At 39.0% G+C, this 230686-nt stretch carries 182 protein-coding genes, 3 tRNA genes and 2 pseudogenes (2 of these 187 only partly in view); 105 read left to right on the top strand and 82 right to left on the bottom strand.

Features of this window, described 5'->3' with window-relative positions; translation table 11 throughout:
* Together H7U19_RS07540 and H7U19_RS07545 are read right to left on the bottom strand one after the other, a co-directional pair.
* Positions 1 to 332, bottom strand: partial view of an exodeoxyribonuclease III gene (locus tag H7U19_RS07540; protein WP_186560848.1) — the 5' portion only. It extends 430 nt beyond the left edge of the window; the window shows 332 of its 762 coding nt (coding positions 1–332); the start codon lies at positions 330 to 332; its stop codon lies off the left edge, out of view.
* A gap of 163 nt (positions 333 to 495) precedes the next feature.
* The gene (locus tag H7U19_RS07545) at positions 496 to 909 is read right to left on the bottom strand and encodes a hypothetical protein (protein WP_186560850.1); all 414 of its coding nucleotides are present in this window, start codon (positions 907 to 909) and stop codon (positions 496 to 498) included.
* A gap of 121 nt (positions 910 to 1030) precedes the next feature.
* Between H7U19_RS07545 and H7U19_RS07550 the strand changes: the two genes are divergently transcribed.
* Positions 1031 to 4459 carry a hypothetical protein gene (locus H7U19_RS07550; protein ID WP_186560852.1) on the top strand — a complete coding sequence of 1143 codons (3429 nt, stop codon included), beginning with the start codon at positions 1031 to 1033 and terminating at the stop codon, positions 4457 to 4459.
* 119 nt (positions 4460 to 4578) lie between these two features.
* On the opposite strand, the gene H7U19_RS07555 is transcribed toward H7U19_RS07550, so the two are convergent.
* From H7U19_RS07555 to H7U19_RS07570, 4 genes are all read right to left on the bottom strand, one after another.
* A complete protein-coding gene (locus H7U19_RS07555) occupies positions 4579 to 5319 on the bottom strand; it encodes a succinate dehydrogenase/fumarate reductase iron-sulfur subunit (protein ID WP_186560854.1) in 741 nt (246 codons plus the stop codon).
* A 10-nt stretch (positions 5320 to 5329) separates the two neighbouring features.
* Positions 5330 to 7327 carry a fumarate reductase/succinate dehydrogenase flavoprotein subunit gene (locus H7U19_RS07560; protein ID WP_222597396.1) on the bottom strand — a complete coding sequence of 666 codons (1998 nt, stop codon included), beginning with the start codon at positions 7325 to 7327 and terminating at the stop codon, positions 5330 to 5332.
* 12 nt (positions 7328 to 7339) lie between these two features.
* The gene (locus H7U19_RS07565; RefSeq protein ID WP_186560856.1) at positions 7340 to 8017 is read right to left on the bottom strand and encodes a succinate dehydrogenase cytochrome b subunit; all 678 of its coding nucleotides are present in this window, start codon (positions 8015 to 8017) and stop codon (positions 7340 to 7342) included.
* Between the two features lie 149 nt (positions 8018 to 8166).
* The gene (locus H7U19_RS07570; RefSeq protein ID WP_186560864.1) at positions 8167 to 10050 is read right to left on the bottom strand and encodes a T9SS type A sorting domain-containing protein; all 1884 of its coding nucleotides are present in this window, start codon (positions 10048 to 10050) and stop codon (positions 8167 to 8169) included.
* Positions 10051 to 10165: 115 nt separating this feature from the next.
* On the opposite strand from H7U19_RS07570, the gene H7U19_RS07575 reads away from it, so the two are divergent.
* Entirely contained in the window at positions 10166 to 11458 is a 1293-nt protein-coding gene (locus tag H7U19_RS07575) for an aminopeptidase P family protein (protein ID WP_186560866.1), read from the top strand.
* 54 nt (positions 11459 to 11512) lie between these two features.
* Here H7U19_RS07575 and H7U19_RS07580 read toward each other — a convergent pair whose 3' ends face one another.
* Positions 11513 to 12835 carry an aspartate kinase gene (locus tag H7U19_RS07580; protein ID WP_186560868.1) on the bottom strand — a complete coding sequence of 441 codons (1323 nt, stop codon included), beginning with the start codon at positions 12833 to 12835 and terminating at the stop codon, positions 11513 to 11515.
* A 129-nt stretch (positions 12836 to 12964) separates the two neighbouring features.
* On the opposite strand from H7U19_RS07580, the gene H7U19_RS07585 reads away from it, so the two are divergent.
* From H7U19_RS07585 to H7U19_RS07600, 4 genes are all read left to right on the top strand, one after another.
* Entirely contained in the window at positions 12965 to 13621 is a 657-nt protein-coding gene (locus H7U19_RS07585; RefSeq protein WP_186560870.1) for a hypothetical protein, read from the top strand.
* A 10-nt stretch (positions 13622 to 13631) separates the two neighbouring features.
* Positions 13632 to 14405 carry an alpha/beta fold hydrolase gene (locus H7U19_RS07590; protein ID WP_186560872.1) on the top strand — a complete coding sequence of 258 codons (774 nt, stop codon included), beginning with the start codon at positions 13632 to 13634 and terminating at the stop codon, positions 14403 to 14405.
* A 117-nt stretch (positions 14406 to 14522) separates the two neighbouring features.
* Positions 14523 to 14750, top strand: a complete 228-nt coding sequence (locus H7U19_RS07595; protein ID WP_246454686.1) for a hypothetical protein — start codon at positions 14523 to 14525, stop codon at positions 14748 to 14750.
* Positions 14751 to 14828: 78 nt separating this feature from the next.
* Positions 14829 to 15080 (top strand): hypothetical protein, encoded by a 252-nt coding sequence (locus tag H7U19_RS07600; RefSeq protein ID WP_186560875.1) that lies wholly within the window; start codon positions 14829 to 14831, stop codon positions 15078 to 15080.
* On the opposite strand, the gene thiL is transcribed toward H7U19_RS07600, so the two are convergent.
* The gene (gene thiL / locus H7U19_RS07605) at positions 15077 to 16123 is read right to left on the bottom strand and encodes a thiamine-phosphate kinase (protein ID WP_186561526.1); all 1047 of its coding nucleotides are present in this window, start codon (positions 16121 to 16123) and stop codon (positions 15077 to 15079) included. The two genes, H7U19_RS07600 and thiL, sit on opposite strands and share 4 nt — an antisense overlap.
* 84 nt (positions 16124 to 16207) lie before the next feature.
* On the opposite strand from thiL, the gene H7U19_RS07610 reads away from it, so the two are divergent.
* The 15 genes from H7U19_RS07610 (at position 16208) to H7U19_RS07680 (ending at position 30667) form a co-directional block, all read left to right on the top strand.
* Complete coding sequence (locus H7U19_RS07610; protein WP_186560877.1) at positions 16208 to 17674, top strand: choice-of-anchor B family protein; 1467 nt, start codon at positions 16208 to 16210, stop codon at positions 17672 to 17674.
* A gap of 15 nt (positions 17675 to 17689) precedes the next feature.
* Complete coding sequence (locus H7U19_RS07615) at positions 17690 to 19036, top strand: hypothetical protein (protein ID WP_186560879.1); 1347 nt, start codon at positions 17690 to 17692, stop codon at positions 19034 to 19036.
* 3 nt (positions 19037 to 19039) lie between these two features.
* On the top strand, positions 19040 to 19813 hold the full coding sequence (locus H7U19_RS07620) for an MbnP family protein (protein WP_186560881.1): 774 nt from the start codon (positions 19040 to 19042) through the stop codon (positions 19811 to 19813).
* A gap of 3 nt (positions 19814 to 19816) precedes the next feature.
* Positions 19817 to 20881 (top strand): cytochrome-c peroxidase, encoded by a 1065-nt coding sequence (locus tag H7U19_RS07625; protein WP_186560882.1) that lies wholly within the window; start codon positions 19817 to 19819, stop codon positions 20879 to 20881.
* 535 nt (positions 20882 to 21416) lie between these two features.
* Positions 21417 to 21746, top strand: a complete 330-nt coding sequence (locus H7U19_RS07630) for a HesB/IscA family protein (protein WP_186560884.1) — start codon at positions 21417 to 21419, stop codon at positions 21744 to 21746.
* Between the two features lie 51 nt (positions 21747 to 21797).
* Positions 21798 to 23246 carry a Fe-S cluster assembly protein SufB gene (sufB, locus tag H7U19_RS07635; protein ID WP_186560886.1) on the top strand — a complete coding sequence of 483 codons (1449 nt, stop codon included), beginning with the start codon at positions 21798 to 21800 and terminating at the stop codon, positions 23244 to 23246.
* 58 nt (positions 23247 to 23304) lie between these two features.
* Positions 23305 to 23724: a hypothetical protein gene (locus H7U19_RS07640; RefSeq protein ID WP_186560888.1), complete on the top strand. Its 420-nt coding sequence runs from the start codon at positions 23305 to 23307 to the stop codon at positions 23722 to 23724.
* Between the two features lie 6 nt (positions 23725 to 23730).
* Positions 23731 to 24483 carry a Fe-S cluster assembly ATPase SufC gene (gene sufC / locus H7U19_RS07645; RefSeq protein WP_186560890.1) on the top strand — a complete coding sequence of 251 codons (753 nt, stop codon included), beginning with the start codon at positions 23731 to 23733 and terminating at the stop codon, positions 24481 to 24483.
* Positions 24484 to 24565: 82 nt separating this feature from the next.
* The gene (gene sufD, locus H7U19_RS07650) at positions 24566 to 25879 is read left to right on the top strand and encodes a Fe-S cluster assembly protein SufD (RefSeq protein ID WP_186560892.1); all 1314 of its coding nucleotides are present in this window, start codon (positions 24566 to 24568) and stop codon (positions 25877 to 25879) included.
* Positions 25880 to 25968: 89 nt separating this feature from the next.
* The gene (locus H7U19_RS07655; protein ID WP_186560894.1) at positions 25969 to 27183 is read left to right on the top strand and encodes an aminotransferase class V-fold PLP-dependent enzyme; all 1215 of its coding nucleotides are present in this window, start codon (positions 25969 to 25971) and stop codon (positions 27181 to 27183) included.
* Positions 27184 to 27345: 162 nt separating this feature from the next.
* Positions 27346 to 28137 (top strand): META domain-containing protein, encoded by a 792-nt coding sequence (locus H7U19_RS07660; protein WP_186560896.1) that lies wholly within the window; start codon positions 27346 to 27348, stop codon positions 28135 to 28137.
* A 38-nt stretch (positions 28138 to 28175) separates the two neighbouring features.
* On the top strand, positions 28176 to 28598 hold the full coding sequence (locus tag H7U19_RS07665) for a SufE family protein (RefSeq protein ID WP_186560898.1): 423 nt from the start codon (positions 28176 to 28178) through the stop codon (positions 28596 to 28598).
* A gap of 65 nt (positions 28599 to 28663) precedes the next feature.
* A complete protein-coding gene (locus H7U19_RS07670; RefSeq protein ID WP_186560900.1) occupies positions 28664 to 28990 on the top strand; it encodes an SUF system Fe-S cluster assembly protein in 327 nt (108 codons plus the stop codon).
* A gap of 86 nt (positions 28991 to 29076) precedes the next feature.
* On the top strand, positions 29077 to 29583 hold the full coding sequence (locus tag H7U19_RS07675) for a DUF2480 family protein (RefSeq protein WP_186560902.1): 507 nt from the start codon (positions 29077 to 29079) through the stop codon (positions 29581 to 29583).
* A gap of 142 nt (positions 29584 to 29725) precedes the next feature.
* Positions 29726 to 30667 carry a DUF3078 domain-containing protein gene (locus tag H7U19_RS07680; RefSeq protein ID WP_186561528.1) on the top strand — a complete coding sequence of 314 codons (942 nt, stop codon included), beginning with the start codon at positions 29726 to 29728 and terminating at the stop codon, positions 30665 to 30667.
* Positions 30668 to 30731: 64 nt separating this feature from the next.
* Here the strand turns inward: H7U19_RS07680 and hflX are convergent, their stop codons facing one another.
* A complete protein-coding gene (gene hflX / locus H7U19_RS07685) occupies positions 30732 to 31949 on the bottom strand; it encodes a GTPase HflX (protein WP_186560911.1) in 1218 nt (405 codons plus the stop codon).
* 50 nt (positions 31950 to 31999) lie between these two features.
* Between hflX and H7U19_RS07690 the strand changes: the two genes are divergently transcribed.
* On the top strand, positions 32000 to 32968 hold the full coding sequence (locus H7U19_RS07690) for an endonuclease/exonuclease/phosphatase family protein (RefSeq protein WP_186560913.1): 969 nt from the start codon (positions 32000 to 32002) through the stop codon (positions 32966 to 32968).
* Between the two features lies 1 nt (position 32969).
* On the opposite strand, the gene H7U19_RS07695 is transcribed toward H7U19_RS07690, so the two are convergent.
* A complete protein-coding gene (locus tag H7U19_RS07695; RefSeq protein ID WP_186560915.1) occupies positions 32970 to 34397 on the bottom strand; it encodes a DUF5689 domain-containing protein in 1428 nt (475 codons plus the stop codon).
* A 54-nt stretch (positions 34398 to 34451) separates the two neighbouring features.
* Complete coding sequence (locus H7U19_RS07700; protein ID WP_186560917.1) at positions 34452 to 37265, bottom strand: TonB-dependent receptor; 2814 nt, start codon at positions 37263 to 37265, stop codon at positions 34452 to 34454.
* A 133-nt stretch (positions 37266 to 37398) separates the two neighbouring features.
* Here H7U19_RS07700 and H7U19_RS07705 point away from each other — a divergent pair, with 133 nt between their 5' ends.
* On the top strand, positions 37399 to 38448 hold the full coding sequence (locus H7U19_RS07705; protein ID WP_186560919.1) for an endonuclease/exonuclease/phosphatase family protein: 1050 nt from the start codon (positions 37399 to 37401) through the stop codon (positions 38446 to 38448).
* Positions 38449 to 38774: 326 nt separating this feature from the next.
* On the opposite strand, the gene H7U19_RS07710 is transcribed toward H7U19_RS07705, so the two are convergent.
* The 11 genes from H7U19_RS07710 to uvrC all read right to left on the bottom strand — a co-directional run bounded on the left by H7U19_RS07710 (position 38775) and on the right by uvrC (position 54479).
* On the bottom strand, positions 38775 to 39215 hold the full coding sequence (locus tag H7U19_RS07710; RefSeq protein ID WP_186560921.1) for a hypothetical protein: 441 nt from the start codon (positions 39213 to 39215) through the stop codon (positions 38775 to 38777).
* A gap of 108 nt (positions 39216 to 39323) precedes the next feature.
* Complete coding sequence (locus H7U19_RS07715) at positions 39324 to 41876, bottom strand: TonB-dependent receptor (RefSeq protein WP_186560929.1); 2553 nt, start codon at positions 41874 to 41876, stop codon at positions 39324 to 39326.
* A 163-nt stretch (positions 41877 to 42039) separates the two neighbouring features.
* Positions 42040 to 43659, bottom strand: coding sequence for a glucose-6-phosphate isomerase (gene pgi, locus H7U19_RS07720; protein WP_186560937.1), 1620 nt, complete (start codon positions 43657 to 43659; stop codon positions 42040 to 42042).
* A 1-nt stretch (position 43660) separates the two neighbouring features.
* Entirely contained in the window at positions 43661 to 44980 is a 1320-nt protein-coding gene (locus H7U19_RS07725; RefSeq protein ID WP_186560939.1) for a M23 family metallopeptidase, read from the bottom strand.
* Positions 44938 to 45867, bottom strand: a complete 930-nt coding sequence (locus H7U19_RS07730) for a tryptophan 2,3-dioxygenase family protein (protein WP_186560941.1) — start codon at positions 45865 to 45867, stop codon at positions 44938 to 44940. The genes H7U19_RS07725 and H7U19_RS07730 overlap by 43 nt, the downstream gene beginning before the upstream one ends.
* Entirely contained in the window at positions 45867 to 46649 is a 783-nt protein-coding gene (locus H7U19_RS07735; RefSeq protein WP_186560943.1) for a DUF3108 domain-containing protein, read from the bottom strand. The genes H7U19_RS07730 and H7U19_RS07735 overlap by 1 nt, the downstream gene beginning before the upstream one ends.
* A 371-nt stretch (positions 46650 to 47020) precedes the next feature.
* Complete coding sequence (gene hppD / locus H7U19_RS07740) at positions 47021 to 48181, bottom strand: 4-hydroxyphenylpyruvate dioxygenase (protein ID WP_186561530.1); 1161 nt, start codon at positions 48179 to 48181, stop codon at positions 47021 to 47023.
* A 176-nt stretch (positions 48182 to 48357) separates the two neighbouring features.
* On the bottom strand, positions 48358 to 49512 hold the full coding sequence (locus H7U19_RS07745) for a homogentisate 1,2-dioxygenase (protein ID WP_186560945.1): 1155 nt from the start codon (positions 49510 to 49512) through the stop codon (positions 48358 to 48360).
* A gap of 557 nt (positions 49513 to 50069) precedes the next feature.
* Positions 50070 to 52310, bottom strand: coding sequence for a patatin-like phospholipase family protein (locus tag H7U19_RS07750; RefSeq protein ID WP_186560947.1), 2241 nt, complete (start codon positions 52308 to 52310; stop codon positions 50070 to 50072).
* Positions 52307 to 52696, bottom strand: a complete 390-nt coding sequence (locus H7U19_RS07755) for a hypothetical protein (RefSeq protein WP_186560949.1) — start codon at positions 52694 to 52696, stop codon at positions 52307 to 52309. The genes H7U19_RS07750 and H7U19_RS07755 overlap by 4 nt, the downstream gene beginning before the upstream one ends.
* Positions 52686 to 54479, bottom strand: coding sequence for an excinuclease ABC subunit UvrC (gene uvrC, locus H7U19_RS07760; RefSeq protein WP_186560951.1), 1794 nt, complete (start codon positions 54477 to 54479; stop codon positions 52686 to 52688). Before uvrC ends, H7U19_RS07755 begins: the two co-directional genes overlap by 11 nt.
* A 166-nt stretch (positions 54480 to 54645) precedes the next feature.
* Between uvrC and rimK the strand changes: the two genes are divergently transcribed.
* The 3 genes from rimK to H7U19_RS07775 all read left to right on the top strand — a co-directional run bounded on the left by rimK (position 54646) and on the right by H7U19_RS07775 (position 57278).
* The gene (rimK, locus tag H7U19_RS07765) at positions 54646 to 55521 is read left to right on the top strand and encodes a 30S ribosomal protein S6--L-glutamate ligase (RefSeq protein ID WP_186560953.1); all 876 of its coding nucleotides are present in this window, start codon (positions 54646 to 54648) and stop codon (positions 55519 to 55521) included.
* Between the two features lie 219 nt (positions 55522 to 55740).
* On the top strand, positions 55741 to 56712 hold the full coding sequence (locus H7U19_RS07770; RefSeq protein ID WP_186560955.1) for a succinylglutamate desuccinylase/aspartoacylase family protein: 972 nt from the start codon (positions 55741 to 55743) through the stop codon (positions 56710 to 56712).
* 2 nt (positions 56713 to 56714) lie between these two features.
* Complete coding sequence (locus H7U19_RS07775) at positions 56715 to 57278, top strand: 5-formyltetrahydrofolate cyclo-ligase (protein ID WP_186560957.1); 564 nt, start codon at positions 56715 to 56717, stop codon at positions 57276 to 57278.
* Here H7U19_RS07775 and H7U19_RS07780 read toward each other — a convergent pair.
* From H7U19_RS07780 to panC, 11 genes are all read right to left on the bottom strand, one after another.
* Positions 57275 to 57898, bottom strand: coding sequence for a lipoprotein signal peptidase (locus H7U19_RS07780; protein WP_186560959.1), 624 nt, complete (start codon positions 57896 to 57898; stop codon positions 57275 to 57277). The genes H7U19_RS07775 and H7U19_RS07780 overlap by 4 nt on opposite strands.
* 103 nt (positions 57899 to 58001) lie before the next feature.
* Positions 58002 to 58385: a TraR/DksA family transcriptional regulator gene (locus H7U19_RS07785; protein WP_186560961.1), complete on the bottom strand. Its 384-nt coding sequence runs from the start codon at positions 58383 to 58385 to the stop codon at positions 58002 to 58004.
* Positions 58386 to 58389: 4 nt separating this feature from the next.
* Positions 58390 to 61794 (bottom strand): isoleucine--tRNA ligase, encoded by a 3405-nt coding sequence (ileS, locus tag H7U19_RS07790; protein ID WP_186560970.1) that lies wholly within the window; start codon positions 61792 to 61794, stop codon positions 58390 to 58392.
* A 121-nt stretch (positions 61795 to 61915) separates the two neighbouring features.
* Positions 61916 to 66130 carry a LamG-like jellyroll fold domain-containing protein gene (locus H7U19_RS07795; protein ID WP_186560972.1) on the bottom strand — a complete coding sequence of 1405 codons (4215 nt, stop codon included), beginning with the start codon at positions 66128 to 66130 and terminating at the stop codon, positions 61916 to 61918.
* A gap of 369 nt (positions 66131 to 66499) precedes the next feature.
* Positions 66500 to 70711 carry a LamG-like jellyroll fold domain-containing protein gene (locus H7U19_RS07800; protein ID WP_186560974.1) on the bottom strand — a complete coding sequence of 1404 codons (4212 nt, stop codon included), beginning with the start codon at positions 70709 to 70711 and terminating at the stop codon, positions 66500 to 66502.
* Positions 70712 to 70994: 283 nt separating this feature from the next.
* Positions 70995 to 74207 carry a LamG-like jellyroll fold domain-containing protein gene (locus H7U19_RS07805; protein WP_186560983.1) on the bottom strand — a complete coding sequence of 1071 codons (3213 nt, stop codon included), beginning with the start codon at positions 74205 to 74207 and terminating at the stop codon, positions 70995 to 70997.
* A gap of 231 nt (positions 74208 to 74438) precedes the next feature.
* Positions 74439 to 75797, bottom strand: a complete 1359-nt coding sequence (gene radA / locus H7U19_RS07810; RefSeq protein WP_186560985.1) for a DNA repair protein RadA — start codon at positions 75795 to 75797, stop codon at positions 74439 to 74441.
* Between the two features lie 56 nt (positions 75798 to 75853).
* Complete coding sequence (locus tag H7U19_RS07815; RefSeq protein ID WP_186560987.1) at positions 75854 to 77002, bottom strand: alpha/beta hydrolase; 1149 nt, start codon at positions 77000 to 77002, stop codon at positions 75854 to 75856.
* Positions 77003 to 77078: 76 nt separating this feature from the next.
* The gene (locus H7U19_RS07820) at positions 77079 to 78005 is read right to left on the bottom strand and encodes a lysylphosphatidylglycerol synthase transmembrane domain-containing protein (protein ID WP_186560989.1); all 927 of its coding nucleotides are present in this window, start codon (positions 78003 to 78005) and stop codon (positions 77079 to 77081) included.
* 37 nt (positions 78006 to 78042) lie between these two features.
* Entirely contained in the window at positions 78043 to 78393 is a 351-nt protein-coding gene (panD, locus tag H7U19_RS07825; protein WP_186560997.1) for an aspartate 1-decarboxylase, read from the bottom strand.
* A 13-nt stretch (positions 78394 to 78406) separates the two neighbouring features.
* Positions 78407 to 79258, bottom strand: coding sequence for a pantoate--beta-alanine ligase (gene panC, locus H7U19_RS07830; RefSeq protein ID WP_186560999.1), 852 nt, complete (start codon positions 79256 to 79258; stop codon positions 78407 to 78409).
* Positions 79259 to 79366: 108 nt separating this feature from the next.
* Between panC and H7U19_RS07835 the strand changes: the two genes are divergently transcribed.
* The 7 genes from H7U19_RS07835 to odhB all read left to right on the top strand — a co-directional run bounded on the left by H7U19_RS07835 (position 79367) and on the right by odhB (position 92875).
* Positions 79367 to 80176, top strand: a complete 810-nt coding sequence (locus H7U19_RS07835) for a glycogen/starch synthase (RefSeq protein ID WP_186561001.1) — start codon at positions 79367 to 79369, stop codon at positions 80174 to 80176.
* A gap of 68 nt (positions 80177 to 80244) precedes the next feature.
* Positions 80245 to 81942 (top strand): BamH family beta-barrel-assembly machinery protein, encoded by a 1698-nt coding sequence (gene bamH, locus H7U19_RS07840; RefSeq protein WP_186561003.1) that lies wholly within the window; start codon positions 80245 to 80247, stop codon positions 81940 to 81942.
* A gap of 154 nt (positions 81943 to 82096) precedes the next feature.
* A complete protein-coding gene (gene glmS, locus H7U19_RS07845) occupies positions 82097 to 83944 on the top strand; it encodes a glutamine--fructose-6-phosphate transaminase (isomerizing) (protein WP_186561005.1) in 1848 nt (615 codons plus the stop codon).
* A gap of 197 nt (positions 83945 to 84141) precedes the next feature.
* The gene (locus H7U19_RS07850) at positions 84142 to 86985 is read left to right on the top strand and encodes a TonB-dependent receptor (protein ID WP_186561024.1); all 2844 of its coding nucleotides are present in this window, start codon (positions 84142 to 84144) and stop codon (positions 86983 to 86985) included.
* 1 nt (position 86986) lies between these two features.
* A complete protein-coding gene (locus H7U19_RS07855) occupies positions 86987 to 88660 on the top strand; it encodes an SGNH/GDSL hydrolase family protein (protein WP_343069082.1) in 1674 nt (557 codons plus the stop codon).
* Positions 88661 to 88891: 231 nt separating this feature from the next.
* Complete coding sequence (locus H7U19_RS07860; protein ID WP_186561026.1) at positions 88892 to 91633, top strand: 2-oxoglutarate dehydrogenase E1 component; 2742 nt, start codon at positions 88892 to 88894, stop codon at positions 91631 to 91633.
* A 30-nt stretch (positions 91634 to 91663) separates the two neighbouring features.
* Positions 91664 to 92875 (top strand): 2-oxoglutarate dehydrogenase complex dihydrolipoyllysine-residue succinyltransferase, encoded by a 1212-nt coding sequence (gene odhB / locus H7U19_RS07865; RefSeq protein WP_186561028.1) that lies wholly within the window; start codon positions 91664 to 91666, stop codon positions 92873 to 92875.
* Between the two features lie 49 nt (positions 92876 to 92924).
* On the opposite strand, the gene H7U19_RS07870 is transcribed toward odhB, so the two are convergent.
* The 11 genes from H7U19_RS07870 to H7U19_RS07920 form a co-directional block, all read right to left on the bottom strand.
* Positions 92925 to 94655 carry a sodium:solute symporter family protein gene (locus H7U19_RS07870; RefSeq protein ID WP_186561030.1) on the bottom strand — a complete coding sequence of 577 codons (1731 nt, stop codon included), beginning with the start codon at positions 94653 to 94655 and terminating at the stop codon, positions 92925 to 92927.
* Between the two features lie 18 nt (positions 94656 to 94673).
* On the bottom strand, positions 94674 to 95117 hold the full coding sequence (locus H7U19_RS07875; protein ID WP_186561032.1) for a LexA family protein: 444 nt from the start codon (positions 95115 to 95117) through the stop codon (positions 94674 to 94676).
* A gap of 158 nt (positions 95118 to 95275) precedes the next feature.
* Positions 95276 to 95755: an ExbD/TolR family protein gene (locus tag H7U19_RS07880; RefSeq protein ID WP_186561034.1), complete on the bottom strand. Its 480-nt coding sequence runs from the start codon at positions 95753 to 95755 to the stop codon at positions 95276 to 95278.
* Positions 95756 to 95784: 29 nt separating this feature from the next.
* Positions 95785 to 96393: an ExbD/TolR family protein gene (locus tag H7U19_RS07885; protein WP_186561036.1), complete on the bottom strand. Its 609-nt coding sequence runs from the start codon at positions 96391 to 96393 to the stop codon at positions 95785 to 95787.
* 2 nt (positions 96394 to 96395) lie between these two features.
* On the bottom strand, positions 96396 to 96800 hold the full coding sequence (locus H7U19_RS07890; RefSeq protein WP_186561037.1) for a hypothetical protein: 405 nt from the start codon (positions 96798 to 96800) through the stop codon (positions 96396 to 96398).
* 21 nt (positions 96801 to 96821) lie between these two features.
* The gene (locus tag H7U19_RS07895; RefSeq protein ID WP_186561039.1) at positions 96822 to 97592 is read right to left on the bottom strand and encodes a MotA/TolQ/ExbB proton channel family protein; all 771 of its coding nucleotides are present in this window, start codon (positions 97590 to 97592) and stop codon (positions 96822 to 96824) included.
* 74 nt (positions 97593 to 97666) lie between these two features.
* A tRNA-Ser gene (locus tag H7U19_RS07900) sits at positions 97667 to 97754 on the bottom strand.
* A gap of 73 nt (positions 97755 to 97827) precedes the next feature.
* Positions 97828 to 98859 (bottom strand): asparaginase, encoded by a 1032-nt coding sequence (locus H7U19_RS07905; protein WP_186561042.1) that lies wholly within the window; start codon positions 98857 to 98859, stop codon positions 97828 to 97830.
* Positions 98856 to 99623, bottom strand: a complete 768-nt coding sequence (locus H7U19_RS07910) for a TatD family hydrolase (protein WP_186561044.1) — start codon at positions 99621 to 99623, stop codon at positions 98856 to 98858. The genes H7U19_RS07905 and H7U19_RS07910 overlap by 4 nt, the downstream gene beginning before the upstream one ends.
* A gap of 165 nt (positions 99624 to 99788) precedes the next feature.
* Entirely contained in the window at positions 99789 to 100532 is a 744-nt protein-coding gene (locus H7U19_RS07915) for a tetratricopeptide repeat protein (RefSeq protein ID WP_186561046.1), read from the bottom strand.
* Positions 100533 to 100537: 5 nt separating this feature from the next.
* Positions 100538 to 101119, bottom strand: coding sequence for an RNA polymerase sigma factor (locus H7U19_RS07920; protein ID WP_186561047.1), 582 nt, complete (start codon positions 101117 to 101119; stop codon positions 100538 to 100540).
* Between the two features lie 364 nt (positions 101120 to 101483).
* On the opposite strand from H7U19_RS07920, the gene H7U19_RS07925 reads away from it, so the two are divergent.
* The 6 genes from H7U19_RS07925 to H7U19_RS07950 all read left to right on the top strand — a co-directional run bounded on the left by H7U19_RS07925 (position 101484) and on the right by H7U19_RS07950 (position 109310).
* Positions 101484 to 101918: a hypothetical protein gene (locus H7U19_RS07925; RefSeq protein ID WP_186561049.1), complete on the top strand. Its 435-nt coding sequence runs from the start codon at positions 101484 to 101486 to the stop codon at positions 101916 to 101918.
* Positions 101919 to 102003: 85 nt separating this feature from the next.
* Positions 102004 to 102972, top strand: a complete 969-nt coding sequence (locus tag H7U19_RS07930; RefSeq protein WP_186561051.1) for a hypothetical protein — start codon at positions 102004 to 102006, stop codon at positions 102970 to 102972.
* A 597-nt stretch (positions 102973 to 103569) separates the two neighbouring features.
* Positions 103570 to 105519, top strand: a complete 1950-nt coding sequence (locus H7U19_RS07935; protein ID WP_246454693.1) for a DUF7849 domain-containing protein — start codon at positions 103570 to 103572, stop codon at positions 105517 to 105519.
* Between the two features lie 29 nt (positions 105520 to 105548).
* Complete coding sequence (locus tag H7U19_RS07940) at positions 105549 to 108212, top strand: CHAT domain-containing protein (protein WP_186561055.1); 2664 nt, start codon at positions 105549 to 105551, stop codon at positions 108210 to 108212.
* The gene (locus H7U19_RS07945) at positions 108181 to 108624 is read left to right on the top strand and encodes a retropepsin-like aspartic protease family protein (protein WP_186561057.1); all 444 of its coding nucleotides are present in this window, start codon (positions 108181 to 108183) and stop codon (positions 108622 to 108624) included. The genes H7U19_RS07940 and H7U19_RS07945 overlap by 32 nt, the downstream gene beginning before the upstream one ends.
* A 53-nt stretch (positions 108625 to 108677) precedes the next feature.
* Complete coding sequence (locus H7U19_RS07950) at positions 108678 to 109310, top strand: response regulator (RefSeq protein ID WP_186561059.1); 633 nt, start codon at positions 108678 to 108680, stop codon at positions 109308 to 109310.
* Between the two features lie 489 nt (positions 109311 to 109799).
* Here the strand turns inward: H7U19_RS07950 and H7U19_RS07955 are convergent, their stop codons facing one another.
* From H7U19_RS07955 to H7U19_RS07970, 4 genes are all read right to left on the bottom strand, one after another.
* Entirely contained in the window at positions 109800 to 110075 is a 276-nt protein-coding gene (locus H7U19_RS07955) for a F0F1 ATP synthase subunit delta/epsilon (RefSeq protein ID WP_186561061.1), read from the bottom strand.
* A 79-nt stretch (positions 110076 to 110154) separates the two neighbouring features.
* On the bottom strand, positions 110155 to 111663 hold the full coding sequence (gene atpD, locus H7U19_RS07960; RefSeq protein WP_186561062.1) for a F0F1 ATP synthase subunit beta: 1509 nt from the start codon (positions 111661 to 111663) through the stop codon (positions 110155 to 110157).
* A gap of 176 nt (positions 111664 to 111839) precedes the next feature.
* Complete coding sequence (locus H7U19_RS07965) at positions 111840 to 112496, bottom strand: 50S ribosomal protein L25/general stress protein Ctc (RefSeq protein ID WP_186561064.1); 657 nt, start codon at positions 112494 to 112496, stop codon at positions 111840 to 111842.
* Positions 112497 to 112540: 44 nt separating this feature from the next.
* Positions 112541 to 113482, bottom strand: coding sequence for a ribose-phosphate pyrophosphokinase (locus tag H7U19_RS07970; protein ID WP_186561066.1), 942 nt, complete (start codon positions 113480 to 113482; stop codon positions 112541 to 112543).
* 199 nt (positions 113483 to 113681) lie between these two features.
* Between H7U19_RS07970 and H7U19_RS07975 the strand changes: the two genes are divergently transcribed.
* On the top strand, positions 113682 to 114008 hold the full coding sequence (locus H7U19_RS07975) for a GIY-YIG nuclease family protein (protein ID WP_343069083.1): 327 nt from the start codon (positions 113682 to 113684) through the stop codon (positions 114006 to 114008).
* Between the two features lie 2 nt (positions 114009 to 114010).
* A tRNA-Leu gene (locus tag H7U19_RS07980) sits at positions 114011 to 114092 on the top strand.
* 122 nt (positions 114093 to 114214) lie between these two features.
* Here the strand turns inward: H7U19_RS07980 and H7U19_RS07985 are convergent.
* On the bottom strand, positions 114215 to 115591 hold the full coding sequence (locus H7U19_RS07985; RefSeq protein WP_186561068.1) for a sensor histidine kinase: 1377 nt from the start codon (positions 115589 to 115591) through the stop codon (positions 114215 to 114217).
* Positions 115581 to 116930 carry a sigma-54-dependent transcriptional regulator gene (locus H7U19_RS07990; RefSeq protein ID WP_186561069.1) on the bottom strand — a complete coding sequence of 450 codons (1350 nt, stop codon included), beginning with the start codon at positions 116928 to 116930 and terminating at the stop codon, positions 115581 to 115583. Before H7U19_RS07990 ends, H7U19_RS07985 begins: the two co-directional genes overlap by 11 nt.
* Positions 116931 to 117133: 203 nt before the next feature.
* On the opposite strand from H7U19_RS07990, the gene H7U19_RS07995 reads away from it, so the two are divergent.
* From H7U19_RS07995 to H7U19_RS08065, 15 genes are all read left to right on the top strand, one after another.
* Positions 117134 to 118384 carry an efflux RND transporter periplasmic adaptor subunit gene (locus tag H7U19_RS07995; protein WP_186561071.1) on the top strand — a complete coding sequence of 417 codons (1251 nt, stop codon included), beginning with the start codon at positions 117134 to 117136 and terminating at the stop codon, positions 118382 to 118384.
* 101 nt (positions 118385 to 118485) lie between these two features.
* Positions 118486 to 119163 (top strand): ABC transporter ATP-binding protein, encoded by a 678-nt coding sequence (locus H7U19_RS08000; protein ID WP_186561073.1) that lies wholly within the window; start codon positions 118486 to 118488, stop codon positions 119161 to 119163.
* Positions 119164 to 119171: 8 nt separating this feature from the next.
* On the top strand, positions 119172 to 121607 hold the full coding sequence (locus tag H7U19_RS08005; RefSeq protein ID WP_186561075.1) for an ABC transporter permease: 2436 nt from the start codon (positions 119172 to 119174) through the stop codon (positions 121605 to 121607).
* A 45-nt stretch (positions 121608 to 121652) separates the two neighbouring features.
* Positions 121653 to 124070 (top strand): ABC transporter permease, encoded by a 2418-nt coding sequence (locus H7U19_RS08010; RefSeq protein ID WP_186561077.1) that lies wholly within the window; start codon positions 121653 to 121655, stop codon positions 124068 to 124070.
* A gap of 84 nt (positions 124071 to 124154) precedes the next feature.
* Complete coding sequence (locus H7U19_RS08015) at positions 124155 to 124619, top strand: hypothetical protein (RefSeq protein ID WP_186561079.1); 465 nt, start codon at positions 124155 to 124157, stop codon at positions 124617 to 124619.
* A 280-nt stretch (positions 124620 to 124899) separates the two neighbouring features.
* A complete protein-coding gene (locus H7U19_RS08020; protein WP_186561081.1) occupies positions 124900 to 125574 on the top strand; it encodes an ABC transporter ATP-binding protein in 675 nt (224 codons plus the stop codon).
* Complete coding sequence (locus tag H7U19_RS08025) at positions 125571 to 127007, top strand: TolC family protein (protein ID WP_186561083.1); 1437 nt, start codon at positions 125571 to 125573, stop codon at positions 127005 to 127007. The genes H7U19_RS08020 and H7U19_RS08025 overlap by 4 nt, the downstream gene beginning before the upstream one ends.
* Before the next feature lie 232 nt (positions 127008 to 127239).
* A complete protein-coding gene (locus tag H7U19_RS08030) occupies positions 127240 to 128148 on the top strand; it encodes a 3-keto-disaccharide hydrolase (protein WP_186561085.1) in 909 nt (302 codons plus the stop codon).
* Positions 128149 to 128212: 64 nt separating this feature from the next.
* Complete coding sequence (locus H7U19_RS08035; RefSeq protein WP_186561087.1) at positions 128213 to 129070, top strand: YicC/YloC family endoribonuclease; 858 nt, start codon at positions 128213 to 128215, stop codon at positions 129068 to 129070.
* A gap of 31 nt (positions 129071 to 129101) precedes the next feature.
* Positions 129102 to 129692 carry a guanylate kinase gene (gene gmk, locus H7U19_RS08040; RefSeq protein ID WP_186561089.1) on the top strand — a complete coding sequence of 197 codons (591 nt, stop codon included), beginning with the start codon at positions 129102 to 129104 and terminating at the stop codon, positions 129690 to 129692.
* Positions 129693 to 129697: 5 nt separating this feature from the next.
* Complete coding sequence (nadD, locus tag H7U19_RS08045) at positions 129698 to 130276, top strand: nicotinate (nicotinamide) nucleotide adenylyltransferase (protein ID WP_186561091.1); 579 nt, start codon at positions 129698 to 129700, stop codon at positions 130274 to 130276.
* Between the two features lie 102 nt (positions 130277 to 130378).
* The gene (locus tag H7U19_RS08050; protein ID WP_186561093.1) at positions 130379 to 134815 is read left to right on the top strand and encodes a chemotaxis protein CheB; all 4437 of its coding nucleotides are present in this window, start codon (positions 130379 to 130381) and stop codon (positions 134813 to 134815) included.
* A gap of 471 nt (positions 134816 to 135286) precedes the next feature.
* Positions 135287 to 135865: a hypothetical protein gene (locus H7U19_RS08055; RefSeq protein WP_186561101.1), complete on the top strand. Its 579-nt coding sequence runs from the start codon at positions 135287 to 135289 to the stop codon at positions 135863 to 135865.
* 3 nt (positions 135866 to 135868) lie between these two features.
* On the top strand, positions 135869 to 136402 hold the full coding sequence (locus H7U19_RS08060; RefSeq protein WP_186561103.1) for a phage tail protein: 534 nt from the start codon (positions 135869 to 135871) through the stop codon (positions 136400 to 136402).
* A gap of 60 nt (positions 136403 to 136462) precedes the next feature.
* On the top strand, positions 136463 to 136996 hold the full coding sequence (locus H7U19_RS08065; RefSeq protein WP_186561105.1) for a phage tail protein: 534 nt from the start codon (positions 136463 to 136465) through the stop codon (positions 136994 to 136996).
* Here the strand turns inward: H7U19_RS08065 and H7U19_RS08070 are convergent.
* Positions 136993 to 138003: an SAM-dependent methyltransferase gene (locus H7U19_RS08070; RefSeq protein WP_186561107.1), complete on the bottom strand. Its 1011-nt coding sequence runs from the start codon at positions 138001 to 138003 to the stop codon at positions 136993 to 136995. The genes H7U19_RS08065 and H7U19_RS08070 overlap by 4 nt on opposite strands.
* Positions 138004 to 138121: 118 nt before the next feature.
* Here H7U19_RS08070 and H7U19_RS08075 point away from each other — a divergent pair, with 118 nt between their 5' ends.
* The 7 genes and pseudogenes from H7U19_RS08075 (at position 138122) to H7U19_RS08100 (ending at position 149951) form a co-directional block, all read left to right on the top strand.
* Positions 138122 to 144022, top strand: coding sequence for an HYR domain-containing protein (locus tag H7U19_RS08075; RefSeq protein WP_186561114.1), 5901 nt, complete (start codon positions 138122 to 138124; stop codon positions 144020 to 144022).
* A gap of 18 nt (positions 144023 to 144040) precedes the next feature.
* On the top strand, positions 144041 to 144238 hold the full coding sequence (locus H7U19_RS08080) for a PID-CTERM protein-sorting domain-containing protein (protein WP_186561116.1): 198 nt from the start codon (positions 144041 to 144043) through the stop codon (positions 144236 to 144238).
* A 604-nt stretch (positions 144239 to 144842) separates the two neighbouring features.
* Positions 144843 to 146540: pseudogene (locus H7U19_RS17080) on the top strand (hypothetical protein); the annotation flags it as partial.
* Between the two features lie 297 nt (positions 146541 to 146837).
* A complete protein-coding gene (locus tag H7U19_RS17065) occupies positions 146838 to 148754 on the top strand; it encodes a T9SS type A sorting domain-containing protein (RefSeq protein ID WP_425489555.1) in 1917 nt (638 codons plus the stop codon).
* Positions 148755 to 148772: 18 nt separating this feature from the next.
* A complete protein-coding gene (locus H7U19_RS08090; RefSeq protein ID WP_186561126.1) occupies positions 148773 to 148973 on the top strand; it encodes a PID-CTERM protein-sorting domain-containing protein in 201 nt (66 codons plus the stop codon).
* The gene (locus H7U19_RS08095; protein WP_186561128.1) at positions 148970 to 149566 is read left to right on the top strand and encodes an archaeosortase/exosortase family protein; all 597 of its coding nucleotides are present in this window, start codon (positions 148970 to 148972) and stop codon (positions 149564 to 149566) included. Before H7U19_RS08090 ends, H7U19_RS08095 begins: the two co-directional genes overlap by 4 nt.
* Entirely contained in the window at positions 149544 to 149951 is a 408-nt protein-coding gene (locus H7U19_RS08100) for a hypothetical protein (protein ID WP_186561130.1), read from the top strand. Before H7U19_RS08095 ends, H7U19_RS08100 begins: the two co-directional genes overlap by 23 nt.
* Before the next feature lie 7 nt (positions 149952 to 149958).
* Here the strand turns inward: H7U19_RS08100 and H7U19_RS08105 are convergent, their stop codons facing one another.
* Complete coding sequence (locus tag H7U19_RS08105) at positions 149959 to 153252, bottom strand: VCBS repeat-containing protein (RefSeq protein WP_186561138.1); 3294 nt, start codon at positions 153250 to 153252, stop codon at positions 149959 to 149961.
* Between the two features lie 325 nt (positions 153253 to 153577).
* On the opposite strand from H7U19_RS08105, the gene H7U19_RS08110 reads away from it, so the two are divergent.
* Complete coding sequence (locus tag H7U19_RS08110) at positions 153578 to 154045, top strand: nuclear transport factor 2 family protein (protein ID WP_246454695.1); 468 nt, start codon at positions 153578 to 153580, stop codon at positions 154043 to 154045.
* Between the two features lie 234 nt (positions 154046 to 154279).
* On the opposite strand, the gene H7U19_RS08115 is transcribed toward H7U19_RS08110, so the two are convergent.
* The 7 genes from H7U19_RS08115 to metG form a co-directional block, all read right to left on the bottom strand.
* The gene (locus H7U19_RS08115; RefSeq protein WP_186561140.1) at positions 154280 to 154798 is read right to left on the bottom strand and encodes a ferritin; all 519 of its coding nucleotides are present in this window, start codon (positions 154796 to 154798) and stop codon (positions 154280 to 154282) included.
* Between the two features lie 179 nt (positions 154799 to 154977).
* The gene (locus tag H7U19_RS08120; protein ID WP_186561142.1) at positions 154978 to 155364 is read right to left on the bottom strand and encodes a cupredoxin domain-containing protein; all 387 of its coding nucleotides are present in this window, start codon (positions 155362 to 155364) and stop codon (positions 154978 to 154980) included.
* Between the two features lie 200 nt (positions 155365 to 155564).
* Entirely contained in the window at positions 155565 to 156113 is a 549-nt protein-coding gene (locus tag H7U19_RS08125) for a carboxymuconolactone decarboxylase family protein (protein ID WP_186561144.1), read from the bottom strand.
* Positions 156114 to 156311: 198 nt separating this feature from the next.
* Entirely contained in the window at positions 156312 to 156479 is a 168-nt protein-coding gene (locus H7U19_RS08130) for a hypothetical protein (protein ID WP_186561146.1), read from the bottom strand.
* Between the two features lie 91 nt (positions 156480 to 156570).
* On the bottom strand, positions 156571 to 157413 hold the full coding sequence (locus H7U19_RS08135; protein ID WP_186561148.1) for a helix-turn-helix domain-containing protein: 843 nt from the start codon (positions 157411 to 157413) through the stop codon (positions 156571 to 156573).
* Positions 157414 to 157447: 34 nt separating this feature from the next.
* A complete protein-coding gene (locus H7U19_RS08140; protein WP_186561150.1) occupies positions 157448 to 157813 on the bottom strand; it encodes a hypothetical protein in 366 nt (121 codons plus the stop codon).
* A gap of 1 nt (position 157814) precedes the next feature.
* Positions 157815 to 159884 (bottom strand): methionine--tRNA ligase, encoded by a 2070-nt coding sequence (gene metG, locus H7U19_RS08145; RefSeq protein ID WP_186561159.1) that lies wholly within the window; start codon positions 159882 to 159884, stop codon positions 157815 to 157817.
* A 284-nt stretch (positions 159885 to 160168) separates the two neighbouring features.
* Between metG and H7U19_RS08150 the strand changes: the two genes are divergently transcribed.
* Positions 160169 to 161197 (top strand): S66 peptidase family protein, encoded by a 1029-nt coding sequence (locus tag H7U19_RS08150; RefSeq protein ID WP_246454697.1) that lies wholly within the window; start codon positions 160169 to 160171, stop codon positions 161195 to 161197.
* Between the two features lie 233 nt (positions 161198 to 161430).
* Positions 161431 to 161673 carry a hypothetical protein gene (locus H7U19_RS08155; RefSeq protein WP_186561163.1) on the top strand — a complete coding sequence of 81 codons (243 nt, stop codon included), beginning with the start codon at positions 161431 to 161433 and terminating at the stop codon, positions 161671 to 161673.
* Positions 161674 to 161755: 82 nt separating this feature from the next.
* Here the strand turns inward: H7U19_RS08155 and H7U19_RS08160 are convergent, their stop codons facing one another.
* Positions 161756 to 162208 (bottom strand): DUF1569 domain-containing protein, encoded by a 453-nt coding sequence (locus H7U19_RS08160; RefSeq protein ID WP_186561164.1) that lies wholly within the window; start codon positions 162206 to 162208, stop codon positions 161756 to 161758.
* Between the two features lie 19 nt (positions 162209 to 162227).
* On the opposite strand from H7U19_RS08160, the gene H7U19_RS08165 reads away from it, so the two are divergent.
* Entirely contained in the window at positions 162228 to 163037 is an 810-nt protein-coding gene (locus H7U19_RS08165) for a HEAT repeat domain-containing protein (protein WP_343069084.1), read from the top strand.
* Between the two features lie 44 nt (positions 163038 to 163081).
* Here the strand turns inward: H7U19_RS08165 and H7U19_RS17035 are convergent, their stop codons facing one another.
* The 3 genes from H7U19_RS17035 to H7U19_RS08180 form a co-directional block, all read right to left on the bottom strand.
* The gene (locus tag H7U19_RS17035) at positions 163082 to 164836 is read right to left on the bottom strand and encodes an energy transducer TonB (RefSeq protein ID WP_343069085.1); all 1755 of its coding nucleotides are present in this window, start codon (positions 164834 to 164836) and stop codon (positions 163082 to 163084) included.
* A gap of 11 nt (positions 164837 to 164847) precedes the next feature.
* A complete protein-coding gene (locus H7U19_RS08175; RefSeq protein ID WP_186561166.1) occupies positions 164848 to 165387 on the bottom strand; it encodes an RNA polymerase sigma factor in 540 nt (179 codons plus the stop codon).
* Between the two features lie 141 nt (positions 165388 to 165528).
* On the bottom strand, positions 165529 to 166302 hold the full coding sequence (locus tag H7U19_RS08180) for a TerB family tellurite resistance protein (RefSeq protein WP_186561176.1): 774 nt from the start codon (positions 166300 to 166302) through the stop codon (positions 165529 to 165531).
* Between the two features lie 223 nt (positions 166303 to 166525).
* Between H7U19_RS08180 and H7U19_RS08185 the strand changes: the two genes are divergently transcribed.
* The 6 genes from H7U19_RS08185 (at position 166526) to H7U19_RS08210 (ending at position 170460) form a co-directional block, all read left to right on the top strand.
* A complete protein-coding gene (locus tag H7U19_RS08185) occupies positions 166526 to 166936 on the top strand; it encodes a BrxA/BrxB family bacilliredoxin (protein ID WP_186561178.1) in 411 nt (136 codons plus the stop codon).
* Between the two features lie 142 nt (positions 166937 to 167078).
* The gene (locus H7U19_RS08190) at positions 167079 to 167477 is read left to right on the top strand and encodes a hypothetical protein (RefSeq protein WP_186561180.1); all 399 of its coding nucleotides are present in this window, start codon (positions 167079 to 167081) and stop codon (positions 167475 to 167477) included.
* Positions 167478 to 167502: 25 nt separating this feature from the next.
* Positions 167503 to 168240, top strand: coding sequence for a lysophospholipid acyltransferase family protein (locus H7U19_RS08195; RefSeq protein ID WP_186561182.1), 738 nt, complete (start codon positions 167503 to 167505; stop codon positions 168238 to 168240).
* Positions 168241 to 168250: 10 nt separating this feature from the next.
* Positions 168251 to 169252 carry an acyl-ACP desaturase gene (locus tag H7U19_RS08200; RefSeq protein WP_186561184.1) on the top strand — a complete coding sequence of 334 codons (1002 nt, stop codon included), beginning with the start codon at positions 168251 to 168253 and terminating at the stop codon, positions 169250 to 169252.
* A gap of 275 nt (positions 169253 to 169527) precedes the next feature.
* A complete protein-coding gene (locus H7U19_RS08205) occupies positions 169528 to 170184 on the top strand; it encodes an HD domain-containing protein (RefSeq protein WP_186561186.1) in 657 nt (218 codons plus the stop codon).
* Positions 170185 to 170322: 138 nt separating this feature from the next.
* Positions 170323 to 170460, top strand: coding sequence for a hypothetical protein (locus H7U19_RS08210; RefSeq protein ID WP_186561188.1), 138 nt, complete (start codon positions 170323 to 170325; stop codon positions 170458 to 170460).
* A gap of 150 nt (positions 170461 to 170610) precedes the next feature.
* On the opposite strand, the gene H7U19_RS08215 is transcribed toward H7U19_RS08210, so the two are convergent.
* On the bottom strand, positions 170611 to 171219 hold the full coding sequence (locus H7U19_RS08215; RefSeq protein WP_186561190.1) for a superoxide dismutase: 609 nt from the start codon (positions 171217 to 171219) through the stop codon (positions 170611 to 170613).
* Positions 171220 to 171343: 124 nt separating this feature from the next.
* On the opposite strand from H7U19_RS08215, the gene H7U19_RS08220 reads away from it, so the two are divergent.
* The 5 genes from H7U19_RS08220 to H7U19_RS08240 all read left to right on the top strand — a co-directional run bounded on the left by H7U19_RS08220 (position 171344) and on the right by H7U19_RS08240 (position 181412).
* Positions 171344 to 174478 (top strand): UvrD-helicase domain-containing protein, encoded by a 3135-nt coding sequence (locus H7U19_RS08220; RefSeq protein ID WP_186561192.1) that lies wholly within the window; start codon positions 171344 to 171346, stop codon positions 174476 to 174478.
* Positions 174479 to 174652: 174 nt separating this feature from the next.
* Positions 174653 to 176053, top strand: a complete 1401-nt coding sequence (locus tag H7U19_RS08225) for an OmpA family protein (protein WP_186561194.1) — start codon at positions 174653 to 174655, stop codon at positions 176051 to 176053.
* 73 nt (positions 176054 to 176126) lie between these two features.
* Positions 176127 to 178880 (top strand): PD-(D/E)XK nuclease family protein, encoded by a 2754-nt coding sequence (locus H7U19_RS08230; protein ID WP_186561196.1) that lies wholly within the window; start codon positions 176127 to 176129, stop codon positions 178878 to 178880.
* Positions 178881 to 178882: 2 nt separating this feature from the next.
* On the top strand, positions 178883 to 179722 hold the full coding sequence (locus tag H7U19_RS08235; protein ID WP_186561198.1) for an alpha/beta hydrolase family protein: 840 nt from the start codon (positions 178883 to 178885) through the stop codon (positions 179720 to 179722).
* A gap of 55 nt (positions 179723 to 179777) precedes the next feature.
* Entirely contained in the window at positions 179778 to 181412 is a 1635-nt protein-coding gene (locus H7U19_RS08240; RefSeq protein ID WP_343069086.1) for a glycerol-3-phosphate dehydrogenase/oxidase, read from the top strand.
* 60 nt (positions 181413 to 181472) lie between these two features.
* On the opposite strand, the gene H7U19_RS08245 is transcribed toward H7U19_RS08240, so the two are convergent.
* Both H7U19_RS08245 and H7U19_RS08250 read right to left on the bottom strand, forming a co-directional pair.
* Positions 181473 to 183203, bottom strand: a complete 1731-nt coding sequence (locus tag H7U19_RS08245; protein ID WP_186561200.1) for a RagB/SusD family nutrient uptake outer membrane protein — start codon at positions 183201 to 183203, stop codon at positions 181473 to 181475.
* A gap of 71 nt (positions 183204 to 183274) precedes the next feature.
* Positions 183275 to 183348: transfer RNA gene (locus H7U19_RS08250), tRNA-Ala, on the bottom strand.
* Positions 183349 to 184056: 708 nt separating this feature from the next.
* Here H7U19_RS08250 and H7U19_RS08255 point away from each other — a divergent pair.
* The 7 genes from H7U19_RS08255 to H7U19_RS08285 all read left to right on the top strand — a co-directional run bounded on the left by H7U19_RS08255 (position 184057) and on the right by H7U19_RS08285 (position 189699).
* Entirely contained in the window at positions 184057 to 185655 is a 1599-nt protein-coding gene (locus tag H7U19_RS08255) for a phytoene desaturase family protein (protein ID WP_186561202.1), read from the top strand.
* Between the two features lie 230 nt (positions 185656 to 185885).
* On the top strand, positions 185886 to 186386 hold the full coding sequence (locus tag H7U19_RS08260; protein ID WP_186561204.1) for a GNAT family N-acetyltransferase: 501 nt from the start codon (positions 185886 to 185888) through the stop codon (positions 186384 to 186386).
* Positions 186383 to 187717, top strand: a complete 1335-nt coding sequence (locus H7U19_RS08265; RefSeq protein ID WP_186561206.1) for an MATE family efflux transporter — start codon at positions 186383 to 186385, stop codon at positions 187715 to 187717. The genes H7U19_RS08260 and H7U19_RS08265 overlap by 4 nt, the downstream gene beginning before the upstream one ends.
* 9 nt (positions 187718 to 187726) lie before the next feature.
* Positions 187727 to 187891 carry a hypothetical protein gene (locus H7U19_RS08270; RefSeq protein ID WP_186561207.1) on the top strand — a complete coding sequence of 55 codons (165 nt, stop codon included), beginning with the start codon at positions 187727 to 187729 and terminating at the stop codon, positions 187889 to 187891.
* Between the two features lie 128 nt (positions 187892 to 188019).
* Positions 188020 to 188472 (top strand): 6-pyruvoyl trahydropterin synthase family protein, encoded by a 453-nt coding sequence (locus H7U19_RS08275; RefSeq protein ID WP_186561209.1) that lies wholly within the window; start codon positions 188020 to 188022, stop codon positions 188470 to 188472.
* Positions 188473 to 188721: 249 nt separating this feature from the next.
* Complete coding sequence (locus H7U19_RS08280) at positions 188722 to 188868, top strand: hypothetical protein (protein ID WP_186561210.1); 147 nt, start codon at positions 188722 to 188724, stop codon at positions 188866 to 188868.
* Between the two features lie 69 nt (positions 188869 to 188937).
* Complete coding sequence (locus tag H7U19_RS08285; protein WP_186561212.1) at positions 188938 to 189699, top strand: UDP-2,3-diacylglucosamine diphosphatase; 762 nt, start codon at positions 188938 to 188940, stop codon at positions 189697 to 189699.
* A 233-nt stretch (positions 189700 to 189932) separates the two neighbouring features.
* Here the strand turns inward: H7U19_RS08285 and H7U19_RS08290 are convergent, their stop codons facing one another.
* The 3 genes from H7U19_RS08290 to H7U19_RS08300 all read right to left on the bottom strand — a co-directional run bounded on the left by H7U19_RS08290 (position 189933) and on the right by H7U19_RS08300 (position 193396).
* Positions 189933 to 191198, bottom strand: coding sequence for an MFS transporter (locus H7U19_RS08290; protein WP_186561214.1), 1266 nt, complete (start codon positions 191196 to 191198; stop codon positions 189933 to 189935).
* A 2-nt stretch (positions 191199 to 191200) separates the two neighbouring features.
* On the bottom strand, positions 191201 to 192892 hold the full coding sequence (gene recJ / locus H7U19_RS08295; RefSeq protein ID WP_186561216.1) for a single-stranded-DNA-specific exonuclease RecJ: 1692 nt from the start codon (positions 192890 to 192892) through the stop codon (positions 191201 to 191203).
* A 75-nt stretch (positions 192893 to 192967) separates the two neighbouring features.
* A complete protein-coding gene (locus H7U19_RS08300; RefSeq protein WP_186561218.1) occupies positions 192968 to 193396 on the bottom strand; it encodes an OsmC family protein in 429 nt (142 codons plus the stop codon).
* Positions 193397 to 193455: 59 nt separating this feature from the next.
* Between H7U19_RS08300 and H7U19_RS08305 the strand changes: the two genes are divergently transcribed.
* Entirely contained in the window at positions 193456 to 194046 is a 591-nt protein-coding gene (locus H7U19_RS08305) for a carboxymuconolactone decarboxylase family protein (protein ID WP_186561227.1), read from the top strand.
* Between the two features lie 340 nt (positions 194047 to 194386).
* Here the strand turns inward: H7U19_RS08305 and H7U19_RS08310 are convergent, their stop codons facing one another.
* The 3 genes from H7U19_RS08310 to H7U19_RS08320 form a co-directional block, all read right to left on the bottom strand.
* Positions 194387 to 194956, bottom strand: a complete 570-nt coding sequence (locus tag H7U19_RS08310; protein ID WP_186561229.1) for a uracil-DNA glycosylase family protein — start codon at positions 194954 to 194956, stop codon at positions 194387 to 194389.
* Between the two features lie 69 nt (positions 194957 to 195025).
* Positions 195026 to 195697, bottom strand: a complete 672-nt coding sequence (gene rsmI, locus H7U19_RS08315; RefSeq protein WP_186561231.1) for a 16S rRNA (cytidine(1402)-2'-O)-methyltransferase — start codon at positions 195695 to 195697, stop codon at positions 195026 to 195028.
* A 7-nt stretch (positions 195698 to 195704) separates the two neighbouring features.
* Positions 195705 to 196334 carry a TetR/AcrR family transcriptional regulator gene (locus H7U19_RS08320; protein ID WP_186561233.1) on the bottom strand — a complete coding sequence of 210 codons (630 nt, stop codon included), beginning with the start codon at positions 196332 to 196334 and terminating at the stop codon, positions 195705 to 195707.
* Positions 196335 to 196422: 88 nt separating this feature from the next.
* Here H7U19_RS08320 and H7U19_RS08325 point away from each other — a divergent pair, with 88 nt between their 5' ends.
* A complete protein-coding gene (locus H7U19_RS08325; RefSeq protein WP_186561235.1) occupies positions 196423 to 196908 on the top strand; it encodes a DUF2867 domain-containing protein in 486 nt (161 codons plus the stop codon).
* Positions 196909 to 196926: 18 nt separating this feature from the next.
* On the opposite strand, the gene H7U19_RS08330 is transcribed toward H7U19_RS08325, so the two are convergent.
* The gene (locus H7U19_RS08330) at positions 196927 to 197688 is read right to left on the bottom strand and encodes a hypothetical protein (RefSeq protein WP_186561237.1); all 762 of its coding nucleotides are present in this window, start codon (positions 197686 to 197688) and stop codon (positions 196927 to 196929) included.
* A 109-nt stretch (positions 197689 to 197797) separates the two neighbouring features.
* Here H7U19_RS08330 and H7U19_RS08335 point away from each other — a divergent pair, with 109 nt between their 5' ends.
* Positions 197798 to 198445 carry a thymidine kinase gene (locus H7U19_RS08335; RefSeq protein ID WP_186561239.1) on the top strand — a complete coding sequence of 216 codons (648 nt, stop codon included), beginning with the start codon at positions 197798 to 197800 and terminating at the stop codon, positions 198443 to 198445.
* A complete protein-coding gene (alr, locus tag H7U19_RS08340; protein WP_186561241.1) occupies positions 198438 to 199553 on the top strand; it encodes an alanine racemase in 1116 nt (371 codons plus the stop codon). Before H7U19_RS08335 ends, alr begins: the two co-directional genes overlap by 8 nt.
* Positions 199554 to 200049: 496 nt before the next feature.
* Here alr and H7U19_RS08345 read toward each other — a convergent pair whose 3' ends face one another.
* From H7U19_RS08345 to H7U19_RS08365, 5 genes are all read right to left on the bottom strand, one after another.
* Positions 200050 to 200598: a CopD family protein gene (locus H7U19_RS08345; RefSeq protein ID WP_186561243.1), complete on the bottom strand. Its 549-nt coding sequence runs from the start codon at positions 200596 to 200598 to the stop codon at positions 200050 to 200052.
* Between the two features lie 4 nt (positions 200599 to 200602).
* Positions 200603 to 201970: an MATE family efflux transporter gene (locus H7U19_RS08350; protein WP_186561244.1), complete on the bottom strand. Its 1368-nt coding sequence runs from the start codon at positions 201968 to 201970 to the stop codon at positions 200603 to 200605.
* Entirely contained in the window at positions 201970 to 203010 is a 1041-nt protein-coding gene (gene hemH / locus H7U19_RS08355; protein ID WP_186561246.1) for a ferrochelatase, read from the bottom strand. The genes H7U19_RS08350 and hemH overlap by 1 nt, the downstream gene beginning before the upstream one ends.
* A gap of 268 nt (positions 203011 to 203278) precedes the next feature.
* Complete coding sequence (locus H7U19_RS08360; RefSeq protein WP_186561248.1) at positions 203279 to 203422, bottom strand: hypothetical protein; 144 nt, start codon at positions 203420 to 203422, stop codon at positions 203279 to 203281.
* A gap of 59 nt (positions 203423 to 203481) precedes the next feature.
* Positions 203482 to 204378, bottom strand: a complete 897-nt coding sequence (locus tag H7U19_RS08365; RefSeq protein WP_186561250.1) for a helix-turn-helix transcriptional regulator — start codon at positions 204376 to 204378, stop codon at positions 203482 to 203484.
* A 191-nt stretch (positions 204379 to 204569) separates the two neighbouring features.
* On the opposite strand from H7U19_RS08365, the gene hemA reads away from it, so the two are divergent.
* From hemA to hemB, 9 genes and pseudogenes are all read left to right on the top strand, one after another.
* Positions 204570 to 205832, top strand: coding sequence for a glutamyl-tRNA reductase (gene hemA / locus H7U19_RS08370; protein ID WP_186561252.1), 1263 nt, complete (start codon positions 204570 to 204572; stop codon positions 205830 to 205832).
* A complete protein-coding gene (gene hemC, locus H7U19_RS08375; RefSeq protein WP_186561261.1) occupies positions 205825 to 207402 on the top strand; it encodes a hydroxymethylbilane synthase in 1578 nt (525 codons plus the stop codon). The genes hemA and hemC overlap by 8 nt, the downstream gene beginning before the upstream one ends.
* Before the next feature lie 77 nt (positions 207403 to 207479).
* Positions 207480 to 208541, top strand: coding sequence for a uroporphyrinogen decarboxylase (gene hemE / locus H7U19_RS08380; RefSeq protein ID WP_186561263.1), 1062 nt, complete (start codon positions 207480 to 207482; stop codon positions 208539 to 208541).
* Between the two features lie 4 nt (positions 208542 to 208545).
* The gene (locus tag H7U19_RS08385; RefSeq protein WP_186561265.1) at positions 208546 to 209901 is read left to right on the top strand and encodes a TrkH family potassium uptake protein; all 1356 of its coding nucleotides are present in this window, start codon (positions 208546 to 208548) and stop codon (positions 209899 to 209901) included.
* Positions 209902 to 209904: 3 nt separating this feature from the next.
* Positions 209905 to 210651 (top strand): EI24 domain-containing protein, encoded by a 747-nt coding sequence (locus tag H7U19_RS08390; RefSeq protein ID WP_186561267.1) that lies wholly within the window; start codon positions 209905 to 209907, stop codon positions 210649 to 210651.
* Entirely contained in the window at positions 210641 to 211183 is a 543-nt protein-coding gene (locus H7U19_RS08395) for a GNAT family N-acetyltransferase (RefSeq protein ID WP_186561269.1), read from the top strand. Before H7U19_RS08390 ends, H7U19_RS08395 begins: the two co-directional genes overlap by 11 nt.
* Before the next feature lie 50 nt (positions 211184 to 211233).
* Positions 211234 to 211587: pseudogene (locus H7U19_RS16875) on the top strand (transposase); the annotation flags it as partial.
* Between the two features lie 192 nt (positions 211588 to 211779).
* Positions 211780 to 212727, top strand: a complete 948-nt coding sequence (gene hemF, locus H7U19_RS16880; RefSeq protein WP_246454730.1) for an oxygen-dependent coproporphyrinogen oxidase — start codon at positions 211780 to 211782, stop codon at positions 212725 to 212727.
* A gap of 147 nt (positions 212728 to 212874) precedes the next feature.
* Positions 212875 to 213864, top strand: coding sequence for a porphobilinogen synthase (gene hemB, locus H7U19_RS08405; RefSeq protein WP_186561273.1), 990 nt, complete (start codon positions 212875 to 212877; stop codon positions 213862 to 213864).
* A gap of 67 nt (positions 213865 to 213931) precedes the next feature.
* Here the strand turns inward: hemB and H7U19_RS08410 are convergent, their stop codons facing one another.
* From H7U19_RS08410 to H7U19_RS08420, 3 genes are all read right to left on the bottom strand, one after another.
* On the bottom strand, positions 213932 to 216769 hold the full coding sequence (locus H7U19_RS08410; protein WP_186561275.1) for a hypothetical protein: 2838 nt from the start codon (positions 216767 to 216769) through the stop codon (positions 213932 to 213934).
* A 76-nt stretch (positions 216770 to 216845) separates the two neighbouring features.
* A complete protein-coding gene (locus H7U19_RS08415; protein ID WP_186561277.1) occupies positions 216846 to 219581 on the bottom strand; it encodes a hypothetical protein in 2736 nt (911 codons plus the stop codon).
* 76 nt (positions 219582 to 219657) lie between these two features.
* On the bottom strand, positions 219658 to 222432 hold the full coding sequence (locus tag H7U19_RS08420; RefSeq protein ID WP_186561279.1) for a hypothetical protein: 2775 nt from the start codon (positions 222430 to 222432) through the stop codon (positions 219658 to 219660).
* A 138-nt stretch (positions 222433 to 222570) separates the two neighbouring features.
* Here H7U19_RS08420 and H7U19_RS08425 point away from each other — a divergent pair, with 138 nt between their 5' ends.
* From H7U19_RS08425 to H7U19_RS08455, 7 genes are all read left to right on the top strand, one after another.
* Positions 222571 to 223656, top strand: coding sequence for a CNNM domain-containing protein (locus H7U19_RS08425; RefSeq protein ID WP_186561281.1), 1086 nt, complete (start codon positions 222571 to 222573; stop codon positions 223654 to 223656).
* Between the two features lie 32 nt (positions 223657 to 223688).
* The gene (locus H7U19_RS08430) at positions 223689 to 224153 is read left to right on the top strand and encodes a DUF7700 domain-containing protein (protein WP_186561283.1); all 465 of its coding nucleotides are present in this window, start codon (positions 223689 to 223691) and stop codon (positions 224151 to 224153) included.
* Between the two features lie 4 nt (positions 224154 to 224157).
* Positions 224158 to 224631, top strand: coding sequence for a methylated-DNA--[protein]-cysteine S-methyltransferase (locus tag H7U19_RS08435; protein WP_186561285.1), 474 nt, complete (start codon positions 224158 to 224160; stop codon positions 224629 to 224631).
* Positions 224632 to 224673: 42 nt separating this feature from the next.
* Positions 224674 to 225825, top strand: a complete 1152-nt coding sequence (locus H7U19_RS08440; protein WP_186561287.1) for a serine hydrolase domain-containing protein — start codon at positions 224674 to 224676, stop codon at positions 225823 to 225825.
* A gap of 185 nt (positions 225826 to 226010) precedes the next feature.
* The gene (locus H7U19_RS08445; protein WP_246454703.1) at positions 226011 to 228119 is read left to right on the top strand and encodes a S41 family peptidase; all 2109 of its coding nucleotides are present in this window, start codon (positions 226011 to 226013) and stop codon (positions 228117 to 228119) included.
* Positions 228120 to 228121: 2 nt separating this feature from the next.
* Positions 228122 to 228835: a 3'-5' exonuclease gene (locus H7U19_RS08450; RefSeq protein ID WP_186561291.1), complete on the top strand. Its 714-nt coding sequence runs from the start codon at positions 228122 to 228124 to the stop codon at positions 228833 to 228835.
* The gene (locus H7U19_RS08455) at positions 228836 to 230515 is read left to right on the top strand and encodes an ABC transporter ATP-binding protein (protein ID WP_186561293.1); all 1680 of its coding nucleotides are present in this window, start codon (positions 228836 to 228838) and stop codon (positions 230513 to 230515) included. It begins immediately after the preceding gene.
* A gap of 75 nt (positions 230516 to 230590) precedes the next feature.
* On the opposite strand, the gene H7U19_RS16980 is transcribed toward H7U19_RS08455, so the two are convergent.
* A protein-coding gene (locus H7U19_RS16980; protein ID WP_281386160.1) for a hypothetical protein crosses the window boundary here: on the bottom strand, positions 230591 to 230686 show its 3' portion. The gene runs 27 nt beyond the window's last position; only the last 96 of its 123 coding nucleotides appear in the window; the start codon falls outside the window, past its right edge; its stop codon occupies positions 230591 to 230593.

The following is a 230686-nucleotide window of genomic DNA, read 5'->3' on the forward strand; positions in this document are numbered from 1 at the left end:
GGTAAATACAGACTCATCACAGAGACGCCATCAAAATCTGCCCTTAAATTCCGCCCTTCAAAATCCATCGACTCAATCCCCGTACCGTATTCCACATGATTGGGTTCAATCTTGCTCAAAATAGCCACACCACTATAGCCTTTCTTTTGTGCACTAAACCAATATTGATAGGTATAACCTGCATCTTCAAACAGGCTCAAATCCAACTGCTCTTTCATCGCTTTGATTTCCTGCAAACAAATCACATCCGGATTTGCGCTTTTTAACCAATCGATAAAACCTTTATTTATTGCGGCCCGGATGCCATTGACGTTATAGGATATGATTTTCATTAATATTCTTTATTTAATCTTTTCTTTTTTGGGCGTTCCCCTTTCGGGTCGGGCTTTCCGTTACAAGTCCTCGCGCCCTTTTAGTGGGGCGCTGTGGGCTTTCCTCTGCAATCCCTAACGCGGGCAGTTTCGCCATCTACAATGCTTACATAAAAGTCATCGCTTATTTGAAATCAACACACAGGTTCTGAAGATAATCTAAAAAGTCATTATAAACTCCTTCGTAACTTTCAAAATCTCCACCAGAATCGATAAGACCGAATGTCCAATTATTTTCCGTATCGTACGCTTGACATTCTCCTCCAAAATCATCCCCTACAATTAATTTCCCTTTTAACTCTGAGGCCGTCTCCGGATCATATATCTCTTCGGGCTCTGTTAAAACATGAATAGAATAATGACTATCACCAATTGTTCCATATCCGAGCTCATTATATGGATATTTTAAATTAGGTGGTAATTCAGAGTATCTTTCCTCAATATCCTTTATCCATTCTTCCTTCACAACATCAAATTGAGATTTAGGAAAAGTGTTTTGAATAAGTTTAATTATATTCCTTGTATTTATCATTTCCATATAAACTATTCTGTGATAGCTAAAATAAATAATACGTTACTTTTACACGATAAATAACCAAAGGAGTTTTAACGAATTCTATTAACAAAATATTTTAGACGTATCGCAGTTTAAATACCTGATGAAGCCTTTCCTCCTATTTATGATTGCCTTGTTTGGTTTTAGCGGTTTTGCGCAGAATCAAAATGGCAAGTACAGGACTAAAAAAATGGCGATAAGGGATACCATTTTAGTGGACAGCGTAAGTATCAACTCCAGTTGGTTTTCGGTAAAAACAAAAGATGGTAAGGTTCTGGATTCAACTTATTATCAAATGGATTTTTCGACGGCGAAGTTGAGTTTTATCAAATCCGTTGAAACGGATTCAGTGATTATTAATTATTTGAAATTCCCAGAATTTCTGACCAAAACCTACAAGCAATTGGACGAAAGCATCATTGTAAAAAACAATGATGGCCTTGAAAGATTGTACCAATTATCACAGCCCAATTCCAAATGGACCTTTACGCCTTTTGACGGACTGACCACCTCGGGCAGTATTTCGAGAGGAGTGACGGTTGGCAACAACCAAAACTCGGTTTTAAACAGTGAACTGGATTTACAGATTACAGGAAAATTGAGCGATAAAGTATCGCTACGTGCCTCCATTCAAGATGCCAATATACCATTGCAGGAAAGTGGTTATAGTCAACGTCTGGACGAATTTGATCAAGTATTTATCGAATTGTTTACCGACCGATGGAATGTCCGTGCCGGTGATATCGACTTGGAAAACAACAACTCTTATTTTGCCGAATTTTCCAAACGGGTGCAGGGTTTGTCCATAAATGCGAATTTAGGTGAAAAAGATTCGCAGACCCGTCTTTTTGCCGCGGGCGCTTTAGTGCGAGGCCAATTTACCACTAGCCAATTTACCGCCCAAGAAGGCAACCAAGGGCCTTATAAAATTCAAGGACCGAATGGTGAGCTCTTCGTATTGATAGTTTCCGGGAGTGAAACCGTTTATGTAAACGGAGTGGCCTTGGAACGTGGTGAGGACAAGGATTATATCATCGATTATAATGCAGGCGAAATTATATTCAATACCACATTTCCCATTACTTCAGAAATGCGGATTTTGATCGATTATCAATTTAGCGATAGAAATTATTCCCGCTTGGTAGCCTATGGCGGGGGCAGTTATAGCAGTGAAAAATTCAAAATTGGGGTATCGGTATATTCTGAAAATGATGCCAAAAACCAACCATTGCAACAGAATCTATCGGAAGCGCAGGTTCAAATTTTATCCAATGCAGGTGACGATATGTCTCAAATGATCGCTCCATCAGAAATTCAGGAATCCTTTAGTGAAAACCGTATTTTATATCGAAAGGAAATCGTTGGCGGTGAGGAAGTTTTTGTTTTTTCCAATGACCCAAATGATGAACTTTTCAGAGTAACGTTTACAAGAGTGGGAACCGACCAAGGCAATTACGACATTAGCGATGAGTTTAACAATCCTATAAATACCGTCTATGAATACGCAGGAGAATTACAGGGTGATTTTGCTCCCGTGATTCAGCTTGTAGCTCCAACAAAGCTACAAATGGCAGTGGTAAATGGTAGTTATACCCCCTCCGAAAAAACCTCGATTAATTTTGAATTGTCGGGCAGTAAAAACGATTTAAACCTATTTTCAAATTTAGACGACAACGATAATGATGGCTTTGCGGGAAGATTAGAACTATTTCAAAGCATCATTAAAAAAGACAGTCTTTGGAGTCTTAATGGTTATTTGGACACGGATTATATTCAGTCCAATTTTAGAAACCTACAGGGGCTTTACAATCCTGAATTCAATCGTGATTGGAATATTGACCAACCTGCAAGCAATCAAATTGTGTCGGGTTTGGGCGATCAAATGTTCCTGAATACGGGATTGCGATTGTTTCATCCCAAAAAGGGAAATGCCTCTTATCGGTTTGAGTTTCTTGATTTTTCATTAGGCTATAATGGTAGCAGACATTTAGTGGATGTCAATTTGAATTTGAATGGGGTCCGAATAATTTCAAATACAAGCTACCTCAATTCAGACTCAAATGAAAACACCTCAACGTTTCTAAGGTCTCACAATATTGTGGCCTATAACATGAAAAAAAGCTGGGTGGGAGGCAAGTTTTCGATAGAGGACAACCAAAAAACCGAAATTGCAACCCAAACTCTAAGCCCACTCAGTCAAAAGTTTAAATCCTATGAGGCTTTTGCCGGTATTGGCGACAGCACGAAAGTATTTGTCCAAATAGGTTATAAAAATAGAGTAAATGACAGTATCCGAAACAACCAACTTCAAAAGGTGAACACGTCCAACACCTTTTATGTGGATTCAAGAATCATTCAAAATAAAAACACCAATCTGTCGCTATATGCTAATTATCGCACTTTGGACCACGAGGATGAAAACATCGACGATGAAAACTCTTTGAACTCCAGATTGCAATACAATCAAAAATTGTTCAAAAACATCATGCAGAGCAATACGGTTTTTGAAACGAATTCTGGGAGTATTTTTGAACAAGATTTTACCTATGTGGAAGTGGAGCCAGGGCAGGGCACCTATACTTGGATTGATTATAACGAAAATGGAATTCAAGAGTTGGAGGAATTTGAAATTGCTCCATTTCAGGATCAAGGCACGTTTATTAGGGTATTATTACCAAATCGCAGGCCTATCAAAACCCATCAAAATAGGTTTAGCCAAACCCTGACTTTTAATCCATCCCAATGGCGCGTTTCGGAAAACAAGTCCAAAAAATTCTGGTCTCATTTTTATAACCAAACCAGTTATTTAATCGATAGAAAAATCAGAAGAAACGGCGATAATTTCAATTTAAACCCCTTTGAAAGCGATGCTGAAAACCAATTGGGCTTGCAATTGAATTTTAGGAATGTATTGTTTTTTAACCGGGGCAAACAAAAATATACTACTTCATATACCTTCCTTTCAAATAAATCCAACAACACGCTTTCTGTTGGACTTTTGGAAAACAATTTGAAAAGCCATCAATTGAATTTCAATCATAAAATTCAGGAAAATTGGTTGGTCACGTTTCAATCTGCTATTGGCTCCAATGAAAGCTCTAGTGAAAACTTCACAAGTAAAAATTTTAAGTTTGATGAAGCCTTATTGAATCCCAAACTGTCTTATTTATTTAATGAGAATAGTCGTTTCGATATCTTTTATCAATTTACCATAAAAAATAATACCATTGGCGCATTGGAAACCTTAAGACAACAAAAGTTCGGTCTGGGTTTCAATCTTTCTAAAAACGAAAAAGGGGCCGTAAACGGTGAGGTGAATTATTTTTCCAATGATTTTAACGGCAGTCCGAATACGCCAGTTGCCTACCAAATGTTGGAAGGCCTGCAACCCGGAAGGAATTTTACCTGGACCTTGTTGGCGCAAAAAAAACTGACCAAATACCTTGATTTAAACCTCAGTTATTTTGGACGAAAAACCGAAATGAGCAAAACCATTCATACAGGGACTATTCAGTTAAAAGCTTATTTTTAGGAAATTTCAATCAGATTTTAGCATTTGGTAATCTATAATTGTAATATTGCAATATTACAATTATATGATTCTTAAAAAAAGTCGGTACTAAACGTAAGGACCGACTTTTAAATTTATCTTTAAATAGAAGCTTTCATCAGCTCCCGATTCATTCTAGCAATATTATCTAAAGAAATACCTTTTGGACATTCTACTTCACAAGCTCCGGTATTAGTACAGTTTCCAAAACCTTCCAAATCCATCTGTGCCACCATATTTTTTACACGGTCTGCCGCCTCTACTTGTCCTTGAGGCAACAGGGCATATTGCGAAACTTTAGCTCCAACAAATAACATGGCTGAAGAGTTTTTACACGTAGCCACACAAGCACCACAACCAATGCAGGTTGCTGCATCCATGGCTTCGTCTGCGGCATGTTTCGAAATTGGAATAGCATTGGCATCCTGGGTGTTTCCTGATGTATTTACAGAAATATAGCCTCCCGCTTGTTGAATACGCTCAAAAGCGGTTCTATCCACCACTAAATCCTTTATCACAGGAAAAGCAGCTGCCCTAAAAGGCTCAATGGTAATCGTATCGCCATCTTTAAACATACGCATGTGTAACTGGCATGTAGTAATACCTCTGTCCGGGCCGTGTGCTTCTCCATTGATGTACATAGAACACATCCCGCAAATTCCTTCGCGACAATCATGATCAAAAGCTACAGGTTCTTGGCCTTCGGCAACCAACTGCTCATTCAACACGTCCATCATTTCTAAAAAAGACATATGTTCCGAAATATCGGTCACCTTATAATCTACCATTTGACCCTTTGCATTTGAGTCTTTTTGTCTCCAAATTTTAAGTGTTAAATTCATAGCGTCTTTTTTATTTATAACTTCTTTCTTTTACTTCAATATTCTCGTAAGCCAGAGGCTCTTTATGCAGTTTAGCTTCACTCGGTTCACCTACATATTCCCAAGCGGAAACATATTGGAATTCTTTTCGGCGTTTGGCTTCACCCTCATCGGTTTGATATTCTTCCCTAAAATGTCCTCCGGCAGACTCTTCCCTTTGCAATGCATCTTTTGCAAACAATTCGCCTAATTCCAAAAAGTCAGCCACACGTCCAGCTTTTTCCAATTCTGGGTTCATTTCATTAGCACTACCAGGCACTTTAACCTCTTTCCAGAATTCTTCACGGATTTCCTTTATTTCAACAATGGCTTCTTTTAAACCTTTCTCGTTTCTTGACATACCACATTTGTCCCACATCACTTTACCTAACTTTTTGTGGAAGTAGTCCACGGATTTTGTTCCGTTATTGGTAGTGAAAAATTTAATTCTATCCTGAACTGCTTTTTCAGCTTCATCGAATTCTTTAGTATCCGTTGGAATTTTACCTGTTCGGATATCATCAGCTAAATAATCACCAATTGTATATGGCAACACAAAATAACCATCCGCCAAACCTTGCATCAATGCCGAAGCTCCCAGCCTGTTAGCACCATGATCAGAGAAATTAGCCTCACCTATACAATACAGTCCGGGTACGGTAGTCATCAAATTATAATCCACCCAAACACCGCCCATGGTATAGTGCACTGCAGGATAAATCATCATCGGGGTTTCGTATGGGTTTTGATCTACAATTTTTTCGTACATCTGGAAAAGGTTTCCATATTTAGCCTCGACAATAGCTTTACCTAATTCATAAATTTTCGCTTTTGAAGGGTTGGAAATGTTATGGATTTTGGCTTGCTCTGTTCCATAGCGAGTAATGGCATCGGCAAAATCCAAATACACTGCTTCTCCGGTAGCATTTACCCCAAAACCAGCATCACAACGCTCTTTTGCCGCTCTTGAAGCAACATCCCTAGGCACAAGGTTGCCAAACGCTGGATAGCGACGCTCCAAATAGTAATCTCTTTCCTCTTCTGATAAATCAGTAGGCTTCTTTTTACCTTCTCGTATGGCTTGGGCATCTTCCAGTTTGGCGGGCACCCAAATTCGACCATCATTACGTAATGACTCAGACATCAACGTCAATTTAGATTGATAATCTCCCGAACGCGGAATACATGTTGGGTGAATCTGCGTATAACAAGGGTTAGCAAAATAAGCTCCTTTTTTATGGATTTTCCATGCCGCGGTTACATTACTTCCCATTGCGTTGGTGGACAAGAAATATACATTCCCATAGCCTCCCGTTCCTACAACAACGGCATGAGCAGAATGACGCTCAATTTCACCAGTAATTAAATTTCTTGCGATAATGCCTCGCGCTTTTCCATCAACAATAACCACATCCAACATTTCATGGCGGTTGAACATTTCAATCTTACCACGGGCTATTTGACGGTTCATTGCAGAATACGCTCCCAATAACAATTGTTGCCCAGTCTGTCCTTTGGCATAAAACGTTCTAGATACCAACACACCACCAAACGAGCGGTTGTCTAATAACCCTCCATAATCACGTGCAAAAGGCACACCTTGTGCCACACATTGGTCAATAATATTTGCAGATACCTCGGCTAAGCGATAGACATTCGCTTCTCGCGAACGATAATCTCCACCCTTAACGGTATCGTAAAATAATCTGTACGTTGAATCCCCATCACCTTGATAGTTCTTTGCCGCATTGATACCTCCTTGTGCCGCAATGGAGTGCGCACGACGTGGAGAATCCTGATAGGCAAATGCTTTTACATTATATCCAAGTTCAGCTAAAGTTGCCGCCGCAGAACCCCCTGCCAAGCCCGTACCAACAACAATGACATCAATATGCCGTTTGTTTGCCGGGTTAACCAGATTGATTTTATTTTTATAATCTGTCCATTTATCTTGAATTGGACCTTTTGGTACTTTTGAATCTAAAGCCATAATTATGTAAGATTAATGGTGAGGATTTAAATGATGAAAAATTGCAATAATGATAAAACCCAGCGGAATTAAAATGGAATAGGCCTTCCCTATTTGTTGCAATGTTTTTTTACGACCAGCAGTCGAGCCCATAGATTGAAATGCTGAGGTAAAACCATGGGCTAAATGCAAGCCCAATAGCACAAAAGAAACGACGTAGGCTCCGACTCTTAGGGGGCTGTGAAATTTCTCCACCATTTCGTGAAAATAACGGTACTCTCCATTATGCATACCTGACATGTCTCCTTGTATATATTTAACATTCAATTCAGGAAACCAAAAGTCAATAAAATGCAAAATGATAAATGCTAAAATTACTAACCCTGAATAAATCATATTCCTACTTACCCACGAGGAATTTGCTCCTCCATGATTCCTGGCGTAGCTTATACCATTTGCTTTTTTGTTTTTAAGTTCAAGCACAAAGCCCATCACAAAATGAAACACCACACCGAATATTAAAACTGGTTGTAACGCAAATTGCACCAGAGGATTTGTCCCCATAAAATGCGAAAGTTCATTAAACAAATCTTCACTGAAAAGAGATGTAATGTTAACCGCTAAATGAATAATTAAAAAGAACATAAGGAAGAATGCAGAAAGTGCCATGGCAACCTTTCTTCCTATCGAAGACTTAAAAAATCCGCCCATTTTATTTTGTTATTTTTATAAGAATTACAAAGGTAGGCATGGGGGCAGTCTTAGGCAAATAACAAATGTCATGTTTTGTTATTTAGAATGATTTTAAAAAAGTTACTCGACCGATAAAAAAGCCCTCTTTGAAAAGAACTTCAATACATCTATTCCAAAACGAGTTTTTTTGTAACCGATGCGTTATCCCCCAAAATTTTTATGATGTAGAGTCCACCGGATGCATTCGCCATGTTTACAGTTTTAACTTTAGAATCATCTGTGAAATTTTGAATGGAAATCACCCTGCCACTAACGTCATAAATTTCGATTGAAGTAATTGGTATGATGGATTCATTGGTTAAAAAAAATGACTCCTTGGCAGGATTAGGATATATTCTTACTCCAAAACTAAGTTGTTCTTCTTCCACACTTAGTGGGCAGGCGGCCTCTGTCATTGTTGTCTCACCACAAACCGCAGATGCTTCACTTCTTGCTTGAATACCATTTGCGGCCATAATGTTATCCGCCGTCAGCTCCTTTTGTGATATCCCATTCGCCAAAGCCCAATGCATCACATCATCCATATCATTGCCATTTGAAACTGGATCAATGACATGGGCCAACTGATGACCATGCCCCAATTCATGAAGTGCTATACTTTCAAAATCATATTGCGAACTTGTAAGAGTTCCTGTCCCAAAGTACCATGTTTCGGTTGTGCTAAGCGTGTCATCATCATCCACGCTATTGTTAAAAACGATATCTAATTCATCAACAAACCAATTTATGGTACTTCCTCCACAACCCATATACCACGAGAAACACTTCCCTAACGTGCTATCATCTAATTCATCACCATTATCAAAACGAATTACATTATTGCCATCACCATTGTTTTCATCTATTCCAGCAATATCAACTGCGGTAGCTGTTCCACTAACTGTCCAATTTACACCCGTTTCACAAACCCACTTATTAAATGCTCTCATAAAGGCATCTTTGTAACCAGTTGGCATCATACCTGCACTGTGTGGGTCTGGTTCAGTTTCATTAAAAAAATCCGTTTGCATTTCCCATGTATAGCCTCCACCCCCATTTTTGTCCACGTGTCTGACTTGGTAAGCTTCTGTTCCAGTACCTGGATTAAAAGGGACATTAATTTCTGCATAGGACACGGTTAACGTAGATGAGTCCGTAGAAGTACCTCCACCACTATCCTCTACATAGATAGTTCCTGTTCCTGCTAAAGAAGGCACTTGCACTTCAATTCTATCATCTTGCCACAGATCAACTTCTGAATCCAACGCGGCAATATATGTATCGCCACCATCATCAGCATTTCTAAACCAAACTTTCCCTTGTGTAGCCCCAAAATTTGTCCCGGTAATTATAAGCACATCCTTTGTGCCAGCAGTAACTGTAGAACTTCCTAATGTAATAGGCCCCGGAGGCATGGTGCTTTTCGAAGCCGCACTTTTCGCCATTTCCTGTTTTGCGTCATAGGACTTAAGCGCAACAAACTCTTTCTTCGTATACTGTTTAATTTCGTTGTAAAAGGCATCCGCAATACCCTCTTTTCTTTTAAAAGAATTGGCCGCCAAATTTTCCCTTAGGTTGTATCTGTAAAATCCCTGGGACAGCCCGTACGGTTTAAATCTCTTAATACTCGATTTCCCTGATCTTGAAATTCTTTCATTACTGCCGTTCAACGTAAATACACCAATATCATCCTTATATAAAGTTAATGTTGGGTGCACTATCAATGCTCTTAACCCAACTGTACCACCCTCGGTAACCACCTCAATCGTTGTTGCCGGGTTTCCCTTGAATATCTTGTAAACTTCAACAGTGTTTATGGTATAAATCATTTTGTGGCCCTCATCCCATGTAGACCGTTTGGACACAACTTTTCCTTCTATAACAAGTTCGGATTTCTCAATTTGTTGTTTCAAAGACACCTCTCGAAGAAAGCCTTGCGCATTCAAATTACGCAACCCAACTAGGCTCAGGAGCCCAATAAATAATATACTAAAACATGTATTCTTTTTCATTTGGTACGACTTTAAGCGTTAAAAAACAAAGAGAGGGATAACTCAAATATAACAAATAAAAATCTACTTTTTATTCATACTTTTACGTCAATCGCAAAATTAACATCTGCATAACATGAAATATTTGCCCATTGATCGCCAGCTTTTTATTAAAAACAGGAGCAAGTTTATCTCAAAAATGAAGCCGAACAGCCTGGCAGTTTTCAACTCCAATGATATTTATCCCATAAGTGCCGACAGTACGATGCCTTTTCAGCAACATCGGGATATTTTCTATTTGAGCGGTGTGGATCAAGAAGAAAGCGTGTTGGTTCTTTTTCCCGATTGCCCAAAGGAAAAAAACCGTGAAATCTTATTCCTAAAAGAAACCAATGAGCATATCGCAATTTGGGAAGGCGAAAAATTGACTAAGGAAAGGGCTTTTGAAGTCAGTGGGGTTAAGACCGTATATTGGTTGCAGGACATGGAAAAGGTGCTGTTTGAAATCATGACGCAATGCGACACCATATACATAAATACCAACGAACACTATCGGTCAAACGTTGAAGTGGAAACACGGGAAGACCGTTTTACTAAGTGGTTAAAAGAAAAATACCCAGCACATGCCGTAGCCAAAAGCAACCCTATTTTACAGCAGCTTCGTTCCGTCAAGGAGGACATCGAAATTGATCTTATCCAAAAAGCTTGCGATATTACTGAGAAAGGGTTTCGGCGTATTTTAGGATTTGTACAGCCGGGCGTGATGGAATATGAAATAGAGGCCGAATATATTCATGAGTTTATAAGAAACCGCTCCAAAGGATTTGCCTATACCCCCATTGTTGCCTCAGGAAACAATGCCAATGTATTGCACTATATTGAAAACAACCAAGAGTGCAGGTCGGGTGATTTGATATTGATGGATGTTGGCGCCGAATATGCCAATTACTCTAGCGATATGACAAGAACTATTCCTGTTTCAGGCCGGTTCTCTAAGCGACAAAAAGCGGTGTACAACGCTGTTTTAAAGGTTAAAAATGAAGCTACAAAAATGCTGGTGCCCGGAACATTTTGGGAACAATACCATATTGAAGTTGGCAAATTCATGACTTCTGAACTACTTGGGCTTGGCCTACTGGATAAAGCCGATATTCAAAACGAAAATCCAGACTGGCCAGCCTATAAAAAATACTTTATGCACGGCACAAGTCATCATATGGGTTTAGACACTCACGACTACGGTATTTTAACCGAGCCCATGCAAAAAAATATGGTATTTACGGTTGAACCCGGGATTTACATTCCGGAGGAAGGTTTTGGTATTCGAATTGAAGATGACGTGGTGATCCAAAAAACAGGAGCGCCTTTAAACCTTATGAAAAACATTCCTATTGAAGTGGATGAGATTGAAAGCTTGATGAACGCATAAAAAAAGGGCCATTATTTAAAAATGGCCCTAAATTTCAAAATCTAAAACTGTAATTTACAGAGTGACTAATTCAAATAAATATTTATTTAGCTTTTGAAGTGTCGTTATTTTGTTGGCTGTGTCGATGAGCAAGGAAATATTATTTCGGCTACCCCCGTAGGAAATCATCCTAATGTTTACATCCTTTAAAATTTTGAAAAGCTTATAAGTTTCTTTATGGTCAACAATGGAGTGACCTACCAAACAAACGATGCTTTGGTTTTTATCAACCTCAATGGTCGCGAAGTTCTCCAATTCTGCAACTATTTGTTCCAAATACGTATCGTCGTCAACGGTAAGGGATACGGCTACTTCCGATGTCGTTATCATATCGATTGAGGTTTTGTACGCCTCAAATATTTCGAATACTTTTTTAAGGAAACCGTGCGCCTGAAGCATTCGCCCCGACTTTATTTTAATAGCAGTAATGTTATCCTTGGCGGCGATGGCCTTGATACCATTTTCCACATGATTACTTGTAATAGAAGTCCCTTTTGCCTCAGGATCCATTGTATTTTTCAACCTTACGGGAATGCCGTCAGCACGAACAGGCAATACAGTTTGAGGATGCAAAATCTTCGCTCCAAAATAGGCCAACTCGGCCGCTTCATCAAAAGACAAATCCGAAATAGGTTTTGTGCCCTCAACAAACCTCGGATCATTATTGTGCATCCCATCGATATCTGTCCAAATTTGAACTTCCCCTGCTTTAATGGACGCCCCGATAATAGTTGCCGTGTAATCACTGCCTCCCCTTTGTAGGTTGGAAACCGCCCCAGTATCATCCAAGCAAATAAATCCTTGGGTGATGTAGATTTCGGCCTCACCTGCTTTTTCTAATACTTCTGAAATGTGAGCTTCTATATACGGAAAGTCAGGTTCTTTGTTTTCATCTATTTTCATGTAGTCCAAAGCTGGCAATAACGCCGAATTCACCCCCTCCTGTTGCAAATAGGCATTGAACATAAATGTGGACAACAATTCGCCCTGAGCCAAGATTTCATTTTCGATTATTTGTGAAAAGGATTTATATGTACAATCTATCAAAAAGTTAAAACGCTCCGCCACATAATCTTTTACTTGAGCATTCAAAGTTTCGTCCCGCAATAACTCGTCAACTACAGCAATATATTTTTCGTGAAGCGCATTGATAGCACTCAATGCCTGATCAACGTTTTGGACTTTCAGACTATCGCCGATGGCTACAAGACTATTAGTAGTTCCGGACATGGCAGAAAGCACCACTATCTTTTGCTCACCGTCATTAATAATTTCCTTTACATTTTCCATGTTCTTAACCGAACCTACTGATGTGCCGCCAAACTTTAAAACCTTCATAAATTTTTTAAGTATCATTGATTAAAGACCCATTCATTAAAATGGATTGCAAAAGTAATACACAACAGCACATGCCACGTATTTTTATAAAAAAAAGGCTATTTTTGCACAAATTGTTAAATAATTAACATGAAGACTGTATCCAACTGTGTAGAAGACATTTTGATTACGCAACCCTATTTGGAGGAAGCCCTTTCTAGAAATATCATTAACTTTAGTGCTCTTGCCCTTGAACTCACTGAACCCATTAGCAAAATGCTGAAAAAAGAGGTGAAGCCAGGAGCTGTGATGATGGCCCTAAGGCGTTATAACCCACCTCCTACTTTGGGAAACACCATCAAAATGAGACGTGTTATTGAAAACCTTGGTGATATTACCGTACGTTCCAACCTGACGGATTTTACAGTGAAAAACTCTACCACGCTTATTGACAACCACGCCAAAATCTTGGAACGAATCAATACAGAAGAAAAATTATTTTATGCGTTTACCCGAGGTATTCACGAAAGTAATATAGTGGTATCCAGTAGCTTGAATGATTTTGTCAATGAACATTTAAAACATGAATTTTTTATCGCCGTTCAGGAAAACTTGTCGGCTATCAGCATCAATTTACCTCAGGACAATTCAAAAATAGCGGGATTGTATTACCATTTTTTTAAACGATTGGCGTGGGAAGGCGTAGTATTATATGAAGTATTGTCCACCACCAACGAATTCACCATTTTGGTGGAAGACGAGTTTGTTGATAAGGCTTTTTCAGCCATTAAAAAAGTAAAATCCTAATGTCAAAAGCATGATTTTAGATTTTAAAGGGACACCTATTTTTTATACAGATTCTGGACAAGGGGAAACACTGGTATTGTTGCATGGCTTTTTAGAAAACAGTTCCATCTGGACACCTTTTATAAATGATTTATCAAAAAATAACAGAATCATCTGTATCGATTTATTGGGGCATGGGCTATCAGGGTGTTTGGGATACATCCATTCCATGGAATTGATGGCCGAAACCGTATCCGCCGTTCTAAATCACCTGAAAATAAATAGATGCACCATATTAGGACACTCCATGGGTGGATATGTAGCCTTGGCCTTTACGGAAAAGCACCCGGACATGGTCAGAGGTTTGGGCTTGGCCAATTCAACTGCCAGTGCAGATAGCGAAGAGCGCAAAAAGAATAGGGACCGAGCCATTGTTGCCGTAAAGGAAAACCATAAGGTGTTTATTAACATGTCCATTCCCAATCTTTTCCGCCCGGAAAACAAAACCACCTTTGCGGAAGAGATAAAGCTATTGAAGACCGAAGCTCTAAAAATGCCGGTACAAGGTATCGTTGCCGCTTTGGAAGGCATGAAAGCGCGACCCAACCGAGAAAAGCTTTTACATTCGAATGTATATCGAAAATTAATGATACTGGGGAAAAAAGATCCTGTGCTGAATTATAAGGAATTAAAATCGCAAATCGAAGGTGTCCAAATAGACAGTGTAGAATTCCCTGATGGACATATGAGCTTTATCGAAAACAGAGGACAATTTCTACAAGCTATAATGCATTTCATCGAATAATTATGCTTTATATCGAAAATTTAATATAAATTCCTTATATTTACAGCCCCTTAGTTTTTTAACTTAAAAACTTAACCTATGCAAAATAAGACTACCAAGCCCCGCTTGATACCAAAAATGTATTGCAGCATCTTTGGACATGATTATCAAGTAACCAAGAAAGTAACCTACCACGTAAAAGAGTACACTTGCTCGCACTGCAAAAAGCAAATGACCACAAATAGTAATGGCAACCTAGTGGAACTTACACCAAAATTTAAGGAGATAAATGCCATTCTAGAGCGCATTCACCACTCCAGAACAAAACGTTTAAAGAGAAAAGCGTTCGCTTCATCGATTTATTAACTGCTTATTAACATTTTCCGATTGGTTTTTAATACTTTAGAGCCTCTCTCCTAGAAAATAATTTAATATGCGAACAAAATGAGAAGTATTCAGTGCAAGGTGTTTGGCCACGACTTCAAAGTGTCACGACACGTTACCTATCATGTAAAAGAATATCGGTGCAGCAATTGCAAAAAGGAGTTAACTACAAACAGCAGAGGTAATTTAACAGAACTTACACCCAAATTCAGGGAAATAAACGATGTTTTAGAACGCATCCATTTAAAAAGAAGAATGCGTTTAAAAGATTACAACAAAAAGCAAAGTAAAAAACTTTTGGCCGCTGGCTAATCTTCAAAATTTTTCCATCCTTGGGCTTTTAGGGGAATTCTTGTTTCAGCCCTAGTCACCAAATGCGTGCCCGCCGCCTTCTCTTTGATAAACCCTATTACACTTAAATTTGGATTTGCCTTAATTTTAGGAAAATCGTCCTGGCTTACTGTAAACAGCAACTCATAATCCTCACCTCCATTTAAGGCCACAGTAGTACTATCCATATTGAATTCCTCACAGGTTGAAATCACTTGCGGGTCCAAAGGAATTTTATTTTCATATAAATCGCAACCAACATCGCTTTGTTTGCATATATGCATAATTTCGGAAGACAGCCCATCACTGATATCAATCATGGCTGTTGGCTTTACATCCAAATCACTCAACAGCTTAACAATATCCTTTCGGGCTTCCGGTTTTAGTTGGCGCTCTACAATATAAGTGTAGGGCTCCAAATCAGGTTGGTTATTAGGGTTAACTTTATACACCTCTTTTTCCCGTTCCAAAACTTGCAAGCCCATATATGCGCCTCCCAAATCACCAGAAACCACCAGTAAATCATTCGGCTTGGCACCGTTCCTATAAACGACTTCACCTTCTGCAACCTCACCTATTGCAGTCACGGAAATCAATAGTCCGGTTGTTGATGAGGTGGTATCACCACCTATCAAATCCACATCATAAATCTCCACCGCTGTTTGTATTCCGGCATACAACTCCTCCAAAGCTTCCAACGGAAATCGGTTGGAGACCGCAATAGATACCGTAATTTGCGTAGCCTTCGCGTTCATGGCATAAACGTCAGAAAGGTTAACCATTACCGCCTTATAACCCAAATGCTTTAAGGGCATATAGCTCAGATCAAAATGCACCCCTTCAACCAATAAATCCGTTGTAACCACAACTTTCTTTTCCTTAAAATCTAAAACTGCCGCGTCATCGCCAACACCTTTTATTGTGGATTCCCGTTTGATTTTGAAGTGCTTTGTTAAGTGCTCAATAAGTCCAAATTCACCTAGATCATTCAACTTAGTATATTGCTTATTTTTATCTTCAATCATGGCGCAAAAATAAGAAGCTAATTTTGTTTTCACTATCTTTATACTAAAACAAAAGCCACTTAAGTTATATCTAAAAGGATTGCCATGAAATTTTCGCGTTTTTTTTGTGCCACTATTTTGGTGAGCCTACTTGTTGCGTTCACTTTTTCCTGTGATAGTGAACCTGTTGAAATTGTTTCGGTGGCCGATACCGATTCGGATGGTATTGCCGAAGATGTTGACAACTGTAATATGATTGCAAATCCAAATCAAGAAAACAATGATGGCGATGCGCAAGGGGATGCCTGTGATGACGATGACGACAACGACGGGGTTGACGATGAAAATGACAATTGCCCATTAACCCCCAACCCCAATCAGGAAGACGATGACGGCGACGGTATAGGCAATGTTTGTGACGATGATTATGTCGACCCATTTGAACCAATGGCCATTTGCGAAAACGGTTTTGCGGATAATTATCCCTGTAACGGTTATGACCTAATGGCAAATGTTTCGGTTCAAGACATGCTGGGAGCGGGAGCTTCCGGAAACGATTGTTGGGGCTGGGTTGACCCTGACACCCAAAAAGAATACGCCTTGTTTTGCGGGACTACAGGAATGGCTTTTGTTGACATCACAGTTCCAAATGCCCCCGTAGTGATTGGTAGTTTACCCACCGCCACTGTGAGCAGTGCATGGCGAGATGTAAAAGTTTTTAATAATTACGCCTTTATTGTTGCTGACCGTGCCACTACACACGGCATGCAGGTATTTGATCTGACGCGATTACGAAATGTTCCCAATCCTCCCGAAACTTTCACTGCCGATGCACAATATACAGGTTTTGGAAGTGCCCATAATATTGTGATCAATGAAAGTACGGGTTACGCCTATGCCGTGGGAACTAGCAGATCTGGCACATTTGCCGGTGGCCCATTATTTATCGATATTCAAAATCCAATGATGCCATTGGATGCGGGTGGTTTCTCGGGCTACGCCCATGATGCCCAGGTAGTACTTTATAATGGTCCGGACACAGCCCATATTGGAAAGGAAATCTTAATAGGAAGCAACGAAGATGAGGTTGTAATAGTTGATGTGACTAGCAAGGCCAGCCCTATTTTACTATCTCGAATTAGCTATTCCAATGTAGGATACACGCACCAAGGGTGGTTTACTGAGGATATGAGATATTTTATTTTAGGCGATGAAATTGATGAAATAGATTTCGGCACGAATACCAGAACCATAGTATTTGACTTCTCGAATTTAGACGACCCTAAGCTCCACATGGAATATCTTGGCACTTCCGCCGCTATTGACCACAATGGTTATGTAAAAGGCAATGATTATTTTCTAGCCAGCTATACTGCCGGAATGCGGGTTTTGGATATTACTAATATCTCCAGCCAATCCATTACAGAATCCGCCTATTTTGATACCCATCCTGAAGATAACAGTACAAGCTTTCGGGGGGCGTGGAGCGTTTACCCCTATTTGCCCAGTGGCAATATCATTATCAGTGATATGAACCGTGGCCTGTTTGTGGTCCGAAAAAGCGACCTATAATTTCTATTGCTCCAAATGAACAATACTATTGGCTCCACGATATTATATCTTTGTTTATGGTTTGGACTGCTTACAAACTGTTCCAAAGACGATGGCAATGTCAACGGCGCAACAACCCAACCAACGGTTCTATTCGTAAAAACATTGGGTGGCAGCCTAAACGATAGTGGCCAATCCATAATCAAAACGTCAGATGGAGGTTATGCCATTTTAGGTCACACCCAAAGCAACGATGGGGACATTCAAAATAAAACAAACACATCTTTTGACTATTGGCTCTTAAAATTTAACGGCAACCATCAAATACAATGGCAAAAAAGCCACGGAGGAAGTGATGACGACAAGGGTACAGATATCATACAAACTTCAGATGGTGGCTACGCCATTTTCGGCCAAAGCCAAAGTAACGATGGTGATGTTTCCGAAAACGGGGGTGCAGATGATTTTTGGATACTAAAACTTGATGCCTCTGGAAACATCATTTGGGAAAAATCCTTTGGCTTTTTGGGGGCGGACACCGGGACTTCAATTTTGCAGACTAATGACAATGGTTTTTTGTTAGTAGGGGTATTGGATGTAACGGCATCAAACGGACAAGGCAACAGTAAGTTTACTGCCATCAAGCACGCCGGGGGTGACTATTGGGTCATCAAACTGGACAGCAATGGCGAAAAACAATGGAGCAAATTCTATGGGGGCACTTTTACCGATACACCTTATGATGCCATACAAACGGCAGACAACGGCTATATCATTGTAGGCTCCTCCGACAGCGAGGATGTCGATATCAGCGGAAATAAAGGAAGCTATGATTTTTGGGTTATCAAAATATCAGAAACGGGTACTCTGCTTTGGGAAAAATCCTTTGGAGGCACACGAATTGATGAGGCTTGGGGCATTGAAAGTACCGAAGATGGGAATTATCTTGTTGTCGGGGATACCAGAAGTAACGACGAGGACGTTTCGAATAATAATGGGGGCGCCGATATTTTTCTGATAAAAATTTCGCCAGATGGTGATTTGATTTGGGAGAAAACTTTTGGGGGCAACAGTTTTGATGTCGGTCGCTCAATATCAAAAACTATTGACGGGGGTTATTTGCTATCTGGAAGCTCACGAAGTTCGGATGGCGATGCTTCAAAAAACAATGGTCAAAACGATGCTTGGATCATCAAACTAAACTCCAATGCTGAAATTGAATGGCAAAAAACGATTGGTGGCTCGAACATTGATTTTGGATTTGATGCCGTTGAATTGAACGACGGCTCAGTTATCGTTGCAGGTGAGTCCTCCAGTTCTGACGCCGATATTGATGACAACAAGGGCTTTAGTGACCTACTGCTTTTCAATATAAAACCTTAAAAAATGAAAAGAATCCTTTCAATTCTAATTATTCTGCAATTGCTTATCATTTCTTGTGACAATGATGGCGAAGTTGTAGCCTCGCAGGCTCAAGTCACCTTAAACTTTAGCCATAATTGGGATGGTACAAAAGTTACAGTTGCTGATTTCAATTCCATAAAATTCACCAATGAAAAAGGGAACGAATTAAGCATAGAGCGCCTACGCTATTTAGTATCCAAAATCACTTTTACAACTTCAAACAACGAAAAACTGGCACTTACAGGCTATAACTTGGTGGATCTATCGAAAAGCGAAACACTGACTTTTGTTCCCGGCGGAACAATTCCTTCAAGAACTTATAAGAATTTGTCTTTTACTTTTGGGTTTGATAATGAGGACAATTATGCAGAAAATGGTTATGCCGATTTAAATTCAGCATCTTTTGAAGTACCGGCCATGTTGGGCGGTGGCTACCACTACATGCAAATGGACGGAAAGTTTTTAAATAGTTCCGACGTAGAGCAAGGCTATAATTATCACGCTATTCGAGCGGTGGACAACCCGGGCAACCCCACATTTCCGCAGGATACTTTTTTCGAGGTAAATCTTGGTGAAGTTACCGTCAGCACTAACTCGGTTATCCATATCGAAATGAACATTGCCGAATGGTTTAAAACCCCCAACAGATGGGACTTGAACATACTGAACCAATCTTTGATGCCCAATTCTTCTGCCCAAATTATGATGTATGAAAACGGGCAAAATGTGTTCAGTCTGAAATCTGAATCGCCTTAAATAATGATTCGAAAGCCACTCATATTGATTCTTTTGTGTATTACTTTTTCCTGTGAAGAGGAATCCGGTAGTACTGCGGTTTCCAAACCTACACCAAGCCCACTCCAAATTCCAAAACTGTTTTCCGATAACATATTAAACCCAGTAATCCCAATCGATAACCCCCAGACCGTTGAAGGGATTGCTCTTGGAAAAAAACTGTTTTTTGACCCTATTTTATCGGTAGACAATTCACAATCCTGTGCAGATTGCCACGCTCCCGAAAATGCATTTACCGATAGCGATAGGTTCAGTGATGGAGTGGATGGTATCCGAGGTAACAGAAACTCTATGCCACTTTTTAATTTGGCTTGGCACTATGATGAAACATTCTTCTGGGACGGCAACACCTTCAGTTTAGAACACCAGGCTTTTGTTCCCGTTACCGACCCGATCGAAATGAAAAGTTCTTGGGTAAACGTCGAACAAAAACTGCAACAACATTCCGAATATCCTAAGCTTTTCGAACAGGCTTTTGGCACCTCAACTATCGATTCAACTTTAGTCACCAAAGCCATTGCCCAATTTGAGCGGACACTGATTTCTGCCAATTCAAAATTTGACAAATTTCTATTAGGCGAAACTGAACTGACTCCTGAAGAACTTAATGGGTTTAATGTTTTTATGGATGAAGCCAGAGGCGATTGCTTCCATTGCCACGGCAGTGAAAAAAACCCTTTATGGACAGATAATTTATTTCACAACAACGGTTTGGATGAAACCTTCACTGATCTGGGGTTGGGAGTTGTAACCGGTAATCCGGCGGACAATGGAAAATTCAGATCACCATCACTTCGGAATTTAAAATTCACGGCACCCTATATGCACGATGGTAGATTTGCAAACATAGATGAGGTGATTAACCACTACAGTGAAGGCCTGAAACGCTCGAGTACAATTGACCCATTAATGAAAAAAATCGACCAAGGTGGTGTTGGTTTGACCGAAAAGGACAAAGCAGATTTAAAAGCATTTTTACTATCACTCTCGGATGATGAATTTGTAAACAATAGTGCATTCGGGGAATAGACGACCTTTGAATTGTGTTTTTCGTCGAATAAATAAGCGTTTTACCTGATTTTAGAGTGGTTTTGCCTATCTTGTAGGAGCAAACCAATGGCACATGACATCTTCACCAAGTTTAAACCTGCTTTGTTACCTCTACGGACATAATTTTTTCCGTAAGGACGACGAATACCCAAAATCGTCCATTGTGATTTGCAAAAACTGCAAACAAACTTTTGAGTTCAATGAATCTGGGGAAATCGTTCAACCCCGCAAAGCCAAATCCAGCAGTGTTTCAAAAGCTCTAAAAAAATACAGAAAAAGTGGATGATAGTGCATTTCAACTTAACAATTACTATGTCCTTGCGCCACTTAGTAAGCTTTGCAAACATCCTATTCAAAAACCATAACAAAAACCTATAAACCCATATGCTAATATAATGTTAGGTTATGCGAATTTCCATGACTTATATTGTATATTTGTCCTCTATTTAGAAACTGTCTTAATAAGAGAGCGTTAGCACCAATAGCGATAGGGACTAAATTTAAAAGAAAACAAATGATAAAAGTATCTGATACGGCTAAGAAGAAAGTGGTTGAGCTTATGGCTGACGACGGTTATAATGCCACCACAGATTTTGTTCGGGTAGGCGTAAAAAGTGGGGGTTGTTCAGGTTTGTCCTATGATTTAAAATTTGATAAAGAACAGCAGGACGGTGATAAGGTTTTTGAAGACAATGGTGTAAAAATTATTGTAGATAAAAAAAGTTTCCTTTACCTGATTGGAACTACTTTGGAATATTCGGGCGGGTTGAACGGCACCGGTTTTGTTTTTAATAATCCCAACGCCAATCGAACCTGCGGTTGTGGTGAATCATTTTCACTTTAAAAAATCCCATCCAGACCTTCCCAAAGGGAAGACTTAAAAAGAGCTTAAAAAATGTCAAAATACACTGAAGACGATTTAAGGGAGGAACTAAAAACCAAAGAATACGAATATGGTTTTTACACAGATATCGAATCGGACACCTTTCCAAATGGTTTAAATGAGGATATTGTTCGTGCCATTTCCAAAAAGAAGGAAGAGCCTGAATGGATGACCGCATGGCGCTTGGAAGCTTTCCGAATTTGGAAGGACATGGAAGAACCTGAGTGGGCTAACGTAACTTATGAAAAACCTGATTTTCAAGGTATTTCTTATTACTCGGCACCAAACAGCAAACCGAAATACGACAGTTTAGACGAAGTAGATCCTGAACTTTTGGCAACGTTTGATAAGTTGGGGATTTCTCTAGATGAGCAGAAAAAATTAGCAGGGGTAGCCATGGATGTAGTTGTGGATTCCGTTTCAGTGGCCACCACCTTCAAAAAGACTTTGGCCGAACAGGGCATTATTTTTATGAGTATTTCAGAAGCCATAAAAGAGCATCCCGAATTGGTAAAAAAATATATTGGTACCGTTGTACCACAGAAGGATAATTTTTACGCCGCGTTAAATTCCGCGGTATTTAGTGATGGCTCGTTTTGCTACATTCCAAAAGGTGTAAAATGCCCAATGGAGCTATCCACATATTTTAGAATCAATCAAGCAGGTACGGGTCAGTTTGAAAGAACTTTGGTGATTGCCGATAAAGGCAGTTACGTAAGTTACCTCGAAGGTTGTACTGCGCCAAGTAGGGATGAAAACCAATTGCACGCTGCCGTTGTGGAATTGATTGCTTTGGATGATGCCGAAATAAAGTATTCCACGGTTCAAAACTGGTTCCCGGGCAATGCTGAAGGCAAAGGTGGCGTTTACAACTTTGTGACTAAAAGAGGCCTTTGCGAAACTAATGCTAAAATCTCATGGACGCAGGTGGAAACAGGTTCAGCCATAACTTGGAAGTACCCATCTTGTGTTTTAAAAGGTGATAATTCTGTAGGTGAATTTTATTCTATTGCGGTCACTAATAATTATCAGCAGGCGGATACTGGAACGAAAATGATTCACTTGGGAAAAAACACCAAGTCCACAATCATTTCAAAAGGTATTTCAGCTGGAAAGTCCCAGAACAGTTATCGCGGTTTAGTGCAGATCAACTCTAGGGCTGAAAACGCACGTAATTTTTCTCAATGTGATAGTTTACTGATGGGTAACGAATGCGGGGCGCACACGTTTCCTTATATCGAAGCCAAAAATAAATCCGCAAAAATAGAACATGAGGCTACCACCAGTAAAATAGGAGAAGACCAAATTTTTTATTGCAACCAAAGAGGCATTGATACTGAAAAGGCCATCGCGTTAATTGTTAACGGTTTTAGCAAGGAGGTACTAAATAAACTACCCATGGAATTTGCCGTTGAGGCCCAAAAATTATTAGAAATCAGTTTAGAAGGAAGTGTTGGATAAACTAAATGAAATGTCACACTGACCGCAGTCGAAGTGTCTCCTTAAATTAAAGCATACAATGAAAAAACTACTTTTTACGATTTTATTCCTAAGCACCATAGTGAGCTGTAAAAAAGAAACGAAAACACAAAATTCGGGGGAGGCCAGTTCCACCGAAAGCCTTGAAAGAACGGCAAAACAAAGCGATGGTCTTACCTTGCTAAAAGGCGAGTTTGTATATTACGATGGGGCCGCGGTTTTACAAACGCATGCCGCAATTTATGGAGTGCTTTTAACGGACAAGCTAGAAGAGTTGAACACTCAGGCAAAAGCATTTAAAAAAGAACCAACCGATATGGTTTTGGTAGAAATTAGAGGTAAAATTACAAACGATAAACACGATACCATTCTTTGGGAAAATAAGGTTGAAATTGTTGAAATATTAAACGTAAAACCTGTTTCAGAAGAAGAAAACAATATTGTAAAATTAGGAAGTTAAAACGATATGTTGAAAATAAACAATTTACACGCAAGTGTTGAGGATAAAACGATTTTAAGGGGTGTAAACCTAGAGGTGAAACCTGGAGAAGTACACGCCATCATGGGGCCTAACGGTTCTGGAAAAAGTACCTTGGCTTCGGTAATCGCCGGAAGAGAAGACTATGAGGTAACCGAAGGAAGCATCGTTTTTGAAGGCGAAGATGTTGATGAATTGGCTGCCGAAGAGCGTGCTCATAAAGGTATATTCCTGTCCTTTCAATATCCAGTTGAGATACCCGGTGTGTCCGTAACCAATTTTATGAAAACGGCCATTAACGAATCGCGCAAAGCGAGAGGTTTGGAAGACATGCCCGCAAAAGATATGCTCAAATTGATTCGTGAAAAATCGGAGCTCTTAGAAATTGATCGAAAGTTTTTGTCACGTTCTTTGAACGAAGGGTTTTCTGGTGGTGAAAAGAAACGAAACGAAATTTTTCAGATGGCTATGTTAGAGCCTAAATTGGCCATTTTGGACGAAACCGATTCAGGCTTGGATATCGATGCGCTTCGTATCGTGGCCAACGGTGTTAATAAATTAAAAAGCAAGGACAACGCAGTGGTAGTTATTACCCACTATCAGCGTTTATTGGATCATATCGTTCCGGATTATGTACATGTTTTACATCAAGGTAGAATCGTAAAATCAGGTCCAAAAGAATTGGCCCACGAGCTAGAGGCCAAAGGTTACGATTGGATTAAGGAAGAAGTTGGCGCGTAAATAGCAAGCAGTATTCAGTCGCAGTTTGCAGTAAATGACTGCCTACTGAACACTGAACACTGCCTACTGAACACTGAATAACATGGATTTAAAAGAAAAATTAGTATCATCATTTTTAGCCTTCGAAAATCGGGTGGACATAGATGCTTATGCGCACGACGTAAGGTCGGATGCTATCAAGATTTTTGAAGAAAAAGGTTTTCCTTCCAAAAAAGACGAAGCATGGAAATATACCTCATTAAATAGTATTTTAAAAGAGGATTACAGCGTGTTCCCAAGACAGGAAAACGCTCTAGAATATCGTGAGGTTAAGAAGTATTTCATTCATGATATTGATTCCTATAAGATAATTTTTGTTGATGGAAAGTACTCCTCTCATTTATCACAAACAACACACGATGGGATGGATATTTGCTTAATGTCTGCCGCTTTAAGCAAACCAAAATATCAGCTCATCATTGAAAACTACTTTAATAAAGCTGCTGAAAAAGACAGCTTATCCTCTTTGAACACTGCGTTTTCTAGCGAAGGGGCTTATATTCACATCCCGAAGAATAAAATCGTTGAAAAGCCTATTCAAATATTACATTTTTACACGGGAAACGAGTCGGCCACCATGTTGCAACCACGCAATTTGATTGTAGTTGACGAGAATTCCCATGTACAAATTATCGAGCGCCATCAAAGCTTGACGGACAATCCTGTTTTGACCAACAGCGTCACCGAAATATTCGCCAACAAGCGCGCCATTGTCGATTATTATAAAATTCAAAATGACAAAGAAACCGCTTCTTTAATTGACAATACGTTCATCAAACAAAAAAGGGAAAGTCTCGCTTCGGTTCACACTTTCGCCTTTGGCGGGAAGTTGATTCGAAACAACCTAAACTTTTATCAGCACGGCGAGCGTATTGATTCCACTTTAAAAGGCATTACCATTATTGGAGACAAACAACATGTGGACCATAATACTTTGGTGCACCATATTGAGCCAAATTGCGAAAGTCACCAAGATTATAAAGGTATTTTTGGAGACCGTGCCACCGGTGTATTCAATGGCAAAGTGGTTGTGGAAAAAGAAGCCCAAAAAACCAATGCGTTTCAGGCCAATAACAATATTTTGGTTAGTGATAAAGCCACGATAAACACCAAACCTCAACTGGAAATTTTTGCCGATGACGTCAAATGCTCACACGGTTGTACTGTGGGCCAGTTGGATGAAAGTGCCATGTTCTATATGCGTTCACGAGGTATTCCCGAGAAAGAGGCGCGTGCTTTGTTGATGTTTGCGTTTAGCAACAATGTTTTGGAATCCGTTAAAATCCCTGAATTGAAACAACGCATCACCAAAATTATTGCCAATAAATTAGGGGTAAATATTGGATTCGATCTATAAAACTTTTATTTGAAGCTAATCCCGCTTTCGGCAGTCGCTCTCTGCGAGGAGCTTCAACAAATGCCTCAATCGGGGCTAACCTATCTGCCATGTTCAATATTGAAGACATACGAAAAGACTTCCCTATACTATCACGACAGGTAAACGGAAAGCCTTTGGTGTATTTTGATAATGCGGCCACCTCACAAACCCCACAGCAAGTGATTGATGTAATTGTGGATTATTATTCAAATTACAATGCCAACATTCATCGTGGGGTGCATACTTTGAGCCAAGAAGCGACGGATTTATACGAAGAAGCCAGACAAAAAATCCAAAAGCATTTTAATGCCAAATTTTCGCATGAAATTATATTTACTTCGGGCACAACGCATGGCATCAATTTAGTGGCGAACGGATTCGGTTCTTTCCTAAAAAAAGGAGACGACATCATAGTATCGGCTTTGGAGCATCACAGTAATATTGTGCCATGGCAAATGCTTTGCGAACGTACTGGTGCCACATTGAAAGTCATCCCGATGAACGAAGATGGCGAACTCATCATGACGGCCTACGACAAGTTGTTGTCCGATAATACAAAACTGGTCTTCGTCAACCATATTTCCAATGCCTTGGGAACCATCAACCCCATTGAATATATTATCGAAAAAGCCCACGGAGTTGGTGCGGCGGTATTGATTGACGGGGCCCAATCGGCACCACATTTAATTCCCGATGTTCAAAAATTGGATGTTGATTTTTACGTCACCTCCGCCCACAAAATGTGCGGTCCTACCGGAATGGGAATGCTATATGGAAAAGAAGAATGGCTAAAAAAACTGCCCCCCTATCAGGGCGGAGGCGAGATGATTGCCGAAGTTACTTTTGAAAAAACAACATACGCCGATTTGCCACATAAATTTGAAGCAGGGACACCAAATATTTGTGGAGGCATTGCCTTTGGCGCCGCGATAGATTATTTGAATTCCATTGGTTTTGACAACATCGCCGGCTATGAAAACGAGCTGTTACATTATGCTACGGAAAAACTTCTCGCTATTGATGGTTTAAAAATCTACGGAACTTCAAATCATAAAACCTCTGTGATTTCCTTTAATCTGCAAGGCATTCACCCGTATGACGTGGGGACGATTTTGGACAAAATGGGTATTGCCGTCAGGACCGGGCACCACTGCGCCCAACCGATTATGGATTTTTATAAAATCCCTGGAACGATTCGTGCCTCTTTTGCCTTTTATAATACCAAAGCGGAAATTGATGCCATGGTGGAAGGTGTGAAAAAGGCTAAAATGATGTTGTCCTAAAAACAACACACCCCTTACTCCCCTCTTAGTAGAGGGGAAACTCATACGCAACAGTTTCCCTCCTAATAAGGAGGGATTTTGGGAGGTGCACCTGAAAATAAAGTTTGAAGAGACTTTTTGGCTTCTTTTTTGTAGTTAAAATTTCAAATTAAATTTAGATAGATGAAATCAATATTACTGTTTGGGATGATGACTTTGCGATGCTGTTGGGACCCTTCGGAATACCAATTAATGCAATATGCACAAAACGACGATGCCATTTTGAAAACTTTGGATGGAAAATATGAAATCCATCAGTTGTTGAATGAAGATGTTTCCGAGTTTGGCTTAAACATTAAGTTTGATTCAAAAGAAAATAAAGTAACCGGATTTTCAGGGTGTAATCGCTTTTTTGGTTCATATGTTTCAGAAAATGGTAGTCTAAAATTTTCGGATTTGGGTACAACACGCATGCTGTGTTCCGATGATAAAAATAATATTGAAACGAAATTTTTAAAAGCACTTGATAAAGCTGATACCGTTTTATTTTCTGAAAATGGCTTTACGGCGTTTGCTAATAAGAAACCCCTAATTTCGGCGACCAAACGTGTTGAAGAAAACGTTATGAGTATTGAATATTACGCAAGCTCTAGAGGAAGATATAGATATGTCGAAATTAACAAAGATTCCATTTCATTTTCAAAGAAAAGAGGAGAAAAAATAACGAATATGCCTTGCGATAAAGCCTATTGGGGTAGCCTTCTCGTTCTTTGCAATACTATAGATTTTGAAAACATGGCAAATCTAGAAGCTCCAAGTAAGTCATTTCAATTTGATGGTGCTCCACTGGCAAGATTAAAGATAATTGCAAATGGAGAAACTTTTGAGTCTGTCCCTTTTGATCATTATAATCCGCCAAAGGAAGTTGCGGTATTAGTTAATAAGATAGTATCATTAATGGAAAACATTGAATAGCAACTTTTGTTATCGTATTTTTGCGTAAAATTGAAGGTATGAGTATTGAAGACATTCAAAACGAAATTATAGAAGAATTCTCAATGTTTGAAGATTGGGAGGAGCGTTACCAATATATGATTGATTTGGGGAAAGAATTGCCCCTGATTGCCGACCAATACAAAACCGATAGCAACATTATCAAAGGTTGCCAAAGTAAAGTATGGGTGCATGCTGAAATGAAGGATGACAAAATTGAATTTACCGCCGATAGCGATGCAATTATCACTAAAGGTATTATAGCGATTTTGATTCGAACTTTCTCCAATCAGCATCCAAAAGATATCATTGATGCCGACACCAGCTTTATTGATAAAATCGGTTTGAAAGAGCATTTGTCACCAACTCGAGCCAACGGCTTGTTGAGTATGGTGAAGCAATTAAAAATGTATGCCATTGCATACCAGACGCAACTTAATTAGGTTTATTCGTTGATGAGTGTATTCATTTAAACGACTCAACAAATAAACGATTAAACATTAAAAAAATGAGTGAAACCACTATAGATACAGCCGAATTAGGCGAAAAAATAGTAAACGTATTAAAAACGATTTACGACCCGGAAATCCCCGTAGATATTTACGAATTGGGATTGATTTACGACGTATTCGTTAATGAGGATTATGATGTAAAAATCTTGATGACTTTAACCACCCCAAACTGCCCTGTGGCCGAAACCTTACCCTTGGAAGTTGAGGAAAAAGTGAAGTCTTTAAACGACGTAAATGATGCTGAAGTTGAAATTACTTTTGATCCGCCTTGGACACAGGAATTGATGAGTGAGGAAGCGAAACTAGAGTTAGGGATGCTTTGATTTAGTCCACACTAATCATTAGCAGTCCCGATAGCTATCGGGAGCAATAACTTTCGACTTGAAACTTTGAACTTTAAACTATCACTATGGCCGACGAAATCATAAATCGCGTAGCGAATAGCAAATTAATCACAATTGACCTCGAGGATTACTATCCGCAGGGCAGGCGTGTTTTGTTTGATATCAAAGATTGGCTCTTCGAGGGATTTGTACTTCGGGAAAAAGACTTCAGGCAACAAGCTTCGGAACACGATTGGGGCCAATATCAAGACCAATATGTGGCGCTGACCTGCAGTACGGATGCCATCATTCCAGGTTGGGCATTCATGTTGTTGAGCATTTATCTGGAACCTTTTGCCAAGAAGACCATCATTGGCGATTTAGAACAACTGGAAACTTCAATCTTTCAGGATATTATCAACCATATTGATATTTCAAAATATGAGGGCAAACCCATTATTGTAAAAGGTTGTTCCAATAAACCCGTGCCTCAAAATGCCTATATCATGTTGACGAATAAACTAAAACCCGTGGCCAAATCCATTATGTATGGCGAGGCCTGTTCCTCCGTACCACTTTTCAAAAAGAAATAATTTTTTAAGTGACTTATTGCCTTTGGAGGTGTCAAACTAAAAGTTTAACAAACCAAATTACACAGCGTTCAATTCAATCGAATTAACTTAACATTTGTTAAAAATTAATCTATATTTGCCCACATTTTAAAAATTGAAAATGATGAAAAAACTATTATTTTTTGCCTTTTTATGTCTTAGCATTTCAATCGTTAATGCACAAACGAAAGAAGAATTAGAAAAACGAAAAGCTGAAAAACAAGCTGAAGCCGACAAGTTTCAAGCGGAGGCTAATGCTATTCAAGCACAAATAGATGCACTGCCGGGCTGGAGAACTGGAGCTTTCGGGGTCATTGGCGGTAGCTTGTCCAACTTCAATAACTGGTACGCCCAAGGTGCACCAAATAACTCCTCGGGTAGTATTGGCGTTACGGTCAACGGTTTTGCCAACCTCATTCAAGAGAAATTCTTTTGGAGAAATGCCCTAACTACAAATTTAAACTGGACAAAATTAGACAATAAAGACAACCCCAATGATAGTGATGATTTTGAACCCACTACGGATGTCTTCAACATTTCATCCTTATACGGTAGAAATATTGCCAAAAATTTCGCAGTTTCAGGATTGATGGAATACAGAACTACTATTCTAAACAATTTTAATGATCCCGGATATTTAGACGTTGGTGTTGGTGGTACTTGGACGCCTGCAGAAAACTTGGTAGTTGTAATTCACCCTTTGAACTACAACTTTGTATTTGCTGAAAACGACGCGGTATTTGAATCGTCTTTAGGTGCAAAAATTGTGGCCGATTATACCAGACAAATTGGAGCTATTGCCTTCAAGACGAATTTATCCGCCTTCCAAAGTTATAAATCTGGGGATTTATCCAACTGGACATGGACCAACTCATTCAGCTATACCCTTTGGAAAATGATTGGTATTGGTTTTGATTTCGGGCTGAGGAGCAACAAGCAGGAAGCTTTAAATTATGCTTTAGCGCAAATAGACCCAATGAACCCTCCAGCAACTACACCTGATTTTGATAATATCGATAACGATTTACAAACATATTACACGATTGGTGTTAGTTATAAATTTTAAAAATATTCAATGAATAAATAAAAAAGCGCATTCTTAGATGCGCTTTTTTTGGCTTATTTCTTTCCTACTTCATGTCCTCATAGTTGTAGTCAGGATACAAGAAATGATTATAAGGAAAACGGGTCACGTGAATCTCCCGAACCTCATCATAAACGCGCTTTTTAAAATCTTCTAAGTTACTCTTATTAATGGCAGAAATGAATAGGGCGTTATTACCAATTTTACCCATCCATGTTTTCTTCCACTCTTCTAGGGTGTAATGCTTTTTCGTTTTTTCAGTTTCAAGATCGTCTTCTTCTATAGGCTCGGGTTCATAAGCATCAATCTTGTTGAAAACCATAATTGTAGGTTTGTTGCTACTATCTATTTCACCTAAAATCTTATTGACGGATGCGATATGCTCCTCAAAATTTGGATGAGAAATGTCCACCACATGCAATAACAAATCAGCTTCGCGAACCTCATCCAAAGTACTTTTAAAGCTTTCCACCAATTGCGTAGGCAACTTTCGGATAAATCCAACGGTGTCACTTAATAAAAACGGCATGTTTTGAATTACCACTTTTCTAACAGTAGTATCAAGCGTAGCAAACAATTTATTTTCGGCAAACACTTCACTTTTGCTAATGGTGTTCATTAATGTGGATTTCCCAACATTGGTATATCCTACCAAAGCCACGCGCACCATTTTCCCCCGGTTACCACGTTGCACTGCCATTTGTTTATCAATGGTTTTGATACGCTCCTTTAGCAAGGCAATTTTATCGCGAACAATACGCCTATCTGTTTCAATTTCCGTTTCACCAGGTCCGCGCATCCCAATTCCACCGCGTTGACGTTCCAAGTGTGTCCACATCCCTCGTAATCGTGGCAACAGATATTCATATTGTGCCAATTCCACTTGGGTTCGGGCATAACTGGTCTGGGCCCGTTGTGCAAATATGTCCAAAATCAAATTTGTTCTATCCAATACTTTACAGCCTAAAATCTTACTGATATTACGCTCTTGTGTGGCCGATAGCTCGTCATCAAAAATAACTGTACTAACGTCATTATCCTTAACATATTTGGCCACATCCTCCATTTTTCCGGAACCAATAAAGGTCTTAGGGTTTGGGATTTCCATTTTCTGGGTAAACCTAGCCACGGCCCGACCACCAGCGGTGTAGGTTAAAAATTCCAGTTCATCCAAATACTCCTTCAGCTTTTCCTCATCTTGATCTTTGGTTATAATGCCCACCAAAACCGTTTTTTCTAAGCCAATCTCTTTCTTTTCAATCATGGTACAAAGTTACATAATTGGAATGACTGTTATTTTCCTATTTTTGATGTATGACAGATGATTTTGAAGACATTCCTGTGCGACACGATATGCAGGCCGTCGCATTTTACAATATTGAAAACTTGTTCGATTTAAGGGACAGTCGCTACACCAACGACAATGATTTTTTGCCCGAATCTGTTAAGCGATGGACACCGAAACGCTATAAAAACAAACTACGGAAAATTGGCTATGCCATTTCCAATATTGGTAGACAGGAAACCGGAAAACCTCCGGCAATAGTTGGACTGGCAGAAGTTGAAAATGCAAAGGTTTTGGAAGACCTTATCGATTCCAAACATTTGGATGACTATGATTATGACTATGTGCATTTTGATTCTTTAGATGAGCGAGGCATTGATGTTGCTATGATTTACGATACCAATGTTTTTAAAGTGATGCATACCGACACCTTCAAGGTGGAACTGATGACCTCTGAAGGCTTTCCAGATTATACGCGAGATATTTTGTTGGTTGTGGGAGAATTGGATGGTGAAACAATTCATTTTATAGTGAACCATTGGTCGTCCAGACGGGAAGGACAGGCCGAAACGGAATACAAACGTTTGGCGTCTTCCGAAAAAGTAAGTGAGGTGATTTCAGCTATAAAAAAAGAAAATGAAGAGGCTAAAATCATGCTTTTAGGCGATTTTAATGACACGCCACAAAACGACAGTTTAAAACAATTAGTGGAAACCCATAGCTTGTTTAACCCTTTTGAAACCCTGCGTTCCTATACCCGAGGTACAGTAAAACACCAACGCCAATGGTATGTTTTTGATCAAGTTTTAATCTCAACCAACTTTTTTAAAAGTTCTAAGGATAAATTCGAATTCTTTAAGGCCAATATTTTTGATGCCGACTTTTTAAAATTATTTAATGGGCCATTTAAAGGCGCACCTTTTAGAACTTATGTTGGCAAAAAGTATAAAGGTGGGTATAGTGACCATTTTCCGGTTTATGCAATTTTGAAACGTTAGTTTACTCCACAAAATCCACACTAACATCATCCAACTCATAAACCCCATCAAAGGAATCCTGTCCGCCACCGGTGTACTTAAAAGCTATATGAATCGTTCCTGAAAGGCAGGACAAATCTACATTTCCTGAGGGTAACCATTCTACAAAAGGATCGGTGTCCTTCACTATGTATGCATCACTTAAAATCTGCCAAGTGGCCGAGGCTACGCCGGCTTCAGTACCATCCCAATCATCCGCAAAATACACTTCCATATAACTGCTATCGGCACGACTGCTGGAGGTTTTAAAATTTAATGTTTCCCCATCTTGGGCATCCAAATCAATGGCGGGCGTGATGAGCCAACCTATATTGCTAATATCTCCCGAACTGGCCGATTGAAATCTACAGGAACGTCCCAAAGACGCATTCGTCGCCGTGGAAGACCAGGCTTCCCAGGCTTCCGAGCCTGCTTCAATATAATTCGTCCAGCCATTCCCTTCAATCGGGCGATTATTACGTTGGGATTCAAAATCCTCAAAAAACAGATTGCCCGTTCCAAGTGTTGACGCTAAACCACAGGTAAATTCCATTGGGTCGCAACGCGTAGCACTTTCAAAATTAATATCGGATGACTTGTTCGGAATCATTACACTAAAATCATCCCTAAAATCGCGACTGTAAATCCCTACCATACTGCCTTGGCCTTGAGGCACCAAAACCGATTTAAAATCGGCAAACGTACTGGTCTGCATCAAAATTTGAATTCCAGAATCGCAACTTTCCATCAAACGGAAGCCATCAAATTCATCAAAGGATTCGCTGGCAAAGGTCGCTCCCAATTCAAAACGGTTCAGTTGCATATTGTTCAACTGAATCAGGGTGTTTTCATCAGCATCGGTCAAATTTTGCAAGTCCGTAATTTTAGGCTGTATTTCGGCAATTGTATTCGTGCGCAATACAATATCCCGATATTCTGAGGGCTGGATTTGCTCAACGGTTACGGCATCGCCCCTTCCAATAGTAACCACCCCATTGCTCTCACCAACTGTTAAACCTTCCAATTTCACTATCACTTTTTGGCCAAATTGATAGGTATCCGACAGGCTACTTTGATTGATATCAATTTTTAGCCCCAGCCTCGGGTCGCTATCGGGGCTGCTATCATCGGTTTTATTTTGGATAATCAGTTCTTCAAAAAAGTTCCCCGCTTTATCCGAAGACACCACGTAACCCTCGATATAAATGTCCTCTTCAATTTTTGCTGTTGGATTTCCTCCATTAACCGCCTGCTCATACAACGATTTAATTGCCTTAAACGTGGTAAGTTTTTCAGTTGGGATTATGGGGTCCTCAATAGAAATATCAGGGACGCCAAAATCGTCGTCCTGAACGCAGGACAACGCCAGCAGAATAAGTGGCACAATCCAAATGTTATTAATTTCTTTCATAATAAGATATTTTAAGATCCTGAAACAAGTTCAGGATGACAATTCAGGGAATTGTCAAAACCTATAATTCAAATTCAAAAAATACGTCGTTCCACGGCCGTACCAATATTTTGGGCCAAAGACCGGGGTATCTAAAGCTTTGTCCTCTCGCAATTCCCTAAAATTGGCATTCCGTCCCGCCTCAAAACCTCCAGTTTTAAAGACCTCATCCAGTAAATTGTTTACGCTGGCAAAGAGGCTTATATATTTACTCCCTTTGCCGACTTTCCAAGACTTTCCTCCAATCAAATTTACTACCATATAATCGTCAAAACGCTCCTGTTTTAATAATTCCCTTGCCAAATCTTCATCATAATCGTTAAACACATTACCGTCAAAATCCGTTGTAAAATTGGAGGAGCGGTTTAAGGGACTGATGTCAATATAGGTGTGTGTAAAAAAATTGGCTGTTGCTCCAAACCACCAATAATCCGGATCTCGATACTCAAAACCAACGGAATACGCCCGATGGGGTCCAGATGCTATTTTGTAATTTTTTAAATTGGACTGCCCGAAATCCCGAAACCCGTCCACAAACCCAGCCGCAATCGATTCATCATCCGCTTCGGTTGTCAAATACAGATTTGGGTTATTAGCATAAGTGAATTGACCCAAAGAGGCCACACCTTTTAATTTTATGGTGGACGTTATTTGGGCTTCGATACCCAATTCCCCACCGATATGTTGCTTGTCTATACCCTGTAAAATTTCCTGCACGAAGGCTACATTATCTCCACCAACGCCTTCAACAAAAAAGAAGGAAATCTCATTGGCATCCTGAATCTTGGTATAATAGCCCGTCAACTTTGCTTTTACTATGGGCGAGCGGAATATATAACTCGCATCCGCGGACTGTATTTTTTCTTCCGTAATATTGGGTACAACATTATGATTTTCCCGCGAATTAGAGAAGGTGTTTCTTAGCGATGGTGCCCGGCTTACATAGCCCCCATTCAAATTCAATAAATGTTTCCCTGAAATTTTATAAGTTGCGCCACCCTTAGCCCCAAAGCCTGTGAAATTTAGTTTTTCGCCTTTCCCTAAGGAATTGTCCGGAAACGCACCATTTTGATAAAGGCCTTCGCGTTGATACTGAGTACTGGTCACACTTCCTGAAAAGAAAACATCCAACTTGTTGTAACGGAACTGTACTTGGGCAAAGCCATTGATTACATTGGCAAACAAATTGAAATTGTATTTAAATCTATCACCCTCGCCAACCAAGCGATTCGGGTTTTGTAAATCGTTTTGGGCTTCGTTGGTATCTTCGGCAAACTGATCTACATCCAAATAGGTGGATGCTCCGAGTAAATCTAAAACCTCAGCAAAATTTTCAGATTTAAGAGTCTGAACACTCACACCTGCATTCAAAATTAAATGATCATTCACTTCAGAATTTAAAATAGAATTAAAAGTGAATTGCGTATCGTCCACACGGTCTTCATAGAGAGCGTACACTGCATTGCCTCCCCTTTCCGAGTTGCCAACATTCGCTATATACAGTTCGTTCCATTTGATTTGTCCGTTGTCTTGGAATTCTACAAGACTCTTATATGCATTCGCATCCGCTTCATCACCAGAATACCTAAAAAGCGCATAACTCGGTAGTTTTTGATAATAGGTGGGACTTGGGTTTGCACCACCCCCGATTGGAACACCATTGTCCAAATCGGTACCATTATTATCCAATCGGCTATTCCCCAGCTTTCCAAACTGATAGGCCAAATTGGTATTCAATTTTGTTTTGGAAGAGAGATTCCAATAATGGTTCAACATGACAATGGGCTCTTCCACTTCTTTAATACGAGAGTTGCGTTTTTTGCCATCTTGCCATCCCCAATATTCGTTATACCGAATACCTTTCAAATCGAAAACCTCCTGTGTATTTGGCGAAGATTTCCCTCTACGGTTGGGCGCATAAATTCCCGTAAAATTTAGGCTATGCTTGTCGTTCAATTTTTTTTCCACAGAAAGAAATATGGAGTTGGCGTCATACAATGTAGCATCTTGATACCCCTCATTGCCCCATCTCCGTGCCAAAGAAACAGTGTATGCCCAATTGTTTTTTAATAGTCCCGAAGCGTAAGTAGCCATCAATCGATTGGTATAACTCCGGTTTGAAGACGAATAGGTCAATCGTCCACCTTGCCTTGCTTCGGAAGCTCTGACATTGATATTTGTGGTTCCTAAAATGCCTCCAAAATTATAATCCGATGGTGCCAAACCTGTCGTAAGTTCCTGATTTCTCATCACATCGTTTAATCCCCCCCAATTGCTCCACTGAGGCCTGCCGTTGTATAATTTATTCATTGGGATGCCATTAATGAGTACCGTTCCATGTTCGGAGTCCAATCCTCTCAGCCTGAAAAAAGACTGACTAAATTCGAAAGCGGCCGTGCGTTGAAAGACATCTAAAGAAGAAGATAAAAGGCCTGTAATATTATCAGCTCCACTGGCATCATTATCCAGTTCGTCATCGGAAAGGGTAATGGTAAACAGGTCCTGGCTTTGGGTGAGGTCGCGCTCTAAAGTCATATCGCTTATATCGATAGTTTTGCCTTCATCAATAATGATTGGAAACCGTTTTGAAACATAACCCGTTTTGGAAATCTTTAGAATTTGCTCCCCGAAAGGGACATTCACATTAAAGACGAATTCACCTTGGACATCAGTTAAAGTTACCAATTCCGTGCCTTCCAATTCCACCGTCACATTCAAAATCGGCTGAAACGATACCGCATCCTTTACGCTTCCTTTTACAATAGTCTGCTGGCAAATGCCTTTGATAGAAAATAATCCGAATAAAAGTATGAGGGCAAATTTATTCATAGATACTATATAGGACACACAAAGTACGTAAAAGTAACCGAATGAAGGATAAAACACAATATTTCGTATAAACGTTTAACTTTGGCTTGGGTTTTGTATTGTTGCAAACGTGAACGTTTCTATATTCCATCAAATGAAATTTTCGAGACTGGCTTTTATCCTACTTTTTTTAATTGGAATTGGCAATTCCAATGCCCAAGACAAGAGGTTTAAAATCCATACCGTTGGTTTTTACAATCTTGAAAATCTTTTCGATACGATTAACGATCCGTTGAAGTTTGATGAGTACAGCCCTATCATGGAACTGAAAACTGATCGTAACCAAGCCTATCATCAAAAGGTGAAAAACATGGCACGGGTAATTGCCGATATTGGGAAGGATGTGACCCAAAACTCGCCGGCCATTTTAGGCATTTGTGAAGTTGAAAACCGATCGGTTATTGACGACCTTATAAACGATTCTATATTAATTGATAAAAATTACGGCATTGTTCATAAAGATTCACCGGATGCCAGAGGGATTGATGTAGCACTTTTATACCAGAAACAGCTTTTTACGCCAATACATTACAACACCTATAAACTTCGCATTTTTGATGACCAAAACCGAAAGGAATTGACTACCCGCGATCAATTGGTGGTGAGTGGTGAGTTGGAAGGTGATCTCATCCACATCATTGTAAACCATTGGCCTTCCAGACGTGGAGGTGAAGTGCGTAGCAATCCCAAACGCGTTGCCGCCGCAAAATTGAACAAGCGTATTGTAGATTCCTTACAGGTTATAGACCCCTACGCCAAAATTGTCGTTATGGGTGATTTGAATGACAACCCAAATAACGAAAGTTTAAAATCAGTTTTAAAAACACAACGAAAACGCAAAAAAGTCGGTTTTAAAGGCCTGTACAATCCTTTTGAAAACTTTTATCGCGATGGGTTGGGTACTACCGCCTATCGTGACAATTGGAGCCTTTTTGATCAAATTATTCTATCCAAACCCCTACTTGAAAAAAAGTATTCGTCTTTTCGATTCTACAAAGCAGGTATTTTTAACAAAAGCTACTTAATCACATCAAACGGAAGATATGAAGGTTACCCTTTTAGAAGTTGGAACTACAGCGGCTTTAGTAATGGTTTTAGCGACCATTTTCCGGTATATGTGTATTTGATTAAGGAGGTGCAATAAAGAAGACTTATCTAGTTTTTAGAAACAGCAATGTTCAAAATAGAAAAAAGCGTTGCGTAAGACCCCAACTCCTCTTTCTTTCAATTCTTTATTAAAAATTGAAATTCATTCTCCTCTTTTTGTAAAGAGGAGAGCTAAATACGATGATGCATTTCGAAATCTTTAAAATTCTATATAAATTTTGTCTAATATCTGCTCCTCCATTTTCAAAAGGGAGGAAAATTTCAATGCCATCGAAATTAGGAGGGCTTACATAAAACTATTTTGAAGAGTTGTGTTTCGAAAACCTCACAAGTCAAACTAAAAAACTTTATAACTCGCCCCGTCTATCTAAACCAAGCGTCCCAAGGAATTCTTGACAGGAATAACAACAACGCTATGGTATAAAAAGAGGCAATAGTCTTCAACTTAGGTGCGGAGGTCAACTTCTTTTTATGTTTGGAATAGCCAATGGTGATCAAAGCCACGGCAATAATGTTCACTAAAGGATGCTCCACCAAATACAAGCGCAACAACGAATCCTTCATGACGCCACCCATACCAAGCTCTCCAAAGGATTTAATCCAAGGGGCTACAAAATATAGGATAATACCTATTAGTAATTGAATATGTGACACTATTAAAGTAAACAATGAAATCCTAAAGTCCTTAGCTTCGTATTCTTTCCCCCCAACAGATTTGATAATGGCGTTAAACACCGCTATTATTAATACTATCAACACGATGTAGGCCCAGTAGGAATGTAATACTTGTATAGTTTCGTACATGATGGTTTCGTTTTAAAATGATACCAAAAATAGTGATTTTAGTTGATAAAAAAACCGCTCCTCCTGATAGCTATCGGGAAGGGAGCGGTTTCTACTAATTTGCAATTTTTAGAAATTAAAACGTGCACTCACGTTCCAAGTCCTACCATATCCAAATCGCCCATTATTGTTGACATTAACGCCTTTATAATTTTCAGCCGGATCAGAAGATGCCGCAGTATTTCCATTCACGGATTCTAAATAAATCTCTTGGAAGATGTTATTCACATTTGCCCTAAATACGATAGATTTCTCTTTATTTTCACCCACAAGCATTCTGTAAGTAAGTCCTAAGTCAACAGTATCATATTCTGGCAATTCTATTGGAGGCGCATCCTTTGAAGCATCCCCTTGGGAGAATAGTCCGCTGTAGAAGTTCCAAGTTGCGTCCAGATTTAAACTTTTACAAATTGTATAGAACGCAGAAAGGCCTCCAGTGGTTTGAGCAGCACCTCCAACTTGCAGACCATCCAAATCAACTTCAGTTTCTGCTTCAACCTCATTTCCAGCCTCATCGAACACCCTTCTTCTTCCATTGCCATCAAATTTCCAATCACCAAAAGAAATGAAACCATTCACTCTAAGCCCGTCAAACGGTCTTGTAAACACCTCCAATTCTATACCTTGGTGTACTTGGGTAACACCCTGTGTTTGGAATAATCGAAACTCAGATGTCCCTTGGTCCTGACCATTGTTATTGAGCAAAGTTCTATTCGCCCAGGTAGTATGGTATACATTTAAGTTTGCAGAGACCCTGTTACCTCCAAATTGATATCCTGCCTCAATACCGGTGATTTCCTGGTTTTCAACTTCTGGTACTATCAATTCATTAGAATTCCTGTCGCTTACGAACAAGTCGCTGTGAAATGGCTGGCGGGAATAAAAGCCAACATTGGCAAATACCTTATGCTGATCGGCAATTGTATAGGCGGTCCCAGCCTTTACATTAAATCCCGGGTTATTTACTTTTTCTGATTCCTCGGATTGCCCTTCATTGGCAGCATTTAGATATTCGGTTCTCACATGGGATTGGGAAGAGGCAGAACCTTGGAAAAAAGCAGAAAAATTGTTTTTGGTGTATTCCAACTGACCAAAAACCCCTCCATAATTAATTTGCTCTTCGTAATCGTAACCAAAACGCTGCCCATGGCCATCATTTGGGTTGAATGTTACATTCCATGGATTCACGCCACCAAATGCATTGGTCAATTCATAATCCCCTCCATTGAATGCACTATTGGCGCTTACCGAATTGACAGAAATGAATTCTCTAACATCCCTAAAGTGAATACCGTTGTACAAACGCACATCAATACCAAAATTAAGGCTAAGGCTCTCACTCAATTGGTTTTCATAATTTGAAACCACTCCATACCAGTTATGGTTATTGTTCGAACCCCTGGCGTAGGTAACCTCTCCCCCGCTAGTTCTCGCTTGGGCAAAACTTCCTCGCCCAATAGACCCATAAATAATTGTGGAGAGAGATGATTTATCGTTTATCGCGAAATCCCAACTTAAGTTGGCGACAGGTTTATGGTAAATATTGCGCCCACCTGGATATCTTCCGCTTTTTAGATTATTAGGGCTATTAACCCCTTCAAAATTCCATGGATTGTATTTTATCCCATTCTCTAAAAAAGCACTAATTCTGTCTCTACCCGCTGCCGCATGCCATTGTGGCGCTCCGGTTAACAAGAAGTTGAACAAATGTTTATCACTGGGCTTGTATCCCAAAGACAAGAAATAGGTTTGTCCTTGGCCATCAGTATCTTCTACATAGCCGTCACCTTGCCAATGGCCCAACATTGCAGAAAATGCCCAGCCACTCTCTAGCAAACCAGTGGAATAGTAAGCATTAGTTTTAATGTAGTCATCGTTTCCAACCATAGTTTGGAAAAACCCACCTTCTTTTCTGTCAACAGTTTTAGTGACGATATTTACCGTACCACCTACAGATGAAATAGCAAGTTTAGAAGACCCCAAACCACGTTGTACCTGTACAGCATTAGCTACATCCAAAACACCGGCCCAGTTAGACCAGAACATCCTGCCGTCTTCTGGACTGTTTATAGGCTGACCATTTAACATAAACGCCGTATTGGTTTGGTCAAAACCTCTTAAAAACATGCTACCGTCACCAAAACCACCACCTTTAATATTTTGGACGGATGGTGTTGATTTTAGTACTTCGGGTAAATCCCAGTTACCGGCTCTTTCCCTTATTTCTTTTGCCTTAATGGTAGATACTGCAATTGGTGTATTTCTATCTTCAGCCAAATCGATAACTCCCGTTCCAGTAATCACAATTTCGCCCAAAGAATTATCGGGGCTTAATTCTATTTTACCAAGATTAGCATCTCCATTAAAACTGATAGTGACAGACCCGTACCCAACATAGGTTACGACTATGCTACCTGAATTATTTTCCGAATTCAACGTAAAATTCCCATCAAAATCAGAAGACACACCATTGGTAGTGCCCTTTTCAATCACATTGGCTCCTGGGAGCGGTGTGTTTAGATCGGCGTCAATTACAGTACCTTTTATGGTACTTTGAGCCATGGCAACCGTTGCAAAAAGCAAAACTGTTACCAAAATCAATAAATTGGTAGTTTTTTTCATAATTTTTGAAAAATTATTTAATAATTTGAAATTAGTCACCCCAAAATTAGGCAATATTGAAACACTAACATTAACTAAACGTTAAGAGTTTTAACCTCAATTATTAACAAAAAAAAGACACCCATTCGCATGAATCGGTGTCTTCAAAAAATATCCTTTGGATTTATGACTGCTGTTTATAATAACTCAACAAATTTGCTGTAGAGCCATCATGCTCGTTCTTAGCTTCACCACTAAATTCTTTGAGAATTTTATTTGCTAGTTGTTTCCCTAATTCTACCCCAAACTGGTCGTAACTAAAAATGTTCCAAATTACCCCTTGCACAAATATTTTGTGCTCGTACATGGCTATTAATTTGCCCAAGCTTTCTGGGGTCAATTTATTAATGAAAATAGTATTGGTAGGTTTGTTCCCAGAAAAGACTTTAAAAGGAATAATAGCTTCTTCTGTCCCTTCTGCAATAACCTGTTCTTTTGTTTTACCATTTAATAAAGCCTCAGTTTGTGCCAAGAAGTTTGAAATCAATTTATCTTGATGGTCTTGATTGCCATGAAGCGATTTAACAAAACCAATGAAATCCGCTGGAATAAGCTTTGTACCTTGATGTATCAATTGGAAAAACGCATGTTGTGAGTTAGTTCCCGGCTCCCCCCAGATTAAAGTACCTGTTTCGTAATCAATTGGGTTGCCGTTTCTATCCACTGACTTTCCATTACTCTCCATGATACCCTGTTGCAAATAGGTTGCAAACTGGTTTAAATATTGAGAGTAGGGTATAATAGCTTCGCTTTCGGCCTTAAAAAAGTTATTGTACCAAATACTAATAAGCCCTAAAACTACGGGGATATTGTTGCTAAAGTCCTCGTTCTTAAAATGTTGATCCATTTTATGGGCGCCAGTTAACAAACTATCATAGTTGTTGTATCCAACGGCCAAACTAATGGACAACCCAACGGCACTCCAAAGTGAGAAACGGCCTCCTACCCAATCCCACATCGGAAAAACATTATTCTCGTCTATTCCAAAACTCTTTACCGCATCCAAGTTTGTGGATACCGCTACAAAATGCTTTGCGATATCCTCTTCTTCAGCCGACTCCAAAAACCAAGATTTTATGGTATTGGCGTTGGAGATAGTCTCTTGTGTAGTAAAGGTTTTTGATACAACAACAAAAAGGGTAGTTTCCCTATTTATTTTCTTTATGACTTCATTGACATGATCACCATCCACATTGCTCACAAAATGAGTGGTCAAATGATTTTTGTAATACTGTAAGGAATCAACTACCATGGCTGGTCCCAAATCAGAACCTCCAATACCAATATTTACCACGTGCGTAAATGGTTTTCCGCTAAAGCCCTTTCGCTCTCCGCTTATCACTTCATTGGTAAAGGCTTCTATTTTTCGCTTTACGTCATATACCTCTGGAATTACGTTTTTCCCATCTACTTCAAAAACTGCAGATTCCGGTGCTCTTAGTGCAGTATGCAATACAGCCCTCCCTTCCGTTTGATTAATTTTTTCACCTGAAAACTGACTTTGGATAGCATCTTTTAATCTGACATCATCTGCCAATTCCAAAAGGTATTTAAAGGTCTCTTCCGTAATTCTATTTTTGGAGAAATCAACATAAAAATCATCCCATTTAATACTGAATTTATTCGCTCTGTCTGAATCCTTTGCAAATAAATCCTTCATTTTAATGGATTTTGTTTTATCGAAATGCTCTCCTAACTTTTTCCAGGAAGGGGTTGCGGTGGGGTTTACATTTGGTAGTGCCATATTACGAGTTGGATTGGTAAATTACAGGTTGGTTTAGTTCCTCTTCTGTAATTTCTGGTTGAAAAAATATGTTATCTAGTTTATGCTTTAAAGGTTGAATAAATTCCAAATACTTCACTTTTAAAGAATCTGAAATAGGTTTGGCCTCTGGCAGTTTTTGTTTAAAAGGATCTACTTGCCTACCGTTTTTCCAGAAACGATAGCAAACATGTGGCCCACCAGTGTTTCCTGTCATACCTACCCAGCCAATAACATCGCCCTGCTTAACAAACTGCCCAACTTTTGCCTTTCGCCTGCTCATATGAAGGTATTGTGTTTCGTAGGTTGCATTGTGCCGAATTTTTACATAGTTACCATTCCCGCCTCTTCTCCTTGACTCAGTAACCGTTCCATTTGCCGTAGCCATAATTGGTGTTCCAATGGGCGCCGCAAAATCGGTGCCTTTATGTGGCCGCACCCGATATCCATAAACCGCAATGCGCCTTCTTAAATTATATCTGGACGATATTCTACTAAACTTTACTGGAGCCTTTAAAAATGCACGTCTTAAATTTTTGGCATTATCATCAAAATAGTCGATAATACCTTTTACGGTATCCGTCATAAATTCAAATGCATAAAAAGGCTCTTTATTATGTTCAAAATAAGCAGCCTTAATTTTTTCTACACCAGTGTATATAGTATCATCAATATACTTATCGGTATAAATTACTTTAAATCTATCCCCTTTTTGCAGGCGCCTAAAATCGATAGTCCACGCATAAATATCGTCTGCCATTATATAGGCTAGTCTGGGGCTTAACCCCTGTTCTTCCAAAGTTAATGAAATATTATCTTCAACGACGCCCGTAGCTACTTTTTCAACATATTTGATAGGCTTTCTACTTCTATAGGCATGGATGGAATCTTGAAAATTAATAACAACAAAATCTTCCAAATTAGGTTGATAGATGAAGGTTTTTGCAGTTTCCAAAGAGTCTTTGGCACATAAAACCGTGTAGGGCTTTCCCACTTGCAGTCCTCGCCTTATATCAAACGTGTCCTTTGCCTTTTCAGCAATATTGAAAATTTTGGGATAACCCACATTATGCCGTTCCAAAATAATCCCGAAAGTATCGCCATTTTTTATAGTGTCGCGCTTCACGATAAAGTCGTCCAACGCAAAACCAAATTCCATTACTGGCTCAGGTTCTTCAATCACCTCAACTACTTCCTGTTCTACCACAGGTTTGGATTCTTCCTTGCACCCTAAAAAAAAGATACCTAGTGCTAATCCTATTAAATATTTGTTCCCCAATCGCGTATTTCTTGAGCTGTCCATAAATCTGGAAAAAATATTCGTTTTTGATACTTTGGATGCATGTATTTAACCCATTCGCTACCACCAGTGGCCTCGGCTGCTTTTCCCCCAATATTTAAATAATGGTTGGCCGTATTGTAATGCGCCATTACCCATTTTACGTTTACTGTATAATCGTAGTGACGCATGGCATTTACCAATGCCTCGTCGGACTGGGATGCTTTAGGTAATTCCTTGAATTTGCTCCAAAGGTTATTATGCTGATAAAACTTTGTAAATCTAATGAACTCTTCTTTATAACGCACCTCAAAATCGGATAAAGTATAGGTTTTTTTACCTGTTTCATAATCCTTACCTGCCGCTTGCCAATACAAATGCTCAAAGGCATTTTCATAAGAAGAACTTCTGTCAATAGTATCACGAAAACGCTTGTCTATCAGATTGATCAATTCAGTAGAGGCAAACTCCACTTTTCTGTATTGTGCGCTTTGGAAACCGCTGGCAGGGGTCAATGTCGTCCGGAATTGATTGTATTGGTCAATATTCATCCCGTCCTTCATAATGCTAAAGGAAGAAGTCAAAACGTCAAAATACCGACTGATGCGCATTATTTTTTCAGTAAAAATAGCAGTATCCAAATAGTCGATTTCATTTTTGGCCACCTGCTCAATTTCTGTAAGAATCATTTTGAAAAGCAGTTCGCTAATCTGATGGTACATAATAAACACCATCTCGTCAGGAAAGTCCGTTCTGGGTTTTTGAAGGTTGAGCAGTACGTCCGTTTGAATATAGTCCCAATAGCTAATTGGTTTGCTATGGAGCAAGCCTTCTAAGTGAACATCAAAATCTTGGTCTATGGAATTGTACTTTTCCTTAAGTTTTTTGGTTATGTCAGCCTCTGATTTCATTAATTATCGACAACGATTTGAAACGGATATTTCAACCCCTTAAAGGCCTCAAGGTCTGCCCGAAGTGAACCAACCGCCAAATCAGCTTGAACTCGTAAAGGTACTTTATTTTTGTCTTTGGAAACCCAAAGCGTTAAGCTTTCTTCCTCTTTAAATACCCTTCCTGCCATCACGTAAGGCCTAAATTTAAGGGTTTTTACCATACCAAAGTCCGTTTCAATGGTTTCTTCACCCAAATATTTAAGTTTAAACCCGTAATTTTCCTCATCAAAAAACATATCCACCCTTACTTCATCACCTGTTTTTAGGGTATCCGTATTCACATTATTCCGAAGATAATAGAAGGTTGACACCATGTCCTGAATATCAGGTCGGGTATCAAAAACCTTTTGTGTTTTGTGCTTTTTATTGTTGACGTGAGCTTTGTTGTTCTCTTGGTCAAAATCTATCTCAATATCCTTCGTATGCCCACCTTCGTCAATATTCCTAACAAACTTGTAGGGCACAATGGTTTCCTTATCAAAATAACTTTCATAACGGTCCTTCACCTTAAAAAACCATTTAATCATGCCCGTAGTCCAGCCTTTGCCCACCACGTGATACACATCCTTCTCGCCGATCCTGCCATCTTTAACCGTTAAGGTAGCGTTCCCAGCCTTCAGCCAGCTACTGTAGCTCATCTTAAACTTGAACCACTCGCCTGTATCAAAAGCCGATTCCTGTTGGGCTACCGCCGCGTACATCGACATTAATGCTATTAATATAAGTAGTATTCTTTTCATGCCATTTGGGTCATTATAATGTAACTTTCAAGGCCACATTTTATTGTTATACCCTAGAAATTACAATTACTGTTCCAAAAATAGAAATTTTATTGAAACCCATTATGGCAGAAAAAGTTATACTTATGTGAAGATTTTACCGTTTTTAGGGCGTTACCACAAGGGTCGGGCTTTCCGTTCCAAGTCCTCGTCACGCTTTAAGGCGTGACTGTGGGCTTTCCTCTGCTCCCGATAGCTATCCGGGACCCTAACGCGCCACTCTTGCTCTTAAAATCCACCCCTATCCCCTCCGCCCGTGTGTCGCCGAAGCTTTAGCGGAGGAGTAAAGAAGGTAATGCTCACTCATACAGAAATGGAATCCCCCAAGCTACTTAAAGCGTTCCTCGACTGGCCTGCTCGCGTTCAATCGATTCAAAAAGCGCTTTAAAGTTTCCTGCTCCAAACCCTCTAGCACCCATACGCTGTATGATTTCAAAGAACAAAGTGGGCCTATCCTGAACAGGTTTTGTAAATATTTGCAACAAATAGCCTTCCTCGTCTGCATCAATCATAATACCCAAGTTTTTAAGGGTTTCAATATCCTCTCTAAGTTCGTGGCTATGCTCCTCCAATCGACCTGGCACAGCTTGATAATAGGTCTCCGGCGGTTTGGATAAAAACTCCACGCCACGGCTTCGCAACTGCGATACTGTTTCAATTATGTCATCCGTGGCCACGGCAATATGTTGCACCCCTGCACCTTCATAAAAATCCAAATACTCCTCAATTTGAGATTTTTTCTTCCCTTTAGCCGGCTCGTTAATCGGGAATTTTATGCGTCCGTTACCATTACTCATCACCTTGCTCATCAGTGCCGAGTATTCCGTATGGATTTGCTTATCGTCAAAAGAGAGGAAATTTTCAAAACCCATCACGTCCTCGTACCATTTTACCCAAGTGTTCATTTGGCCCCAGCCCACGTTACCCACCATGTGGTCGATATACTTAAGACCGACCGGCTTAGGGCTGTAATCGGATTCCCATTTCCGAAATCCCGGCAAAAACGCCCCGTTGTAATTTTTGCGTTCCACAAACATGTGCACGGTTTCGCCATAAGTATAAATCCCAGCTCTGACTACTTCGCCGTGCTCATCACTTTCTACAAATGGCTCCATATAGGATTTGGCTCCTCTACTTGTGGTTTCCTGGTATGCCTTTCGCGCATCTTCCACCCAAAGCGCAATTACTTTAACACCATCCCCATGCTTTACGATGTGGTCATTTAGTTTTGACTTGCTAGTCAATGGTGTCGTCAATACCAAACGGATCTTATCCTGTTTAAGCACATAGCTTACCGTGTCTTTCGAGCCTGTTTCCAAACCCTTGTAGGCATGGGACTGAAACCCAAATGCAGTTTTATAAAAGTGGGCCGCCTGCTTGGCATTGCCCACGTAAAGTTCAACGTAATCTGTTCCTAATAGAGGCAAGAAGTCCTGCGCCCCTTCAAATATTTTTTCTAAACCGTAGTTTACTGATTTTATGTTTTTCATTATGAGCCCCTCTTAATCCCGCCTTAGGCGGGAAACTCAAAGCGGGAATTTGAGTATTTATTTTAAAAAGTTTTTTATTTTCATTTTCCAAGACTCAACCTCTGAGTACTCAGTTCCCCTCCTTGCTCCTCCGCTAAAGCTTCGGCGACACACGGGCGGAGGGATTTAGGGGAGGCTTGTTACAACCACGATTTGTGATACCCCTCATCGGCTATTTTCATCGCCTCTTCCGTGACCATTAAGGGTTTAAATGTATCTACCATCACGGCCAATTCTTCAGTTTCTGTTTTACCAATACTTCGCTCTGTGGCACCAGGATGAGGCCCATGCGGAATACCTGCTGGGTGCAACGAAATATGCCCGGCCTCAACATCATTCCTGCTCATAAAATCACCATCTACATAATAGAGTACCTCATCACTATCAATGTTGCTATGATTGTATGGTGCGGGAATGGACTGCGGATGGTAATCGTACAACCTTGGCACAAAACTGCACACTACAAAGGCATCGGTTTCAAACGTTTGATGCACCGGTGGCGGTTGATGGATACGACCCGTTATGGGTTCAAAATCATGAATGGAAAAGGCATAAGGGTAATTGTACCCATCATAACCCACCACATCAAAGGGATGAGAGGCATAGACCATTTCGATGATATCATCCTGTTTTTTTACTTTAATCAAAAAATCCCCATTTTCGTTATAGGTTTCCAATTCTTCAGGTCTTCGGATATCCCGTTCGCAAAAGGGGGAATGTTCCAACAACTGACCAAACCAATTTCTGTATCGCTTCGGTGTATAAATGGGTCTTCTGGATTCCACAATAAAAAGCCGATTGTCTTCGGTATCAAAATCAATTTTATAGATGATGCCACGGGGTATCAACAAATAATCACCGTACTTAAAATCTAGATTTCCCAGCATGGTTCGCAATTTGCCCGTACCCTTGTGGACAAAAATCAACTCGTCCGCATCCGTATTCTTATAAAAATACGCTTTTGTGGATTGTTTCGGCGCAGCCAAAATAATGCCGCAATCGTTGTTGATTAAAACTGTTTTTCGGCTATCCAAAAAGTCTTTTTCGGGCTTTACCTCGAAACCCCTAAACCGATAGGATTTGATATTGTTGGCGTTTGCAATTTTTGGCGAGACGCTGTATTGATTTTTTATTTCCTTAACCTGTGTCGGTCGCTGTTCGTGGTAGCTATTGGTGGACATCCCATCAAAACCAATGGTGCCGAACAGTTGCTCGTAATACAAACTGCCGTCGGCTTTTCTAAACTGGGTGTGTCTTTTGGGCGGAATACTTCCTAATTTATGATAAAAAGGCATTTTTTAAAATTTAGATATTAAATAAATATGATCCTCAGACCCGAGTCAGGGTAACAATCCTCTAAAAATCAAACATATATAAAGATACGAAAATGCCGGCTTATTCAGGATTTCTCTTGATAAGGTAGTGAAGAAATTGCAGTAAGTCCTTGAATAAAAATGTCATAACCTTACAAATATCGGAAAAATTTGGGGAATTTGAATACTGTATTCTCGCAAACCTACCTTTGGCAGGCAGGGATGCAAAGTCACAAAGTGGAGGCCGACCGTTGACTCGTAGGTTCGCGTTAGGGTCCCGATAGCTATGGGGAGAAACGGCATGTTTGAAATCCTTTTTTAAAGCTGTTATGGTTTAGGAGTGGGCAGAAACCAAATTTCTGAGATTGCCTCAGTCCTTCCTTCTTTGCATTGACGCTTTAAAAAAGATTGAGTAGTGAAATGTTTACATTCACGATTTCATTAATTTGAAATTAACAATCAATGAGTAAAGCCCGACTCGAGGACGTAAATTTTATTTGACCAACGGCTGCTTAATCGAGGAGAACGCCCAAAAAATACTAAAACCAGAAACCTAAATTAAAGTACCAAACACTGTTATTATCCTCTGGTGAATAGCTGTACTTAATCTGTACGGGCCCTAAAAAACTGTCGTAGGCATAACCGAGGGCATAACCGCGATAGTCCGGAAGCGTAAACCACTCACCAGTTTCAAATATATCATCTTCTACATTGGCCCAATTGCCTTCAACTGTGATATGGTTCTTATTAAAAATTTCAAAGTCGGCACTAGCATAGGCCTTTACGTAACTATTCCCGGTAAGGGAAATAAAATCATACCCATAAAATGGCACAAAATTGTTAATCAGATTGTTTCCGTACCCACCGAGAGCAAAATCAAGTGTGGTGGTGGATTTATCTCCTATTTTAAACCCGCCACTGGTTTGAAAATTAAGAGACAGTTTATCCGAAATGCTAAAAGCATAGCCCATGGTGGCCTTGGCTATAGAGAAACTATCAAAATCCGCATTAAATTTTGAAGCGAAAAGATACATGTGTAAATCACCGTCAAAGAACACCCCTTTTTTAGGAAAGTATTTGTTGTCGTATGTATCCAGCTTTAAACCTCCAAAAACGCTGAAATAATCCGTGCTTTCAAAGGTAAAATCATCCTGATTGGGGTTGACTATGGTCTCCGATTTTATCTTTAATCTTTTATGCTCTGCGCCAATACTTAAAGCAAAATCCCGCCGAAATAGGGTTTCCAAATATACCTGGTTGGTTTGGTCATAAAGCAACACATCAATTTTATTTAACCCCGTCCCCATGATTTGCGTATCATCCAGCAACAATTCTGCATTAATCAGCTTTTCAAATTGGTTATATCGCGATCGTACACCAACACTCCAATAAAATCCTTTGTCAATAAGGTAATCAAAATTATAACGCACATTATCACCCAGGATGATATCCAATGACGCCAAGTCGTTTTTGAATAGCAGGCGCTTTTTGGTCAAGTTCACTAGAGCCGCACTTTTGTACAAATCATCGTAATGCACTCCAAACTTAAAAAAAGTAGTGGCTTTGGATTCTCTTACGTTAGCAATCAAATCATAAGTATTCGCCTCACCTGTCGGCTTTAGCTGAAAATAAAAGGATTCAAAATTATTGGTGGCCACCAAACTATTCACCTTTTTGGTAAACTTTTGGTAACTTAAGGTTTGCCTGTTTTTAAGTTTTAACTTTCCAAGAATATAGGACCTGGTGTATTCCTGATTACCCTTAACAATCACGCTGTTAATAGTAATGGTATCCTCAATATTTTTTGCCACCTCCCTTTTTGGATTAGCTTTCTGATCAGAGGCCAATTTCCTTAAACTATTTATGCTGTTTATGGCCGCCTCTTCTCCCCTTCGTATGATATCAATCGCATCGCTGAAGGATACCACATTAAAATCCGTAATATCAGGCTTGATATACACATCTGTTTGCTGAGCCTTATCCTTCATATCATTTATGGTCCTGAAGTTGTTAATTTGCAGAAGCACATCGGGTGCGGAGGTGAGTTCGTCCCTTTTTAACAAGCCATCCTGAACGTCCACCCCAATAATGATATCCATGCCTTTGGCACGCAATTCCTCGATTGGGTAATTGTTTACCACACCGCCATCAATCAATACCATATCGTCAATTACTACTGGTTGAAACAATGAGGGTAATGCGCCACTTGCCATAACAGCCTGAGGTAAATTGCCACTTTCTAACTGGACAGGTTTCCCCGTTTCAATATTGGTGGCCATACAAAAATATGGAATGGGCAAATCTTTAAACTCGTTGATATCACTGACGTGTAATAAAAGTCGTGTTAGTGCATTATAGGTATTTTGACCGCGTGAAAGGGCCGATGGAAGCTTTAATTTTAAATCCTCAAAAGGCAGAGTGATAGCATACCTTTCGGCATTGTTACGCTCATTGAATGCTTTTGAAGCCCGGGGTAAATCGTCGTTGATGACTTTATCAAAATCCAAACTATTGAAAATGGAATCCAGTTCCTGACCGAAGTAACCGGAAGCGTATAATGAACCTACAATGGCACCCATACTCGTACCCGCCACATAGTCGATTTTTAGACCGAGGGAGTCTATCACCTTTAACACGCCCACATGGGCCAGGCCTTTTGCACCACCACCACTTAGGACCAGGCCTATTTTTGGCCTGTCCTCTTCTAGCTCATTGGTTTGCCCTTTAGTGGCAAAGCTGATGAGTAGGGTTAGGGTTAATATGATGATTCTAACTCTCAAATTTTGTCAGTTCTGTCATTCTTAATGATATCGATATGCTTTCTACTTAAGATGTAAACCAAAATCCCCACCCCAAGAAACAAAGTGTTCTTAACTATATTACTGAACTCTATTTGACCTTCTATTAAAGCCATTAAAACTTTCATTAACAAAGAAATGCCATTACCAAATATTAATATTATCCCCCATACCTGAAGTCCTTGCTTTACGAATTTATTTTCAATTACTATTAAAACAATAAGACTTATCTGCACCAACAAGGGTATCAATGCTCTACTATTTCCTTCCATTAGGGCATATCCGTTCCATGCCGAAAGTAAGATTAAAACAGTGATTAATAGTATCCGATATAATTTATTCCTGAATATTACGATTTCATTTCCCATGATAATAATCATAAACCTTTTCAGCCCGAGACACCCCCACCACAGCTTCTAATTCATCGAGCTTAGCATGCGCCACCCGCTTTGCGGATTTAAAATGCTTTAATAAGTCCACTACCGTTTTTTCTCCCACTCCGGGGATGGTTTCTAGTTCGGTATTTAACGCACTTTTACTGCGTTTGTTGCGATGATGCTCGATACCAAAACGGTGCGCTTCGTTGCGTAACTGCTGGATGATTTTCAGGGTCTCGCTTTTTTTATCTAAATATAACGGAATTGGGTCGTTTGGGTAAAATAATTCTTCCAAACGTTTGGCAATCCCGATAATGGCAATCTTGCCTCTTAGTTCCAATGCGTCCAAACTTTTTAAAGCTGAGGACAACTGTCCTTTGCCTCCGTCAATAATGATGAGCTGAGGCAATGGCTGTTCCTCTTCCAAAAGTCGTCTGTAACGTCGAAATACCACTTCTTCCATGGAAGCAAAATCATCGGGCCCTTCCACAGTTTTGATATTGAAATGACGATAGTCCTTTTTGCTGGGTTTCCCATCCTTAAAAACCACACAGGCGGCTACAGGATTGGTGCCTTGAATGTTGGAATTATCAAAACATTCAATATGTCTCGGCTCTTCATTTAAGCGCAAATCGGCTTTCATTTGGGCCATAATACGATTGGCGTGCCTGTCAGGGTCCACGATTTTCATCTGCTTGAAACGCTCCATGCGATAGTACTTCGCATTCCTGAGGGACAAATCCACAATGTGTTTTTTATCGCCCAGTTTTGGCACGGTCACCCTCACCTCTTCACCTAAATCCACCTTAAACGGCACATATATTTCTTTTGAATTGGAATTAAATCGTTGCCGGATTTCTATAATGGCCAATTCCAACAGTTCACGATCCGTTTCATCCAATTTCTTTTTGATTTCCAACGTATGCGACCGAATAATGGATCCATAGGACAATTGCAAAAAATTCACATAGCCATAACTCTCATCGCTGGTAATGGAAAACACATCCACATTGCTGATTTTAGGGTTGACAATGGTGGACTTGGCCTGATAATTTTCCAGAACCTCAATTTTTTCTTTGATACCTTGCGCCTCTTCAAACTGCATATTTTCGGCACACTGCTTCATTTGCGCCTTAAATTGAGATAACGAATCCTTAAAATTACCTTTGATAATTTCCTTAATACGCTTGATGTTGCCGTGATATTCTTCCTCAGTTTCCAAACCCTCACAAGGACCCTTACAATTCCCTAAATGGTACTCCAAACACACCTTATATTTCCCTGCCTCCACTTTTTCTCTGCTCAAATTATAATTGCAGGTGCGCAAAGAATACAAGCCTTTAATCAAATCCAATAGCGTCCTAACGGTTTTCATACTGGTGTAGGGCCCAAAATATTCGCTGCCGTCCTTGAATACGCGCCGTGTTGGAAACACCCGAGGGAAACGTTCATTTTTTATACAAATCCATGGATAGGACTTGTCGTCCTTCAGCATCACGTTGTATCGTGGTTGGTATTTTTTTATGAGATTATTTTCAAGCAGAAGCGCATCGGTTTCCGTTTCTACAACAATATGCTTTATCCTTACGATTTTTTTTACCAATACTCGGGTTTTACCGTAATCGTGATTTTTAGTGAAATAGGAACTGACCCTTTTTTTTAGATTTTTGGCCTTTCCCACGTAAATAAGCGTATCATTTTTATCGTAGTATTGATAAACGCCCGGCTGGTTCGGAAGTGTTTTAAGCTGTATCTCTAGGTCTGGGGTATCCATTAGTGTAAAGGTAGGCTAAATAGGCAAAAACTGAAAATTCGCCGACCTTTTTTACTATATTGCACTTAGCTATTTGAGTGCCTAAAATTTTATGCGCACCAAAATGCCTAAATCCAATCCGAATAACCTTAAATACTTGAAACTTAAGCCACTTTAAGTACTGTAAATGAACATCGTTATCCTCTCCAGAAATGCCAATTTGTACTCTACCAACCGACTTGTTGAGGAGGGCGAAGCTAGAGGTCATGAGATGGAAGTAATCGATCCGTTGAAGTGCGATATTATTATTGAAAAGGAAAAGCCCACGATATATTACAAGGACCGATATTTGGACTATGTAGATGCCATTATCCCGAGGATAGGTGCCTCTGTGACATTTTTTGGCTGTGCTGTAGTACGTCAGTTTGAAATGATGAATGTGTTTACGTCGGTTACGTCGGATGCTATTATCCGTTCCCGGGACAAACTTCGCAGTTTTCAACGCTTGTCCAAAGCAGGTATTGGAATGCCAAAAACGGTGTTTACCAATTATTCGCGGGATGTGGAGAAGGTATTGGCGCACGTGGGTGGTACTCCGGTTATCATCAAACTTTTGGAAGGCACCCAAGGTTTGGGCGTTGTTCTAGCCGAAACCAGAAATGCGGCGGAATCGGTTTTGGAAGCTTTTAATGGGTTGCAGGCGAGGGCTTTGGTTCAAGAATATATCGAAGAGGCCAAAGGCGCCGATTTACGTGCTTTGGTGGTGGACGGCCATGTGGTTGGCGCCATGAGACGCCAAGGCAAGGAAGGCGAGTTCCGCTCTAATTTACACCGTGGTGGCACTTCTGAAATTGTTAAGCTAAGTGAAGCCGAAATCAAAGTAGCGATGAAAGCCTCGAGAGCATTGAAATTGCCCGTTTGTGGGGTGGATATGCTACAATCCAACCGCGGGCCTTTGCTACTTGAGGTGAATTCAACCCCCGGATTGGAAGGCATAGAAGGTGCAACAAGAAAAAATATTGCAAAGAATATCATTACCTATGTGGAACGTAATAGACGTTAAAATTAAAATACCAAAAAAGGCAAAACGATTCTACACACCCCTTATCCCCATAGCTATCTTGATCTCCTTTTTAGGAGGGATACTCAAAACCTAAAAAAACTAACATCTAAAATGAAGCAATCAAAAAACACTGAACACAACGAGTCCCCTCTAAAAAGAGGGGATTTAGGGGTGTGTTTTTCAAACATTCGGACCTTTAATCAAATTATTTGCGCCTAAATGACGATTGAAAAGAAACCCCTAGAAATTCTCGGAACAGAAGTTCAACCTGGCGAAACGAAAGAAGTCAACTTTGATGTAGCCAATTTGCATACTGCTTCACCCATTGACGTGCCTGTGATCATCAGCCGTTCTAAAAAGGAAGGCCCAACAGTGCTGTTTACCGCTGGTATTCATGGGGACGAAGTGAATGGGGTAGAGATTATCCGCCAATTGATTGCAAAGGGTATCAATCAGCCAAAGTGTGGCACCATTATTTGTATGCCGGTCATCAATATTTTTGGATTTATCAACTTGAAACGTGAGTTCCCCGATGGACGGGATTTAAACCGCGTTTTTCCCGGAAGTAAACACGGGTCGCTAGCCAGTCGCGTGGCTCACAAACTCATCAATGAAGTTGTTCCCCATGCCGATTTGATTATCGATTTTCATACTGGAGGTTCAGGACGTTTTAATGCGCCACAATTACGCTATACCAAAGGCCAAAAAGACTTAGACGAATTGGCATCTGTTTTTGGTGCGCCCTTCGTGTTGTATTCCAAAAATTTAACGAAATCATTCAGGAGTACTTGTACTAAATTAGGTAAATCGATGTTACTTTTTGAAGGCGGGAAGTCTTTTCATATTGATGATGTCGTGACGAATTCGGGAGTGAATGGTTCCAAGCGGGTTTTGAAACATTTGGGCATGTTGAAAACCGTATTTAAGTCATCCAAACCAAAAAAGAAATGTGTCTTTATTGACCAAAGCACATGGCAACGCGCAAAATATTCGGGGATGTTCAAGGCCTCGATTTCTGTAGGAACCGAAGTTAAAAAAGAGGATATTATTGGTAATATTACAGACCCTTATGGAAAGTTCAACTATTTTGTAAGGGCACAAAACTCAGGGTATGTTATCAATGTAAATGAATTACCTATTGTGTATCAAGGGGATGCCCTGTTTCATATTTCGACTGATATTAAATCTTAAAAATGACCAAATCAGAACTTCGAAAAAAATATAAAGCACTACGCTCCGAACTTTCAGAAGATCAAATTGAGGACCTCAGTATGGCCATCGCCAATCAACTTTTAAAATTACCCATTTGGGATTTTTCCTTTTATCATATTTTTCTATCCATCGAAGAACAAAAGGAAGTCAACACCGATTATATTTTGAACATTCTTTCAGGAAAAGACAAGAATATTGTGATCTCTAGAAGTAATTTTACAACAAACGAACTCACACACTTTTTATTGACCGATAACACCGTTATTAAAAAGAACAACTACAATATCCCTGAACCTGCTGATGGCATTGAAATCTCAAACGATAAAATTGATGTGGTGTTTATACCACTTTTAGCTTTTGACAAAAAAGGCAATCGGGTGGGTTACGGCAAAGGCTTTTATGACACCTTTTTAGATAAATGCAACCCTGAAACCCTTAAAATCGGTTTGTCTTTTTTTGAAGCCGAAAATGAGATTAGTGATGCTTTTGAGGGTGATGTTGGGTTGGATTATTGTATCACTCCGAAAACAATTTGTGCCTTTTAGTCGTTTTTAGCAAACGCCTGTTTATTAAATACAATCAACATCAAAAACCCCGTACTAATGGCCATGTCGGCAATATTAAATACTGGTTCAAAAAAAGTGAAGAATTGACCGCCGTAAACTGGCACCCATTCAGGAAGATACCCTTTGTAAAATGGAAAGTACAACATATCCACAACTTTGCCATGAAGCAATGTGTCATAACCCCCAGTTTCTGGAAGAAATTCAGCCACCTCCCCCATACTTTCACCAAACAAGACACCATAAAACACGGAATCGATAATGTTCCCAAGTGCACCTGCAAAAATTAGGGCAATAGCGATTATCAATATTTTGGAGCCTCTATTTTTTACCGAACGATACAACCAATATCCAATCCCAAAAATAGCAACTACCCTAAACAAGGTGAGACATTTTTTGGCTGTCCGTTCGGACATAAAGGTCAAAAAATCACTGATTTTTGTTCCCCATGCCATTCCATCGTTTTCAATAAAATATATTTTAAACCAACTGAATACTTCAACACTTTCATGAAGCATGAAATTGGTTTTGATGTAAATCTTACTTATTTGGTCGATAAGTAAAATAATGAGGATTAGAAGGGTGGATTTTTTTAGGGACATTAACTAATGTACGATTTCCGATTCTTTGTAAATAAAAAACGCCGTTCCCTTTTGGAAGAGATTGGCGTTTCATTTTGAGCCCCCTAATTGCAAAGGGGTTTGTTTATTTCTGCATGTTCTTTGCCTCAATACTTAAAGTAGCATGTGGCACCAGCTCTAAACGTTTTCTATTGATAAGCTTCCCTGTAACGCGACATACACCGTACGTTTTATTTTCAATTCGAATTAAAGCATTTTTTAAGTCACGGATAAATTTTTCCTGACGTATAGCCAATTGGGAATTGGATTCCTTGCTCATCACAGCACTGCCTTCGTCAAATGCCTTAAACGTTGGAGATGTATCGTCCGTACCATTATTATGGTCGTTCATATAGGCACTTTTGATTAATTCTAAATCGTGTTGTGCTTTGTCAATTTTTTCCTGGATCAATTTTTTGAATTCTGCTAAATCAGCATCTGAATATCTTGCATTTGTATTTGAAGCCATATCCTTAATGTTTAGTGATAAATAATTTGGTATTCACATCGTCAAAAGCAATTTCTATACCATTATTTATCTGGTCAATTATTTCAAGTTCCTCGGTTAATGTTTCTGTTTTTATATACTCTATATTGGAGTCCACAGCTTGTTTGATCTGCTCGTCCTTTTGTAATTTTACATCTATTCTGTCGGTAACTTCAAAACCGGAATCCTTTCTTAAATTTTGGATACGGTTTACCAACTCCCTCGCAATACCTTCTTTTCGCAAGTCATCAGTTATTGTAACATCCAAAGCTACGGTTAAACTCCCTTCATTGGCTACTAACCAGCCTTCGATATCCTGAGAAGTAATCTCGACATCTTCGAGTCCTAAAGTAATGCTTTTTCCGTTTATTTCAACGTCAAAATTTCCATTTTGCTCGATTTTCTGAATATCCTCTGACGAAAACTGCATAATTGCCCCTGCAATCGCCTTCATATCCTTGCCAAAACGCGGGCCCAGCACCTTAAAATTCGGTTTTATTTTCTTAACCAAAATATCCGAAGCATCTTCAAGCAACTCAATTTCCTTTACGTTAACTTCATGTTTGATAAGATTCGAAACCGCCAAAATCTCTTCCTTTTGTTGCGTGCTATTTACAGGAATCATTATTTTTTGTAACGGCTGGCGTACCTTAATCTTTTCTTTAGCCCTTAACGACAATACAAGTGAAGAAATTGTTTGAGCAGCTTCCATTTTGCGTTCCAAACTTTTATCCACATAGGATTCATCATACTTAGGGAAATCTGCTAAATGCACACTTTCAAAAGCTTCTTTATGGGTTACCGCATTCAAATCCAAATACAGTCTATCCATATAGAATGGTGCGATGGGCGCTCCCAATTTGGCAAGCGTTACCATACAAGTATATAACGTTTGGTAGGCTGAAATTTTATCGGTTTGATAATCGCCTTTCCAGAATCGTCTTCTACTTAAACGTACATACCAATTGCTCAAATAGTCCTGCGTAAAATCAGAAATTGCTCTGGCTGCCTTCGTGGGCTCATAATCGGCGTAATAGGCGTCAACCTTTTTAATCAAAGTATATAATTCTGAAAGAATCCATCGGTCTAATTCCGGACGCTCTTCTAACCGAATATCAGCCTCGGTGTAACTAAAATTATCCAGATTAGTATATAAACTGAAAAACGAATAAGTATTGTAAAGCGTTCCGAAGAATTTACGCTTCACTTCCTCAACACCGTCCAAATCAAACTTCAGATTATCCCAAGGATTTGCATTTGAAATCATGTACCAGCGTGTGGCATCCGCACCATAGGTACTCAAAGTTTCAAATGGATCGACCGCATTACCTAAACGCTTAGACATTTTTTGTCCGTTTTTGTCCAACACTAAACCGTTAGACACAACATTTTTATAGGCGATGGAATCAAAAACCATCGTTCCGATAGCATGCAAAGTGTAGAACCACCCACGTGTTTGGTCAACGCCTTCTGCTATAAAATTAGCTGGAAAGGTAACGCCATCATCGATAAATTCTTTATTCTCAAAAGGATAATGCCACTGAGCATAAGGCATAGAACCAGAATCGAACCACACATCAATCAAATCACTTTCACGCTTCATTGGTTTTCCTGATGGCGAAACCAAAATGATGTCGTCAACAATATTTTTATGCAAATCGATTTTGGCGTAATTATCATCGGAATTGTTTCCGATTTCGAAATCAGCGAAAATATCAGCTTTCAAAACGCCTTCACTGACAGCTTTGACCATTTCGGCTTTTAACTCCTCAACCGAACCAATGCACAATTCTTCTTTTCCATCTTCTGTTCTCCAAATCGGCAAAGGAATACCCCAATAGCGCGAACGGGATAGATTCCAATCGTTGGCATTTGCCAGCCAGTTACCAAACCTACCTGTTCCAGTAGCCTTTGGTTTCCAATTAATAGTTTCGTTCAATTCGAACATCCTATCTTTCACATCCGTCACCTTGATAAACCAAGAATCCAATGGATAATAAAGAATCGGTTTATCAGTTCGCCAGCAGTTGGGATAGCTGTGCTTATATTTTTCAACCTTAAAGGCTTTATTCTCTTCTTTCAGTTTGATAGCAATTTCAACATCTACAGAACGTTCCGGAGCCTCGCCATCATTATAATACTCGTTCTTTACATACTTCCCTGCCAATTCCTTCATTTCGGGTCGGAAACGGCCTTGTAAATCAACTAATGGCACCAAATTCCCATTTTCATCCTTCACCAACATCGGCGGCACTTCTGGCTTGGCTTGTTTAGCTACTAAAGCATCATCGGCACCAAAAGTCGGGGCTGTATGTACAATTCCAGTACCATCTTCCGTAGTAACGAAATCTCCTGAAATAACCCTAAAGGCATTTTCGGGATTGTCGTTTGGAAGAGTATAAGGGAGCATTTGTTCATATTCAATTCCAACCAAATCCTTTCCAGCAAATTCCTTTACGATGTAATAGGGGATCTTTTTATCACCTGATTTGTAGCCAAGTAATTCAGACTTTTCTTCAACTTTACTAAACTTTCCAGAGAACTGATAGTTTACCAACTTTTTAGCCAACACCACGTTTATTGGCTCAAACGTGTACTGATTATATGTCTCAACTAAAACATAATCAATTTTAGGACCGACGGTTAATGCGGTGTTACTTGGCAATGTCCATGGGGTGGTTGTCCATGCTAAAAAGTGAATATCACCTTCATTTTGTAAAAACTCAGGTAGTGATTCCGCTTTTGCTTTGAATTGAGCAACAATAGTTGTATCCGTAACATCTTGATATGTACCGGGTTGGTTCAATTCATGTGAACTTAACCCTGTTCCCGCTTTTGGTGAATAAGGCTGAATCGTATAGCCTTTATAAAGAAGGTTTTTATCATAAATCTGCTTGAGCAACCACCAAACCGATTCCATATATTTAGGCTCATAAGTGATATAAGGATCGTCCATATCCACCCAATAGCCCATTTTTTCGGTAAGGTCGTTCCATACATCGGTATATTTCATGACCGCTTTTCGACAGGCTTCGTTGTAAGCTTCGACTGAAATCGTTTTACCGATATCCTCCTTCGTAATACCCAATTCCTTTTCAACACCCAACTCAATTGGTAGTCCGTGAGTATCCCAACCTGCTTTTCGCTTTACTTGAAAGCCTTTCATGGTTTTATACCTTGGAAAAATATCTTTAATGGCACGCGCCAAAACATGGTGCACCCCGGGCAATCCGTTTGCTGAAGGAGGGCCTTCATAAAATACATATGGCTCATTCCCTTCCCTCGTAGTTACACTTTTTTCAAAAACGTTGTTTTCCTGCCAATAGTTGAGAATTTCCTCCGCTACTTTTGGTAAGTCAAGTCCTTTATATTCAGCAAATTTCGCGCTCATTTATACTCAAATCTTATAAGTTCGCGAATTTAATCAATTATCCTTAAATCTTTATTCCAAAATAAAAAAAAGCCAAACTGTTTGTTTGACTTTTTTCGCTTTGGTTGATATTTAGGTTTGGTTAATTTATAATGATCTTTTTCGTGATCACTTGGTTCGCATCCGTCCTGAAACAGGCCACGTAGGCGCCCGTAGATGCGTCCGCCAGCTTCAGCCCCCTGTCAAGGGTGTCCCCCGATACGTTGTCCAGCTCCATAACGGACTGCCCTGTTATGCTGTACAGCGTGAATTTCGTTACCTCGCCGTTGAGTCTCTTCGCAAAGAGCATGTTGCTCCCCTTGTGGTAATAGATATAGTCCTCGGATGCCTCGGATGCCTCGGTGCCCAAGGTACTGGCCTCCGACTGGAACACGATCTCAAACCGCTGGTTGAACTTCCCCTGCTGGGAGGAAAAACCGTAGGGCTGGCCGTTGGTAAGGTCGAAGTATTCCCCGTTCAGGTTGTCCTTTAGATAGATTTCTTGGTCGTCTTCAATATTTTCGGTTTCCGTTATTTTTATTTCAAAGGTGTTGTTCCCCGAGGACTTGAAGTTCAACGGCACCACCTTGTCCGCCGTGATAGGCCCGTAGGCCATGATGTTCATGTTCTTGCCCTCCAGGCTGAGGCTCAGGTCGTTGTTGTTGATGTCGTCGCTCTCCGCGTCGAAGGCGTAGTCGAAGGCGTCCGATGTTTCATTACTGAAGCCCAACAGGAGCTCCCTCCTAGTGTCGGGGCCCGTTACCGAGCTGAACTCCAGGCGGACCCTTTTCATCGGGCCTTCGCCTTCTTCCGGTCCTTCCGACTTTGCGGAAGCCCCCTTCGACTTTTTGCCCCCGTTCTTGAAGAACGTGGAACCGTTGCCGTACGTGCCGTCGGCATCGGACTCTTTTATAAATAGGCGCTGGCCGTTGTTGAACTCGACCGTGCCGTCGGCAACGATCTCCGTGATGAAGCCCTGACCCACGGGCAGGTATCTTGTTGGAGTCTTCGTGCCGTCCTGATTGCCGTTGTTCGCGCCGTAGAAGCCCACGAACTGGTAGGCGCGCACCGAGCCGGTCTTGTTCACCTGGGCGTAGCCACCGTTGTACTCGTTAAGGTTGTGCGAGCTACCGCTCCACTGTTGCCACAGTTGCAACGTCCCGTCGATTACCCCGGCGTTGTCGTCGATAAACTGGTGGACGTCCAGTGCCGAGGGGTAGGGGTTGCCCAAAAGGTATTCCGTCTTCGTGGCATTGGCCACGGAGCCGGGACCGCCCCTGTCCGTTACGCTTATTAAAATAGTACCGTTGTTCGGCTTGCCCTCGAAGATATACTGTTGCTCGGTGCCCGGTACGCCCGTGCCCTTCTGCGTATAGCCCACGCCGGGGCCCAGGTTGGTCGACGGGGCGATCTGCGCCCAGTCCCAGTAGGTCAGCCCGTTGATGAACGTATAGAGCCAATAGGTGCTGATGTTGCCGCTGGCCGTATAGTCCGAGGTAAACGAGCAGTTGAAGCCCGAGTCGTCCTTCAGCATATCCAGGCTGAACGCCGTGTTGTTCGTATTGTTACTTGCCGTATTGTTGTCGGCCAAGCTTGTTGCTCCCTGCGATCCCACAGGGGAGGCCCAGTAGTTGTACCAGTAGGCGCTCGGTACGCCCTCCTGTCTCCGCAGTACCTTCCCGTCCGCAGAGGTCACAAGGTCGCTTTGATCGGTCTGAACCAGCTGGGAATCGCCCATCAGGTCAAGCGTGCCGTTGAGCTCCAGGTAGTAGCTGTTCTTTATTTCATTATCGCCCTGGACCGTCAATGTTGCTCCGGAATCCAGTACCAGGCCCAATGTGCTTACCGAAGTGGAAACGTCCATATCGTGGCCTACCTGGACGATGGAATATCCGGAATCGTTCAGCTCGCCCATGTCCCAGGCACTGCCCGATGCCCAATTGGAGGTGGCATTCCAACTACCGGAACTGGATGTCCGGTAGGGCATCGGTGCCGTCTGCTCCTGTAGCGTAAGAATGTTGTACAGTTGAACCGTATGGCCGTTGGACGAGCGGTCGTCCGTCGTCGAATTGATAATGTCCGACATCGGATAATAGGCCTTCAGGCTGGACCACGATATGGTGGCTCCTGTACTTTCGTCGCTGATGGGCTTTGGCACAACAGCACCCGTAACCAGTCCCGAAACTTCCTGTATCTCCTGGTACACCATCCTCCGTACCTGGGACGTCGTAAGCGCGGTATCAAAGACGCGGACCTCATCAATGTCCCCGTAAAAATACCCGGAATCCGACGACGAACTCTTACCGATGGTAAAGGCGTCCGTTGAGGCCGTTATATTTGAGCTCAGCGCCCCGTCGTCGCTACCGGCCCTGAAATGCCCGTTCACGTATATTTTAAGCTTGCCCGAAGGTGCCGCATTATCAAATACCAATGCGATGTGCGCCCATACGTTGTCCGTCAGCGCATCCGAGCCCGAAAGGGAAAGGGTATGCCCGTTCAAACGAAAGGCCGGCACCTTCGAGCTGTTCACCTGCATGTGGAAGTCCCCCTGCTCCATGATCTTCCCGGTGCCCGAGAAGGAGGGGTCCACCCTTACCCAGGCCATGGCCGTCATCTGGCCGTAGCCGCTCAAATCCAAACTGCTGTCCAGGTAATCGTCAACCCCGTCAAAATCTATCGTGGCGGAGGCGGGCGGGTTAGGGCTGAAAAGGTCGCGGTAGTCAAGGTCGCCACCGATACCCAGATCGCCGTCACTATCGGGAAGTACCGAAAGGTCCGTAGGGTCGTCTATCTCATCGTTCGCATCGTTCGGGTCGTTGATGTCCGTGCCCTCGAAGAGCAGGTCCAGCCCGTCGTTGTCGGAGTCCGAGAACAAGGTGATGGCATCGGCCATGCCGTTCTCCTCGATGTCCAACAGTCCGTCGTTGTCGCTGTCAAGATCCAATATGTCAGGGTAGATGTCCGTGTCCGTGTTCACAACGCTGATACCGCTCCCGTAGGCAATGTCGATGCCGGTCTTGAACGAGACCGTGCCAGTGGGGGCCACGTAGCCAGCCGTGGACTGGCCCTCTACGTTGTCCGGGATACCGTCGTTGTCGCTGTCCAGGTCCAGGTAGTTGAACTTCCCGTCCCCGTCGAAGTCCTCGCCGGTCAATATGATCAGAGAATTGGCATTGAAATCCAAAAACTCGCACTGAGTGAAGGACATACCAAATTGTCTTTTTCTTGAAGAAGTTGTTGTACTGATAGCCTGCATACGCATGGTAAAGGAGTTGCCTATGAACTGGTAGTAGGCCCGCAGTACTTTTAAAGTAGAAAACCCAGGGCCTTCCTGCAATCCAGATGCACTAATTTGTATATCGCCACCTCCTAAGTCCAAAGTTTCTAGCGAAGTTGGGTTTTCCGTACCATATGCTGCAACATCATTGTAAACTACAGATTCCTTCAAACTGCCACTTCCATCACAATCCCAAGTAATTCCATTGATTCTGAATATTTCCGTTGACGGTACTATTGTACCCGCATTTACAATAGTAAACTTAAATGTAGCACCCGGTGTACCTGTACCTGCAAACGTAAGTTCCGTTTGTAAATACGTCGGATTATCTACAGTGTCGTTGTCTATATTAGCAATTGTAGTGTTAGTCAATTCGGTAACTTCCATCAAAACGTCGTAACCTTGAATTGAATTGCTGAAACGGTAAACTGCTCCGACCGCACCATCGGCTCCCGTACTCGCCCCCGCATCATAGGTAGCATTCTCGAATGCAAGTTCCGGAAGGGTACATTCAAACCTTTCTTCTCCCAAATTCTCGACACCATCGGTTATCCCGTCTCCGTCATCGTCATAATCCAAATAATCCACCATCCCATCATTGTCCGTATCCAAAAGTCCGTTGCAGGTAGCATCACCACCGGAAACATTGAAATATATGTTTTGTCCAGTACTACTTGCCCCGCTCCCATCATTATTGATCACTTCAACACCAGCGACAACCACAGAAACATAACTAGAAGCATCCCAGCCGTCATTGGCAATATCGTATAGTTTTATATAATAATTGTTCCCATTAGCGACGCAACCTAAATCGTACCTAGAACCGTAAGCGTCCGTTACGCCTTGCTGTGTGGCAACGTAGCATTGATTGTCATCACAGATGGTAGTGATTAAATCATTGGTTGTGTTATAAACCTCAATTTTGTTTTCAAAAGCATTCCCAGGCCATTTCACCGTGATTCTCACATCGGAATTTTGAGCAAAGGAAAAACTGCACAGGAAAAAAACAAAAAGTAGACTAAAAAGTAACTTTGCTTTCATATTAAGTAGATTTGGGCTTCTTAAAATTAACTTGTTATCAACGAATTACATATCTTTTCATCAAAATATGCTTGCCACTGCGATTATATAGACGAAATATATCAACCTTTATACCATACAATAAACTCTACTGAAATTAAACTTGAGGGAAGGAAACTTCAATTACGATAACACACTTCTTTAGTACTAAACTAAAATGCAATACAATATTACTCCAAATTATCGACAAAAACAACAAAATAATCGACAAAATACACAAACAGCAAGATTTTGGTATTTAGATTGAAACTTAAAACCTTTACCCGTAAAACAAAAAAGCCCAACAATCTAGCTGGGTCTTTTTTGTTATGGTCGGTCGTTCTGTTCGGACTAGTTAATAATGATCTTTTTCGTGATCACTTGGTTCGCATCCGTCCTGAAACAGGCCACGTAGGCGCCCGTAGATGCGTCCGCCAGCTTCAGCCCCCTGTCAAGGGTGTCCCCCGATACGTTGTCCAGTTCCATAACGGACTGCCCCGTAATGCTGTAGAGCGTGAACCTGGTCACGTCGCCCTCTAGCCTCTTGGCAAAGAGCATGTTGCTCCCCTTGTGGTAATAGATATAGTCCTCGGACGCCTCGGATGCCTCGGTGCCCAAGGTACTGGCCTCCGACTGGAACACGATCTCGAAGCGCTGGTTGAACTTCCCCTGCTGGGAGGAAAAACCGTAGGGCTGGCCGTTGGTAAGGTCGAAGTATTCCCCGTTCAGGTTGTCCTTTATATAGATTTCTTGGTCGTCTTCAATATTTTCGGTTTCCGTTATTTTTATTTCAAAGGTGTTGTTACCCGAGGACTTGAAGTTCAACGGCACCACCTTGTCCGCCGTGATAGGCCCGTAGGCCATGATGTTCATGTTCTTGCCCTCCAGGCTGAGGCTCAGGTCGTTGTTGTTAATGTCGTCGCTCTCCGCGTCGTAGCCGTAGTCGAAGGCGTCCGATGTTTCATTACTGAAGCCCAACAGGAGTTCCCTCCTCGTGTCGGGGCCCGTTACCGAGCTGAACTCCAGGCGGACCCTTTTCATCGGGCCTTCGCCTTCTTCCGGTCCTTCCGACTTTGCGGAAGCCCCCTTCGACTTTTTGCCCCCGTTCTTGAAGAACGTGGAACCGTTGCCGTACGTGCCGTCGGCATCGGACTCTTTTATAAATAGGCGCTGGCCGTTGTTGAACTCGACCGTGCCGTCGGCAACGATCTCCGTGATGAAGCCCTGACCCACGGGCAGGTATCTTGTTGGAGTCTTCGTGCCGTCCTGATTGCCGTTGTTCGCGCCGTAGAAGCCCACGAACTGGTAGGCGCGCACCGAGCCGGTCTTGTTCACCTGGGCGTAGCCACCGTTGTACTCGTTAAGGTTGTGCGAGCTACCGCTCCACTGTTGCCACAGTTGCAACGTCCCGTCGATTACCCCGGCGTTGTCGTCGATAAACTGGTGGACGTCCAGTGCCGAGGGGTAGGGGTTGCCCAAAAGGTATTCCGTCTTCGTGGCATTGGCCACGGAGCCGGGACCGCCCCTGTCCGTTACGCTTATTAAAATAGTACCGTTGTTCGGCTTGCCCTCGAAGATATACTGTTGCTCGGTGCCCGGTACGCCCGTGCCCTTCTGCGTATAGCCCACGCCGGGGCCCAGGTTGGTCGACGGGGCGATCTGCGCCCAGTCCCAGTAGGTCAGCCCGTTGATGAACGTATAGAGCCAATAGGTGCTGATGTTGCCGCTGGCCGTATAGTCCGAGGTAAACGAGCAGTTGAAGCCCGAGTCGTCCTTCAGCATATCCAGGCTGAACGCCGTGTTGTTCGTATTGTTACTTGCCGTATTGTTGTCGGCCAAGCTTGTTGCTCCCTGCGATCCCACAGGGGAGGCCCAGTAGTTGTACCAGTAGGCGCTCGGTACGCCCTCCTGTCTCCGCAGTACCTTCCCGTCCGCAGAGGTCACAAGGTCGCTTTGATCGGTCTGAACCAGCTGGGAATCGCCCATCAGGTCAAGCGTGCCGTTGAGCTCCAGGTAGTAGCTGTTCTTTATTTCATTATCGCCCTGGACCGTCAATGTTGCTCCGGAATCCAGTACCAGGCCCAATGTGCTTACCGAAGTGGAAACGTCCATATCGTGGCCTACCTGGACGATGGAATATCCGGAATCGTTCAGCTCGCCCATGTCCCAGGCACTGCCCGATGCCCAATTGGAGGTGGCATTCCAACTACCGGAACTGGATGTCCGGTAGGGCATCGGTGCCGTCTGCTCCTGTAGCGTAAGAATGTTGTACAGTTGAACCGTATGGCCGTTGGACGAGCGGTCGTCCGTCGTCGAATTGATAATGTCCGACATCGGATAATAGGCCTTCAGGCTGGACCACGATATGGTGGCTCCTGTACTTTCGTCGCTGATGGGCTTTGGCACAACAGCACCCGTAACCAGTCCCGAAACTTCCTGTATCTCCTGGTACACCATCCTCCGTACCTGGGACGTCGTAAGCGCGGTATCAAAGACGCGGACCTCATCAATGTCCCCGTAAAAATACCCGGAATCCGACGACGAACTCTTACCGATGGTAAAGGCGTCCGTTGAGGCCGTTATATTTGAGCTCAGCGCCCCGTCGTCGCTACCGGCCCTGAAATGCCCGTTCACGTATATTTTAAGCTTGCCCGAAGGTGCCGCATTATCAAATACCAATGCGATGTGCGCCCATACGTTGTCCGTCAGCGCATCCGAGCCCGAAAGGGAAAGGGTATGCCCGTTCAAACGAAAGGCCGGCACCTTCGAGCTGTTCACCTGCATGTGGAAGTCCCCCTGCTCCATGATCTTCCCGGTGCCCGAGAAGGAGGGGTCCACCCTTACCCAGGCCATGGCCGTCATCTGGCCGTAGCCGCTCAAATCCAAACTGCTGTCCAGGTAATCGTCAACCCCGTCAAAATCTATCGTGGCGGAGGCGGGCGGGTTAGGGCTGAAAAGGTCGCGGTAGTCAAGGTCGCCACCGATACCCAGATCGCCGTCACTATCGGGAAGTACCGAAAGGTCCGTAGGGTCGTCTATCTCATCGTTCGCATCGTTCGGGTCGTTGATGTCCGTGCCCTCGAAGAGCAGGTCCAGCCCGTCGTTGTCGGAGTCCGAGAACAAGGTGATGGCATCGGCCATGCCGTTCTCCTCGATGTCCAACAGTCCGTCGTTGTCGCTGTCAAGATCCAATATGTCAGGGTAGATGTCCGTGTCCGTGTTCACAACGCTGATACCGCTCCCGTAGGCAATGTCGATGCCGGTCTTGAACGAGACCGTGCCAGTGGGGGCCACGTAGCCAGCCGTGGACTGGCCCTCTACGTTGTCCGGGATACCGTCGTTGTCGCTGTCCAGGTCCAGGTAGTTGAACTTCCCGTCCCCGTCGAAGTCCTCGCCGGTCAATATGATCAGAGAATTGGCATTGAAATCCAAAAACTCGCACTGAGTGAAGGACATCATATACTTTCTAGTACTTGAGGAGGTTGTTGACTTAATAGCCTGCATGCGCATGGTAAAGGAGTTGCCGATGAACTGGTAATAAGCCCTTAACCAAGATAGCGTGGAATACCCATTTACGGTTACATCACCTGAAGTCATCTCAATATTATTAGATCCTAAATCGGTAACCGTTAAACTCGATGGATTTTCAACACCATATGCAGCAACATCATGATACACAACGGATTCCAACAAACTTGAAGTACCATCACAATCCCATGTTATACCATTAACTCTAAAAATTTCCGTGGAGGGAGTTGTAGTGCCAGCATCAACAATTGTAAACATAAATGTAGCTCCGGGAGTTCCAGACCCAGTAAAAGTTAGTTCCGTTTGCAAATACTCAGCTATACCTGTAGAGTCATCATCTATATTTGAGATAGTGGTGTTAGTCAGCTCCGTTATTTCCATCAGTACATCATACCCCTGGATTGAATTGCTGAACCTATAAACTGCTCCAACTGATCCATCGGCTCCCGTACTCGCTCCCGCATCATAGGTAGCATTCTCGAATGCAAGTTCCGGAAGGGTACATTCAAACCTTTCTTCTCCCAAATTCTCGACACCATCGGTTATCCCGTCTCCGTCATCGTCGTAGTCCAGATAATCGGGCATTCCATCCCCATCTGTATCCAACAAACCGTTACAGGAAGCATCTCCTCCTGATACGTTAAAGTATAAGGTTTGACCTGTAGTGTTCGCTCCACTCCCATCATTGTTGATTACTTCTGAACCATTAACGGACACAGATACATGGCTAGTACCTTGCCAGCCATCATTGGCAATATCATATAGTTTAATATAGTAGTTGTTCCCATTTGTAACACAGCCCAAATCGTATCTCACAAAATATTTGTCGTTGGAGGTAGCCCCAGTGCTGGTATAGCATTGTGAATCATCACAAAGCGTAAGCAACAAATCATTAGAGGTATTATAAACCTCTATTTTATTTTCATTCGAATTTGAAGTCCACTTGACTGTTACCTCCAAAGGCGAATTTTGAGCCAATCCAATATTGAAAATAGAAAGAATTACAAGCAGGCATAAAAAAGGTCTTGTCTTCATAATTAATAGATTTGGGGGAAATCCATGTTAACTTATTACTAAACAGTTATATACTTTATTCAGTTAAAAAATAATTCACACATCACATTAATTGAAACTAAACTTGAGGGAAGAAAACTTCAATTACAACACACACTTTTTATGCTACTTAATTAAAAGGTATCACAATATTACTTCAAATTATCGACAAAAACAACAAAATAATCGACAAAATACATATTTCAAAGATAAACGTAATTTTCCGTAAGTATATTAAACCCAGGCCCATATCAACTTTCCTGAATTAATTTACAATTATCTTTTTGGTCAAAACCACATCAGAATCCGTTCTAAAACATGTGATATAAGTCCCGGTTGAAACACTTGGAAGACTTAAACCACTCTCGAAGGTTAAGTTTGGTACATCGCTCATTTCAAAAACGCTTTGCCCAGAAATGTTGTAAAGCGTGAATTTTTTAATGGGACCAGAAAGTTTTTTAGTAAACAGTAGGTTATTACGCATGTCGTAGTAAATAAAATTTTCATCCACTTGGACCTCTTCCATACTTAGAGTACTTGCTTCAGACTGAAATACAATTTCAAACCGCTTATTAAATTTTCCTTGTCTAGATGAAAAATGGTAGGCCTCGCCACTGGTTAAGTCAAAATAATCACCTGTAAGATTATCGCGTAAGTATATCTCTTGATATTCACCGATATTTTCCATTTCAGTAACTTTTACCTCAAAAGCATTATCCCCAGAGGATTTGAAATTTAGTGGCACCACCTTATCTATAGAAATTGGTCCATAGGCCTGCATATTAAAGTTTTTGCCTTCAAAATTTAGGTTCAAATCGTTGTTATTGGAGCCGTCAGTTTCGGCATCATAGCCAAAATCAAAATCATCCGAAGTGTCTTTGCTAAAGCCCAAAAGCAATTCCCGTTTGGTTTTAGGCCCTTTTACTGAATTAAACTCCAAACGTATTTTTTGCATTTCGCCAAGATCTGCTTCCGAATCAGTACTCTGATTAGATTTTCCATTACCCCTTTTTGAAAATACCGAGCCGTTATTATAGCTTCCGTCCGCATCTGCCTCCTTGATAAACACTCGCTGACCGTTGTTGAATTCAACATTTCCATTTGCAACAATTTCCGTAATAAACCCTTGTCCAACCGGCACATATCTCGAGGGTATAACAGTACCCCGTTCTTCTCCAGTAGTCGCTCCGTTGAATCCCACAAATTGACGCGCTCTAACTGCTCCCAATTTATTTACTTGGGCGTATCCTCCATGGTATTCATTCAGGTTATGTGAGGCGCCACCCCACTGTTGCCAAAGCTGAATAGTACCACCAATAATGCCTGCATTATCATCGATAAATTTATGAAGGTCTAGTGCTGATGGATACGGATTACCCATCAAGTACTCAGTTTTTGACTTACCCGCAACGGAACCCGGGCCTCCCTTGTCTTGGACTTTTAACAAAATGGTGCCATTATTGGGTTTGCCTTCAAAAATGTATTGTTGCTCGTCAAATGGCACTCCTGTTCCCTTTTGGGTATAACCCACCCCAGGGTTCAATTTTGAAGTTGGGCTAATCTGCGCCCAATCCCAGTAGGAAGTACCATTCATATATGTATAAAGCCAATAGGTGCTTATGTTTCCATTGGCCGTGAAGCTGTTAGTAAATTCCTTATTAAATCCAGTTTCGTCCTTAATCATTTGCAGTTTGAAGTCCGAGTTGTTTGGGTTATTTTTGGATGTGTTGTTGTCCGTTAAAACTGTCGCTCCAGCAGTCCCAATAGGAGATGACCAATAGTTGTACCAAAAAGGGTTTGATGTTCCTTCTTGTCTTCTCAGTACTTTTCCATCTTGGGAGGTCACCAAATCACTATTTTTGGTTTGTACCAACTGCGAATCGTCCATCAAATCTAAAGTCCCGTTCAATTCTAGGTAAAAACTGTTTCTAAATTCGTTGTCGCCATTAACAGTTATGGTTGTGCCTTCATCCAAAATTAGACCCGCCGTTTTTACTGAAGTATTGACGTCAAGGTCGTGGCTTACCTTTACAATTGAAAACTCAGAATTCGTTAATTGGTCGGTATCTTGCACATCACCCATCTCCCAATTTTCAACATCCTCCCAGCTTCCAGGGGCTTTGGTTACAAAAGGTATTGGCGCTGATTGCGCCTTTACGGTTTCGGCATTAAAAATTGTGGCCATATGCTCATATGACGAAAAATCTTTGGTAGATCCGCTAATGATGTCGTTCATTTTATAATAGGCCACTAAACTGGACCAAGGAATTGTCGCTCCGGTATCATCGTCTTTTATTAACTTTGGAATAGTTACACCTGCAACGCTATTGGCACTTTCGGTTATTTCTTGATATACCATTTTTTGCACCTGACTTTCTGTAAGCGCCATATCAAAAAGCCTAACCTCATCCACGTCGCCGTTAAAAAGCTCCTTATTGTTGGTTACATTTTTACCAATTGTGAATAGATTCGTGGTTTTACCTATGGCTTCAGAAAACAATTTGTCATTGCCCGTTTTGGCCAAATGGCCATTGATAAACAATTTTAATTTTTGATTTTTTATCGAACTGTGGAAAGTAATGGCAATATGAGTCCATCTACTATTTTGAAGTCCCTCTAAAATCTCTCTGGAATTGGCAACAATCGATTTTCCATTAACGCGTGCTACCACCCTTTTATGCTTATTTACCTTAATCTTCATTTTACCCTGACTGATTAATGTGCCTGTTTCAGTAAAACTTTTGTCCAATTTCACCCAAGCCATTATGGTCAGCTGATTGTAACCACTTAAATTTAGATCACTCTCTAAATAATCGTCAATTCCATCTAAATCAATGGCCGCGGAAGCTGGTGGATTGGGCGTAAACATATCTTCAAGGTCTGGGATACCGTCGCCGTCTGTGTCTTTATCTGGGTCTGTATGGGTTACAAAATTAATGTTGTAGTCCTCAATTTCACCGGATTGATATTTGTAATCGCAACTGCTGAAGTTTTGCTTTTTTCCCGTTCTGAACCCAATTCGAATAACCGATTTACTGGTCTTTACCGATTTTGGGATTTCTATTTTAAAAGGGATAATTATTGACTTGTTCCCTTTGGAATTTGTCTTATCCTCTGCCCAGAAAATGAAGCGTTCGCCCTCATCGTCAAAGCTCTTATTTCTATTCAAATCCATCCAAACTACCAAGGCATTCTCTTTGGTGTTCCACCCATTTAGGGTGACCGTAACTTCTCCTTTTAATGTCTCTCCAATTTTTATATTTATGCTGTTCAGGTCTGAAAAATACGAGTAGCCACCTGTTTTTCCTTTGCTCGTGTTTGAAAAATCACCTATTGAGACTTTGGAAATGTAGTTGGTATTGAACTTGCCAATATTCTTGGGCTGGCAAAACTGGCCAAAAACGTTGGCAAATGCGAAAAATGTTAAAAAAAGTAGGCTATAAATTCTGAAATCGGGTTGAGTATCATTTCTTTTCATGGTATTAATTGTTTGGGGCGCAATTAAAAAATCGAATACTATTGTAATATTCCAAGAAATTGAAAAACCGAGAGAACGTTTATCAAATAAAAGTTTTCCTAATCAAATAAATTATGCTTGTATTAAAATTAAAACGTAGCAAAAGTAATACAGATAAGTCAAATATCCTAAAAATATTGCAATTTTTATCGATTAAATGAAAATAACATCGTTGAAATACTTGATTTGGAATTATACTAAAAGCCCCACCAAATCCTCAATTTTTGAAATAAGTTGTATTTTAATTCTTGTGCCTTTCAGTGAAATTTTATTGTATTTAGACACAAAAATGGTCGAAAACCCAAGCTTTTCGGCTTCCAAAATACGTTGTTCCACACGCTGGACTGGGCGAATTTCTCCAGAAAGCCCCACTTCCGCTGCAAAGCAAAAGTCGTTAAGAAGGGGCTCGTCCTCGTTTGAAGACAATATAGCCGCAACAACGGCCAAGTCAATCGCTGGGTCGTCAACAGTTATGCCTCCCGTTATATTTAAAAACACGTCTTTGGCTCCCAATCGAAACCCGGCGCGTTTTTCTAAAACGGCTAAAAGCATGTTCAAACGTTTGGCATTAAAACCTGTTGCACTGCGCTGTGGCGTACCGTAAACTGCTGTACTGACCAAAGCTTGAACTTCAATCATCAATGGGCGCATACCCTCTAAAGTAGCCGCAATAGCATTGCCGGACAACTCTTCTTCCTTTTTCGAAATCAAAATTTCCGACGGATTGGACACTTCTCTTAATCCCGAACCTTGCATTTCATAGATACCCAACTCATTCGTGGAGCCAAAACGGTTTTTATGTGCACGAAGAATTCGAAATACATGGTTTCTGTCACCCTCAAACTGCAAAACGGTGTCCACCATATGCTCCAAAATCTTTGGGCCAGCAATATGCCCATCCTTTGTAATATGGCCTATAAGTATGACGGGGGTAGCAGTTTCTTTGGCAAATTTTATGAGTTCTGCTGTACACTCTTTTATTTGTGATATGCTTCCGGCGGATGATTCAATGTAATCGCTATGTAAGGTCTGAATGGAATCCACAATAACAATATCGGGTTCCAAAGCCTCAATTTGTTTAAAAATATTTTGGGTTTTTGTCTCCGTTAGTATGAAGCAATTTTTGCTTTTGGGATTGATACGCTCGGCTCGCATCTTGATTTGTTTCTGGCTTTCTTCACCTGAAACATATAGTGTTTTGAAAGGCAGTTTTAAAGAAACCTGAAGTAAAAGGGTACTTTTCCCAATACCTGGTTCACCACCTAATAATATTAACGACCCTGGTACGATTCCTCCACCTAAAACACGGTTGAACTCGCCATCCAAGCTATTCAGCCTTTCTTCCTCCGAAACATCAATATCTTTTATACGTAAGGGTTTTGAAACTCTTTTTGTGGGGTTTGAATTTGTCTTCCAATCTGCCTTTTCTGGTTTTTGAACCACCTCTTCGGCAATGGTGTTCCACTCCTTACAGGAATTGCACTGCCCCTGCCATTTGGCATATTGCGCCCCACAGTTTTGGCAGAAAAATGTTGTCTTTACTTTTGCCATTTCCTCTCCTAACCTCTCCTAAGGAGAGGAACTGATTTAGTTAAAAAAATTCAATATTAGTACCCGAAGTCCTGTTTTATCTCCTCGGCCAATTCTAAAACTTTGTCTTTTGTAATACCAGCAATTTCATCCAAGGCATAAGCGGATTGATAGGTACGCATGGCCTTTTTGGGTTCGCCCATTTCCTCATAAAACCTTGCCGTATAATAGCTGCCTAACATGGTTTCGGGATAATCCTTTCGGGCGAGTTTGCCCAATTGCTCATAAAACTCGAACAACTGATTCTTTTCAATGGCTGCCGAAATGGCCTTGTAATCATTTATGAGGATTTTCTTTTCAATGCCGAAAAGATCTTTTATGGCCTGATATTTTTCTTCAAGATATAGAACGGGAGAGATTTCCAACTCTAAAATTTCTTCCTTGTATTCCTTTTTGCTGATCGGCTGGAACACCTTAAAAATAGTTTCTAAAGCATTTGGAATGGCGTGGGCCGGCACGGAATAATGCGAGGCATTTTCATAGCTGTCAAAACTATAGGAAATATTCTCGTTTTCAATTTGCTCGATATCGGAATGCAAGGCTCTCGTCATCTGTTTTATGGATTTGTTGTCAAACTCGGTATTTGCCAGATAATAAAATAATTTAGTCTCCACTTTGCTCAACCCTTCTGGAATGTATTCCAGCATCTGCGGAGCTAATTCGGGGCTTACCACAATATAGCCTTGAAACAATGGTCGGGACTTTAAAATATAATAATTGATAAAATTTGCCGTTTCGCCATGGCCAACGGCTACCCTAAAGTTTGCCGTTCGATAGTTGGTTTCAATGTACGGCAACAGTTCCATCCCAATAAATTCAAAAAACCTTGCCCCTGTTTCCACTGGCAGGGAATTTTGTTCGGAATACATACAGTCGTCATAGCGCTTATCAATTTGATTGATGCCCACCACGATACATTCGGGCATGTCTTCCCAATAGGAATAATAATCGACATTTCCGGCCACAGCCTCAAAAAGGTAGTCACCATCCAAAACTATAAAAACGGGATAGTTTTTCTCAACATCGCTGGAATACCCTCTGGGCAATTGGATCTTTATCTGGCGTTCCTCACCCATTTTATTGGACTGGAATACCTCGTGTTTTACCTGGGCATTCATACTCAAGCAGAACAAACATATCAATAGGGAAATAGCAACTCTCATCATTTAAAACTTTAAATAAACAACGTGAGCAAGGTATAAAATATGCTAGAAGAATTCAAAAAAAGAAGACCGCCGAAATCTACTTTGGCTTGATGCGGTTATATATCGGCAGATAAATCAAAGATAAACCCCCAAAAATAATAATCAAAAGCGTTTGGGAACCCCACATAATCCAACCGAATGCGCGACTTGGATCTTCGGGAATGCTAAATAGCAAAAATGCCAAAACTATGGCTTCGGGATAGGAACCAATGCCTCCGTTTGTTGCAGCAATACTGAAACTGGCGGCAATAAACCCGATTAATATAGCCGCAAATGGGATATTGCTCGTTTCTTCCAATGTAAAAGAGGTCACGTAAAACATGAGCACGTACATGCCCCAAATGAAAAGGGTATGAAATATGAACGCCCATTTCTTTTTCATTTTGAAGATACTCAGTATGCCTTCAACAAGACCATTGATGAAGCCCTTCAGTTTTAGTGCAATTTTTGAACTACTTCTCTTCATAAAACTGAATAACACCACTAAGCCAATCAGCCCGGCAGTTAATAATACTCCTATTTTTAAGGGGTCGAATTTTTCAATTAAAAAGGCATATATAAAATCGAACTGAAGAAAAAGGGTAATACAAATGATACAGAACATCACCGCCAAGTCAGCTATACGCTCAGCCACAATGGTACCGATGCCTTTTTCAAAAGGAACGTTTTCATAATTGGTCATAATAGAAGCTCGTGCAACTTCGCCAGCGCGTGGGATGGTATAATTAATTAAATAAGTTGCGAAAACAGCCATTATGCTGTTGGGAAGCTTCACGTTATAGCCCATGGGTTCCAATTGAAATCGCCAGCGGTACGCCCGGGACAAATGACTTAAGAGGCCGAAAAACACTCCCAAAAGAATCCAGAAATAGTCGGCCTTTTTAAAATAACCAATCAATTTTTCAATCGAGATTTGGGATAAAGAATACCACACTAAAAAAACTCCCAACAAAAGTGGGAGCATAATTTTTAGGATCTTCTTTATTTTGGAGCTCAATGCTTTATTTTAAAAGATTTGTGGCTTCATCAGGAAATACCAAAGAAGGCTTAAATACCTTGGCTTCCTCAATACCCATAAAGGCGTAAGTAATCAAAATTAAGGTGTCGCCCACCGAAACCTTTCTTGCTGCCGCACCATTCAGGGTTATTTCACCACTATTACGTGGCCCCGGTATACAGTAGGTTTCCAGACGTTCGCCATTGTCATTGTTGACAATCTGAACTTTTTCTCCTTGAATAATATTAGCAGCATCCATTAAATCTTCGTCAATAGTAATACTACCGATATAATTAAGGTCAGCGCCAGTGCACTTTACCCTATGGATTTTGGATTTTACAACTTGAATTTGCATGTGGCAAAGATAATTAATTTAATGCGATATTGTCTATCAACCTGATATCGCCGGCGTACGTGGCTATAAAAGCCCTATACTTCTTTTTTCGCGATTTTCTTTTAATTGGCTTTAGGGTTTCCACATCAGCAATGATGAAATATTCCAATTCTAACAGATCATGTGCTTTAAATTGATTTTCAACCCATTCCGTTATTTTAGTAGCACTTTCTGTGCCAAATTTTGCTTTGGCAGTTTTTAGAGTTTTATAAATAAAAGGCGACGCATTTTTATGCTCTGGCGTTAGCCTAGTGTTTCGCGAACTCATGGCCAAACCATTGGCTTCACGATGGATTTTGCAACCCACAATTTGGACAGGTAAATCATGTTTTTCAACCAATTTCCTAATGATTTGCAATTGTTGGAAGTCCTTTTCACCAAAATAGCCCTTATTCGGTTTTACAATTTGGAAAAGACGTTTTACAATTGTACCAACCCCATCAAAATGCCCGTGCCTAAACCTGCCTTCCATTTCAAACTCCAGCCCGTCAAAATCAAAGTTTTCGGATACGGGATTATCACCATAAATATCTCTTATTGTGGGCGCATAAACCAAAATACCTGTCTCACTTACCGTTTTCAATAAAGCAACATCACTTTCAAGCGTCCTGGGATACTTTTCTAAATCCTCTTTATTATCGAACTGCGTTGGGTTTACAAAAATACTGACCACGGCCTTATCGTTCTCGGCAATTGCTTTTTTAACCAATTGTAAATGCCCCTCATGAAGCGCGCCCATAGTGGGAACCATTCCGACAGATAACCCTTCGGATTTCAATTCTGCTATGGCATCGCCAATCTTGCTTTTTTCGTTGTAAACAGTCACGTTTTAATAAAAAATTAACGGGTGCAAACTTATGATTTTACAGGGACTTTGCATAAATTTTTGTACTTTTGCGTGTTTTTATTTTTGAATCTTGCAAAAGCAAACCGTATGAAAGATAAGAGGATATTGTATGTATCATCTGAAGTAGTGCCCTATTTACCCGAAACCGAAATTTCTTCAATGTCATTTGAAGCCCCCAGAATGGTGAACCAGCAGGGTGGACAAATCAGAATCTTCATGCCACGCTATGGCAATATTAACGAAAGAAGGCACCAGTTGCACGAGGTTATCCGTTTATCAGGTATAAATTTGGTAATCAACGATTTAGATATGCCTCTGATTATTAAAGTGGCTTCTATTCCAAAGGAACGCATCCAAGTTTATTTTATTGACAACGACGAATATTTTAAAAGAAAGGCAACGTTAACGGATGAAAACGGGGCCCTTTTTGACGATAACGACGAACGTGCCATATTTTTTGCAAAAGGCGTTATTGAAACCGTTAAAAAATTAAATTGGTCTCCAGATATTATTCACGTCCATGGCTGGTTGGCTTCCTTATTGCCTTTGTATCTAAAAGAATATTATAAGGACGAACCCTTGTTCAACGAAAGCAAAATAGTAACCTCAGTGTACAATCAAAGTTTTAACAATACGTTAAATAAAGATATGCACAATAAGATTAAATTTGACAATATAAACGAAGAGGCTATTAAACCACTTGAAGAACCATCATACAACAATTTAATGAAGGTTGCTATTGACTATTCCGATGCTTTGATTATCGGCTCACAAGAGATTCCCGAATATCTTGAAAATTACATCAAAGAGTCCGGTAAGCCTATTATGGATTACAAGAGCAAGGACGAATTTAGCGAAGCATACACGCAATTCTTTAACACCGAAGTGCTTAGCTAGTTTTCTATCGATTACCCTATTTATTTTATGAAAGCCCATAATGGGCATTTGGCAAAAAAAATACATTGATGAAAAAGATATATAAAGCCCTAAGATATATATTTCCGGTACTGATTACGGTATTAGCGCTTGTCTCATGTGACAAAGACTTTAGCACTATACAGAGTGATGTTTTAGGTGAAGGCAATTTTAATTTCAATGCCGCCGACACTTCGTTCACAATCACTTCCTATAACAAAAAAATAGACACTGTTCAAGTCAACGGGCTGTCATCAAATATGTTAGGCGTATATAATGACCCTGTTTTTGGAAGAACAACTGCAAGTATCGTTACGCAAGTTACGCCTACCCTAAATGATCCAGATTTCGGATTTGAACGGGAAATTGATTCCGTTGTTTTAACAATTCCCTACTTTAGTACGCAAGTTGATGTAGAGGATGATGGCAAACCAGTATACCGATTAGATTCTTTGTTTGTCAAAGACAACAATACTGCGGAACCTGGCAGTTTTCAGCTATCTATATATCAAAACGACTATCCGTTAAGGGACTTTGCCTTCAGTTCGGAAGACGTTCCTCAATATTATTATTCATTGGCTGAAAACAACCCTAGCCCAAATGATAATTTCATCTTCACTGGGACTTCCGCGGTAAATTTTGACGAAAATATTGGTGCTATGCTTTATCAAAATAATGCATTTACCCCAAGTCCTGACCCTATTGAAACAAATGTCGTTACTGGCACTGAAACCGTTACAGTCTTTTCTGAACCCGCTATCAGATTAAATTTGGCAAGCTCAGAAAGCCAGAAAACCTATTGGAAAAATTTGATTTTGGATATGGGAGGTACCCCAGAATTGAGCAACGCCAATCAGTTCAGAAACTACTTCAAAGGGCTTTACATTAAAGCAGAAACCTCAGGTGATGACGGTAGTTTGGTAATGCTGAACTTATTAAGCAGTAATGCAAACCTTGTTGTTTACTATAAACGGAAAATTAATGCAAGCGATGAAGAGGCAACTGCTACCTCTTATACCCTAAATTTTTCAGGTAACAGGGTAAATACTCTTATAAATAATTACGTCGGCTTGAGCCACGGGGATAAAGATAATGGTGACGCCGAGCTATTTTTAAAAGGACCCGCAGGATCTATGGCAATTATTGAGTTATTTGATGATGACGAACTGGACGGTTTTAAGGATCTATTCATACAACGAGACGATCAAAACGAGTTTTTGGAACAAAACGGCAATAAGGTATTAAAACGCTTGATAAACGAAGCGCAGATTGTTATTCATGAAGATGAGGTTATGAGGTTATCTCCTGAAATCTCAAAGTATCCAAATGGTGACGATCATTCGGGATATTTAAGACTCTATCTTTACGACCTTAAAAACAACATACCAATAATTGACTATTTTTCAGATCCAACGGATAACTTATCCAATCCAATAAACTCAAAAGTATTTAGTTTAGGACAGCGATTGGTTGATGAAGATACGGGGGAAGTGACTTACAAACTCCGAATTACAGATCATCTTAACAATATCCTTGTTAGGGATTCTACCAATGTAAAATTGGGACTAGTAGTCTCCACCAATGTAAATGCCACTCAGAATGCTCAAGTTTTAAATAGTGGAAGTACACTAACAGGTGTACCTTCGGCAAGTATCATTTCTCCAAAAGGAACCGTATTAAACGGTAGCAATAGAACAGATGGCAAAGAGATGAAATTTGAAATATTTTTCACTGAAGCTAAAAGGTAATACGGCATTTTTTGGAATGTAATTGTCTGAAAATAAAACTTAAATGAATTTTATCGTATATATTTGAGCATTCGTATAATAATTATGAATGCATTCGCAATTATTTTTCATCTTTGCGCTTTAAATATGATAACCCCAGAAATCGAATAATATTATGTGCGGAATCGTTGGATATATTGGACACAGAGAGGCCTACCCCATTGTAATAGAAGGACTTAAAAGATTAGAATATAGAGGATATGACAGTGCCGGAATTGCGCTTTTTGATGGTTCGGACTTAAAAGTATCAAAGACCAAAGGAAAAGTTTCTGACTTAGAAGAAAGAGTAACTAGCGAAATAACCAAAAGTGGTAATTTAGGAATAGGGCATACGCGTTGGGCAACACACGGCGTACCTAACGATGTCAACTCACACCCACATGTTTCCAATTCTGGAGATCTGGTTCTCATTCATAACGGTATTATTGAAAACTACGAATCCTTAAAAAAGGAATTGATTGCGAGGGGGTACACTTTCAAATCTGATACAGATACTGAAGTTTTGGTCAATTTAATAGAGGAAATAAAAACCCAAGAAAACATTAAATTGGGAAAGGCTGTACAAATTGCTCTAAACCAAGTAGTAGGAGCCTATGCCATTGCAGTATTTGACAAAAACAAACCTGAAGAAGTAGTAGTAGCCCGATTGGGAAGTCCTCTTGCCGTAGGTATCGGTGAGGACGAATTTTTCATTGCCAGTGACGCTTCACCATTTATAGAATATACTAAAAATGCGATCTATTTGGAAGATGAAGAAATGGCAATTATTAGATTCCATAAAGGTATCAAAGTGAGAAAAATTAAAGACGATTCTTTAGTTGACCCCTATATACAGGAACTCCAGTTGAATTTAGAGCAAATTGAAAAAGGAGGTTACGACCACTTTATGCTAAAGGAAATCCATGAACAGCCCAAAGCCATAACAGACACTTATAGGGGGCGCTTGCTGAGAGATGAAGCAATTATTAAAATGGGAGGTATTGAGGACAATATGAAAAGATTTCTCAATGCAGACCGTATAATTATTGTGGCTTGTGGCACATCATGGCATGCCGGTTTGGTAGCCGAGTACATCTTTGAGGATTTAGCTAGAATTCCCGTTGAAGTGGAGTACGCCTCAGAATTTAGATATCGAAATCCTGTTATTACCGAAAATGATGTATTGATTGCCATTTCCCAATCAGGGGAAACTGCCGATACACTTGCGGCAATTAAATTGGCAAAATCAAAAGGAGCATTTGTTTTTGGCGTCTGTAACGTTGTAGGTTCGTCAATTGCAAGAGAAACGGATGCGGGGGCCTACACCCATGCAGGGCCCGAAATTGGTGTAGCTTCCACAAAAGCGTTTACTACACAAATTACTGTTTTAACGCTTATTGCGTTACGATTGGCTCGAGCAAAAGGAACGATTTCGAGTTCTGATTTCCGTCGTCATTTACTGGAATTGGAATTGATTCCTAATAAAGTAGAAAAGGCTCTGGAGTCTGATGCCCATATTAAAATCATATCGGATATATATAAGGACGCCACGAACTTTTTGTATTTAGGGCGGGGATATAATTTCCCAGTGGCTTTAGAAGGTGCCCTCAAATTAAAGGAAATATCTTATATCCACGCGGAAGGTTATCCAGCTGCTGAAATGAAACATGGTCCTATTGCTTTGATTGACGAAAACATGCCTATTGTAGTTATAGCCACCAAGGCAGAGCATTATGATAAGGTTGTGAGTAATATCCAAGAGATTAAATCTCGAAAAGGGAAAATAATTGGAGTTGTTACTGAAGGTGACAGTATCGTTAGAGAACTTGCCGATCATGTTATCGAAGTGCCTGATACGCTGGAATCATTGTCCCCATTATTAACCACTATCCCTTTACAATTACTTTCGTACCATATAGCTGTGATGCTCGACAAAAATGTGGATCAACCACGAAATCTAGCAAAATCAGTTACTGTAGAGTAAAAACAATCAAGAGGTTGGACATAACGTTTTTGACCTCTTATTTTATTGTTTTGACAATTTTCACTTTCATTTTTTACTAAATGCGCAGTTTTTTAGTTACTTTTTTACTAAAAAATACTATGCGTGCATAATTTTTTATATTTTTGGCGCACCATTCAAATTTTTTAGCCCAATAGTAACACTAATTAATAGCGTAGATGAAAACAATACTCAAATGTATTTTGTTGTTATTTTGCGGTTCAGTTTATGCCCAAACAACAATCTCAGGAACCGTAACTGACGATAGCGGTCAGCCTATCCCAGGAGCCAATATTATAATAGTTGGCACTTCCTCAGGGACGGTAACCGACTTCGACGGTGGTTTTACTTTAACTTCGAATCAAAATCCACCATTTACTATTCAGGCAAGTAGTGTCGGTTTTGAATCCGCAACACAAGAAGTAACCTCGGATGGCCAAAAATTCGACCTCGTATTAACTGAAGGGACTTCACTTGACGAGGTAGTAATTTCCGCCTCGCGGACACCCGAGCGAATTTTCGAATCGCCGGTAACCATTGAGCGTTTCGGTTTAAAAGAAATTAAAAATACTGCGGCAGCCGAATTCTATGATGGCCTTGAAAATCTAAAAGGTGTAGATATCAACACAAACAGTTTAACTTTCAAATCGATCAATACCAGAGGTTTTGCCACATTTGCCAATACACGTTTTATGCAACTTGTGGATGGTATGGACAACGCGGCTCCATTACTGAACTTTCCTCTCGGGAACTTACTCGGAATGATTGAAACCGATGTGCAAAGTGTCGAATTATTGCCCGGAGCCGCTTCAGCACTCTACGGCGCTAACGCTTTTAACGGTATTCTGTTTATGCGCAGTAAAAATCCTTTTGACCATGCAGGAATCAGTGGATATTATAAGTATGGGATGACTTCGCAGGAAGCCGCTGGAGATAACCAGTATATTGATTATGGTATACGTGCTGCCCATAAATTTAGTGATAAGTTCGCCGCCAAAATCAACTTTAGCTACCTTCAAGGTACGGACTGGGTAGCAAATGATACGAGAGGAAAGGACAGGACAACTTCTATCGTAAACCCAAATAGTACAAGGGAGAATGATATTGATTACGATGGGGTTAATGTTTATGGTGATTTAGCATCAAGTAATATTGCAAACGTGGCACAAATCCTTGCAGATTTAGGACGATTGCCAAACCCTGCACTTGCCAACTTAGTCCCTTCCGTAAATGTCAGCAGAACAGGCTATGCTGAATCAGATTTAACAGATTATGATGCCAAAAGCATCAAAGCAGATTGGGGCCTTTACTATCGACCTTGGGGCAATGATTTTGAAATACAATATGTTGGTAAAATAGGTTCCGGCGCTACTATCTACCAAGGGTCCAACAGATATCAAATCAAGGATTTCTTTTTACAACAACACAAAATAGAGGTGAAAAACGACAACTTTTTTGTGAGGGGCTACATCACTCGGGAAAATGCTGGAAACTCCTACGATATGGTATTTACCGGTTTGAACATCAACAGAAAATGGAAGTCAGATGAGCAATGGTTTGGTGAATATACCGGGGCATTTATAGAAGGTACTCTGGCTGGTTTAACAGCAGATGAAGCCCACGCCCAAGCACGAGCTGTAGCTGATACTGGAAGATTTGAACCAGGTACTCCTGAATTCCAGCAGGCTTTTAATACGGTAACATCCGACCCAGATGTATTAACAGGAAGTCAACTGAGAGACCAATCTAAACTAAATCACGTTGATGCTAATTATAATTTTGGGCACTTAATCGATTGGGCAGAAATTCAAGTTGGTGGGTCTTATAGAAATTATGAATTGAATTCCTTTGGATCTATTTATACGGATAAATTAAGTTCCATTCCTTATTCCGAGGTTGGAGTTTACACACAACTTCAAAAGAAGTTCTTGGAGGACGAACGTTTAAAAGTTACGGCATCTATCCGATATGATAAATCTGAACTTTTTGATCCTTTTTTCTCTCCGAGAGTATCTTTCGGCTATAATATAGGTGATGACGAAAATCATAACATAAGGGCATCGTTCCAAACGGGTTTTAGAAATCCAGATACGCAATCCCTTTATATTGGATTTGATGTAGGGCCGATTATTTTATTGGGAGGTGCAAATGACAATCCCCAAAGGGATATTAGAACCAGAAGCGGAGCGGACATTTCACCTACCGGCCAAGCCATTTTAGGCACGAATAGTTTTACTTATGACGCTACTGGCGCTTATAATAATTCTTTTACCCGAAGTTCAGTTACGGCATTCAGCCAATCGCAAAACCCAGCCGATTTACAAATTGCAAATCCAGAATTGGTAAAGCCTGAGCAGGTTACTTCTATCGAGGTAGGTTATAGAGGTAAGGTTGACAAAGTTGTTATCGATTTGAGTGCGTATCACAATAGGTACAAAGATTTTATTACATCTGTAGATGTTATTAGTCCTTTTTATGGTGACGTACAATTATCGGAAACGTTTCCGGTAAACGGTACACCTACCCCCCTTTCGGTTATTGCCTTGGCCAATGAAGATTTTCAAGCTTATAGGGCTAATACAAATACCACGGCAGATGTTAGCTCATGGGGTGCTTCTGTGGGTGTTACAACTAAAGTCTTTGGTGATTTTGATTTAGGTGCAAACTATACCTATGCTCGCTTAGACTTTGACCGTGCGGCAAATCCTGATTTCCAGACAAACTTCAATACCCCTGAGCACAAGTTTAAAGCTACTTTCGGAAATACGGATCTTTTCAAAAACTTTGGCTTTAATGTGGCGTGGAGATGGAGCGATAATTACGTCTGGGAAGCCACATTCCTAACGGCTGATGTGCCGGCGTACCATGTACTGGATGCCCAAATTAATTTTAGGGTTCCAAAAATTAAATCTCAGTTTAAGGCAGGCGCAACAAACCTTTTGGGGGATGAATATTTCACAGCAGCGGGAACTGGACGTATCGGTTCCCAATATTATGTTTCATGGATAATTAATAACTTATAGGATGATGACTTCAAATTTTAAATATATATGGCTATTTACACTTCTCTTAGGGTTCTTATCCTGCGAGGAAGTTCAAGATATTATTCCTGAAGAGGAAATGCTCCCCGAGTTGACAGCGGGCTCTGCTGATTTTTCAAACTATGTTGCCGTTGGAGCCTCTTTTACAGCTGGTTTTACTGATAACGGTTTATTTATAGCCGCCCAAGAGAATTCTTTCCCAAATACCTTGTCAAAGCAATTTGCAAAAATTGGGGGTGGGGAATTCAAACAGCCACTAATGAACGACAACACCGGTGGGATTTTAGCAGGAGGCAATGTAGTACGAGGGTATCGTTTTATTTTTAATCCCAATATCCCAGGGCCTCAGGCGGTGGATCAATTTTTGGCAAACCTTGGTGCCCCAGTGCCACCGATAACTACCGAAGCAACTACTAATATAGGTAGTGATTTTAATAATTTTGGAATACCCGGAGCTAAAAGTTTTCATTTAGTAACCCCTGGTTATGGGGCTTTTAATCCATTTTATACAAGGATTGCTTCTTCTCCAGGCGCTACCGTTTTAGGAGATGCCATGGCACAAAACCCAACCTTCTTTACGCTATCGGAAGTAGGCGGCAATGATGTTTTAGGCTATGCCATAGCTGGAGGCGATGGTGTCGACCAAACTGGAAATTTAAACCCAGCATCTTATGGCGTTACTGATATTACGGATCCCAATGTATTTGCCCAAACCTTTAACGCTATGGTAACAACTTTAACGGCAGGAGGTGCCAAAGGCGTAGTTACTAATGTGCCAGATATTACGGATTTGCCACATTTTACAACAGTGCCACACAATCCTTTGGATCCAACGACCAACGCAGAATTAAAGGCACAAATAACTTTACTAAATACAATTTATGGCGCTTTGAATGGTGTTTATGCCTTTTTAGAATCTCAGGGTGAGATAGATAATGCTGCTGAACGTAGTATAATTTTTTCAGAAACTGCAACAAATGCAGTAGTGATTATTGATGAGAATCTAGATGATATTTCGGCTCAAATTACAGGAACTTTAAGTGCAAACCCAGCTTTTCCAGCCTTCGTACAATCCTTCGGATTACCAGCACAAGCAGCACCTTTAGTTGCCGGACTGCTAGGTTCCAGATATGGCCAATCGCGACAGGCTACAGAAAATGATTTGCTTGTACTTACAAGTTCCACAGTAATAGGTACGGTTAATACAACTTCGGTTGCAGGATTGGTGCAATTTGGGTTGCCACAACAATTGGCAGGACAGCTCTCCGCAGAAGGCATAACGTTCCCTTTGGAAGATAAATGGGTAATTACACCTGAGGAACAAATGGCCATCACTATGGCTACGGATAGTTATAATGCCACTATTGCAGGCGTAGCGAATTCCAATGATAACATCGCCTTAGTGGATCTCAATGCCGAGCTTAAACAGGCGGCTACCACGGGAATAAACTTTGACGGCTTTAACCTTACCGCCGATTTGGTTACCGGCGGTGCCATTGGACTGGACGGTATTCATTTAACTGGACGGGGCTATGCATTTATGGCCAATAAATTTTTGGAAGCTATCGATGAAGCATTTGGCTCCAACTTTATTGCTTCGGGCAATATTGCCAAAGCCAATAGTTTTCCAACAAATTACTCACCAACTCTGCAATAGATTCAAAATTCTAAAAATAGAAAAGCACTTTCAGTATTTTGAGAGTGCTTTTTTTATATTCCAAAATTCCATCCGATAAAACTAGAAATTCTTAAAATTTTAAGGAATTCATAATCGGATTGATTAAAAGTACCAGAACCTTTTACAAATATCTTCAAATGCATATCATATTTTACCAAAAGTTGTATTTTTGAAGAATATTTTTTCTCGAAGCGATAGCATCAAAAAATAATGGATAAATTTTCCTTTTTAAACGCCGCACATACCGCATATTTTGCGGATTTATATGAGCAATATTTGAAAAATCCCGATAGTGTTGAACCCAGTTGGAGAGCCTTTTTTCAAGGTTATGATTTTGGCTCTGAAAACTATGGCCTTGACGGTGAGATTGTAGAAGGCGTTACAACACAAATCCCCGAGCACATTCAAAAAGAATTCCAGGTAGCCCGTTTAATTGACGGCTACAGGGGGCGGGGGCATCTGTTTACAAAAACCAATCCAGTTAGGGATCGAAGGTCCTATTCACCTACTTTGGGCATCGAAAATTTCGGCCTCTCCGAAAACGATTTAGATACAGTTTTTAATGCAGGTGAAGTTTTAGGGATTGGTCCCCAAACACTTAGGATAATCATTGCGCATCTTGACAGTATTTACTGTGACTCCATTGGTGTGGAGTACATGTACCTTAGAAATCCTGAGGTGATAAAATGGTGGCAGGACAAGCTAAACGTCAACGACAATCATCCAAACTATTCCGCAGAAACCAAAAAATACATCCTTTCAAAATTGAACCAAGCGGTAAATTTTGAAAACTTTTTGCAAACCAAATACGTAGGCCAAAAACGATTTTCGTTGGAAGGTGGTGAGTCGTTAATTCCGGCTATCAGTAATACATTGTATATGGCCGTTGAAAAATATGGTGTAAAGGAATGTGTACTGGGGATGGCGCACCGCGGAAGATTGTCCACATTAGTCAATATTTTTAGAAAGCCAATGCGAGAGCTGTTTAGTGAGTTTGAAGGCAAAGATTTTGAGGATGAAAATATTGATGGTGATGTTAAGTACCATTTAGGATTAACATTGGATAAAACCTATCAAAATGGTAAGTCCATAAAAATGAATTTAGTGCCGAATCCATCGCACTTAGAAACAGTTGGCCCAGTGGCCGAGGGAATTACACGTGCCAAAATCGATGCCGATTATGGTGGAGATGATTCTAAAATTCTACCAATCCTTGTGCATGGTGATGCTGCCGTCGCCGGGCAGGGTATCGTTTATGAAGTAGCTCAAATGAGTCAGTTAAACGGCTATAAAACTGGTGGTACCGTGCATATTGTTGTAAACAACCAGATAGGGTTTACTACAAATTATCTTGACGCCCGTTCTAGTACCTACTGCACAGATGTTGCAAAAGTAACATTATCCCCGGTGATGCACGTTAATTCAGATGATGCAGAAGCTGTTGTGCATGCCGTGGAAATGGCTCTGGACTACAGAATGCGCTATAAAAAAGATGTATACATTGATTTATTGGGCTATAGAAAATATGGGCATAATGAAGGTGATGAGCCTCGATTTACACAACCCAATTTATATAAAAATATTTCCAAACACCCCAACCCTTTCAAGATATATTCGGATAAGCTCATCGCTGAAAATACGATAGATAAAACTTACTCCGATGCCATCGTTGCAGAATTCAAAAACACTTTGGAAAGTGAATACGAAAAGGCCAAAGAAGCTGAGTCTTCCAAAGTAAGGGAGTTTATGCAGGAACGCTGGAATGGTTTCGAACGAAAAGGCATAGAAGCCATGTTGGAAAGTGAGGATACAACCTACGGGGAAGATGAATTAAAATATATTTCAAAATTAGTTTCAACAGTTCCTGAGGGCGTCAAGTTTTTGCGCAAAGCAGAACGTATTTTAGAAGGGCGCGCCAAAATGGTATTTGAAACCGACACTTTGGATTGGGGGATGGCAGAAACTCTGGCATATGGTAGTCTGTTGGAGGAAGGTTACAACGTGCGTATATCAGGTCAGGATGTGGAGCGAGGGACCTTTAGCCATCGTCATGCCATTTTACGTGATGTGATTTCTGAGGAACGGGTCAATCTATTGAATACCAACCCAAACAACAAAGGCCATATGGAAATCTATAATTCATTTTTGTCGGAATATGGCGTACTTGGTTTTGACTATGGTTATGCTATGGCCAACCCAAATACATTGACCATTTGGGAAGCGCAGTTTGGCGATTTTAGCAATGGTGCACAAATTATTTTTGACCAGTATTTATCGGCGGCCGAGGACAAGTGGAAAGCACAAAATGGTATTGTAGTTTTACTACCACATGGCTATGAAGGACAGGGTTCGGAGCACTCATCCGCAAGGATGGAACGCTATTTACAATTGTGCGGCAACGACAATATGATTGTTGCCGATTGCACCACTCCTGCTAACATGTTTCATTTATTAAGACGACAAATGAAACGCGGTTTCAGGAAACCTCTCATCGTTTTCACACCTAAAAGTTTATTGCGACACCCAAAAGCAGTGTCTTCTATCGGTGAATTGGCAAATGGTACGTTTCAAGAAGTTATCGATGATACTATTGACCCAAAAAGGGTTGAAAAATTAGTGTTTTGTACCGGTAAATTTTATTACGATTTATTGGCGAAACGCGAGGAGTTGGATACTTCCAATATTGCTTTAGTGAGGATTGAACAGCTGTTCCCTTTACATCTCGAAAACATTCAAAAGGTTATTGAAAGATACCCAAACGTGAAGCGTTATGTATGGGCTCAGGAAGAACCTGAAAATATGGGTGCCTGGAGTTATTTGTTGCAACGTATGAGTTTGGTGAAATTAGAAGTAAATTCCAGACCGTTTAATTCGGTACCTGCACCAGGTTCTAGCACAAGGGATAAGGCGCGACAGCAAAAGGTTATCAATACAGTTTTTGATATAAAATAATTTAAAGAATACAATTAAAGTTATACACACATGATTTTAGAAATGAAAGTACCATCACCAGGAGAATCTATTACAGAAGTAGAGATTGCTGAGTGGTTAGTTGAAGATGGGGATTATGTTGAAAAGGATCAAGCCATTGCCGAAGTAGATAGCGATAAAGCTACGCTAGAACTTCCAGCTGAAGCCAGTGGTACTATTACATTAAAGGCCGAAGAAGGTGATGCTGTGGCCGTTGGCGCAGTAGTTTGCCATATCGATACAAGTGCCGAAAAACCGGAGGGTGGCGATGCCCCAAAAGAAGAAAAGAAAGAAGAAGCACCCAAACCAGAGGCTAAATCTGCTCCTGTAACTGAAACCAAGACTTACGCTACTGGAAGTGCAAGTCCTGCTGCCAAAAAGATTTTGGCAGAAAAAGGTATTGAAGCTTCATCCGTTCCAGGAACGGGCAAGGATGGAAGAGTAACTAAGGAAGATGCTGTTCAAGCTGTTCCTTCAATGGGTACACCAACGGGCGGAAGCCGTGGCACTTCAAGAAGCAAAATGTCCATGTTGCGACGTAAAGTTGCCGAACGTTTGGTGGAAGCTAAAAATACCACGGCAATGTTAACCACATTTAATGAAGTTGATATGTCACCTATTTTCGCTTTAAGAAGTGAATATAAAGAAACGTTTAAGACGAAACATGGGGTAAGTTTAGGGTTTATGAGTTTCTTTACCCTAGCAGTGGTTAGAGCGCTTAAAATGTATCCAGCTGTTAATTCTATGATTGATGGGAAAGAAATGATTTCCTATGATTTTTGTGATATCAGCATTGCTGTTTCTGGACCAAAAGGCTTGATGGTCCCTGTAATGCGAAATGCCGAAAATTTAAGCTTTAGAGGTGTTGAATCTGAAGTGAAACGTTTAGCCATTCGTGCTCGTGATGGCCAAATTACTGTAGATGAAATGACAGGTGGCACCTTTACGATTTCTAACGGCGGTGTATTTGGAAGTATGTTATCTACGCCTATCATCAACCCTCCTCAAAGTGGTATTTTAGGAATGCACAACATTGTGGAACGTCCGGTTGCTGTGGATGGCAAGGTTGAAATCAGACCAATTATGTATGTGGCTCTGTCCTATGACCACCGAATTATTGATGGTAAGGAAAGTGTTGGTTTCTTGGTAGCCGTAAAAGAAGCACTCGAAAACCCGGTTGAATTACTAATGGATAATGATGTAAAAAAAGCCCTAGAGCTTTAATCATTTTGAGAATAGTACTTTAAAGGTGAGGCAAAAGCTTCACCTTTTTTTATGCAATTTTTTTCCAGTTTCTTACCAAAATGGACACACACGTAATCGAAGCTGCCGACAATGCAATACCTCTGTTAATATCACCATAAATAAAATACCCAGTTGCAAAAAGAAAACTATAAGTCCCAATTATCCCAAGCAAGAATCCTAAAATTTTAAACTTAAAATTCTTGAACTTATCTTCTTCGCCAAATACCAAATCTTCAAATTCATGGATGGTTTCCACGTCCGTTTTTGTTGTGAGTAACGTGACTATCACCCAACCAATTGTGGTTATCAATACTCCTAAAATCAACTGCCAATAACTCTTTATTTCGAGCCAAGGTGTGTCCAGCTTTCCATTAATAAAGAAAATTACGGCTATTATAAATGAAATAACCATAGCAGCTATTTCGCTATATGGGTTAATGCGATTCCAAAACCATCTCATAATGAATAGTAATCCCGTACCCGCTCCAATTTGCAACAACAAATCGAATACATCCTTTGCCGACTTGATATAAAAAGAAAACAAGGCGGCACAAACCATTAACACCACAGTTGAAATTCTACCAATAAACACCTTTTGCTTTTCGGAGGCCTCCTTATTCACAAAACGTGCATAAAAATCATTGACTACATATGAGCTCCCCCAGTTGAGTTGGGTGGAAATTGTACTCATGAATGCGGCGATAAGAGACGTAAGCACAATACCGATTAGCCCTGCTGGCAAATATGTCATCATTGCCGCATAAGCCACATCGTGCCCTTGCATATCGGCGTTTAAATTGGGAAAGGCTGTATTTATGCTTTCTAAACTGGGAAACACAACCAATGAAGCCAAACCTACCACAATCCATGGCCAAGGCCTTAAAGCGTAATGCGCAAAATTGAAAAATAAAGTAGCCCAAGTGGCATGTTTTTCGTCCTTGGCCGCCAGCATGCGTTGGGCTATATAGCCTCCTCCCCCGGGCTCAGCTCCAGGATACCATGTACTCCACCATTGCACGGCAAAAGGAATTATAAACAATGTAATCAATACTTCGGAATTGGAAAAATCAGGAAGAATGTCCAGCCTATCAACCACGTTTTCGTGAGCTAATAAATTTTGCATCCCGCCAATTTCGGGAAGGTTTACAATGTAAATGGTTGCCCAAATTGAGCCGACCATGGCTATAATGAACTGTATAAAATCTGTTATCAAAACTCCCTTCAAACCGCCTAAGGAAGAATAAATTACGACGATGATGGAAGAATACAGCAATGCATCCGATTGTGACAAACCAAGCAAAATATTGGCTATTTTAGCCCCTGCCAAACAAACACCTGCCATGGTAATAATATTAAAAACCACTCCTAAATAAATAGCCCTAAAGCCTCTCAAAAAACTGGCAGGTTTCCCTGAATACCTTAATTCATAAAACTCCAAATCAGTAGAAATCCCAGATTTTCGCCAAAGTTTCGCATAAAAAAATACGGTAAGCATGCCTGTTAAAAGAAAGGCCCACCAAACCCAATTGCCTGATACCCCATCTTTTCTAACAAGTTCAGTCACCAATCCTGGCGTATCTGCCGCAAACGTAGTGGCCACCATGGAAACCCCCAATAGCCACCATGGCATATTACGCCCCGATAAAAAGAATTCCGCACTATTTTTTCCTGCCTGTTTTGAAACCCAAATACCAATGCATAATGTAACGATAAAGAAAGCTATTATGATTCCAATATCTAATCCAGAAAGGTTAACCATATATAAGAAACTATAGTGCTAGTAAACTTTTTTTATTACATTGGTCACAATCCCCCAAATGATGAAGTTATTTTCCTCAGTTATTTGAATTATGGGATACTCGGGATTTTCAGGTTGCAACCACACCCCATTCTCTCTGACCTTTAGTCGCTTTACAGTAAACTCGCCATCTAAAAAACACACTGCTATTTTATTATGCTCGGGTTTCAAGCTTCTATCGATAACCAATAAATCGTCATCATCCAATCCAGCTCCAATCATGGACTGTCCGCTTACGCGAGCAAAAAAGGTGGCATCTTTGTTCCTGATGAGTTCCCTGTCAAGAGATAGTCGCTGTTCCTTAAAATCATCTGCTGGTGATGGGAATCCAGCCGAAACGCCTATATCAAAAAAGGGGGCGCCAGAATTCATGAAGGATTGCGGACTAAAAATGGTTAAGGCTTTTGAACTATATTGCAACATATTTTTCGGAATTAGGACAGGGTTAAAAGCTTCTAAAGTTAATAAATATCAAACCGATTATTGAGTTTTGGAACATAAAAAAAGTCGAGAATAAACTCCCGACTTTCAGATGTTCAAACGAGAACATTATTTTTAACAGTACTAAGATTTTTTTTAGTTTACTTTATGTTGGTCAAGGCGTCACCCAAACCAGTAGTATAATTGATCTTTAAAGCATTTACTTTCCTTAGTTCCTGCTTTACGTCGCCTACAATACCCATATTGGCATCTCTATCCACCTTCAGTGAAACGGTTAAAAAAGGCACCAACTCCTCACGCAAAGCAGCTCTTTCCTCTGCTATAAATGGCGCGATGTCCCTGATGTCTGAAAACTTATCATTCAGCTGAATTCTAGCCTCAGTTCCAAATTTTTCATATCCTTTACTTGGTTGTCCCATGTAAATGTAACTGACTGGGTTCTTTTTATCTAGCTTCTCAACTTGATCAGCTAAAGGCAAGTTATTTTTAATAAAAAGCGTGTCTTCCCTCATTACCGTTGCCACCATAAAAAAGAATAACAACATGAAAACAATATCGGGTAAAGACGCCGTATTGATTGGTGCCAAACCACCGTCCTTTTTCTTTTTAAATTTAGACATATTCTTTTAAGTTATTTTATTCTTTGTTATTAGTCAACTACCTCTGACAACTTCTGAGGAATCTCAGTCTTAATCTCGTCAATAAGAGCCTTTAATTTGTCCTTATTTCCATTCCATCTCACATCCTTGTAGGTTTCCTGCATTTCTATGAAATTCATGTTAGGAAACCCCCTTTTAGCTCCAACTTGCAGGGCTCTTCTGTTTCTTAAAACATTGTACGCTGCCACAAGTTCATTTTGAACCGCTATGTAAGCTGCATAGGATGTCTCACGGTCATTCTTCAATGAAATTACTGCTTTATCCGGATTATCAGAGGACTTCGGATCCTTTTTTCCTTGACAGAAGCTACAAGATTTATCACCGTTGTTATCCAAAAATTCAACGGCCGCTTTTCTTAAATCCTTAATCTCCATTTGCTCATCTTCCACTAGCAATTGATCATTTTTATTAATCAATACCGTGAAGATATTTTTTTGCTTTATAATGACATCTTCTTCAGATTCTTCCATTGGCGGCAACTTACGGTTAATACCGGAGTCCTTTTCAATGGTTGTGGTCACAAGGAAGAAAATCAATAAAAGGAAAGCAATGTCGGCCATTGAGCCTGCATTAACTTCCGGTGCTGCTCGTTTTGCCATATTTATTTAATCATTTTTTTAATTCCTGAGAACAACATAGTCCCAGCGGCTATAATGATAAGGAAATAGAATAGATATAATCCAGCTCCCACCATTTTTGAAGCTCCCGCGGAAAGCGTTCCACCATCTTTTAAATCGGTTTCTGTCCCAGTAGCCATTGCATAACAAATAACCGCCAACAAAAGGAAAGCCCCAAGATTGATAAGCGTTCTCTTCAAATTAGCCGGATTTGCAAAAGTATTTACCAATGTAAAAATTACAACTGCCGCCAAAACTATAGCCAAGACTATGTAGGCCACAAATAATATGCTTCCTACTTGTCCTTCATTGCCACTAGCAATCATTGCCGTAAGAATAATGGCAATAACAGCAAGCACATAGGCCAATATTTTAAATATTTTATGCATAATAGTTTATGTTTTTAATTATTACTTTTTGTGTCTGATCAACAAGTCCATTAACGTGATGGAAGCATCTTCCATATCGTTTACGATGCTATCGATCTTAGCAATAATATAGTTGTAGAATATCTGAAGGATAATTGCAACAATCAAACCGAAAACCGTTGTTAAAAGTGCTACTTTAATACCTCCTGCTACAAGTGACGGGTTCATATCCCCAGCGGCTTCAATTTTATCGAATGCTTGAATCATACCAATTACCGTACCCATGAAACCAAGCATTGGCGCCAATGCGATAAACAATGAAATCCAAGACACATTCTTCTCTAATTGCCCCATTTGAACACCTCCGTAAGCCACTACAGCTTTTTCTGCAGCGTCCAGACCTTCATCCACTCTATCCAAACCTTGATAGTAAATAGAAGCGATAGGTCCTTTTGTATTTCTACAAACCTCTTTAGCAGCTTCAACACCGCCGGATGCCAAGGCGTCTTCTACGCTTTGAACTAATTTTTTGGAGTTGGTCGTTGAAAGATTTAAAAAGATAATTCTTTCTATGGCAATTGCTAAACCAAGAATTAAACACAATAATACAATTCCCATAAAATCGGCGCCACCTTCAATGAAACGCTTCTTTAATTCTTGATGAAACCCAAGGTCTTCACCAGCTGCTGCTTCAGCTTCTTCTTGAATAGTTACAACAGTTGTAGCAACAGAACTTGTTGCATTTGTGGTTGCATTTGCTGTTCCAAATACCATCATTCCAGTTATGGCTAGGATAGAAAATAATCTTTTCATGTTCTAAATCTTAATGTTATTAGTTAAAGTGTTAAAGATATAAAAAAAATACAACTAAAGCATAAATAAAAATGCAGAGAGGAAGGGATTCGAACCCTCGATACGCTTTTGGCGTATACACACTTTCCAGGCGTGCGCCTTCGACCACTCGGCCACCTCTCTTTATCCCAACAATACTTTAGGGTTGCCCAAATAACAAAAAATATTTTAAACCCTAAAACTTTGGGTATTATTTTTAGGAAACTTCCCCTGCCAGAGAGGCTTCAAACTTGATTTTGAGGGTTTTGCCAGAAAGGTTTTTTCCCAACAGATACATCAATTTGGTAACTGCGGATTCCGTAGTCATATCTCCTCCGGAAATCACTCCGATTTTTTTCAGTTGACTACTCGTTTCGTATTGCCCCATGTTAACGCCTCCGCCGATACATTGCGTCACATTAATTATATGTATGCTTTTTGAAACGGCTTCTTTCAATACATTTATAAACCATTGTTCCGTAGTGGCATTTCCTGAGCCGTAGGTTTCCAAAATCAGTCCTTTCAAATTTGAAGTTTTCAAAACACTCTTTAAATAGGCTTCCCTAATTCCAGGGAATAATTTTACAAGTGCAATATTGTTGTCCAAATTTTTGTGGATTTGAAGGGGCTGATTGTCTTTTGTTCTGAACAGATATTTTTTATTGATTTTTAAATGAACACCCGATTCCACCAAACAGGGATAATTAGGAGAGTTAAAGGCCTGAAAATGCTCTGCGTTCATTTTGGTAGTGCGATTGCCTCGATATAATTTATATTCAAAATAAAGGCATACCTCTTTGATAACCGGCTTGCCTTTATCCTGTAATGAGGCGATTTGAATAGAGGTAATCAAGTTTTCTTTGGCATCTGTCCTTAAATCGCCGATGGGCAATTGAGAACCTGTAAACACCACAGGTTTTGACAAATTTTCCAGCATGAAGCTCAATGCCGAGGCGGTATAGCTCATTGTGTCGCTTCCGTGGAGGACAACAAATCCGTCACAATTCTCATAACTGGATTCAATAATTTCTGCAATTTTTACCCAATAATCGGGATTCATATTACTGGAATCGATGGGGTTTTCAAAAGACACCGTTTCAATATGGCAATCCAACAATTGCAGTTCGGGAATACGCTTCAACAAATTTTTAAAATTGAAAGCATGAAGACTTCCCGTTTTAGCATCCTTCACCATTCCGATAGTACCCCCAGTATAAATCAATAATATATTTGGCTTTGAACTACTCATATTTTAAAAACGTCTTTCGAATTTTGAGTAGTAATTTCGGCAATTTCTTCTTTAGAAACCCCATAAATTTCAGATAGTTTTCCCAATACATTAATAATGTAGGCACTTTCGTTGCGCTTACCTCTATAAGGTACAGGTGATAAGTACGGCGCATCGGTTTCCAAAACGATATGCTTTAAATCGATTTGATTGAGGAATTTATCAATCTTCCCATTTTTAAAAGTGGAAACCCCACCGATGCCCAATTTCATGTTATAGGATAATGCCTGATGTGCTTGCTCAAAAGTCCCAGTGAAGCAATGGAAAATCCCGAAAAGTTGGTCGTCTTTTTCACTTTCCAAAACTTCAAAAATTTCATCAAAGGATTCACGGCTGTGAAGTACTATCGGTAATCGGTATTGTTTCGCCAAGCGAATTTGATGTTTGAAGGCCTCAATTTGCATCCCCAAAGTGGATTTGTCCCAATACAAATCGATACCGATTTCGCCCACGGCGTAAAACTGTCTTTGCGCCAGCATTTCTTCCACATGTTTTAGCTCTTCCATAAAATTTTCTTTAACGTGAGTGGGATGCAGTCCCATCATCAAAAACACATGATCTGGAAAATCTTTTTCCAATTGCAACATGGCTTTGGTGTATGTGGAATCGATGGCAGGAATGAAAAAACGTTTCACGCCTTTATCCATGGCACGATTTATCATTTCGTGACGGTCTTCGTCAAAGGCTTCGCTGTATAAGTGGGTGTGAGTGTCGGTGATAATCATTAAGCAAAAATAGGATGTTTAACACGGATTGCACGGATTTTCATGGATAAAATTAGACCTCACAGGTTTTGGCTTGGACTTCCCTCAGCCACCATATAATCTGTGAGGTCTAAATATCAAAAAGACCTACAAGGTTGGCAAAACCTTGCAGGTCGGGGTTAGGATTTAATCCAATTTCTTAATTAATTTTTGTGCTTGCTTGTAGTCATCGGCATCTTCGGGGATGGTTTTTAAAATTTGCAAACAGGCATCATGGTCCTCTTGTTTTAGTTTGCTTAGTGCCAAATACCAAGTGGCTTTATTTTTATAGGCTGAGGCACCTGCTGAAAGCTTTCCAAATAGACTATCAGCTTCATCAAATCGATTCAATTCCAATAATGAAATACCTTTATACAATTGCAGTTCTATATTTGAAGCATCGTTTCCGAGTAATTCGCTAAATGTCTCGTTTGCTTTTTCAAAATTTCCAACGTTAAATGCCTCCTCAGCGGTTTTTAAAAGCGCATCATTATCACCTCTGACGGTCAAACTAATCGTACCATAATCATCATAGTCCGTATAACTTGGTGTGGAAAGCTGATTAAATGTGAAAAGCCCAAACACTATGGCTACGGAGGCGGCCACCAAGTATTTCATTAAAACATAGGTTTTTGAGGAACCCGATTTGGTTTGGGTTTCCGTTTTTTCAAAATGGGTTTTTGAAATTTTATCCAAGTTTTTTTGAAAGGCTTCGGAAGCTTCTTCGTTTCCAAATCTGTGCTCTAAAAATGAAGACAGTTCCTTGTAGGTTTCAAAGGCTTCTTGAAATTCGGGGTCGGTTTCCAATCTGGATTCAAAATCGGCTTGTTCTTTCGTGGAAAGTTCCTCGGAAAGGTAGGCTTCAAACAGTATGTAATTTTGATCTTCCATAACAATTACAATTTAAGTTGGTTAAACTTTGGCGACCCTTGAACCAGTTCTGTCAATTTCCCGATGCAGAGGGATTTCTTTTTGCGGGCGTAGGCGTAGGTTACACCCAAACTCTTGGCTACTTCTTCCATAGATTTTATTTTAAAAGTAGCTTTAAGCAAATCCTTGCACGCGGTTCCGAGCTGGTTAAACATTTCCGTAAACAGTGCTTGTTTTTCACCGAAAACGGACGTTTCAAAAGCCAGTTCTTGGGCCTCGTCACCTTTAGATAACACTTCCTCATTAATTGTTACCTCTTTATTGGAAGATTTTTTTAAAACATTGAGCCATTTTCGTTTGCAGAGCAGGAAAAAATAGGCGTCGAATGGACAGGTTAATTGCAATCCTTTTTGGCTGGCTTGATTATATATGGTAATTAATGTCTCCTGGACGACGTCCTGAGCTTCATCAGCGCTTCCACTGTTCTGTTTGATGTAATTCACCACTTTGGGCACGAATTGGTCATATATAGATTGAATGACAAAGGAATTGTTTTTCAGTAATCCGTCGATATACTTTTGGTCTTCGTGAATTTTCTTTTCGGCCATGCCCGTTTTTGTATTTGCCCCTAAAATAAAGAATTTCTTTTAACCTCGATTTTGCCTAAATGTTGTGGACTTGCCCGCGTTAGGGATTGAACGGCATGTTTGAAATCCTTTTTTAAAGTTGTGAGGACTCATGTTTGTGAAGAAACGAAATTTAGGAGATTGCCACGGTCGTTCCTCCCTCGCAAAGACGCTTAAAAAAGATTGAGTAGTGAAAGCCCGACCCTCCCGATAGCTATCGGGAGTGGGGAACGCCCAAATAAAAAAATTAAAAAAAAAGGGTAACAATTTTTAAAGGGGGTTGATATAAGGGTGTAACAGTCAAAAATGACGAACAAAAATTAATTAATCTATAACATTAGAAATCATGAAAAAATCAATTTTAATTATCGGAACTGTAGTGTTATCCATGTTGAACTTAAATGCTACGAATGAAACGACCCTTAACGCTTCAAACGAAGTTGTAGAAATTACAAAAGATGCCATTGCTCAAGTTTTTGAGTGGAAAGTGGAAACGACCAAAGGCACTTACTCCGGAACTTCATTGTGCTTGGAACAAGCCAAAAGAATGATTGCATTATCAAGTTCGGGAGAAGTAATTATTGGAACTGAAATCAAAAGTTTCTTTGTATTGAAATCTGAAGTGGACGCTAAAAGAAACTATTTCTGGGAAGTGGAAACAGCCACTGGAAAAGCCAAAGGTTATGCTTCCTCTGAAGATTATGCACACAAAATGATTGCATTGGTTGCTTCTGGTGATACAATTGTCTCTAAAATGATTATCAGTCAACCTCAACACTAAAATTTGAAATTTTCAATAAAAACAGGGTAACAAAAATGTTGCCCTGTTGATTTAAACTTGAATAACAATTAAAAACCCAATTATCATGAAGAATTTGAAAACAATTTTAGGAACATTTGTATTGGCAACTTTACTTTTTACAAGTTGTGAAACTAGCGACGATAACGACATTATTTTTCGTCCGTCAGCAGAAGATTTTAACGAATTAAAAGACACTGCACTTGAAAACCTAACGCAAAACTTTACGTTTAATGCAGACGACGGAAACATTAACCTTACGTCTGATAAAGGTGTGGAAATCTACATTAATGCGAACTGTTTAACGCTTAACGGCAATTCAGTAACTGGTGAGGTAAAGCTTGAATTTGTAGAGCTTTTTGACAAAGGCAACATGTTGGTGACCAACAAACCTACGATGGGAACTTTACCCAATGGAGACAAAGCCCTTTTAATTTCCGGTGGGGAATTTTATGTAAATGCCACTCAAAATGGTGAGGTTTTGGAAACGACTTGCGGATTTCAGATGTCCATTCCCGCGGATTTAACAGGTGGCCCGGACAATGCTATGACCCTTTGGGAAGGTATCATTGATGCCAATGGTAACTTGGCATGGGACGAGGAAGAAGAAAATACCGGACAAGGTGGTGTATTTGCCGAGGGCGAGCAGTATTACGGTTTTTTCCAACAGTTTGGATGGTCTAACGTGGACCGTTTTTACAACGACCCAAGACCGAAAACGATCATTTTGGTGGATGTTCCAGATGGTTATGACAACACGAATAGCTCAGTGTTTATTTCTTATGATGGCGAAGATACTGGATTAGCAAATTTGGATACTTACGATAGCAACACGGGCATGTTTAGTGAGCACTACGGACAAATCCCAATTGGATTGGAATGTCATATCATTTTTGCTACGGAAGAAGGAGACAACTGGAAATACGCCATCAAAGCCGTAACCATTGCTGAAAATGGGGTGATCACGATTACTGAAGGTGAAATGGCCATCGCCACTGAAGCACAATTAACTGTAATTATAAACAACTTACCTTAATAAAAGGACTACTTAGTTATGGTTTCCCTAGCGGTTAACCTACTCTTGAAGCCAGAAACATCCCCAGTTTCTGGCTTTTCAATTTAACCCTAAGCAATCCTCCTGATTTTGCACCGAAAATTTTCAGCACAAAATCTTCCTCCCTATATAAAAGGGAGAAGCCGAAAAATGAATCCAATTTACATCTTAAAATCGAGTTTACTCTAAAAAAATCTTCACTCTCGCTCTCCTCTCCCGATAGCTATCGGGATGGAAAGAGGAGAATGAATTCCAATTTTCCATTAGAAAATTGGAAGAAAGAGGAGTTAAGGCCATTAAAACTCTAAATACTATTTCGAGAAAGCCATTCATTATTCAGGTGTGGGGTAACAAAATGAGATGCATTTTGATATAAGGGTGAAAACGGTTTAGAAATGAAAAAGCGAGTTTACATCACGATTTTGGTAGTATTGGTCATAGCTATTCTTATGGCTAATATCTTGATTATTCTATCGGGCTGAAGCCATTTCTATATCATTTTGAAAATCAAAAGTTATCTCTTTTGTATATTAGAGCACGTAATAAACCCATTTCGTTATGTTTTATCGACAGCTACTTATGTTTGTTTTCTTCATTCCTTTTTCGGTATTCTCGCAGAGAATCATTGAGAGGGATACCGTGACGCGCACCGCCACTATTAAAACGGAGGTAAACGGAAATCACGTGTTTTTGACTCCTGAAACACCCGCTTTAAATCAGATTGCCGGGGCGCCGAAGGCGTTTTATTCCTTCTTTTGGGAATTAGGCGATGGTTCTTTCAGTAAAGAAAAAAATCCAAAACACGTTTATAAAAAGAAAGGTGAATATGAGGTGAGACTTTGGGCCACCAACAATTATGATACTGGAAAACCGCCAACATCCCGTCCTAAAAAAATAAGCGTGAATTCGGTGTCCTCGACTTCAGATGAAACGGCTTCCATGGATACAGATTTTGATTTGATTCGGAATCGGGAGCCTGTGCCTTTACAGGAAATTGTTACGGTGATACGTTACAAAAACACAAAAGATTACACCACAAAAGGCAAGCTCTATCTGTTTTATAATGAGCATAAGTTTAAAGCAGACAATTTTATGTTGAAGGACGTAAGGACATATTATGATGAAAAAGAAATCCCTGCTTCCACCTTTGCCTATACGGGTAAAACCAATCTGAACAATACGCTTTTGGCATCCAACGATGTTTCCATTCTAAATATGCGTGCGGTGGCTCAGGATTCAACGGAAAAAACAAATTTGCCTTTAACACTTACAGAAGCCAAGGCATATTATAAGGATTGGAGCGTTTTGGAATTTGATAATATGACACCTAACGAAGAACGTAATGTTTTTTTCAGTTTGGAAACTACCCCCGAAATGATTCGGGATACCAGTGCGATTATTTCCGTTAGAGGGGTTTATGTACCCGATTCCAATTATGATAATCACAAAGTGAAGGACATGGAAATGGAAATCGTGACTTCGCACGACCCCAACAAAATGTCTTCAAATGCCACTTTAATGAATTATCGATTTGTGCGCTTCAAAACTTTGAAATACAAAATCAAATTCCAGAATAATGGCGAGGGGCCGGCTCGTACCATTCGATTGGAAACGGATATCCCTGAAATGCTAGACAAGTCCACTATAACAGTGACCGATATGTACCCCAAATGTGATATTTGCCCAAAATATGAAGTGGACTACAGTTGTTTGGACACTACATTTACGGATACACAAGCGATTTTCACCTTTAAGAATATTTACCTCCCGGGAAGCGAGCAGAAAAATGTAAAGGAATACGATTCAACAAAAGGTTTTGTAAAATATAACATCAAATTTGCTAAGGATTTCCATAAGAAAAGCACCAAAAGCCGGACGGCCATCATTTTTGATAAAAACGAACCGATTATCACCAATTATTCCACCACCCGATTTATGCCTGGGCTTTCGGTAGGTGTTAAAGCAGGTTACAATTCGTTTTCAGATTTAAAAAACTCCGAAAACTATTTTATTGGAGCTACGCTATCACCCTATAAATCCTACCGCTGGTATTGGCAAATAGAGTTAATGAACAATTTTCACAATTATGAGAACAGCGCACCCATTGTTAGCGAGCGTATCGTAGATGGCCCCCAAGGTTTTAGGTTTACGCAACGGCGAACCACCAACAGTTCTTTTGAAAATATTGATTGGGATATCCCGCTATTATTACGATACAATGTCAATAATTATATAGGTGTCGGAGCCGGTATTCAGGGTACTTTAACTGTTAGCAATAAAACCACAAATACTATTTTGGTGGAAAACCTAGAGGGCGTGCAAGAGCCAGGGTCGGAACCACTTCCTGTAGTTGAAAGCTTTAATGAAACCAATAGCTCGAGCGATTCGTTTAACAATCTTCGAAATAGTGTTGTTTTAGATGCTACTTTGGGCTTTGCGCGAATTGGCCCGAGCGTTGGCGCCCGTTACGTTTATGATTTGGAAAACGTTTTTAACTACTGGCAGTTTTATGCGATTTGGAAGTTTTGAAGCTAAGCTTCATTTGGCAACTCACTCGAATGAATAATCGATATTTAGAACTTGGCTTTGACCTGCAAGGTTTTGAAAACCTTGTAGGTCTGTCTTGTGGAATAGGTAATACCTACAAGGTTTTCAAAACCTTGCAGGAAGTTAAAACGCGTTTATTTCTTTCTCTTTTACTTTTAAGCTCCATAAGTTTTTCCCAAAATCTTGAGGAGCAAATTTATGTGGCAACTGAAACTTTTATTGCAAATCCAAATAACGGATCGCTTCAACTTCTAAGTAAGAAAGAATCACAATTTAAGACTCTTGTAAATACCAAAGACGAGCAATTGGCCTTAGTGTTTTTGCAATGCCATAAAGGATATTATCTGAACCAAAATTCACGATTAAAAGAAGCTATCACTACTTATGAAGACGCCCTTAAACGCTTTAATGCGAATGACCTTTCCGAGCTTTCTGATTTTGATATTATTGAAAGCTGTTTGAAACCCTTAGGTAACCTTTACACCAAAACAGGGGATTTTACCAATGCGGAAAGCACGATTAAACAATACATTTTTATAGCGGAAAAAAACAATAATAGTTCTCACCAAATAAGTGGCATTATCAATCTTGCTAAACTCTACCAAACGATTGGGAAGCATGATATCGTCCTTAATTTGACTTCGGATTATACCGAACATCCAGAAATCAGTAAGGCTCAAAAGCAAAAACTCATTACAATTAGGGTTGATAGCCAAATTGCATCGGGCTATGAAGACATTTCCATTCCCTTTGATGACAAGGAAAGTTATGCCATTGCCTTACAAAATAAAGATTATGTCTCAGCTTTAAGCTTATTTCAAAAGTTGAAGTCCAAACAATTTTCACATGAAAGTCTACCTAAACGGCAATTAGCAAAACTTTTGGTGCAGGAAGCAAAACTCTATATGCTTTTGGAACAAAACACAAAAGTTATTGAAAGTTTAGATGGAGCATTACAATTGCTACTGCCCAATTTTAATGGAAATACACTTCCCAAAAAGCAGGGTTTATATGCTGAAAACACCTTTATCGAAATTTTTGATTTGTATGCTGAAATCCATACGGAAATCACTTCATCTTTAAATTTTTACGACTTAAGCTTTCATGTTTGGAATCTGTTGCGCGACGGATGGACGTCGCAAGACACCAAAATCATAAACCAAACGGACCATAAAATCCGTAGTGAAAAATGTATCGATTTGCTGTATCAGGCTTATATGAACGCCGAGGACAAGTCCTATATTTTAAGGGCATTTCAATATTCAGAAGATAGTCGGGCATCCACTTTAAAAGACATATTTCATAAAAAATCACGATTGCAAAAGCATCCAAACGATACTTTATTGATTGAAGAATATGAGCTTTTGAAAGAGCAAGAGCGCATGACAAGCCAATTGATACAAGAACAATTAGGGGAAAATAGAGCATCTAAAATACACGAATTAAACAGAGGACTATCAGAAATCAGCATAGAACTGAAACGGCTGAATGAAGCCATTTCAAAACACCTTGATGAGGACTACAAAGGGCTTTCAATAGAAGCCATTCAAGAAAAATTGTCCAAAGATAATACGGTCTTGATGACCTATTTTTATGGAAAGTATAACATCTACCAATTTGTGGTCACACCCCATCAAATTCAAATGAATAGAATCGAACTCAATGTTAAAACGAAAGAGAGTATCACGGGGTTTGTTCACCTTTTTGATAGCCCCAAAGCAATAAACAGCGACATTCAAAAGTTTTCGGAATACGCGTTTGAACTGTTTAAATCATTGAAGTTTGATGCTGTTTCAAATTCTAAAACTATCATCCTCATTCCAGATGGGCTATTGAATTTTGTACCGTTTGAAACACTTCTTTCCGAAGAAACCCAAACCACATCGTTTTCTAAAATGCCCTTTGTTGTAAAAAATCAAAACATTGTATATAACTCCAGCGCATTCTTTTATATTTCTGAAAGCATTCCAACTGAAAACACCTCTCTTCTCGGCATATTTCCAGTTTTTGAAAACACAGACAGAACACTCACCTACTCCATAAACGAAGCGGAGGCTATTAAAAATGAAATGCATCCAAAACTTTTAATGCGCCAAGAAGCTTCAAAAAGTAATTTTATTATAAATGCCAAACATCATGGGGTTTTGCATTTATCCACGCATGCTAGCGCTGTCCCTGCCACAATTGATTTTTATGATAAAAACCTATCCCTTAACGAACTTTACAGTTTGGATTTAAATCCCCAATTGGTAGTTTTAAGTGCCTGCGAAACTGGCATTGGAACACTTCGTAAAGGTGAGGGGGCAATGAGTATTGCCCGTGGATTTCAATATGCTGGAGCAAAAAATGTACTGTTTTCACTGTGGCAAATCAATGATTTATCCACTTCAGAAATAATGTCATTCTTTTACCATCATTATGGCAATACCCAATCGCCTCATTTTTCCAATCGCCAATCGAAGTTGGACTATTTAGAAGATGAAACTATTGGGAATGTTAAAAAATCTCCATACTACTGGGGTGCTTTTGTATATTATGGTGACCTCGTAAAGCCCGGAAAGCCGTTCACCCTTTATTATATCATTGCAGGAACCCTATTTATTTCGATTATAGTACTTTTGCTTTTGAAATACAATCGCTCTCATGGAAAAAACGCTACAGGGATTTCTTCTTGAAAAAGGTTATACTAAAATCAAGTTGAAGCTCACTAAAACGAATCATTTTGAAATTAAAGCGACTATAAATGGCATAAAAGGGAACTTTATTTTAGACACCGGAGCATCCAGTTCCTGCGTTGGATTTGAAGGGATAGACACATTTAAATTGAAGGTAAAGGATTCTTCTATTTTGGCCGCCGGTGCGGGAGCAACAGATATGGAAACAAAAATGTCCAGAAAAAACAAGGTGAAGATTGGTAAGTGGAACCACGATAAAGTGGTTTTGGTGCTGTTCAACTTGGTTCATGTAAATACAGCTTTGGTCAATCACAATTCAAAACCCGTGGACGGCATTATCGGTGCTGATATTCTAAAAAAAGGGAAAGCCGTCATCGATTATGAAAAAAAATATCTATATTTAAAATTGTAAGTCTGTAAGGGGCTTTTGAAGTAGTTAATAGCCACGTAAACTCCCTAAGTTTAATGCATACATCTATAGTGATAGCTGATGACCATCCGCTAATGCTAAGAGGTCTGACCGATTTCTTAACGTCCAAAGGCTACAATATTTTGGGCAGTGCTACAGATGGTAAAACAGCCTACAACCTTATTGTTAAGCTCAAACCCAAAATTGCTATTCTGGATATTAGAATGCCTTATAAAACGGGTTTAGAAATTGCCGAAGAGGTGAAAAAAAATGAACTGCCCACTAAAGTCGTGCTGATTACTTTTGATAAAGAAGAGGAATTATATGATAAAGCACTGGAGCATGGGGTGTACGGTTATATTCTGAAAGATTTTGCTATTGAGGAAATTGAAACCTGCATCGCCCACGTGGAAAACAATCAACCCTATTTCAGTGAGGAAATAGCAACCTACTTGAACCACAGCAATCCATCAAAAAAACCAAAAGAACTTGAGCTTCTCACCAAATCCGAACTAAAAATAGTTAAGCTCATTGCCGAAAATAAAACCTCTTTGGAAATTGCAGGTGATCTTAACATTTCACCGAGAACGGTAGACAAACACCGTAGCAATATAGTGGCCAAACTAAATTTGGATAATAAACCGACTTCCCTGTCCGTTTGGGCCAACCTTAACAAGCCTTTCCTATAAAAATACGTAGATATACGTATTGTTTTTATTGAATCTAGAATGTAATTTTACCATGCTATTAATTAGTTCTTAGGGAGAATTATTAAAAAGCTCTAGGCTGTAACGGTCTGGGGCTTTTGCATTTTAAAGCCTATCGTTTCCCTTGAAAATACGTATAAGTGCGTATTTTTTTTTAGCTGAATACACCCTAAATTTACAGTAGCTATTAATCAATTCTTTTGAGAGAGAATTACCTGAAGCTCTGTGCGGTAACAGCACAGAGTTTCTATTCATATCTTAGAAGAACCCTTACCCATCATCATGAAAACGACGAATACTATCTTGGACCGATCCTTCGCAATTGGTTTGGCGGTTTTGGTTATTGCCGTCATTGCGATAAACCTACTAGTAATCTTCTATTAATCTTTTCATTTAGTTTATTTAGTTAGTTGAAATGAAAAACCCCGAAACACATTGTTTCGGGGTTTTTTCTATTGAAGTTAGTTTTTATTAATCTGCCAGAACAATCACTCTATTGTCCTTCATCTCAATCGTACCTGAATTTATCGGCAACCAAAATCCTCTATCGGATTTCTTGAATTTTGCTTCTACCTCTTCATCCAAAGTGATGTTTCCAGCAATTTTTACATTGCCCTCTTTCAATAAGGAAACAATTGGTGCGTGATCCTTTAGCATTTCAAATTCACCATTAACGCCAGGTACAGAAACAGAGTCTACTTCTCCGCTAAAAAGCGTGGCTTCAGGTGATACAATTTCTAAATACATAGTTTTTCAGTATTCAGTATTCAGTATTCAGTATTCAGTAGCAAAACTGCTGACTGCCACTGTAAACTGCTTACTAGTTTTAAGCTTCTGCTAACATTTTCTCACCAGCTTCAATGGCATCCTCAATGGTACCCTTCAAGTTGAAAGCTGCTTCAGGAAGGTGATCCAATTCACCGTCCATAATCATGTTAAATCCTTTGATGGTTTCCTTAATATCTACCAATACCCCGGGGATACCAGTAAACTGCTCTGCCACGTGGAATGGTTGAGACAAGAAACGTTGTACACGACGTGCTCTACCTACCGCTAATTTATCGTCTTCTGATAATTCCTCCATACCAAGGATGGCGATAATATCTTGTAATTCTTTATAACGTTGCAATAACTCTTTTACACGCTGCGCACAGTTATAGTGATCTGCTCCTAAAATATCAGCAGTTAAAATTCTTGAAGTAGAATCCAATGGATCCACCGCAGGATAAATACCAAGCTCAGCAATTTTACGAGATAATACTGTTGTTGCATCTAAGTGGGCAAAGGTTGTTGCAGGCGCAGGGTCAGTTAAGTCATCCGCAGGTACGTAAACCGCTTGTACAGATGTAATAGATCCTTTTTTAGTTGAGGTAATACGCTCTTGCATCGCACCCATCTCAGTTGCCAAAGTTGGTTGGTAACCTACCGCAGAAGGCATACGTCCTAAAAGTGCAGACACCTCAGAACCCGCCTGTGTAAAACGGAAAATGTTATCTACGAAGAACAGTACATCCTTTCCTTGTCCGTCTCCAGCTCCATCACGGAAATACTCTGCTATCGTCAATCCAGAAAGTGCCACACGAGCACGAGCTCCTGGAGGCTCATTCATCTGTCCGAAAACGAAAGTTGCCTTAGAATCTTTCATAACTTTTTTATCAACCTTGGTCAAATCCCATCCGCCTTCTTCCATAGAGTGCATAAAATCTTCACCGTAACGGATAATTCCAGATTCCAACATCTCTCTTAAAAGGTCATTTCCTTCACGCGTTCTTTCACCTACACCGGCAAATACCGATAAACCACCGTGACCTTTTGCAATATTGTTAATCAACTCCTGAATCAATACCGTTTTACCTACACCGGCACCACCAAACAATCCAATTTTACCACCTTTAGCATACGGCTCAATCAAATCGATTACTTTAATACCTGTAAATAAAACTTCAGTAGAAGTTGATAAATCTTCAAACTTTGGCGCTTGACGGTGGATAGGCAAACCAGATTTTCCAGCTTTTGGCAAATCTCCCAAACCATCAATAGCATCACCAATTACATTAAATAATCGTCCGTAAACATCTTCTCCAATTGGCATTTGAATAGGCGCTCCCGTAGCAACTACCTCTGTCCCTCTACTTAAACCATCCGAAGAATCCATCGCAATAGTACGTACGGTATCCTCACCAACGTGAGACTGTACCTCCAATACCAAAGTGGCACCATCAGGTCTTTTAATTTCTAATGAATCGTAAATTTTTGGAAGTTCTGAACCTGCTGCAAACTCTACGTCAATAACCGGTCCTACAATTTGGGCAACTTTACCTGTAACTTTAGACATTACTTATGTATTTAATATTATGCGACTTAATTGAAAAAAGCCTCGTTTAGTTTTCGCGTGCAAAGATATATTTTTTAATTTAAAACTGAACCCGTTTAAAACGATTTTTTCCAATAAAAAAGCACCCTCGAAACAAAGGTGCTTTATGGTTATCGGTTAAGATAAGTTTATTCTTGTTACGCTTCGGCAGGTGCTTCTGAAGCTGGAGTTTCAGCTCCACCTTCTGCGGCAGCTTCTGCGCCTTCTTCGCCTTCAAGTTCTTCTTCGTCTTCGTCATCAAGAATCGCTGTTCTTGCGGTTTTGATTTGACAAACCACTGTATTATCCGTATGAAGGAAACGGTACTTTTCGCTAGCCAAATCACCAACATACACTTTATCACCTATTTTCATTGGCGTAATGTCTATTTCGATAAAATCTGGGAGGTTTGCAGGTAACGCTTTAATCCGAAGCTTTCTGTTGTTTCGTCTTAAAACACCTCCATTTTTAACCCCTCTTGAATTACCTACAAGGTTAACAGGGATATCCAAAGCAATTTCCTTGTCCTCGAACAATTGATAGAAATCTACGTGAAGAATTCTATCCGATACAGGGTGGAATTGAATGTCCTGTAATACTGCATTTAAAGTCTGCCCGTTGTCAAGCTCAATCACAACTGTATGCGCATTAGGCGTGTATACAAGTTTTGAGAAAGCCAATTCTGGTGCAGAGAAATGCACTGGCTTGTCTCCCCCGTATAATACGCAAGGAACCTGACCAGCATTACGTAAGGCTTTTGTTGCTTTTTTGCCCACGCTTTCTCTTTGAGATCCGTTGATTGTAATTGATTTCATTGTTATATATTAATTATTACTATTCTTTCTTAAAAATTTAGAATTTACATTACAAACTTAGAGCTGATAGATCGGTTATGGTGTACTTTGTCCATCACTTCAGCAAATAAATCCGCACAGCTCAATACTCTAATTTTATCGCTTTTTTGGGTTAACGGAATGGAATCTGTTACGATTAATTCCTCCAATTTAGATTCGGCCAATCTTTCATAGGCAGTTCCTGACAATACAGGATGCGTACAAATGGCTCTAACACTGAGCGCTCCTCTTTCCATCATTAAATCAGCAGCTTTGGTTAATGTACCCGCAGTGTCTACCATGTCATCTACCAAAACAACATTCTTACCCTTTACATCACCAATTAATTCCATATGCGAAATCACATTGGCCTTTGCGCGTTGTTTGTAGCAGATTACCACATCGCTCTCCAATGCTTTTGAATAGGCATAAGCCCTTTTCGATCCACCCATATCCGGAGATGCTACCGTTAAATTCGGCAGATTTAAACTTTTCAAATAGGGCAAAAATATAATAGAGGCATATAAATGATCTACGGGCTTTTCAAAAAACCCTTGAATTTGATCAGCATGCAAATCCATCGTTATAATTCTCGTAGCACCGGCAGCCTCCAACATTTTGGCTACTAATTTTGCCGCAATCGGCACCCTTGGTTTGTCTTTTCTATCCTGTCTTGCCCAACCGAAATAAGGCATTACCGCAGTAATATGTCTTGCAGAAGCTCGTTTGGCTGCATCGACCATCAACAACATTTCCATTAAATTCCTTGGCTCAGGATGTGTTGACCCAATGATGAAAATTCTTGTCCCCCGGATGGATTCCTCATAAGATGGTTGGAATTCCCCATCACTGTAGGTAGAGGTAATTACATTGCCCAAAGGTTCTCCAAATGCTTTGGCAATTTTTTCACCCAATTCCCTACTTTGAGTACAAGCAAAAATCTTTGCTTCTGTATTTACAACGGCCATGGTTAACGTGTTGTTTAGGCAGTGCTTAAGCCACCTTAATTTTTAACGAGGTGCAAATTTATACATTTATTTTAACCTGAAACCCATATTGCTTAGTATTTTTTGATTGTAATTCCAGAAAAAAAATTATTTTTGCAGTCCAAAATCGCTCAAGTGGCAATCCCGATAGCTATCGGGAGGTAGACGCACAAATGCTCAAGTGGCGGAATTGGTAGACCTGTCTGCCGACAGGCAGGCGCGCTTAGCAAGATATGTTCTTAAAATTATGTTTTATATTTATGCAATTGCCAGCGTTGAAAAGAACTATATTTATGTGGGGTTGACAAAAAATGTGGATGATCGAGTTCTTAGGCATAATATGGGAAGAGAAAGAACGACTAGAGCTTATCGCCCATTCGAATTGATCTTCGAAGAATCTGTAGATGGTTCAAGAAGTGAAGCTCGAAAAAGAGAAAAATATTGGAAATCTGGAGTTGGAAAAGAACAGCTCAGAAAGATTAGAGATAAACACAGACTATCAAGTTAAATGCTCAAGTGGCGGAATTGGTAGACGCGCTGGATTCAAAATCCAGTTCCTTCGGGAGTGTGGGTTCGATTCCCACCTTGAGTACTTCACGGGACAAATCAGATTTTTTTTTGATTTGTCCCTTTTTTATTTCCCTTGAATCCCTTGTTAACACTGAAAATATTTAAACCTATCGGGTTGGCATCATCATTTGAATATGATTAAAATCAAATATTCAAAAACACCAAACTGACCACAGTGCCTTCTCCTTCTTTACTTTTAACTAAAAGTTTCCCCTTATGAAGGAGTATAATTTGCTTACATAAGCTCAGCCCTATCCCACTACCTGTTTTTTTAGTAGTAAAAAATGGAACAAAAATACTTTCCATAATCTCTTCGGGAATACCCTTTCCGTTGTCTATTATTTTTAAAACTACCTGACCTTCAATATTTTTAAGTGCTTTAATACTAATGCTTGGATTTTCAACTTCTTTACAAGCTTCAACAGCATTTAATATCAGATTAATAAGCACTTGTTCTATTAAATAAGTGTCTATTTCTATCTCCAAGGATGTGTTTTCATTCTCAAATAGAAGTGCGATATTTTTTCCTTCTAGAGAAGGCTCCATCAGGGTTTTTATATTTCCGAAAAGACTGTCAACTTTTATTTTACTTAAGTTTAATTTGGTAATTTTATTTAAACTTCGGTAGGTTTTAGCAAATTTTAATAAGCCTTCACTGCGTTTTTTGATGCTTTCTATACCCACATCTAAATCTTCTATATCAAGGGGGTGTTCATCTGGGTCTTGTTGGGATAGTTCTACTTTAGATTGTAATGTTTCGGCTAATGAGGAAATGGGTGCAATGGAATTCATGATTTCATGTGTCATCACACTCAACAACTTTTTCCAAGCTTCAGATTCATTTTTATTTAAAGTATCATCAATATTTTGTAATGCTATAAGTTTAAAAGTATTGGATTCTATTTCAAAAATCGAATTTGAAATAAGCAAATTGGTGTTTTCATTAGCTATGGACACCGTAATATTTTCGCTATCGGAATATTTTTTTGAAAAGATGGCTTCATAAAGCGTGGCATTCCGGTTTTTTACAAATCCTATATTTTTTAATGAAGGAATGTTAATCAATTTTTTAAACGCTTCATTCACCCACAAAACATCGCCCGACTTGACATTGTAAGCTATAATGCCCGTTTCTACCATCTCCAATATTTTTTGAAGGTAAAGATGTTGTGCCTCTTTTTCTTTGTTGATTTCCAGTACCGTTTTATTGACTTCGTTGAAACCTTTATGGAGTTCTTGAATATCTTCTCTAGAAGATGTTTCGTTGAACCAACGTGAAAAATCCCTGTACTTTACCGATTCAAAAAACTCGTCCATTTCCTGAAACCGCTTAAAAACAAATCTGTAAAGGTTTACAAAACTAAAAACCGCGATAATCAATAAAACACCAGCTATTAGTGCCCTGTAGGAGACTAAGGTTTCTGAATCCAATAAACCTATAAAAAACGCGAAACCAATGAGCGACAATAATAAAACAAGAACTCTTATTGCAAGCGCTAATTTGTATTTTTTATAAGCCATACTTATTGAGTCTTCTGTACAAGGCCGTTCGGGTAATGCCTAACTCTTTCGCTGAATGCGATATGTTGCCATTATTCTTTTCAAGGACTTTTAAAATGGCATTTTTCTCTATGGTTTCTAGTTTTAAATCGCCTGCTTCTATTTTGTTTTCTTGCTTTTCAATAGGCGAAAACACAAGGTCCTCGGCATAGAGTGTTGAGCCTTCGGCCATAATAACCGCTCTCTCTAAGGCATATTGTAGTTCGCGCACATTGCCCGGAAAGTGATAACTTTTCAACTTTTCAATAAAACTAGTATCTAATTGAAAACTCGATTTTAAATACTTTTCGGCATAAAGTTCTACAAAATGTTTTGCCAATAACACCACATCCTTACCACGATGTCTTAAAGGAGGCATAACGATTTCAACCGTGTTGATGCGGTAGATTAAATCTTTTCTGAAGTTAGCTTCGTCGGCTAAAAAATCAATACCAACATTGGTAGCACAAATCAACCTGATATCAATTGGAATTGCTTTGTTAGAGCCTAAAGGTGTTACCTGCCTATTTTGAATTACCGTTAACAATCGTGCTTGCTGTTGTAAATTGATGTTGCCTATTTCATCTAAAAAAAGCGTGCCACCGTTAGCAGTTTCAAATCGGCCTTTTCTATCTTCCCTAGCATCGGTAAAGGCCCCTTTTTTATATCCAAAAAGTTCACTTTCAAATAGCGATTCGGTCAAAGCACCAATATCAACTTTTACAAAGGGTTTGTTTTTTCGCAGTGAATTTTCATGAATGGCTTTGGCTATTAGGTCTTTACCAGTTCCGTTTTCGCCTAAAATCAAAATATTAGCATCGGTGGGCGCTATTTTTTTAATCTTAAAAAAGACATCCTCCATCACCTTGCTTTCCCCTAAAATTTCGGTTTTACTGCGAAGTGCGATGTCCTTTTTAGATTTTTTTGACGACTTTTTCTTATCCAAAATTTCGCCAATGGCTTCTATGAGTTTATCATTTTTCCAAGGCTTTACGATAAAATCCGAAGCACCTTCTTTTAAAGACCTAATGGCCAAATCTAAATCGCCATAAGCCGTAATAAGAATTACCGATGCTTCCTTATTAATACTCCTTATTTTATTAAGCCAATAAATACCTTCATTCCCAGTGTTTATTAGTCCATTAAAATTCATATCAAGAATGATAATATCAAATTTGTTCTTTTGGATTAAGGACACAATATTAACGGGGTTCTTCTCAACTACTACTTCTTTTGCTTTCGATTTAAGCAATAATCGCATGGCAGTTAGCACATCGGCATCGTCATCTACAACTAATATGTTCGCATTTTTTAACAGCATTACTACAATATTACGATAATAATGAGCGCTTGAAAAATAATTGAACTACAAAAAAAGAGTGGGTTAAAATGTGTGTTACTACCGAACGCAAGTGTATCATTTTCGAACACATATGAATCGCCTAAAAACGTAATCAATTGATTTTTAGCACATTGAAATTTGGCACGATAATACCTAAATATTCAGTGTAAAATAAAGTATAGATGGATATTCCTTTAGAGAAAAAACGATTTAGCAAGAAGAAAATTCAATTGGCAGTTGGCGTATTGCTATTTATCACTTTAATCATTTTTGTGATGGCTTCAACGGGCGGTAAATCTAAGTTGAATGTAGATTTAGAGCGTATTACCGTTAGTGAAATTCAGGAAGGTGTTTTTCAGGAAAACATTCCTGTTTCTGGTACTGTATTACCTATAACTACAATTTACTTAGATGCGCTTGAGGGTGGACGTGTAGACGAAATTTTTGTTGAAGACGGTGCCATTATGAAACAGGGCGAGCCTATTTTGCGTCTTTCTAATACAGATTTAGAGTTGAGACTGGTAAATCAGGAAACCTCGGTGTATAATTTATTAACGCAAATGCAGATATCGCAAAATGCGGCCAGCCAGAACACAATTAACAGACTGAACCGAATGACCGATATTGAAAATGCCTTGGTTGAAGCCGATAGGATTTATCACCTCAATAAAACGCTTTATGAAGAAAAGGCCATTGGAAAACAAGAGTTTATTCAATCTGAAAACAATTTTAATTATCAAAAACAGCGTATGAAATTGGCTCGTGAGGTTATAAAGCAAGATTCTATTTCGGTGAAGCAGGAAGCCCTTCAAAAAAGAAATTCCTTAGAGCGCACCCAAAGCGCTTTACAGTTGATGCGCAAAAAAGTAGGTGATTTGGTGGTTAGAGCCCCCGTTGACGGTCAGTTAACTTCCCTTGATGCTGAGATTGGAGAATCTAAAAATCAAGGACAGCGCTTGGGGCAAATTGATGTTTTAAGCGGTTTTAAAGTAAGGGCCGATGTAGACGAACATTATATTTCTAGAATTTACACGGGGCAACAAGGTGTGTTTTCGTTTAACGGACAAGAACACAAACTCACCATTAAAAAAGTATTTACCCAAGTGACTGATGGTAGATTTCAGGTAGATATGGTGTTTGATGAAAAAGTTGAGGGCATCCGAAGAGGGCAATCTCTTCAAATTAGATTAGCTTTAAGTGATGAAAAGCAAGCGGTTTTAATTCCGAAAGGTGGATTTTTTCAAAGAACGGGTGGTAATTGGGTATTTAAACTAAATGACGATGGCTCATTGGCCTATAAAGTAGATATTCAACTGGGTACGAAAAACACCGAGTATTATGAGGTGCTCGATGGACTTCAACCGGGCGATAAGGTCATTACATCCAGCTATGACAATTTTGGAGATAAAGAAGAATTAGTATTAAAAGAATAAAACAATTTAACGTCATTACGAGGACGAAGGACGAAGTAATCTGGTAGATTGCCACGTCGTACCTCCTCGCAATGACAACAAAAAAGAATAAAATATAAATCATGATAAAAATTACAGATTTAGAGAAATATTACAAAACCGAAGAGTTACAAACCATAGCCTTAAACAAGTTGTCTTTTGATGTTAAAAAAGGTGAATTTGTTGCCGTAATGGGACCATCGGGCTGTGGAAAATCAACACTCCTTAATATCCTTGGAATGCTAGACGATGCCGATGGCGGTAGCTTTATGTTTAACGGTGAAGAGGTAATCAATTACAACGAGCGTAAGCGTGCCGACCTTCGCAAGCACAATATCGGTTTTGTATTCCAAAGTTTTAATTTAATAGACCAACTCTCTGTTTTTGAAAATGTAGAATTACCCTTAATCTATACGGGAGTAAAAAAATCGGAGCGTAAAGAACGTGTGCATAAGGTGTTGGAGAAAATGCAGATTATGCACCGTAGAAAACACTTTCCGCAACAGTTATCAGGTGGTCAGCAACAACGTGTAGCCGTAGCCAGAGCGGTAGTTAATAATCCCAAATTGATATTGGCTGATGAGCCCACAGGAAACCTAGATAGCTCTAACGGTAATGAGGTTATGGAGCTTTTAACCGAGCTAAATGCCCAAGGCACCACCATTATTATGGTAACGCATAGTGAGCATGATGCAAAGTTTACACATCGCATAATACGCTTGTTAGACGGTCAAAAAGTGGCTGAAAATAGTCTAATTTAAAAGAAACCATGATAAGCAACTACTTAAAAATCGCACTAAGAAATTTTAAAAAGGAAACTTTTTTTACAACCATAAATATGGTTGGATTAGTATTGGGGTTTTCGGCCTGTATTTTAATACTTGGTTATTTAAATTTTGAAACCTCTTATGAGAACCATATAGAAAAAGCAGATAGTGTATACCGGGTAGTAACCATTCGCCATAATAATAAAGACCTTGTTTACGAGGGAGCAAAAGGACCCAATAGACTAGCCCAAGTAGCTCCAGAGGAAATTCCAGGTATAAACTATGCATCAAGAACATATCGTGAAAAGTGCTTAATAAGAACAGATGATAAAAAAATTGCCAACCAAAGTGTATTTTGGGTAGATAAGGATTTTTTAAAGATTTTTAAAGGGCTACTTATAGAAGGAAACCCAGATACTGCTTTAGACTCGCCTTTAAAAATGGTTATTTCCGAATCTAAAGCTAGGGCATTATTCGGAAATAAAAACCCCATTGGAGAACGTGTTAAAGTAAATGAGGGCATGCCCTTTGTAATTACTGGAATTGTAAAAGACGCTCCAAAGAATACGCATTTAAAATATGACTATTTAAATAGCCTGCAAACTTTTGTTCATTATGGTTGGATGGAAGAAGAAGGTAATTGGAACAATAACTATGACTATAATTATGTATCCTTAGATGCATCAGCAAATCCGCAAAGTGTAACGAATTCATTAAACCAATTAGCTAAAAAATATGTAAACCCTGAAGAAAATGGAGGAAGACGTCTAGCATTTAAATTACAACCTATTAAAGACATACACTTAACATCAAATTACGCAGATGAGTTTGAAATTAATGGCAGTCTCAGCCACATTTACATTATTCTGGGAATAGGCATTGCCATTCTGGTTATTGTCTTTATAAACTTTATAAACCTGAACATCTCTCTTATTCTAAATAGAGTTAAAAATATTGGTATAAGAAAAACAATTGGAGCTTCAAAAAATCAGCTCAGAATGCAATACTTAACAGAAATATTTTTGTTGAATCTTTTGGCGTTGGTATTATCCATATTCATTACTGTTGCCTGCCACCCCTTTTTAGAACAATTGTTTCAAGTAACGTTGTCTTTCAGTTTTATTTACATCGCTCAGTTTTGGTTATACGCTATGCTGTTTTTTGTGTTTTGTATCGTTTGTATTGGGTTTTATCCTTCAGTAATACTAGCTTCTTTTAACCCTATTACGGCTATTAAAGGAAAAATAGTCAATGGTCAATCCAATAACAATCGTGTTAAAAGGATACTACTATCTATTCAATTTTCTGCTTCTATCTTTCTAACAATTGGCGCGGTTATAGTATATCAACAAATTAATTTCATGCTGAATTCAGATTTAGGGATTGATACAGAACAAGTCCTTGTAATGCAAGGGCCAACGACTTTAAATGTTACCTGGAATGATGAAGAACAAGTTGCTAACAAAAAAAGGAGGTTTAAACGTTTTAAGGAGGAGCTTCTTAAAATGCCTTCTGTACGTAATGTAGCATCATGTTTAAATGTTCCTGGGGAAGAAACAATGGGGCACTTTAATGAAATTACTGTTGAGTCTACTGGAGAAAATATACAAGGAGAAATAAAAAGAAGAGCAATAGATGAGAACTTTTTTAGTGTCTATAATGCCAAATTTTTGGCTGGTAAAAATTTTGAACCAGAAATTGGCAGACCAAAAAGAGAACTTATAATAAACGAAAAAACAAGTAAACTATTAGGTTTTAAACATCCTGAAAATGCCATTAATCAAATTATAAAAAGAAGAAATCGTACATGGAAAATAATTGGTGTAGTAGCAGATTTTCATGTTAAGTCATTATCAGAACCTATAGCGCCAGTATGCTTTATAAATAGACACCCATTTGAGTTTGGATACTACCTAGCAAAATTGAATACTAAAGATATTAGTAAGTCACTTGATATGATTGAATCCAAGTGGAAATCTATTTATCCAGAAGACCCATTTGTAACCTATTTTTCAGATACTTACTTTAACAAACAATACGCCAAATACCAACAGTTTGGTAGCATTTTTAATGCATTAACGCTATTGGCAATTATCATTGCTAATTTGGGACTTATTGCCATGGTATCGCTAACCGTAACTGAAAAATTAAAAGAAATAGCCGTAAGGAGAATTCTTGGCGCCAATAGCAAAACCGTTTTCGCATTAATATCTAAGAATTTTTTAATTCTTATTGCTATTGCTTCATTTATAGCAGTGCCTTTGGCGTGGTATTTACTAAAAATATGGCTCAACAATTTTGCCTATCAAATAGAACTAAAAAGTATAAGCTTTTTAGCTCCAGTTGTTGTAATACTCTTAATATCCACAGGTAACATGATGTATTTCGTATTAAAAATTTTAAGGTATAACCCAGCAACAATTTTACGGGAAGAATAAACTATTAACCCTTGCTGAATCCATTTCGGTTAAATATATAAAACTATGATTCGTAATTATTTTAAAATCGCACTTAGGGTTTTTGCCAAAGAGAAAGCTAATTATTCCATCAATATTATTGGCTTAGCGCTTGGCATAGCAGTTTTATTATTCATTCTTATATATGTTCAAGACGAATATAGCGTAGACTCCTACCATTCTAAAGCAGACAGAATCTATAGGGTTTACGAAAAAGACAATACCAAGAAAAACGATGCGCAATACCAAAGTTTAATATCCCATCAGGTTGCTGGAGCTCTAAAATCTGAATTTCTTGAAATCGAGGAAACGGCAAATCTTATCTTCTTAGGGACTAATTCTTTAAAATATGGGGACAACCTGTTTGATGAAAAAAATTATACGGCAACCTCCCCAAGCATTTTTAAGATATGGGACTTTGAAGTAGTTGAAGGCAATTTAAATAGAGAAATTAACGGCAGTGCTTTATTAGTATTAACCGAGACATGTGCTAAAAAGTTATTTGGGAATGAATCTGCAGTAGGAAAATATGTGTATTCTTTTAGACGATTTGAATCTATAGAAGTTATGGCAGTCATTAAAGATATGCCTAAGAACTCATCATATCAGTTTAGTTCACTATATGTTTCCAATTATGACCATTGGGGAAGTCTAAACTTTTTTAACGCGCGTTGGCTAAAGGATTGGGACGATAGGATTGTCATGACTTGGTTGCTATTAAAAGAAGGTGCCAATACAGCATCCATAATGAAAAAGAAGGAAGCCTTCCTCCAAAAACATTATAAAGAAGGCATTAGAGATAAGCATGATTTTTACTTGCAGAATATAAAAGACTTTCATTTTCAATCAAAACACATCAATTATGAAGATTGGGGGCCTCCAATTACATTGCCATTTAACAATAAAACTTATGTTAATGTTATACTATTGGTTGGGATATTAATTATAATTATTTCCGGGCTTAACTATATAAACCTCTCTTCCGTACAAGCCATTAAAAGAAGTAAAGAAGCGGGTGTTAGAACAGCAATTGGTGCATCCAGAAAACAATTAATCCAGCAGTTGTATGCCGAAGCTTTTATTACTACACTACTGGCATACCTATTGGCCATTACAATTATAATACTCAGTTTAAACCAGTTCAATAGTTTTGTTGATAAAGCTTTTACCCTTAAAACAATTTTTAGCATATGGCCTTATCACGCTATCATATTTGTTACAGTATGGCTTGCCTCATCTATCATTCCGTCAATTCATTTTGCAACATCGGGTAATTTAATGTTAATGAAAAAAGCCTTTGTTTTTAAAGGGCAAAAGTTAAGGAAAGGGTTTTTAGCCTTTCAATACTGTATTTCATTAATGCTTATTATTGGTACTATTGTTTTGTTGAAACAATTACGTTACGTACAGTCTAAAGACATAGGTTTTAACAAAGACAAATTAATGACTTTAGAGGTTGCCAGAGGCCCGGTAAGGAGCCACTTTAAGACCATATCCCAAACATTAACCGCCAACTCAAATATTTCTGAAGTTTCAGCTTCGTCTAGCGTACCGTTCGACCCATGGTCTTTAAATACAGTTGGAATTACCAAAAATTTAGGCCAAGACCCTCAAGATATATTTCATTTTGGGGTTGATGAAAACTGGTTAAGCACATATGGTATCACGCTTGTTGAGGGTAGAAATTTTTCTGGTAATGTAGACGTCGATGTTGATGATATTATCATTAACGAAAAAGCCGTTACAGCATTTAACCTTACAGATAATCCCATTGGAAAAACCGTTTACTTAACTGGCAGAGATACCATAAAGGTTAATGTTATTGGCGTAGTAAAAGACATCCATTTCCAATCATTATACGATGAAATAAAGCCCATGGTACTTACCTGTTGGAGTAATCCGTTTTGGAGAATAGGCAACCTAACCGTTAAATATTCTGGAAACCCTGCAGTAGCTTTAAAACAACTAGAAGCCATTCAAAAAGAATACGAACCCGAAAGACCAGCTAACATCTTTTTTATGGATAAAGAAGCTGAACGTTTTTATAAAGCCGATAACAAACGGAGCCGTTTATTGTTACTAGCTACCATAGTCTCCATATTAGTTGCTTTGTTTGGGCTTTTTGGTATTATAAATTTTACGGCAGAGATATTGGCTAAAGAAATAAGCATTAGAAAAGTGCTTGGAGCAAAATATGCTGATATCGTAAAACTGCTCATTAAAGATTACGTTATCATATTATTGGGGGTTTTCGTTATAGCCATGCCCATTGCGTATGCTGTACTAAACAAATGGCTTAACAACTTTACTTATAGAATAGATTTAACCCCAAATATTTTTATAACCGCTTTAGTATTAATTCTTATAGCATCCTCAATAACAATACTCTTTAAGATTTTAAAGCTGTTGCGTTTAAACCCAATAGTAAAGTTAAAAGAAGAGTAATTTTTTATTAAAAACCATTAAAAATGATACGCAACTATTTAATAACATCATTTCGAAACCTAATTAAAATAAACGAGATAAAATATGAACATAGATGACACCTTAGAATTATTAAGCACCTTATTATCCAAAACGGATAAAAAATCTGAAAAACGAATTTATAATGGCTTCATCAGAATATTGTCTTCTTTAAAAAAGAAAGACTTAACTGAAAACCAATTGCAATTAATTCAAGAAAAGCTTTCTTCATTAAAACTAAAAGAGGCTAAGGGAAACAGAAAAAAATACTACGAAAAGAAATTTTCTGAATTTAGAGCATTTCTGAAAAACGAATTTTCTTTCACTACTGAAAAGTACTATACAGAAAAGGGAATGGTTTATGGAATAATTTTCGGCCCGGTAATAGGCTTGTCAATTGGAGTAGTATTTGATACTGCCTTGGGAACAAGTATGGGATTGACAATTGGAACAGGGATTGGGATGGTACTTGGAATGATATATGGTGCAAGTAAAGATGCTGAGGCCAAAAAACTTGGAAGAATTATTTAAATGAATATTCGAAAAGTTAATACTTAAACCCCACTACTTTTCATAAATAACACTTAACAATCCTAAATAGTCTATGAATATTTTAAAGTTTGTAGCTCTACACTATAAAGCTCAAAGTGTTATGATATAGAACACTATTGTATCGATTTCGATACACCTTAAATTAATGGAATCATTGTAATTTGCTTGTTTTTAAAGGGTTACAGAAACGGCACAGTATTCACTATGTTACTGTTATAGTATTTAATAAAAAAATCAATCATTATAAAACGAGCAGAACATGATATTAGAAATAAAAAAACTTTTTAAATGGGTAAACTCAGGAGGAAATAGGGTCTTCTTATTAAATGACATTGATTTAACTGTAAATGAAGGCGAATTTATATCCATCATGGGGCCATCAGGTTCTGGAAAAACAACATTATTGAACGTTATCGGCATGCTTGATGATTTTAAGGAAGGAGAGTACACTTTTTTAGAAGAGCCTGTTCATAATTTAAAAGAGAAGCACCGCGCTAACCTTTATAAAGAGTACATCGGTTTTGTATTTCAATCCTATCATTTAATTGACGAATTAACAGTGTACGAAAACATAGAAACGCCCTTGTTATACAAAAAACACAGTAGAGCAGAACGAAAAGCTATGGTAGCCGATATGCTGGATAGATTCAATATTGTGGGAAAAAAAGATTTATTTCCATCGCAGCTAAGTGGCGGACAACAACAATTAGTTGGCATAGCAAGAGCTTTGGTGTCTAGCCCAAAATTAATTTTGGCTGATGAACCTACGGGTAACCTAAATTCAGCTCAAGGAGAAGAAATTATGCAACTATTTAAAAAATTGAATGAAGAAGGGGTCACTATTATTCAAGTCACACATTCTGAAAGCAATGCCGCTTATGGTTCAAGAACCATTCATTTAAAAGATGGGATGGTTGTAAACGCAACATTATGAGAAAAAAAAATATTGTTCTTTTTTGTTTATTTAGTTTAAGTATTGCGGTCGGGTTTGCACAGATAGATTCGGCCGCAAATTTAACTTTGGACAATTGCATTACCATTGCCATAAAAAACAATCTGGACGTAAAAAGCTCAAAACTAGACACAAAATCCTCAAAACTTAACTTTAAACAATCTCTAAATCAGCTTTTACCAAACTTAAATGGCAATTACAATATTGGGGTTAACAATGGAAGAAGTATTGACCCGTTTACGAATACCTATAGTAATAGTGAATTTACCTTCTCTAATTTTGGGATGAATTTGAATCTAACCCTTTTTAACGGTTTTAATGCGCTTAATAGAATTAAACGGGATAAATTTAACCTGAGGGCTGCCGAAATGGAGCAAGAAGAAACTATTCAGAACTTAATCATTGATGTTACTGTAGCATATATTAGAATTCTAAATAGCCGGGATATGCTCGCTCTTATAGAAGCCAGAATGGAGGTAACCGAAAGGCAATTAGAGCGTTTGGAAGATAATTACAATGAAGGTGTAGGCAATCCAGCGAATTACACCAATATGCAAGGACAGTACGCATCTGATAAAGTTGCCCTGTTAAACGCACAAAACACTTTGGAAGCTGCAATAATAAGCTTTTCAAGGTTATTAAATCTTGAAGTTGAAACGGAAGCACAAATTCAATATTTATCAGGATTGTTTGAGCCACAAGTTTATGGGCTTTCAGTGAGCCAAGTCTATCAAGATGCCCTAGAAAATTTAGCCACTTTTAAAGCCAGACAATATAGAATTGACGCCGCTAAGAGCAATATTAAAGTAGCTAGATCTAATTACTATCCCCAGATATCGGTGTTTAGCAGACTAAATACCAATTACTCCAGTTTGGCCGAAACGTTTACGGAAACAGGCACAAGTACCGTAGAAACAGGAAATTTTGTAACCATTGATAATCAAGACTACCCTGTCTTGCAAAACAAAACCCAATTTACGGGCAATAAAATCAGTTACGAAGACCAATTTGAGAATAACTTAAGTACCGTAGTCGGGTTGTCTGTACAGATACCATTGTTTAATAGATTTCAGGCGAGAAATAATGTGAAATTGCAAAAAATCCAATTGGAAGATTCTAAAATCCAATTGGAAAGCACAAAATTAAGTTTCAAACAAGCTATTGAACAAGCCTATATTTCCATGGAAACTGCCTATAGCGTTTACAATACCCTTACGGAACAGGTAAAAGCTTATGAGGAATCCTTCCGCATCAACGAAGTAAGGTTTAATAACGATGTCTCAAATATTGTAGACTATATTATCAGTAAAAATAATGTAGACAGTGCTAAACTCAATTTAAACCAGGCGAAGTACGAATATGTGTTGCGGGTAAAGATTCTTGATTATTACAGGGGAGAAATGAGTCTTAACTAAAAACAGATTGAAATCTTTGACTATCAGGTGCGACATTTTTTTCTGGACGCCCAATTTTAGAATCCTTAAACACTTCTTTTCAGTTAACGCGAGTTCGAAGTAAGGAATGTAGCTATATTAATCGCTTTCAAATAAAGTCAAGGCTGTTACCTTGAGCCCAAAACCTGTTAATTCACTGTAACAGGTTTTTTATTTGTACTTTTCTCGTATAATTCACCTTGATTTTGTCCATATGAAAACTAAACTAGCCATTACTATTGCCATCTTTATAGCTATCTCTTGCAAATCAGAAAAGAAAACGGCGCTTCAAAATACTGATTCAGAAATATGGATGCCAATTTTTAACGGCAAAGACCTCTCTGATTGGACCATAAAATTTACTGGGGAAGACCTCAACGTCAATTACAAAAATACTTTTGTGGTTGAGGACAGCATGCTTCGAATAAAGTATGACGACTATAAAACTTTCAACAATAAATTCGCGCATATCTATTACAACACACCCTATTCCTATTACAAATTGAGGTTTGACTATAGGTTCACCGGAGAGCAAACCGAGGGTGGTGCCCATTGGAATGTTCGCAACAGTGGCGTCATGTTACATTCCCAGTCTGCAAAAAGTAATGCCTTTGATCAAAACTTTCCCGTTTCAGTAGAACTGCAACTTCTTGGAGGCTTAAATGACAAAAAACAAAGACCCACTGGAAACGTTTGTACACCTGGTACGGCAGTGGTTATGAGCGATACCATCAACTACGAACACTGCATCAGATCAAACTCCAAAACCTATTTTGGCAACAATTGGGTACATGCCGAAGCGCTAGTTTTGGGTGGTGAATCCATGGCTTTTCTAATAGAAAACGATACCGTTTTAAAATTTACACGCCCTCAAATTGGATCATTCGAAGCGAACGGGCATTACAACGGAGAGCATTGGAAAGATTGGGGCATAAACCCCACAGATTGGAAAGACCAAACGGGCAAAATCGTTACGGAAGGCTATATTGCGCTTCAAGCGGAAAGCCATCCCATCGATTTCAAAAATATCGAATTGCTCGATTTATGCGGTTGCATGGACCAAAAGGCAAAAAACTATAAATCTTACTATGTAAAACACAAACCCGAATCGTGTGAGTATTAGAGCGTTTTAAACCCCTCCCGTTCTTTAGTTTTATTTACCTTTGCATATCTAAAAACAGACGTTTATGATTTACTCGATGACAGGTTATGGAAAATCTGTTTTGCAACTGCCCACCAAAAAAATTACGATTGAAATCAAATCCCTCAATAGCAAGAATTTAGATTTAAATGCCCGAATGCCTTCTATTTATCGGGAAAAGGAATTAGCGATAAGAAAACTGCTTGCAGACAAATTGGTAAGGGGAAAAGTTGATTTTTCCATTTACGTGGAAGCTACTGCGGAGGATACCTCTACACAATTGAACACCCCTGTGGTAAAACAATATATGGATCAGTTGAAGGATATCGTTGAAGGCGATGAACTGGAATTGATGCGAATGGCTGTTAAATTTCCAGATGCTTTAAATACGGTTAGAGAGGAAATTGATGAAGATGAATGGAAGGCCATACAAACTGAAATCAATAATGCCACAAAGGATTTGATAGACCACAGGCTGGATGAGGGAAAGGTCCTTGAGACCGATTTTAAAGAAAGGATTATTGCAATTCGCGCCTTATTGGAAAAAGTCATTGAAATAGATCCCGAGCGTGTGGAGGCCGTGCGGGAACGTTTATTAAAAGGCGTTGAGGAACTTAGGGAAAAATACGATGAAAATAGATTTGAGCAGGAGTTGGTCTATTACATTGAAAAGTTTGATATCACCGAAGAAAAAGTGCGTTTGGAAAACCATTTAAACTATTTTACAGAATCCATTAATTCTGAAGATTCCAACGGAAAAAAATTAGGATTTATTGGTCAAGAAATCGGTAGGGAAATCAACACCATTGGCTCAAAAAGTAATTATGCCCCCATGCAACAATTGGTGGTCCAAATGAAAGATGAACTTGAAAAAATTAAGGAACAGTTATTGAATGTACTGTAATTTAGTTGACAGTCGCAGTTAGCAGTATTTTATGAGTGAAAAAGAAATCAAAAAACAAGGCAAACTCATCGTATTTTCAGCACCATCCGGTTCTGGAAAAACTACTATCGTAAGGCATTTATTGAATATTGAAGATTTGAACTTGGAGTTTTCAATTTCGGCCACTTCGAGAAAAAAACGTGGCAATGAAGAAGATGGAAAAGACTATTATTTTCTGTCAACAAAAGAATTCAAAAACAAAATAAAAAGTGGTGAGTTTTTGGAATGGGAAGAAGTGTACCGCGATAACTTTTACGGCACGTTAAAAACTGAAGTGGAACGGATTTGGGCCAAAGGCAAAAATGTGATTTTCGACATTGACGTTTCTGGAGGTCTTCGCATTAAACGTAAGTTTCCCCAAGAAACCCTTGCCATTTTTGTGAAGCCACCAAGCATTGACGAACTTAAAATTCGCCTAAAAAAACGTAAGACCGAAAGCGAGGATAAAATCAATATGCGGGTGGCCAAAGCGTCTGCCGAATTGGCCACTGCTCCATTGTTCGATACCATCATTATTAACGACGATTTGGACAGAGCCCTGGAAGATGCCGAGAAACAAGTGCGAGATTTCATTATAGAATAAGTTTTATGAAAGTTGGGCTCTATTTCGGTTCATTTAACCCCATCCATATTGGTCATTTGGTAATTGCCAATCATTTTGCGGAATATAGCGATTTGGATCAGGTTTGGTTTGTGGTGACGCCCCATAATCCTTTTAAAAAGAAAAGTTCGCTATTGGACAATTATCAGCGCTTGGAAATGGTATATCGAGCCACTGAGGATTACACAAAACTCAAGCCTTGTGATATTGAATTTGGCTTACCTCAACCGAATTACACCGTTAATACGCTAGCGCATCTGCAGGAAAAATATCCCGATATGGAATTTGCCCTAATTATGGGAAGCGACAATCTAAAGAGTTTCCATAAATGGAAAAATTATGAGGTGATTTTGGAAAACCACCACATTTATGTCTATCCAAGAATTTATAAGGACGACGATGGTACTCAATTTGACGACCACGAAAAAATCCATGTCATCCATGCCCCAATCATGGAACTGTCTTCTACCTTTATTAGAAAATCAATAAAATCGGGGAAAAACGTACATCCAATGTTGCCACAAAAAGTATGGCAGTATTTGGACGAGATGAATTTTTACAAATAGCAATTTTTGGCTCTTACTAAATAAATTTCTGATTTTTTATGACAGAAGTCAGATTTTATTTCAAAAATTCATTATTTTAGAGACTTACGACATAATCCTTCGATGAAGAATAAAAAAACCAACTTGTATGTTGTTGGTATTGGTGCTTCAGCTGGCGGTTTGGATGCTATACAAACCCTTTTTGATCACGTCCCCGACAACACTGGTATGGCGTTTATAATAATTCAGCATCTCTCACCTGATTTTAAAAGCTTAATGCCAGAATTGCTAAGTAAGCACACTAGCATGCCGATTTACACTGCTGAGGACAAGCAGGTAATTAAACCCAACTCTATTTACTTAAATCAGAGAAACAAAAACCTCCACATTAAGAGGGATAAACTCTATTTATTAGACAAAGGGCCCAAACACAATTTAAATTTGCCCATTGACATCTTTTTCCACACTTTGGGAGAAGAGTACAAGGAACGCGCCATTGGGGTGATACTTTCCGGAACTGGATCGGACGGCTCCAGGGGTATAAAAACCATAAAGGAAGGTGGTGGTACCATTATAGTGCAGGAACCAGTATCTGCCCAGTTTGACGGCATGCCTAATTCGGCTATTTTGACCAACATGGTGGATTATGTTTTGGATACCAAAAAGATTGCCGAGTTTTTTCATAAACAACCCCTTAATAGGCAATTGATTACGGAGGACTTCCATGAGGACAAATCCAACGAGTCCATTGTTAACGATATCCTTACCATTGTTTATAAATACTCAGGAATAGATTTTAGGGAATATAAAAAGAATACACTTTTAAGGCGACTTCAAAAGCGTATGAACATCAATAATATTGAGCATCTTTTTGATTATGCTACTTTTTTATCCAGTAACAAAGATGAAAAAAAGGCTTTGAAGGAAGATTTCCTGATTGGGGTAACCCGTTTTTTTAGAGATACTGAGGCCTTTGAAAAGCTGAAAAATGAGGTCATCCCCAAAGTCTGTAAATCCAAAGAAGAGCAGGAAACCATACGCGTTTGGATTGCGGGATGTTCTACTGGCGAGGAAGTATATTCTATTGCCATCCTGTTGGATGATTATATAAATACTCACAAGCTCAATATAGATTTTAAAATTTTTGCTACCGATATTGATGCAAAAGCATTGCCTATTGCAGGAACGGGCACTTACCCTATCAATATTGTCAACGAAATTGAAAAACCGTATTTAGACCACTATTTCGTAAAAACGGGGGATCGAATTCAAATTATTAAAAGGGTACGGGAAAAAATAGTGTTCTCCAATCATAACTTAATAAAGGATCCTCCATTTATTCGGATGGATCTCATTTCATGTAGAAACCTTTTGATCTATCTGGACAATGGAATCCAAAAGAAAGTGATGCAGAACTTTCAGTTTGCCTTAAATAAGCACGCCTACCTGTTCTTAGGAAATAGTGAATCCTTGGGCGAAAGCATAAAATACTTTAAGCCTGTTGATGTAAAATGGAAGATTTTCCAAAATATTTCAGACGTAAAGCAGATACCGTCACAAAGTAACGCCAGGGAGCGCATCAATACATTAAGTTATAAAACACCTACTTCGCCTGTATTCACGCCAAAGTATGCGGCCATCAGGGAAAACCCCGATTCGGTTTTTCATAAATACCTAAGTAAAAAGTTCAGCCCTTCATCGATTTTTATAGATGATAATTTTAATATCCTATTTATTAACGGGGACGCCGGTAAAAAACTTTCGTTTGGCGAAGGGGTATTTCAAAGTAATCTGTTGAAATCGGTAACACCTGAAATTGCCGCTACTATAAGAACGGGCATCAGAAGGCTAAATTCCGAAGAGAAAGATGTGATAGTAAAGGGTGTGGCGTATCAAAAAGACAAATCGAGTTTAAAATTTGACCTTACATTTCATAAACCTGAGGACACCGACAATTTTCAGGATTGCTACCTCATTGAATTTAGCGAAGATAAAGATGTAAAGGAAAACGATCCGTTGATTATCAAAAATATCGCCATTGACGAGCTCTCCAATCAGCGTATGGAAGACCTTGAGAACGAGCTTAAAGTAGTACGGACAGAGCTTCAAAATGCTATTGAGGAGCTGGAAACAAGCAACGAGGAACTGCAATCCTCCAATGAGGAACTGATGGCGTCAAACGAGGAATTACAGAGTACGAACGAGGAATTGCAATCGGTAAACGAAGAGCTTTACACCGTTAATTCCGAAATGCAGGAAAAAAACAAGGAACTAACCAATTTGAGCAACGATGTTACCAATCTTTTGGATAATACCGAAATTGCCACCTTGTTTTTGGATACCGATTTGCGCATCAGGAAATTCACCCCCGCCCTAAAAGATGTATTTAACCTCCAGGAAAGTGACCTCGGGCGGACCATATCCAGCTTTACATCAAATTTTGATGAGGACATTCGGGCATCAATCATTGAAGACTCCAAATTGGTGTTGGAGAAGTTAATTACCGTAGAAAAACAGGTTCAGGATAGAGACCACAATTTCTATTTAAAACGCATTAGCCCATTTATTACAGCAAATAAAGCGATAAATGGCGTGGTAATCACTTTTGATAACATCAACAAGCTAAAAGATGCTGAAAAAGATCTGGCCCAGAAAGACAATGAGTACCATAAACTATTTGAACACCTAAATGAAGGTTTTATTCATGCCAAAATCATAACCGATAAAACTGGCGAACCCGTTGATTGGGAATATATTGATGTAAACCCGGCCTACGAAAAAATTACGGGTTTGAAAGCCGATGAAATAATTGGCAGGCGAATCTCGGAATTTTTACCAAACTTAAAGGATGACCCCAACAATTGGATAAAAAGCTATGGAGAAACGGCCTTGACAGGAAAAGACCAAACCATTGAGGGCTATGTAGAACCATTGGGCAAATATTTTTATGTCAATACGTTCTGCCCCAGGAAGGGAGAATTTGCAGGCACCATTTCAGATTTTACCGACCTTAAGAAGAACCAAGAAGACCTTAAAAGAAGTAAGGATGAACTGCAACGAGTTCAGGAAATCACCAAAGTTGGAAGCTGGTATTTGGATTTAGATACCAACCAAGTTAGATGGACCAAACAACTGTATGACATCTACAATTCCGATTCTTCACTGCCTCCACCGCCCTACACCGAACATATGAAACTATTTGATGAAGAAAGTTGGAACAGGCTTTCCGAAGCGGTCGAAAAAACACGTACCACTGGAGAACCATATGACTTGGAACTCAAAATGATAAAGGAAAATGGTGATTTTGGTTGGCTTTTAGCGCATGGTGAAGCTGTACGAAATAAAGAAGGAGACATCATTGCTCTAAGAGGTGCAGCACAGGAAATTACCCAACAAAAGCTTAACGAAGAAGAGCTTATCAATGCAAAGAAAATTGCCGAGGCGGCCAACATTCATAAAAACTACTTTTTGGCCAACATGAGCCATGAAATCCGAACCCCTATGAACGGCGTCCTAGGCTTTTCTGAACTGCTCAAAAACGACAATTTATCTAAAAAAGACAGATTGAAATATCTGGAAATTATAGACAATAATTCCAAACAACTGCTTAACCTGATTGACGATATCATCGATGTTTCAAAAATAGAATCGAATGAAATTAAGATGGTCTACAAGGAATGTCACATTGCTAATTTGATCAACAATCTGGAAATCACATACAATCAATTAAAATTGGTCAAGCAGAAAAGCCATATTACCTTTAAGTCCTTTGTACCTGAAGAACATAATGATTTGGTGATTGTTACCGATGCACAACGTTTACAGCAAGTCATTTCCAATCTGTTGAACAACGCCCTAAAGTTCTCGGATGTGGGCGAAATATCATTTGGGTTTGATGTGGAAAACGACTATCTGAAATTCTTTGTAAAAGATGAGGGCATCGGCATTCATAAAAGCAAGCAGGTCGAAATATTTGAGCGCTTCAAACAGATAAATTATGAAAACAATGCTAAATACGGTGGCACTGGCCTTGGACTAGCCATTTGCAAAGGCATAATCACTATTTTGGGCGGATATATCGAAGTATCCTCTGAGCTGGGAAAAGGCACACAATTTGAATTTACCATACCATTAAAGTTGACCCAACTAAAAAAGGAGAGTAGGCAACCCGAAACGACGAATAGGGTAAGCTTTTTGAAGGATAGGACTATTTTAATTGCCGAGGACGACTCGCTAATTCAATTGTTGTTCAAGGTAGTTTTGAAAAATACTGGAGCCAATATTCTCTTTGCAAACACAGGAAAAATGGCTGTAAACACTTATAAAAGTAACCCAGATGTAGACGTCATTCTATTGGACATCCGAATGCCCGAAATGAACGGTATCGACGCCATGGAACAGATCCTGAAAATCAATCCCGATGCCAAAATCATTATGCAAACGGCCTATGCCATGCCAGACGAACGGGAAAAATGCTTCAATAAAGGCTGTGTGGGCTTCCTTTCAAAGCCTGTGATTAAAGAAGAACTTTTTGAGACTTTGGATAAATGGATAGACTGAAAAAAGCTGCTGTTATCTTTTGAGTTTTAAAGAGGTTATTCGCTCAATCCTATGTTTAGCGTTTTTGTCCTTTTTAAATCCACTCTTTACCTAATTATTACTATTTCAATTTGTTATGAACTGTACCCCGCTTTTCATAGGTATTATATTCATTTTAAGTTTATCACTTTTACCCCTTTATAGGTCGAAATTCGTGTTTTAACGAAAAATTAAGAAAAAGAATGGAATTGTCTTAAAATGCCATTATTTTAGAAAGCTATTAACATTTTAAAATACTTCATTTTAGGTAATAGGAGAATATATAAAATCGGTATTTTAAGATTAAATATTCTTTCCCCCAAATCCTTATTTGCTAATAGTCATTCACCTACACTGGTATATTGCAATTGTAGATGCGTAATCATGCCTTAATGTTTTAAAGTTAGTGCTAAGCATAAAACCAATTATGGTAAACCTAAAAATATCAGTATTATGATAAATAAATTATCCCGACGGCTGTTTTTACGCAATACGGCCATGGCGACTACCGGTATGGCCATTGTTTCTGCTTCCTCAGGGTTACATGCCCTATCGAATGCAGAAAGCCCTTTCGAAGGTTACAACCCTTATACCGAGTGTAAGACAGACCTCCGCACTTCTTTTTTAACTGAAAAATCTATTTCGGTGGAAGGCACTCTCTATAATTCGAGTGGAAACTTACCAATTTCGAATGCAAAAATTGAAGTTTGGCATCTATCACCTGGCTCTACTAAATATAGACATCGTGGTAAAATGTACACAGATAGTAACGGGCGCTATAAGTTTATCAGTGATTGGCCTAATCGCGAACCGGGTAAACTACACCGTATTTATTTTAAAGTATCTAAAAAAGAAACTGAATTTTTTACAGAACTCCTCTTTAATAATTTTGGAGCTCATATTTCATCTAAACATTGGGAAAGCCAAAATGTTTTAGGGGAAACCAAGCTATTTCCTAAAATGAATACAGGATTAAATACATCTAAAATAGAATTCAATTTATCACTAAATACTAACCAACTAAAATTTTAAATTATGGAACCATTTATAGGGCAAATTATTATGTTTGGAGGCAACTTTGCCCCAAGAGGTTGGGCATTTTGCGATGGCACATTATTACCAATAAGCCAAAATACCGCTTTGTTTTCTATTCTAGGTACGATTTATGGGGGTGACGGAAGAACAACCTTTGGACTACCTGATTTAAGAGGGCGCGTTGCTGTGCATGCAGGTAATGGTCCTGGCTTAACAGATAGACGTCTTGGGCAAAAAGGCGGCTCAGAAACCAATACGCTAACCAGCAGCAATTTGCCTGCAATACCACTTAAGGTAAGTTCTGCTGATGCCACTCAAAGCACAGCAACCAATGGCGCTAGTATTGCAACACCAGGAAAATTGGATGGTAGGTCGTTTGATCCTTCCAATGGATTTAATACGGCTACACCAGATGTAACACTTAACAGTGCGTCTGTTCAAGGAGGTTCAAGTACACCTATAAATAATATGCAACCATTTCAAGTAGTTAATTACATTATTGCTTTGACAGGAATTTTTCCTTCCAGGAGTTAATAAGACAGTCCATAATAAAAACTATAGAACACAACTTTTTAACCAAACAAGAAAAACACCATGGAACCATTTATAGGACAAATTATAATGTTTGGAGGCAACTTTGCGCCAAGGGGTTGGGCGCTTTGCGATGGCCAGTTATTGGCTATCTCTAGCAATCAGGCTTTGTTTTCAATTTTAGGCACAACCTACGGAGGTGATGGAAGAACAACCTTCGCGCTACCTGATTTAAGAGGACGCGTTGCCGTGCATGATGGAGCTGGCCCGGGCCTATCTCCCAAAACCCTTGGGCAAAAAGGTGGCTCAGAAACCAATACACTAAACAATAGCAACTTACCTGCAATACCACTTAAGGTAAGTTCTGCTGATGCCACGCAAAGCGCAGCAACCAATGGCGCAAGTATTGCAACACCAGGAAAATTGGATGGCAGGTCGTTTGATCCTTCCAACGGATTTAATACAGCAACACCAGATATAACGCTTAATAGCGCTTCTGTTCAAGGAGGTTCAAGTGTGCCTGTAAACAACATGCAACCATATCAAGTTGTTAATTATATTATTGCTTTACAAGGTGTTTTTCCTTCGAGGAGCTAAATAGCTGTTAAACAATACCACTTTGGAATACCCTTGGTGGTATAGGCTAAAACATAAAACTGTCCCTTTACATTATATAGGGAAGTTACGCAAAATGGATTACTAATCAATGATTGGCTTTTTTTCAAACATTGATTGTCAAATATCTTGATTTCAGCATAGATGCAGATATCAGGAGTGTCAATAAAATTACTTGGCACATCAATTAGAACAGAAGTATATTCAAATTCTTTTTGATTTTGAATGTCCTTTGAAATACTAAAAAGTAGTTGCTTGTCTCTTGATAAAAAAGGAGGTTCAAGTTCCAAAACGTTCTTATAAATATCGAAATAAGGTTCTTTTGAATAAAAAGAATGCTCTGTGTATATATCTATGGATTCAGGTATAAAAACACCATTATCTATTAGTTGTGGCGCCAAATTTTGAGTGATTCTTACTTGGGGCTCTTTGGTTAGGGCTTTATCCATGGTTTCGCTTAGCACGATATGTAGAGGCAGTTCTGGAGGGTGTGCATAATGTATGGCATCTTCAAGGCGTATTGATCTAAAAAACGCTTTTGCACCTAAAGCATTTATTAAAGCTGAAACTGAATTAATGGAAGTCTCATTAATATCTAATAAGGTTATGGATACTTGCTCTGGTTTAAACAAGCAAAGCATTGGCATAATAATAGGCGCTGCAGGACCGCAACCGGCATAAACAAGTTCTATTTTTTCGTTTGGAAAACGATTAAAAGATTCAAGCAATGCTTGATATGCTGATTTGATAAATCGAACCGTTCGAAGGGGATCCTTAAGACAATCTAAAGCATGTTGTGATGATAGCGCAATGCCACCATCTAAATGCGTGGGGGCTGTATCGCCATAAGAATTTGAGTTTATCACAGATTCTAATAGCTCTTGGTATAACGAGGCCAAAGCATTTGCATTGGCTACCTCCTCTTTTTCTGTAACCGAGTTAAGAAGTACCTGGGTAATAGGTTTAAAAGAAGAATAAGTTGCTAACATTCTGAAGATTTGAAATGAATACGATAAAAACCGAATAACTAAATTAATGTTTCTTTTAAAAACAGAAGCAAAACCATAAAAGCTAAATATTTGACCATAATATAAATAAACTATCAAAATGAAAAATTTCTACACATTATTAACCATCTTAGTAGTAGCTCTTTTGCCTTTAAGTACTATTTACGCCCAAGGCACTGAAGATTTTGAATCCGAAACGATAGGGGCAACTACATTTACTGAAAATGGTCAGGCATTTACTATTACAAATGGGCCTGGAGAAACCTCTTATGATATTGAGTCTGTTTCTGGAGCAGGTTGGAATGGAACCTCAGCCGATGATCAGTTTATTGATAATTCAGATGGCGGACCAACTCAAAATGATGGAACTTCATTTACTATTACAACAACGGATGGGGCAGATATAAGCATAAAAAGTCTTTATATATTTATTTCTACCAGATCATTACAAAACCCCAGTACTACACTCACCATTACTGGTAAAAAAAATGGGGGGACAGTATATACCATAATAAAAAATTCCGGGTTTTCAGATGTGCAGACCCTGACTCCAAATAATGGATATACGTTTATCGATTTTTCTACTGAAGGGGGTGCTGATAATTCAGGTACGGAGGTAGATGAGCTCATATTTTCTGCAACAGGAAATGGAGACTATATTGCTTTGGATAATTTGGAATTCGGTTTTGAGACCGCGGAAACGGATCCGGCAGAAGTACTATCAATAGCTGTTGTTGGTGCGCCAGTAAGTACAGCTACTTCTGTAGACTTCCTAGTGACTTTTAGCGAGGATGCCTTAAATGTTACGGCGGATGATTTTGTATTGGATGCTGTTGGAACCTCAGGAACAATAAGCGGTATTAGCGGTTCAGGCGCTAGCTATACAGTAACGGTGAGTTCAATATCCGGAGAGGGCACCATAAGCATAGACCTTGGAACCAATGACATTACCGATCTTTTGGCCAATGGCCCATCTCCCGCTTTTACTGCTGGTGAAACACATACAGTATCCCGATGTTTTCAAGAAACCTTTGAAAACTTTACGGCAGGCGATTTTGCATTCACAAGTAATGGTGTAGGCTTTACCACTGGTACGGCTAATTTTGATGTGCAAAACCTCGGCAATTCTGGAGCAGGTAGCTCAGACCAATTCTTATCGAACGATGCTGATACGGGAACTGGCAAAATATATTCCATAACAACACCGGGTACCGAACTTTTCAATGTAGAGGGTGTGGAAGTTTATCTATCTTCATTAGCCAATGCCGCAATGCCTACCAATGACGGTTCCATTATTTTACGAGGAAAGTTGTCTGGCTCTACCTTATACACCATTACCAAAAACTCAGGTTTTCCAACTAGTGCTGCAGTAAACCAAGGGTTTACGCTCATTGATTTTGAAACTGCTGGAACTTCCGATCATAGTCTAACCAACATCGATGAATTGGAAATAGAGATAGGAGGCGCTTTTGTATTTATTGGCTTGGACAACTTTGAACATTGTGAGGAAGTATCCTCAGTAGCACCTCCTATTGTACAATCTATTAAATTGGTGGGTAATCCACTAGCTGATGCAGCATCGGTTGATTTTGAAGTCATCTTCAATGAAGATGCCGTAAATGTAAGTGTCGATGATTTTTTCCTTACCACAACAGGAACAGCAGTAGGAACCATTGCCTCTATTTCAGGCTCCGGAAACTCCTATGTGATTACTGTAAATGCAATTTCAGGAGAAGGCAGTATTCGTCTAGACCTTAACCCAGGCACAAACATAGAAGACACAGATGGCAACTCGCCACCGGATCCGTTTACTATGGGACAAGTACACCTAGTTACTGATTGTAATGTGGAGACTTTTGAATCCTTAAATGAAGGCGAATTTTCTTGGACTACAGATATTCATCCATTTAGCACGGGGTCTGCAAACTTAAGTGGCGTTAAGTTTACTGGCGCTGGAGGCGGAGGATCAGATCGTTTTTTAGATAATGGTAATGACCAAGGAACAGGTAAAGTCTATTCTATAGCAATTACCGACACCAATGTCATGTTTATGAATTCTATGGAGTTCTTTGTTTCTTCCATTGCAAATGGAACAATGCCAACTGACGATGGTAGCTTGACCATAGTTGGTAAATTGGACGGCGGAGTCGAGTTCACCGTAGTGAAGTCTTCCGGGTTCCCTACTTCTTTTGGAGCAACACAAGGCTTTTTTACATTGGATTTCGCGACAGAAGGCGGTACAGATAATACGGCCATAATAGTTGATGAACTGGAGATTACCTTAGGAGGTTCATTTCAGTATATAGCCATTGACAACTTTAAATTTTGTGATGTATGCGATCAACCGGTTGCAGATGACCCTGCAGATGTCTTTATCTGTGGAGGTAGCTATACCTTGCCCCCATTAACCAATGGAAATTATTATACCGGCCCAGGCGGTACAGGAACACTTTTAAATGCGGGTGAAGTTATTACCACTGATACGACCTTATATGTTTTTGCAGCTGCCACAGCTCCCTGTACAGATGTAGACAACGAATTCACAGTTACTGTTGAAGATAAGGAAGACCCTATGATTACCTGCCCCTCAGATATTGTAGTGAATAGCGCCCCTGGAGAATGTGGTGCTTTGGTTACTTTTACCGATCCCACAGTGACGGATAATTGCGGGACTCTCCCAGAATTTATTATCAATGGAGGTTTTGAAACTGGAGACTTTAGTGGTTGGACCGTCATGAATTCTGGATCTGGAAATTATGCTTTAAACGATGGAACTTTTGATCCAGGAGGACCTGGAATTGCTTTGCCTCCTTTAGCAGGAAGTTTTGATATAGTTTCTAACCAAGGTGGCCCGGGCCTTCATTTGGTTTCTCAGCTCATTATGGTACCTACAGGTATAACTCAGGCGAATATCAGTTGGTTGGACAGGATAAGAAATTATGCTAGCACCGGTTTTTCTGATCCAAATCAAGAGTTCCGAGTGATGCTCTTAGATGCAGCCATGACACCAATTCAGGAGATATTCTCCACAAATCCTGGCGACCCAAACACTCAATTGGGGCCAAATGCAAGAAATTTTGACGTTACTGCATTGTTGCAGTCTCTTGAAGGAACACAGGTCTATTTGAGCCTTGAGGAACAGGACGATCAGGGCTTCTTTAATGTTTCTTTAGACAATATCAGTTTTGTTATTAATTCTGGAGGCGGCGCTGTAACAGTAAACCAAACCGCAGGCCTTCCAAGCGGAAGCATCTTTCCGTTGGGAACAACAACCAATACATTTGTAGCCACTGATGCATCTGGAAATACGGCCACATGTAGTTTTGACGTCATCGTAAATGATAACATTAACCCTACAATTACTTGTCCTGCAGATATTGTTGTGGATGCCGATCCTGGAACATGTGGTGCTACTGGGATTTATTTAGGAGTCCCAGAGGTAACGGATAATTGTGAGGCAACAGGAAACGCCATAGATTTTGATGGCTTGGACCATGGATTGACTATTCCAGATATTACCCCGGATTTATTAGCAACTGGAATGTTTACCATAAGCGGTTGGATTTATCCGCGCTTAGAGAATCAAGATTTCCCCGATATTCAAGAAATTAAAGATTTGTTCAAATTAAACACTTGGCTACATCTTGCCATTACTTTTGATGGTGCAGCGGTGAAAGGCTATCTTGACGGTAAACTTATCGCCACGACACCTGCTACCGCAGCCGAAATTCTTGGGCTTATTGCGGCTAATCAAGATCTTGACATTGGAACCCTAATTGGACCATTTATCCCTGTTTCTTTAGGCGGTAAATTGGACGAAGTCCGCATTTGGAATGTTGCTCGAACACAAGCAGAGCTTCAGGCCAATATGTGTAAGGAAATTTCAGCGCAACCAGGATTGATTGCACTGTACCATTTTAATCAAGGTGTTGCCGGAGGAGATAATACAGGATTAACTACAGTTATCGATGATTCTGGAAACGGTTACGATTTAACCTTGCATAATTTCGCTTTAATGGGGCCAACATCTAATTGGGTTGAAGGAAAAACATTTACTGGTGTTACCATAACCAATGATGCGCCCGCTCTTTATGTCCCTGTAGTTTATGATGTGGAGGGTGTACCCATTACTTGGACTGGAACAAACACGGCGGTTTACCCCATAGGAGAAACCATGGTAACATGGACGGCAACAGACGCCTCTGGAAACACAGCCACTTGTATGCAAAAAGTAACCGTTGGAAGCGGTCCAGCCACTTGGTCTGGAGCTATTGATTCTGATTGGACCAGCTCGGGCAACTGGGTAGGCGGAGTATCACCTGGATTATCATTGTCATCTGATGTGACTATACCTAATGGTGCGCCAAATTATCCTGTTTTATCCTTAGGACAGGATTTGACCATAAATGATTGTGCATCCCTAACCGTTGAAAGTGCCGCCTCGTTAACTGTTAATCCCAACGTTGTGGTTACTAATTTAGGTACCGTTACAAATGATGGTGATTTTACATTTGAATCAGACAATACAGGGTCTGCCTATATAGGCTCAGGAAGTGGTGCGTTTAATGGCGATTTTACCGCTGAACGTTTTATTCCGGCCAACAGGGCATTTAGATTATTAAGTACTTCAGTAACTACAAGTGATTTTATATCAAACAACTGGCAACAGGGTACACATATTACAGGATCTACCACTGGAGCTAATGGTTTTGATGCCACGGTAACAGGTAATCCATCAATGTTCACCTTTGATAACCTAGGACAAACTTGGGATCCTATCCCTAATACTGATGCTACAAATTTAATCAATGGTACGCCATATCGTTTATTGGTAAGAGGGGATAGAACTGTGGATATAGACACGAATGACCCACCACCAACGCCAACAACACTAGTTGCCAAAGGCTCATTGGATGCAGAAAACGTTGCTCCTGGAGCAATGGCTTTAAATCCAAATGCTGGACTGTTCAGTTTTGTTGGCAATCCTTTCCAAGCGCAAATGGATATGGCAACAACGTTAGGTTTCCCTGCCACTAATACAAATTTGAATCCAATATTTTATTGGGTTTACGATCCAAACTTAGGAATAAGAGGTGCTTATTCTACTGTTGTATTGCCTTCTAATACGTCAACGGCTGGTTCCGTTGCTGACAAATATTTGCAAGCAGGCCAGGCTTGTTTTGTACAGACCGTGGCTGATGGTGCCAGTTCAATTACTTTTACGCAGAACAACAAATACACCTCCTCTCCAGAGACCAATGTATTTAAGAGTGGCTCTAGTAAAGCTACAGCAAGCACTGGACAGCTAAGCTTAAACTTATTCGAGGCTAGTGCGTTTGCAAATAATGATACCGCGGCAGATGGAATTTTAATCTTCTTTGATGACAACGGCAATAATGCAGTAGATTTTCTGGATGCGCCAAAGTTCCCGAACTTGGACGAGACCTTTGGAACTTACACAGATGGCACCTTCCTTTCTGTAGAAAACAGAGCAACACCTACGGAGTTTGATGAAATACAATTGCAAATTTATCAATATCGCAGTACTAACTATGTTATGGTCGTGAACGCGACCGACTTGCAGGGAGGTATCCCGTACCTGTTAGATACCTTTACTGGCATATCCACCGAGGTTCCGCAAAATGGAACGATAGCCTATACCTTCAATGTAAATGCTAATAATGCCGGATCCGTTTCAGCAAACAGATTTAAAATTGTATTTTCGGCGACGACCTTGTCAACCGAAAATGGAGAGCTTTCTAAATTATTGTTATACCCCAACCCGGCTAGCGAAGGCTTTGTTAACTTAAGTATTCCACAGGGCATGGATGATTTGGAACTAACAATATACAACACCCTAGGCGCAGAGCTATTACACATGAAAAACTTCATGTCGAACAAGGTGACCATTGCCACTAGTTTTGCCAAACAACAAGGTGTTTACTTTGTAAAACTGGCCTCAAACGGCAATACCATAACGAAAAAATTAATAATAGAATAACCATTAAAAATGAACACCATGAAAAACACAAAAAAAATGTTCTCGAAAACAACTATTGCGTTTATCGCTTTGGCTTTAATAGCCACAACAAACTTGATGGCACAGCCAGGTTTTAATGACAATGTTAAAGACGTACCTTTGGATGGCGGGCTAGTTGCTTTGTTAATTGGAGCTGCCGCCTTTGGCGTTAAAAAATTACGTGATAGCAGAAAATGATAGACTTCAGGAAGTTAAAAAATGACATTCCATGAACAAATAAGGCTTTTCCCTCGAAAAGCCTTATTGTTTTATAAACTCTGTCTAGTTTTACAAGGGGTACATTCACATTAAAGACCCACTCAGATCTCATTGATAAACAATTATACTTGAAGTTCTTTCCTGTTTGCCTTCGCGCTAATTTCAGAAAACACATCGCCTTCCGTTTTTTTATACAACTAGTTTTTACTACTTCTCAATTCGATCAAATTTTGTAAGAACGGTTCATAATGGTTTTCTTACCTCTTATCGAAAAAAATTACTCATCCCCAAAAATTTGTTCAAATTTAGACTTCCTACTGGTTTAATACTTTATTGATGTATTATTCAGTAACTCAACCAAAGCTACACTAAATAATCCCTTCGTTTTTATACATATAGGTTTTTAGAATTTATCCTACACTGTTTTTGGTTAATGAGCTATTAATAAAAACAACCAATTATGAAAGAAATTCTACTCTCACTTAGGCGCAAGTGTCTCGGTGTCACAAACAAAAACTCAAAATGTTTTAACCTAAAATTTTTAATCCCAGTATTGCTATTTGCATTCTGTATGTTATCAACGATGGAAGTGCAAGCCTCCCACTTTAGAGGGGGTACCCTCTCATGGTCTCAAGCTGGGGGAAACAGCATTACTTTTACTTCTAATACGCAATGGAGAAGGTCTTTTTGGGGTGCTCCTACAGTAGGACAGACACTTAATTTGGGATCAATGAATTTTGGCGATGGCCAAACTATTACTCTAACTGCAACAGTAACCGGTGTGGATGCGGTAAATGATATTTTGTTCATGTCATGGGTTTATACTAAAACCTATGCCACCGCCGGTAATTATGAGGTATCAGCATATAATAGTTGCTGTCGAACAAGTGACCTTGAAGATGGTAATAATGACCAAGGTTATTCTTTAAAAGCCACAGTAAATGTGGGCGGTACCTTTAATAATCCTCCAGTAGCTAGTTTACCACAGGTAGTAAATCTGCCGATTGGCGTTTCAAACGCTACGTTTTCAATCCCAGCAGTCGACCCCGAAGGGGATGCCATTTCTTACAGATTGGCCACGGGCGCAGAATCTGGACTAGTTACCATACAACCTGCTGGGTCTTCATTGAGTTCTGACGGGGTGTTTACCATGGATACTTCCGCACGTACAGAAGGACAAACTTTTTCTGTGGTATTTATGGTAGAGGATGCAGAGTCAAAAGTTCCCGTAGACATCAAGTTGGTAATGGTGGGCGCTTCATCCCCACCTGTTTTTGTTGCGCCAACCCCAGCAGAAGCAACTGTTTTTTCTGTAACACCACCAGGAAATACGGTGAGTTTTACAGTAGCTGCTACGGATCCAGATGCTGGTCAAAGCACTACACTGAATTCTATTGCCTTGCCTGTCGGGGCAACTATGACTCCTGTATTACCAGTAACAAGTGCAGTAGATGGTACTGCGACTTCCGTATTTAGCTGGACACCGTCAGCCGCCCAGGCAGGCCAAGTTGTTCTTATCAATTTTGTGGCACAGGACGACACGGGAATACAAGCTACGAGAAGTATATCAATTAATGTTCTCTGTGCCTTGGAAGCAACCATATCCAATGCCACAGACCCAAGTGCTCCAGGAGCTGATGATGGATCAATTTCAGTCAATATTCAGAATGAATCAGGTCCAGGAAATCTTCTTTATTCTTGGCAAGGCCCAGATGGGTTTACTTCATCATCAAAAGATATATCTGATTTAGCACCAGGTACTTATAACCTCATTGTAAATGATACGGATACTGGATGTTTAGCAACTGTTTCTCATACTTTAGCTACACCTAGTCAAGGGCCAACCATTGTCTGTCCCTCAGACATCCTTGTAGATAATGATCCTGGAATATGTGGTGCGACGGGTGTTAACTTAGGAATTCCAATGGTAACGGCTGGCCCTCCAGCATTAGGAAATGCCATAGATTTTGACGGCTTGGACCATGGCTTGACCATACCCGATTTTACTTCTGATTTATTAGCCACTGGAACAGCAACTATAAGTGCTTGGATTTATCCAAGACTAGCAAACGATGACTTCCCGGATATTGATGTGATTCAAAACACTTTTAAATTAAACACTTGGCAACATCTAGCCATAACTTTTGATGGTGCTACGGTTAAGGTTTACCATAATGGCCTTCTTATTGCTTCAACACCGGCTTCTGCAACCGATATACTTGGCCTGATTTCCACTGATAACTTAGGACAAACAATTGCTGATCATATCCCTGTTTCTCTTGGCGGTAAATTGGACGAAGTTCGCGTTTGGAGCATTGCCCGTACGCAAGAAGAGATTCAAGCAGATATGAATAAGGAAATTTCAGCCCAATCTGGATTGATTGCACTATACCATTTTAATCAGGGCATTGCTGGGGGTGATAATACTGGACTAACTACAGTTATTGATGATTCTGGCAATGGTTACGATATGACATTGCACAATTTTAACTTAAACGGCCCAACTTCCAATTGGGTTGAGGGAAAAACGTTTTATGGAGTTACCTTAACTAACGATGCTCCTACTGACTATGCTCCTATGGTTTACGACCTAGGAGATATCAGTATAACTTGGACCGGAACAAATAAGGCAGTATATCCTTTAGGTGAAACTATCGTTACTTGGACCGCCGAAGATTGCTTTGGAAACTCCGTAAGCTGTACGCAATCGGTTTTTGTTGATTTAAACGAAATAACTGGAGTAGTTTGGACTGGAGCAATCAATACCGACTGGACAAACACCGGAAACTGGCTAGGTGGTTTTGACCCGGGTCTTTCACTATCAGCAACCATAGCAACCATCCCAACCGGAGCACCAAACTATCCTGTTTTAACAACGGGACAAGACTTAACGATTAATGAATGTTCTCAGGTAATTATTGATAATGGAGCATCCGTAGATTTTAATCCCAATGTCGTTTTAATCAATAATGGAGTAGTCGATAATAGTGGTGAACTTACAATGCAATCGGATCCAAGTGGTTCGGCCTATATTGGCCCAAGCTCCGGAACATTTATTGGAGACGCTACTATTGAACGATTTATCCCACCAAACAGGGCGTTTAGATTATTAAGTAGTCCGGTTACAACTACAGATTTTATATCGAATAACTGGCAACAGAACACCCATATTACGGGTTCTACAGTAGGAGCCAACGGTTTTGATGCTACTGTAACTGGAAACCCATCTATGTTTACCTTTGATAACCTTGGGCAAGCTTGGAACCCCATTCCAAATACCGATGCCACCAATTTAGTAAATGGGATACCCCATCGTTTAATGGTAAGAGGCGACAGGACTGTTGATATAGGTACAAACGATCCACCACCAACACCAACAACTTTAGTCGCCAAAGGGTCATTGGATGCTGAGAACAGTGCTCCTGGACCATTGGCATTAAATCCAAATGCAGGACTGTTCAACTTTGTTGGCAACCCGTTCCAAGCTCAAATGGACATGGAATCTACTTTGGGCAATGCACTTACAAATACCAATTTGAACCCAGCATTCTATTGGGTATATGATCCTAACCTGGGAATAAGAGGAGCTTATTCTACCGTTGTTTTGGCTACAAATACTTCTACTGCCGGTTCGGCAGCCGACAAATATTTGCAGGCTGGCCAGGCATGCTTTGTCCAGACAATAGCTAACGGTGCAAGTTCTATTACGTTTACCCAGGACAATAAACATGTATCGACTCCCGAAACCAATGTGTTTAAGAGCGGTTCAGGCAAGTCCAAGTCTAGTAATAATAGTCAACTAAGCTTGAATCTATATGAGTCTATGGATTTTGCGAACAATGATTCCGCAACGGATGGAATTCTGGTCTTCTTTGACGACAATGGAAATAATGGGGTTGATCTCCGCGACGCGCCAAAATTTACTAATTTAGATGAAACCTTTGGGACTTATACCGATGGAACTTTCCTCGCGGTTGAGACTAGATCTACACCAAGCGAGCTTGACGAAATCCAATTGCAAATTGATCAATACAGGAGTACCAGCTATGTTATTGTTGCGAATGCCACAGGTCTAAAGGGTAGCACACCGTATTTATTGGATACCTCAACCAATGAATTTACTGAGGTTCCTCAGAGCGGAGAGGTAGCATATGCTTTCAACGTAAATCCTAACGACACCGAATCAGTTTCAGAAAATAGATTTAAAATTGTATTCGCAGCAACCTCATTGTCAACGGAAGATCAGGAACTGTCCAAATTGCTTTTATATCCAAATCCGGCTAGCGAGGGCTTTGTTAATTTGAGCATTCCGCAAGGCATGGACGATCTGGAAATGACGGTTTACAATACACTTGGCGCCCGAATATTGCACATACAAGACTTTAACTCGAAAAAGGTAACTATTGCCACTAGTTTTGCCAAACAACAAGGTGTTTACTTTGTAAAACTGGCTTCAAAAGGCAATACCATAACGAAAAAATTAATAATAGAATAACAATTAAAAATGAACACCATGAAAAACACAAAAAAAATGATCTCAAAAACAACAGTTGCAATGTTCGTAATTTTTGCTTTATTTGCAACAACCAATTTGATGGCACAGCCAGGTTTTAATGACAATGTTAAAGACGTACCTTTAGATGGCGGGCTAGTTGCTTTATTAATTGGAGCGGCCGCCTTTGGCGTTAAAAAATTACGCGATAGCAGAAAATGATAGACTTCAGGAAGTTAAAAAATGACATTCCATTACCAATAAGGCTTTTTTTAGGAAAAGCCTTATTGTTTTTTATAGTCTGGAAAGTTATTTACAGCTTTTTCCTGTATGATTCAAAAGTTTTAGACCATCCCCTTACCGCCCATGTTGGAAAGGCTTCGGCCAAATTCCTGAACAATTTTACTTCAATGTCAGGCTTTGTGGCCATAAATGAGTTGTCTACAAAAATATTAGACGGAGAATATGTAACGTATCAGGCCTCGTCTATTTACCATTATGAAAAAAGAGTTTTAAATATTGCCGACGCCTGTAACGGACTTGAGCTAATGGTACTCTATATTGGCTTTATTATTTGTATGCCATCAGGCATCTGGCGCAAAATTCGCTACATAATTATTGGTCTTATTTTAATTGATATAATTAATATTCTGCGGTGTGCCGGATTGATTTATCTCGGAGAATACTACGACGCCTATTTTGATTTCGCACATCACTATTTGTTTAAAATAACGGTTTATGCAACTACGTTTGTGATGTGGATTGTATTTGCCCGTAAAATCCGCATAAAAAATGAACCTGTACCAGTCAGATAAAGTTCGCTTTATTTCAGGACTTATTATAATTCTCATTATATATACTTTGCATTATGTGTACCTGGCTGAAAATCCAGATATGATTTCGGTGCCAAAATACATCCTTCACCTAGCGAGGTTTGCGGTTACTATGGCTGTTTATTTCGTGGGCACTTTTCATCTGGGAAAGTTAAAAGACACCTGGATGTCCACCATTTGGCATATGGTTCATATTTCGGGTCTATGCATCATTGCAGGCCTAGGAGGGTTTAATTGGCTGATCTCTGATATTTCTATTTACCTGAAGGATTTCACTAATTCTGTTCAAGAAATATTAATTTCTCCTGTTTTATACATTGCCATGGGTATCCTCAATAGGACATTGAATAAAAAGACTTCTGACTAACTTGGAATTATTGGTTTATTCTTAAAAACCTAAGCTCTTCTCCGGCAACTAGCAAAACTAAATATTGTTTTCCTCCTATAGTTATTTTTGAAGTTTGCTTGACTTCAGCATTGGAAATTGAAGAATGCAATACTTCAAACGACCCTTGTTCCTCAGATGCCTTTAGAATAAAACCCTTTGAGCCATCATAACGGATGGTTTCAACCTCAGCGTCATACAATGTACCAATACCTAAAACTTCAAGTATTCCGTCACCGTTTGCATCCAAAAATTCAAAATCCAGTACTGGCCCAAATTGTGATACATTGGGCAGTCGTTGAAATTCTAAACCTGCTTTTCCCTTATTCATAATAAAATAGGAGCTAAAAGTACTGGCACTTAAATGCAAGGCCCCATCGATAGCATCCTGTCCATAAATTTCGGAGATACTGGAATTGGCAAAGCCCTTATAAGTTGCTATTTTATCCTTCAAAAATGGTGTTTGTTCAGTGGAACATTCCTTACCCCTAATGGGAAACAAATTGCCGTTATAGGCCTTGGTCAGCGCAAAATCATAACTATTGTTGTCATCAAAATAATTGGCGTAAATATGTAGGGGTGAATCTTCAGTGGGATGGAATTTATTGTTTTCTCCAATATTGCCTACAAAATAATCATCATCGCCATCGGCATCAAAATCTATCGCTTTGATACATTGAAACCAACCTGTCTTGTTATCCGAGCGCAACTCTTTTTTAGAATAAAGTCCATTTTCGTTTTCAAAAAGGGTTAAGGACATCCATTCTCCAACAACTATTAAATCGGCATCTCCATCCATATCATAATCCGAAAACATGGCGTCATTTACCATTCCAATATGTTTTAGGCCTTTAGCCTTTTTGTCCGTAACATTTATAAAGGTTCCGTTTTTGTTTTCCAACAAAAATGAATCTGGAGCCTGAGGGTATTTCGCTGGTACCACCCGACCGCCGACAAACACATCCAAATCACCGTCCTTATCAAAATCAACGGTGGCGATAGCTTTGGTAACATTTAACAGTCTTGGAAGACGGCCTCTTGAAAAAATACCGTGGCCATTATTAAGGTACAATCGGTCTTGAAGCAATTTGTTATTTTCTGTTAGACTATAATTTCCCGAAGCCACGTACAAATCCAAATCTCCATCGTTGTCGCAGTCAAAAAACTTTGCATTGTTATCATTATAGATTTTATCCTTTTGGAAGACGGGCTGATTTGTTAAGGAAAATATTCCCGAAGATTCTTGAAGATAAAGTTGGGCAGGAAACCCCGAGGTGTTTCCAACAAAAATATCATCCAAACCATCGTTATTTACGTCGGCCACAGCTAACGCATTGTCAATTGTGGACTGCTTTTGAGGTAATAATACCTGCATGTTGAAATCGTTAAACTTAACTTTTTCATGTTTATATTTAATACCAAAATCAGATGACGGTATTTCTTCAAAACCAGGTGATTTTTGACTCATTGGTACATTTGTTTCTTGAGGATTGTTGTAAGATATTTGAAGATGTTGGTTTGCCCGAATATCTTTTATCAACTCAACTTTACCATCAGGCCAAACCACCTTTAGACTATCTGCCTTATTATTCTCACCCAATCCAAAATTCAAATCATACGTCACGGATGATTGGTAGCCTCTTGCAGGATTTACTGTTTTCGTCTGTTGCAAACTCTCAGCAAATAAAAACCCTCTTGTTCCAATGGCTTTTTTATTCTGTTTGGGTCCAACAAAACTTAATTTTAGGTAGTTCGCTTTGCTATTATTTCTATAAACATAGGCCTTATCCAATTGGTTGTTTAACACCAAATCCAAATCGCCATCATTATCAAAATCCGCATATGCCACGCCATTTGAATTGATATTTGCATCAATGCCGAAATTCTTTGATACATCCTTAAAAGTGTAATCTCGATTATTCAAAAACATGTAATTTGACAATTTTGACGAAGGAATCAATTGCATTGCCAACTCTAAATTTTTCTTTTCATCATGCCGAGATAGGTTTTTGCGCATTTCATGTCTAAAATCCTGATTGGCAATATCCTTTTCGATACCATTGGACACAAACAGATCGTTAAATCCATCATTGTCAAAATCGGCCAAAAGCGCGGCCCAACTCCAATCCGTTTTTGAAATATGAGCGAACTGGCCTATTTCACTAAACGTACCATCACCATTATTCAACTGCAACATATTGGACATGTATTGGTAGTGCCAGCCCCGGTTTACCATTCGGTTAAACTTGGACGTACTCATTGTGGCCATATTCTCCTTGCCACGTTTTCGATCGGCCGCCAGCATATCCAAAACCACCAAATCTGGTAATAAATCGTTATTAATATCAGCAAAATCAGACCCCATACTATTGTTGGAAATATGCTTGAAACGCGCTAGGATTTCATCTGTAAAAGTGCCATCCTGATTATTGATAAATAGAAAATCAGGCTCCAGAAAATCATTGGCCACGTAGATATCCGGCCAACCATCATTGTTAAAATCCCCAACGGATGCACTGAGTCCCCAAGCTTTCTTTTGAATGCCCGCTTCTTTAGAAACATCTACATATTTGCCATTGTCATTTCTAAACAAACGATCCAAATCGTCTTTGGTGAATCGGGTTTGTAGCTGAGGATCAAGTAAGGTTTGTAATTTAGATTCCAAACTGTGGTTGAGCAAATACATGTCCAGGTCGCCATCCTTATCGTAGTCAAAAAAATAGGCTTGGGTGGAAAATCCATTTTCCTTAAGTCCATAGGCAATTGCCTGTTCTTTAAATGTATTATTTTTTTGATTGACGAACAGCTTATTTTGTCGCGCCTTTCTGTTTTGAATGGATGCAGATTTACAAACATAAATATCCAGCCAGCCGTCATTATTTATATCTACAATAGTTACGCCAGTTGACCAACCTTCCTTATCTTCAACTCCGGCGGAATCAGTAATATCCTCAAAAACAAAATTGCCCCTATTTAAATATAATTTATTTGATTTTTGATTTGAAGTAAAATAAATATCCTCAAGTCCGTCATTATTGAAATCACCAACCCCGACACCTCCGCCATTATAAATGTAGCTGTAATTCAAGAAATTGAACTCTGACGTTTCTTCGACTTTATTTTCAAAATGAATATTGGAATGACTTGCTGGAATGTTAGTGAATCGGATATCCTTTCCGTCATCGTAGGGCTTTTTGACCTCATCTGAACAGCCAAAAACACACCATAGGACGAAAACACTTAATCCTATTTTAAAAGCACAAAAACCTCTTCTAAAATCCATTAAACCAAGATAGGGAATTCTGTTGGAATCGCTCAAACAAGCATTCTAGCTTCACACAGTAGTACAAGGGAGCCCGCTACCAATTTTATTTTGCATGCGGTGAGCGACTCCCCAAAATCTTTTTAGGTAGCTCACCCGCGTTGGAATATTCCAAGAGACAAGAGGATATCATTGACATATGGCTCTCAAGCGTGCTGAACTTAGCGACTTAGTTAACGAATTTAAGATGGGATTGGAATAAATTGAAAATATCTTATTAAATTAAAAACTTTAACAGAATTATGGGTCCGACAAAGGCTCTTTCTATTAACTAAAATTATTGAGCATGAAATACTTTTACCTTTTATTTTTAGCATTTTGGTTTTTTTTGGGTTGTGACGAAATCAATAAAAAAATTGACAATACCCAAGATTTTAAAGCCGTTGAGCAATTGGTGCAAGGGGTTTTTGACGACGTGTGGAGTAATCAGGATGAAACTCAAATTTCGAAATATCATACTGAGGATTTTGTTCTTTTGGAACATGGTGAAGTTTGGACAAATGACAGCATTGTCAATTGGTGCCAAAGATACCAGCAAAATGACCCTGGCTTTACACGCATTAATACTTTTGATTTTTTAAAATCCAAAAGGGAAGGTAACCGAATATGGATGGCCTATCACAATTATGCCACCCTCAAAAAAGACACTCTAATCCTAAAAGTACAATGGCTGGAAAGTTTGGTAGCCGTTAAACAAGACAGTATCTGGAAATTGGAAATGTTACATTCAACCCGGTTGCCAGGAGAATATTAAGCCACTTTCTTAATCAAATCGTAGCATGGGCATTTTTTACAGCGTTTATTTTCGCCCTTTTTAAACTTTTTACAGCAACTGCTTTTCACTTTTTCAGGAAGGCCAACACCTAACTTTCTAAGTTTTTTAATTGCTTTCTTTTGTTTCTTTTTTTTGCCCACAGAAATCGGTTACTAAATCTGTGGGCAAAAATAGCTTATTTTTATTAAATCTAAATAAGATTAAATGTTAAAATTATTCTGGATTGTCAATTGCAGCCGTTGTAACGGTTAAGTTTTCAATATCTCTATCAAACAAATACAAACCACCCTTGTCATCCCCAATCATATTAATCTTATCTAAAATAGTTCGTGCAACGGCTTCTTCCTCTATCTGCTCAGCTACATACCATTGTAAAAAGTTATGGGTAGCATAATCCTTTTCCTGAAGTGAAATATGAACCAATTCATTAATACTTTGAGACACAAATACCTCATGCTCAAACAGTTTTTCAAACATCTCCTTAAACGATTTGAAGGTTACATTAGGCGCCTTCAGTTGCGAGATTTTAGCGTGCCCGCCTCGCTCGTTAACAAACTTTACCAATTTCAACATGTGTTCGCGTTCTTCATCGCTTTGCGCATACATAAAATTTGCAACACCTTCTAGCCCCTTAACCTCAGCCCAACAGGCCATGGCTAAATAGATTTGAGAGGACTCTGCCTCTACCCTTATTTGATTATTTAAAGCTTCTTCTATAGTTTTTGATAACATAATTTTCTGTTTTTTGTAAAGTTAAAAATTTCCATTGGCTCTATTAAATACAATCCATAAAAAAAGGTTATCCATTGATTAGAATAACCTTTCTTGGATTCCCATTTTCATGAGAATGACAATTTCAAAGGAAACCCCAAGACTTTGTCTCGGGGAACCATCTTGCAATTAATCAAACTTTACTGAACCGTAAGCGTATATTGTGGAGTTGGGTTTAGCGGACAGAAATAAACATACTCCCCCTTTGTTAATTTAGTGACCTTCGATGTTTCCACTTCACCATCTTTCACCACGCTTGTTACATAAGCCGTCGCTATATGGTTTTCAGGCTTGCTGGCATCCTTCCCTTTTGGCACTAAAACCAAACCTACGTCTTTCCCAACATGGTTGTTCGATACTGAAAAGATGTATGTCCCTTCCGAAACCGTTACCGATTTTTGGGTAAACTCTCCCGCTGTTTGCTCCAACGCAATGGTTTTCACGTTGTCTTTCATCATTTTGTCTTGTGCATTTCCGTTTAACGCAAAACCTAATGTTACTACTAAAATTGCTACTACTTTTTTCATTGTTTTCTAATTTTAAATTTTTGATTATTATTTTTTGATCGCCTGCCTGCCGGCAGGCAGGTTCCCCTCGATGATGAATTCGTTCGATAAAGAACCCTTCGTCCTCGGCTCGGGGCAGGCTTTCACTACTCGCTCTCTGCGAGGAGCTCAAACAGACCATTCAATCCTTAACGCGGGAACCCCTGATTGTTTTTTTATTATTAAACTAATTGGCCTTCCAAAGGTTGTGCTACTGGAAAATCTACAGGTATTTGTGTAGTACTATGTATATAATTGCTAATCGTTTTATCACCTACTAAAGAAATCACGTCAATCAAATTTCCTTTGGTATATCCAGCGTTAAAGAAGTTTTCCAAAACATCTGCCTCTGTTCTACCCCTATTTTCGGTAACGTTTTTAGCTAATCGTGCTAACGCATCTAGTTTAATGTTAAAAGATGCTTCACCAGCTCTTAGCTCTAAAATTTGGGCGTCGGTAAATCCATTCATTTTTCCAATTGCCGTGTGGGCAGATAAACAGTAAACACAGTTGTTTACTTGACTAACGGCTAAGTTTACTACTTCTCTTTCTTTGGCCGATAATGACGTTTTAGCGTTTGAAAAATTTAAATAGTTTTCTAAAGCAGTGTCGCTGTAGGCATACGTAGCATATAAATTAGGCACAAAACCTAAGGCTTTGGTTAAATTATCAAAAATTGCTTGATTGTTTTCACTTACTTGATCTCTTGTTGGTACATTAAATGTGCTCATCGTTCTAAATTTTAAATTGTTATTGTTTTATTTTACTGTTTGTATTTGTTGGTACAAAGGTGCAATCGTTTTAAAGGTTACACCATGTAATTTATTCCTTTTGGGTTGTCAATTTTTCCCTTATTAATTAAAAATGAATTCATCAGCGCATGGCGCTTATGTATCCTTTAAGATTGTCATTCTGGCGAATGCGGGAATCTAAGCAACAGAACCTTTTGTTATATAAGGCATTTCGGCATCACAATAGAAATCGTGAATGTGCTTTTGCTCACAGTGTGTTTTTGGTGAAATTGTATTTACAATGCTTTTTCTTTTTCCTCTAAATATTTCAATCAAATTGAAAATGGATACATGTTTTAAATTCATGACTTTGTTGTTTTAATTATACACTGCAAAGATGAATTAAAAGGAAGAGCGATAAAATGGAGAGATTGCCCTAGGTGTTGTCAATTTTTCCCTAGGAAGCCTTTCTAAGCTGTTTTTTGAAGTCTGAAGGTGATAAAGTAGTATGCTTCTTAAATAATCGACTTAAATGTGAGGCATCATCAAAACCGATATCATAAGCTATTTCCTTGGCGGTTTTATCCGTATAAATCAATAACCGTTTAGCTTCAAGAATAATGCGTTCGTGAATGATTTGTAGCGGACTGGTATTTAATTTAGCAAAAGTATTAGATAACGTTTTAGGCGATTTAAAAAGTTTATCGGCGTAAAAGGACACGCTGTGTTCAGTTTTAAAAAATGATTCCACCAGCATATTGAATTCGCGTAATAAATCGATTTTTGTGTTTTTGGTAGTCTCAACGAAACCTTCTTTGGCTTTAAGTAAACGGGTACTGATGATGATAAAACGCGCCATCAGCATCCTTAGCATTTCGGCTTGAATGGTATCTTCAGTTTCCAATTCGTCCAAAAATACCTCGTGTAAAATATTCAACTTTTTAAGTTCTCTTTCATTTAACTCAATAATTGGAATATGAGCATTTCCAAAGAACAACAACCCGGCACAACTTACTTCCTGATCGTGATCCTTAATACAATAAAACTCTCTGTTGAATTGGTACACCACTAAATTTTCTCCTGAAATAAATTCGAAAAACTGAACGATTGTTACCGTTAAAATGCTGTTAGGCTCAATAGTATATGGGATACTATCCACAATAATTTCAGCTTTTGAATTTGTGGTGCGAATAAATGTGTATAAATCTGGTTGTTTTGCTGTTTTATAGGATTTGAGTAACTCCTCATCACCTATTTTAAGAATAGCATTGGTAGAAAACTCTTTGAATGTGTTTTGCATAGGAGTTTAGTCTCAGCTCATTTCAAAACATTACTTAAGAGGAAAAATAATTTTTTAACATAAATTCTGCAGAAGCATATTTACCACGAATATCCCTGACAGTTTTCAATGCTTTCTGCGATTTCTGTTTTTCATTATAGAGGGCAATTCCTCCCACGAAAAGGCTTAACAAAACAGTTATAATTCCCGTTTTTGTTTCAATTTCTTCAATTTCTAAATCAGGGATATCCTTCACAAAGTTTAAAACAAAACCATCGTCGATATTTTTCAGTAAGAATGACTTGATTTCACGATTATATTGGGCAAATTGTTCAATCTCTGTCATTTCAGCGTTGGATTTAACCAAGCGTTCCGCCTGAGCCTGAATATCAACAATTTGTCTAATAATATTCCTATTCATATCAACTTATCCGTAACCCATTTGAAACCTCATTGGTTGCATCAGGATTCACAAACACCAATTTACCTTCTGGCGTTTCGGTCATTAAAATCATTCCTTGACTTTCTACACCTCGTAATGCTCTTGGCGCAAGATTTACTAACACAGTCACACGCTTTCCAATAACTTCTTCCGCAGAAAAGCTTTCAGCGATACCCGAAACAATAGTTCTGGTGTCAATTCCTGTATCTACTTTCAGTTTTAATAACTTTTTAGTTTTTGGCATTTTTTCGGCTTCTAAAATGGTGCCTACGCGAATGTCAAGCTTGGTAAAATCTTCAAAAGTAATCGTGTCTTTTTGTGGCTCAACTTTTTTATTTGAGGCCTCATTTGCTTTTTTGCTGGCCTCCAATTTGTCCAATTGCTTTTGAATGGTGGCGTCTTCAATTTTGGAAAATAACAATTCGGCTTTTCCTATTTGATGGCCTGCTGGAAGCAATACTTCTTTGTTTGGGATATCGTTCCATGTGGATTCCGCATCAAGTGCGGAATGACAAAGGATATTTTTTAGTTTTTCTGAAGTAAACGGTAAAAATGGTTCGCTTAAAGTGGCTAATGCAGAAGCGATTTGCAGTGCAACGTACATAATGGTTTTAGTACGCGCTTCGTCTTCTTTAATCACTTTCCAAGGTTCGGCATCAGCTAAATATTTATTCCCCAAACGGGCTAAATTCATCAATTCCTGTCCAGCCTCCCTAAAACGGTAACGTTCAATGGAACTTGCAATCACATCGGGATAAGCTTTTACAGTTACCAAAGTTTCGGCATCAACTGATGTTAATTCCGAAGGTTCGGGAACAATTCCATCATAATATTTATTGGTCAACACCACCACGCGATTGATGAAGTTTCCAAAAATTGCGACCAGCTCGTTATTGTTTCGCGCTTGAAAATCTTTCCAGGTAAAATCGTTATCCTTGGTTTCGGGAGCATTCGCATTTAAGGCATATCGCAGTACGTCCTGTTGCCCCGGGAATTCCTCCAAATATTCCGGCAACCAAACTGCCCAATTCTTGGAAGTAGATAGTTTATTCCCTTCTAAATTCAAAAACTCATTGGCTGGTACATTTTCAGGTAAAATATAACTGCCTTCTGCCCTCAACATGGCTGGGAAAATAATGCAATGAAATACAATATTGTCCTTGCCGATAAAGTGCACCAATTTGGTGTCTTTGTCTTTCCAATACGGCTCCCAGTCTTTTCCCTCTCTTTCTGCCCATTCCTTCGTTGAAGAAATGTATCCGATAGGCGCGTCAAACCACACATAAAGAACTTTTCCTTCGCCTCCTTCTGCTGGCACTGGAATGCCCCAGTCTAAATCGCGCGTTACAGCCCTTGGACGCAAACCATCATCAATCCAAGATTTACATTGGCCATAAACGTTGGGTTTCCAATCTTTTTTATGGCCTTCTAAAATCCATTCCTTTAAAAAGGATTCATGTTTGTCCAGAGGCAAAAACCAGTGTTTGGTTTGTTTTAAGGTTGGTGTGTTTCCTGTAATTGCTGACTTCGGATTAATTAAATCCGTAGCATTATGACTGGTCCCGCAATTTTCGCACTGGTCACCATAACTTTCTTCAAATCCACATTTTGGACAAGTACCCACCACAAATCTATCTGCCAAAAATTGGTTGGCTTCCTCGTCATATAATTGTTCGGTGGTTTCTTCAACAAACTCTCCTTTTTCGTCCAAGGTTTTGAAAAACTCAGATGCCGTATTATGGTGAATCTTTGCCGATGTACGCGAATAATTATCATAAGTAATCCCAAAATCTTCAAACGATTTCTTTATAATCGCATGATATTTATCTACAATATCTTGAGGAGATACACCTTCATTTTTTGCCTTAATAGTAATTGGCACGCCATGTTCATCGCTTCCTCCAATAAACGCCACTTCATTTCCTGTTAGGCGCAGGTATCGCGCATAAATATCTGCTGGCACGTACACCCCCGCTAAATGCCCTATATGAATTGGGCCGTTAGTGTAAGGTAAGGCTGTGGTAATGGTGTATCGTTTTGGTTTGTTCATCAATATAAAATTAAGTTAGATGTCATTGCGAAGGAGGAACGACTGTGACAATCTCATTAAATCAGAATCTGCATTTTACAGATTCCCACACTTCGCTCGGAATGACGCCCTTTTTGAAGCCGTAAAAGTACACATTTTAGGGGGTACTGGAAAAAAATTGTAGCAATCTAAAACTACGAAGTGATGAGATCCAGCCATGTCGGGATTATCCCGATAGCTATCGGGACAACTTACAACTTCAGCTTTGCTCTTCGAGCTTGCTGAAGTTGAGTTTCACTAAAAAAATGTACATTTACACTATGCAGAAAAACCTACTTATTGCAGCCCTATATTGTGTTTCCTTTATCTTTGGAATCCAGACACTAAATTCTCAAACCGTAACCGTTGAAACTCATATCTTGAAACGACCACCTTATTTAAAAGCAGGCGACACTGTTGCCATTGTAGCACCTTCTGGCATCCTGAAACACCGCGAGCGTGAAGTTGAACAAGCTAAAGCACTTTTAAAGCGTTGGGGGTTGCATTCCGTAGTTGGGACGCATGTGTTTAACCAAGCAAACCATTTTGCAGGAACGGATGACGAACGTTGCGAAGACCTTCAAAAAGCTCTAGACGACCCAAAAATTAGTGCCATTTGGTGTGCACGAGGGGGCTATGGGACAGTTAGGATTTTGGATAAATTGGACTTTACAACATTCAAAAAGCATCCTAAATGGGTCATCGGTTACTCAGATATTACGGCCTTGCATAATGCCATTCACAATGCAGGGGTTGAAAGCCTGCATGCCTTAATGTGTGTGAGCCTTACCAAAGATGAATTGGAAATTGAAGCCAGTATTTCAACCTTTCAAAATGCCTTATTTGGAAAACCCTTGAACTATACATTGGAGGGGACATCCTATAATAAAATTGGCGAGGCTTCCGGGCAATTGGTTGGGGGCAATTTAACTATGTTGCATACCATGTTGGGCTCAGAAACCAGTATTGATGTTTCGGACAAAATCTTATTTATTGAAGAAATCGGGGAGTATAAATACCATATCGACCGTATGTTGCAAAGTTTAAAACGTGCTGGTTATTTCGATAGCTGCAAAGGTGTGATTGTTGGGGATATGACCAAACTCCGAAAAAATACCACACTTTGGGGCACCTCTGTAGAGCAATTGGTTTTAGATGCCTTGTCTGATTATGATTTCCCAATTGCGTTTAATATGCCTGCGGGGCACGAAAAGGACAATCGGGCCTTAATATTAGGCAGAACGATTCAACTAGAAGTCGAGAAAACTAAATCCACTATCAATTTTTCAGAATAAATTAATACTTCAGGAGATTTCCGTAGGAATTGATTTATGAAACCCCCTAAAACATTGGGGCTGACATCCCAAATAACACCTTTACATCCTTCCGTTTAACGTTTAATTTTGCTCTTTGCAGATAGACAAGTTAGTTCATCGTAAAATACCGTGCAATCGCCTAATATATTTAAGATTACATAGTACAAGCGATAAATTTGTACCTAAGTATTAATAATCTTAAAAACACCCCAATGATGAAAAAATTACAATTATTAGTCGTAGCGATGTTGCTTTTATTTTCAGTAGATATGAGAGCTGACGATGTTATCGTGAATTCAGATTTAAATCTTTACAACCCAGACGTACGCAAGTGTTTGCTAGAAGCTTCTAAAAAAGAAGGCTGGGAATTAAAGTCAGTTTACATGAATGCCAAAGACCAATTAGTAATGGTTTTTGATAAAGACAATAGTACTAAAGTTTACAAAACGAAATAAGTATTATCAACAAATCTCAAAAAGCCAACTAAGCACTGTGTTTAGTTGGTTTTTTTTTGCCAATTTTAATTTAGAATTGGCATTAAACTCCAAACTGAGTGAGGTGATGGTCCAAATGTTTATAAAACATATTGTTCCACTCCTTTTTGGTCAATTTCCCAAAGGAATGGGATTCCCGTCCATCAAAATGGTCTTCACCTAAACTTTGGGTTTTCTTCAAATAGTCTATTAATCGCTTTTTTTCAGCTTCAAAATTTCTGGCATCAACGATTAAAAACTGAGGTGCGGTACGGCTATTTTTTTTGTACGGCTTCTCACCAACAACGGTGTTTTTCACGAACAATTTCAGCATAAACTTAGTAAAACCATTTGGCTTTTTGTGTTTATCCTCATAAGCCATTTCGTAAGTAACATTAAGGTGTGCCAGCATTTGATCGGCACTCATTTTGCCCCATTCAGGGCGTGTGGTAGGTCCTAGTTTGTTGACACGATCTATAACCTCATTGGTGATCTCAGGCTTAAAAATGTTTTTCATGGGTTGATGCATTTCAAAAGTGCGTGCAATTTATTTATTTTATCTTTATGATGAAAGCATTTTAAAAATGGGTTTTTATGATTTATCAAAAGAAGAACGAGGCCAACTAGTTGAAAAAATTAACCGGAATATTCTGAATGATTTAAGCTCTGGAACCACTGAAAGCATTCTCACCTACTTTTCAGATGAAGACACTTACATTCGTAAAAATGGGTATCTGGCTATCGGGAAACTCTTTTATGCAAAACCTGAACTACAAAACCAACTACTTTCGGCTTTAGAAAACTTGCTCTACCATGATAACGAAAAAGTGCGACAAACCGTTGTAAACGCTTTTGGGGAAATAGGGAAGTTCCATTTCGAAAAAGTCCAACATGTTTTTGATTCTGCTTTGTTTGATGAACACCACTCCGTTAGAAATGCAGTTATCGGTTCTGTCAAAAAAATGGGCGAGAAAAACCCAGCACCTGTTTTGGCCTGGGCAAAGACCTATTTAAAACACCCCAATAAAGAAATCCGCCGTGAAATTTGCCATGGTATTGAACTACGTGGGCGCACCCATCCGCAGGATATTTTACCGCTTCTAAAGGAACTAGAATTTGATGACACCCGAAGAGTTTTGGATACGCTTATCCATGTTATTGGGCAAATCTCTTATAAGAACGGCTGTTTAAAAACCGTTATTGAACATCTCAATACATGGGAAAACAAAGCCCTCGTTCAAAAAGCTTTAGATGAAATCGTAGATGTACATGAGCGGTATAAAAAATTTGCGGTGCTAAGTCAGGAGAAGGCTATTGTTTTTATTGACGCGAATTACAAACCTTAAATCATACCGTCCTTCTTAGAGCGCGAAACAATCAAAAAAGGAGATCAATTCAGTTTTTGTAACTGCCTTTTAAGTTCCTCGGGGGTTATCTCCTTAAAATTAAAATCTATTATAGGATTTGCTTGGGTTGTGGTTTCAACAAAATCAAAGTATAATTTCCCTTTATCCTTTTTGATTGCTACGAGTACAACCTCCTCTCCTTCAGGAACAGTTCTAAAATCATATTCATTGCCTCCTCGCCAACTAGGCATCACAGAATTTACAGTTTTAAAAACCATGCTTACAGTTGCGCCTTCAGATGCTTTAATTTTGAGTTTATAGTTTATTCTATTTCGGTTGTACCTAAACCTATCACAATTAACCCATCCTAAGGTTGAACTCCGGAGTATATAATTACTAATTTCAGAAGTAGAAACTTTACCTTTTTTTGTTGCAATCTTTTGTTTGACATTTTCAACAATTACAGAGTCCGGTAATGGTGTTGTAACTCTAGAGTTTCTATTTGTGCCGATATTCGTTGTATTTGAACCCCTTTCAATTTGAAAAATTATAGGTAAAGAATAAGGTACTGTTACCGTTCTGCCCCTTTGCATACCGGGTTTCATCTTTGGTAACAGTCCAATGACTCTTTTAGCTTCTTCTTCAAGTAGGGGATGATTTGCTCTAGCACGTACATCAGTTATACCCCCTGTTTTGCCAATCTTAAAAATAACATTGACGCGCTGGCGTCCTGATAGTCCAAGTTCCGATGCCAGTTCTGTATTAAATGTTCTACTTACAAAATCGGATATTTTTTTCGACATGCAGTTTTTCTTGTCATTTTTATTTCCATTTTCGCACCCTGGAAATACAGGAACCTTCTCAACTACTGCAAAAGGCACTTCAATGTCCTCCTCAACTTTTTCAATTTCAATATCCTCGACTTCAGCTATGTTTTTCTTTTGAAGTTTCCAATTTATAATCCCATTGCTCCAAGCGCCTGCGAACAATTGCATTCCCTTTTTTCGGCTTTTCTCTGGAAAAAGTAGTGCTATACTGGCTCCTTCTTTTAACCTTAATACTTCCTTTCCTTTAGTAGCTTGAATATTTAGCATACCCCCGGTTTCTAATTGTTTCCCATCGGATTGTGTGGATAAATTTGCCAATACCATATCTGAAAGCTTGTAGTATTCGGTCACTTCCAAATCTACTTCCCCTGAAACAGGACTGCCATTTTGCCCAACAAAAGAATTGGGTTCAATACGTATTTCAGTGCCTTCTTTACAAATTATTGTGGTATCCTTTTTTGTGTTTATAATGAACTTTTGAAACGGTTTTTCCGGAATCTTTATGGTTACTTTTTTGATTTCATTTTTAATAGTAGCTATGTTCTTTTTTTGTGGGATGACTTGAACTTTTAAAGTGTCTTTCAAAATTGCTTTCTGCTCTGAAACCACTTTTGAATTTATTTCTAAAACGGAATCTTTTTTTATTTCCGGTTTATCCAATTCATTGGACTTTGACTCATTAGTTTTAGTATTAAAAAGATTAATACTGAAAACCACCAAAACGATGATAAAACCGCTAAAACCAAAATAGCGCAACCATTTATTTCTTACATAGCTTTGCTTTACTGTTTTTATTTCGGCTTTTATGGCTTGCCGTTTTATACCTTCAAGAATAATGAGGTGTTCCTCGTATAAGACTCTAAACCCTTCGTCCGTTATTAATCTATTTTCAAAATCCGTTCGGGCATTTCCCGTAAGTTCTTTGTTTAAATAGCTATTGATTAGCTCTATATTTTCTATTTGATTTTCCATGATTTCCCGAATTAAGATTGAACGGTTTGCTTAGTTTGATAGATGCCCTTTGCCTTTGTTAAGCACTTGTACTTTTGGTTTTTTGCAATTTTTTCAGATTTGAATTGCATCTTAAGGGCTATCTCCTTAAAAGACATGGCCTTGAGATAAAACAGCTGTAAAAGTTGCTGGCATCGTTTCCCTAATTCGAGAAATGCATGTTCTGCTTGTTGGTACTTCTTTTCCTCTAAAACGCTGTGGAAGTGTTCAACTTCGGTATCGTTTAAATCATGTAGTTCTTGTTTTGAAAATTTCTTTTGGGTATCCTTCCAAATAAATCGGGATACGGAGTACAAATAGGTATAAAAAGAAGACGTGAGTTTAAAATCTGATTTTTCCAGATTTCGGTTCAGGATGATTAAAGCTTCCTGAAATACATCAGAAGCATCCTGTTTTTGGCCTCCTTTTGAAAGGATTAAAGCCTCAATTTTTGGATATAAACTATATAACCTACTAAAAGCTTTTTCGCGTTGACCTTCTTTAAAAAGTTCTAAGATTTTATTATCGTTCATAAAACTACTTTAATACTTAATGGTCAAATTGCGAAAAGGTCTCCTGTTTTTTTATTTTTTTTTACTTAAAGTATTTATTAATGTAGGTTCCTGCCTTCCCTTCGACTGCGCTCAGGGTGACACACAAGAATGGTAAAAAGCCTAAAATCGCAACTCCTTCTGCAATTGCTCATAGGCTTCCTGTACTTGCCTAAACTTTTCTTCGGCTCCTGCCCGGTGTTCCTTTCCTAAATGAATCACACGATCGGGGTGGTATTTTTTAGCCATTTTTCGATAGGCCTTTTTTATTTCATCAACGGTGGCGTCTTTTTCAATTTCCAAAATTTTATAAGCGTTGTCTTTACTATTGTAAAACATGGCTTTGATACTCTCATAGTCCCTAGAGCTAATCCCCAAATAGCCCGCCATGGTATAGATTTGCCGTTCTTCGTCTTGAGTAACTGTCCCATCCGCTTTAGCGATACCAAATAAAAAATGAATTAATTGTAATCGAGAGGCATGGTCCATCATAGCCTTAATCTGAAGGCATACTGGCCGGACTGACACATTTTGCTTGCTGATCCTTTTAAACAATTTAAACGCATGGTTGGCGCGTTCCTTGCCGTACATATTGACGAACTGCTGGCGTACATAATCCAACTCGCTTTTATCCTGTTTTCCGTCTGCTTTGATGATTACCGAAGCTAAAATAAGCAGACTCACTTCGAAATCACCCGATTGAGTGTCAGGGCGCTGTCTCGGTTGCGTTCTATATGTGGGTCCTCTTCCTCGTCTAGTTTGCCTTTCGCCCAACAGCGGTTGACCATTATCGGTCATTGAATCGATAACGCTCCCAATAGCCAACCCAATTATAGCACCGATCGGCCCACCAAAAGACCATCCAATGGCACCCCCTATCCATTTTGAAAAACTCATGTAAGAATAAATTTTGTTTATCGTCAAACCTACATATAAAAACTTTCTTTTGAAAGAAGGAAATATGTTAAAGGTTCTCGCTGTCCGACTTAATAAAATGTTAACTTTCAGCGTAAATATAATATTTGTTAGTTGATTGATTCCCAATTTTGTTACACAATTGGTATCTTTGCATCCCGACAACTTTCGGGACGAAAAATGCTAATTATTAAAATTTAAAAATATGTATCCAGCAGAATTAGTAAAACCCATGCGAGAGGATTTGACCAATGTTGGTTTTGAAGAATTACAAACTGCAGAAGCTGTGGATGCGGCCTTGGCGAAAGAAGGTACTACTTTGGTAGTGGTAAACTCCGTTTGTGGCTGTGCAGCGGCCAACGCAAGACCTGGTGCCAGAATGAGTTTGCAAAATCAAAAACGCCCAGACCATATTGCTACCGTGTTTGCCGGTGTAGATAGAGAAGCCGTTGAAAAGGCAAGAGAATATATGATTCCGTTTCCTCCGAGCTCACCAAGTATGGCTTTATTTAAAGATGGCGAATTGGTACACATGTTGGAGCGTCACCATATTGAAGGTCGCCCAGCCGAATTGATTGCAGAAAACTTGATGGATGCTTATAATGAGCACTGTTAATTGAGCTCTTCCCGTCCCGAAAGTTGTCGGGAAAACGGGGGAACACTTAAACTCTCAAAATTTAAACCACGTTTGTCGTGGTTTTTTTATATCCAAACGCAACCCTTTTCAAATTTCGGCATCTAAATAGTAAATTGCAAAAATGAAACCATCAATTTTTAGATATTTACTAGCGCCTCTTTGCCTTTTATTATTATCCACACAATGTGAAGATGATGTTACTCCGCTCACCCAAGAGGACGAAATACAGGAATTAGCTACCTTAAAAGCTGAAATTGAAGATTTGGCTGGTACTTCTGTTTGCGGAGATACTTTTGAATGCAAGTTCATTGCCTTTGGTAGCAAACCCTGCGGAGGCCCATGGGAATATTTGGTGTATTCCACCTCAATTGATACTGAAAGGCTTGAAAATATGGTGGAAGACTACAATAGAAAAGAAGCCATTTATAACACCGATTGGGGTGTTGCCTCTGATTGTGCCGTAGCCAATCCGCCCACTAGCATAAACTGCGAAAATAACACATGTGTGCCTGTGTACTAACCCATAGTTTCTTTATTTTTGGGGCATGGTAAAACTGTTGTCATACCCTATATCCTTAATATATTTTATATGTTTTGGGCTTACTTTACTGGTGTTTCATCCCATTCAATGGATCTGTTTAAATGTATTTGGGTATCAGGCCCACAAGGTAAGCGTGGATGCTTTGCAGTTCTTCCTGATGCGCTGTGCCAATATTTTAGGTACTCGATTTTCGTTTTATAATGACTATCCAATTGAAAAAGGGCGTCCATTAATCATCATTACCAACCATCAAAGTTTACACGATATTTATCCTTTGACCTGGTTTATGAGACGATACCACCCCAAATTCATCAGTAAAATTGAACTGGGTAAGGGCATCCCCAGCGTATCCTATAATTTGCGCCATGGAGGTGCAGCCCTAATTGATAGAAAAAATCCGAGACAATCCTTACCGGCACTCATGAAATTTGGTGAATACATCGAAAACAATAAACGGGCAGCCGTCATTTTTCCCGAAGGCACCCGAAGCAAGGACGGCACCCCTAAACCGTTTCAAACTAGAGGTTTGGATATCCTTTTCAAAAAGATTCCTTCCGCGATAATAGTTCCAGTCACAATAAATAATTCTTGGAAAATGTTGCGATATGGAAAATTCCCCATGGGATTGGGCAATCATTTAAAATTTAAGGTGCATAAACCCCTAGAATTGGCTAACTTTACGGATAAACAGGCTTTAATCGAAACCATAGAAAAGACCATTAAAGCGGATATTGAACATTAAAAAAGCAAAAATGTCTTTAAAAAATAAGAGATTAGAAGTGATGCAGTTTTTGGAAAAAGACGTAGATGCATTGATGGAGAAATACTTAATCCCAATAGATAGTATATGGCAGCCCACTGATTTTTTGCCAAATTCTGAGGTTGAAGATGAGCATTTTTTCGAGGAAATAAAGGAAATACGCGAACTAGCCAAAGAGCTTCCGTATGATTTTTGGGTGGTACTGGTAGGTGATATGATTACTGAAGAAGCGCTCCCCACCTATGAATCTTGGTTGATGGATGTTGAAGGCATTAATCAAGTAGATGAAGGGGGCAACTCTTGGTCTAAATGGGTAAAGCAATGGACCGCTGAAGAAAATCGCCATGGTGATGTATTGAACAAGTACCTTTATTTATCAGGTCGTGTAAACATGCGCGAAATTGAAAGAACCACCCAGCATCTGATTGCAGACGGTTTTGATATTGGTACGGACAGAGACCCTTATAAAAACTTTGTTTATACCAGTTTTCAAGAACTGGCCACTTATATTTCGCATAATCGGGTGGCAAGAATTGCTAAGAAAAGCGGGAATAAACGATTGGCAAAAATGTGCCAGATTATTTCCGGGGATGAAATGCGGCACCATCATGCCTATTCAGAGTTCGTGGAGCGTATTTTTAAGGTGGACCCCAGCCAAATGATGATGGCTTTTCATTATATGATGAAGCAAAAAATTACTATGCCAGCACATTTCCTAAGGGAATCGGGCGAAAAAGCAAGTACTGCTTTTGAGGAATTTTCGAATACAGCACAGCGCATTGGAGTATATACCTCTGGGGACTACGTAGATATTCTGCAAAAGCTGATAGACCGCTGGGAAATTGACAAAATCACTAACCTTACGGATGAGGCCGAAAAAGCCCGGGATTATTTGATGAAGCTACCCGCTAGAATGTACCGTTTGGCAGAACGGATGAAGATCCCTGAGAATTCGTATCAGTTTAAATGGGTTGAACCTGCGGTGGTCAAGTAATATAATGGATGAGGATACTGTTCGATATTATAGTACGTCAATTAATTACCATATTTATTGGCGGTTCAATATTGTATCTATTTTACAGGTTTAAAGGAAAAAAAATCACTTATTCGGAAATTCTAGATGATATTGACCCAAAAACAAATTTCAAAAAGCATACCTATTTAGCCTTTTATGTTGGGACGATATTTTTTATTCTTCTAGTAATTATTATATCTACCTTGGCAGGACGAAATCCTAAACTTGAAAACTTATTTCGATGATTTTTAATAATGGATCCCAAAGAAATAATCTCTAAAACCAAAATCTTCCTAAAACAAACCCTAATGGATGCCGAAGGCGGCCACGATTGGTTCCACACAGAACGGGTGTATAAAAACAGCTTACTTATCGCCAAAAAAGAACCTGTAGATATATTTGTAGTGTCCTTAGGGGCCTTATTGCACGACATTGCGGATAGTAAATTCCACGGTGGGGATGAAACTGTAGGCCCAAAAATGGCTCGAGAATTTTTGTTCAAATTGAATGTGGACTCCAAAATTATTGAGCACGTGGTCAACATCATTGAAAACATTTCATTTAAATCGAGTCTTGAAGGTAGCAAAACATTCACTTCACCAGAATTAAAAGTAGTTCAAGATGCAGATCGATTGGATGCCATTGGTGCAATTGGGATTGCCCGGTGCTTCAACTATGGTGGTTTTAAAAACAGAGCACTATACAACCCGGATATAAAACCCAAACTCCACATGACCAAAGAAGAGTATAAATCTTCTAACGCTCCTACCATCAACCATTTTTACGAAAAGCTGTTTCTTCTAAAAGATAAAATGAATACCAAAACGGGTAAACAGCTCGCGGAAAAACGCCATCAATTTATGGAACTTTACCTCAAACAATTTGATGACGAATGGAATGGCAACATCTAATATTATTCTAAATTACCTTGAAAAACCACTCAATTGATTCTCAGGGGTAATTTAACATACAAACCCATTAAAATAGTTGTTTTAAAGCTTTTAATTCAGCCGTATTTTTGAAATGTCTAACGTTTAAATCTTTTAGGCATGAAAAAGACGGCAAAAAATTTGGCAAGTAGTGATAAGGAAATCAACATGGAATACCCTATTTTATATACCATAGCCTTATTTCTAGTTTTACCGGTAATAACTGCGTTGTTATTACTTTGGTTTAAAGTGATTTAGAAAATAATGTAAATTTTAAGTGTTAATGTAAACGGCCTCCATAATTAATTATGGAGGCCGTTTTTATTTACAATCCCCAAAATCTATTTCATAAAAAAACTGCTTCCTAAAATGAAGCAGTTTTTTTCTCTTCTTTGGCAAACGCCCTAATTATTTAGCGTCGGCATAACGTTTTTCAACCTCATTCCAGTTGATGACGTTAAAAAAGGCCTTAATGTAATCTGGACGTCTGTTTTGGTAGTTTAAGTAATAAGCGTGCTCCCAAACATCCAATCCTAAAATTGGAGTACCACCGCAACCTACACCTGGCATTAAAGGGTTGTCTTGGTTTGGTGTTGAGCAAATTTCAATCTTTCCTCCTTTGTGAACACACAACCAAGCCCAACCAGAACCGAATCTAGTTGCTGCAGCCTTAGAAAACGCCTCAATAAAACTGTCTTTTGATCCGAAGGTAGCCTCAATGGCATCCTTTAATTCGCCTGAAAGATAGCCTCTGTCTTCTGGATTCATTACTGTCCAAAATAAGGAGTGGTTGTAAAATCCACCGCCATTATTTCTAACGGCCCCATTGCTCATATCTAAATTTTCAAGAATATCCTCAATGGACTTTCCCTCCAAATCGGTTCCTGATATCGCGTTATTTAAATTATTGGTATATCCAGCATGATGCTTTGAATGGTGTATCTCCATCGTTCTTGCGTCCATATGTGGTTCTAAAGCATCATATGCATATCCTAATTTCGGTAATTCGAAAGCCATAATTATTTTGATTTTTTTATTAGTATTTATTTTCAGTCAAATTTACACATAATAGCAGTCAATAAAAAATAATTAATTGCTATCAGTCCATTGATAGTTTTTATCTTGTATCAAATTTAGTTGCATGCCAAAAACCGCTCCGTTCACCATATATAATGCTTCAGCAGGAAGTGGCAAAACCTATACACTCGTTAAAGAATATCTTAAAGTCTTATTTGCGTCAGATCAACCGCAACCGTACAGGCGCATTTTGGCCATCACCTTTACCAACAAGGCCGTTGCCGAAATGAAAGAACGTATCATCGAAATGCTTAAACAGTTTTCGGATGAAAGCATTTTAAAAACTTCTAACAGCATGTTTGCCACCTTATGCGAGGAACTGCAAATACCAGGCGAAGTACTACACCAAAAATCAAAAACACTGCTTAATAGTATTTTGCATAATTATGCCGCATTTGATATTTCCACCATCGATGGCTTTACGCATAAATTGATCAGGACTTTTGCATTTGATTTGAAACTGCCCGTAAATTTTGAAGTGGAATTGGACCAGGAATCGCTACTAAATGAAGCCGTGGATAGCTTAATCTCACATGCGGGAACCGATGACGAACTGACCAAAGTATTAGTAGATTTTTCCATTGAAAAGGCTGACGACGACAAAAGCTGGGACATTTCACATGACTTGAACAAGATAGCAAAATTACTCCTAAACGAAAATGACAAATCTTTTATAGAAGCTCTGAAAGACAAAACCCTAGATGATTTTAAAGCCCTAAAAGCACAATTAAAAACCTCTATTTCGGCAATCGGAAAAACGATAACAGAAACAGCCCAAAAAACGCTTGCTTTAATTGATGAAGCGGGTCTGGAACACGGTGACTTTTCGGGAGCGTATTTGCCCAAACATTTCCAAAAATTATCCAAAGGTAATTTCGATGTTGGCTATGAATCCAAATGGCAAGAAGATTTAGCAAATAAAACCCTTTATCCTAAAAGGGTTTCACCTAATATTGCCTCAACAATTGAACAGATTCAACCTGAAATTGCTTCCTTTTTCGAAACCACAAAGGAACATGTTTACCAACTGAAGTTTTTAAAGGCAGTTTATAAAAACATCACCCCACTTTCTGTTTTAAATGCCATTAACAAAGAACTTTCGGGCATTAAAGAAGAACAGAATAAAATGCTGATTTCTGAATTTAATACCATCATCAGCAAAGAAATAAAAGCACAGCCCACACCTTTTATTTATGAGCGTATCGGAGAAAAATTCAAACATTATTTTATTGACGAATTTCAGGATACTTCAGTGATGCAGTGGGAAAATTTAATCCCGCTTTTAGAGAATGCCCTTTCTGCAGAAGGCGGGAGCGCCCTATTGGTAGGCGACGCCAAGCAGGCCATTTATCGTTGGCGCGGCGGCAAGGCCGAACAGTTCATAGATTTATTTAATGCTGGCAACCCCTTTCAGGCGGAAAAACAGGTAGAAAACCTGCCATCCAATTATCGAAGCTATCGGGAGGTAGTCAATTTTAACAATGGCTTTTTTGAGTTTTTGGGGGCTCAAGTATTTCAGGATGAAAAATATGCGTCCCTTTATAAAACTGCGCCACAGGGCATCACAAAGAACGGGCAAGGCTTTGTGAGTCTGGCTTTTTTAGATATTGAAAAAGAAGACGATAGGGATGAATTTTTTCCGGACCAAGTATTATGCACCATAAACTCCTGTCTTGAAAATGGATTTAAGCTGAAGGATATTTGCGTGCTGACCCGAAAGAAAAAAGAGGGTGTAGCCGTGGCCAGTTATTTAAGCGGGCACCACATCCCCGTTGTGTCCTCGGAAACTTTATTAATTGACAATTCCTCAGAAGTTAGATTTGTTAACGACGTTTTGACACTTTTGATGCAACCAAAAAATAACGAAGTCAAGGTTAATATGCTCAATTACCTGACCTTACTTTTTAATATTGAAGACAAACATGCGTTTTTCAAAACCCATATTGACCGGTCTTTGTCCGATTTGTTCAGAAAACTGGAAGCCTTCAACATTATTGTCAATCCAATTAAATTATTACAACTGCCTCTTTATGATTTGGCCGAAACCATCGTAAGAACGTTTAAATTAGCTGAAACTTCAAACGCATATATTCAATTTTATTTGGATATAGTTTTGGAGTTTTCGCAGAAGAAGGGTGCAGATATTTCCTCATTTCTGGAGTATTTCAATCAGAAAAAAGAAAACCTTAGTATCATTGCGCCACAAGGGCAAAATGCGGTTCAGATAATGACTATCCATAAATCTAAGGGTCTAGAATTTCCTGTGGTGATATTCCCATATGCTGATTTGGATATTTACAGGGAAATTGAGCCAAAAGAGTGGATTGCCCTAGAAAAGGAGGAATATCAAGGTTTTTCGCATACACTTTTGAACTATTCTAAGGCCTTTGAACATTTTGGAGAACAAGGCAAATCTATTTTCAAAAGACATCAATCGGAATTGGAACTGGACAACATCAATTTATTATATGTGGCACTTACCCGTGCTGTGGGTCAATTGCATGTGATTTCTTCAAAAGACATTTCTTCAAAAGGAGAAGCAAATACCAGAAAATATTCTGGGTTGCTGATTTCATATTTACAACATTTGGGAATCTGGAACGATTCACAGTTAATTTACATCTTTGGAAACACCAATGAGGTAATTAGTAATGATGATGAAATTTCATCAGAAACCCAAATCCTTGAGGAATTTATCTCCACAGACAAGTCAATGCACAACATTAAAGTGGTCACCAAATCGGGCAATTTATGGGATACTCAACAGCAGGCCGCTATTGAACGTGGTAATCTTGTACACGATATTTTGGCGCAAATAAAGACCAAACTCGATATTGATTTCGTTATTACCGATTTTAAAAATTCGGCTACAATAACTGATGACCAAGCCAAGAGCCTAGTCACGATAATTACCCAAATTGTGGAACATCCGCTTCTTCAGTCATATTATCAGCATGATCTTACAATATATAATGAACGTGACATTATTTCAAAAGAGGGCATCGTATTAAGGCCAGATAGGATTGTTATTAACGAAGATAACGAAGCCGTTATTATTGACTATAAAACTGGGGCTGAAAACAAACATCATAAACAACAATTACAACTTTATAAAGATGCACTTGAAGCCATGAGTTTTAAGGTTCATAAGTGTATTTTGGTATTCATTAATGAAAATATTTCGGTCAAATCTTTCTAACGTTGCGCAGAGAAAACTCCCAATTCAATACTCAGAAGACATATTATCTAAAATCATTCTGAAATACCCGGTAATAAAGGTAGTCTGCAATTTTTTTATATATTTGTCTTTGTTAATAAAATTTAACAACTTACTTTTGTTCACAATTAACACTTAAAAATTAAACTTTTGAATATGAAAAATCTTAGCCGATTATTGTTCGCTATGTTGTTTGTACTTAGTTATAGCAACATAAATGCGCAAGACAAAAACAACCCATGGCAAATCTCTATCGGGGTAAATGCAGTTGATGCGTATCCATCTGGAGATGGCGTGGTAGGTCAATCTCAGTTTGGCGAAACCATCTTTGATGAATTCGTAAACGCTGAAGACCACTGGAATATTTTGCCTTCCCTATCTACTATTTCTGTTTCTAAGTATGTAGGAGATGGATTCTCTTTTGGAGTTACCGGATCTTTAAACAAAATTGATAAGTGGGGTGACGTTCCTGGATCTAACCCTGAAGTAGCAAGAAGCGTAGACGACTTTGCATACTACGGTCTTGATGGTACTATTAAATATGGTATCGGAGAGGCTTTGGATTGGAATACTGTAGATCCTTTCGTAGGCGTTGGTGGTGGTTACACTTGGATAGATGATATTGGTGCCGGAACCTTGAATGGTACTTTAGGTGTGAACTTCTGGTTTAATGAAAATATTGGTTTAACCCTTCAAACGGCTTACAAGCATGCATTTGAAGATTATTTACAGACACACTTCCAGCACTCTGCTGGGCTTTCTATCAAATTCGGTGGAACTGACACTGACGGAGACGGTATTTATGACAAAGACGATGCTTGTCCAGATGTTGCTGGCTCGCCTGCTTTCAATGGCTGTCCTGATACTGATGGTGATGGTATTGAAGATAGCAAAGATGACTGTCCTAACGAGGCTGGTCCAGCAGAATTCAATGGTTGTCCTGATGGTGACGGTGATGGTGTTGTTGACAAAGACGATAACTGTCCTACTGTAGCTGGTTTAAAAGCTTTAGCTGGATGTCCAGATGCTGACGGTGACGGTGTTACTGATGCTGACGACAAGTGTCCTAACGAAGCTGGCCCTGCTGCAAACAAAGGATGCCCATGGCCAGATAAAGATGGTGACGGTGTTCTTGACAAAGATGACAAGTGTCCAGACGTTAAAGGTACTGTAGCTAACAACGGTTGTCCTGAAGTATCTGCCGAAGTTCAAAAAACCTTGAATGAGTATGCTAAAACTATCTTGTTCGATACTGGTAGATCTACTATCAAATCTCAGTCAGAAGAAGTGTTAGGTGATATCATCGCTATCCTTAAGGAATACCCAACTGCCAAATTTACGGTTGAAGGTCATACTGATAGTGTAGGTAGCGAAAAGCTTAACCAAAGATTATCTGATTCTAGAGCTAATGCTGTTAAGGATTACCTAGTTAAGAAAGGTATCGATGCCTTTAGATTATCTGCTCTTGGTTATGGTGAATCTAAACCAATTGACTCTAACAAAACTAGAGCTGGTAGAGCTAACAACAGACGTGTAGAAATCAACTTAGCCAAGTAAGCAAAGTCGATTTTAAAAATAATAAGTTTAAAAAACGCTTCGGTTATCCCGAAGCGTTTTTTATTTTTATGCTATGGCTTCCTTTATCACCGATGTTTTACTTGACCTAAAAAAATACAACACTTCGCTCTCAGCGCTCACCTTTATTCTACCCAGTAAACGCGCTGGTATTTTCTTAAAGCATCAAATCTCATATATTGAAAATGAAACCATATTTGCACCAGAGATACTCAGTATTGAGGAGTTTGTCCAAGAATTGTCTCATCTTAAACTATTAACAAATGCCGAACTCCTATTTGAGTTTTACAATTCATATTTGGGCCTTACCAAAAAAGAGCATGCAGAGGATTTTCAATCCTTTTCAAAATGGGGACAAATCCTATTACAGGATTTTAATGAAATAGACCGGTATCTTATCCCTCAGGAGCACATTTTCAATTATTTAAGTGCTATTCAGGATTTAAAACATTGGTCATTAGAAGAACAGCAAACCGAGTTCGTTAAAAATTATTTGGCATTTTGGAACAAGATTTTTGGCTATTACACGCACTTTACCGAAAACCTCATCCATAAAAAAGCTGGATATCAAGGCTTAATATACAGAGAAGCTGTTGATAATTTGGAAGTCTATATTGAAACCAACCCCAAAAAACAGCATGTGTTCTTGGGTTTTAATGCTCTTAACACTTCTGAAGAAACCATTATTCAAGAACTGCTTCAGAGTGATCTGGCAAAAATTTATTGGGATGTTGACGACGTATTTATGGCGCACGGGTTTCATGATGCTGGGCTATTCATGCGCCAGCACAAAAGAAAATGGACTTATTTTAAACAAAACCCATTTAAATGGATTTCAGATAATTATTCCGAAGAAAAAACCATATCCATTTTCGGCATCCCAAAACACATTGGTCAAGCAAAATATATCGGTTCCATTTTAAAGGATTTGCAAAATAAAAACCACACTTTGGAAAGCACGGCGGTGGTGTTGGGAGATGAAAATCTATTAATTCCTGTTTTGAATTCCCTACCAACAACCGCTGGTGCCTTAAACATTACTATGGGTTTCCCACTAAAATCCATTCCTTTGGCTTCACTTTTTGAAGCACTTTTCAATTTACACAAAACAACATCAAAATCTTTTTACTTTAAAGATGTTATCAATATCATTTCACACCAATTCATAAGGCCGTTGTTGCATCACGAGAACACGGACTATGCCTCAAAGGGTATTGATACCATTAATAATAACAACATTATCCATTTGAATATTGAACGACTTAAGGCACTTTTCAAAGGAAGTGTCGAAGTTTTGGATTTACTATTTTCGGGTTGGTCAATTTCCGTAAATGCAGCTTTGAGAAAATGTACTAAACTTATTTTCGTCATAAAAGATCATCTGGATGAAGACAAAGCATCAAATCTTCTTGCTTTGGAATACCTTTTCCGCTTCAACAAGCTGTTTAACGAACTCATCAGGCTGAACCAAAGCCATGAACATATAAAAGATATTTCTACTTTGCACGACCTTTACAAGGAACTCCTCAACTCAGAGACTTTGGATTTTCAAGGCGAACCTCTTCAAGGCCTACAGATTATGGGAATGTTGGAATCTCGTGTACTGGATTTTGAAACCGTTATAATTTCTTCGGTTAACGAGGGTATCCTGCCCGCAGGAAAAAGCCAAAATTCCTTCATTCCGTTTGATGTTAAATTAGAAAATAACTTGCCGACATATAAGGAAAAGGATGCGGTTTATACGTATCACTTTTACCACCTGATACAACGGGCAAAAAATGTTTTCATACTATACAACACCGAAGCGGATGTTTTAATCGGGGGTGAAAAAAGCCGTTTTATTACCCAGCTTGAGCTGGAAGGAATTCATAAAATTAACCACCAAATTATTGTGCCCAAAGTACCTGTTGTCGAGAACTCGCCCATTATAGTTAAAAAAACAGACCGTTTGATGCAGGATGTTTTTGAGGTTGCCCAAAAAGGATTTTCTCCATCTTCTCTAACTAGTTACATCAGAAACCCTATTGATTTCTACTATCAAAAAATCTTGAAAATCCGCGAATATGATGACGTAGAAGAAACCGTAGCAGCCAATACTTTGGGAACCGTTGTACACAATACGCTCGAGGATTTGTACAACCCATATATTGACCAATTCCTAACGGAAGACAGCGTTAAAAATATGAAACCGAAAATAGAGGAACGGGTAACATTTCACTTTAAAAATGAATATAAGGAAGGGGATATTTCAAAAGGAAAAAACCTCATCGTATTTGAAATCGCCAAACGCTATGTGTTGAATTTTTTGAACAGCGAAATTGAGGATTTAAAGCAAGGAAATCGCATTAAAATTTTTGAAATTGAAGCTAACAACGAGGTTTTTATTTCTATAGATGGCATCGCTTCGCCTGTAAAAATCAAGGGTAAAGTTGATAGGGTGGACGAATACAACGGCTCTATACGCATTATAGATTACAAGACCGGAAATGTACAGCAAAACCAAGTAGAAGTTGTAAATTGGGACGAGATTACCACAGACTACAAAAAATACAGCAAGAGCTTTCAAGTACTTACCTATGCCTATATGATGTACAAATCTAACGCCATTAACCTTCCAATTGAAGCTGGCATTATTTCATTTAAAAATCTAAATTCAGGATTTCTAAAGTTCGCCAAAAAGGAAAGTGCTAGAGGCAAAAAGGACCCATTAATAACTGAAGACACCATGAAGTCTTTTGAAATAGAACTGAAAGGACTTATTTCAGAAATTTGCAATCCGCAGGTTGATTTTATCGAAAAAGAAGTTTAATTATGACCATCACAAAAAACATCAGTCTTAAAGGAAAGCACCAAAAGCGTATTTTAACCGATGTCTTTTTTAACGACAATCAAAAACCAAAACCAGTCCTCATTTTTTGTCATGGCTATAAAGGTTTTAAAGACTGGGGAGCTTGGGATTTGATGGCGAAAGCCTTTGCCCAATTGGGATTCTTCTTTGTTAAATTTAATTTTTCGCATAATGGTGGTACGTTGGAGCAACCCGTTGATTTCCCAGATTTGGAAGCATTTGGAAACAACAATTACACAAAAGAATTGGACGATTTGACATCAGTGATCGATTGGATTTCTGAAAACAAGATATATTCCGAAGAAATTGACGGCAACAACATTAATTTAATCGGCCATAGCAGGGGCGGTGGTATCGTTACTATTAAAGCCAAGGAAGATAACAGAATTTCCAAAGTAATCAGTTTGGCAGGAGTAAGTGATTACGGCAGTAGGTATCCGATGAATACGGATATTGCCCAATGGAAAAAGGATGGCGTAGTTTATGTGGTAAACGGGCGAACAAAGCAACAAATGCCACATTACTATCAGTTCTATGAGGATTTTATTAATAATGAAGAACATTTAACAATTGAACGCGCCGTCTCCAATCTTAAAATCCCATATCTTATTATCCATGGGGATAAGGATACCAGTGTTTCAATAGATGAAGCCTATAATTTACGCAAATGGAACCCCAACAGTCAATTAGAGATCATAAAAGGTGCTGACCACGTTTTTAATACCAAACATCCATGGAAGCAGGGTAGCATTTCGGAAGAATTAGACAAGGTCGTTCATATAATCAAAGACTTTATCAGTTAATACCATAAATATTTTGAAGGTTTCACATTTTTCTGTTCTAAATAGAGCCTCGCAGGTGCAGAAACTTGCTTCCGAGACTTTCGATTTGGCTATAATTGGGGGAGGTATTACCGGTGCAGGAATCGCGTTGGATGCCACTGCTCGGGGACTTAAGGTATGTTTAATTGAGAAAAATGACTTCGCCTCTGGCACCAGCAATAAATCCACAAAACTCATTCACGGTGGCCTTCGCTATTTAAAAAACTTTGAGATTAGTTTAGTACGGGAGTCGGGCTCTGAGAGGGCCATTGTACACAGTTTGGCACCTCATTTGGTAACACCTCAAAAAATGCTTTTGCCATTGATTAAAGGTGGCACTTACGGCAAACTAATGACGGCTTTAGGATTGAAGGTTTATGACTTTTTAGCCGATGTAAAAGGCGAGGATCGGCGAAAAATGCTCGATAAACAAGAAACGTTGCAACAAGAACCTTTGCTTGACCCAAGTATTGTAATTGGCGGCGGGTTGTATGCCGAATATAGTACTGATGATGCAAGATTGACCATTGAGATTTTAAAAAAAGCCAATGACCTAGGTGCAACAATCATCAATTATTGCGAAATGACGTCGTTCAATTATGACGGCAACTCAAAAATTAAGAGCATAAATTGTATAGATTGCAACACTTCTAGTTTATTTGAGATTAAGGCCAATACTTTCTTGTCCGCAACGGGCCCTTGGGCAGATACCGTCCAGCAAAAAGATTATCCAACTCATAAAAAAAAGCTTCACCTAACTAAAGGCGTACATCTTGTATTCCCATTTGAAAAATTACCCATACGGCAATCCATCTATTTTGATGTGCCTGATGGAAGAATGGTATTTGCAATCCCCAGAGGCAAAACCACCTATGTTGGCACCACCGACACTGACTACTCCGCAAACCTGGATCGTGTTGTAGCTACAAAAGCTGACGCCCATTATTTTTTAAATGCCGTAAACAACACTTTCAAAACCATCCATCTGACCATTGCCGATATTGAATCTTGCTGGGCAGGCTTAAGGCCATTGATTCGCGAAGAAGATAAAACTGCATCTGAACTATCAAGAAAGGACGAGATTTTTATTTCCGATAGCGGGCTTATATCCATTGCTGGTGGCAAGCTAACAGGTTATAGAAAAATGGCGTTTCGGGCCTTAGAGGCCGTTTTGAAGGCCAACCCCAAGGCGGATGAATTGAATATTAAAAAACCCCGTACAGACACCCTAACACTGGTTCATCCACATATTAGGACTACTGAGGACGCTCAAACCTATCAACTTGATATTGAAAAACAGTTGGCTGTTTTGGGCTTAACAAGCAATTATTACGCTTGGTATTTAACTTCATACTATGGAAAGCAGACGGATATAATCCTTAGCAAAGTTTCAGATTTTAAGTCTCGTGCCATACATGAAAAACTAATTCGAGCCGAGCTTTGGTTTGGTGTCCACTACGAAATGGTTAATAGTTTGAATGATTTTTTTATTAGACGAACTGGCCGTTTGTATTTCGATATAGAAAGTATTCACGAATACAAAAATGTCGTTTTAAAAGATATTTCAGGTTACCTGAATTGGGACGATGCCAGAGCCCAAAAAGAAATCGAAAAATTAAATATGGCCCTGAAAGACGCAACTACTTTTTATGATACCGACTCTATTGAGTAAAAAAAATTTGCTAGCCATCTTTTAGCTCAAACACAACTCCGTCTTAATTCAAAAAAAAAATTAGTACCCAGGATTTTGCACCACTCCAGGGTTTAGGCTTATCTCGGATTGTGGAATTGGAAAGATATATTTATGGGATTGATAGTTTTTAGTATTCTGAGGATTGTTTGTATTGAAATCCTCAATCACACTTTCTAATTTTTGTGTCCTTATTAAATCGTCCTTTCTATGGCCTTCATAGCAAAGTTCCAACCGCCTTTCCTCAAGTATAGCTTCCAAGAATTGTTGTTGATTCAACCCTAAAGGTAAGTCCTCATCTGAGTTGCCAAAAGCACGCCCTCTAACTTGATTAATGGCACTGTAAGCCTTAGTTGTAGGTCCATTCAATGCGTTTTCAGCCTCTGCAATCATTAATAACACATCTGCATATCTTAAATACGGCAAATAAAATGATTCTCCATTTTGATAATTCTCGCTAAACTTATTCGGTCTCCAATCCGCACTATTTTGCGCATTATTAGATGTACCATTTTGAATGGTGAAAGATGCAATATTTTCAAAAAACCTAATATCGGAAGTGTTCAATGGAAAGGCTATTGGAATCATTACATCATCTGGATTTTCAAAGTAGCTTTTGACAAAATCATCCGTCAGAAAATAAAAATCCCTTTCGGTTGCACCCACAGGCCCCCAATGGAACCAGTCCCAAGCTTCCATATTCGGATCTTCCTGCAAAATAAAATCAATGGCAAAAATAATCTCATTATTCGAACCAAAGTTTTCGGCTAAAAAATTGTTTTTATACGCCGGCTCAAGTGCAAATAGACCATCGAGTTTTGCAAATTGCTCCAATGCCTTCGCATATTTATCGCTCTGCAACAGCGGAAATCCAGCCATTTGTAAATACACTTTGCCTAGCAAAGCATTAGCCGCTGATTTTGATGCTTTGGTTTTTGGGTTTGAATCATCTAGAGTATTTGCCACAAAAATTAAATCTTCTTCAATTTGCTCATACACTTTTAATGGGTCTTGGGTATGGTTCATTTCAGAAATATCTGTTGACGTAGCCAAAACTGGGTTTCCAAAAAGCTTTACTAAATTGAAATATGCAAGAGCCTTTACAAACTTAAAATGTGCTTTGGCTATATTTTCATCCGTATTTAGTTGACTGGTAAATTCCGAATTTTCAATCGCTTCAATACCAATATTCGTGAGCCTTATCACTTTGTAGTGATTCTCCCAAATATCATTTATCACAACATCTCCCGGGTTGAATTCGTATTTGTCTAAGTTGGTATTTCTGAAATTAAACTGTGGATTTGGTGTTAGAATATCGGCTCCAATATCTCCCCATAAGGACGCATAACCGTTAGCGCTAAAAATATCATCGTAAACTAGACTTAAATAGACGACCTCTATCAACTTATCGATATCCACGTCAATTGGAGTTACAACAGCGGGGCCTTCGTATAATATAGTTTCAGTAGTGGTTTGGCCTTGCTCAACAACTATGGTTTGTTTAATAAGAATTTGACTAAACGGAAGCTTTATCGAAATTTCATAATCACCCACACCTATATTTTCAAAATAGGCAACACCCTCACTATTCGTAATTTCTTCCCTTGAAATTGAATTTATCGATACAATTGCGTCAAAAATTGGGTCAAAATTCTCTTTAATAAGAACTGTTATTTGAACATTTCCTGTTTGGGCTTGAGGCGGTTCATTATCTTTTGAACATCCAAATAAAAATACGGCCAGTAAAAGAAATAAACAGGTTGTTAACTTCATGGGAAAATGTCTTTCAATACTACAAATAAAGAAAAAATCTGACAAACTAACTTTGTCAGATTTTAAAAAAGTGGAGAAGATCGGATTCGAACCGACGACCTCTTGACTGCCAGTCAAGCGCTCTAGCCAACTGAGCTACATCCCCATTGAATTTGTTTCTAGTATGCGGAGGTGTTTACAAACCTTTTGCAACAAATTAGGTTATGTTGCATTTACCTGCATATTGATGCAAATGTATGGATTTAGGCGCAAAAACCCATCATCTTCTTAAGTTCAATCAATATAATTAAAGACTTACTTATCAACTTTGATGGGTTCAAATCTTTTATGAGTTTATCTGCTATAAATAATACCCTAAAATAACCTCAATACATTTTTATCAAGCTATGGATAATTATTTTACCCTTTATGCCTTTATCTTTTTGCCAATATTAATAGTAACACCATTGAAAACTCCCTTTTCCTTCATATGAAATGTAATTTCTCCTAGGAAACTAATTGGGAAAAAAGATATTTCATATCCTGGTAGTAATTCAAAATTCTTCTTTCCCATACCATTACCAAAAAAACGCTTTCCTTCTCTCCTGAAAGAAAATACCAGATTGGATTTATCTTTTACTGCATAATTACCTGAAAAGCTTCCTCAAATTAGCACAAACAAAATACTTATAAAAATTTCGACATTAAATCCATTAGACATCTTACTTCAAAATATAAAAGATTATTTTAGAGCCAAACTTTTGCGACTCCAAAAATTCAATTTCATCATAAAAAGAGATTCAAAATTACAATTTCCAAAGATGAGAAGAAACCCTGCGGTAGTTATAGACAATAGAATACTAATAAACGCTTGATGGTTAAAAAAAACTACGAACCATTTTCTGAAAATATTGATTTTTCCATTTATGATTATATTGTTATAGGTTCAGGTATTGGCGGATTAACAGCTGCCTCTTGGTTAGCTAAAGCTGGTAAAAAAGTTGCTGTATTGGAGCGCCATTATGTTCCAGGTGGCTTTACACATAGTTTTAAAAGAAAACAAGGTTTTCAGTGGGATGTTGGTGTTCATTATGTTGGAAATTTGGACAAAAGCGAGCCGTTACTTGGAATGTTTAATCTTATTACTGATGGAAAATTGGAGTGGGAGTATATAGGAGGGGTCTACGATGTAGTGTATATTGGAAATAAAAAATACGAATTTAGAGCTGGTAAAGAAAATTTTCTCAAACAACTTGTTGCCTATTTTCCGGATGAAGAACAAGCAATTAAAAGTTATTTAAAGCTTATCACTAAAGCAAACAAACGTGGTGCATTATACTTTTTTGAAAAAGTGTTTGAACCATGGCTAAGCAAATCTTTAGGTTGGATAATTAGAAAACGTTATGCAAAGTACTCACAAAAAACCACATGGGACGTTTTAAGTAAACTTACAGAAAACAAGCTACTAATTGCTGTACTATGTGGTCAATGTGGTAATTATGGACTTTCACCTAAGTACAGTAGTTTTGCAGCGCATGCCATGGTTATTTCTCATTTTATGGAAGGGGGATATTATCCAATAGGAGGAGCTGACCAAATTAGCAGTAAAATTATAGATGTTTTAACTAAATTAGGAAGTAAGGTTTTTATTAATGCAAATGTGCAAGAAGTTATAACAGAGCATAACAAAGTAACGGGGATTAAAGTTGATAATACTGTTATAGATTGTACCAATGTGATTAGTAATGTAGGGGTAAACAATACATTTAATCACTTACTTTCTAAAAAGGCTAAACAATATTGTAAATTCAACATAAAAGATGTAAAACCTTCAACAGGACATATTTGTTTATACATTGGACTTGATAAATCTAGCGCTGAATTAAATTTACCAAAACATAATGTTTGGTATTATGCCCATGAAAACACAGATGAATTAATTGAAAAAACGACTCTTTCGGATGCTCCGAATAATTTCGCATATATTTCATTTCCATCGGCTAAAGACCCAGAGTGGGATATTAAAAATGACCAAAAAGCAACGATTCAGGCCATATCCGTAGGTCATTATGATTGGTTTTCTAAATATGAAAACCAGCCTTGGATGAAACGTGAAGCGTCTTACAAAAAACTGAAAGCAGATTTTGAAACCACTATGCTTAACAAACTTTATCATTTATTTCCACAACTTAAGGGCCATGTTATTGTAACCGAAGTTTCTACTCCACTCTCTACTAAGCATTTTTCAAACTATGAGCATGGCGAGATTTATGGCTTAGAACATACTCCTAACAGATTTAAGCTTCCTTTTTTAAGACCAAAAACACGCATAAAGGGATTGAGATTGGTTGGGCAAGATATTACTTTAGTAGGTGTTTCTGGAGCGATGCTTTCGGGGATATTATGCGCCACAACCATATTGAAAATGAAATCTAGGCTTTTGTTCAAAGAAGCAAGCAACTTACGGGATTAATTGAATAAGGTTTTTATTCTTCTTATCGTGAAGGATATCAGATTCTAGCCGCCGCCCTCTTGACTGCCAGTCAAGCGCTCTAGCCAAATGAGCTACATCCCCGTCAGTTATGAATATGTAGTATTTTCAATGTACATACTAATAAATATTTACGCAGAAAAGTGTGCAACAAAAATATTCTTCATATCAAAAAATTTACAATAAATTTGGGGCAAAAGTAATACATTTTAATGATTCGAATTGCAGTACAGCCCGACATTGATCACATTTTAGAGACGACCAAAGCATGCACTGCACACTTGATTTCGCAGCACATTTTCCAGTGGAATGAAAGCTATCCAAACGGCAAAGCCTTTGAAAAAGACATCGAGCGCAACACCTGTTATGTTTTTGAGGTTGAAAAAAGAATCATTGGCTGTGTCACGATATCAACTTTTATGGATGAAGTCTATCTCCCTATAAAATGGCTCACTCCAAATCAAAACAATATTTACATCCATCGCTTGGCGGTTCATCCCCAATTCCAAGGCAAAGGCTACGCCCAGCAATTGATGTATTTTGCAGAACAATTTGCCATAGACAATAGTTATACATCCATAAGATTAGATACATTTTCACAGAACAAAAGAAACCAAAAGTTTTACGAACTTCGTGGCTATAAAAAATTGGAGGATGTTTACTTTCCAAAACAAAGCGAGCACCCCTTTTATTGTTACGAACTTGTCCTGTGAGCACTAGTATCACTCTAAAACAAATCAACAAACTCGCTATTCCAGCATTGATTTCAGGTATATCGGAACCTATTTTGTCGATTACTGACACTGCCATTGTGGGCAACATTGAAACCAACGCAGTGGAATCTTTGGCAGCTGTTGGCATAGTTGGCACCTTTCTGTCCATGCTTATTTGGATATTGGGCCAAACCCGCAGTGCCATTTCAGCCATCGTTTCCCAGTACTTGGGTGCAGATAACTTAAATGCCGTTAAAAACCTACCGGCGCAGGCTATTTTTATCATCACCTCGCTAAGCTTTATTATAATAGCTGTTACTTATCCATTCGCCTATCAAATTTTTAAGCTCTACAATGCCTCTGATCTCATACTGGACAACAGCGTTTTGTACTATAAGATTCGGGTATTTGGTTTTCCGTTCACCTTATTCACCATTGCCGTTTTCGGAACGTTTAGAGGGTTGCAAAACACCTATCACCCAATGATTATTGCCATTATTGGGGCGGTAACCAATATAATTTTGGACTTTGTTTTGGTTTACGGCATTAAAGGATTTATTGAACCCATGAATATAGAGGGTGCCGCCTACGCAAGTGTTATTGCCCAAATCATTATGGCCGTGTGTTCCGCCTATTTCCTATTGAAAAAAACAAGTATTCCGCTTATACCAACCTTCCCGTTTAATAAGGAAATATGGCGCTTCATTATTATGATTGTGAATCTGTTTATCAGGACACTGGCCCTCAATATCACCCTATATTTTGCCACTAGCTTTGCCACTGGGTATGGCAAAAACTACATCGCCGCCTATACTATCGCCATCAATCTGTGGTTTTTGGGTGCATTTATTATCGATGGCTATTCCGGGGCAGGCAACATTATGTCCGGGAAACTGTTCGGTGCAAAAAATTACAGGGATTTAGTAAATCTCAACAAAAAGCTAATTAGGATAGGACTCATGGTCGGCCTCGTTCTCACTTTGGTTGGCTTCATTACTTATAGGCCCATTGGTATCCTTTTCACCAAAGAACCTGAAGTTTTAGAACGCTTTTACAACGTATTTTGGATAGTGCTTATCATGCAACCCGTCTGCGCCATCGCCTTTATTTTTGATGGTGTTTTTAAAGGACTTGGTAAAATGGCAACCCTCCGAAATGTACTATTGCTGTCCACGTTTTTAGTATTTATCCCCATACTTTACGGTTTGGATTATGCAGATTTAAAACTTGACGGCATCTTTATCGCACTCACATTTTGGATGATAGCCCGTGCCTTCCCCTTGCTTATCATTTTCCGAAAACAGTTTAATCCACTCGCCAAAAACAATTAACTTTGCATCATGATTTTTGGCCTACAACAAATCCCCGACATTGAAGAAAAACTAAAAAACGCCCCCGACAGTGGTTACGAAATCGGGGTACTCATCGGTGCCATGTTGCCCGTGGCAGTCCTTATCGGCATCGCTTATTTAATTTATTATTATAACAAAAAACGCCAAGAATAACCCATGGATATTCTCAACTTTTTAGGAGGCAACGGCCTCTTTTTGCTCCTCGCCCTCGTATTAATCATCGTTTATATTGTCAATCGAAAACGCAGAAGATAGTATCTTTGCCTATCAATATTTCGCAAATGAGCAACATCCGCATCACCAAACAATTTTCCTTTGAGACCGGCCACGCCCTTTGGGGCTATGACGGCAAGTGCAAAAACGTTCACGGCCACAGCTATCGCCTCGATGTTACGGTTATTGGCAAACCCATCTCCGACACCAGCAACGTAAAATACGGGATGGTCATCGACTTTGGTGACCTGAAAAAAATCGTAAAAGAGGAAATCGTAAATGTGTTCGACCACGCTACGGTGTTCAACCAAAACACCCCGCATGTTGAACTGGCAAGAGAACTCGAATCCCGAGGACACAATATTTTACTGGTCGATTACCAGCCCACCAGCGAAATGATGGTCATCGATTTTGCCAAAAAAATTAAAGCGCGCCTCCCCGAAAATATCAAACTACACTCCCTAAAACTCCAGGAAACCGCCACCAGTTTTGCAGAGTGGTTTGCTTATGATCAAAATTAATGTTTTGGGCGCTACCCCAAGGGTCGGGCTTTCACTGCTCACTCTCTCCCGATAGCTATCGGGAGAGGAGCTCAAACATTCAGCCTGCGCTGAGCGCAGTCGAAGCGTTCAATCCCTAGCGCAACCCACCCCTAGCCCCTCCAAGGAGGGGAACACCACTCTGTCCCAACAAACACAGGCAAAAAAGAAACCAACGGAAAGTAAAGTCCTAAGTTCCGACATAGTCGGAATCATCAATCTGCAGAAATAATGAGTCATGGAATTGAGGTGCAAAACGAAGTTTCAGGCACGGAATTCCAAAAACGAATGGTGCCTTGGCAATTTCCCCAGATTGATATGATTTTGGCTTGGTTTATCCTGAGCGTAGTCGAAGGGTTTTGCATCAAGGCAAAATGAACATATCAATGAAAATGAGATTCCTTCCCGATAGCTATCGGGATTCGCAGGAATATGTATATTTACACCATGCAAATACCCAAAGGCAAAAAGATATATTTCGCATCGGACAACCACTTGGGTGCCCCAACACGGGAGGCCTCTCTGCCCCGAGAAAAACAATTCGTGGCTTGGCTGGATGAGGTCAAAAAAGATGCTGCAGTAATTTTCCTTTTAGGCGATTTGTTCGACTTTTGGATGGAATACCGGAGAGTCGTACCAAAAGGCTTTACACGAACTTTGGGCAAACTGGCCGAAATTTCAGATTCAGGCATCCCCATCCACTATTTTGTGGGCAATCACGATTTGTGGATGGACGGCTATTTTGAAGAAGAGCTCAACATTCCCGTGTACCACAAACCCAAGGAATTCACCTTTAACAACAAAACCTTTTTTATTGGCCACGGCGACGGGTTGGGCCCAGGCGACAAAGGCTATAAGCGCATGAAAAAGGTATTTACAAACCCCCTTTGCAAATGGCTGTTTAAACGTTTGTTGCACCCAGATTTTGGTATGCGCCTAGGGCATTACATGTCCGTAAAAAACAAATTGATTTCTGGGGATGAGGATGCCAAATTCTTGGGCGAGGACAATGAATGGCTCGTACAATACTGCCTACGAAAACTGGAAGACAAGCATCGTGACTACTTCATATTCGGCCACAGACACCTTCCCTTGGATATAGATTTAGGTCAGAATTCCAAATACATCAATCTCGGCGATTGGATCCACTATTTTACCTATGGGGTTTTTGATGGTGAGACTTTGGAGTTGAGGGAGTATAAAATTTAGACAAGAAAATTGTGGACAAAGACAGCTATAGAGGGATTTTAAGATCTTTTTTAAATTTTGCTTTTGCTCTTGGAATCGTATGTTTTGGCTTTGGACTTTTAACTTTTGTTTTGTTCTTGCTGTTTGATTTTCAGAATCTCAAAGCTGAAAAAACAATAAATGTATTTATTTTTTTAAGTGTTATTCTAATCATTTCATTTTTAATGAAGTATCTAAGAAATAAAGTTTGAAACTTACCCAACCTCACTAGCCTCAATATCCTCTCTCAAATCCAACTCCCTTAACACTGGATTTTTAACCCCAATTACAAATACCGTCAACAAGGTCATTGAGCCTCCAAAAATCACTGCCCCGACCGGCCCAATAAGTTTCGCCGCCAATCCGCTTTCAAAAGCACCCAATTCATTGGATGATCCCACAAACATGGAATTAACAGATGATACACGACCACGCATATCATCGGGAGTTTTCAATTGTAAAATCGTTTGACGAATCACCATAGAAATACCATCGGCTGCACCACTGATAAACAGCATCAATACACTTACCCAAAAGATATTGGACAGCCCAAAACCGATAATACTCAGTCCAAAAATAAATACGGCGATCAGCATTTTTTTTCCGGTATTTCTACTTATCGGAATGTATGTTGTGGCAAACATCGTTAAAATACTTCCCATGGAAATTGATGCATTCATAATTCCGAAACCTTCACTGCCAACCTCTAAAACATCTTGGGCAAACACCGACAAAATAGCAACCGTACCCCCAAACAGCACAGCAATCATATCCAAGGTCAAAGCACCCAAAATGGCCTTGTTTTGAAATACAAAGCGCACCCCAACCTTTAAGCTTTCTTTTACTGGCTCACCAATTTTCGTATTCAAAATAGGTTTCTTCTTGATAAAAAATACCAAACAAAAGGACACAACAACCAAAAAAAACACAACGCACAACGTTGCAGCAACTCCAATCCAACTAATAGCAAACCCACCAAAAAGCGCTCCTAAAACGGCGGCGGTTTTCCAAGTACTAGTACTCCAAGTGGCGGCATTGGGATATATTTTCTTTGGGACAATTAGCGCTACCAATGAAAAGATAATTGGTCCAAAAAAGGATCGCAAAAACCCTCCAAAAAACACCAATGCGTATATGCCGTACAAAATATTTCGGGTGGACCAGTCGCCTACAATTTTATCAGAAGTCAGTAAAAATAGGCCCAAGCTAATCAGAGAAAAGGCCGCAATACAAATGGCGAACAAATTTCGTTTTTCTTTTTGGTCCACAATATGCCCAGCGAAGAGTGCCATCGTAAATGCCGGGATGATTTCCATCAAGCCAATAATTCCAAGAGATAGCGGATCTTTTGTCAAGCTATACACCTGCCATTCAATCACAATAAATTGCATGGACCATCCAAATACCAAAAACAGACGCAACACTAAAAAAATGTTGAATTCCTTTATGCGAAGTGCGGCGTAAGGGTCAGTTTTTGGCATGGCTAAGGTTTAATATCCCGAAGTTTCAATTGCAACGATACATTCCCTCTCCATTCATTTTCATCAATAGAATACACCGCCTTGAATGGTTTTTTATATGAAATCAAATCGAACTTGTCTCCCATTCCAAAACCGATACCCACAAAACTGTCCGAATCTGGTTGTGATGCCGTAAATCTTAAATGCGTTTTATCTGCGCCAACACATTTGCCGTTGCCGGTATCCTTAAGGTTTTCAGTCATAAACACAGGCGTCATATTACTCGGGCCATAGGGTGCAAACTGTTTAAGAATTCTGTAAAACTTGGGTGTAATATCTTTTAATTCAATTTGCTTATCAATTTTGATTTCTGGGGTCAATAAATTCCTGTCAATTGTTTTGGACACCACATCCTCAAAGGCCTTTTTAAAAGCTTCGTAATTTTTTTCCTTAAGCGTTAAACCTGCTGCATATTTGTGTCCTCCGAACTGTTCAATATATTCACTACAGGCTTCCAAAGCATTGTACACGTCAAAATCCCTCACAGAGCGTGCCGACGCCGAAAGCTTCCCGCCACTTTTTGTAAACACCAAAGTGGGGCGATAGTAGGTTTCCGTCAAACGGGAAGCCACAATGCCTATGACCCCTTTGTGCCAATCTTCTCCGTAAACCACCGTAGTTATTCGGTCTTGCTCATTAAGTTCTACAATTTGCTGTAATGCTGCCTCTGTAATCTCTTTATCCGTAGCACGTCTTTCCAAATTGTAAGCATCGATGGCCACGGCGTGTTCCTTGGCTTCCTCGTATTCCTCATCCGCTAAAAGCGCCACGGCAAAATTTCCGTGCTCCATGCGACCTGCGGCATTGATTCTTGGCGCAATGATAAAAACCACATCCGTTATGGTCAATTCCTGCTTTTCAACTTGGTCGATAATAGCCTTTATGCCCGGTCGTGGATTAGTATTGATGACGTGCAGTCCGAAATAGGCCAACACCCTATTTTCCCCATCAATAGGTACGATATCCGCCCCAATGGCCGTGGCCACCAAATCCAGGTATTGAATTAAATCCTCTGCAGTTTCCCCATCCTTTTGAGCTAACGCCTGGATTAATTTAAACCCAACACCACAACCGCATAATTCTTTATACGGATATTCGCAATCCTCGCGTTTTGGATCCAAAACCGCCTCTGCCTCCGGAATCTTTTCACCAGGTCTGTGATGGTCACAAATGATAAAATCGATGCCCAAGGATTTTGCATAGGCCACTTTATCGATGGCTTTGATACCGCAATCCAAAGCAATAATCAAAGTAAAATCGTTTTCCAGCGCAAAATGGATGCCTTTTTTGGATACGCCGTAGCCCTCATCATAGCGATTGGGAATATATGTGTAAACCAACTGATGTTTTGTTTTTAGGTAGGTGGACATCAAGGCAACTGCTGTAGTTCCATCCACGTCGTAGTCGCCATACACCAAAATATTTTCCTTGTTTGCAATTGCTTTTTCGATGCGTTCCACTGCCTTATCCATATCTTTCATCAGAAATGGGTCGTGCAAATGACTTAAGCTCGGTCGGAAAAATGCCTTAGCTTCATCGTAAGTTTCAATCCCACGTTGCACCAAAAGGTCTGCAATGGTTTCATCCACATGAAGTACTTCTTGCAGATGTTTTACTTTGTTTTGGTCAGGTTTGGGTTTTAGCGTCCAGCGCATCTAAAAAGTTTTGAGTTAAAAGTGCCTAAAGTGAAAAAATCAATCGAACTCTAAAGACTTGAGGCACTTGCAATTTTATGCACTTTGGTTATGAAAAAAGGTCTTAACATCAACCTCAGCAAACTGACGGAACATTTCCATGACACCACAATATTTTTCAACTGACAGGTCCACAGCCCGCTGTAATTTCTTTTCGTGAAGATTGTTACCATAAAAGTGAAAATGCATGGCTACCCTATCGTAATATTTTGGATGTTCGTCAGTTAAATTCGCATCAATTTCAATAGTGAAGTCGTCTACATCCAATTTCATTTTTTTGATCAAAGCCGCAACATCCAGCCCTGAACAACCTGCCAAGCCTGATAACATTAAAGCTTTAGGTCGATAGCCTTCGCCTTTACCGCCGTTATCTTCACCTGCATCAATAAACAAATTATGCCCTGATGGATTAGTACTTTCAAACCGCATTTCGCCTAACCATTTAGTAGAAACTTTAACCCCCATTCTTCTAATAATTTTTTTGTTAATTGTAGTGTTCAAAAATACTATTTAAAAACCAAAATATGCCTTTAGTACCGCCATTATCTCCCGAGCACGACTTAGAAACCAAAGAACTTGCCGAATTCTTCAACGAAACCTTGGGATTTTGCCCAAATTCGGTGTTGACCATGCAACGCCGTCCAGCAATAAGCAAAGCTTTTATCAATTTGAACAAAGCGGTAATGGCCAATGAGGGACGCGTTACCTCAGCCCTAAAACGCATGATTGCATGGGTAAGTAGTAATGCCACAGGTTGTCGTTATTGCCAGGCGCATGCCATTCGAGCTGCAGAACGTTATGGGGCCGAACAAGAGCAACTGGACAATATTTGGGAATACAGAACCCATCCAGCATTCAGTGAGGCCGAACGCGCCGCTTTAGATTTTAGTTTGGCCGCTTCGCAAGTACCAAATGCTGTTGATGAAAACATTAAAAATCGTTTATACGAACATTGGAATGAAGGTGAAATCGTAGAAATGCTCGGCGTGATTTCCTTATTTGGGTATCTAAACCGCTGGAACGATTCCATGGGCACTTCTATTGAAGATGGTGCTGTAGAAAGTGGGGAGCAGTATTTGGGGAAACATGGATGGGAAAAAGGAAAACACATTTAGATTTACGAATTACGGTTTTCTGTCATTCCTGCGGAGGCAGGAATCTAGATTTTTGGAACGCTTCGCTAATAGATAAATTAGACTTCAACCTTCTCAGAAATGGGGGTCTTTAATTGGATAAATAATTAAAACTCTCATTATCAATACTATAAGGTAAAAAATTTCATGTCTTAAACCGAACCACAATTCCAAGCTATATTTCCATTTTTAAATCTTTCAAATATGAAAAAACTAAAATGGGAAGGTAGCCTTTTACAAAAGTTCTTTAAGAATATACTACCTATTATAAAAGGCTCTTTGGATGTGGCAAAAGTATTAAAAGACATATTCTGGACATAAACTAAAGTAGTTCTTTAACTTTCAGTCTCAACTCCGGCAACACCTCAACCTCAAACCAAGGGTTCTTACTCAACCAAAACCGATTTCGCGGTGATGGATGCGGTAAGGGCAAATATTCTGGCAAATACGCTTTATAGTTTCTTACGGTTTCCGTTAACGTCTTTTTCGCTTGCTTTCCTAAATAGTAGTTTTGGGCGTACATTCCAATTAAAAGCACTAACTCTACATTTTTAAAATTTTCAAATAATGGTTTGTGCCACTGCGGAGCACATTCTGGCCTTGGCGGTAAATCACCGGATGTTCCTTTTCCCGGATAGCAAAACCCCATGGGAATTATAGCAAATTTCGTTTCATCATAAAAATCTTTATCAGACACATTTAACCACTTTCTCAATTGCTTCCCAGAGGCGTCGTCCCAAGGAATTCCCGAGGCATGTACTTTTGTGCCTGGGGCTTGACCTATAATGACGATTTTGGAATTGGGGTGCGCAGATACCACTGGACGTGGGCCTAAAGGCAAATGCTCTTGGCAAATGGTGCATTGTTGTATGTTTTGTAAAAGGTTTTTCATTTAATGTGATGAGATTCGGAAACAACCCCTTCGACTGCGCTCAGGGTGACATCCTAAGGATGACACAAACTATTTCTTTCCGCCAACCACAATCACTATTTCCCCCTTGGGTGGCTTTTTTGAATAATATTCCAATACCTCCTTAGCAGAACCTCGAACGGTTTCCTCATATAGTTTAGTAAGTTCCCTTGAGACGGAAACGGGTCGGTCTTCCCCAAAATAGTCGCAAAAATGGCCCAAAGTCTTCACCAATTTATGCGGACTTTCATAAAAAATCATGGTTCGGGTTTCTTCGGATAGCAGATTCATCCGTGTTTGACGCCCTTTTTTTACCGGCAAAAAGCCTTCATATACAAACTTATCATTGGGCAAGCCCGAATTGATCAACGCCGGAACAAAGGCCGTCGCTCCAGGCAAACACTCCACTTTAATATCATTTTCGATACAGGCACGCGACAATAAAAACCCGGGGTCTGAAATGGCAGGCGTTCCAGCATCGCTAATTAAAGCTATTGAGGTACCAGCTTTTAATTTTTGCAAAATTCCCTCTACCGTTTTATGCTCGTTGTGCATATGGTGGGACTTCATGGGTGTGGTAATCTCAAAATGCTTTAGCAATTTCCCCGAAGTACGGGTATCTTCTGCTAGAATTAAATCTACTGTTTTTAAAACTTCAACCGCTCTAAACGTTATGTCTTTTAAATTCCCTATTGGTGTTGGTACTATAAAGAGTTTACTCATTGAAGTTTTAATCTAAATTAGGTAAAGATACAGACTTATAAAGTTCTTGCCCTTTTAAAGTTAAATAAGGGAATATGGATTGATTAATGGTTTCTGAATATTCATTAACAGATGCTTTTGTGACTTTTCCCTTTTCTACAACTACTGAAGACATCCAAAAATCACTTAAAATCTGAAAACGTTTAAAAAGATTATTGTATTCATCTGAAAATAAAGGCTTTCGGATAAGTCCCTTATCAATCAGTATTTCAATCATACCTAAAAATTCCGTTTCTCTTTGTTTGATCAACTTTTGATAATGGATTTTAATTTTTTTGTGCGCTCGCATAATCAAAACAAAATCCAATAAGAAAAAATGATATTTATAAAACGTAAGCATGATGCTTCGAGTAGTAAGAAAAACTCCCTCCAAAGGGTTGTTAGGTTTTATGCTATTTGCAATAGCCTCGTTGACACCTTCAACAATTTCAAAATACAGTGCTTCAACGATATCTTCACGCCTTTTAAAATGATAGTTTAAATTCCCTTGACTAATCCCAATTGTTTGTGCTATGGTTCTGAGAGTAACCTTTGCCATGCCCTGTGAATTAAATAAATCTAAAGCTGTTAATAGAATTTTATCCTTGGTTTTTCCCATTTTTCAAATATATTGAATTTAGTAAACTTGACCTAATTAATAAAAAATTAGTACATTTGACCTAATTTTAAATTAAAAGAAAGTTTTGATGGTAATAAAAACCGAACACTGCCCCGACACAGCCGGCATTAAACAATCGTTTTCGCAAATAGATTTTACAGATACATTTTCAACTACAAATCACACAGATTCCTTAGATACAATAGCGCATCTAATTTTTGGAAGCATGCCCAAATGGGTTGAATTTTTAATGGGTTTGCGCAATGCGATAGTTAAAGTATTTGGATTAAAAACCGAAATGGATAAAAACTTTAGTCCAAATTTCAAACCTGGCGAAAAAATGGGATTCATTAAAATTATTAGTGTTGAAGACAATGAGATTATGCTTGGGGCCGATGACAAACATTTAGACTTTAGAGTGAGTGTTTTCAATTCAGAAGAAAACCAAAATAACATTAAAGTAACCACTTTGGTTAAATACAATAATTTATTTGGAAAGATTTACATGGCTATAATTAGACCGTTTCACGTAATTATTGTGAAACAAATGGTAAAGCGAGCCTATAAGCAATGAATGAAAAAAGTAACTTTTTTAACTAAACTTAGCTTCTATAATTTGCATCAATCGCTCTTCCAACTCTTCTTTGCCCTCCCAATTGTTGTAGTCAGGCTTGACCATAGCTTCTAGAAATCTCGTAGCATCTTCAAAAGATTGCGTCGTGTTCAATTGGGAAATCACGCGGTCGTAATCAGCACTGTTTCCATCAAAAAGGTGCTTGATAAAGGCTATCTTGTCATTCAGTCCAATGTTGAGCCCACCTCTTTTTATGCTGTCGTTTAGGGATTTTTTTTCTTGTCCTTTTTGCTGTTGTGTTTTTGAAACAGGCTCAAAAACCGGCATATCTTTAAACCCTGAAGTCAACTCCTCCAAATCATTTTTATGGTACTTGTCCTTTGCGACGACAGATTCAATAATTTCGTCCACTTCTTCTTGAGATACTTGAGCTTCTTCGGCTTCGGGCATTAGCTCCACCATATCCCGAATCTTGTTCATCACGGGCTCGGAAATCTCGTCGTCCTCAACATCGTCCAGGTTGATGTAGATTTTATCTTCAACTTCAATATTGTCGCTTATCTTTTTATTGAAGGCCGAATCAATCATGCCATAAAATGAGGAATCTTCACTAATTACAGGTAGTTCATCATCAATATTTTCATAGGCAAATTTTAATACCGATAGTTTTTCATAAAGCACACGGGTCTCATCGTGCAACCTGTTCACGTCCCCCCTTCCCTTCAATTTTAGAATTCTATGGGCAATGCTCATCAGCTCGGATTCCAACTTCTTCTTCATCACTTTATAATTTTGAAAATTAATGTGCTTTACACTTTTGATTTTAATAAATTTACGCCACCTTTATACAAAACGGGCGATGCCGTCGATTTAGTGTTAAAATTACAAAATGTTTCTCGAAAATACTGTAAATCATAAAGAACAATTTGGATGGATTGAAGTCATCTGCGGTTCAATGTTTTCAGGAAAAACCGAGGAATTGATACGCCGTTTGAAACGCGCACAAATTGCAAGGCAAAAGGTAGAGATTTTTAAACCAGCTATTGATGTGCGTTATGATGAGGACAAAGTGGTGTCCCATGACGCAAATGAAATTCGTTCCACACCAGTACCCGCCGCCGCAAATATTCCAATTCTTGCAGATGGATGTGACGTTGTAGGCATTGACGAAGCACAGTTTTTTGATGATGAAATCGTTCGGGTGTGCAACGATTTGGCCAATAAGGGCGTCCGCGTTATTGTTGCCGGACTGGATATGGACTACAAGGGCAATCCATTTGGCCCCATGCCCAACCTAATGGCTACCGCTGAATACGTGACCAAAGTGCATGCGGTTTGCGTGAGAACAGGCAATTTGGCTCAATATAGTTACCGCAAAGCGAATAGCGACAATATTGTGCTTTTAGGCGAAGAGGAAGAGTACGAACCGTTGAGCAGGGCGGCCTATTATAAATCCATGATGCGCGATAAAATTAGACATATGAAGGTGAAAGATGCCGAAGAAGTGACTCCTAAACAAAAGAAATCCGATGCCTAAAGCGCAAGAAACCGTTCTTGAAATTGACCTGAACGCCTTAAAACACAATTTTAAGTATTTAAAATCCAAACTTCAAAACGGCACTAAATTTTTAGCAGTGGTTAAGGCATTTGCCTATGGAAATGATGCCGAGGAAATTGCCAAATATCTTCAGGATTTGGAAGTAGATTATTTAGCTGTGGCCTATGCAAATGAGGGCGTGGCACTTCGAAAAGCGGGAATTACTACTCCGATTTTAGTACTGCACACCCTAGCTGTCAACTGCGATATCATTATTGAAAATTGTTTGGAACCCAATTTGTATAATGCCAAGATTTTAAATGAGTTTATCGCTGTTGCCACAGAAAAGCAACAAAAGGATTATCCCGTTCATATCAAATTTAATACTGGGTTGAACCGTTTGGGTTTTTGGGAGAATGATGTGGATTATGTGGTTGACAAATTAAAGGAAACATCTACCGTTAAAGTGAAATCCATTTTTTCCCATTTAGCCGCAAGTGAGGATTTGAATGAAAAAGCATTCACTTTGGGTCAGATTGAAAATTTTAAGGCAATTGCTGAAAATTTCTCCCAACAAATTGGGTACCAACCTTGGATGCATACCTGCAATACTTCAGGGATTTTAAATTATCCAGAGGCGCACTTTGATATGGTGCGCTCGGGTATTGGACTTTACGGTTTTGGGAATTCTGAAAAGGAAAGTGCTCATTTAAAACCAATCGCGAGCTTGAAAACCGTGATTTCCCAGATTCACAACATTGAAAAAGGCGAATCGGTGGGCTACAACAGGGCTTTTAAAAGTGAAGCGCTATTTACGAAAACCGCTACTTTGCCGATTGGACATGCGGATGGCATCAGTAGGGTTTATGGAAACGGCAAGGGATTTGTGACTATTAAAGGCCAGAGAGCGCCCATTATCGGTAATACATGCATGGACATGATAATGGTCAATATCACGGATATAGATTGTAAGGAGGGAGATGAAGTTATCGTTTTTGATGAGAAAACAACTTCGGCGGAAACCTTAGCTGAAAGTGCTGGCACTATCTCTTATGAATTGATTACTTCTATTTCGCAACGGGTGAAACGAATCATAAAGAGTCCCTAAGCCCCACCTAACCTCCCCAAAGGGGAGGGACTGACAAACACGTAATATTCTTAAATACTCCTAGTAGTAAAATATGAAATGAAAAACTTTAAGTATTGGAATAATTATCTGCTTATTGGGGTATTTGTTCTCTTTTTAAATAAGTTTATAGATGATTCATACGGGTTATTAAAATGGATTCTTCTATTTATTGGTTTGGGTTTATCCATATATGGATTAATTCTTTTCTTCAGAGAAAAGCGCAAAGATAAAATTGACTGATTCAAAAAACATCGACTTTGGCTGATAGGTGCGTAAGGGATTGAACGGCCTGTTTGAAATCCTTTTTTAAAGCAGTTATGGTTTAAGTCTGTGCAGAACATAAATTTTTGAGATTGCCACAGTCGTTCCTCCTTCGCAATGACGCTTTAAAAAAGATTGAGTAGTGAAAGCCCGACCCGAGGACGGTTGTTTCACAAAACGTTCTGAGGTGGCATCGAGGGTAACGCCCAAATAATTAGGCTTCAGGATTTTTGTCGCGAATACGTTTATAGATTTTATAGCCCAGCATAATTAATATGCCCAAAACCACCATGCCTATGAGGCCCCAAACCCAGTTGATGGCACTTTTTAGAATGACCAAAAACACCACGGCGAAGAGGATAAACGTGGCGCCCTCGTTCCAAAGGCGCATAAAACTTGAGGTTTTCTTTACCACATCGTTTTGCAATTGTTTGAAATACTGATGGGTTTTTAAGTGATAAATGAACAGTAAGAGCACAAAGGTTAATTTGACGTGCATCCAGGCTTGCTCCAACCAAAACGGCTGCAAAATGAGCAACCAAATGGCGAAAATGGTGGATAATATTGCCGAGGGCCAAGTGATGATATACCAGAGGCGTTTGGCCATAAGCTTCAATTGCTTGCCCAAAATTTCCTTTTCGGGCGAGGGTTTATGAAATGCCTCTATTTGATACACAAAAAGCCGTGGAATGTAGAACAGCCCCGCAAACCAAGTGATCACAAAAATGAGGTGAAAGGCTTTGATGTAGTGGTAGTATTCCATAAAACTATGTGGTTTCCAGTGCTTCGGTTTCGGGTTTCAAGTTCTTAATAATTTCTCTATTTAGAAAATATCCGGTAACGATTGTGGCCAAAATATCGGCAATGGGAAAGGCAACCCAAACGCCTAATTCGCCCATGAATTTTGGTAAAATCAAAATCAAAGGAATAAAGAAAAAACCTTGCCGTGTAAGGGTTAGCAGTAATGCTGGAATAGCTTTCCCTATGGCCTGAAAATAGGCGGCACCGATTAACTGCAATGCAATAATTGGGGTGGCAGCGAATACCCAGCGCATGGCGGAGGGGGTTTCTTCAACCACTTGGGCATCCGTGGTAAACAGTTTTGTAATAGGTTCTGGGAAAATCATCAGTAGGACAAAAACCAAAGTTGCCAACCCGGCCGCATACTTGATGGCGGTATAGATGGACTGCTTTACCCGTTCCTTTTGATTGGCGCCATAATTAAAGCCTGCTATAGGCAAAAATCCTTGGGTAATACCATACACAGGAAATAGGGCGAACATGAGCATTCTACCGACAATAGCGTAGGCGGTGACTGAGGTTTCACCACCCAAATCGAACAAAATATTATTCATAAACAGATAGGTGATACTCACTACGGCCTGTCTCGCCAGCGTTACAAAACCCAATGCGCCAATTTCTGAAACTATCGGTTTATTTAAACCGAAGTGGCATTTGGCAATTTTTAATTCGGAATTTGGGGACATAAAAAACCACAGAATAAAAGCAAAGCACAGCAAATACGAACCCGTTGTGGCCCAAGCCGCACCGGTCATTCCCATATCCAATACGTTGATTAAGATATAATCCAACAACAAGTTGCTTACGGATGGAATCATCATGGCGTACATAGCAAATTTTGGCTTGCCTTCTGCCCGAATCACCGTATTTCCCATCATGCAAAGCGCTAAAAAGGGTACGCCGTACAATACGATGGTATAGTAAATTTTGGCGGGTTCAAAAATGTTGCCTTTCCCCCCGAATGCAGGAATGATAGCGTCCACAAACCACAGTCCAACTGTGACCAAAGAGACAGTAAGCAATAGCGTTAAGGTAATTTGATTTCCGAAAGTTTTCAGTGCTTTTCTAGGATTTTCAGCTCCCAAAGCTCTCGAAATAATGGACGATCCGCCAATGCCAATCGCCATGCCCAAGGCCGCAATAAAAAATGAAACAGGCAATACTACATTAATAGCCGCAATAGCCGTAGCTCCAATCCAATTTCCCACAAAAATGGTGTCCACCAAAATATTGAGGGACATGACTAAAATACCGATGGACGCAGGCACAGCCTGTTTTATCAAAAGCTTGCCGATAGGCTGTGTCCCTAAATCTTGTGAGGAAATTTTAGCCATTAAACTGTTGCCGAGGTTTCAGCGGTTGCCCATTCGTTAGCCATATTTGCTATAACTTGTGCAAAATCATCGCGTTCGTTCAAACACGGGATAACGGTAAACTCCTTCCCACCAACTTCATGAAAAATCTCTTCGCCTTCCATGGCAATTTCTTCAAGTGTTTCTAAACAATCACTAACGAATGCCGGTGTTACAATAGCCATTTTTTTAATACCTGCTTTACCCATGCGTTCAATGGTGCGGTCTGTATAGGGCTGCAACCATGGATCAAAACCCAACCTGGATTGAAACGTCGTAGAATATGTACCGTTTTTTAAACCTAACTTCTTCGCTACATTTACTGTCGTTATCTCACATTGATGACGGTAGCAAAATTCGTGTTGTTTACTCCCTTTTTTGAAGCAACATTTGCCATCCATTTTGCAGTTGCCGTTGGTAATATCACTTTTGCGAATATGCCGTTCAGGAACCCCGTGGTAGCTAAATAGAATATGCTCATAATCTAGTCCATCCAGTGATTCTGCAATACTTTTTGAAAGCACATTGATATAATCCTGCCTGTGATAAAAGGCTGGCGTTCGGGTAATTTTTACCTGAGGAAAGTGCTCGGCAACCAATTCGTCCACTTTTACATCTATCGTTTCCGTAGTTGCCATAGCAAACTGCGGATACAGCGGTACCGTTTTTATTTCTGTGCACCCTTTATCCACCAATTCCTGGAGGCCTTTTTTAATGGTCATACTTCCGTATCGCATGGCCAGTGCCACAGGATAGTCCAGTTTTTCCTGCACTTTTTCCTGCAATCGTTCAGAAAGCACAATTAAAGGCGAACCTTCCTCCCACCAAATCTTTTGATAGGCTTTTGCAGATGCTTTAGGTCGCGTATTTAATATAATACCTTTAACTAGCAAGGTTCTTGCCCAAAGGGGCACATCGATAACCCGTTCATCCATTAAAAATTCGCCTAAATATTTTTTGACATCCTTGGGTTTCGGGCTGTCCGGTGAACCCAAATTAACTAGTAGAATTCCTTTTTGCATAGTATACTTTTCGTTTTGCAAAAATACGATAGAAATTTAAAATGGCTTCTTACTGGCCACAAAATACTACTGGAACATTAGGACTTCTATAGCGTTTAAGGGTATTACTCAAATTAAGGGCAAAATCATAATAATGGCACAACCTGTAACATTTGCGCCATAAAGAACCATAGCACTTTTATGGTGAACGATTTTATTCCAAAATCAAGGAATACACCATAGATTTACCGACGCGTAAGCACAATGTGCAAAATTACCTCTAACAGATTTAGCTCTGTTTGTGGTACAAAACAGGACGGTTTCCAGACGGATTGCAATCCTGAAAAATACCGCATGAGGTGTTTAATTTTGCTAAAGATTTAGTTTGTACGTGCTTGGATAAGGCTTCAATTTCCGGGGTTAGAAATTTCATGATTTCAACGTTTTGGGGTTAAACATTTGTCTAATATAAACAAAAATGCTTACAAATCGTTAAGCCATGGACATAATGTATTTTTTTGGCGTTGTACCGTATTTCTTTTTGAAAGCCGCGATAAAGTGACTGGAGGTACTGTATCCCACTTTATGCCCAACCTCATTAACATTGTGTTCACCTGACTCCAATAGCTTTCGAGCTACTTCCATTTTGTAATCAAATAAAAAGCTGAATACCGAATCCCCATAAATTTGCTTAAACCCTTCTTTCAATTTTTTAATGTTCAATCCAATCTCGTCAGCTAGTTCCTGTAAACTTGGAGGTTCAGCCATTCGGGAGACCACAATATCCTTAGCTTTCCTGATTTTGATAACATTGGCCTCATCTACCAAAAACGGACATTGCTCAATATCGGCGTCTTCGCTTCGGTTAAAATACAAACTCAATAGTTCGTAGGCTTTTCCTTTGAAGTATAATTGCTTAATCGAAGTATTCAAATTAAAATTGATAAGCTGGTTCAAAACGATAGCCATCGATGGAGAAATAACACCATCTTTATAATACTTTTTATCCTTGTTTTCAGAATTTAAAAATGAAATATAATCGGCCTCTTGTGAAAAAAGGCTATGGAATTTCTTTATGGAAATCAAAATGGAAACAATCCAAGAATTTGGTTCTACTTGAAGGTCAATGGGTAGTTCTCGTTGCGGATTATAAAGCAACAACGAGTTTTCTTCGTGAATGTCCAATGCATAACGCCCTTGGTTGAACACAAACTTTGTCCCTCCCTTGATACAAAAGTGAAATTGGATAAAACTGCTATCTATTTCTTTTGCAACACTTTTAACGATACTTTCGTCATTTTTAAAAGTCAAAATCAAAAAGCCATCATCAACTTTCGTTTCCTCAAAAGTACTTCTAGCGATACTTTTTATTTTGTTTTTTCCGTCCATTTTTTAATTTTATTTAGAATAGTTCTAAATTAAAGGCTTCAAAACTGCCAAATACACTACAAAAATATGACATTTATCATATTTTATTTGCAAATCACTGTAAAAAACCACAAACGATATTAAAAGTTCTTTCAGCGTTATTTTTTTTTTATCATTCCAATTACATTTGTTTCGCAATTTCAGGTAGAGTAATGCACAAATACAATATTAGCAAGAGCAGTTCCTTTTACGCCATCGGTTTAAGTTACAAAAAAGCCGATGCCGATATACGCGGTCGTTTTAGTTTGGACGATGAGTCTAAGCATACTTTATTGCAGGAAGCCAAGGACAACGGTATTGAAAGCTTGATTGTGACTTCCACTTGTAACCGGACCGAAATTTATGGTTTTGCCCAACACCCTTTTCAATTGATAGAATTGCTTTGCGACAATACCAATGGCACTGTTGAGGAGTTTCGCGACGTGGCTTATGTTTACAAAAATAAGGAGGCCATTGCACACATGTTTCGGGTAGGCTCAGGTTTGGACAGTCAGATATTGGGCGATTTTGAAATTATCAGTCAGTTGAAAGGGAGCAGTAAGCTATCACGGAAGTATGGTTTACTGAATCATTTTTCCGAGCGTTTGGTGAATGCTGTGATTCAAGCAAGCAAACGTATCAAAACCGAAACCAATATTTCCTCAGGGGCCACATCGGTATCCTTTGCCTCTGTTCAGTATATTTTCAGAAATGTGGAGGACGTATCAAACAAGGATATTTTGTTGTTTGGTACGGGTAAAATTGGTAGAAATACCTGTGAAAACTTAGTAAAACATACCGAAAACGAACATATCACTCTAATAAACCGCACCAAGGATAAAGCGGAGCAAATCGCCGGAAAGTTCAATTTGGTGGTTAAGGATTATGCCAATTTACAGGAGGAAATCAGTACTTCCGATATTTTAATTGTGGCAACGGGGGCACATCGCCCAACGATAGACAAGCACATCATTCAAACGAAAAAACCACTTTTGATTTTGGACCTTTCCATTCCAAAGAACGTCAACGAAAATGTTCAGGAATTGGCAAATGTGTCTTTAGTGCATTTAGACCATTTATCCAAAATTACGGATGAAACTTTAGAAAACCGAAAGGCCGATATTCCGCTGGCCGAAGCCATTATTGAGGAGGTTAAAGCCGAGTTTAATAGCTGGTTGGAAACCCGAAAATTTGCACCCACCATCAAAGCCTTAAAGCATAAATTGACGGATTTTGCCACTGCGGAATTGGATACCCAACGTAAAAAAAATGCCAATTTCAACGAAGCCCAAGCTGAATTGATCAGCACCAAAATCATTCAAAAAATTACCAATCATTTTGCGCATCATTTAAAGGATGATGATGTTTCTACAGATGATAGCCTGGAACTGATTAAAAAAGTGTTCCAGTTAGAACCTACCCCAAAAAATGTCTAAAACCATCCGAATTGGTACACGCGATAGTGAATTGGCGTTGTGGCAGGCCAATATTGTTAAAACTCAGCTTGAAAATTTAGGCCATCAAACGGAACTCGTTCCCGTAAAATCCACAGGCGATCTGGTTTTGGACAAACCACTTTATGAACTTGGTATCACAGGAATATTTACGCGCACTTTGGATATTGCGATGTTAAATCACGACATTGATATTGCAGTACACTCACTGAAAGATGTGCCAACAATTTTGCCAAAAGGCATTGTACAGGCCGCGGTTTTGAAACGTGGCAATGTTAACGACACCCTTGTTTTTAAGAACAACGAAGAATTCCTTGGAGCCAAAGATGCGGTGATTGCCACTGGCAGTTTACGAAGAAAAGCCCAATGGCTGAACCGTTATCCTACGCATACCATTGAGGATCTACGTGGTAATGTGAATTCGCGTTTGCAAAAACTTGCGGATAACGACCACTGGAACGGTGCCATTTTTGCCGCTGCAGGAATCGGCAGGATTGGTATCCGTCCAGAGGAAGCTATAAATCTGGATTGGATGGTTCCCGCTCCGGCTCAAGGTGCTATTATGATTACTGCGCTTGCAGAGGACAACTTCGTTCTGGAAGCCTGCGCCGAACTCAATCACGAGGAAACTGAAATTTGTACCACCATCGAGCGTAAATTTTTAAATCGATTGGAGGGTGGTTGCACTGCCCCGATTGGTGCTTTGGTACGAATAAAGGATGAAGAAGTTCTCTTTAAAGGTGTGCTATTAAGCAAGGATGGTTCAAAAAAAATACAGGTAGAGCGCACCGAAAAATTAGGCAAACATGAAGACTTGGCTGTTTTCTGTGCCGACTATATTATTGAACGTGGCGGCAAGCGTTTAATGGATGAGATTAAGTTCACCAACAAGGCGACCAATGTGGTTTCCACTAAAACCTTGAGCGAGGACCAATTAAAATTATTTCATGAAAAGGTGGTCGCCAAAAGTGATGATTTTATCAAAATAAGTTTGAACCGAATCCGTCCACAAATTTTTAAATCTGAGATTGAAAACGTTATCATCACCAGTAAAAATGCAGTGGAAGCGTTGATTACAAACTATTCGGCAGTTGAGCTACAATTTAAAAACATATACTGTGTTGGCCGCAGAACTAAACGCCTTGTTGAGAATAAAATTGGCAAGGTGAAATATGCCGCTAAAAACGCAAAAGCATTGGCCGAATATTTAGTGGAGTACATTGAAGGCACAGCGGTTACCTATTTTTGTAGCGATATCCGATTGGATGCATTGCCTACGATTTTAAGCGAAAACCATATTACGGTAAACGAAGTGGAGGCCTACCAAACTAAATATGATGGTTTTGAAGTGGAAAGTTCAATTGAAGGGGTAATGTTTTACAGCCCTTCAACTGTAGAGAGTTTTACAAGAAAAAACAAAAACGAAGTAATCGCCTTTTGTATTGGGGAAACTACAGCAAAAGAGGCTCGACGCCATTTTAAAGATGTGAGAGTTGCTAAAGTTCCAACTGTGGAGAGCGTGATTGAGTTGGTGAATCAGCATTATATATAGTGCTTGTCATTCCTGCGAAGGCAGGAATCTTATGAATTGAAATTCAAATTCGTTTTTAAAAAGAACATATTAGAATTATGAAGGATAAAAATATAGAGATACCTGCTTCCGCAGGTATTCGCAACGATTTATTTTTAAGAGCATTAAAAGGTGAAACCGTTGACCGTCCACCGGTGTGGATGATGCGTCAAGCGGGGCGTTACTTGCCAGAATTCATGGAAATCAAGGCAAAGTACGATTTCTTTACCCGTTGCCAAACTCCTGAATTGGCCAGTGAAATTACAGTACAACCTATTCGAAGGTATGGCATGGATGCCGCCATTTTGTTTAGTGACATTTTAGTGATTCCGCAGGCTATGAACATCGAAGTACAGATGAAACCGAATTTTGGGCCCTACCTGCCAAACCCTGTGCGTACCTCAAAAGATGTGAACAATGCCATAGTTCCGGATGTTAAGGAAGCTTTGGATTACGTTTATCAAGCCATAAAAGCAACAAAGGAAAAATTGAACGATGAAATTCCGTTGATTGGTTTTGCCGGCTCCCCATGGACGATTTTATGTTATTGTGTACAAGGCCAAGGCAGTAAAAACTTTGATAAGGCCAAGGCATTCTGCTTTACCAACCCAGTTGCTGCGCATCAAATGCTTCAAAAAATAACAGATACTACCATTGCCTATCTCAAGGAAAAGGTAAAAGCAGGTGTAAACGCCGTGCAGGTATTCGATTCCTGGGGAGGTATGCTATCCCCCACCGATTATCAGGAGTTTTCATGGCAGTATATCAACCAAATTATCGAGGCTCTAAAAGACGATGCGCCGGTAATTGCCTTCGGTAAAGGATGCTGGTTCGCTCTTGGCGACATGGCCAAAAGTGGCGCCTCGGCATTGGGTGTAGACTGGACTTGCTCCCCAAAAAATGCCCGTTATCTTACTGGAGGCAACATCACCCTACAGGGTAACTTTGACCCATCACGCTTATTGTCACCACCCGAAACCATCAAAAAAATGGTACACCAAATGATTGATGAATTCGGCAAGGATAAATATATTGTGAATCTAGGCCATGGTATTTTACCAAACATTCCGTTGGAAAATGCTAAAGCTTTTATTGACGCGGTAAAGGAATATAATATGTAACAATATGCCCAAACCATTTCAGCAATTAGCCAAAAAATATGTGCTTCTAAAAAAAGGATGGAGCCCACAACAAAACTTATTTTACGGGTTTTTTACATACATTATTTTAGGTTTTATATTGCTGAGTTTACCATGGTTTCAAAAGGAGAGTGCCACATTATTGGATCATTTATTTATTGCTACTTCAGCAGTTTCTACTACAGGCTTGGTGACGGTTTCTATTTTTGATACCTACAACTTCTTTGGGCAATTCATCATTATGACGCTCATCCAGCTTGGCGGTATTGGTTATCTCACCTTTACAACCTTCATGTTGCTGTCCACTACCCGAAGAATAACCTTATGGCATAAAAAAGTATTGTCCGCCGAGTTTACGCTCCCCAAAACCATAAGAATTAGGGATTTTATAAAATCGGTTATTCTTTTCACATTAATAATGGAATTCATTGGTGCCATACTATTCTTTATTGCCTTTAAAGGCAAAGGAATGCCTGTTTGGGATACCATTTGGTCATCAATTTTTCATAGTGTGAGCACATTTTGCACTGCTGGTTTCAGCCTGTTTAACAATAGTTTTATAGACTATGCCGATGACCACTTTATCACATTTATTATTTCGATGTTGGCCATCTGCGGGTCAATGGGGTTTATTGTTATAACCGATTTTGGACTTTGGGTAAAACAAAAATCGCATAGATTAAGTTTCACTACTAAAATCATACTTTGGGGCTTTCTAATTTTACTCACCTTTGGCACCATATTTTTCTATTTTTTTGAGCCAAGTATTGCTGCATTATCAGGTAGTTCGCGCTTTTTAGCTTCCTTCTTTCAAACTATGACCGCGATGACAACCGTTGGATTCAATACGGTTGATTTTGGACTATTCTCCCAAGCAATGATGTTGGTTTGTATCTTTTTGATGTACATTGGCGCTTCGCCCTCTGGTACGGCAGGAGGAATTAAAATTACCACATTAACAGCGGTTTTCGCGATTTTAAAAAGTCAATTAAAAGGGCGAAAAAACATTACGTTTTTAGGCAGGATTATCCCATATGAGCGACTATATGTAGCTACTTCAGCTTTTATTTTTTATACCATAATTATTTTAATTGGCACATTTTTGATAACGATTACCAACGATTTTAAATTTGAAAATATTCTTTTTGAAGTCGCCTCGGCACTGGGGACGGTAGGCATAAGTACAGGAATAACCGGCGATATCAATGTATTTGGGAAACTTGTCATTATAATGCTAATGTTTATTGGACGTTTGGGGGTTCTAACTTTCGGATTGGCTATTTGGTCCAAAACGAATCAGGAAGAAAATCTGAATGTTTTAAAAGAAGATATTGCTGTTTAAACTATGATAAAAAATATCATTTCAGGAATAAAAGCTTACTTCGGCGCTTTCAGTTTGATTTCAAAACTGAAACTGTGGAAGTATTTTGCCATCCCCATGTTGATTAGTTTGGTGACCGCCATTGCCGTTTTCGGCTCGGCGTACGGGTTTTCAGGATATATCAGCGATTGGCTTGCGAGTATTTTACCAAGTTGGGGTGGGGCCAATTGGTTGAAAGTAACTTACAGAATTATTTCAGGACTGGTCATCATTGTAGTTGGTCTCATTCTCTACAAGCACATTATTTTGGCCTTATCGGCACCCTTTATGAGTCCGGTTTCAGAAAAAATAGAAGCACATTTTACTGGGCAACCCGCACATTCCCATAGGGATACAACGTTTACCCAACAGCTATGGCGTGGCATTCGAATCAATGGCAGAAACTTATTTATGGAATTATTGCTCACCATTCCCATTTTGCTTTTAAAGTTGATTCCCTTGGTTAATATATTTTCAACAATCTTGTTGTTTATGGTGCAAGCCTATTATGCTGGTTTTGGTAATATGGACTACACTTTGGAGCGTCATTTTCAATACAAAGAAAGCGTAAAGTTTGTTCGTAAAAATCGTGGATTGGCTATTGGCAATGGCATAGTATTCCTTCTCTGCCTCCTCGTGCCTATAGTTGGCGTCCTTTTAGTGTTGCCCCTTTCGGTTACGGCCGCATCAACTCGCACTGTGGAAGCTTTACAATCAAAACATGCAACTTAATTTAGGTTCCTGTTACATATCGCCCATTCAAACCAAAGATGCCTGGAGCATCTGTAATTTTGTTGTTGCCAATGAGGACCGATTAAAACGCTATTTCCCAAAAACATTGGAGCAAAACTTAACACCAGATTTGTCCAATATCTTTGCAGAAAAAAAGGTAAAACAATTTGAAAATGATGAAGAATATGTGTTCACCATTAAAAAAAATGAATCTCATAAGTTAGTTGGCTTGATTTTCCTCAAGGAAATCGATTGGACTAAAAAACAAGGAGAGTTCGCCTATTGTATTGATTATAATATTGAAGGTCTCGGAATAATGACAACTGCTATTCAAGAATTATCGGATTACGCTTTTGACAACCTAGGTTTTGAAACGCTTCAGATTTTGGTGCACCACAGTAATATGGGCAGTATAAAAGTCGCTGAAAACTGTAATTTTACGCATATCAAAACCTTGAAAAACAATTACACCCCTCCTAATGAAAACCCTTTGGATATGGAATTGTATGAACTTTATAATGAGATGGAATAATCAGACCTGACAGGTTTTCAAAACCTGTCAGGTCTTTGGAACAACAAAACATGGCATTAGAAACATTAGAAAAAGACCATTATTATCATATCTTTAATCGAGGCATAAATAGTCAAACTATCTTTTTGACCGAGGATAACATGTCCTACTTTTTGAGATTAATGGATAAACATCTGTCTCAAAAGGTAAAAGTGGTTGCTTACTGTTTAATGAACAATCATTTTCATTTAGTTGCAAAAATTGTTAGGAATGAAAGAGAAGTGACACAGGCCCTGTCCAATTTATTCAATGCCTATGCAAAAGCTTTTAACAAGCAACAAGGCAGAACAGGCGCACTTTTTGAGCGCCCATATAAAAGAATTAGAATTGATGACGAGGACTACCTGAAAAACCTCATTGTTTATATTCATAAAAATCCCGAAAACCATGGTATAGTTAAAAATTTTGAAAACTACAGATTTACGTCTTTTCACGATTTCGCCAATCAAGGGTTTCCAGCATCTTCAGAACAAAATTATATTTTAGATTTGTTTGAAAATATCGAAAATTTCAAATTTGTGCATAAAACTAACCCAGACCTGTCAGGTTTTGAAAACCTGACAGGTCTCAACAAGAACAAACCTAAGGTCTCATTAAAAGACAAATTCTACCAATACATACAAGATTTACAAGATAGTATCACCTCAAAGCTTGAAGAAATTGATAGCAAAGCGAAGTTCCAACAAGATATTTGGAAACGACCGGAAGGTGGAGGCGGTCGCACTAGGGTAATTCAAAACGGTAATGTTTTTGAAAAGGGAGGCGTCAATATTTCAGGTGTTCATGGGAAATTACCAAAATCAATGCAAGCCTATTTTAAGGTAGGCGATGTGGACTTTTTTGCCTGTGGATTGAGTTTGGTGATTCACCCCAAAAGCCCAATGGTTCCAACGGTGCATGCCAATTGGCGCTATTTTGAAATGTATGATAAAGATGGGAACATTATTGATAGCTGGTTTGGTGGTGGACAGGATTTAACACCGTATTATCTGTTTGAAGAAGATGCGAAACACTTTCATCAAACCTGCAAAACAGCTTGCGACAAGCATAACCCCGAGTTTTATTCCCAATATAAAAAACGTTGCGACGAGTACTTTTATAATACCCATAGAAATGAAGGCCGAGGAGTAGGCGGATTGTTCTTTGACTATTGCAAAGCCTCTGAGGATATCTCCATGGAAAATTGGTATAACTTTGTAACTGAAGTTGGTAATAGCTTTTTGGATGCATACATCCCTATTGTTGAAAAGCGCAAAGATTTACCATATAATGAATCCCAACGCAATTGGCAGGAAATTCGCCGTGGACGTTATGTGGAATTCAATTTAGTACATGACAAAGGCACCCTTTTTGGACTAAAGACCAACGGTCGCATTGAAAGTATTTTAATGAGCTTACCACCACATGTACAATGGGTGTACGACCATCATCCCGAGGCAGGAAGCGAAGAAGAAAAATTGATTAAAGTTTTAAGAAATCCGAAAGAGTGGGTAGAAGTCCCCTAACCCCCAAAGGGTGAACTATCACTGTTATGAGAAAAAGTATAGACGATAAAATAATAACTAGTTTCAATGCCTTAAACAAGGAAGTGAAACCCTCAAACCCTATTCACCCCTAATAGGCATTCCCCCTTTGGGGGATAGGGGGCTTATATGTATCCATTACGTCGAAATAGAAGACTACGAATCAACGAAGCCATTCGCTCAATAGTTCGCGAAACCATTATTACCCCTAACGATTTTTTAGTCCCACTGTTTGTAGTGGAAGGCAAAGGCATTAAAGATGAAATTCCATCGATGCCCAATTACTTCCGTTACAGTTTGGATTTATTAGAAAATGAAGTCAAAGAATTATGGACACTAGGTTTAAAGTCAGTATTGCTTTTTGTTAAAGTGCCCGATAACTTAAAAGACAATAAAGGTACGGAGGCTTTAAATCCAAACGGATTGATGCAACGTGCTATTAAAACCGTTAAAAATGCGTGCCCAGACATGTTGGTGATGACCGATGTAGCTTTAGACCCATACTCAGTTTATGGCCATGACGGCATTATTGAAAACGGACAAATCGTTAACGATAACACCGCCGAAGTATTGGGAGAAATGAGCCTTTCCCATGCCAAAGCTGGAGCTGATTTTGTCGCTCCAAGTGATATGATGGACGGCCGTATTTTGACCATTCGCGAAGCTTTGGAAGATGAGGGATACTTCAATACTGGGATAATGAGTTATTCTGCCAAGTACGCCTCAGCATTTTACGGCCCATTTCGGGATGCTTTGGATTCTGCACCAGTAGATATTCAAGATATCCCAAAAGATAAAAAAACCTATCAAATGGATTTTGGCAACCGCTTTGAAGCCATTCGAGAAACTGAAATGGATATCGATGAAGGCGCGGATATCGTAATGGTAAAACCTGGGATTTCCTATTTGGATATTCTTCGGGATATCAAAAATGAGGTAGATGTTCCCGTGGCCGTTTATCAGGTGTCTGGCGAATACGCCATGATAAAAGCGGCCGCAGAAAAAGGCTGGCTGGACCACGACCAAATTATGTTGGAGACTACGACGGCTTTTAAGCGTGCTGGGGCGGATATCATAGCCTCTTACTTTGCTAAAGACATCGTAAAATTAATTTATTAGTTAAAAATATGATCTGTCACCCTGAGCGCAGTCGAAGGGATCCAAAGTATGTTGCAAAAGTGGTAGCTTAATTATTTTCGAGTCGCTTTTCCACAGTATAAGAGGTTTCAAAATAGCCAATTTTGCCATCAGGGGTAATGGCTTCAACTACAACTAGAATGTCGCCCGTGTTATCACCATTGTAAAACTCAACTTTTGCATTTCCATCTTCATCAGTTTCTGCCAAAGGTTTCCAATGGATAGCTGAACGCAAATCTGGAATGTCCCAATCCTCATCTTCTAATTTATCATATTTGGGGGCATAAAATTCACGTTTGGCTGAAAATCCAGAAACTTTTCCTTGAAAAATGCCTTTAGTAGATCCAATAGCCGCAATTCCAATACTGCCATAGGTGTATATGCTTATAATACCAACAATAGGTGCCTCATTTCCAATCATAGCACTTATTCTTAGAACATCCATTCGCGGAAATACCTCTTGGTAATATCGTAAAATACTACCTTTAAGTCTTCTTAAAATCTCTACACTTTTTATGTTTTCAACGGTTAGAGCAGGCAAAAGGGGATAATCCCTACCTTCAACTATTTCTCCATCAATAAATACAAAAGCATGATTTGTATTTGCAATTTTGGGAACAGCTATAGGCCTATATGGGGTATCCTTAAGGTCAGGACCAAGGTCAAAAGCCTGAACAGGTAAATATACATTCTGAAAATAAATATCGTCTGGAAACTTAGTTCTAAGAAGGTCGTATAACCCCGACATCCAGTCTTCTTCTTCCTTTACCAGTTCTTCATTTTCTATAACCGTATCAGGCGGACCGTGAAGCTTAAATATCTTCTCGCGCTCGGGTGTTATATTATAGCCTGTTAGTTCTACTGCATCTAATGCAACGGTTTCGGTTGTGGTTTTAAAATCGTTATTCGTATTGTACTGAACAATACTTTCTTCAATAAAAGTCTTATAAATTGTATCGGCTAGTGTAACGGTTTCTTCGGTTTTGTATTTCACTTTTGGTGGTGCTATTGCATCATCTAAGGTGATATTATAATCTTTTGGTGCGCCTTTTTTATTTGTAGATTGAATTAGTATGGAATGCTCATCTGCAAAAAGATTATTTAAACTAAACGTAAATGCGCCTAAACTATCGGTTTCTTGGGTATGCACACTAAAAGAAGGCTTTGTAATCATAGTGAGGTTAATAGGTTTTTTCGGGGTTTTGTTTTTGTTAAAATTAGATCTTACTTTTCCAGATATAACTGCCTCTGTTTCGGGTTGAAACTCAAAATTTGAGCCTGTATCCGTTTTATCATAAATATAATCTCGCCAACCTTGTGTTAGCATTAGCGCTTCTAAATCGCGTTTTCTAAGCTTATTATTACTATCAAAATAATAGTTGGGATTTTCTATAAAACCCTTTAATTCTGAGTTTAATAAAAAATAGGACAACATATTGGGTTGTACCTTTTGTGTTGAACCTAATTTGTTTTTATCCATTACCAGTGCAGAGAAATTAACTTTAACAGGACTGTCATCAACATCAGAAACAGATACCTTAAGTGCTGTTTTTTGGCGTTTTCCATAAAACTCTTTGTCGGTATTTGCCGTTATATTTACTATTTTCTCTTCCTTGTAATTAAAAAACAAACGTTCGCAAACTGGCGCATCATAACTAGTAAATAATGTGATGTATACTATACCATTGGGAAGCTCTGCTTTTTTAACGAAGGCTTCATGCATTCCATTTTCTAATGTAAAAGCATGCTTTCGTATCAAAACACCACGACTTCTTACTTCAACATATAGGTTCTCTGTGTTTTGAATATTGCTTTTTACAGTTAAACTCATGTAGTCTCGAGTTTCTCCTGCGCTTATCAAGTAACCTGTTGACTTTACTTTTGGTAGTGGGTATTTATAAGCAACACCTTCTTTACTTATAATTTTTCCATAATACGATTTGCTTTTACTTGGCTTAAAATAGGTAAAACCCATCCCTAAGTCATTAGTGGTAAAAGGTCTAATTATACTGTCTGTTTCATCTACAATATGACCACTAACCACTGCTCCCAACCCTTTATAATTAATAGCTTTATAGGCTACTTTATTCTCTAGACCATCAATCATTTTTCCGCCTTCCGGGAAAAACTGGAGATCTAAAACATCTTTGTTGAGGGCTATGATTTTAGAGTATGTACCTTCAACCTTACGCTTGCGGTTTTTTAATTTGGTGTCTGCCAACTTTACCTTAATCTTTGCTGTAATCAGGTCTTTTGGCAAGGTGTAATCCATGATGTATTGCTTGTTTTTTGGCTTTACTTCTATGGAATCTAACAGACCTTCAGAATGGATGTAAACTTTTATATCTTTGTTATAATCATCTTTTATAATTTGTGGAAACAGGCTTGCGGATAGTTTAACTTGGTCTGTTCCTATTTCGGTGAGGGTAATATTGGTAATAATATCGCCTTTATTTATAGTATCTAAAGCGAATACATCAATATAGGTTTTAAAAACAAATGCCTGCCCAAAATTTCTGTTCCATTGTGTGTAGGCTCTTATTAAATACCGTCCAGAAGGTAAAACATCACTTAAATCAAAAAAACCATCAGATAAACCGTTTTCCAATTTTAGCGTTTTTGTATCTATAATATTTTCATCAAAATCTATAATCTCAACATATAAAACGCCACTTAGCCTTGTAGGTTGGTTTATGGTATTGGTTACAATGGCCTTGTACCAGATGGTTTCCCCGGTTGTAAAAACGGTATTGCTTAACTGAAGATATATTTTTTCGGCGAAAGCATTCCTGGTTGTTTTTTTGAGATTTAATGTGTCTTTCGTTTGCGAATGTACAGAAGCGAGGCAACAAAAAAAAAGCAATATTGAAACAGATTTTCGTATCATAGTAACCCCCATTAAGAGCTTTTATTCAAGATATAATTTGACCATAAGTTAAACCAAAGGCTTAAAACCTATTCTATTAATTGTTTTCTGAATGTTTTTCCACAGTATAAGAGGTCTCAAAATATCCAATTTTTCCGTCTGGTGTAATAGCCTCTATGATGACGAGTTTGTCACCAATGATGTCATCATTGTAAAATTCCAGTTCAATGTTTCCTTTCTTATCGGTGAACAAAGAAGGTTCCCAGTGTAATACTGGGCGTAAATCTGGTGTATCCCAATCTTCAGGTTTTAAGGTCTCGTATTTTGGTTGATAAAACTCGGGTGTAATAGAAAAACCGGAAACCTTTCCTCTAAAAATACCTTTTGCATATCCTAGAGCTGCCATTCCAATACTGCCATAGGTATATATGCTTATAATAGCGATGTGTTGATTACCAAGCACTCTTTTAGGCCTTTTTATAACTTCAACACTTTTTATATTTTCGATGGTTAAATAGGGCAATAAATTATAAGATTCTTTACCAACCGGACTGCCATCAATATAATATATAGTCAAATCTGCACTAGCAATATGTGCTAGTAGAAAGCTTCCCCCATTTGGTATTTGCACTACTCTAAATATAATATCATCTGGGAACTTAGTGCTAAGAAGGTCGTATAATCCAGACATCCATTTTTCTTCTCTCTCTTTGAGTTGTTCATTCTCTATGACGATATCTGGAGGTCCGTGGAGTTTAAACATTCTTTCGCGTTCCGGTGTTACGTTGTAGCCCGTCAATTCTACAGCATCCAACGCTATGGTGCTGTCGTCCAAATCAAACCCCGATACGGCTTGTCTTTCTTGTTTTTTAATCTCTAAAAAGTCATTTATAACACTATCCGGGAGCGCTATTACTTCTTCTTTCTCATAAGTGATTTTCGGTGGAGGTATCGGTGCGTCTATCATAATAGAATATTCTTTGGCTCGCCCTTTTTTGTTGGAAGATTGTATAATAACATCTAGCTTATCGCCATAAGGGTCAAATAAATCAAAAGCAAAAGTACCAGTACTGTCCACTTCATGAGTATAAACTCCAGGTGGTTTACCCGAGGTCATTAAGATTAAATTCACATCATTTTTAGGTACTTTGTTTTCATTCCAGATGGCACCCACCCTCCCAGAAACACGTAATGCGGTTTCAGGTTGTATCTCAAAAACATGCTTTGCATCATTAAAACTATACTTATAATTGCGCCAACCCTGTGTGAGCATTAGGGCTTCTAAATCTCGTTTTCTGAAAATATTATCATCATTAAAATAATGCGTAGGGTGCTCTATATGCCCTTTTAATTCTGAGTTTAATAAAAAATAAGATAGAATGTTCCCCTTAAATTGCTCGGTTTGTTCTATTTGATTTTTATCTACAACCAATACAGATAGATTTGCCTCAACTGGGCGTCCATTACTATTGGCGACTTTAAATTTAAGAGCCGTTTTATCTCTCTGGCTGTAATATTGCCCTTCGGTTTCTTTGGTAATATTTAAATTATCGGCTTCATTAAGATGAAAAAACAAACGCTCACTTAACGGTGTTTTATGCTCACTTAGCAATGTAACATTAAGTATGCCCTGGGGTAATTTTTGTTTAGGTATCGAGGCATTATAAGGTGCATTAGATAATGTTACTGGAAATTCCTTTAATAGCACACCTTTGGATTTAAGTTGTATCCAATAATCACGGGTGGCTTTAACCTTGGAGGTCACATTTATGTTCATGTAGCTCGTCGTTTCCGTTATGCCTAAAACATGGCCTTCGGCATATACCTTGGGGAGTTCAAACTTACGGGCAACATGGTGTTTGGAATTAATTTTACCATAATAGGCTTTGTGCAATTTTGGTGTAAAAAGTACATATCCCATGCCTAGGTTATTGGTTTTAATGGTAGCAACAACACTATCCTTTTCATCAACAATAACACCATTAATCTCTTTACCCAAGCCTTTGTAGTTTAGTGCTTTAAACGCGAGCTTACCGGTTAAGCCATCAATTAACTTCCCACTTTCTGGAAAAAACTGTAGGTCTATAAATGCTCTATCTATAGCGATGGTTTTGTTGTATGTTTTCTCCACCCTTGTTTGAAAGTTTTTTAGCTTGGTGTCCTCTAGTTTCATTTTTAGGTTTACCGAAACCGCATCCTTAGGGAGTACATATTGCAACTTGTAAAACCCATTTTCTCTTTTAATTTCTATGGTGTCCAAAAACGTTTCGGTTTTAACGTAAACCGTCACGTCCTTTTTATAGTCGGGTTTTATAAGTTCTGGGAAAAGTTGGGCAAATACCTCGTGCTGGCCTTCCTCTACTTGATACAATGTTATGTTTTGTATGGGCGATGGCCGTTGGTTGCCATTGGCAGGAACTAGGTTAACGTATTGCTTGAACATAAAATCCTCGCCAAAGTTTTTATTCCACGCTGTATAGGCCCTTATTAAATAGCGTCCGGGGGTATAGGTTTGCTCCAATTGAAAACCGTTGTCGGCCATACCATTGACCAACCTTAACTTTTTTGTTGCCACAATGTCCTTATCAAAATCGATAAGTTCTACGTGCAAAATACCACTTAGCCTTGTAGGTGCATTTTTGGCATCTGTTACAATGGCCTTGTACCAGATGGTTTCCCCGGTTGTAAAAACGGTATTGCTTAACTGAAGGTATATTTTTTCGGCGAAAGCATTCCTGGTTGTTTTTTTGAGATTTAATGTGTCTTTCGTTTGCGAATGTACAGAAGCGAGGCAACAAAAAAAGAGCAATATTGAAACAGATTTTCGTATCATAGTAACCCCCATTAAGAGCTTTTATTCAAGATATAATTTGACCATAAGTTAAACCAAGGACTTAAAACCTATTCTATTAATTGTTTTCTTTGTGTTTTTCTACTGTGTAAGAGGTCTCAAAATAGCCAATTTTTCCATTTGGTGCAATAGCCTCTATGATGATGAGTTTGTCTCCAATGATATCATCATTGTAAAATTCCAGTTCAATGTTTCCTTTCTTATCGGTGAACAAAGAAGGTTCCCAATGTAATACTGGTCGTAAATCTGGTGTATACCAATCTTCAGGTTTTAAGGTTTCGTATTTTGGTTGATAAAACTCGGGGGTAATAGAAAATCCTGCAATATGACCTTGGAATAATCCTTTTGAAACTTCAAGAGCTCTAAGACCAATACCTCCAAAGGTATATATACTAACTATACCAAAATTATATGTTCCTACCATTATACTTCTAGCCATAGGATCCATCCGAGGAAATGCTTCCATAATATGGTTCATAAATGTGCCACTAGGCCGCTCTAATATTTCGACACTTTTAATATTTTCTATGGATAGATTAGGTAAGAATAAATAGTCTCTGCCTAGAACAACTTCTCCATCAATAAAAACAAGCGTGTCGTCTGTTCCATAAACTTGCGCCTTATAAAAAAATCCTCCCCCACACATTTTAACGGCTTTGATAAAAACATCATCTGGAAACTTAACTCTAAGAAGATCGTATAACCCAGACATCCATTTTTCTTCTCTCTCTTTGAGTTGTTCATTATCTATGACAATATCTGGAGGTCCGTGGAGTTTAAATATTCTTTCACGTTCCGGTGTTACGTTGTAACCTGTAAGTTCCACGGCATCCAACGCTACGGTGCTGTCATCCAAATCGAATCCGGTTACGGCTTGTCTTTCTTGTTTTTTAATCTCTAAAAAGTCATTTATAACACTATCCGGGAGCGCTATTACTTCTTCTTTCTCATAGGTGATTTTAGGAGATGGTACAGGCTCATCAAGAATGATTTCATAAAATTTAGGTTTCCCTTTTTTGTTGGAAGATTGTATTTTAAGTTCTAGCTTATCCCCATAGGAGTGAATTAAATCAAAAGCAAAATTACCAATACTATCAGGCTTACAAGAGTAGAACCCCGGTGGCTTCCCTGAAGTGAGCACATTTAGATTAACCCTATTTTTAGGCGCTTTGTTTTCATTCCAGATGGAACGTACTTTTCCAGAAACACGTAAGGCGGTTTCAGGTTGTATATCAAAAACATGGTTTGCATCATTAAAACTATACTTATAATTGCGCCAACCCTGTGTAAGCATAAGGGCTTCTAAATCTCGTTTTCTGAAAATATTATCATCATCAAAGTAATGCGTAGGGTTCTCAATATGTCCTTTTAATTCTGAGTTTAATAAAAAATAAGATAGAATGTTCCCCTTAAATTGCTCGGTTTGTTCTATTTGATTTTTATCTACAACCAATACAGATAGATTTGCCTCAACTGGGCGTCCATTACTATTGGCGACTTTAAATTTAAGAGCCGTTTTATCTCTCTGGCTGTAATATTGCCCTTCGGTTTCTTTGGTAATATTTAAATTATCGGCTTCATTAAGATGAAAAAACAAACGCTCACTTAACGGTGTTTTATGCTCACTTAGCAATGTAACATTAAGTATGCCCTGGGGTAATTTTTGTTTAGGTATCGAGGCATTATAAGGTGCATTAGATAATGTTACTGGAAATTCCTTTAATAGCACACCTTTGGATTTAAGTTGTATCCAATAATCACGGGTGGCTTTAACCTTGGAGGTCACATTTATGTTCATGTAGCTCGTCGTTTCCGTTATGCCTAAAACATGGCCTTCGGCATATACCTTGGGGAGTTCAAACTTACGGGCAACATGGTGTTTGGAATTAATTTTACCATAATAGGTTTTGTGCAATTTTGGTGTAAAAAACACATAGCCCATGCCTAGGTTATTGGTTTTAATCGGTACCACAATACTATCCTTTTCATCAACGATAACACCATTAATCTCTTTACCCAAGCCTTTGTAGTTTAGTGCTTTAAACGCCAGCTTACTGGTTAAGCCATTAATCAATTTTCCACTTTCTGGAAAAAACTGTAGGTCTATAAATTCTCTATCTATGGCGATGGTTTTGTTGTATGTTTTCTCCACCCTTGTTTGAAAGTTTTTTAGCTTGGTGTCCTCTAGTTTCATTTTTAGGTTTACCGAAACCGCATCCTTAGGGAGTACATACTGCAACTTGTAAAAACCATTTTCTCTTTTAATTTCTATGGTGTCCAGAAACGTTTCGGTTTTAATGTAAACCGTCACGTCCTTTTTATAGTCGGGTTTTATAAGCTCTGGGAAAAGTTGGGCAAATACCTCGTGCTGGTCTTCCTCTACTTGATACAATGTTATGTTTTGTATGGGCGATGGCCGTTGGTTGCCATTGGCAGGAACTAGGTTAACGTATTGCTTAAACATAAAATCCTCGCCGAAGTTTTTATTCCACGCCGTGTAGGCCCGTATTAAATAGCGCCCGGGAGTATAGGCCTGCTCCAATTTAAAACCATTGTCGGCCATACCATTTACCAACTTTAACTTTTTTGTTGCCACAATGTCCTTATCAAAATCGATAAGTTCTACATGCAAAATACCGCTTAGATTTGTTGGTGCGTTTTTGGCGTCTGTTACTATCGCCTTAAACCAGATGGTTTCGTTGTTGGTAAATACAGAATTGTTGAGCTGTAGATATATTTTTTCGGCGAAGGTGTTTTTGGTAGTTTTTTTAAGGTGTAGGGGATTTTTGGTTTGAGAATAAATAGAACCCAAAAAACAAAAAATGAATATCAATAAGGCTAATTTTTTTACCAAAACAGATAGGGTTAGGATATTTCTTTCAATATACAACTTATTTATAAATCGAACAAAGCCACTATCGCGCTTAGTTAAATTGATTTCGTAAATTAGCCATCAACTAAAAAATTCTGAATGAGCGCACTAATCTTTTGGGCAACCATTTCCATTTTCTTTTCCTTTTTATGTTCTATTCTCGAAGCTGTTTTGCTCAGCGTTACCCCAACGTTTATTAATGTTAAAAAGCAGGAAGGGAAAGATTATGCGACTACTTTAGAGGAATTAAAAAAAGACGTCGATAAACCTTTAATTGCCATACTTACACTAAACACTATTGCGCACACATTAGGTGCTATGATGGTAGGTATTGAAGCGGAGAATTTGGGCTATGATTGGAATGTTTTAGGTATCAATACCGTAGGGATTATTTCGGCAATTATGACGTTTTTAATTTTGGTAGCTTCCGAAATTATCCCAAAAACCATAGGTGCCACCTATTGGAAAGGATTAGCCAATTTTGCTTCAAAAACCTTAACCATCTTAATTTTTCCTTTAAAGTGGACAGGCATCTTGTGGATGCTTCAATTAACTACAAAGTTAATTGGTGGCAAAGGGCACGGCAGTGTATTGAGTCGCGAAGGCTTTGTGGCGATGACCGAAATTGCCCATGAGGAAGGCGTCTTTCAGGAAAATGAAAGCACCATTATAAAAAATCTATTGAACTTCAAGCAGATTCTTGCCAAAGATGTGATGACACCTAGAACGGTGATGAAAACCGAGGATGAAACGACTACGGTTGAGGACTTCTTTAAGCGAAACCTTAACATTCGCTTTTCAAGAATTCCTGTTTATTCTGGCGATACAGATAACATCACAGGATTGGTTCTTAAAGATGAAATTTTTAAGGAAATGGCTTTGGACAATAATTCTAAAAAACTGTCTGAATTAAAGCGAGATGTCATTGTAGTGAACCGAGGTCTTGCCATTCCTACCTTATTCGAAAAATTGGTAGAGAGTAGGAACCACATGGCACTGGTGGTGGACGAATACGGCTCGGTAAGTGGGCTAGTTACTATGGAGGATGTTATTGAAACTTTGCTCGGACTTGAAATCATGGATGAGAGCGACAATGTTTCCGACCTACAGGTATTGGCCCGAAAAAGCTGGGAAGCCCGAGCAAAAAAATTGGGTATCATTTCTGAAGACAATCCTTCAGAATAGCTAATAATCGATGTGAAAGCAGTTTCGACCTCATGAAACAATTCATCAAAAATATATTGATTTTATTAAAATTATGGCCAAAACCGACACCCGTAAAACGCCATGATCTACAAAAAATAAGCATTCAAAAAGATCTGTATCTTCAAGTTTATTGGAAAGTCTTAAAAATAGGCAAAGGGCCAGCCGTTATTTTAAAATGGAAAACCATCGAGCTGATGAAATTTGACTGTTTCGGGCATAAGGATGGGCATTATCACATAGCTCCAAATTATGATTTTCGAATTTATTTTACGGAACAAACAGCTAAAGCACAAATCAAACGGACTTCTGAAGAGTTGCTGATTAATGCCCAACGATATTTAAAATTGCATCCAGCAACAGAAATAAACAGAATTGAAATCGACCAAAATGCTCTAAAAGATGCGGTTAAAAAAGCAGAACAAAGCATGTTATACTATTTGGATAACATAAAGGAACTTCATAATAATCCTTCGTAATAAAATGGAAACCTGTATCATTACTTCACCTTTGGGTTTTACCAAAATTATTGGTGATTCCAATGGCATTGCATCCGTTACCGTTCTAAATTCCGAAGAAATCCCCACTGATATTATCCCCGAGATTCTTGAAGATTGTGTCATACAGCTCAACGAATATTTTGATGGCACCCGGAAACATTTCAACTTAAAATTAAATCCGCAAGGCACTGATTTTCAAAAGGGCATTTGGAAACTTTTGGAAGCTATTCCATATGGAAAAACCACAACGTATTTGGAGCTTTCCAAAACATATGGAGATGAAAAAGCCATTCGCGCAGTAGCCAATGCCAACGGCAAAAACCCACTTTGGATTATTGTACCCTGTCACCGCGTGATTGGAAGCGACGGCAGTTTAACAGGTTATGCGGGAGGGCTACGCCGAAAACAATGGTTATTGGAACATGAAAGTCCGTACAAACAACAATCTTTGTTCTAAACCAACATTAATCCCTATATTTATGTACATTTATTTGTACGCATGAAATTTCTGAAAAAATTCCTTAAATGGGTTATAATTAGTGCTGGAAGTATCATTATCCTACTTTACATTTTTGGATACGGGTACGTTTTGAGAGGCATCAAAATTGTTTATTTCACAGGACATACAACGGCTTTTATTGACGACTACCCCTACTTTGAGAACGATACCATCAAAAAAGGAAAACACGTTGATGCTTGGCCAAAACACAATGACTATAATTCTGTTTCAGAAACTGATAAACTGAATCAGACCCATTCGGAACTTGGAACAATAGCATACCTTATCATCAAAAACGACAGTATTTGGTTTGAAAAATATTATGGTGGATTTGGCAAAAACTCCAAAACAAACTCGTTTTCAATTGCAAAAAGTATTACTTGCGCATTATTGGGAAAGGCAATTAAAGAAGGTTACATCCAAGGTTTGGACCAACCCTTAAGCGATTTCTACCCTCAATTTTCTTATGCCAAAACTACTGTTGGCGATTTGGCTTCCATGGCTTCGGGATTGGAATGGGTAGAGCATTATAAAAACCCGCTTTCCATTACAGCAAGAGCAAACTACAGCAGTAATCTAGAGGACATTATGCTGGATAGAAAAATAACGGGAACTCCTGGGCAAGGTTTTGTATATAAAAGTGGAAACACCCAACTCTTAGGAATGGTGATACAAAAAGCAACAGGGAAAAAACTGGCTAATTATCTTTCTGAAAGTTTTTGGCAACCAATGGGAATGTCCGAAGATGCACTTTGGCAGTTAGACGACAAAGACAATCGAATGGCTAAAGCTTTCACAGCAATTTCTAGCAATGCTAGGGATTTTGCGAGATTCGGAAAACTTTATAAGGATTTTGGGAGATGGAATGGCCAACAACTATTGGATTCCAGTTTTGTTGCCACTTCCATTGCACCTCGATTTCCTGAAGACCCTAGATACGGCTACGGCTTTTGGCTGAAAAAAATAAAAGACAAAAACTTTTTTATGATGCGCGGCCATTTGGGACAATATGTTATTGTTGAACCAAATGATAACATTATTATTGTGAGGCTTGGACACCGAAAAGGGCCTGGGAATCCAATAGCAAATTTCACAAGCGACATCACTGTTTATATTGAAGAAGCTTATAAAATGCTTAGTTCCAAATCATAATATTTTGTTATTTAACAAATATTTGGAGTCGTAAGAAATTTAATTCCTTTTTTTTGATTGAAACTACATCAATCATCATGAAAAAATCATTTCTGTGTTTAACACTATTACTTTCTTGCATATCCTGCGTGCAAAAACAGAAAAGTAAAAAATTTAACTTAGATTTTGAAACTTATAATACTCAAATGCTATTACCGGATAAGTGGTTTGAGTGGGGCAATTATAATTTGCAAGCGGATACTGTGGAAGTTCATTCAGGAAATTATTCTGCAAAGGTTTCATCAAAAAACAAGCATGACTCCTTTGGATGCATTGCTTATCGAATTCCTGCAAACTTCTCGGGCAAAAAAATTAAGCTAGAAGGCTACATGAAGTTAAAAAATGTTGAAAATGGATTTGGCGGGCTATTACTTAGACTTGATAATGGCAATAGTAAAACACTGGAGTTTAGCAACATGAAAAACCAAAATATAAATGGCACCAAAAACTGGAAAAAGTACGTCATAGAATTGCCCTTCCCTAAAGAGGCTAAAAGGATTTATATTGGAGGTATTCTGTTAGGTAAAGGTGAGGCTTGGTTTGATGATTTCGTTTTGACCGTTGATGGTAAAGACATTCAAACTTTTAAAGAAATAGAAGAACCCGTTTTTAAGGCAAAGTTAGATAAGGAGTTTGACCATAACTCAAATGTAAAAATTACCAGTTTAGATGATGTACAAATTGAAAACTTAGAATTACTAGGAAGGGTTTGGGGCTTGCTGAAATATCATCATCCTGAAATTGCTAAGGGAAACTACAACTGGGACTATGAGTTGTTTAGAATACTTCCTAAATATCAAAATATTAAAAACAATCTCGATCGAGACCAATTAATTATATCATGGATAGATAATCTCGGTACTGTTGAACCTTGGGATGAATACAAAGAAACCTCAAAAGATGCTCTTTTAAAACCAGATTTAGATTGGATTGACTCAGAAGACATTTCAGATGCACTTAAGGAAAAATTACAATTCATTATTAAAAACAGACATCAAGGAAACCACTATTATATTGAACCTGATCGTGCGAAAAATCCAAAATTTAAAAATGAAAAACTGTACTACAGCATGTCTTTTAAAGACGACGGTTTTAAGTTATTGGCACTTTACAGATATTGGAACATGATACAATATTATTTTCCTTATAAATACCTAACGGATAATAATTGGAATACTATTTTAAAAGATTACATTCCTAAAGTAATTCAAACGAAAAATAAGTTAGAATATGAACTTGTAATGATAGAATTAATAGGAGAAATTAACGACACTCATGCAACTACCTATACAGGTTTTAACAATGTTCAAAATAAAAGAGGGAAATACTTTGCACCCTTTAAGGTCAGTTTTATTGAAAACAAACTAGTTGTTACAGATTATTATAACCCAGAATATAAAGATAAATCAAAGTTGAAAGTTGGAGATATCATTACTCATGTTAATGGAAAAACTATTCAATCAATTCTAGATAGTGTCTCAAATTATTATCCTGCATCAAACCAAACTTCAAAATTCAGAAATATTTCAAGAGATATTCTAAGGTCCAATAGCCAACAAATAAAAGTAAATTATTTATCGAATAATCAAGAAAAGCATTATAATATACCTCTAATTTTAAAAGACAGTTTAAATCTCAATTGGTACAATTGGAAAGACGAAAAATGTTATAAAGTTTTGGATAATAATATCGGTTACGTTACTCTACAACACATATCCAAAAGTGACATTCCTGAAATAAAATCTAAATTTAAAAACACAAAAGGCATCATCATTGACATAAGAAACTATCCTAGTACATTTGTACCATTCAAATTGGGGAATTTCTTTGTATCCTCTTCAACTCCTTTTGTAAAATTCACTACATTTAGCCTAGATAACCCAGGGGAGTTTTTAGTTATCGATGGCCCAAAAATCCCAAAGGACCGAGAAACCTTTAAAGGTAAATTAGTTGTTTTGGTAAATGAAGATTCTCAGAGTCAATCCGAATATACCGCAATGGCATTTAGAGCAGGAAACAATACAACCATTATGGGTAGTACAACAGCAGGGGCAGACGGAAATGTTTCATCTATTTATTTACCTGGTGGATTAAGAACAAATATTTCGGGAATTGGTATATACTACCCAGACGGAACGGAAACACAACGTGTCGGAATCGTACCCGATATCGTGGTAAAACCTACTATTCAAGGAATTAAAGACGGTAGAGACGAGGTTCTTGAAAAAGCTATAGAGGTTATACTAAATGATTAAAAATGATTTCAAAACTCAATCTTGAAGATATATTATTTCTGGACATCGAAACGGTTCCAGAAACCGAGCATTTTTCTGAGTTAGATGAAGTTAAACAATCCCTTTGGGAAAATAAATCTCAATACCAGCGTAGGGACGAGTACACTCCTGAAGAGTTTTATAACCGCGCAGGCATTTGGGCAGAATTTGGGAAAATTATTTGTATTTCGGTTGGGTTCTTTAATTTTCAAGGGCAACGGCGCATGTTTCGGGTGACCTCCTATTACGGTGATGAGGTCACTATTTTAAAAGAATTCAAAAACCTTATCATCACCCATTTTAGTCAAACCAAACATTTATTATGTGCGCATAACGGCAAGGAATTTGACTTTCCGTACATTGCCCGAAGGATGATTATCCATAATATCGAGTTACCCTATAAATTGAACCTTTTCGGAAAAAAGCCATGGGAAGTCCCGCATTTGGACACTTTGGAGCTTTGGAAATTCGGTGATTACAAAACCTACACTTCCCTGAAACTATTAACAAACGTTTTGGGCGTACCATCGCCAAAAGATGATATTGACGGCAGTGAAGTCTATCGGGTGTATTACGAAGAAGGTGATATCGACAGAATAATTGATTATTGCGAAAAAGATACCATTGCCGTGGCGCAAATCTTTTTGAGATTGCGAGGCGATGATTTATTGGATAATGACGAAATTATTAGGATTTAAATGAAGCTAAAGCCCTTATTGGATATAAAAAACCTCTCGATATCCTTTGGTGAAAATGAGGTGATTCACAGTATTTCCTATCATTTGAATGAAAATGAAATCCTGGGTATTGTAGGCGAATCAGGTTCGGGAAAGTCGGTGTCGTCGTTGGCCATTTTGGGACTTTTGCCAAAGCGCATTTCGAAGATCGCCTCAGGGCACATTACTTTTGATGGCAAGGATTTGACCGAGCTATCAAACAAAGCATTCCAGAAGATTCGAGGCAAGAAAATCTCGATGATTTTCCAAGAGCCCATGAGTTCCTTAAACCCATCGATGACCTGCGGAAAACAGGTTCAGGAAATTTTGTTGCAACATACCGATATCTCAAAATCAGAAGCTAAGAAGGAAACTTTATCCCTATTCGAAAAGGTAAAACTCCCTAATATTGAGCGTGTGTTTAAATCCTATCCTCACGAAATTTCAGGTGGACAAAAACAGCGTGTGATGATTGCCATGGCCATCGCCTGCAAACCCGATATTTTAATTGCCGATGAGCCCACCACGGCTTTGGACGTTACCGTTCAAAAGGATATCATCCATCTGCTAAAGGAATTACAGATGGAGACTCAAATGAGCATCATTTTCATCACCCATGATTTGGCTCTAATTTCCGAAATAGCCAATAGGGTTTTGGTGATGTATAAAGGCAATATTGTGGAACAAGGGTCAATACAGGATATTTTCAGCAATCCTCAAAACGAGTACACCAAAGCGCTCATAAATTCTCGCCCATCTTTGGACGAACGCTTAAAGGTATTGCCCACCATTCAGGATTTTTTGGATAACACTTCAAAATCCGAAGTTATCACTTCCGAAGAACGCCAAAAAACACATAATAAACTATACAGCCAACCACCATTATTAGAGGTCATTGATGTTGAAAAGGAATATCTCTCAAAATCGGGATGGTTTTCAAAACCTGAATCTTTTAAAGCGGTTAATGGTGTAAGCTTCAAATTGTACGAAGGCGAAACTTTAGGGCTGGTAGGGGAATCTGGTTGTGGTAAATCCACTTTGGGTAATGCCATTTTACAATTGGACAAAGCGACAGCAGGAGCTATTATGTATAAAGGTGTTGACATTACCAAACTTTCAACTGCCCATGTGCGCAAATTGCGAAAGGACATTCAAATTATTTTTCAGGATCCGTTTGCTTCTTTAAATCCTAGGATTCCTGTGGGCAAGGCCATTATGGAACCCATGCAGGTACATCAACATTATAACTCGGATGACGAACGCAAAGCCAAAGTCTTGGAAATTTTGGAACGGGTCGGACTTTCCGAAGATTATTTTAACCGCTACCCACATGAATTTTCAGGGGGTCAGCGCCAGCGAATTGGTATTGCGCGAACCATTGCTTTACAACCAAAATTAATCGTTTGCGATGAATCGGTTTCGGCTTTGGATATCTCAGTGCAAGCGCAAGTATTGAATCTTTTAAATGAATTGAAAGCAGATTTTGGCTTCACCTATATTTTTATTTCGCATGATTTGGCGGTTGTAAAATACATGGCTGACCAGCTTTTAGTGATGAACCAAGGCAAAATTGAGGAACTGGACGATGCGGATATTATTTATGCTAACCCAAAAAAGGAGTATACCAAAAAGTTGATAGATGCGATACCGAAGGGAATTTAACTTGAATTATGTCCAAAAAAAATCCCGAAAAATTCGGGATTATCTCAAAAACTATTCATCTTACAAAATCAAATTTTATAACATAAACACTTTTTTGGTGAGATAAAGCAAGCCTTTCATAAACTTCAGGTTTTCCTGCAAGGTTTCTTTAAACTTGCTCTCTCGTTTCGT

This window comes from Hyunsoonleella aquatilis, assembly GCF_014270105.1.
In the GTDB taxonomy this organism is placed as follows: domain Bacteria; phylum Bacteroidota; class Bacteroidia; order Flavobacteriales; family Flavobacteriaceae; genus Jejuia; species Jejuia aquatilis.

What these genes read in the sequence shown, in the direction of transcription:
- bamH (WP_186561003.1), top strand. Translation starts at nt 80,245, where the DNA reads ATGAAAAAGATATATAAAGCCCTAAGATATATATTTCCGGTACTGATT.
- thiL (WP_186561526.1), bottom strand. Translation starts at nt 16,123, where the DNA reads ATGATTGAAGATAAAAATAAGCAATATACTAAGTTGAATGATCTAGGT.
- H7U19_RS07995 (WP_186561071.1), top strand. Translation starts at nt 117,134, where the DNA reads ATGGATATTCCTTTAGAGAAAAAACGATTTAGCAAGAAGAAAATTCAA.
- hemB (WP_186561273.1), top strand. Translation starts at nt 212,875, where the DNA reads ATGTATCCATTACGTCGAAATAGAAGACTACGAATCAACGAAGCCATT.
- H7U19_RS08135 (WP_186561148.1), bottom strand. Translation starts at nt 157,413, where the DNA reads ATGCAAAACACATTCAAAGAGTTTTCTACCAATGCTATTCTTAAAATA.
- H7U19_RS07875 (WP_186561032.1), bottom strand. Translation starts at nt 95,117, where the DNA reads ATGTTGCAATATAGTTCAAAAGCCTTAACCATTTTTAGTCCGCAATCC.
- H7U19_RS08125 (WP_186561144.1), bottom strand. Translation starts at nt 156,113, where the DNA reads ATGAGCACATTTAATGTACCAACAAGAGATCAAGTAAGTGAAAACAAT.
- H7U19_RS08350 (WP_186561244.1), bottom strand. Translation starts at nt 201,970, where the DNA reads ATGGCTAAAATTTCCTCACAAGATTTAGGGACACAGCCTATCGGCAAG.
- rimK (WP_186560953.1), top strand. Translation starts at nt 54,646, where the DNA reads ATGAACATCGTTATCCTCTCCAGAAATGCCAATTTGTACTCTACCAAC.
- H7U19_RS07855 (WP_343069082.1), top strand. Translation starts at nt 86,987, where the DNA reads ATGATGACTTCAAATTTTAAATATATATGGCTATTTACACTTCTCTTA.
- H7U19_RS08180 (WP_186561176.1), bottom strand. Translation starts at nt 166,302, where the DNA reads ATGAGTTTTTCAAAATGGATAGGGGGTGCCATTGGATGGTCTTTTGGT.
- H7U19_RS08225 (WP_186561194.1), top strand. Translation starts at nt 174,653, where the DNA reads ATGAAAAATCTTAGCCGATTATTGTTCGCTATGTTGTTTGTACTTAGT.
- H7U19_RS07970 (WP_186561066.1), bottom strand. Translation starts at nt 113,482, where the DNA reads ATGGCCGTTGTAAATACAGAAGCAAAGATTTTTGCTTGTACTCAAAGT.
- H7U19_RS08440 (WP_186561287.1), top strand. Translation starts at nt 224,674, where the DNA reads ATGAAATTTCTGAAAAAATTCCTTAAATGGGTTATAATTAGTGCTGGA.
- H7U19_RS07625 (WP_186560882.1), top strand. Translation starts at nt 19,817, where the DNA reads ATGATTCGAAAGCCACTCATATTGATTCTTTTGTGTATTACTTTTTCC.
- H7U19_RS07910 (WP_186561044.1), bottom strand. Translation starts at nt 99,623, where the DNA reads ATGATTATCACCGACACTCACACCCACTTATACAGCGAAGCCTTTGAC.
- H7U19_RS07950 (WP_186561059.1), top strand. Translation starts at nt 108,678, where the DNA reads ATGCATACATCTATAGTGATAGCTGATGACCATCCGCTAATGCTAAGA.
- H7U19_RS17065 (WP_425489555.1), top strand. Translation starts at nt 146,838, where the DNA reads ATGGTTTACGACCTAGGAGATATCAGTATAACTTGGACCGGAACAAAT.
- H7U19_RS07630 (WP_186560884.1), top strand. Translation starts at nt 21,417, where the DNA reads ATGATAAAAGTATCTGATACGGCTAAGAAGAAAGTGGTTGAGCTTATG.
- H7U19_RS08260 (WP_186561204.1), top strand. Translation starts at nt 185,886, where the DNA reads ATGATTCGAATTGCAGTACAGCCCGACATTGATCACATTTTAGAGACG.
- H7U19_RS08445 (WP_246454703.1), top strand. Translation starts at nt 226,011, where the DNA reads ATGCTATTACCGGATAAGTGGTTTGAGTGGGGCAATTATAATTTGCAA.
- H7U19_RS07580 (WP_186560868.1), bottom strand. Translation starts at nt 12,835, where the DNA reads ATGAAGGTTTTAAAGTTTGGCGGCACATCAGTAGGTTCGGTTAAGAAC.
- hemE (WP_186561263.1), top strand. Translation starts at nt 207,480, where the DNA reads ATGAAGGATAAAAATATAGAGATACCTGCTTCCGCAGGTATTCGCAAC.
- H7U19_RS08175 (WP_186561166.1), bottom strand. Translation starts at nt 165,387, where the DNA reads ATGAACGATAATAAAATCTTAGAACTTTTTAAAGAAGGTCAACGCGAA.
- panD (WP_186560997.1), bottom strand. Translation starts at nt 78,393, where the DNA reads ATGCAAATTCAAGTTGTAAAATCCAAAATCCATAGGGTAAAGTGCACT.
- H7U19_RS07745 (WP_186560945.1), bottom strand. Translation starts at nt 49,512, where the DNA reads ATGCCTTTTTATCATAAATTAGGAAGTATTCCGCCCAAAAGACACACC.
- H7U19_RS08230 (WP_186561196.1), top strand. Translation starts at nt 176,127, where the DNA reads ATGGCTTCCTTTATCACCGATGTTTTACTTGACCTAAAAAAATACAAC.
- H7U19_RS07730 (WP_186560941.1), bottom strand. Translation starts at nt 45,867, where the DNA reads ATGAAATCAGAGGCTGACATAACCAAAAAACTTAAGGAAAAGTACAAT.
- H7U19_RS08410 (WP_186561275.1), bottom strand. Translation starts at nt 216,769, where the DNA reads ATGATACGAAAATCTGTTTCAATATTGCTTTTTTTTTGTTGCCTCGCT.
- H7U19_RS08035 (WP_186561087.1), top strand. Translation starts at nt 128,213, where the DNA reads ATGATTTACTCGATGACAGGTTATGGAAAATCTGTTTTGCAACTGCCC.
- H7U19_RS07800 (WP_186560974.1), bottom strand. Translation starts at nt 70,711, where the DNA reads ATGAAGACAAGACCTTTTTTATGCCTGCTTGTAATTCTTTCTATTTTC.
- H7U19_RS07835 (WP_186561001.1), top strand. Translation starts at nt 79,367, where the DNA reads ATGAAAGATAAGAGGATATTGTATGTATCATCTGAAGTAGTGCCCTAT.
- H7U19_RS08090 (WP_186561126.1), top strand. Translation starts at nt 148,773, where the DNA reads ATGAAAAACACAAAAAAAATGATCTCAAAAACAACAGTTGCAATGTTC.
- H7U19_RS07600 (WP_186560875.1), top strand. Translation starts at nt 14,829, where the DNA reads ATGAGAAGTATTCAGTGCAAGGTGTTTGGCCACGACTTCAAAGTGTCA.
- H7U19_RS08060 (WP_186561103.1), top strand. Translation starts at nt 135,869, where the DNA reads ATGGAACCATTTATAGGGCAAATTATTATGTTTGGAGGCAACTTTGCC.
- H7U19_RS08075 (WP_186561114.1), top strand. Translation starts at nt 138,122, where the DNA reads ATGAAAAATTTCTACACATTATTAACCATCTTAGTAGTAGCTCTTTTG.
- H7U19_RS07915 (WP_186561046.1), bottom strand. Translation starts at nt 100,532, where the DNA reads ATGGAAGATCAAAATTACATACTGTTTGAAGCCTACCTTTCCGAGGAA.
- H7U19_RS07795 (WP_186560972.1), bottom strand. Translation starts at nt 66,130, where the DNA reads ATGAAAGCAAAGTTACTTTTTAGTCTACTTTTTGTTTTTTTCCTGTGC.
- H7U19_RS08220 (WP_186561192.1), top strand. Translation starts at nt 171,344, where the DNA reads ATGCCAAAAACCGCTCCGTTCACCATATATAATGCTTCAGCAGGAAGT.
- H7U19_RS08395 (WP_186561269.1), top strand. Translation starts at nt 210,641, where the DNA reads ATGCAACTTAATTTAGGTTCCTGTTACATATCGCCCATTCAAACCAAA.
- H7U19_RS07965 (WP_186561064.1), bottom strand. Translation starts at nt 112,496, where the DNA reads ATGAAATCAATTACAATCAACGGATCTCAAAGAGAAAGCGTGGGCAAA.
- H7U19_RS08455 (WP_186561293.1), top strand. Translation starts at nt 228,836, where the DNA reads ATGAAGCTAAAGCCCTTATTGGATATAAAAAACCTCTCGATATCCTTT.
- H7U19_RS08140 (WP_186561150.1), bottom strand. Translation starts at nt 157,813, where the DNA reads ATGAATAGGAATATTATTAGACAAATTGTTGATATTCAGGCTCAGGCG.
- H7U19_RS08285 (WP_186561212.1), top strand. Translation starts at nt 188,938, where the DNA reads ATGCAAATACCCAAAGGCAAAAAGATATATTTCGCATCGGACAACCAC.
- H7U19_RS07940 (WP_186561055.1), top strand. Translation starts at nt 105,549, where the DNA reads ATGAATAATCGATATTTAGAACTTGGCTTTGACCTGCAAGGTTTTGAA.
- H7U19_RS07905 (WP_186561042.1), bottom strand. Translation starts at nt 98,859, where the DNA reads ATGAGTAGTTCAAAGCCAAATATATTATTGATTTATACTGGGGGTACT.
- H7U19_RS08130 (WP_186561146.1), bottom strand. Translation starts at nt 156,479, where the DNA reads ATGAATTTAAAACATGTATCCATTTTCAATTTGATTGAAATATTTAGA.
- H7U19_RS07990 (WP_186561069.1), bottom strand. Translation starts at nt 116,930, where the DNA reads ATGCTGTTAAAAAATGCGAACATATTAGTTGTAGATGACGATGCCGAT.
- H7U19_RS07755 (WP_186560949.1), bottom strand. Translation starts at nt 52,696, where the DNA reads ATGGGAAATGAAATCGTAATATTCAGGAATAAATTATATCGGATACTA.
- H7U19_RS07550 (WP_186560852.1), top strand. Translation starts at nt 1,031, where the DNA reads ATGAAGCCTTTCCTCCTATTTATGATTGCCTTGTTTGGTTTTAGCGGT.
- H7U19_RS07955 (WP_186561061.1), bottom strand. Translation starts at nt 110,075, where the DNA reads ATGTATTTAGAAATTGTATCACCTGAAGCCACGCTTTTTAGCGGAGAA.
- H7U19_RS08205 (WP_186561186.1), top strand. Translation starts at nt 169,528, where the DNA reads ATGGATCCCAAAGAAATAATCTCTAAAACCAAAATCTTCCTAAAACAA.
- ileS (WP_186560970.1), bottom strand. Translation starts at nt 61,794, where the DNA reads ATGAGCGCGAAATTTGCTGAATATAAAGGACTTGACTTACCAAAAGTA.
- H7U19_RS08390 (WP_186561267.1), top strand. Translation starts at nt 209,905, where the DNA reads ATGATAAAAAATATCATTTCAGGAATAAAAGCTTACTTCGGCGCTTTC.
- H7U19_RS07565 (WP_186560856.1), bottom strand. Translation starts at nt 8,017, where the DNA reads ATGGGCGGATTTTTTAAGTCTTCGATAGGAAGAAAGGTTGCCATGGCA.
- H7U19_RS07690 (WP_186560913.1), top strand. Translation starts at nt 32,000, where the DNA reads ATGACAGATGATTTTGAAGACATTCCTGTGCGACACGATATGCAGGCC.
- H7U19_RS08055 (WP_186561101.1), top strand. Translation starts at nt 135,287, where the DNA reads ATGATAAATAAATTATCCCGACGGCTGTTTTTACGCAATACGGCCATG.
- H7U19_RS08335 (WP_186561239.1), top strand. Translation starts at nt 197,798, where the DNA reads ATGTTTCTCGAAAATACTGTAAATCATAAAGAACAATTTGGATGGATT.
- H7U19_RS07785 (WP_186560961.1), bottom strand. Translation starts at nt 58,385, where the DNA reads ATGGCTTCAAATACAAATGCAAGATATTCAGATGCTGATTTAGCAGAA.
- H7U19_RS08215 (WP_186561190.1), bottom strand. Translation starts at nt 171,219, where the DNA reads ATGGCTTTCGAATTACCGAAATTAGGATATGCATATGATGCTTTAGAA.
- H7U19_RS08105 (WP_186561138.1), bottom strand. Translation starts at nt 153,252, where the DNA reads ATGGATTTTAGAAGAGGTTTTTGTGCTTTTAAAATAGGATTAAGTGTT.
- hflX (WP_186560911.1), bottom strand. Translation starts at nt 31,949, where the DNA reads ATGATTGAAAAGAAAGAGATTGGCTTAGAAAAAACGGTTTTGGTGGGC.
- H7U19_RS07590 (WP_186560872.1), top strand. Translation starts at nt 13,632, where the DNA reads ATGATTTTAGATTTTAAAGGGACACCTATTTTTTATACAGATTCTGGA.
- H7U19_RS08200 (WP_186561184.1), top strand. Translation starts at nt 168,251, where the DNA reads ATGTCTTTAAAAAATAAGAGATTAGAAGTGATGCAGTTTTTGGAAAAA.
- odhB (WP_186561028.1), top strand. Translation starts at nt 91,664, where the DNA reads ATGATTTTAGAAATGAAAGTACCATCACCAGGAGAATCTATTACAGAA.
- sufB (WP_186560886.1), top strand. Translation starts at nt 21,798, where the DNA reads ATGTCAAAATACACTGAAGACGATTTAAGGGAGGAACTAAAAACCAAA.
- H7U19_RS08255 (WP_186561202.1), top strand. Translation starts at nt 184,057, where the DNA reads ATGGTTAAAAAAAACTACGAACCATTTTCTGAAAATATTGATTTTTCC.
- sufC (WP_186560890.1), top strand. Translation starts at nt 23,731, where the DNA reads ATGTTGAAAATAAACAATTTACACGCAAGTGTTGAGGATAAAACGATT.
- H7U19_RS07815 (WP_186560987.1), bottom strand. Translation starts at nt 77,002, where the DNA reads ATGATGAGAGTTGCTATTTCCCTATTGATATGTTTGTTCTGCTTGAGT.
- H7U19_RS07680 (WP_186561528.1), top strand. Translation starts at nt 29,726, where the DNA reads ATGAAAAAACTATTATTTTTTGCCTTTTTATGTCTTAGCATTTCAATC.
- H7U19_RS08290 (WP_186561214.1), bottom strand. Translation starts at nt 191,198, where the DNA reads ATGCCAAAAACTGACCCTTACGCCGCACTTCGCATAAAGGAATTCAAC.
- sufD (WP_186560892.1), top strand. Translation starts at nt 24,566, where the DNA reads ATGGATTTAAAAGAAAAATTAGTATCATCATTTTTAGCCTTCGAAAAT.
- H7U19_RS07700 (WP_186560917.1), bottom strand. Translation starts at nt 37,265, where the DNA reads ATGAATAAATTTGCCCTCATACTTTTATTCGGATTATTTTCTATCAAA.
- H7U19_RS08155 (WP_186561163.1), top strand. Translation starts at nt 161,431, where the DNA reads ATGATGAAAAAATTACAATTATTAGTCGTAGCGATGTTGCTTTTATTT.
- H7U19_RS07890 (WP_186561037.1), bottom strand. Translation starts at nt 96,800, where the DNA reads ATGCATAAAATATTTAAAATATTGGCCTATGTGCTTGCTGTTATTGCC.
- uvrC (WP_186560951.1), bottom strand. Translation starts at nt 54,479, where the DNA reads ATGGATACCCCAGACCTAGAGATACAGCTTAAAACACTTCCGAACCAG.
- H7U19_RS07885 (WP_186561036.1), bottom strand. Translation starts at nt 96,393, where the DNA reads ATGGCAAAACGAGCAGCACCGGAAGTTAATGCAGGCTCAATGGCCGAC.
- H7U19_RS08425 (WP_186561281.1), top strand. Translation starts at nt 222,571, where the DNA reads ATGAGCGCACTAATCTTTTGGGCAACCATTTCCATTTTCTTTTCCTTT.
- H7U19_RS08280 (WP_186561210.1), top strand. Translation starts at nt 188,722, where the DNA reads ATGAGTCATGGAATTGAGGTGCAAAACGAAGTTTCAGGCACGGAATTC.
- H7U19_RS07640 (WP_186560888.1), top strand. Translation starts at nt 23,305, where the DNA reads ATGAAAAAACTACTTTTTACGATTTTATTCCTAAGCACCATAGTGAGC.
- H7U19_RS07710 (WP_186560921.1), bottom strand. Translation starts at nt 39,215, where the DNA reads ATGTACGAAACTATACAAGTATTACATTCCTACTGGGCCTACATCGTG.
- H7U19_RS08245 (WP_186561200.1), bottom strand. Translation starts at nt 183,203, where the DNA reads ATGAAGTTAACAACCTGTTTATTTCTTTTACTGGCCGTATTTTTATTT.
- H7U19_RS08325 (WP_186561235.1), top strand. Translation starts at nt 196,423, where the DNA reads ATGGTAATAAAAACCGAACACTGCCCCGACACAGCCGGCATTAAACAA.
- H7U19_RS08190 (WP_186561180.1), top strand. Translation starts at nt 167,079, where the DNA reads ATGAAACCATCAATTTTTAGATATTTACTAGCGCCTCTTTGCCTTTTA.
- H7U19_RS08050 (WP_186561093.1), top strand. Translation starts at nt 130,379, where the DNA reads ATGAAGAATAAAAAAACCAACTTGTATGTTGTTGGTATTGGTGCTTCA.
- H7U19_RS07555 (WP_186560854.1), bottom strand. Translation starts at nt 5,319, where the DNA reads ATGAATTTAACACTTAAAATTTGGAGACAAAAAGACTCAAATGCAAAG.
- H7U19_RS08010 (WP_186561077.1), top strand. Translation starts at nt 121,653, where the DNA reads ATGATTCGTAATTATTTTAAAATCGCACTTAGGGTTTTTGCCAAAGAG.
- H7U19_RS07670 (WP_186560900.1), top strand. Translation starts at nt 28,664, where the DNA reads ATGAGTGAAACCACTATAGATACAGCCGAATTAGGCGAAAAAATAGTA.
- H7U19_RS08000 (WP_186561073.1), top strand. Translation starts at nt 118,486, where the DNA reads ATGATAAAAATTACAGATTTAGAGAAATATTACAAAACCGAAGAGTTA.
- H7U19_RS08095 (WP_186561128.1), top strand. Translation starts at nt 148,970, where the DNA reads ATGATAGACTTCAGGAAGTTAAAAAATGACATTCCATTACCAATAAGG.
- H7U19_RS08300 (WP_186561218.1), bottom strand. Translation starts at nt 193,396, where the DNA reads ATGGGGGTTAAAGTTTCTACTAAATGGTTAGGCGAAATGCGGTTTGAA.
- pgi (WP_186560937.1), bottom strand. Translation starts at nt 43,659, where the DNA reads ATGGCACTACCAAATGTAAACCCCACCGCAACCCCTTCCTGGAAAAAG.
- nadD (WP_186561091.1), top strand. Translation starts at nt 129,698, where the DNA reads ATGAAAGTTGGGCTCTATTTCGGTTCATTTAACCCCATCCATATTGGT.
- H7U19_RS08435 (WP_186561285.1), top strand. Translation starts at nt 224,158, where the DNA reads ATGGAAACCTGTATCATTACTTCACCTTTGGGTTTTACCAAAATTATT.
- H7U19_RS08385 (WP_186561265.1), top strand. Translation starts at nt 208,546, where the DNA reads ATGCCCAAACCATTTCAGCAATTAGCCAAAAAATATGTGCTTCTAAAA.
- H7U19_RS08330 (WP_186561237.1), bottom strand. Translation starts at nt 197,688, where the DNA reads ATGAAGAAGAAGTTGGAATCCGAGCTGATGAGCATTGCCCATAGAATT.
- H7U19_RS07620 (WP_186560881.1), top strand. Translation starts at nt 19,040, where the DNA reads ATGAAAAGAATCCTTTCAATTCTAATTATTCTGCAATTGCTTATCATT.
- H7U19_RS07560 (WP_222597396.1), bottom strand. Translation starts at nt 7,327, where the DNA reads ATGGCTTTAGATTCAAAAGTACCAAAAGGTCCAATTCAAGATAAATGG.
- H7U19_RS07585 (WP_186560870.1), top strand. Translation starts at nt 12,965, where the DNA reads ATGAAGACTGTATCCAACTGTGTAGAAGACATTTTGATTACGCAACCC.
- H7U19_RS08305 (WP_186561227.1), top strand. Translation starts at nt 193,456, where the DNA reads ATGCCTTTAGTACCGCCATTATCTCCCGAGCACGACTTAGAAACCAAA.
- H7U19_RS08150 (WP_246454697.1), top strand. Translation starts at nt 160,169, where the DNA reads ATGTACATTTACACTATGCAGAAAAACCTACTTATTGCAGCCCTATAT.
- atpD (WP_186561062.1), bottom strand. Translation starts at nt 111,663, where the DNA reads ATGTCTAAAGTTACAGGTAAAGTTGCCCAAATTGTAGGACCGGTTATT.
- H7U19_RS08025 (WP_186561083.1), top strand. Translation starts at nt 125,571, where the DNA reads ATGAGAAAAAAAAATATTGTTCTTTTTTGTTTATTTAGTTTAAGTATT.
- H7U19_RS07665 (WP_186560898.1), top strand. Translation starts at nt 28,176, where the DNA reads ATGAGTATTGAAGACATTCAAAACGAAATTATAGAAGAATTCTCAATG.
- metG (WP_186561159.1), bottom strand. Translation starts at nt 159,884, where the DNA reads ATGAACAAACCAAAACGATACACCATTACCACAGCCTTACCTTACACT.
- H7U19_RS07780 (WP_186560959.1), bottom strand. Translation starts at nt 57,898, where the DNA reads ATGTCCCTAAAAAAATCCACCCTTCTAATCCTCATTATTTTACTTATC.
- gmk (WP_186561089.1), top strand. Translation starts at nt 129,102, where the DNA reads ATGAGTGAAAAAGAAATCAAAAAACAAGGCAAACTCATCGTATTTTCA.
- H7U19_RS08360 (WP_186561248.1), bottom strand. Translation starts at nt 203,422, where the DNA reads ATGAAATTTCTAACCCCGGAAATTGAAGCCTTATCCAAGCACGTACAA.
- H7U19_RS08450 (WP_186561291.1), top strand. Translation starts at nt 228,122, where the DNA reads ATGATTTCAAAACTCAATCTTGAAGATATATTATTTCTGGACATCGAA.
- glmS (WP_186561005.1), top strand. Translation starts at nt 82,097, where the DNA reads ATGTGCGGAATCGTTGGATATATTGGACACAGAGAGGCCTACCCCATT.
- H7U19_RS08070 (WP_186561107.1), bottom strand. Translation starts at nt 138,003, where the DNA reads ATGTTAGCAACTTATTCTTCTTTTAAACCTATTACCCAGGTACTTCTT.
- H7U19_RS08310 (WP_186561229.1), bottom strand. Translation starts at nt 194,956, where the DNA reads ATGAAAAACCTTTTACAAAACATACAACAATGCACCATTTGCCAAGAG.
- H7U19_RS07775 (WP_186560957.1), top strand. Translation starts at nt 56,715, where the DNA reads ATGACCAAATCAGAACTTCGAAAAAAATATAAAGCACTACGCTCCGAA.
- H7U19_RS07945 (WP_186561057.1), top strand. Translation starts at nt 108,181, where the DNA reads ATGGAAAAAACGCTACAGGGATTTCTTCTTGAAAAAGGTTATACTAAA.
- H7U19_RS07820 (WP_186560989.1), bottom strand. Translation starts at nt 78,005, where the DNA reads ATGCTCCCACTTTTGTTGGGAGTTTTTTTAGTGTGGTATTCTTTATCC.
- H7U19_RS08430 (WP_186561283.1), top strand. Translation starts at nt 223,689, where the DNA reads ATGAAACAATTCATCAAAAATATATTGATTTTATTAAAATTATGGCCA.
- H7U19_RS08065 (WP_186561105.1), top strand. Translation starts at nt 136,463, where the DNA reads ATGGAACCATTTATAGGACAAATTATAATGTTTGGAGGCAACTTTGCG.
- H7U19_RS08235 (WP_186561198.1), top strand. Translation starts at nt 178,883, where the DNA reads ATGACCATCACAAAAAACATCAGTCTTAAAGGAAAGCACCAAAAGCGT.
- H7U19_RS07985 (WP_186561068.1), bottom strand. Translation starts at nt 115,591, where the DNA reads ATGGCTTATAAAAAATACAAATTAGCGCTTGCAATAAGAGTTCTTGTT.
- hemA (WP_186561252.1), top strand. Translation starts at nt 204,570, where the DNA reads ATGCACAAATACAATATTAGCAAGAGCAGTTCCTTTTACGCCATCGGT.
- H7U19_RS07770 (WP_186560955.1), top strand. Translation starts at nt 55,741, where the DNA reads ATGACGATTGAAAAGAAACCCCTAGAAATTCTCGGAACAGAAGTTCAA.
- H7U19_RS08320 (WP_186561233.1), bottom strand. Translation starts at nt 196,334, where the DNA reads ATGGGAAAAACCAAGGATAAAATTCTATTAACAGCTTTAGATTTATTT.
- H7U19_RS08365 (WP_186561250.1), bottom strand. Translation starts at nt 204,378, where the DNA reads ATGGACGGAAAAAACAAAATAAAAAGTATCGCTAGAAGTACTTTTGAG.
- H7U19_RS08100 (WP_186561130.1), top strand. Translation starts at nt 149,544, where the DNA reads ATGAACCTGTACCAGTCAGATAAAGTTCGCTTTATTTCAGGACTTATT.
- H7U19_RS08015 (WP_186561079.1), top strand. Translation starts at nt 124,155, where the DNA reads ATGAACATAGATGACACCTTAGAATTATTAAGCACCTTATTATCCAAA.
- H7U19_RS08080 (WP_186561116.1), top strand. Translation starts at nt 144,041, where the DNA reads ATGAAAAACACAAAAAAAATGTTCTCGAAAACAACTATTGCGTTTATC.
- H7U19_RS07935 (WP_246454693.1), top strand. Translation starts at nt 103,570, where the DNA reads ATGTTTGTTTTCTTCATTCCTTTTTCGGTATTCTCGCAGAGAATCATT.
- H7U19_RS17035 (WP_343069085.1), bottom strand. Translation starts at nt 164,836, where the DNA reads ATGGAAAATCAAATAGAAAATATAGAGCTAATCAATAGCTATTTAAAC.
- H7U19_RS07570 (WP_186560864.1), bottom strand. Translation starts at nt 10,050, where the DNA reads ATGAAAAAGAATACATGTTTTAGTATATTATTTATTGGGCTCCTGAGC.
- H7U19_RS08030 (WP_186561085.1), top strand. Translation starts at nt 127,240, where the DNA reads ATGAAAACTAAACTAGCCATTACTATTGCCATCTTTATAGCTATCTCT.
- H7U19_RS07660 (WP_186560896.1), top strand. Translation starts at nt 27,346, where the DNA reads ATGAAATCAATATTACTGTTTGGGATGATGACTTTGCGATGCTGTTGG.
- H7U19_RS07920 (WP_186561047.1), bottom strand. Translation starts at nt 101,119, where the DNA reads ATGGCCGAAAAGAAAATTCACGAAGACCAAAAGTATATCGACGGATTA.
- radA (WP_186560985.1), bottom strand. Translation starts at nt 75,797, where the DNA reads ATGGCAAAAGTAAAGACAACATTTTTCTGCCAAAACTGTGGGGCGCAA.
- H7U19_RS08020 (WP_186561081.1), top strand. Translation starts at nt 124,900, where the DNA reads ATGATATTAGAAATAAAAAAACTTTTTAAATGGGTAAACTCAGGAGGA.
- H7U19_RS07595 (WP_246454686.1), top strand. Translation starts at nt 14,523, where the DNA reads ATGTATTGCAGCATCTTTGGACATGATTATCAAGTAACCAAGAAAGTA.
- H7U19_RS07895 (WP_186561039.1), bottom strand. Translation starts at nt 97,592, where the DNA reads ATGAAAAGATTATTTTCTATCCTAGCCATAACTGGAATGATGGTATTT.
- H7U19_RS07545 (WP_186560850.1), bottom strand. Translation starts at nt 909, where the DNA reads ATGGAAATGATAAATACAAGGAATATAATTAAACTTATTCAAAACACT.
- recJ (WP_186561216.1), bottom strand. Translation starts at nt 192,892, where the DNA reads ATGCGCTGGACGCTAAAACCCAAACCTGACCAAAACAAAGTAAAACAT.
- H7U19_RS08195 (WP_186561182.1), top strand. Translation starts at nt 167,503, where the DNA reads ATGGTAAAACTGTTGTCATACCCTATATCCTTAATATATTTTATATGT.
- H7U19_RS07615 (WP_186560879.1), top strand. Translation starts at nt 17,690, where the DNA reads ATGAACAATACTATTGGCTCCACGATATTATATCTTTGTTTATGGTTT.
- H7U19_RS07870 (WP_186561030.1), bottom strand. Translation starts at nt 94,655, where the DNA reads ATGGTTAACCTTTCTGGATTAGATATTGGAATCATAATAGCTTTCTTT.
- H7U19_RS08415 (WP_186561277.1), bottom strand. Translation starts at nt 219,581, where the DNA reads ATGATACGAAAATCTGTTTCAATATTGCTCTTTTTTTGTTGCCTCGCT.
- H7U19_RS08345 (WP_186561243.1), bottom strand. Translation starts at nt 200,598, where the DNA reads ATGGAATACTACCACTACATCAAAGCCTTTCACCTCATTTTTGTGATC.
- alr (WP_186561241.1), top strand. Translation starts at nt 198,438, where the DNA reads ATGCCTAAAGCGCAAGAAACCGTTCTTGAAATTGACCTGAACGCCTTA.
- rsmI (WP_186561231.1), bottom strand. Translation starts at nt 195,697, where the DNA reads ATGAGTAAACTCTTTATAGTACCAACACCAATAGGGAATTTAAAAGAC.
- H7U19_RS08120 (WP_186561142.1), bottom strand. Translation starts at nt 155,364, where the DNA reads ATGAAAAAAGTAGTAGCAATTTTAGTAGTAACATTAGGTTTTGCGTTA.
- H7U19_RS07925 (WP_186561049.1), top strand. Translation starts at nt 101,484, where the DNA reads ATGAAAAAATCAATTTTAATTATCGGAACTGTAGTGTTATCCATGTTG.
- hemH (WP_186561246.1), bottom strand. Translation starts at nt 203,010, where the DNA reads ATGCAAAAAGGAATTCTACTAGTTAATTTGGGTTCACCGGACAGCCCG.
- H7U19_RS08160 (WP_186561164.1), bottom strand. Translation starts at nt 162,208, where the DNA reads ATGAAAAACATTTTTAAGCCTGAGATCACCAATGAGGTTATAGATCGT.
- H7U19_RS07575 (WP_186560866.1), top strand. Translation starts at nt 10,166, where the DNA reads ATGAAATATTTGCCCATTGATCGCCAGCTTTTTATTAAAAACAGGAGC.
- H7U19_RS08005 (WP_186561075.1), top strand. Translation starts at nt 119,172, where the DNA reads ATGATAAGCAACTACTTAAAAATCGCACTAAGAAATTTTAAAAAGGAA.
- H7U19_RS07930 (WP_186561051.1), top strand. Translation starts at nt 102,004, where the DNA reads ATGAAGAATTTGAAAACAATTTTAGGAACATTTGTATTGGCAACTTTA.
- H7U19_RS07705 (WP_186560919.1), top strand. Translation starts at nt 37,399, where the DNA reads ATGAAATTTTCGAGACTGGCTTTTATCCTACTTTTTTTAATTGGAATT.
- H7U19_RS07610 (WP_186560877.1), top strand. Translation starts at nt 16,208, where the DNA reads ATGAAATTTTCGCGTTTTTTTTGTGCCACTATTTTGGTGAGCCTACTT.
- H7U19_RS07715 (WP_186560929.1), bottom strand. Translation starts at nt 41,876, where the DNA reads ATGAAAAAAACTACCAATTTATTGATTTTGGTAACAGTTTTGCTTTTT.
- H7U19_RS07880 (WP_186561034.1), bottom strand. Translation starts at nt 95,755, where the DNA reads ATGTCTAAATTTAAAAAGAAAAAGGACGGTGGTTTGGCACCAATCAAT.
- H7U19_RS07735 (WP_186560943.1), bottom strand. Translation starts at nt 46,649, where the DNA reads ATGAAAAGAATACTACTTATATTAATAGCATTAATGTCGATGTACGCG.
- H7U19_RS08210 (WP_186561188.1), top strand. Translation starts at nt 170,323, where the DNA reads ATGAAAAAGACGGCAAAAAATTTGGCAAGTAGTGATAAGGAAATCAAC.
- H7U19_RS08110 (WP_246454695.1), top strand. Translation starts at nt 153,578, where the DNA reads ATGAAATACTTTTACCTTTTATTTTTAGCATTTTGGTTTTTTTTGGGT.
- H7U19_RS08185 (WP_186561178.1), top strand. Translation starts at nt 166,526, where the DNA reads ATGTATCCAGCAGAATTAGTAAAACCCATGCGAGAGGATTTGACCAAT.
- H7U19_RS08275 (WP_186561209.1), top strand. Translation starts at nt 188,020, where the DNA reads ATGAGCAACATCCGCATCACCAAACAATTTTCCTTTGAGACCGGCCAC.
- hemC (WP_186561261.1), top strand. Translation starts at nt 205,825, where the DNA reads ATGTCTAAAACCATCCGAATTGGTACACGCGATAGTGAATTGGCGTTG.
- H7U19_RS07655 (WP_186560894.1), top strand. Translation starts at nt 25,969, where the DNA reads ATGTTCAATATTGAAGACATACGAAAAGACTTCCCTATACTATCACGA.
- H7U19_RS07850 (WP_186561024.1), top strand. Translation starts at nt 84,142, where the DNA reads ATGAAAACAATACTCAAATGTATTTTGTTGTTATTTTGCGGTTCAGTT.
- H7U19_RS07675 (WP_186560902.1), top strand. Translation starts at nt 29,077, where the DNA reads ATGGCCGACGAAATCATAAATCGCGTAGCGAATAGCAAATTAATCACA.
- H7U19_RS08270 (WP_186561207.1), top strand. Translation starts at nt 187,727, where the DNA reads ATGATTTTTGGCCTACAACAAATCCCCGACATTGAAGAAAAACTAAAA.
- H7U19_RS07725 (WP_186560939.1), bottom strand. Translation starts at nt 44,980, where the DNA reads ATGGACAGCTCAAGAAATACGCGATTGGGGAACAAATATTTAATAGGA.
- H7U19_RS07805 (WP_186560983.1), bottom strand. Translation starts at nt 74,207, where the DNA reads ATGAAAAGAAATGATACTCAACCCGATTTCAGAATTTATAGCCTACTT.
- H7U19_RS07695 (WP_186560915.1), bottom strand. Translation starts at nt 34,397, where the DNA reads ATGAAAGAAATTAATAACATTTGGATTGTGCCACTTATTCTGCTGGCG.
- H7U19_RS07860 (WP_186561026.1), top strand. Translation starts at nt 88,892, where the DNA reads ATGGATAAATTTTCCTTTTTAAACGCCGCACATACCGCATATTTTGCG.
- H7U19_RS08115 (WP_186561140.1), bottom strand. Translation starts at nt 154,798, where the DNA reads ATGTTATCAAAAACTATAGAAGAAGCTTTAAATAATCAAATAAGGGTA.